This is a genomic window from Streptomyces sp. NBC_01384, from assembly GCF_045040035.1.
In the GTDB taxonomy this organism is placed as follows: Bacteria; Actinomycetota; Actinomycetes; order Streptomycetales; family Streptomycetaceae; genus Streptomyces.
On record NZ_CP109560.1, the window covers coordinates 1 to 229,351 of the forward strand.

Consider the following 229,351-nt stretch of genomic DNA (forward strand, 5'->3'; position numbering starts at 1 on the left):
ATATGCCCCGGCAAGCCGGGGCATAGAATGCGAATTGCGCAAGCGCAATTCGGAATTCCCGCGTAAACGCGGGAATTGAATTCCGTAAACGGAATTCTGATGGGATGTCAATTCGCGCAAGCGCGAATTGAGGGAGTCCCGCAAGCGGGCCTCCTGAGGCCCGCTATGAGGGGTGGTGCATCAACGCTGGGGCCTGTGTAGCGACTGGGAATCCCAGCTACTACCCCACATTGGATGTGACAGATCGTCTGTCTGACGGGGTGCCGGCCCACCGCAGTGACGGGCTCCGCTGCGCTCCACCCGAACCCCTCCCCCACCCTCAAGTGCCCGTCAAGCAAGTCGAGTAGTCCGATGACACCCCGTCAGCATACACACTAAACGAACGCGATGGGGCGAGAATCGGTCACGTATCGTCCTAGGGTCGGAGCTTGACTTAAGGATGATGCATCATGGTGATGCACTGTGTAGAATCTGGGATCAGACAGCATCACCCCGGAACCCTTCCTCGCTCCGGACTTCCCCTTCTTGTTGCGCGCCAACATTCCGCGAAAAGGAGCACACGGGAATGCCCCTGAAACTGCGTGACCACCAGATCGAGGCCGTTGCCGCCATTGTGCGCGGACTCGATATCCCGCCGGGCGGCATTCCCGCCAATGGCCTGCGCGGGCAGGTGCACGCCGCGTGCGGCACGGGGAAGACCATCATTGCTGCCGCGTCGGCAAAGCGGCTTGTGCCCAAGGGGCGCGTTCTCGTTCTGGTGCCGACGCTGGACCTTCTGTCCCAGACGGTGCAGGCGTGGCACGCGGCCGGGCATGCGGGGCCGGCGGTTGCGGTGTGTTCGCTCCAGGACGATCCGGAGCTGTGGGGGCTTCGGGTGCGTTCCACCACGAACCCTGTGCAGCTGGCGCTGTGGCACGGCTCCGGGCCGGTGACCATCTACGCGACGTACGCCAGCCTCGGTGTCCTGGCGGAGGCGTTCGAGGGCGTCTACGGGCAGCAACTGGCGCCGGTGGACCTCGCGGTGGTCGATGAGGCGCACCGGACTTCCGGGTCGATGGGCAAGGCGTGGGCGGACATCCACGACCAGACCGTCATCCCCGCACACCGGCGGCTGTACCTGACAGCGACGCCGCGGATCTGGCAGGAGCGGCTCAACCGGGAGGTTGCCGAGGGGGTGCGCGATCCGCTGCCGAGGGAGATGGCAGCTTCCATGGACGACGAGGCCGTTTTCGGGCCCGTGCTCTACAAGCTCTCGCTCGCATCGGCCGTATCCCGCGGCCTGCTGGCGCGGTACCAGATCATCGTCCTGGAGCTCCAGGACCCGATCGTCACCCCGGAACGGCTGATGGGCGAGGAACGGCACACCGAGGAAGTCCGCGGGCAGCGCCTCGGAGCGCTCCAGGCCGCGCTCCTGCACACCATGGCGCAGCACGACCTGTCGACGTGCATCACCTTCCACCACCGGACGATAGAGGCACAGGCTTACGCGGAGGGCCTGGAGCGCGTCGCCGCCAAACTGCACGCCGACCAACCCGAGACATACCCGAAGCGGATCTGGGCGGACTGGCTCTGCGGCGAACACGTCCCCGAGCACCGGCGCGACGTCCTGGGCTCGTTCGGCACCACGGCGCAGCGTGCTGTCCTGTCGAACTGTCGCGTGCTCGGGGAGGGCGTCGACATCAGAAGCGTGGACAGCGTCGCCCTGCTCGACCCCAAGGGCGCGCCGCACGACATCGTCCAGGCCATCGGACGCGCGCTCCGTCAAAAGCCAGGACAGGGGAAGCTCGCCTCTTTGATTGTGCCGGTATTCCTCCAGCCCGGGGAAAAGCCCGAGGACATGTTCACCTCCGGCTCTTACCGCCCATTGGTTAAGGTTCTTGAAGGTCTGCGGGCTCACGATGAAGAGGCCGTGGAACTGCTCGCCATCCCGCAGGAACCGCAGAAGGACGTCGCGCAGCCGTCCGAGTACATCGGCCCGCCGCCCGAGGAAGGCGAGGACGAATCCCGCCTGCTGCTGCGGTTTGCGGCTCCGCGTGACCCGGTGATGGTCGCGGACTGGGTTTCCTTCAACGTGATCGACACCGAGAAGCAGGACTGGGCCCGCGGCTGGGCGGCGCTGAAGAGGTTCACCGAGCGTGAGGCTCACGCCAGGGTTCCGTACGGCCACAAAGAGGGGGCGTACCCCCTCGGGCAATGGGTCGCGGAGCAGCGACGGGCCTACGGCGCCGGGCAGATGACCGGCCAGCGCGCGAGGCGACTCGAACAGCTCGGCATGGTCTGGTCACTGGCAGACGAGCGGTTCCAAGAGAACCTGGAAGCCGCCCGCGCCTACCACCAGGAGCACTGGACACTGTGCGCACCCCGCTCCGCGACCGCGCTGGACCGGCCGGTAGGACAGTGGCTGTCCAACCTCCGCCGACCTGGTGCGCTGGCCGAACACCCCGAATGGGACGCCGCGTTGAAGGCCATCGACGAGGACTGGAACCCGTCATGGCCGGCGGACTGGCAGCGGCACTACGCGGCACTGCGCGAACTGGTACGCGACGAAGAGGGCCAGCCGGAAGTCCTGCCCGGCTTCACGGTCCACGGCATGGACATCGGGAAATGGCTCGCCAAACAACGCAAACCGGAGATCTGGGCAGCGCTGACGGAGAGGCAGCGCGAGCGCCTGGAACAGCTCGGCATCGTGCCGCTGGCTCCAGAGCCGGAGGCACCCGCGAAGGCGCCCACAGCAGCCGTGAGCGCCTTCGAGAGGGGCGTTACGGCCCTGGCGCAGTACAAGGCCCGCACCGGGGGCGTGAAGGTCCCCAGAAGCCACGTAGAGCGGCTTGAGGACGGCACTGAGGTGCGGCTCGGTGTCTTCCTCTCGAACACGAAGTCGAGGCGGGCGAAGCTCACCGCCGACAAGCTCGCCCTGCTCGCCGCACTCGGGCTCGACTGGGCATGAGGCCGGTTCGGTCGTCTGCCGGGGTGGATTACGGGCGGAGCGCTGCCGAGACTCGGGACAGACGGTCGGGCGGAAGAGCGAACGGGTTGGCGGGATTGCGGTAGGAGTAGTGGCCGTCATTGGTGCGGGTGCCGTCGGGGCCGGTCGTCCAGCGAGCGGGGCCGTGCTGCCCCTGCTCGGTAAGGAGAAGACCGGCCAGGTGGTGCGGGTCGTCCACCATGGTCCGGGCGGCCAGCGCGGCCGCGAGGACGGAGGCGGCCGTGTCGGGCAGGTCCTCATCACCCACGGCTGGCAGCAGGAGCAGCAAGCGGGCATCAGGGTCGTCGCTGCTGCCACCGGATGTTCCGCTCCGGGCTGCGGCGCCCAGCTCGGTCCAGGACAGGGCCGGGCCCATGAAGTGCCCCTCGTCGCGGGCCAGGACCTCTGCCTGCTCCCAATCGGGGTGGTGCAGCAGGTAGTCGGTGCCGGGGTCGTCCGCGAACGTGCGGTAGACCACGTGGAGGCGGTGGCCGGCGCGCAGTGGAACGGTGAACAGCGGCCAGTCTGCTGCCTCGTGTAGGTGGCGGTGGAACTCTCCGGCGGCCTCCCAGTCTGGGCCGAACAACGCCTGGGCGGCTTCCTCGTCGTGGGCGCAGGAAGCCAGGTGACTGAGCCAGAAAAGGTGCTCGTTCAGCAAACCGCGGTGGTCGGTGAACGGGCCGCCGTCATAGCCGGGAATCTGGACGGGCTGGAGATCGCTGCTGCTGAGGGTCACGCGCGTCATCATGCCGCCGGTCTGTTGTCGGCGAAGCGGAGGGTTACGGGTTGTGGTTCTCGTCGCGGATCATGCGGCGCAGGCTGGTGCGGGCTGCGGCGAGGTCGTCTTCCAATTGGGCGACACGGGTGCTGAGAGTGGTGTTCTCGGTGGTGGCCTGCTGAAGCTGGTCGGCCAGTTGGTGGTTGTGCTGGGTGAGTTCGTCGATGCGGGTGGTCAGGTCCTGGCTGCTGAGGGCGTCGAGTTGCTGTCCGAGGTGACGGCTCAGGGCGGTGCGGAGCCGGTCGCGTTCTTCGCGGAGCGTGGTGATCTCCTGGCGCGCGAGTTCCAGGTCCGTGCGCAGGGTGGCCGGGCTCAAAGAAGCGGGGCGATGACCGGTTGGGGGTTGTGCGTTCTGTCGGGCCTGTGCGGCGTGGATGTGTTCGCGGACGCCTTCGGCGTAGGTGAGCCAGGTGGAGACGCCGGCGGTGCGGGCAATGGCGGTGTGGGTGATGGGAGTGCCGTCGTGCTCGAGGCATTCGATGGCGGTCAGGACGCGGCGGCGTTTGTTGATGCTGTCGCGGTGGCGGGCCTGTACCAGCGGAGTCGGGTTGCCCTGGCGGTTCATCGTGGGTTGGCTCGGGGTGGGTTGAGGACGGTGAGCGGCAGGTGGGGGCGTGTGGTGCCGGCGCGGGTTTTACGCAGGATGGCGCTGGCTTGTTCGAGTTCTTCCTGCTCGGCTGTGGGCAGGGCGGACAGGCGTCGGCGCATGCGTTCGACGATCTGCTCGAAGGCGGTGATCTGCGCGGTGAGGGCGTTGATGACGAAGTCGGCGGCGTCCATCGCGCGGGCGGTCTCGCGGTCGGCGCGCAGTTCGTTGATGTGCTGCTCGATGGCGGGGAGGTAGGAGGGGTCGGGGCGGTAGTAGCCGCAGCCGGCGCACTGGAAGCGGATCGGGCAGGAGTCGCCTCCGGCTTTGACGTTCGACGGTTCGGTGCATCCGCCGTAGGGGACGGCGACCGAGCGCAGGTCGTAGCCGCTGGGTGAGCTGGGGGTGGGGTGTCCGTGGCGGTCGACGACGTGGGCGGTGAGGGCGGCGACCGCTGTGCGTTTGCGTTTGAGGGAGACCTGGTAGTAGCGCTGCGTCATGGCGATGGAGTGGTGGTCCATCAGCTCACGGAGGACGTCGACGGGGGTTCCGGCGTCCGCGTGGCGCTGGGCGTAGGAGTGGCGGAAGGCATAGGGGTAGATCAGGGAGCGGTTGAAGGGGAGGCGGCGGCCGGTGACGTCGGTGCCTTCGGCGTGGAGTTCCGGCAGGGAGTCGACCCAGGTGCGCAGGGTCTCGCTGATGTAGTTGGCGCTGAGGTGCCGGTCGGCGCTTTGGTCGCTGAGGGCGGGGAAGAGGTAAGCATCGCCGCTGGCAGGGAGCTGGAGGTGGTCGCGGCGGGCCTGCCAGCGGCGGATGTCCTCCGCGGTGGAGGCAGCGATCGGCAGACGGCGGCGGTGGCGGCGCCGTTTGCGGTTGTCCCAGATCAGGGAGGTCTGGTCGTGGTCGGTCTCCAGGCAGTCGCGGGGCAGGGAGGCGATTTCCAGGGGGCGGCGGCCGGTGTCCCGCAGGAGGATGTAGACGGTCTGGTAGAGCAGTTGGAGGTCGGCGGTGGGGATGTCACGGCGGCCTTGGACCTCGCCGAGGCCGAGCGTGTGCAGGTGGGTGTCGAGCTGCCGGATCACGGATTCGGGGACGGCTTTGCCGATCCCGTCCTCGTCGACCTCTTCCAGGCGGATGCGGTGCTCGACGGGGTCGCGGGTGAAGGCTCCGGCGAGGGTATCGAGGTGTCCTGAGCGGCGGCCGTAGTCGATCAGCTGGAAGAAGCAGCCGGCGAGGGTGCGCCGCTGGGAGGAACGGTAGAGGGTGCCGTCCTGGCGGACGGCGGTGCGAATGGCGTCGACGACCGCGGAGGCGTCGGCGAAGGCGAGGGCGGCCGGGTCCAGTCCTTGTCCTTGCCGCTGGGCCAGCGTGCGGGAGGCGAGGGTGACCGCGCGCATCGTGTTGGAGAAGACGTCGGTACGCGGGGAGCTGGTGGTCGCCCAGTGCCGTACCAGGTGGCGCAGCCACGGCTGATGGAGGCTGCGCAGGTCCGCGGTTCCGGACATGTGGCGGGGGGCGGATCCCGTCGTGGTGCGCAAACCTATGGTGCGCAGGTCCAGGACGTCGGGATCGGCCAAGGGGCGGCCGGTGAACTCCTCGAAGCCGGTCCGGGCGGCGGTGCACAGCCGCTGCAGGATCCGGGCCGCGCCAGCGTCGCGGCTACTGAGGCGGTCGGGTCCGACGTCGTCGGCCAGGAGGGTGGTGGCGTCGGCCAGGTCGCGTACGAGGTGGCGAATGCGGTGGGGTTCCAACATCCGAGTCCACCGGTCGGCCTGCTGCAGGGCGAAGAGGAATTCGTGGCGCAGCAGGTCGCCCAGGGGCAGCAGGCTGAACTGGTGGGTGGCCAGGTAGGGGCTCTGGCGCGGTGCCCACTCGTGGGCGTCAGTGGGATGGGTGCGGTTGTGCAGGCTCCACTGGCGGGCGTGGTAGTTGCACAGGCCGCGGGAGTTGTAGGACGGGCTCGGGCAGGCGGGTACCAGACAGGGAATCACCTCGGTGTAGGGGCGGGCTCGGTCGCGTAGCCACGCCTCCTCGGTGCCCTTGACGGCGTGGTACTTCCAGGCTCCGTAGTGGGTGCAGCACATGCCCTTGCAGTGGCGGGGGCGGACGCACTGCACGCCGTCACGGGTGATGGAACACCGGACGGTCACCATGCCGGGGGCGCTGCGTTCCCTCACCGGCTGGTGGGTCGCGGCGAACTGGTCCGAGTCCAGGCCGGAGGCTTTCAGGCGCTCGGCGCACAACGTACAGAAGATGTTGCGGCTGTTGACGATGAGATCGCACTTGTGGGTGCGGCATGTGGAGGAGGAGGTACGCGGGTCGTCAAGGTCGCCGGTGAACAGCCAGCGCGGCATGTCCCACTCCCCCGCCCGCCAGCCAGGGTCAAGGCGGTCCTCCAGCCAGGTACACCAGGCTCCGGTGTCCCATGAAAGGTGGTTCGGCGAGCCGGAGGGCGCCAGCGTACGCAGTGCCAGGCTCATGGGTGCTCCCGCAGGGCCTGGACGCGTTCGACGACCTGGCGGGTCTCGGTGTCGTCGACGTGCCGGTAGCGCTCCATCGACAGCGGTGAGACATGTCCCAGCAGGCGCTGGACCACGTCGCGGTCCGCGCCGCTGCGCAGCCAGGTGGTGGCCGCGGAGTGGCGCAGCATGTGGGGACGGAAGGGGTGGTCGGCGGTGCGCGCCAGGCGGTCGAAGAGGTCCTTGGCGTTGGGGTAGGACATTGCGCGTCCGAGGGGCGCGCGGAAGAGATTGACGAACACCATCTCGCTGTCGGCCGCCGGGCCCGCGGCGTCGCGTTCGTACTGGTAGTCGGTGTAGAGGGCGACCAGGTCCGCGGTGACCGGGATGATGCGCGAGCGGCGGGACTTGGCCAGGGCGCCGTTGGGGTTGTCCGTACGCCGGCGGACATGCAGATGCGGGCCGTCAGTGCCGCAGCCCAGCACGCGGGACGAGGCCAGCAGGTGCATATCGCCGCGGCGCAGCCCCAGCGCCTCGCCGATCCGCAGCCCGGTACACGCCAGCAGCGCAATCAGGAACCGGTCCCTCGCCCGCCCCGCAAGAACGATCACCGCGGCGATCTGCTCGGAGCTGAGGTCCTGGTAGCCCGGATCGGTCAGCGCGAACCGGAACGCGGCCGCCTCCACGGTACGCAACTGGCCCGCCTCGCCCGGGTCGTAGCCCGGCGGCAGATGGAACAACTGCTTCGGCTCCGACAGCACCGCCACCGTCTGCGGCGCGACCCAGCCGTGCACGGCGCCGAACCTGAGGAAGCCGCTGACCACGGTCATCACCGCGTTCGCCGTCCCGGGCGAGCGGAACCGCGGCTCAAGCGACGGCCGCCGGCCAGAACGCGGAGCGAGAGGCTCGGCAACCAGCCACCGCTGCAGACCCGTGAGTTGAAGAAACCCCGGAGCAGCCCAGCCGATCCCCCGTTCCTGGCAGTAGTTCAGGTACAAAGCCACCCGGCCCGCGTAAGCACGCTCGGTGTTCGGTGAACAGCCCCGGGATCGCAGCGAGGCCAGGTAGGCCGTGGCCTGCGGGTGCAGGGCGTAGGTGCCGGCATCGACCACCACCCACCGCACCCCACCATCCGCAGATACGGACCGGAAGGCGAGGAAGGAATGGGACACGTGCCGAACGTAACTACCGCCCAGACCGCCGGTACCGGGCTTCCCGGAACACCCCTCCACCCCAGGTCGGGGCGCGTACCCTACGTGCCCCACAGGCTGGGCGACCCTAGATAAACCCAGATCCTGCAGCCGATGCCCTGGCCCTGACCGGGCATCCCCGGATTCCACGACCGACGGCGCCGCCGTATCAGACGCCACGCGCGCCTTCGAAGTGCGACAACGCATCCGTCGTTCACAGTGCTGCCAGGACGAAGGTCAACAGTGCCAGGGAGAGGGTGGCGCTGCCCGCGAAGGCCAGGGCACCCCGTAGCAGGGCGCTGGCGTAGGTGGCTCCGTCGATGCGAGCAAGCAGGCCAGCCGCCGCTCCTACGAGGGTGCAGAAGAGCGCGACAACCGCCAGGAGCAGGACCAGGAGCATCAGGTGGATGGATGAGGTTGTCATGGCTTCTTCCCGGGACGTTCGACGACGGTGACTCCCAGCAATTTCGCGGCTTTGGTGTTCACCGGGGTTCAGGGCGAACAAAGATGAACGAAGACGGTCGCCCGGGGGACGGAGAAGCAGGACATGGGGGACGTACACGAGGATCCGTTGGCGGAACTCGCGCTGCGGCTACGCACCCTCAGGGCGCAGCGGGGTCTGCAGATGGGCGGGTTGCAGCAGCGAACCGGGCTGGGGCGGACAACGGTCAGCCAGGCGCTGAACGGTAAAGCGGTGCCCACCGAGGCCACGCTGGTGGCCTTGGCGAGGGCCCTGGGTACGGATGTGGGCCCGATGCTGGCCCTGCGCGAAGCCGCAGTGCGCCAGCCTGGTATCTCACCGGTAAGAGTGGTGCGCAGGCCGCTGCGGCCGAAGGTGGAGCCGTCCTTTGAGGAGCGGTATCTCAACTACGTGGCAGAGCGGCATTCCCAACTGACCGTCGTGGGTCTGGACCTGAGTCGGCCGGAACGTGCGCGCTGGCCACTCGACGCCGCCTACTTGAGCCTGGAACTGGCGGAGCGGCCGGAAGGCTGGCCAGGCGGTGAGGAAGCGGACCGGCCATCCGTCGTAGTGAAGCGTGCCGAGCACGCGTTGGCCAACTGCCGACGGGTTCTTCTGCGGGGGCTGGCCGGCAGCGGAAAGACAACACTGTTGCAGTGGCTGGCCGTCGCCACGGCACGCGATGAACTACCGGAGGAACTGGCGGACTGGCGGGGGCAGATTCCGTTCTTCCTGCCGCTGCGCACGCTGGTGCGGCGCGGACCCCTTCCAGAGCCACATGACTTCCTGTCCTCGGTCGGCACCCCCCTGGCCGCCTCACAACCTGAAGGCTGGGCCGATGCTGCACTCGCCAGGGGTGAGGCACTCGTCCTGGTCGACGGCATCGACGAGGTTCCTCAAGAACACCGTGGTGCCACGCGGGACTGGCTCGAGCGGCTCTTGGCGGCCTACAGGGACGCACGCTTCGTGGTCACCACGCGCCCGTCCGCTGTGCCGGAAGGCTGGCTGGCTTCGTCGCGCTTCACCGAACTGTCGGTACGCCCCATGAGCGCTGTCGACACCGGGGTGTTCGTTGGCCGGTGGCATACCGCCGCCCGGCACGGTTCGGCAACCGAGGCCGAACGGTCACAGCTGCGTGATCTCGAAGCAGCGCTCCAGGTCACAGTGCGTGCTCAACGTGACCTGGCGCAGCTGTCCAGCACACCCCTGATGTGTGCACTGATTTGTGCGCTGCACCGGGACCGCCGCGGTCATCTGCCTCACAGCCGTATGGAGCTCTACGAGGCAGCTCTGTCGATGCTGCTCGTGCGCCGTGATCTTGAGCGCAGCATCGATGTCCCGGAAGGTATTCAGCTCACCGAACACCAGAGCGTCCAGCTGCTGCAGCGTCTGGCCTACTGGCTCATCCGCAACCGCCAGACCGAGATGGACCGAGCTACCGCGCTGGCCCTAGTCGGCGATGCACTGCCGGCCATGCAGGCCGTGGCCGAGCAGGGCACTGCCGACCAGGTCCTGGCGCACCTGGTCGGCCGCAGCGGACTCCTACGCCAGCCCACCATGGACACCATCGACTTCGTCCACCGCACTTTCCAGGACTACCTCGGGGCCAAAGCAGCCATCGAAACCCACGACTTCCCCCTGCTGGTCAACAACGCCCACGACGACCAGTGGGAAGACGTCATACGCATGGCCGTCGCACACGCCCGCCCAGCTGAAAGCGCTGATCTGCTTCGCCGCCTCGTTGAACGCGGTGACGCCGAGGACGAGTACAGGAACAGGCTCCACCTCCTAGCGGCCGCCAGCCTGCAGTACGCCACCGAAATCGAGCCCGACGCCCGCAGGCTGGTCGAACAGCGGGCACACCTCCTGATGCCTCCCCGCTCCCGTGAGGAAGCGGAGGCACTGGCCGCGCTCGGGCCGGGCATCCTGGATCTTCTACCAGGGCCCCAAGGCCTGGAAGACGACGAAGTGGGCCCCGTCGTCGAAACAGCGGCCGCCATCGGCGGCGACCAGGCATACGGCTTCCTCCGCCGCTTCGCGCAGTCCCTACCTCCTGACTCAACACCCCACGAACTATTTGAGGGCTGGGAGCACTTCGAAGCTGATCAATACGCCCGCGACATCCTGCTCCCATGCCGAGGACAAGACCGTCTATATGCGGAAGTACACACCCATGATCAGCGCAACGCATTGCGACTCCTCAAACCCATCACCGGCATCCACTTTCAAGGAGAATTTACAGAAGATCAGATCTTCGAGCACCTCTCGCCCGAGCACACCCACACACTGCGTATCTCCTCAGGCCGTTTGCTCAGGGATCTGAAATTCATCCGCAAACTCCCCGCCTTGAAAACACTCGAACTATCAGAGTGCACCCAACTAGCACACCTTGAAGATCTCGCAGGGACTCCTCTCACCAACTTGAGATTCACTAACCAACCACGCGAATTTTGCTTCGACGCACTGGATTCCTTGCCGGAGCTCACTAGTCTCTCTTTTTATACACACCTACCGTCAGAGAGCCTTTCGGACGTGCCGGCGCCGGAGGGCCTGACCTCCTTGAATCTGGGCTGGACCGACGCTTCTCTGCGTGGCATCTCAAGGTGGCAACAACTGCAAGAACTGGCAATAGCCGATGGGCTAGACAACGCAGCATGGCAAGAAATTGCGACGCTCCCCAACCTGACGGAGCTGTGCATATCTGGTTACGATCTTAAGCAGGCCGTACCCCTACCAGGGGTTAGCTATCTCCGACTTATATCCACGTCAGACCCACAACTAAACTTGGTTCCGAACCTATTCCCCAACCTCCAACGCTTCTTCATCAACTGCCAAGGAGCGCAGCCAGACACCACTGACATCACTCCCCTGAGCCAGATCAAGGGCCTTCAGATCTCCATCAGCTACGCAAGCAACGTCACCGGCCTCGAACGATTCACCCCAGAGGCAGTCGGGCTGTACCCGCGCCCACGGACAGCGAGCACCTGAGCCGTCCTCAACCCAAGTTCCGCACCGCATCCGACCTCGGCGCCCATGCCGCCGCGGCCAGAACAAACGTCTCTCACACTCCACCGCCTCTAGATAATCGATATCAGGGCGGTGGACAGTGTCGCCCTGTTGGACCCGAAGGGGGCGCCGCACGACATCGTGCAGGCCATCGGGCGTGCTTTGCGGCAGAAGCCGGGGCAAGGGAAATTGGCCTCACTGATCGTGCCGGTATTTCTCCAGCCGGGAGAGAAGCCCGAAGACATGTTCACTTCGGGATCGTATCGGCCTTTGGTGAAGGTGCTCGAAGGTCTTCGGGCTCATGATGAAGAGGCCGTGGAATTGCTTGCGATTCCGCAGGAGCCGCAGAAGGATGTGGCGCAGCCGTCGGTGAACATCGGTTCGGCACCCGAGGACGGCGAGGAAGAATCCCGTCTCTTGCTCCGCTTTGCGGCACCGCGTGACCCGGTGATGGTCGCGGACTGGGTCAGCTTCAACGTGATCGACACGGAGAAGCAGGATTGGGCGCGTGGCTGGGCGGCGCTGAAGAAGTTCACTGAGCGTGAGCAGAACGCCCGATGCCCCTACGGACACCGGGAGGGGGCGTTTCCGCTTGGGGCATGGGTCGCGGAGCAGCGAAGGGCGTACGGGGCGGGGCAGATGACCGGCCAGCGGGCGCGGCGGCTGGAGAAGCTCGGCATGGTGTGGTCCGTGACCGATGAGCGGTTCCAGGAGAACCTGGAGGCCGCCAAAGCGTACTACGAGGACCACTGGACCCTCTGTGCTCCGAGGTCCGCAGTGGCCCTGGACAGGCCGGTGGGACAGTGGTTGAGCAACCTGCGCCGCGCGGGTGCGCTGGAGGGGCACCCGGAGTGGGAGACGGCGCTCAAGGAGATCGACGAGCACTGGAACCCGGAGTGGCCGGCGGACTGGCAGCGCCACTACGCCGCGCTGCGGGAGCTGGTGCGCGATGAGGGCCAGGCCGACGTCCTGCCCGGCGTCACCGTGCACGGGATGGACGTCGGACGGTTTGTCGCGAAGAACCGCCAGCACGCCGTCTGGCAGGGGCTGATGGACGGGCAGCGTGAGCTCCTGGAGGCCATCGGCGTCGTGCCCCTGTCGCCGGAGCAGGAAGCACCCACCAAGGCGGCCTCTGGCGCCTTCGAGCGGGGCGTCGCAGCCCTGGCGCAGTACGTCGAGCGAGAGGGCTCTGTGGGGCCTGTCAGCCGTTCTCACGTTGAGGTTTTGCCGGATGGGACTGAGGTGAAGCTGGGGGTATTTCTCTCGAACACGAAGTCGAGGCGCGGGAAGCTCACCGCCGACAAGCTCCAGGCGCTGGCCGACCTCGGGCTGGACTGGGCAGCCTAGGAGCCAACACGTCCACACCGAGCCGCATCGCTTTGTCTCCGAGCTCCACCCGCCGATCGGCACGGCTGACACACCGCACGCGCCCAATTGTTCCGCCGCGACATGTGGATCCGTCACCGCGTGGAAGCCGAAGTCGGCGGCCACCTGCTCGAGTGTCACGTCCGGACCGCGGTTCCTCGCGACCCGCGCGACGTCCCCGCGGAACTCCTCGGGATAAGGCTTGGGCACAGCGACATCCTTCCGACCCGCCCCACAGGGCAAGCCAGTTCAGATGTCACCCGGTCGTGCACCAGACCCTCACGTCCGATAGCTTGTCATGCCTTGAGCTGCCGACCTATGTTTCGATGATCATGCGCACATCCCCAATGATCAGCGTCATAGTCGCCGCTCACGACCTGCAGGGTCAGCTGGAGAGCTGCCTGCGTTCAATCCTGAACCAGTCCTTCCGGGATCTGGAGGTCGTCGCGGTCCTGGACCAGTCGCCTGAGTGCCCTGCGAACGTGGTGGATGACTACGCTCAGCGTGACGGGCGCGTGTCCGTCGTGCGCTTGAAGGGTGTCGTCGGCATCGGCCGGATACGCAACGCAGGCGCGGAGCACGCCGCCGGTGATTACCTGCTGTTCCTGGACAGCGATCACATCGTCAGGGGTACAACACTTCAGGCCATGGCCGACCAGCTGCAAGCTACAGACGAGCCGGACGTTCTTCTCTTCGGGCATACGCGTCTGCATCACCGTCGCTCCTGGCACGGTGCCGCCGCCGAGCTGATTGCCCAGCAGGGGCGTGAGTCCTTCGCCCCGATCGATCTGCCTGAGTTGTTCGGTGCCCCCGCCTACTCCTGGGACCGCTTGTTCCGCCGCGACATGTGGATCCGGCAGCACCTCTCATTTCCCGACGGTCTCTACGAGGAGGTCTCGGCCGTCCACCGCGCCATGCTCGCCGCTGACCGGATCGGCGTTCTGAGATGGAACTGCGTGCAAATCCGCCGCCGGCTCACCCAACACCCCGCAGACGCGCCAGGCGGCACCCACTTCGACGTCTTCGCCAGGTACGAAGAGAGCTTCGGTCTGCTGCAGGAGCGCACCGCCCTGGACGCTCTGGCTCCCTTTCTCTTCACTCGCATGATTCGTCACTACCTCTTCCTTCTCAATCTTGAGGGGTGCCTCTCCCGCGCCGAGCGCCCGCAGTTCTTCCAACGCGCCAGCGAGCACTACCGCCGATTCCTCCCCGACGGCTACGAGCGCCCCGATGGCCGCGAGGGCGTCAAGTTCCAACTCGTCGCGAGCGGGATGTACAGCGCTTTCGAGGCCGCCAGGCTCCCTCAGCTCGCACGCGGCTTCGTCTCCCGGGGCGCCACCGTCCGCGGAGGGTAGCGCAGGCTGAGCGGCACCGACCGGGACACTCAATGTCAGGACGTGGCCTCACGCCCGTGACACGGCTTCCCGCCGCGCCGACGGGTGAACTCACCGAGCAGCCAGTCCTGATCCTCGACCTCCTCGCCAAAGTGGGTCTTCAAAGTTGAGCGGTCCTAACTTGTTCGTGGGTTGGACGGGCCATCGTAAGGTCCAGAGGCCCAGAGACACCGGGTATGGCTTTTGAGGGCGTTGTCACGTTGCTGGGTGTGTGGGTGCCTGATGGCGCGTCGGAGCGTGGTGGGGCCCGGGTGCCGGCCTGTGGTCAGGCCGTGGTGGCTGTGGCGACGACTCCGGTGACGTGGTCCCAGACGGCGAAGGGGTCTTTGGCTGCCCCGGGCCAGCGGCATCGCACTGGAGTGCGTGTAGGCGCTGGCATCCCGGGCCGCTCCCCTGTGGGCTATGTGGCGGCCGGGAGGGGTTCTGTGAGGCGGTCCAGCCGTTGGTAGAGGGCTCGCACGAGGCGGGCGCGGTTCTGGGCGCAGCGGGCGGTGCCTTCCAGCGGTGCGGCCAGGCGTCCGTCGGCTTCGCGAAGGAGGACTTCGACGAGTGCGCCGCAGCCGTCGTTTTTGGGCAGTGCAGTGGCTGGGTGCGTCGGTGTCGTTCGACGCTACGGAGGCCACCGATCGTTCCTCAACGAAATTGCGGGTAATTGCGGAGGTTCACTCCAGGGCGTCGATCGCGGCCCGGATGCGCGCGCGGGCGGCATCGCCGTAGACGGCCATCTCCGCGAGTCCGGTAAACGCCTTGGTGTAGTCGGCGAGTTCGCGTGGCTGCGTCACCTTGACCTCCGCCGTCAGGACTCCACCACGGCCACGTCGTCGTGGAGGTAGAACGCCTCCAACGGCCAGACGGTGAGCTGCGCGGTGAACGGGATGATGCCGAGGAAGACGGACGCGCGCGGCATCACGGCCAGGAGGTGGCGCAGCTGGCCGCGCATGGCGTCGGGGCCTGCGGTGCGGTAGCGCAGGACGGACTCTTCCATGAGGACGACGTAGCGGTGTCCGCCCTCATAGAGGAAGCGCGAGCGGGCGACCCGGGCGGCGACCGCTTCGGAAACGTCGTTGGGCGTGCCCTGGAAGGCCGTGATCTGCCCCATGAGGGCGGTGGCGAAGCCGGGTGCCTGACCACTGACATACCCCTCCGAATTCACACCAGCAAACCAATACCTGTCATCAGGCCGGGAAGTCGCCACGATACCGGGACGCGATGCCATCGCCTCCGCCTTTCTCTACGCGGATTTGCTGCCCGGGTCCGTCTCTGGGATCTTGTCCGGGGCGGCGACGTCAAGCGACGCGCCCAGCGGCCGGCACCACTCGACCCGAGGTCACCACTAGACCGACTGGTGGGCCGTGGCCGAGCCACGAGCAGCGGCTCGGCAAACTGTCGCCATACGAAGAAGGGGAATAGCGTGAACACCGAGAAGGTTACGGCCCGACGCCTTACGACTGAGGAGGTTTCAAAACTGAACCTCCAGGACAATATATTCGTTTCGGCAGAGATGGACGGTCTTCCTCTCGACTGCTACGCCCCGGCTTTCCTCGCGAAGCCAGGTAAGAATTTCGAGGGAGGATCCTTCACCGCAAGGACGATCTTCGGTAAGGACATTCACGTTCTCCCGGACAATACCGAAGAACGCGGGATCTGGGTTGCCGACGAGGCAGGGGAAGAAATCGAAGTTCTCCAGAGTGCTGGAGTCCTCCTAAACCTCGCCCTCTTCGTGCCCAACGGGAACAAGGAATCTCTGGAGTCGCTCTACACCGCCGCAAGGGAAGCGTTCGGCGCGGGAATCGTTCAGCGCTGGAACGAGGAAGTCATCCCGGTGCCGGACGTCAAGGTCGACCTGTACGAAGAGCCGACCCGCGGGCGGAAGAGCACGAGCAGCCAGATCCGCGACCGCCGCGCCTTGGACATCTACCCCACCCGAGTGCGGTTCATGGAGCCCAGCGATGGCTGGAGGTTCATCCTCGAGCCGCACAAGGACGTCATCGACGACACACCGACGATCTGAGCTGACAGCAGCCCAGAAGAGACACGGCAGCGGCACAAGGCCCCCTCCATGCCGGAGGGGGCCTGCGCGTTTCTACACGTCAGGCGGCCATCTCCGATTCAATATTCGTGGTCACCCAGGAGACACGGCCTCCGCCCCGGCCTCCGAGCCGAGGGCCGCACCCGGCCGGGCGCCGCGTCCTGGGCGCCAGCCCCGATGCGCCGCAATCGCTCGTCCAGCCGGGCGCGGGCTCGGCGGGCCTGCGTGTAGTGCTGGTCGCCCTCAGAACCTGTGTCTGAGCCCCGCATGACAAGTTGAGCGGGGCTTCAGCACAGGTCAGGGCGCTATCGCAGGGACGGATCCCCGCTGACCTACTGCCGTGTCAACGGGCAGCAACGGCCAAGCTGACCACGTAGCGCTCCTCGACCGTCCCGTTCGGGAAGGCTTCAGTCAGGAGGTCGCGCTCCGCGGCCAGGAACGTCTCGGTGGCGTTCTTGCCGAGCACGAGGAAGTCGGAGTAGCTGGCGAGATTCGCGAGATGCGTTTCGAGTGGGACGCTCCTCGTCCATGACACCTGCCGGGTGGCGAAGCTCAGTTCGGGCGGCAGGTGGCGGAATCGGGCCATGGGGTCGGGTTCGCTGTCCTCGGCGCCGAAGAGGCGGCGCAGGCGGGCGTCTTGGTCGGCGATCCAGCCGACGGCGCTGTCCGAGTCGTTCCACCAGAGGGCGAGTGCGCCGCCGGGGTGCAGTACTCGGAGGGCTTCCGGGACGGACTTGTGCGGGTCGGTCCAGTGCCAGGCCTGGGCATAGGTGAGGACGTCGATGGACTCGGAGGCTAGTGGCAGGTTGTTGCCGTCACCGAGCACGACGGGGACGTCGGGCAGTGTGAGGCGGAACTGGGAGGCCATTGCGGGGCCGGGCTCGACCGCGATGACGCGCGCGCCGCGGGCGTGGAGGGGGGCGGTTGCCAGTCCCGTGCCGGCGCCGATGTCCGCGACGCGGGCGCCATTTAAGGGGCGGTCGGCGAGTTCCTCGACCGCATCGAGCAGGGCGGGCGGATACGAAGGGCGGTTCGCTGCATAGCTGGCGGCAGCCTTGTCGAAGGAACGGGCCTGCGAAGTGATCGTCATTCGACCATCCTCGGCGGTTCCGAAGGGCCTGGCACAGCATTTTCCCGGCACGGCGTCACGAGGGCTCCCGACGGCCTCCCTCGCTTCGTACGGTAGCGGCATGGGAAGGGACGGGGTGCTGCGGCTGCGGCTGGTCGTGGTCGCGGACGATGACACCGGGCCCCGGTTGTGCCGTGGGTGCGGCGGTCCGCTGATGCCGTCGGCGAAGGCGACGGCGGTGTTCTGTTCGTCGGCCTGCCGCGCGCGGCACTGGCGCCGGCTGCGGCGCACGAGAGCGAGGACCGAGGCGGTCCAAGCCGCCCGGACCGCGAACTGCCTGGAGTGCGGCACGAGTTGGACCGTCGGGGTGGACCATCCCGCCTCGGCACGGTACCGCTCTCCCCACTGCCGCAAACGGGCATGGCACCAGCGGCACAAGGAAAAGGGCGGGGTGTGAGACCGCGCGTTACACCGGACCGCAACCGCTCCACGCGCCGGGGTGTGCGCTCTGGCAGGCGGCCGGAGGGCGCCGGATGGTGCCAAGTAACGGGTATTCGCGGCGAGTTGATGGCATGAAGGGTGCCGCGCCGGATGGTGTCCCGCTGGTTGGTGCAGCCGATCTTGGTCAGGGCGTGCGCCCGGGGGCGCATGCGCGCGTAGGCTCCGCTCCCTGCTCATCAGACGGGCCACCGTGCAATTCTCCCTGGTAAACGGCGTGTTCAGCCCGGGAGGTGCACGATGGCCCTGACCCAGCATGACTTACTCCGCCTGCTTGAGTCACTACGTTCAGCGGACGGCCTCGAACTGGTCCGCTCAGTGGCCGAGCGGATGCTGCAGGAGCTGATCGAGGCCGAGGCGAGTGCGAAGATCGGCGCGGAGTGGAACGAGCACGCCGATACCCGCACCGCCTACCGCAGTGGCCACCGCGAGCGGACGCTGACCAGCCAGGCCGGCGACCTGGACCTGGCCATCCCCAAGCTGCGGTCGGGCAGCTTCTTCCCGAGCCTGCTGGAGCGGCGGCGCCGGATCGACCAGGCCCTGTACGCGGTCATCATGGAGGCGTACGTGCACGGCGTGTCCACCCGGTCGGTCGACGACCTGGTCAAGGCCCTCGGCGCGGACACCGGGATCTCCAAGAGCGAGGTCTCCCGGATCAGTCCACCCGGTCGGTCGACGACCTGGTCAAGGCCCTCGGCGCGGACACCGGGATCTCCAAGAGCGAGGTCTCCCGGATCTGCGGCGACCTGGACGTCCAGCTGACCGCGTTCCGCAACCGGCCTCTGGACCACGTGCGCTTCCCGTACATGTACCTGGACGCGACCTACTGCAAGGCCAGGGTCGAGCACCAGATCGTGTCCCGGGCCGTGGTGATCGCCACCGGGATCACCGAGGACGGCGGCCGCGAGGTGCTGGGGGTGATGGTCGGCGACAGCGAGACCGAGGTGTTCTGGACCCAGTTCCTGCGTTCCCTGCGCGAACGCGGCCTGAGCGGGGTCCGGCTCGTGATCGGCGACCATCATTCGGGACTGGTCAAGGCCATCCGGAAGGTCATGCTCGGGGCCGCCTACCAGCGTTGTCGTGTTCACTTCCTGCGCAATGTCTTCGGCGTGATCAGCAAGGAGTCGGCCGAGATGGTCGCCGCGACGATCCGCACGATCTTCGCCCAGCCCACCGGCGAGACGGTCCGTGCCCAACTCGACACCGTTGCCGACATGCTCGGCGGCCAGTTCCCCAAGGTCAAGGCGATGCTCCTGGAAGCGAAGGAGGACCTGACCGCGTTCGCGGTCTTCCCCGAACGCCACTGGAAGAAGATTCAGTCCACCAATCCACTGGAGCGGGTCAACCGCGAGGTCAAGCGCCGCGTCGACGTCGTCCAGGTCTTCCCCAACGACGACGCGCTCCTGCGACTGGTCACCGCCGTCCTGTTCGAACTGCACGACGAATGGATCGCCTTCCCCCGCCGCTACCTGCCCGAGGGAAGCATGGATCAGCTTTACCCCGCCGAGCTCCCCGACAGCGCCCCCGCGCTACCGAACACCACCAACACGCCCTGACCAAGATCGGCTGCACCAACCAGCGGGACGCCATCCCGCGCCGGGCCCGTGGGGGTGGGTGCGGATGTCCGTAATGGTCGGCAGTGTGACCCGGGATCGCTACGCCGAGCTGGTCAAGCTGGGGCGGGACTGGGTGGCCACGATGAGCAGCGCTCAGTGGCGTCTCGGTGACGCGGCCATGGAGATCGAGCCGATGCGCTCGTATGGGGGTGCGAATCCGTCCGGGAAGGACGACCTGTTCACCGTCAGCGAGGCCATCCGGATGTTCGCCGAAGACGTCGGCCTGGCTTACACGACGGTCCGCAGTTACCGGTGGGTGTCCTCACGCTGGCCAGCGGAGCGCCGACGCGCGGATGTCTCGCACACCATCCACAAGGTGCTGGCCAGCATCTCCGATGAGCAGGAGCGTTTCGAGGCGGTCAACAACCCCCCCGCCCAACCCGCGCGGGGGTCCGGCGAGGTGGACGCACGACAGTGCGAAGCGGGTCGTGGGCTGGAAGGTCGACTCCCCGGAGAGTGTCCAGGAGAAGGTGGAGGCGATCCATGACCTGGCCGCCGACGACGCGGTCGCGGCGGTGGTGACCACCGACTTCTTGCGCCGTCCCGCGGTCGCCTCGAAGGCCATGGCCGATGACACGGCCCGGCACGCCGTTAATGAAGCCCAGTTCCACCGGTTCCGCCAGCAGGCCCAGTTCGTGCAGGAGGAGGCTGCCCCGCAGCTGCAGCGCATGGAGCACAGCGCGCAGTTCATGGATCTGGTCGCGGCTTGTGCGCAGTTCGTGGCTACGTCGGGGCGGATCGTGCCGAACCTGCGCGGCGAGCACTACGACGACGGCGAGCGGGAGACGATCGGGCGAGGACTTTCGCGAGTACGCGCCGCGGCCGACTGGATCGAGAACGCCGTCACCCGCGGCGAGGTCGACCTCGACGAGCAGCTGGAAAAGCTGCTGAAGGGCTCGGGTGAGTAGGCGATGGGGCGGGGAGTCCCCGCTCACGTCCACGCCGAAGCGATCCTCAGCGCCCTCCAGGAAGCCCGCCCCGCTGGCCTGACCATCGCCCAGCTGATGTCCGCCACCGAACGCACCTGCGCGCAGGTCCACACCGGGCTCGCGCACCTGCGCAAGGTCGCGGCCGCGAAGGGACTACCGCCCGTGACCTGGGACAGGACGTGGGGATACCGAATGCTGGACGGCGCGCCTGAGGTGTGGATCGGCTACGAACGGGCGTTCTTCGAGACCGTCCACCACCGGGTGGCCAACTTCATCGCCGGGACCCTCCTCCCGCACCAGAAGAAGACCCCCGAGGACCCCTACGTCCGCACCGTCATGGCGCAGATGGGTGCGATCGAGTCCACCCTTCAGCTCCTGGCCAACCTGGAATGAACCCGAAGCACGAGAGGCAACGGGCCGCGACCGCCCCGTAGTTGGCCCCACCCACCGGTCGCGGCCCGGCACTGTCATGCTGCTGCCCCACTACCGCTACCCCTCCGACACCAGCGACGTCGAATGGGCCCTGCTCAAGGCCCTCCTCCCGACTCCCGCCTGCCAGACCCCGAAGGGCGGGGCCCCGGAGAAGTGGCCCCGGCGCCGCGTGGTCGATGCCATCCGCTACATCACCGACAACGGGGCGAAGTGGAGGGCGCTGCCCGCCGACTTCGGCATCCCGTGGCGCACCGTGTTCGGGTACTTCGCCCGCTGGGCGAAGGCCGGCGTGCTCAAGCAGATCCTCGACCAGCTCCGCCGACGGCTGCGGCTGCGCCGCCGGCGCTGTGCCTGGCCGGTCCGGGTGATCGTGGACTCCCAGTCCGTCAAAGGCGCGGAGACCGTGTCGAACGCGACACGCGGCTACGACGCGAACAAGCATATAAATGGGCGGAAGCGGCATCTCCTGGTTGACCAGGACGGCCTGCTCGTCGACCTGCTCGTCACCCCCGCCGACGTCCAGGACCGCGACGCGGCCCGCATCCTGCTCACCCGTCTCCACGCCGAACACCCCGAAATCGTCCTGGTCTGGGCGGACAACGGCTACGGGGGCGAGGAGTTCGCCGCCTGGGCCCAGGACACGCTGGGCATGACGATCAAGGTCGTTCCCCGCCTCAAGGACGCCAAGGGCTTTGTTCTGCTGCCGAAGAGGTGGGTGGTGGAACGGAGCAACTCGTGGACGATGCGGGCCCGGCGAAACGCAAGGGACTACGAGCGGCTGATGTCCCACGCTGAAGCCCACATTCAGTGGGCGTTCATCACCCTCATGTCCCGCCGCCTGGCCCGCCCCCGCCGCCAGACCGAGGCGTCGACGGTCACCCTCGCAGCCGCCTGAAGACCAGCACGCCGCCGCTGCCGTTCGGAACGGCGACCATCGACGCCCAACCGAACGGCAAACGGGATCATTACCATCCCTCACGCCCCCGTGACCTGCGAAAAGAGGATGTGAAACAGCTTCTTACGGCGGTCACTGCCATCGCGGGGTGTGTCGAGCACTTTATGTGATGCGCCAGACGGCGGTTCGGACGGCTGGTTGGGCAAGCAAGCCCGGCCGCGAATAGCTCGGCCGGACTCGCCTGTAGCCCCGCATGTGGGCCTGGCTTCGGGGGGCGCCCGGAGCCAGGCTCTATGCGTGGTGCGGGAGCCTTTCGGCTCCATGCCGAGGAAACCTCAAGTCACCGGGAGCATCAAGCCTTCCAGGGCAAAACCATGATCCAGATCAGTAGCGAAACCTGTGGTGAACCGTGGCGTTGAGGGGTGGCGCAGGCCCTGTCTGACATAGATCGTTTAGAACTGCCTGGTCAGCGCCTTGCGGGGGGTAGCGAAACCTGGCGAACGGTGTCGGTGTCCGGTGAGTAGATCCGTGTCGTGCCGCGGCCCGCCTCACCCGTGCGTCGGCCCCTGTCCGGCGCGAGCGCGGAGGGCCGCCGCCCGACGCGCAACGGGTGACAGGCTCGCCCCCGAACCCTCGCTTCCGATCCGCCGTGTGTCTGCGTCCCCCACCCAACATCAGATACACCCCAAGAGGCAGACAGGACAGAGGAGAGGGAAGAGGGTTGTCGCGGTGCGTGGTCGGGCCTGGTCAAGGGGTCTGACCTGCACAGACAGCAAGACATCCGCTGTGCTGGCCGGTAGGGGGTTTGGTAGGGGGAACGGTAGGGGCGCCGGTAGGGAGATTGGCGGCTTGCCCGTGGAATTCGCCCTGTTACCCGCGCGGCGTGGTCTAGGCGGTCAGGCCTCGATGTACGCGACAACCACGACGGTGCGCAGTGCGGTGACGAAGTACAGGACGCGGACGCGTTCGATCTCGTCTGCGTACTGGCGCAGTTCGGGGTGGGAGGTGTCGCCGGGGATCGGTTCGCCAATCTCGGGGTCGACGGAGATGGCGACCAGGGCGCGGTCCAGGGCGTGGATCTGGTGTTCGTCGGTGAGGTTCTCCAGCTGCTTCGCGGCGGAGTCACTGAAGGCGATCTGAGCGCGGCGCCGTCCGGGCATCAGGCGACGGCCGGGCGCTGGGTGGTGAGGCGGGCGAGGTGGGCCTCGCGCAGTTCTTCCCAGGGCGTGCATTCCTCGACCGCCGGCAGTCCGTTGGCTGCGATGTCCTCGAGCGCGCTGGCGAACCGGTCGGCGTCGGCCCGGGTGCGGGCGGCGTACGCGCGGACCGCGTCTGCGGCCGCGGGCTCCAACGGCTGGCGTGCGGCCGGTTCCTGACTCATGACGGTCTCCTGCACATCGTGGTGAAGTCCACGGTAGTGCTGGCCAACGCGGACCGGGAGGCCTTCGACCCAGGCGGGGATGTGGAACGTCACTAATTCGGCTCTGTCGCTGATCTTGTGATCGGCGACAGAGCCCGTAATTCCCCAGGAGCTGGCCGACGTTCGGAGCGTCCGTCCTGTGGGCAGCGGAAAACCGTTCGACAGGCCTGGCCGGGATGGAGCATGATCCGCGCTCGTGACGACGCCGAAGCAGCTCCTGATCCAGGCCGCCGCCCGCAACAACGCCGAGTGGTGCGCGGCGATGAGCCGATCGCACGGCCTGGCGGGTGAGTTCAGGGCACAGGCCTGGGCCGCTCCGGCCCGAACGCCGTTGTATTACCCCGACGCGGTGACGCTGGTGCCGGGTGCCGACTCGGCCGTGCTGGCAGCCCGGATCGACACCACCGCGCCCGGCGCCTCCGTCAAGGACAGCTTCGCTGACCTTGACCTGACGGAGGCCGGCTTCCAGGTGCTGTTCGAGGCACAGTGGATCCACCGCCCGGCGAGTGTGCCCGCCGCCGCATCGGACCTTGCCTGGGACGTGGCGGGTGATCCGGACACGCTGCGCGCCTGGGCGCTCGCCTGGGACGACGGGGGAGGGAACGCGGACCTCTTCCGGCCTGAACTGCTGGACGACCCGGCCACCTTCGTGCTCGCCGGACAGTCCCCTGACGGCCGGGTGGTTGCCGGAGCGGTGGCGAGTCGCAGCGACCAGGTGGTCGGAATCTCCAATGTCTTCGCTCTGGACGGCGGCCCTGACGCGGCCTGGCCGGTCGTACTTGACGCGGTGCACTGGCTGTTCCCCACCCTGCCGGTGGTCGGCTACGAGCACGCCGATGACCTGGCGGTCGCCGTCCGTCATGGCTTCGAGCCGGTCGGTCCGCTGCGGATCTGGCTGCACGTCTAGGCCGGCTCCAGGGCTGCCCGAGCCGCCGCTCGCGACCACGGCCCCCATGGAAAACGTCGCTGATCTTATGATCGGGGGTCAGGTTCTGTGCAGGATCCGCTTGCGTAGGAGGTCGAAGTTGGCGCGGCCGTATCCGGCCCGCTTGAGAAGCTTCACTCTCGTGTTCTGTCCCTCGACCTGGCCGGAGCTCCATGGGCTGGACAGTCCGGCGACGACGGCGTCCTGGTCGCGACGAAGGCCGTTGACCAGGGAGTGCAGTGCGGGCAGGGGGTCCTGTTCGACTCGCTCCATCCACTGCGGCAGTTGGTCGCCACGCAGGTCGCGCATCATCTCGGCGAAGTCGCGGACGTGGTCGGTGACCGCGTCGAGCTCGGGACAACCGACGCGGATCTCCTTGAGGGAGAGGGCGTCCGCGTCGGGGAGGTTGCCTGGATTGGTCATGATCCATCGGACGACGCGACGGGGCCGCGGCGCGGGCCTGGGCGCCGGCGTGGGGGCGGACGGCGTGAAGTTCCGTAAGTAGCGGCGGACGGTCTGGATGCCCCCGGTGAAGCCGAGAGCGGTGATCTCACGGTGCAGTTGGGCGGTGTCGTGGCAGCCCTCGTTCCACCGTTGGTGGAGATGGGGCCGGTGGGCGTCCAGGATCGTGGACCGGTTGATTGTTTTGACCAGGAGTTCGTCGATGCTGGTTGCGCGGGCGAAGCGTCGCACGGTCGAGCGGTCCAGCTGCAGCCGGTGGCAGATCGACTCCAGCGAGGCCCCCTCGTGCAGCAGGTCCTGGACCAGGGCGAACCGCTCCCGGGTGCGGACTACCAGGCGGCGCTCGCGCCCGCAGACGTCCAGTGTCCCGATGGATGCTGCGAGGGGGCCGTCGTCGCCAGTGGGCGCGGTGGTGGGTTCAGGGACCGGTGGCTTCTCGAACACGGCCCGCACGCAGGTGTAGTGGGCGGCGACGGTCTTCTCGACCGCCTCGCCGACGTTTTTCCACAGGTGCCAGGCGTCGGCGACCTGCACAGCTTGCGGGGCGCCCGTGCGGGCGCCCTCCGCGTACGCTCCGGCCCGGTCGCGGCAGATGATCTCCACCTCGGGGTGGTCCAGGAGCCAGGTGGCCAGGGGGTCGGCGTCGCGTCCCGGCAGGACGTCGACGGGGCGGCGCCGCTCCAGATCGACCAGGACGGTGGCGTATGAGTCACCCTTCCGTAATGCGAAATCGTCGACCCCGAGCACCCTGACCTGCCCGACGGGCTCCTCCGGGAAGGCTCTGAGCAGGCGCAACAGTGTGTCCTTCGCTGCTGGTGCCCCCAGTGCGACGGCGAGTCGGCTGCCTGCTCGCCCGGCCAGCGCGAGGGCGATCGAGGTCAGCGTCCCGCGCATCAGCGGGGTGTAGCGGGCGTGTGGGCTGGTCAACCCGGTCACCTGCTCGGCGAACGTCACTGCTGGACAGGCGTCGTTGAGGCAGCGGAACCGGCGTACCAGCAGCTCGATGACTACCCGGGTACCGCTGACCGCCGCGTCGGACAGGCGTCGCAGATATCGGCCGTGCACCCGCGCCGAGGTGCTCTGACAGCGCGAGCACGGCGCATCGGTGCCACGAACACGGGCATGCATCGTGATCCCGTTCACCGATCGCTCTACCAACTCCACCACGACACCAGACAGATGAGGAACAAGCGCCTCGAAACTCCGCGAAGTACACCGGGGACACGATGGCAGGCGCCACCGACACCAGCCCCGATCACAAGATCAGCGACAGAGCCGAATTACGTGATCGTCGACACTTTCATCTGCATCCAGAACGTCAGCACCTCGACTGAGCCGAAGCACGGTAGTTGACACATAGGCACGCTTGTTGGCAGCAAGATCGGGCCTGGCAAACGCCGACAGTGAGCTGCTGCAGCTCAGCCAGAGGGAGACATGACTGTGCGGTGAGCGGGTGGTCGCGGCGGGCGCGGTCGCCACGGCTGGGGTCAGCCGGTCCACAGCTGCGGTGGCCGTATTGGTTCCCGGGCCCGTCGACCTGCCGTTGTGCTACTGCCTACCGCTTGGATGAGTCCGACGGCGGCAGGCGTTTGAGCCACCACCTGGCGAGCGGATAGGCAGCCGCTGCGGCAAGGAATCCCGTCAGGGCGGTGACGGTGTGCTCATACTCGGGAAGCATCTGGCTGACGGGCTCGAAGACCAGCGTTTGGGCGCCCCAGAAGGCCGCAAAGCCCGCGAACGCGCCTCCGGCCGACTCCTTGGTCCACCGCCTCCTGCCCGCCGGGGCGGGCGTGGCTGGCCGGGTGAGTTGGCCGTCTGGAGATGGCGCGAAAGGGTCGGTCACGGCCCTGTTGTACCGGTCATCGATCAGCGTGACAAGGGGCGCTCCCCGCCTGTGGAAAGGCCCGCGCCCGACGCCCCTCCCAGGCAGCGTTCGCCTGTCAAGGAGCAAGTGACGGCGTCCTCTGTGGTCTCGGCGTCGGTGCGACTTCCGCCGTGGATGGCATCGGGTCGATCGAACTGACACCAGCCTGCGCCTGCCGAAGGCGTCTGTGCCCCTTACCCGCCCGCGAACCTGACGGGCAGACTGCGCTCATGCAGCTCCCCGCCGAAGCCGTTACCGCCACCGTGCTGATCGAGGTCGTACGGATCTCCGCCCTTCCCACCAGGCGGGACGTCCCGTACCCCGGCACGGCGGTTGCCCACTGGGCCGGGAGCGAGGCCGCCGCTGCCCTGGCCTTGATCGAGAGCCTGCCCGGCAGTGAACAGCACCGCTGCGGCTTCTCGCCGGGCTGGAGCGTCCGGGCCTACGACGACTCTCTCGATCTGGCGCTGTTCGAGGCGGCATTCTGCTTCACCTGCCACGAGGTCCGCATGCAGGGAACGGCGGTGCCGCCCGCTCTGGCCACGCAGTTCTTCGACCCGGGCGCCCTGCCGGCCCGGACCCTGCTGTCTCTCTTCCGCAAGGAAGCTCCGTAGCCGACCTCCCGTCAGCAAGTCCGGCCGCCCCCTCGGCCTTCCCCTCACCGAGAACGCCTCGCCGTGCCCGGGTGTCGTAGCCGACGGCGGTCGGCGCTGTCACGAAGACACCGAAACCGGCGGGCAGGAGTCGCCGGGTGTGCGAGACCTGACACCACGGGCCGTGGGGAGGAGCCCCGCAGGCCGATCAAGGGAGATGGACGTGGGAGAGATCGCGCAGGGGCTGGAGCGCACGCTGCGCACCCGGCCCGTTCCCCCGGACACTGAGACCCGCTTGCGGTTCCTGCTCGCCGCGCACCAGGGCTCCACCCGGCAGGTGGCCGCCGTACTGGAGGTGTCGCAGCGCACCGTGCAGCGGTGGGTGACGAAGAAGCCCGGAGCGCGGCGTTCGCCGGGGCCTGCGCAGATCCAGGTGATCGAGGAGGCGGTCTCGGCCAGGTGGCAACCTCGGGTACGGGCCCGCCGACAGACCCGGGCCGAAGCGGAAGGCTTCGTCCTGCACACCAGGGCGCGGTTCGGATTCGCCGACGCGGCCCGGTCCTCGGACGACCCGCGGGTGCGGCATCACCCAGCGCCTGTCCGGGGAGGTCGCCCGCGAGCTGTTCGCCGCGCGGGACGCCGGCGCGGGCGAGCAGCAGCAGATGGTGATCCTCGCCCGCGCGCTGGGACACGCCTACTTCCGCGACGGCGGCCGGCGTGCCCACGCTCTCGGGATCGCCTTCACCGACGTGGAGTTCGCCGATTTCTCCATCGGCTGACCGCGCCCCCGGCTCGCTGTGCCGCGCGGCGCCGTCTTCCCTTGCCGGCCCTGGGTGTCGGGGTCTGGGCTCAGGGCGAAGGCGGGGTCTGGTGCCGCGTCAGCATCGTGTCGTAGCGCCGGGCCTCCTCGCGTTCGCGCCAATCCCACTGGATACGGCCGGTGCGCTGGCCGGCGGGCGGTTGTGGCGGGCGAAGCCTCGCTGCTTCGGCCATGCGCAGCAGGTGGGTGCGGTCGTGGGGGCCGGCCAGCAGATGCTGGTCCTGGCCGGGGGCGAGCCGGGCGAAGCAGACGGCGGCCTTCAGGAAGGTGCGTGCCCACGGCGGCACGCCGTAGGTAGCGCAGCCGTCCGTGTAGCGGGCGCGGTCATGCAGGGCCAGGCTGGCCGCCGCGTCGTCGTAGTCGCCGGGGCGGGCGGTGGCGAGCTGCTGGAAGGAGCCGCCAGTGAATGACGCGGCGGCGAGGGCGGCGGCCAAGCGAGGGTGGGCGGTCACGATGGCCAGGCGTCGGGCGATCTCCCGGGCTGTCTGCTCGGTGAGCGGTGCGGGTGGCGGGCGGTGCCGGAAGACGATCGGCGGCGGCGTGCACGGGCCGGTACATGGAGCGGGGCTGTCGTAGGAGACCAGGCGCTCCAGCACGGGCAGAGTGAGCCACCGGTCTGCCGGCCGGGCGGGCTCGTCAACAAGCGGGGGTACGGGAGCGGTTGCGCCGTAGTAGTGGCAGCGGGCGGCCTGGAAGTCGGCAGTGACGCAGTAGTCGGCCGTCTGCAGCGCCTGGTGCAGGGCGGCAGGCAGACGGGGGCGGTGGCAGACCAGGGTCAGGTGGATGCCGGTGAGGGCGCGCATCTGCAGGAGGCGCATCGTGCGGCGGGCGGTGAGGCGGTGGGCGCGCAGGACGGTCAGCCGGGTGACGGGCAGGGCCGTGATCCAGGCGGTGGCGGCTTCCCAGGCGGGCTGACGGCCGGCGGGGAAACGCCCCGGGAGCAGGGGCGGTTTACCCAGAGCGGCGAGAAGGTCGTGGGCGAGACCAGTCTCGCTGGTGGTGCCCGGGCCGGGGTGCAGGGTGATCCGCCCGGAGGGCGGATGGTGGGCGGCCAGGGCGGTGTGCGTGTGGATCGCATCGTCGCCCGGGTCGATGACCACGGCGACGGACGGTGGCGCGGCGGGCGGCACGGCGGCGTGGTGGTCAGGCGAGGCGGCTGAAGGCCCAGCGCAGCAGCTCCTGGTCCACGCGGGGGCGGCCGGTGCGGGTCAGGGCGGTGCGGGTGTGGGCGGTCAACTGCGCCCACGCGCGGAAATTGCCGTGCGCGGCGTGCTGGTCGGCGAAGGCGATGTCCTCGGGGTCGGCGTCGGCCCAGACGGGGTGGAACAGGGGGATGGCCTCCAGAACTTCGCCGGGGGTGAGGCGCGTGAAGTGCTGCCAGATGAAGATGCGGGAGGACAGCATCGGTTCGCGGCGCAGCACGGTGTGGCAGCCCTCCCCGCCGACGAAAATGACCGCGAGCTGGGTAGCGGGTTCGTCCCACAGGTAGCGGAAGTATTCGAACGCCTCCCCGTTGAGCCACTGGGCCTCATCGACCAGGAAGGTGCGGGGGCGTTCGGCCAGCGCGGTTTTCAGCAGGCGGTCGAACTCGCTGGGATGGCGCGGTGGTTCACCGGCCAGGTCGAGCGCGGTGAACAACTCGTAGCGCACCGCGCGGGCCGTAGGACGGGCACGGAAGGTGATCTTGCGGACGTCCTCGTGCGGTTCGAGTGCGCGCAGGCAGATGTTGACGGCGAGGGTCTTGCCGAAGCCGGCCCCGCCGTGGATGCACATCATCGCGCGGGCGGCGACCGTGTCGGAGATGTTGTCCCGGGCGGTGAGCAGGGCCCGGGTGGTGACCACCGACGCATCGGGCAGATCGACGTACTGGTAGGTGGCCGCGGTCACGAGGCATCTCCGTCTTCAGTGGTCTGTTCAGCCGGTCCGGGCGGGCGCCCGGGGGCAGGTTCGGACGGAACGGGAGGAGGCCGGCCGGGCGCGGTCCGGGTGGCGAGGGAAGGCGGGGTACGCCAGTCGGCCGGGGGCGCGGCGGGCGGAATGAGGTCCGGCATCGCCAGAGCCGACAGAGCGGTGCCGGCGGACTGGGCGAGTTCGGCCTCGGCCTGCGCGGTGGTCAGCGCGCCGAGCCGCCGGGGCGCCTCGGGCTGGTTCACGGCGGCGTAGCGCTCGCGCTGGGATGCCTCCAGGTCCTTCTTCAGACGGCGGGAGCGAGCGGCCCGCGCTTTCCGTACGGCGCTGATCTGTTCGTCGGTGGCCTGGTCGGCCAGATCCGCAGACCCCAGGTAGCGGCCGGTGGCCGCGTGGTAGACCTCGATCCGGTGGTCGTGGTGGGGCATGAAGCGGACGCGGACCTGGATGCCGGCCTGGCCGGTCATCCACGGGCCCACGTAGTCGCGTTTCCTGAAACGGACCCCGCGGGTGGTCAGGGTGCGGGTGCCGGCGTCCTCCAGGGTGAACGTCCACAGATCCGTGGCCGGCACGTCCCGCAGCGGGGTGGGATCGTCCTGCCACGCCTCAAGCGGGGTCCTGCCCCGCAGCGGCGCGGGGCGGTGCTCGGTGTTCCACCACGAAGTCCAGGCCAGCAGCCGGGCGGTGAAGTCCTCGAAGCCGAGCAGCACTTCGTCCTTCGGACGGGAAGCACGCTTACCGGGACGCGGCTGGCGGGCATAGCCGGGCAGCGCGGCCAGGAACATGCTCTCCACCGCCCGGTTCAGCCCCTCCACGGTGCCCTTGAGGTGCGGGGTGTAGGCGGGCAGGTCTTCCACCGTCACGTCCAGGAGATCGAACGCCGCGGTCACCGTCCTGGACAGGAAGTCCTTGCCGCGGTCGAGCCGTACCTTCTCGGGCAGGCCGCCGATCGGGCCGTAGGGGTCCTCGCGCAGGACCGCGGAGCGCAGCGCGGCCAGTACCGACTCCCGCGACGGATGCACCGGCGTGACGGCTACGCCGGTGATCGCGTTCGTCGCGCAGTCGGTGAACCACGTGATCCACGGCCGGCGGGCTTTGCCGTCGACGTCGACCAGCACCGGGGCCTGCATGTGGTCGGTCTCCCATGCCTGGTTGCGCCAGAGGCGCGGCCGGGCCAGGAACACATCGTGCTTGCGCGCCGCCCGCTCGCCTTTCGCAAGTCCGGCCCGCTCCCCCGGCGTCAGGTCCCGCTGGATCGCACGGTGCAGCGTCGGAATCGACGGAGGCGGCTCTCCCTCACCCCTGACCGCGCGAGCGGTCAGCTCACGATGGACCGCCGCGACGTTGCCCTTCCACAAGGCCAGCAGGCGGCGCACCTCCGAGGTGACGGTGAAGCGGTCCTTGCTCTGGGCCCGTGCCCCAGGCTCCGCGGCCGCGGACTCGTCACACTCGGCGGCGGCCAGCCACCGCCACACCGTGCGCTCCGTCACCTCCAACGACTCCGCCATCAGCCGTACATGACGGGAGGTCAATTTCTGTTCCTGCCGCAGGGCGAGCAGCCGGCGCACGGCAGGACCGCGCAGCGCCGACAGGGAGGAAGAAGGCAGGCCTCCCCGCGCGTCCGCACCGTCCCCGTGCACGCCGGAGCGGGAAGCGCCCCCTCCCGGCCCGGAAGCGCCGGTCACAGCGGCCCCATCAGCCGTGCGCAGGCCCGCTCCAGCATCCGGCGGTCCACTACCGCACGGCTCTTGCCGTAGATCTCGGCGGTCAGGTGCGAGGTGAGCTTCGCCCAGGTCCGGAAATTTCCGTGGCCCACATGCTCGTCCACCCACACGACATCGTCCTCGGCCACCTCCTCCCATAGCGGGTGGAAGGCCGCCATCGCCGCTGCCACCTCACCCGGACGAAGACGCGGCACCAACTCCCAGGTCAGCACCCGAGAGGCCAGCGCAGGCACCCGGCGCAGCGCCCGTTCACTGCCCGCACCCGCCAGCACGAGTGCCGTGTCCGTGTCCGGGTGGTCCCACAGCCCCCGCAGAAACTCCAGCGCCGGTCCCGGAAGACGCTGCGCCTCGTCCAGCACCAGCACGCGGGGCTGTCTCAACGCGTTCACCAGCATCAAGTCGGCCTCCCCCGCCCCGCGCGGCAGACGCCTGCCCAGCTCGAGGGCGTCCGCGAGTACCCGGCGCAGTTCGGGAACCGTCGGGTGCACACCGACGTGGACCCGGCGGACCCTGGCCGGGTGCGGCAGCTGGGACAGGGCGTACTGCAACGCGACGGTCTTGCCCTGGCCGGCGTCGCCGTACAAACACACCACCGCCCCCACCCCGGCCGCGTGCGCGACCGTCCGCAGCACCGACCGCACAGCAGGCGTGTGCACCACCTGCGCACCCGGCACCAGGACCGGGACCTGCGCCAGATGCTTCTGCTCCCGCAGAAACACCTGCCCACCGCCACCCTTCTCGGCCACCACGTCCAGGCCCAGCTCGCTGAGGGGATCCGGCCGACGCGACCCGGCAACCTCAGGCTCCCGCCCGGTCAGCAAAGCCCGCCCCGCCCGACGGTCCCTGCGGATCACCCGGTGCAATGTCGACGCCGACGGCACCGACCCCCCGCCACCTGCAGCGGTCAGCCGGCGTTTCAGCTCAGCGACGTTCCCTCCCACCTCGCCCAGCAGCTCCCACACCTCGTCCGAGACCGCGTACCCCTGCCGGACCGGCGCCTCCACCCGCCCCGTCGCCTTCGCCTGCTCCAGCCAGCGCCACACCGTACGCTCCGAAGCACCCACCACCTCAGCGACCGCACGCACATGCCGCGTCGACAACTCCCCCGCCTGCTGCCGCTCCAGCAAACGACGCACCACCAACGCCCTCGGCAGCCCAGCCCCCCGGCCGGCTCCTACACCCTGATCCACCCCACGATCACACCGGCCCAGCCCACCGCATCGCATCAGAACTCACGAAACTGAGACAGCATCAGCTGCCATGAGATAAAGCCCCACGACAGCAACACCCACCCGCGACCTCTCACCTCATGACAGTGCCTGTCCCGCCCCAACACCCCACTGACCAGCGCCGACACAGCACACCACCAGACCAGCACCACCGACTCTCACCATTACTGACCCCAAACCGAGAGATCGCACCTGGAGCCGGCCTAGACGTGCAGCCAGATCCGCAGCGGACCGACCGGCTCGAAGCCATGACGGACGGCGACCGCCAGGTCATCGGCGTGCTCGTAGCCGACCACCGGCAGGGTGGGGAACAGCCAGTGCACCGCGTCAAGTACGACCGGCCAGGCCGCGTCAGGGCCGCCGTCCAGAGCGAAGACATTGGAGATTCCGACCACCTGGTCGCTGCGACTCGCCACCGCTCCGGCAACCACCCGGCCGTCAGGGGACTGTCCGGCGAGCACGAAGGTGGCCGGGTCGTCCAGCAGTTCAGGCCGGAAGAGGTCCGCGTTCCCTCCCCCGTCGTCCCAGGCGAGCGCCCAGGCGCGCAGCGTGTCCGGATCACCCGCCACGTCCCAGGCAAGGTCCGATGCGGCGGCGGGCACACTCGCCGGGCGGTGGATCCACTGTGCCTCGAACAGCACCTGGAAGCCGGCCTCCGTCAGGTCAAGGTCAGCGAAGCTGTCCTTGACGGAGGCGCCGGGCGCGGTGGTGTCGATCCGGGCTGCCAGCACGGCCGAGTCGGCACCCGGCACCAGCGTCACCGCGTCGGGGTAATACAACGGCGTTCGGGCCGGAGCGGCCCAGGCCTGTGCCCTGAACTCACCCGCCAGGCCGTGCGATCGGCTCATCGCCGCGCACCACTCGGCGTTGTTGCGGGCGGCGGCCTGGATCAGGAGCTGCTTCGGCGTCGTCACGAGCGCGGATCATGCTCCATCCCGGCCAGGCCTGTCGAACGGTTTTCCGCTGCCCACAGGACGGACGCTCCGAACGTCGGCCAGCTCCTGGGGAATTACGGGCTCTGTCGCCGATCACAAGATCAGCGACAGAGCCGAATTTCGTGATCGCTCACAAGGGCCACGTCAGCTCACCCGGAGTGAATCCTGACGCATGAACCTGAACGACTACATCGTTCAGCGCTGCCTGCGGCTCGGGCCGCTCCACCAGCGTCATCCCGGCCGTTCCGGCGGCCTGATCCGTCACCACAATCGCCTTCATCCGATGCCTCTCTGTATCCACTCCACGCCTGCACGGCCCTCTCGGTTCGACAGTAATAGCAGCGCCAGACCTCGGCGTCTGACGGTCCCTTCTTGTCAGCGCCGCCCCAGGAGCGGACGACTTGCTCGGGAACGGCGTGACGGGGGCCGCCCCACGCGGTGCGGATTCCCAACGTGTAGGCCGGACGGCCGCGGGAAGAGCGGGTCAGGCGCCGCGCGTGCCCTCAGGCGCGTCGAACAGGCTCAGGTACTGGTCGTACCCCTCCTTCTGGAGCTCCTCGGCGGGTATGAAGCGCGGGGACGCGGAGTTGATGCAGTACCGCAGTCCTCCCTTGTCGCTTGGCCCGTCGGGAAATAGGTGCCCAGGATGGCTGTCACCGTGCGCCGAACGGACTTCGACACGAACCATGCCGCGGTTGATATCCGGGTTCTCGACGATGTATTTGGGGTCTATAGGCCGCGTGAAGCTGGGCCACCCAGTCAGGCTGTCGTACTTGTCCACCGAGGCGAACAGCGGCTCCCCGGACACGGTGTCCACGTAGATCCCGGGCGCCTCGTTGTCCCAGTAGGCATTGACGAACGGGCAACGGCGGCCACGGCTGCCCGTGAAGGTGCGCCGAGGCGGGTGACGCCCGGCCCGACGTGCGCTGCGAGGGCGGCATTCTAGACTGGGGGTGATAGGCGCTGTCCCTGATAAGCCCGGACCGCCCTCGCCGGAGCCGGCAGAGCGGGAGGACGAGAAGGCCCCGGCCCCCGTCCGCCTAGATCGGCCCCCTGTGCGGCAGCATCGACCCGATGGAGCCCGCCATGCTCGCGGTCTTGTTCGAGGCACACCCGGAACCGGGTCAGTTCGACTCCTACCGCGACTACGCCGCAGCACTGCAGTGCACAGTGGGAGGCGGCGAGCCCGCCGAGCGCAACGAATACCGCAGCGCGACCCGTGATGGCTGGCTCATGTCACTCGCCGTCTGGGCCGGTAAGACGGTTCAGACAGGCCGTGCGGCCAGGACAGAACATCCCGGTAGTCGCAGGGAGGCCCTGGGCTCGCTCCTCGACTACCGCCTGCGGACGGGCGAGGTGGCCTTCGATACGAGGGCGGCGCCGTCACCCCACACCCCGCAGCCTGACAGTGCTGGTGAGGAAGGCTCAGCGGTGACCGTGCTGAGCATGGCGGGCCAGGAAGCATGCCACGCCTTGGACAACCCACGGCAATGCGCCGAACGCCTTGGCCTGGGTAGCACTAATCAAGGCCTGGCCGCCTGGGACCTCTTCGAGTCATTGGACCAGCCCGGCGAAGCCGTCATACTGCTCTCCTGGCAGAGCCAGCAGGCCGCACGGGCCTTCGAGCGGGAGCATGAGCTACCCGCCGGCACCAGGCTGCAGCGCGTCCACGTGTCCAGCGACCGCCGAGCCACCGGCACCCCGAGCAGCGCCGCCCAGCGGCACCTGACACTCCAACCTCTGCACGGTCAGACCGCCGACGACGGCGAGCGCGAACGGCTGAGACTGCTAGCGGACGCTGGCGCCACGGTAGGCGCCACTTTGGACCTGGTCAGCACGGCACAAGCCCTAGCCGACGTCCTGGTGCCTCGCCTGGCCGACGCCGCCACCGTTGATGTCCTCGACGACGTCGTCAGAGGAGAGGCATGCCCTCTGGCACGGCGCACCCTGCGCCGTGTGGCCTCGGCTATGGCACTGAAATCCGGCAGTGCCCTCGACGGTCAGAGCCGCAGCACGCCGCGGTGCCCCCCTCTTCCCAGCACCAACACCCCACTGCAAGGGCCTGCGCTCGCGATGAGCCCTACAGGGGGGATGTTCACCGAGATCTTCGGCCACGACGCGCGTAACTCCCGTTACATAAGAGACCTGGCAGTCCACTCGGTGACCGTCGTGCCCCTGAGCGCACGTGCCGCCGGCCTGGGACTGCTGACGGTCTACCGCTGGCGCGAGCCTCACGGCCTCCTCCAGGAAGGCGACCTAGACCTCCTGCAGGAGCTGGCGAGGCGCGCCGCGACCGCCCTGGAAAACGCCCAAACCTATGCGTGCGAGCGGGACACCGCCGTGGCCTTGCGCCGCGCCACCTTGCCCCTCTCGGTACCGCATACGCCAGCGCTAGAGGTGCGGCACGGATTCGACCCAGCCTGCGCCGACGGCCGCTGGTACGACGTCATACGCATGCCCGGTGCCCGGACAGCCCTCGTCGTCGGCGACTCCACCGCGCTGGGCGCGTCCGCCGCCGTGGCGGCCGTCCGCCTGCGCTCAGCGATACGAGCGCTAGCTGCTCTGGAGACGCCACCCCAGGAGCTGCTGACCCGGCTCAACGACCTCGCCGTCGACCTCGCGCCCTGCCCGCCAGACGACCAGGAGCGCTTGCGCAGCACGTGCCTGTACCTTGTCTACGATCCGGTCCGGACTGATGTCACCTTCGCCAGCGCGGGCCACTGCCCTCCAGTCGTTGCATCTCCGGGATCGGGCCCCCACGCGCTGCACGAAGTACAGGGGCCGGGGCTCGGAGAACCCGGAGCGAAGTACTCAGAGGTCCGGCTGCCCGTCGAGCCGGACACCCTGCTCGCCTTGGCCGCCCTCCCCGAGCCCGGCGACCCCTCTGCCGCACTGCAGGCTGCTCTTGAGGCGCCGGGTCTGGAACTGGACGCACGCTTCCAAGCGGCAGCACACGCCCTGGCGCCGTCCTGGCCAGCCGCGGCCCCGCTGCTCATCGCGCGCACTAGCCTGCTGGGGCCAGACCAGACGGCGTCTTGGGCCCTCGCAAGCGACATCGCCATCGTCGCCACGGCACGCGCCCTTGTCGATCGGCAGCTGGACGCATGGGGCATCGGTAAGGACATCAAGTTCGTGACTGTACTAATCGTCAGCGAACTCGTCACCAACGCTGTGCGCCACGCCTCAGCGCCCATCATGCTGCGGCTCATACGGCGGGAGACACTGTTCTGCGAGGTGTCAGACGGCAGCAGTGTGACTCCTTACCTGCAGCACGCCCAGCCCAGTGACGAGAGCGGGCGCGGCCTGCTCATCGTTGCGGAGACCGTCCTTCGATGGGGGGTACGGCACGACCTGACGGGCAAGACCATCTGGACGGAGCAGGAGCTGTCGCATGATGGCCCCAGCGGGCTTCGAGCCCCTTGACGGATTGAGGGGCAGGGAGGCGGCTGCACGCCGGGATCGCGGACGAGCAGGAACACATTGAGGACCGCCCAGAGAGTCGTCGTGTACTGAGGGCACTCTTCGGCCGTGGACGATCCGCAGGAGGATGTGCCGGAGCTACTTGTCCGGCTGCGTTGCTTCGACCCTGATGTTTTTGGCAGCCACAGCCTCCTCGGCTGTGACCTCCTCTGCGATGTCGATGACCCGGTGCAGGCTCGCTGAGGAGATCACCACGCCCCCCCGTTACCTTTTCCGTGGCCCCGCAATGGGGCGCCTGGCCCCCGGGCCCGGTATGGCTGTGTGCCCCCTGTCGTACGGATGACCTGGGGGGTGTTGCCGCCGGGCTTCGGGGCACCGCTTGACCGCTGATGAGGGGCCTGACGACCGCTTGGTCCGGCGCAATGCCGGGCCGCTTCACGGGCGGCATGTCTGCGTAACGTGGTTGCCGGCGTGTGGTGCCGCAGGGACGGCCGGGAGTTTCAGGAGACGAGGGGCGAGGGGCACGCGCATATGGTCGATACGACCGCGACAGATCTCTTCCTCGGCCTGGACCTGGGCAAGGAGTTCCACCACGCCCACGGCCGGACCGAGGACGGCAGAACCGTGCACGACAAGCGGCTGCCCAACACCGAGCCGAAGCTGCTGGAGCTGTTCACCAGGCTGGTGGCGAAGTTCGGCACCGTTCTGGTGATCGTGGACCAGGTCGCCAACATCGGTGCGCTGCCGCTGACGGTGGCCCGCGCGGCCGGCTGCCGGGTGGCCTACCTGCCCGGGCTGTCGATGCGGCGGGCCGCCGATCTGCATCCGGGCGAGGCCAAGACCGACGCCCGCGACGCGTTCGTGATTGCCGAGACCGCCCGCACCATGCCACACACCCTGCGCGCGGTGGACCGCGACGACGAGGTGCTGGCCGAGCTGACCATGCTCACCGGCTACGACAACGACCTGGCCGGCGAGGTCAACCGCGCCACCAACCGGCTGCGCGGCCTGCTCTCCCAGATCCACCCCTCTCTCGAGCGTGTGCTCGGCCCGCGCCTGGCCTACCCCTATGTCCAGGCCCTCCTTCAGGGCCACGGCTCCCCGGCCAGGCTGAAGAAGCTGGGCCGTGCCCGCTGCGAGGCCCTGCTCAAGGTGCACGGTTCGCGCAAGGCCCGCCACCTGACCGCAGAGATCTTCGACGCGCTCGCCGAGCAGACCCTTGTCGTTCCGGGCACCGAGGCCAGCGCGCTGATCGTGCCGGGACTCGCCGCCCAGCTCGCCGCCGCCCACGCCCAGCGTCGCCAGGCCGAGCAGGAGATCGCCGCCCTGCTGGAGGCCCTCCCTCTTTTCCACCTCCTGACCTCCCTGCCCGGCCTGGGCGTCAGGACCACAGCGGCCGTGATCGTCGCGATCGGTGACGGCATGTCCTTCCCCACCGCCGGACACCTCGCCTCCTACGCCGGACTCGCGCCCGCCACGAAGTCCTCGGGCACCTCCATCCGCGGCGAGCACGCACCCCACCGCGGCAACCGGCTCCTCAAACGCGCCCTGTTCCAGGCCGCGTTCGCCGCGATCGGCTGCAAGTCCGACCCGTCCTCCCGGATCTACTACGACCGGCAACGCGCACGCGGCAAGACCCACACCCAGGCGATCCTCCGCCTGGCCCGCCAGCGCGTGAACGTCATCCACGCGATGATCCGCACCGGGGCCCTCTACGAAGCACGCACCCCGGGCGGCGTCGACCTCGCCGCCTGACGACTCCACCACCCCTGCCCTCCAGGCCCCATCACGCCCGCGCACCGGCACGGCCACTCCGGCCCTGCCGGCCACAGGGCTGCCCATCAGCCACCCGATCCGCCGGGAACATCCCGCTTCGCGGGACGTTCCCGAAAACCAGGATCAACCCCTACAAGCCGACCACACCGGGGTTGACGAAACAGATAGGGGCACCCCCCCGCGTTGTCCATGTAGACGTAGTCGCCGGAGTTCACGCACACGCCTGAGATCTCGACGGTGATGCCGAAGTCATGGGGCATCACCGTGTCGCCGCCCCGGGGGACGGCCTCTCCTCTGGACCACGTGGCGAAACTGTAACCGCGCAGCTGGTCGAAGTCCCGCAGCCGGCCGTCGGCCAGGACGCCGGCGAGTCCGTGGCCGTCTCCTCTGGAAAGTTTGGTTCCCCCGCCGTGCGACACATCGGGGTAGCCCCCGCTGGAGAGCACGAGGACTTGGCCCGGAGTAGGCGCCCGTCCGCCGAGTAGGGCTTGGTCAGGTCGGCTGTGGTGGTGCGTGTCCTTCGGGTTCGGTGTGGCGTTGAGTGTGTGTGACACCGGATGAAATTGCGTCTGTACGTGGTGAGTTGGAAGGCTTCGCAGCGGAGATCTTCGAGCCGTTCGCGCGCGACGATCAGCGTCGGTGGGGGCAGGTCTACCTGCGTGGACTGCTCACCGACGGGCGGCGTAAGTCGGTGGAGCCGATGGCAGCGCGACTCGGGCAGGACGGGAACCGCCAGGCCATGGCCCATTTCGTGACCACCAGCCCGTGGGATCCAGCCCATGTGCGCGCCCGGCTGGCGTGGATGACGGAGGCAGCGATCCGGCCGACTGCCGTGGTCTTCGACGACACCGGGTTCCTCAAGGACGGTGACGCCTCGGCGTGCGTGTCGCGGCAGTACACCGGCACCGCGGGCAAGGTCACCAACTGCCAGGTGGGCGTTTCGCTGCACCTGGCCTCGGACCACGCGTCGGCAGCGGTCGACTGGCGGCTGTTCCTGCCAAAGACCTGGGATCCCGGATCCGCACAGGCCGATCCGGGCAAGGTCGCCCGCCGCGCCGCGTGTGGCATCCCCGACGGCACCGGACATGTGGAGAAGTGGCAGCTCGCCCTCGACATGCTCGATGAGACCCGCTCGTGGGGGATCGAGGTACCGCTGGCCATCGCGGACGCCGGTTACGGCGATGCGGCGGCCTTCCGGCTCGGTCTGCAAGACCGGGGCCTGAACTACATGGTGGGAATCTCCAGCACGCTGTCCGCCCAGCCCGGCGAGGCAGTACCCGTGACCGAGCCCTACCGCGGGATGGGACGGCCGCCGGTGCCGAAATACCCGGACAAGCCACAGTCGGTGAAACAGCTGGTCATCGCGGCAGGCCGGAAGGCGGCCAAGCCCGTGCAATGGCGCGAGGGCTCCCGCCCCGGCAAAGGCCGATCCGGCCTCAGGCGGATGTACTCGCGGTTCGTCATCCTGCGAGTCCGGCCCGCCGGACGCGAGATCCGCAAGGTTGTGGACGGCCCGGAACTGCCCGCGTGCTGGCTGCTGGCCGAGTGGCCCGCCGGCGAAGCCGAGCCGGTCCAGTTCTGGCTGTCCGACCTGCCCTCCGGCATGCCCCTGACCACACTCGTGCGCCTCGCCAAGCTCCGCTGGCGCATCGAGCACGACTACCGCGAGATGAAACAGGCCCTCGGCCTGGCCCACTTCGAAGGCCGCACCTGGAACGGCTGGCACCACCATGTCACCCTCGTCTCCGCCGCCCACGTCTTCTGCACCCTGCAACGACTGGCCAGAGCCCCAAAAGCAACGGCGCCGGCCTGAGCCTCTACAAGGTCGTCCGCGAACTACAGCTACTGCTCGCGATCTGGACCGGCGCCTGCCCCACCTGCCACCGCGACATACCAAGCGGCATACCGACCTGACCAAGCCCTACTAGTGTCCTGCGCCAGTAGTTGATCGTTAGTTGTGTGTGACTTCTGCTGCTGGTGCGTCAGTTCCTCGTCGGGGCCCGAAACTGGAGCCGTTGCTGCTGTCTGATGACGAGCGGGCGGAGTTGGAGCGGTGGACGCGTCGGGCGACATCGGCCCAGTCCCTGGCTCTGCGGGCGCGGATCGTGCTGGCGTGTGCGGGGCCGGAAGTACCGCCGATTGTCACGGTCGCCCGAGAGTTGCGGGTGACCGCGGACACGGTCCGCAAGTGGCGGAGGCGCTTCCTTGCCGAGCGGCTGGACGGACTGGTCGACGAGCCCCGGCCGGGCCGACCGCCCACCATCAGCGTCGATCAGGTGGAAGCGGTGGTGGTCACCACGCTGGAACAACTGCCGAAGAACGCCACTCACTGGTCCCGGAAATCGATGGCGCAACACAGTGGTCTGTCGAAGTCCACGGTCGGCCGGATCTGGCGGCAGTTCCAGCTCAAGCCGCATCTGGCGGACACCTTCAAGCTTTCGACCGACCCGTTGTTCGTGGAGAAGGTCTACGACGTCGTGGGCCTGTACTTCAACCCGCCCGAGGGTGCGGTGGTGCTCTCGGTGGACGAGAAGTCGCAGATCCAGGCCCTGGACCGGTCCCAGCCCGTGCTGCCGATAATGCCGGGCATGCCCGAGCGGCGCACCCACGACTACGTGCGCAACGGCCTGACCACCTTGTTCGCCGCCTTCGACGTCGCCACGGGTGAAGTCATCACGGCCCTGCACCGCCGGCACCGGGCCGTGGAGTTCAAGAAGTTCCTGATCAGGATCGACAAAGAGGTCCCCGCTCACCTGCAGATCCACCTGATCGTCGACAACTACGGCACCCACAAAACCCCTGCGATCAAGGCCTGGCTGGCCAAACACCCACGGTTCGAGCTGCACTTCACCCCGACCGGCTCTTCCTGGATCAACCAGGTCGAGCGGTGGTTCGGCTACCTCGCCCACCAAATGATCCGCCGCGGCGCACACAAGAACATCCAGGCCCTCGAAGCCGACATCCGCGCCTGGGTCAAGGACTGGAACGAAGACCCCAAGCCGTTCATCTGGACCAAGACCGCCGAAGAGATCCTCGACTCCCTTGCCCGCTTCTGCCGACGGATCTCTGGCGCAGGACACTAGTGCCCCGTAGAAGAAGTACGCGAAGTCGCGGCCCGGCTCTACCAGGTCCTCGCGGTATGGCATGAAGGAAATGGTGGCTGCACGTCCGAACAGTGTGCGGCTGGGGTCGGGACTCGCCATGGAGGGAATGTGGACCCGGTGACTGTGAACTCGGCCTATGGCATCGACGAGCGTGGCGCACCCCAAGCGGGCGGTTTTCGCGGCCAGGGTCTCGTCCTTCATGTCCCGTCTCTCCTCTACAGTCATCCGTCGCGGACCAAAGATTAGAGCGCTTGCCGGGCCGTTTTCGCGGCGAATCAGGCGACGCACCTTCCCTCATGAGCGCTACGCCGTGGCACCCTGCCTCGCCTCTGCGCGCGTCTAAAAAGGGTCTATCAGGAATGAGGTCCTGTCTCACATTCGGTGGTGACAGAGAGGGCAGACCCGTTTTCAAGAATCGCTATCACCTCTGCCACCACTTGCTCCACCAGCACCCCGTCGAGGTGCCGAAACACCGTCTTCAGCAACTCCTCACACTGACCGAGCATCCCGCCATCCGTGACGGCGTCACTGGCGCACGGAAGCATGACCGGCTTCACGGAAATCCTGTAAGAGCCTCGCTTCACCCGTTGCCGAGAGTGAGCCGTCCGGCAGGCCGACTGCAGGAGAGCCGGCGTCACAGGCGCTGGTGTGCACTCCGACTAGCGAGGCGGCCCGGCCCCCTCGCCCCTGAAGGCTTCCAGACCCGCCCAGGGAGTTGTCGGTGGGCGACCAGATGGCGACACGGCGTCTGTATGGGACGTAGACGGCCTGTAGATCGCGCACTATTCGACTGGAAACAGACCTGCATCAGAAGACTCGTGGGGCACGAAGCAATCCGACACCCGCCAAAAGGGCGTCGCGTGCGACGGGCTGCCAGCGATGAAAACCAGCCCATAGAGGTAAACGTGACAGCAATCCAAGAGATCGAGCCGCTCAGCGAGGCTCCGCAGCCAAAGGCCAGAGCCGGAGCTGTAGTTGCATGGCTGACGACGACCGACCACAAGAAGGTCGGCTCCCTCTACCTGGGTACGTCCTTTGCCTTCTTCCTCCTGGGAGGCGCCTTCGCCCTCGTCATGCGGGCGGAACTGGCTCGGCCGGGCCTCCAGTTCATCTCGAACGAGCAGTACAACCAGGCGTTCACCGCGCACGGCACCATCATGCTGCTGCTCTTCGCGACACCGCTGTTCGCAGGGTTCGCGAACTGGATCATGCCGCTCCAGATCGGGGCGCCAGACGTCGCCTTCCCACGGCTGAACATGCTCGCCTACTGGCTTTATCTGTTCGGCTCGCTAATCGTCCTCTCCGGCTTCCTCACGCCCGGCGGTTCGGCGGCATGGGGCTGGACCGGCTACACCCCCCTGTCCGGCCCCCTGCGGTCGCCTGGCATCGGCGGCGACCTGTGGATCATGGGGCTCGCCCTGTCCGGGGTCGGAACAATCCTCGGGTCAGTCAACTTCATCACCACGATCGTCGGCATGCGGGCACCGGGCATGACTATGTTCCGCATGCCGATCTTCACCTGGACCGTGCTGCTCACCGCCGTGCTGGTACTCGTCGCCTTCCCGACGCTGGCTGCAGCCCTCCTCGCACTGGAGGCAGACCGGAAGCTCGGCTCGCACATCTTCGACCCTGCCAACGGAGGTGCACTCCTGTGGCAGCACCTGTTCTGGTTCTTCGGCCATCCTGAGGTGTACATCATCGCGCTGCCGTTCTTCGGCATCGTCTCCGAAATCCTGCCGGTCTTCAGCCGGAAGCCGATCTTCGGCTACATGGGCCTCGTTGCAGCCACGATCGCCATCGCCGGGCTCTCCGTGACCGTATGGGCGCACCACATGTTCGTCACCGGCGGGGTGCTGCTCCCCTTCTTCTCCTTCATGTCATTCCTGATCGCGGTGCCGACCGGCGTGAAGTTCTTCAACTGGATCGGCACGATGTGGAACGGGTCGCTCTCATTTGAGACGCCCATGCTGTATTCGATGGGCTTCCTCGTCACCTTCCTCCTCGGAGGCCTCACCGGCGTGCTGCTGGCTTCGCCGCCCCTTGACTTCCACGTGTCCGACACCTACTTCGTCGTGGCGCACTTCCACTACACCCTGTTCGGCACAATCGTCTTCGCCATGTTCGCGGGCTTCTATTTTTGGTGGCCGAAATTCACGGGGAGAATGCTCGACGAAAGACTCGGGAGGATCCACTTCTGGACGCTCTTCGTCGGATTCCAGTGCACATTCCTGGTGCAGCACTGGCTGGGCGCGGAGGGCATGCCCCGGCGCTACGCGGACTACTTGGCAGCCGACGGATTCACGGCGCTCAACACCGTGTCAACGATTGGCGCGTTCCTGCTGGGCCTCTCGATGCTTCCGTTCCTGTACAACGTGTGGAAGACCTCCCATTACGCGCCGAAGGTGACCGAGGACGACCCGTGGGGCTTCGGCCGGTCCCTGGAGTGGGCCACGGCCTGCCCCCCTCCACGACACAACTTCGTTGTGCTGCCCAGGATTCGCTCGGACGCCCCGGCCTTCGATCTACACCACCCCGAAATCCGGGAACCAGAACTGCCCTCTTCCGGCCAGCAGGCGGCCCAGCGGTCTGACGGGCCTCCGGCGTCGGCCGGGGGGTGAACGTGCAGCGGACAGCGCAGCGCGACCCGGCGTGACCGGCCCGGCGGAGGAACGAGGCCAGGGTGGCGCCGTAGGAGCCGGTGCCCTCGACCCCGAATGCGAGCACCTTGCCGAACGAGGGTGCCCAGTCCAGGAGTTGCTGGAATCCGCCGGTGTCCGTGGGGATTGTCAATGTCGCCAGGATTCCGCCGATGGTGTCCATACTGACTTCGCCTCGTCAGGGTGATCTTTCGCGAAGTTCCTGGTGAGGGCGGGTTGTTGGCCGTATCCAGTGGTGTGTGAGGTATGCGGATGGGGGCGGTCTGACCGCTGCGGGGCGTCAGCGCCGGGAGACGGTACGGATGCAGGTGGCCGAGCTGTTCGAGCAGAGGATCAAGCCGCCGGAGGTCGCGCGGCGGCTGCGAGTGAGGCGCCCCGAAGTTCTCGGACAGCGGTCCCCATAGAGCTCAACACCGTTGCGTTTACTTTCGGGAGCGGTTCGCAAGTCCGTGCTCGAAGAACGTGATAGCGGTGTGGGTGGTGCAGTTCTGGCTGGTCGTGGGGTGTTGTCCGGCGTTCGGTCCGTACTTGCTGGTGGGGTTCTTGCGGGTGCGGGCCTTGACGCGGTGCCGGTGGCGGGCGGGGTGCAGGGCCTCGAGGGCGGCCCTGCCGATGGCGCCGACGAGGTCGGCGGGACCGGCCGGGGGGCAGGATTCCGGTCGCGGTGGTGACGGTGTCGGCGGCGGTGGTCTGCAGGACGGTGAAGCTGATGCGGTCCATGTCCAGGCCGGGCCGGGTGCAGGCGGTGTCGGCGGCGGCGCGGATCAGGGCCTGGTAGGTGGTGAGCAGGGCGTAGACCTCCTGGTCGAGGCCGGTCAGGCTGCGGGAGCGCAGGACACGGCCGTCCAGCATGGTCGCCTTGATCGAGAAATACGTCGTCTCCGACTGCCACCGCTCGTGATAGAGGTCCACCAGCCTGGCGGCTGGGTGGGCGGCCGGGTCGAGGAGGCTGGTGAGCAGGTGCCACTGCTCGGTGCGGACGGTGCCGTCGGCCAGGGTTGCGGTGACGGACGCCTCGATGACGCGGACGCTCAGTAGGACGGGCAGGACTCCGTAGCCGATCCGGGCCAGGTAGGAGCCGTCGCCCAGGTGCCGGAATGGGGTGGGGATGCGGCGGGCGGAGGAGCGCACCAGGAACTGGGCGCCGGTGGCCTGGACGTCCCGGGCGAACTCGGCTCCGTCGAAGCCGGCATCAGCCAGCAGAAGCATCGTGCGGTCCAGCACGCTCAAAAGGCGTCCTGTGTACGTGAGTTCGCCGTCACTCTCCGGGCCGAACGCGGCGGCCAGCACGGCACGGGTGCCGCACTCGACCAGGACCACGAGTCGCAGCAGCGGGTAGCCGAACTCCACGATGTCGCCCGTCCGCTTTAGATAGCGCCAGGTGAGTGCCTCCTCGTCGGGCACGTGCAGCAAGGTGCCGTCCACGGCCACGGTCCGAAGCCCTCGATAGAACGAACCGGGCTGCCCGAGGTGGGCGACGGGCCCGGCGAGGATCTCGAACAGCCGCCGCAGCGGTGCCGCTCCTATTCGCCGTCGGGCCCTGGACAGCGAGGAGACCGCAGGACGCACCAACGGCAGCCCCTCCAGGCCCGCCGTCAGCTTGCCCCACACGCCCCGGTAGGAGCAGTCCTCGAACAGGGCCAGCGCGAGGATGAAATAGACCACGACCCGGGACGGCAGCAGCCGCAGCCGCTTCTCACGCGACCCGGTCTCCTCGATCACCGCGTCCACCAGCACGAAGTCCACGATCTGGGTCAACTCGCCCAGGTGACCGGGCGCGTACACACCCCCGGCCGCCTCGACCGTGCGCGTGATGACAGACTTCTCCTGCAACGGGACTCCCGACGATCTTCTTGCTCGACACAAGTTGATCTATCAGGACGTCCCGTTGCGTCATTCACCAGGGCTTGACCTGCGACTCAAGACTCAAACGCAACGGTGTTGGTGTCGAGAACATGACGTGATTCGCAGCCCGGTGCGACAGGACGGTCAGGGCCCTGCGACGACTGGGCCGGCGCGCCTGAACCGTCCCCCTTCGGTGTCAGGTGGCGGTGGTCTACGGCGTCTCCTGATCGTGCTGGTAGGCGGCGAGGAGGAAGAGCCAGATCTCGCTGACGGTGGGGAAGGGGGCGATCGCGTGCCTGAGCCGTTTGAGCGGGATTTCGCCGGCGACTGCAATGGTTGCCGAGTGCAGGAGCTCGCTGACGCCGGGGCCGACGAAGGTCACTCCGAGGAGGACTTCCCGGTCGAGGTCGACGACCAGCCTGGCGTGGCCCTGGTAGCCGTCGGCGTAGAGGTTGGCGCCCTGGGCAGCGTTGAAGTCAAGGTCGACGGTCTTGACGCGGTACCCGGAGCGCTCCGCCTGCTCGGCGCTCAGGCCCACCGCGGCCGCCTCGGGGTCGCTGAAGAAGACCTGGGGTACGGCGTGCTGGTCGGCGGTGGTGGCGTGGTTGCCCCAGGGCGTGTCGTCGAGCGGGCGGCCGGCGGCGCGGGCGCCGATGGCGTCGCCTGCGGTCCGGGCTTGGTATTTGCCCTGATGGGTGAGCAAGGCACGATGGTTGACGTCGCCGAGGGCGTACAGCCAGTCGCCGTCGACCCGCTGCACCAGGCAGGTGGTGTCCACATCGAGCCAGGAGCCGGGGGTGAGGCCGACCGTGTCCAGGCCGATGTCGTCGGTGGCGGGGGTGCGGCCGGTGGCGCACAAGACCTCGTCGGCTTCCAGCTCGCCGCCGTCGTCGAGGGTGAGGGTGACCGGCCCCTGCGGGTCCGGGCGGCGCAGGGCGGTCACCTGCACGCCGATCCGCACATCCGCGCCCGCCTCTCTCAATCCCTGAGCGACCAGTTCGCCGGCGAAGGGTTCCATGCGGGGGATCAGGCGGCGCCGGGCGAGCAGGGTGACCTGGGAGCCGAGGCCCTGCCAGAGGGTGGCCATCTCGATGCCGACTCCGCCGCCGCCGATGATGGCGAGGCGAGTGGGCACGGTGCTGGATTCGGTGCCCTGCCGGCTCGTCCAGGGACGGGCCTCGGCGATGCCCGGGATGTCGGGCAACGCCGGTCGGCTGCCGGTGGCGATGGCCACTGCGTGCCGGGCCGTGAGGGTCTGCCGGGCGCCGTCGTCACGGGTGACGCTGACGCGTCGGGGCCCGTCGAGACGGCCGTGGCCACGGAAGAGGTCGGCTCCGATGGACTTGAGGAACAGAGCCTGTCTGGTGTCGTCCCAATCGGAGACAGAGCGGTTGCGACGGGCGAAGACGCCATCGGCGTCGACCCGACCGGTGACAGCCTGCCGGGCACCGTCCACGCGCCGCGCGTCGGCGAGCGCGATGACCGGCCGCAGCAGCGCCTTACTGGGCACGCACGCCCAGTACGCGCAGTCACCGCCGACCAGTTCCCGTTCCACGACCGCTACGGAGAGGCCGGCGGCGCGGGCGCGGTCGGCGACGTTCGCACCGGCCGGGCCTGCGCCCAGCACGACCACGTCGTAAGGCACTCCTGTCCGGGTTTCGTGCGATTCGCTCATGTTCTTCCTCGCATTCCTGGGAGTGCCTGACGACGGTCGAGGCGGTGGCGATGCTGCCCGTGGGGCCTGGTGGGTCGGGCCTGCGCGGGGGCTCCCCGACCAGGCAGGGGCACGTCGGTCAGGCGTCGGTGTGCGGGGTGACGACCGGCCATTCGGTGTCGGTATCGGCGAGGACGTTGAAGTAGTTCGTGAGGATGTTCAACGCCAGATTGCCCGCGACCTCGGCGATCTCGGCGTCGGTGACGTCCACGGCCCGGGCAGCCTTGAGCTGCGTCTCACCGATGTGGCCGCGGGCAATGGCGTGGGACGGGTCCGGCGCTGCGGCGGCGTGCGGGTCGGCGGACTCCGCGTGGCGGGCACACTCCAGTCCCCCGGCGCCGACCTTGGCGACGCGCGCCCTATGTAGGTGTGGGCGGAGAGGCAGTAGGTGCAATTGTTGTACTCCGCGGTGGCGATCGCCAGCCGTTCCCCGACCGGGGCCGGGGTCATGGTCCCCGGTCCGCCGCGAGGGCAGCATCCTCCCGGCGATCACCCATGAGCAGCCGGACACCATCACCCAGACCGGCGGCCGACCCGTCTACCCATGGCCCAGCGGGATGTCCGCCTCGGAGAACCACAGGTCACACTGGGCCGGCTCGCCCGGCCGATAGGTCGTCCGGGACACCGGGTCCACCGGCAAACACGCCGGTCCGAGCTCACGCACAACACGTTCCTTGAGGATCGTCCTCCCCCGCTGTCAGCCGATCCGCTCCACAATCACCGTCGCCGGCATCGTCGGCGTCTCCCGCAAAAGCTTGCGGATCTGCACCCTGACCGCGTCCGCCGCCGAGCCCTTCAGCGGACGCTCGTACTTCGGCGGCCGGCCGGCCCTGCGGGACAGGTGGTCCGATGTCGCATCAAAGGTATGTCACACCGTAGTTGGCGGCCCACTCATGCTTCAGGTCATCCTCGTTCGCGTGCCCGAACGTGTACGCGGGAGAGTCCACCCGCAGCACCCGGTCCACCCTGATCAGTACGGCCTCGTGGCACGGGTAGATGGGATCGCCGTGGGTGTTCAGCACCCACTGGCGGGACCAGTCGTACACCGGGTCGCCTTCCCCGCGGATCTCGGCTGTTCCCTTGAAGCGGTACCCCCGCCGGAGCAGGAAGTCGATCACGTTGACCTCAACCCGCGGATTGTGCCGCAGGTTCTCCACCGTATTGGGCGAGGCCATGTTCATGAATACCAGGTGATCGTCGTCGTAGACGCGCACGGACCCCTTCGGGGAGAGGTTCGGAGAGCCGTCCTCGCAGACCGTCGCAACGAACGCCAGCTTGGCGCTGGTGACGATCTGCCGCATGTCCTCAGTGATTATTCCCATCGCTCCTCAACCTTTCCTGCCACGTCTGCGTGCCCCGCCCTCCTGGGCCGTCACGACGCAGCCTTTTTCGAGTGCCACAACAGGCCGATGGCCTGGTCCGCCGAAGCCTCGGCCGCTCGCTCTGCGCCGTTGGCCGGGCTTCCCGATCGCGTTGGACGCCCCTTGTCCGCCGACACCCCGGTCAGTGATGACATCCGCGCCGACGGCCGTTCCGGCGACCGTGTCCCGGAGCCCGACCGGCGGTCGGCCTCCACGGTGCCACCGTGAACCGGCCCGACCGCCTGATTCGCGCCGCGCCTGGTGGGTACGGCCGCGCACGCGGCCGTACCGTGTCCGGCGGGTGCCATGAGTCGGTGTCAGGACCGGGCGACACCCCGCGCTGGACGTGCTCAGGTCAGCACGATCTTCTTGCCACCGGCCTGCCCAGCGGACACCCGGGCGAAAGCGGCCGGCCCCTCATTCAAAGGGAGCGCTTCCACGTTCTGCTTCAGCTTTCCCTCCACGACCGCCTCCGCCAGATGGGCAAGCTGAGCGCTATCAGACCGGACGTAGAGATCCGTACTGGTGATACCACGCTCCCCCGCCGGCGCGTCCGAGGTCAACGACACCAGACGCCCACCGTCCCGTACCAGCGACAGCGCGGCCCGCGCCGTACCACCAGCAGCGATCAGCACACCATCGAAACCACCACGAACCCGACCCGCCCAATCCGAGTCCTGGTAGTCGACGACCGCCAACGCACCCAGACCACGCAGGCGCTCAGTAGCCGAAGCGGACGCCGTCACCGTCACCTCGATCCCCCGAGCAGCAGCAATCTGCAACGCCAGCGCACCGGTCACCCCACCACCATTGGTGATCAGAAGCCGCTCCCCCCGGCTCAGCCCCAGTGCCTCCAGCGACTGGTACGCCGTGAGCCCGGCAACCGGCAGCGCCCCCGCCTGCGCCGGATCCAGCCCCGCCGGGCAAATCGCAGCACTGGCCGCAGTGATCAGCACCCGCTCAGCCCAGAAGCCACTGCCACCGGGCAACGGGGCCTCATGCGCAAGCACCCGGTCACCGACAGCAAAGCCCTCGACATCAGGACCCACAGCCACAACCCGGCCCACGCCCTCCACACCCAGCGCCGCCGGCGGACGCAGCCCCACATCCCAGCCCGCACCGTTCAGCAACCGATCCCACGGACCGACACCGGCCGCCTCCACATCCAGCAGAAGCTGACCAGCACCAGGAGTCGGCGGCTCAGGCACCTCCAGGAGGACGACGTCCGCGTCGGGTCCCGACACTCCGCTTGCCTTCATGGTTTTCCCTTCACTCGGTCCGGCCGACAGGTCGGCCGCCATATCTTCAGTCTGGGGTTTCGGCGCTCAACCGGGCGTACCGACCGAGCTGGCGGAGGGGATGTCGATGTCGGTCTGGTTGACGTTGTTGAGAAAATTGGTCAGCAGGGCCTGCACTGCGACCGTGACGATCGCCAAGATGTGCGGGTCGGTGTAGCCGGCGCCGCGCACAGCCGCGAGGTCTGCGTCGCTGACTCGCCCGCGGCTCTCGACCACCCGTTGAGCGAAGCGAGCGGCTGCGGCGCGCTTGGGGTCCACCGAGCCCCCGGCGCGAGCCAGGTCGATGTCGTCGCTCGACATTCCGCTGAATTCGGACGACACATACGTGTGAATCGCCAGGCAGTAAGCGCAACCGTTGGCCTCCGAGACCGCGAGCGCGATGGTGTGCCGGGTCTTCGCATCCAGAACCCGGCTCAAGGTGCCTTGCAGAGTCGTGACGACCTCGAGAACGGTCGGGTTCGACGCAATGGTCTTGAACATGTTCGGGACGAAGCCGAGTTGCGCACCAAGGTTGTCGAGTATCCCCTGGGCGCCGGCGGGTACGTCCTCTATAGGGGGAACGTTCAGTCGTGACACAGCGAATCGACCTCCGGTCGGGGTGTGAGTAGTTGTCATCGAGCCCAGGTCGGGCTCGTAGTGCTTGAGAGCTCCGCCGCAGGCCTTACCTGCACTGGCCGTAACCCGGCCGGTGGCGTCGGTTGCGCCGGGCGCCTGGTGACCTGCATGGCGAGGGGTGACTCCGTCGGCGCCGAGTTCCGGATCGCTTCGCAACGGGGACACTATGCAAGAAGGACTATACAGACCAGTAATTTCTGCGCAACCCCTCCCTCGGGCGGGCCGAGTCGGCCGCGCTCGATGTAAGCGGGTCAATGTCGCAGCGGATCAGTAAATCTGCAGCTCAAGGCCCTATCTAGGCTGCATCGTGAGCCACTCGGCTGGCCGGAACGAACGAGTTCAAGCCGCCTCGAGCCTGGCCCGGCCGACCGTGATCGATTGACTTTGAAAGGACTACTTAGTCCAATCTTCAGGGGGCTGGACTGAAATGAACGCAAGATCTCTCGGATCTGCCTGCGCCTCCACCTCGCGCCGATCTACGAGAGGGTTTTCGCTGACATGACCGCCGTAACACAGTTCATCGACGCCACGGTGTCGCGCCACATCGGCACCTACTCCGATGCGGTCGCGATCCCGGCCGCGCCACGCACCTCGTCCTGTCCGGCACCCCGGGATTGCGACCGGACGGAACCCGGCCGGAAGATTTCGCCGAGGAGGCCCGGCAAGCCTCGGACAACGTGTGCGAGGCGCTGCGGTGCGCGGGCGCCGAACCGAGCGACATCGTTCAGGTCCGGTCCTGGCTCACAGCCCGCGGCGACATCGACGCCTACGTGAAAGTTCGCAAGGGCGTCATCTCTCACCGACCGGCCAATACGCTCGCAGTGGTGCCACAACTGATCCGGCTCAGTCTCCGCTGGGAGAGCGAGGTCACCACGGTTGTGACGCACTCCGCGGCCGAGCAGTACGAGTAAACATGCGAGAGGGAGACACCGTGCCCGGAACCAGCGGTACACGCCGGACGCCACGCGGCCTGGAGACCCGTTCACGGATCCTTGATTCGGGCCAAGGAGCAATTGTCAATACCTGTGGATCATGCAGGGTTCATGGGCGCTCTGGTGTGCTCCGGCGACCGGCATCCAGGTGCTCGCGGAGGCGCCTGATCTCGTCGATGAGCCGAGAGTCGAAAACCCTGTCGTTCTACGCCGTCCAGCAGTACAGGCCCTCTTCCCCCTCGCCGATGGCACGGGCCAGGCCAGCCAGACCGCCCAGGATCCACGCTGCAATCTCCTCGGCGACGACCTCGCCGTCCGCCGCTCGCTCCGCAACCCACAGCCGACTGACCTCGACAAGTCGGCGCTCATCGGCGGCCGCAAGCGCGTCCTGGAGAACCCGGGAGGCAGCGAGGACCACCGGGCCCTCACCGTCGCCAGGGTCGGCAACGGATTCGGGTTCGTCAGCGGCGACGAGTTCTTCGAAGCTCCGGCCCGTGAAGATGCTCTCCCACTCGATGAGTGCCTCTTCGGCGTCGAAGTTGCCGAACGTCAGCGACTCGAAGACCCCATCGGGACCGCCTTCCACGACGGCAGAGGCAGCTCCGTGGTCCGGGGCCATGAAGAACTTGACGACGATGCTCACCGGGGCATAGTGCCCACTCAACGAGCCCTGGTCCACCCCTGCCGGAGGTCACCGGAGCACAGCCGCCAGACTCAGGAATTGCGCAGGGTCGGAACACCGCCCCTTCACCAGTCGTCTGGGCGGGCTGACCTCTGCTCCCTACCCGGACCGCCCGGTAAGCGGATCTGGAGCGCTTCCTACTAGGGCGCGTATCTGGTTTCGATCAATCTGCCGGATCTGGCCCGCGCGGTGGGGTGGATCCGGTAGATCGTCGTGTATGACGCGTGCGCAACTGACTGATGCCGAGTGGGCGTTGATCGAGCCGTACCTGCCGGTCGGCGAGCGGGGTCCGTACCCGGAGCGGCTGCGGCAGCAGTTCGAGGGAGTGATCTGGCGGTTCAGGGCGGGTGCGCAGTGGCGTGAGGTGCCGAGTGAGTTCGGCGCCTGGACGACTGTGTCCAACCGGTTCCGGCAGTGGCGGGACGCCGGGGTCTTCGAGGCGCTTCTGGAGGGGATGATCGCGGAGGCCGCGAAGCGGGGTGAGGTGGACTTGTCCCTGGTCAGTGTGGATTCCACCACCGCCCGGGCTCACCACGACGCTGCCGGGATGCACCTCGGCCAAGAGGTCATGGCCGCCTTGGAGAAGGCGGCCGCCGAGGAGGAGAATGCCCGCCAAAGGGGGCAGTCCGGAAGGACAAGACGGGCAGGGTGCTTTAGCTGATCCCGAGCGGGAGGAACGGCGACGTATCCGGCGCCGGCACAAGGCCCGCCTGAAAGCAGCCCTGCTCGGACGCTCGAGGGGCGGGCAGACCAGCAAGATCCACGTCGCCGCCGACCGCAAGTGCCGCCCGCTGGTCTTCGTCCTGACCGCCGGCCAGGCGGCGGACAGCCCGCAGTTCATCCCGGTACTCAAGAAAGTCCGGGTGCCCGGGCCGGTCGGCCGCCCCCGGACCCGGCCCGACGCTGCTGCCGGCGACAAGGCCTACTCGTCCCGCGGCAATCGCTCCTACCTGCGCAAACGACGCATCAAGGCGGTCATCCCGGAGAAGAAGGACCAGGCCGCCAACCGCAAGAAGAAGGGCAGCCGGGGCGGCCGGCCCGTCAGCCACGACACCGCGCTCTACAAAGAGCGGAACACAGTCGAGCGTCTGATCAACAAGCTCAAGGCGTGGAGAGGCATCGCCACCCGCTACGACAAGACACCCAAGAGCTACCTCGCCGGAGTCCACCTGCGCGGCTCGATGATCTGGATCAAGGAGCTCGCGCGGGCCACCCCTTGATCAAAACCAGATACGCGCCCTAACCGAGGCGCTGAGTCTTCTTCGCTTCCGCCTTCGCCTGTAGCGCGAGTGCCTTCGGAGAGTCACCGTAGAACCACCACGTGTACCAGGTGGTCACGGCGAAGACCACGGCGAAGCCGGCCGCCCATGGGACCACCTCGGCCAGCGAAGCACCCTGACTCATCTGGAGTGCGGCAAGCACGAAGACCATCACGGACCCTCTGGCGGCGGCCACCCAGGTGCGCTTCAGACGGTTCGGCGTGCTGCGCACTGAAACAGCAGATGGCGCGATGAGCCTCTTGTGATCTGTCACTTCAAGCTTCTGCCGATCGACCGAAGCGGCGCCGGCCTGATCCTTCTCATCAGCACGGCGCACACACCAGCCCACCCACAACCTGACGAACACGAAGAACACGCTCACGGCAGCAAAGCAGCACGCCATGAAGATGTGACGCCGGGGTGTCCGGTCCAGGTGGCTGTGGCCGTACCCCCAGAAAGCGAGGGCAAGCAGTGCGAACACCAGCGGCATTACCCAGCCCTTGAGCCTCATGTGGGGCAAGAGGGGCCGCAGGTAGGCGGGGAGCGGTATCTCCACTGACTTGGAGGCGGGTACGGGTTGCTGAGAGTCGTCAAGCATGGCGCGGATCATAACCGTTAGTACAGTACGGCCGTCAGCAGGTGCAGCCCAGGTATGGCTTCTCGCGATGTTCCAGGAAAGTGCTGGAGCCTGAGCCGTTGAGTGTGGCGCATCGGCAACTGCTCGATCTCTTCGGGCGGTACGAACCGCGGTGGGTGCAGATGTTCTGAGGGCTGGGTATGAGTTCGCTTGATCAGCAGGGACCCGGGACGTGCCATTTCGGCACCCGAGCCTTCGAGCTGCGGTGACGGGTCGCGAGTAGTCGGGAGTGATTGTCAAGGACCTGTGGATCAGTTGAGATGGATCATGCTGTGAGGTCCTCGTTTCGTTCGATGAGGTGACCGTTCTCGAAGCGGGCGCCGGCTCGTACGAGGGCGACGAGGTCGGGTGCGGTGACCGCTCGCCATCGGGCCTGGGCGGACTCGACGAGTTTGAAGACCATCGCGAGGGCCGCGGCCGGGCTGCCGGCGCCGCGGGTGACCTTGGTCCGAAGCTTCACGGTGGAGAAGGTCGACTCGATCGGGTTCGTGGTCCTCAGATGGACCCAGTGCTCGGCGGGGAAGTCGTAGAAAGCCAGCAGCTCCTCTGCATCGTCGGTGATCTTCGCGACGGCCTTGGGCCACTTCGCGCCGTACGCCTTCTCGAACGCGGTGACCGCCTTCTCGGCGTGCGCACGGTCCTCGGCGTTGTAGATCTCCCGCAGAGCCTTCTTCGCGCCGGGCTGCGCGGACTTCGGCAGCGCGTTCGTGATGTTCCGAGTTTTGTGTACCCAACACCTCTGGTGTCTGGCCTGCGGAAACACTTCTGCCAGTGCCCTCCACAATCCCATCGCGCCGTCGCCGACCACGAGCATCGGGTCGCGCATCCCGCGCCGCCGGCAGTCGCGCAGCAGGTCCGCCCAAGACTCGGTGGACTCGCGCAGACCCTCGGCGATCGCGATCAGCTCCTTGGCGCCGTCGACGCGGACGCCCATCAGGACCAGGAGGCAGGAGTGCACCTCGGACAAACGGATCTTGGGGTGGACGCCGTCGGCCCACACGTAGACATAATCGGAATCGGCCAGGTCACGACGCTGGAAGACGGCGTGATCGGCGGTCCACTGCTTCGTCAGCCGGGTCACCGTGGCCGGCGACAGCCCGGCCGAGGAGCCCAGGAACTGCTCCATCGCAGGCACGAAGTCGCCCGACGACAGGCCGTGGAGATAGAGCAGCGGCAACACCTCACTGATCTTCGGGGACTTCCGGCACCACGGCGCGAGGATCTTCGAGGAGAACCGCTGACGTTCACCCGTCTCCTCGTCAACCCGCTTGTCGTTCACGCGCGGGACGGCCACCTCGATAGGCCCGGCAGCCGTGGTCACCGTCCGCGGCCGGTGGCGGCCATTGCGCACCACCAGCCTGCGGCCGACCTCGTCACGCTGACCGGCGAGCTCGGCTATGTACTGGTCCACCTCCGCCTCCAGGGCGGCGGCCAGCATCCGCCGAGCGCCTCGCGGAGCAATGCTCAAGATCTGTGGATCGTGCTCGGGTTGGACGCGAAGGGCGTACCTTCCCGAGTGATCGATTGAAGGTCACCGAGTAGGCCCGCGTTGGTGCGCGGGTCGGGAAGGCACGCCCGTGCTCAGCGTAGTCACCGAAGACGGCACCACCGCCACCGGATCCCTGATCGACGACATCGTCCGCGAAGGTGCGCGTCGGATGCTGGCCGCCGCTCTGGAAGCGGAAGTCGAGCAGTACATAGCCGAGTTGGTCGATCAGCGGGATGAGAGGGGCCGCCGGCTGGTGGTTCGCAACGGCCGTCACCGTCCGCGTGAGGTGACCACGGCGGCCGGGGCGGTCGAGGTCACCGCGCCCCGCGTGAACGACAAGCGCGTCGACGAGACGACCGGGGAGCGCAAGCGGTTCTCCTCCAAGATCCTGGCCCCGTGGTGCCGGAAGTCCCCGAAGGTCTCCGAGGTGCTGCCGCTGCTTTACCTGCACGGCCTGTCCGGCGGGGACTTCGTGCCCGCACTGGAGCAGTTCCTCGGCTCGGCGGCCGGCCTGTCCGGGCCGACCGTGAACCGGCTCACCAAGCAGTGGACCGACGATCACACCGCTTTCCAGGCCCGTGACCTGTCGGGTTCCGACTACGTGTACGTGTGGGCCGACGGTGTTCACCCCAAGGTGAGGCTCGGTCAGGCGCACTCCTGCGTCCTGGTCCTCATGGGTGTGCGAGCCGACGGCCGCAAGGAACTCATCGCGCTCGCCGAGGGCTTGCGCGAGTCGACCGAGTCCTGGGCCGACCTCCTGCGCGACTGCCGCCGCCGCGGCATGACGGACCCCGCCCTGGTGGCCGGGGACGGCGCGATGGGCCTGTGGAACGCCCTCGCCGAAGTCTTCCCCGCCGCCCGGCACCAGCGGTGCTGGGTCCACAAGGTCCGTAATGTCATGAACGCGTTGCCGAAGTCCGCGCAGCCCGGCGCGAAGAAGGCCCTGCAGGAGATCTGCAACGCCGAGGACCGCGCCCACGCCGCCAAGGCCGTGAAGGACTTCGCCAAGACCTACGGGGCAAAGTGGCCCAAGGCGGTGAAGAAGATCACCGACGACGAAGACGAGCTGCTGGCGTTCTACGACTTCCCCGCCGAACATTGGATCCACTTGCGCACCACGAATCCCATCGAGTCGACCTTCTCCACGGTGAAGCTCCGGACCAAGGTCACCCGCGGCGCGGGCAGCCCGGCCGCCGCCCTCGCGATGGTCTTCAAGCTCGCCGAGTCCGCCCAGGACCGCTGGAGGGCGATCACCGCACCCCACCTCGTCGCCCATGTCCGGGCCGGCGCCCGCTTCGAGAACGGCCACCTAGTCGAACGGCCCGAGGCCGCTGCAGCATGACACCGGCCCGCTGCGCACCGTTAACAAGTAGGCGTCCCGGAACCGGCCTGGAACTATGGCGGCCATGAAGCGAGTCGTGATCCTGGGGCGTGGCGGTTCAGGGAAGTCAACCCTCGCGGCCCGCCTGGGCGCAATCACCGGGCTTCCCGTCATCGAGCTGGACAAGCACTTCTGGCGACCCGGCCTTGAAGCGACACCTCTCGATCAGTGGGCCGCCGTCCAACGTGAACTCGTCCGAGACGAGGCTTGGATCATGGATGGCGACCTCGGGCCCTACGACGTCCCTGCCGTCCGGCTCCAAGCGGCGGACACCGTCATCCTGCTGGACTTCTCGTTCTGGCGCTGCGCCTGGCGAGCGATCCGACGCTCTCGGGAACGCGGCGACTTCTGGCGGTGGGTATGGGCCTACCGACGCCGGAGCCGACCGCTCCTCCTCGCGACGATCACGACCCACGCCGGTGATGCGAACCTGCACGTGATTCGGAATCCGCACGCTCTGAGACGCTTCGTAGCGCAAGTCACGACCGGCCAGACCCCCGGCCGACCATAACTCCGTCCTTGGCAGCTACACCGCGCAACCTCGTCTGGTCCACAGGATTTGACAATTACTCGCCCTCCGGACGATCTCGTCGATCAGGGAACCGGCCTCGGTCGTGCCGTCTTCGTTGACTACGCTGAGCACGGGCGTACCCTCCCGACCCGCGTTCACAGCGCGGGCCTACTCGGTGACTTGATCACTCACTCGGGAAGGTACGCCCTTCGCGCGCCCTCCAGAGGAGCTGATCCACAAGTCCTGAGCATTGCTCTCTTGCAGCCAAGCTGTTCTATGTCAAGGGCGTCAACGCCACCACCCTCGATGACGTCCGGCTGGCCAGCAGCACCAGCAAGTCCCAGTTGTACAACCACTTCGAGGACAAACTCGCGCTGATCCACGCCGTGATCGACGTGCAGTCGAAGTTCGTCCTCGCCCGCGAGGAACAGCGCCTGCGCGGCGTGAAGACCCTCACCGGTCTGCGCCGCTGGCGTGACGCCCTGGTACAGGCCAACTCGGTCGCCTACGGCAAACCCGGTGACACCCGCGCCGACGGCCAGCACCTTGCCCGCGCCCTCCACTCCCAGCGCAGCCGGGGGGCGCAGCCCCACGTCCCAGCCAGCGCCGTTCAGCAGTTGGTCCCACGGGCCGACCCCGGCCGCCTCAACCGTCACCAGGATCTGACCGGACCCGGGAGATGACGGTTCAGGCAACTCCAGCAGGGCTACTTCCTTCCCGGCCCCCGACACTCCGCACGCCTTCACAGCAGATCTTTGTCCTCTCACTCAGTCCGACCGACCAGGAGGTACGCGCCGGAAACCCAAAGCAGGCATCAGTGCCGGCCCGGACACTCCGCACGCCTTCACAGTAGATCTTTGTTGTTGAGGTCAAGGGCGTGCCGCGGAGGCCGCGGCGCTCGACGAGCGGTACGCCGTGGACGTAAACGGGCCTCATCCCCTCGCTCACATCAATGATCCGGACGACTCGGGAGAGTGCGTCGGCGTCGTTCACCGCCCAGGCTGTGGCCGAGACCCCCAGAACAGCCGGAAGCAGTACGAACGCCGGTCGGAGCGGATCAACGCTCGCCCAGGCCCTGCACACCTTGATCTTGTGAACTACGCAATTGGTGATCTGCCGGTCTAGGACTTGGGGTCGAACCGTCGGGTGCAGGAGCGGAGCCCGCCGCGTAGCGGCGCATATTGGGCGCCGCCTGATTGAGATGTGGGGTCAGACTGTGATGTGGTGGCCTGGCCCGGAGGGACGGGCGAGGCCACCGATGGCCATGACGGCAAGCACGGCGCCGTCAACCGTCTCCACGGCGTCGCCGTCTGTACGGCGAGCTGTCACCCAGGTCGGTGGCTCAACTGGGCGTGGCCCGCAGAGCGCCGCAGATTGCGGGGGCGGTCGCGGTCTGAGGAAGCTTGGGGTCGAGTTCACTCGGGCCGAGTACGTTGGTGAACTTTCCGCTGCCGTTGTAGTCAATGCCGTGGACGACGACGACGGCGTTGCCGCGGCGGATGCTGGCGGCCGCGTCGGCAGTGACCTTGAAGGTTCGCTTGTAGGTGTAGGCGGAGCCGGTGGGGAAACGGGTAACGGCCACCTCACTGTTGGGGCTGACGTCGCCGCGTGTGGTGAGTGAGGCGCCGACTTTGCCGTATGCCTTTGCGCCGTCGGTGGTACTGAGCGCCCGATGTCCGTTGAGTAGGGTGGCTTCCGAAGCGATGGGGCATCGGCCTTGCCCGTCGATGTGGATGTGCGCAGCGTGCGGGACGCCGGCGAGGAGTCCGGAGACCATGACAGTGACGGTGGCCTGGTTGCCGGTGAGCTGGACGCGGGCGGTACCGGAACCGGTGGCGTGGTTGGTCGGGACCGGGCTGAGTACGGTGGAGAAAACTTGCGTCTTTGTGGGCTGGCTGTTCGAGCCTTCGGCGGCTGTCGTGGGGGCCGTGGTCAGGGCGACACCGCTGACGGCTACGACGGCCAACGTTCCTGCGAGTGCCTTGTTCACTGCCTGCTCCTTGTCCGGCCCGGCGCAACCGCGCCAGGCAGCAAGCACCCGTTCCTGAAAGCGGGTGACGGATGGGCGTGTACTGACTGCACGCCCATCCGTCACCCTAAAGGTCTAATCCGATGGAATGCCCTGATAAGTAGGCCATTCGGGTGACATGGGTTCCCCCCACGCGGTGTGCGTCTGCTGGCGTTCACGCAGTTCACATAGGGTGTTCCCTTTCCCGGATGGCTCTGGTGATGGGAGGCGGGACGGTTAAGCAGCCGCCCGTCGAGGTAGAGGTTCACGTGCTCGTTGTAAAATGCGAGGCTGGCGAAGGGTGACACCTGACGGGTCGGAAAGTCGTAGGCCCAGGCAAGATCGGCAAGCGGTCGCCGTCGTGTGCCCCAGTACGGCGTCCCGCACTTGGGGGCCTTCCCCCTCGGGGTGCGCGAACAGGAAGTATGCGGTCAAGCCCAGCGTTGTTTCCAGCAGGATCCAGCCGATCACGTGACCAATGAAGCCAGGACGGGCCGCTCGGCCCTCACTCGTCACGGGTACCAGCGTTCCTGTGCGGTCGCCTCACCCGGTGGTAGCAGCCTCGATCGTGGTCAGTTCGTGGTCATTGGCGATGCCCCGTCGCCGGTGCCCGGCCGTGGTGGGCATGATCAGGAAACGGTCGCCTTTCAGCGCGCAGGCGACGGCCTATGCCACCTCGTCCAAAGCCCGACGCCTGCTCCGACGCAGAGTCTCCGATCAGGTCTTCAAGGCCCTCATCGCCGATGAACAGCGGCAGAGTCGACCCGCCACCAACCCCAACAAGCCGCTACCGCTTACCGCTTGACATAGGAGTATCCGAGAGGTGCAGTGAGCCCCCGCCGCTGGGACTTCATCTCCGAGAACCGCGCCGACTTCGGCGTGCAGCGGATCTGCCGGGTGCTCGGGGCGTCCGGCGCCGGCTACTACCGGCATCTGGCCACCGAGCAGGCCCGCGCCGGGCGCCGGGCCGAGGAGAAGCAGACCGTGAGCGAGATCCGCGCCATCCATGCCGAACACCAGGGGGCATATGGGGCTCCGCGCGTCCATGCTGAACTGCGCGCGAGAGGACGGCGGATCAACCGCAAGCGCGTCACCCGGCTGATGCGGATCAACCACATCGTCCGCCAGCACCTACGCAAGAAGAAGCGGACGACCATCGCGGACAGGACCGCGCCGCCCGCGCCGGACCTCGTCATGCGCCACTTCACCGCGGACACGCTCAACACCAGGTGGTGCGGCAACATCACTTACATAGCCGTCGGCGCGACATGGCTCTACCTCGCCACGGTGATCGACATCTGCTCCAGGAAGGTGGTGGGCTGGGCAATCGCCGACCACATGCGCACCTCGCTGGTCACCGACGCGATCGAGATGGCCGTGGCCGCCCGCGGCGGCCGGGTTCGCGGCGTCGTTTTCCACACCGACAGGGGCGCTCAAGGCGGATTCAACTGGTCGTCGCAACACCTTGATCACGGAGGTGCGCGATGGGGCGAGACGAGAAGAAGGTGCCGAAGTTGCCTGCGGGTGCGCGACGGCAGTGGGCGGCGGATCGGGCGTTGCGACCGTCGATGCGTTCGCCAGGCCGACCGGAGCCGTCTCGTGCGGTGCAGCGGGACTTCTGGCGGCGGATCGCGTCGGGAGTGACGACGGCAGAGGCCGCGGTGGCTGTTGGCGTTTCATGGCCGGTCGGATCCCGGTGGTTCCGTCACGCTGGCGGCATGCCGCCGATCAGCCTGGATGAGCCCACGGGCCGCTACCTGTCGTTCGCCGAGCGTGAGGAGATCGCGCTGCTGCGCGCCCAGGAGATCGGCGTGCGCGAGATCGCCCGCAGGATCGGACGCGACCCGGGCACGATCTCACGCGAGCTGCGCCGCAACGCGGCGACCCGGAGTGGCAAGTCGGTTTACCGGGCTCTGGTGGCGCAGTGGAAGGCGCAGCAGGCCGCGAAGCGTCCGAAGACCGCGAAACTCGTAGGCAACGACAGGTTGCGTGAGTACGTGCAGGATCGGCTCGCCGGCAGTGTCCGTCGACCCGACGGCACGATCGTCACCGGGCCTGAGACCCGCGCGCCTGGAAGGGCTTGAACAAGCCGCATCGGCAGGACAGGCGATGGGCGATGGCGTGGAGCCCGGAACAGATCTCGCACCGACTTGGTGCCGACTTCCCCGATGATGAGTCCATGCGCATCAGCCACGAAGCGATCTATCAGTCGCTGTTCATTGAGGGCCGTGGCGCGCTCAAGCGGGAACTGGTCGCATGTCTGCGCACTGGCCGGGCGCTGCGGACTCCCCGTTCCCGGTCGCAGAACAAGCCGCAGGGGCATGTCACCGCGGAGGTCGTCCTCAGTGAACGCCCCGCCGAGGCTGCGGACCGTGCGGTCCCCGGACACTGGGAAGGAGATTTGATCATCGGGACGGGACGATCTGCGATCGGCACGCTTGTCGAGCGCAGCAGCCGCTCCACGCTCCTCGTGCACCTGCCCCGGCTCGAGGGCTGGGGCGAGAATCCGCCCGTGAAGAACGGTCCCTCGCTCGGGGGCTATGGCGCCATCGCGATGAACACGGCGCTTACGGCATCGATGGCGCAGTTGCCCGAGCAGCTGCGCAAAACCCTCACCTGGGACCGCGGAAAGGAACTCTCGGGCCACGCCCAGTTCGCCGTCGAAACCGGGACGAAGGTGTTCTTCGCCGATCCGCACTCGCCCTGGCAACGACCGACGAACGAGAACACGAACGGGCTGCTGCGTCAGTACTTCCCGAAGGGCACCGATCTGTCCCGGTGGTCGTCCGCAGACCTCGAAGCCGTCGCCCTGGCGATCAACAACCGGCCCCGCAAGACCCTCGGTTGGCGGACACCAGCCGAGGTCTTCGAGGAGCAACTACGCTCACTACAACAGCCCGGTGTTGCAACGACCGGTTGAACTCGCCCAATACAGCGCGGCCGCCTTCGCCGAGGTCTGCCGCCGGCACGGCATCCGCCGCAGCTGGGCCGGGTCGGCTCAAGCTATGACAACGCTCTCGCCGAGTCCTTCTTCCAGGGTCTCAAGCGCGAGTTGCTCCGCGGAAGGCGCTGGACCTCGAAGGCACAGACTCGGCTGGAACTGTTCCGCTGGCTGTCGTACTACAACCGGCACCGTCGGCATTCCGCGCTCGGCTACCTCACACCAGCCGAGTTCGAACAGCAACTGACCACATCACATACGCTGTCACTCGTCGCATGAAACCCGGTGTCCACTCCCGGGGATCAACCTCAGTCCCGCATCCGACGTCTTGGCTTCACCCGGGTGAAACGCTCGCCCACCCGCAGCAGCAACGACTCCAACTCGGCGGCTCACACCCCTGCTTCAACATCCGTCACCATGCCAGGTTCAACGCACTCCGATCAGGTGAGTAACGAACGACCGCCAACCTGACGAGACATCAACCCGCTAGACTCCAAACAGGCGCTCTGACCAGCACAAATGGAGAAACGCTGCTGGAGTACTAGACGTCATCTCATTTGGGTGTCTGGGTAGGCTATCGGTCGTGGTGGGCATCGTTGAGCGACTGGTGCCGGACGAGCTGTGGGAGCTGTTCCAGCGAGTGGTGCCGGAGGCGCCGGTGCGGCCTCAGGGTGGTGGCCGTCGTCGGCATGGTGACCGGGGGCGATCTGTCAGACCTGCGTCCAGGTGAGGGGCTGGGCGGTGCAGGGGCCGCCGGGGTGGACGGCGAGGTGGCCTGAAGTGACGTCGAGGGACACGGTGGCCAGAGTTTCCCAGCGCTGGCCGAGTGGCGCGGTCGGGGCCGCGTGGCAGCACAGGGCCGCGCCCTCGGCGAGGTGGACGGTGAGGGCCTGCAGCAGGGCACCGCGGTCCGGGGCATCCAGCGGGCGGGTGCGTTTCTGCAGGGCCTCGAAGCGGTGGTAGGTGTCGGGGTCCTGTGTTCCGATGGTCTCTCCGGGGGACAGGTTCGGGGCGAGGAAGTGATTGGTGTGGAGCAGGTAGCCGTCGTCGCCGGGCTGGATCAGGTCGGGACCGGCCGGGCTGACTTCGACGGTGGCGGCGCGGGCGCGGCCTTCCTCGTAGTCGCACAGGGTGAGCGCGGAAGAGGCCGCGACCGGGATGCCCATGGCCAGTGCCTTCGCCTCGTCGAGGGTCGCGCAGCGGTCGAGTACCAGGCGGGCCAGGACGTGGACTGGGAGCCATGGGCCGTGGTGTTCGGGGGACTGGTCGGAGCGGTGGCCGAGGATGTTGAAGTGGAGGCCGAGTCCGCGGGAGTTGACTCCGATCTTGCCGACGATGCCGTATTCGGTGAGCGTGCGCACCACCCGGCCGTCCGGGTGCTCGATGCTCCACACGAACCAGTTGTCGCGCATACCGTCGTGCCAGTCCCAGGTCTGGGTGGTGACCGGTGGGCCGCCGTCGGCCGGGATGTGGACGACGGTCGAGCACTCCGGGTGCTGCTGTCCGAGTCGGCCGAGGATCTCCGTGCGGGCATTGAGCGCGGCGATCTGATGCGGCGGCAGGCCGGAGCCGCGGGCGATGCCGTCGATTTCGGCGGCTAGGTCGGGGGCCAGCGCGCTGATGTGCTCCAAGGCCTCCTCGCCCCACTTGGTGACGTCTTGGCGAGCCGCCCCGGCGGTAGCGAGGAGTTCGTTGTAGAACTCCCAGGTCCGCCGGATCTGGTCGGGGAAGGCGCGGCCGAGGAGCAGTCCTTGGTCGCCGGCGGCGGCAGCAGCTGATCGGAAGACCGTGGGGCTGGGCATGAAGTGGGTTCTCCTAAGCCGAGAGTCGACGCGATGCACGCAACGATCACCCGTGTTGCCAAGCTGCGTCATACCGTTCTTTCCAGAAGGTCGCGGCTCGGATAGGCGTCTGGTCAGTTACTGATGGGTCGGCCTGTGCCATACGTGAGAGCCAGGTCGTGAGCAGCGTTTCGAGTGCTGTGGTCTCGGTGGGCGTCAGCAGGTTCAGTAGGCGGCGCTCGTTGTGCATTTGGTCGGTGGAGGCCTGGTCAATGAGTTCACGTCCAGGTCCGACGGCGAGAACCCGAGACACCAGCAATGCGGCAGCGGTGCCCTGCAGGATGCGTACGCAGACCAACACGTCCGGGCTGCGGGGGAGGCTGCTGAGAGTTCGGCGGCGTCGCGGCCGAGCCGCTGCATCTCGTACACCGTGAGGATGACCCGCCAGTGGGACTGTGGCCATCGGCTCCCTACGAGCGTACGCGGATGACTGTCTTCCCGCCGCGTCGCGTGGTCGCGTTAAGGGCACCAATGGCATCATCGAAGCTCGCGACGTCACCGACGTTTGTCCGCAGCCGCCCGTCCCGCGCTCGCTGCACGATCTCACCCAGTTCGGCACGATCGGCCTCGACGACGAAGTTCACCGCCAAGCCGTCAGTGGGCATCGCCGGTGCTGTGTCGCGCGCTCTGTCCTGGAGCTTCTCGCCGCTGATGGGCATGACGAAGGTCAGGCGCGGCGGCCGTAGGTGTGCGGATCCACGGGCTGCTCGGACTTGGGAAGCCCGCCGACCACGAGACGGTACGAGTCGATCACGAGCTCCTTCACTAGCTTCTCGTCGATGGTGCCCCCGCCTTCCACCGTGATCCAGTGCCTCTTGTTCATGTGATAGCCGGGAGTAATGTCTGCGTGCTGCTCACGCAGGGCTGCGGCGTCGTCCGGATCAGCTTTCAAGATCACGACGGGGTGTCCCGGCATGTCGGTCATGAGCATAAAGACCTTGCCGCGCACCTTGTAGACCCCCCAGTCGGGGCCGAAACGATGCTCCAGGTCGGCGCCAGGCAGTTCCACAGTGCAGTCGCCCGCGATCTTCTGCAGCTCCTGTCCGTCCAAGGTGATCAACTCCGGGTGTTTAGATGAAGGTGAACAGCTGGTCGGCGTCGAATCGCGAGATCGGGCTGGTGTACACCCTCTCCGGGTCGGGGTAGCCGAGGGCCAGCAGCACGGTCGTGCTGTGTCCGGTTTCACGGATCTTGAACGCCTTGTCGACACTAGTCGGGTCGAAGCCCTCCAGCGGTGTTGCTTCGACGCCGAACTCGGCGGCCGCCATCATGGTCAGGCCCACCGCCATGTAGGTCTGCTTCTCCATCCAGTGGTTCAAGTCCTTGTAGCCGTAGTTGCGCAGGTTGAGGAAGTCCCGGGTCATCGACTCCCAGAGCTCCTGCTTCGCCGGGTCGGGGAACCGGCCGTCGGTCCTCTCCTTGCTGAACACTGCCTCGAGGTGGCTGTCAGGCACGTCAGCCCGGGTGGTGAGGATGATGGTGTGCGACGCGTTCAGGATCTTCTCGCCGTTGTCCTGGAACCGCTCGCCCAGATTGTCCGCGAGGCGCCTCTTCCCCTCGGGTGTGGCGAGGACGTAGAAGTGGTTCGGCTGTATGTTCACCGACGTCGGCGTGGAACGCAGGAACCTCAGCAACTTCTCCAGGGTCTCTTGCGGAATGGTCTTGCTGGGGTCGAAATACCTGGTGAGGTGCTTGTTCATAAGCTTGTCGAGATTCATGTCAATCTTCCTTCTTCTTGCAATCAGTAGATGAGAAGCAGTGGTTCGCAGGTTGGGCTACTTCTTGCCACGGGCAAGCAGTTCACCGATACGGTCGAAGCTCATACCTGCCGTCGCCGAGGCGAGGTCGCCCGCGACGAGCGCCTTGGTGGCGTGTTCAAGGGACCCCATCGCGTTCGCATAGAGCATCGGACCCACGCTGATCCGCTTCACCCCGATCTTTTGCAGCTCCGGGACGGTCAGCACCTTGTCCGCCGGCGACACCAGGACGTTGACCGGTGTTGGCGCGACCGCGGTCACGATCGCGACGAGCGCGTCGCGGTCGGGCGGGAACGGCGCATAGAGCACATCCGCGCCGGCCTCGGCGAAGGCCGTCAGACGCCGGATGGTGTCATCGAGATCGGACCGTCCCTGGATGAAGTTGTCGGTCCGGCCAGTGACGACAATGCGTCCCTTGGCCGCGTTGACGGCACTACGTACGCGATCGACTGCCTCGTCGAAGTCGCGGATCGGTTGATCGGGATTGCCCGAGGTGTCCTCGATCCCGATACCGGCCAGGCCGGACGCCACGGCGGCCTGAACGGTCGCGGCGACGTCTTCAGGCGTGTCGCCGTAACCGTCCTCGAAGTCTCCGTTGACGGGCAGCCCGGTGAGTCGGTCGAGCAGCCGCGCATGCTCGAGGTGTTCTTCGCGGGTGACTTCGTGACGCCCGTCGGACCTGCCGAGCGTGAAAGCGAGCGCCGCCGACGATGTCGCGATCGCCTTGAAGCCGGCATCAGCCAGCATCAGCGCCGAGAGGCCGTCCCATGCGTTCGGCATGACGAACCCGCCGTCACGGGTGTGCAACGCCATGAATTTCTCGTAGAGCTCAGAGCCCGGCATGTGAAGCCCCTTCTTGAAAGATCATCGGATCGGTGAGAGGGGTACCGGGCCGCGTACACGGCCCGGTACGAGGGTTGGAGCGGTCAGCCGGACGTACCGCCCGAACTGGCAGTGGGGATGTCGACGTTGGTCTGGTTGACGTTGTTGATGACGTTGGTAAGCAGGAATTGCACCGTCACCGCGACGATCGCCAGGATCTGCGGGTCGGTGTACCCGGCGCCTCGCACACCCGCGAGCTCGGCGTCGCTGACCCGCCCGCGGCTGTCGACCACCCGCTGCGCGAAGCGAGCGGCCGCGGCGCGTTTGGGATCGACCGAGCTCCCGACGCGGCCGAGCTCGATGTCTTCACCTGACATGCCGCCGAATTCGGTCGCGACGTAGGTGTGCATCGCCAGGCAGTAACTGCAGTCGTTGGCTTGCGACACGGCCAGCGCGATGCTGTGCCGCGTCTTCGCATCGAGAACCCGGCTCAAGGTGCCTTGCAGAGTCGTGACGACCTCAAGAACGGCCGGGTTCGACGCGATGGTCTTGAACATGTTCGGGACGAAACCGAGCTGCGCACCAACGTTGTCGAGTATCTGCTGCGCGCCGGCGGGCACGTCCTCTTGAGGGGGAAGGTTCAGTCTTGACACGGCAAATCGACCTCCGGTCGGGGTGTGAGTAGTCGTCGAGCCCGGGTCGGGCTCGTAGCGCTTCAGAGCTCCGTCGCAGGCCTTAGCTGGGCTGGCCGCAACCTGGCCCGTGGCGACGGTTGCGCCGGGCGCCTGGTGGCCTGCATCGCGAGGGGTGACTCCGCCGGCGTCGAGTTCCGGATCTCTTCGCCATCCGGACACCACATAAGAAGGACTATACAGACCAGAAAACTCTACGCAACCCCTCCCCTGGGCGGGCCCAGTCTGCCGCGCCGAACGCAAGCGGGTCAATGTCGCATCGGCTCATGAACCCGCAGCTCAGAGCCACACATAGAGGCTGCACCGTGAGCCACTTCGGCCGATCGGCGCGAGCGAGTTCAAGCCGTCTCGAGCCAGTTCGACTCAGGCCTGATCGACCGAGTTTGATGGACGATTTGGTCCACTCTTAGGACTCGACTGGGACGAACGCAAGATCTCTCGGGTCTGCCTGCCGCCTCCATCTCGCGTCCGCCTACGAGGGGGTTTTCGCTGACATGACCGCCGCAACACAGTTCATCGACGCCAGGATGTCGCGCCATATCGGCACCTTCTCCGAAGCTGTCGCGATCCCGGCCGGCGCCATGAGGTCGTCGTGTCCAGCACCCCGGGATTGCGGCCGGACGGGTCCGCCGGAGGATTTCGCCGAGGAGGCCGGGCAAGCCTCGGGCAACGCGTGAGAGGCGCCGCGGTGCGCGGGCGCCGAACTGAGCGACATCGTCCAGGCCCGGTCCCGGCTCACGGATCGCGACGACACGGACACCTAGGTGAAGGTTCGCAAGGACGTCATCTCTCACCGACCGGCCTATATGCTCGCAGTGGTGTCACAACTGATCCGGCCCAGTCTCCGCTTGGATATCGAGGCCACCGCAGTCGTGACACGCAGGGCTGCCGAGCAGCACGAGTGAGTAACATGCCCGAGGGAGACACCGTGCCCGGAACCAGCGTTGCTCGCCGCACGCCACGCGGCCTGGAGACCCGTTCACGGATCGTTGATTCGGCGGCCAAGCTGTTTTATGTCAAGGACGTCAACGCCACCACGCTCGATGACGTCCGGCTGGCGAGCGGCACGAGTAAGTCGCAGTTGTACAACCACTTCGAGGACAAACGCGCGCTGATCCACGCCGTGATCGACGTGCAGTCGAAGTTCGTCCTCGCCCGCGAGGAACAGCGCCTGCGCGGCGTGAAGACCCTCACCGGTCTGCGCCGCTGGCGCGACGCCCTGGTCCACGCCAACTCACTACAGGACGGCTCCTACGGTTGCGCACTGGGCGCGATGTCGATTGAGCTGTCCGACAACGATGAGCAGTCCCGCCAAGCGCTCAACGCATCACTCGATGCCTGGCAACGGATGCTCGTCGAAACGCTGACCCGACTCCGCGTCCTCGGCGTACTCGCCGAGCACGCGGACCCACAACGCTTGGGTACTGGTCTGCTGGCTGCTCTGCAGGGTGGTTACGTGCTTGCACAGAACGCTCACAGCTCAGAGCCGGTGGCTGTCGCACTGGACATGGCCCTGGACCACATCGAATCCTTCGCTCGCAGCTGAGCCCACGTTCGCAGCTCCACGATCGCGTTCGTTCCACGACACACTTCTCAGGCGGCCGCTGCCTCTTGAGGCCTGTTCGGCATGCCTGCTAGACCCAAGAACACGGCGGACCATACACACCGACTTCGGCACCTGCTATCAGGCGGTCACAGACAAGGCCGACGCTACGACGGCCAGTTCGTCACCGCGGTTCACACCACTGGCATCTATTGCCGGCCTTCCTGCCCGGCCCGGCTGCCACATGCCGAGAACCTGTCCTTCTGAACCGCCCCGGACACCGACTACAACCCCCCGAAACGACAACGCGGGCACCAAGCAGTTCACGCGGGGACAACGCCAGCACGACTGCCAGGCCCCCGGGACGTGTGCGGCTGCGGTGCGAACCCCTCGGTCAGCGCTGCCCGGGCCGACGTCGCCGCCGCTGCATCAGCCCGCGGCGCTGAGATGTCCACTGGCTATTAGCTGAGCTCGCAGTTTCTTACGGGCGTCGAACATCGTCTTGTAGAGCGCGTTGCGGTTCGTCTCCAGCTCACTGGCGAGCGTTTCCAGGGAGACCCCGTTGACGACGGCGGTGAAGACCTGCCGCTGGCGGGCGCTCAGTGCTGTCTCGACTGCGTCGCGCGCAGCTTCGACCAGCTCTCGCGCGTGCCATTGGCTGACGGGGTCGATACCGGAGCGGTCGGGCACTTGCGCCCATTCGTCCAAGTCGAACCGGGTATTTGAAACACGCCAGAAATGGCGGCTCAGCTTGCTGGACACTTCAAGTACGACAAATCGGAACGCCCATGTGGTGAACCTGGCGTCGCCTCGAAATTCCTGGATTTTGTGGGCGATCCTCATCAGTGCGTCGGCGGCCGCCTGATGGGCGAGATCGTTCAGCTCGGGCCCGGCAATTCGGTAACGAGGACCCCGGCGGAACACTTCATCCATGGCAATCCGCACCAGCAGTTCGTGCAGCCGCGTGCAGGCTTGCTCGTACTGCGACCCACGGCCACCCTCGAGCGCGTCCACCCAGGCAGCGGACTCCGGGTCGAGCTGCCCTCGGCCCTCGGCGGGCCCTGCGGCCGGGGCGCTGCCGCTGGTTCCGGCATGTCCATCCGTGGCCGAGCGGCACGTTTTTCCAACATCCACACAGTGCATGGTTCTCAATCCCCAGGTCATCTTGTGCGGACAAGCCAATCACGAGATCATCTACAGGCCGTCTACGCGAAGTCGCTGTTTATTCGCCCTGCGCGCATCCCGGGATTTCACGGACGGGGTTTCCGGCGTATTTCGACGAGCGACTCGCGCGCGGCGTGGGGCGCGCTTTCCCGTACTGTCGCGAGTGGCTGGTAAGCAGGCCGGCCGCGGAGGCCCGCAACCCTCCACGCCAGCGGCGGGCGGTCACGCTGTGCGCAGCCCGGGCGTGTACTGCGGCAGCAGCCAACGGAGCTGCCGGCGCCCCCTGTGGATGCGCGACATCACGGTGCCCACAGGGGTCCCCATCGTTTCCGCGATCTCGCGGTAGGAGAGGCCCTCGACGTCTGCGAGGTAGACAGCGAGGCGGCGCGGAGGGGAGATCTGGCGGAAGGCTGCTTTGAGGTCGGGATTCACGATGCGTTCCAGCGCGTCCGCCTCGGCCGACTTCGACACTCCGGAAGCGTAGGCGCCAAGACGCGCCAGCTGCTGGTCCCCGACCTCGGAGGAAAAGCACAGGGGTGGTCTGCACTGCTGTCTGCGACGGCTAGATATGTACTGATTGACCATGATCTTCTTCATCCAGGCCGCGAAGTTCGTGCCTGGTCGAAACTGGTCGAACGATGCGTACGCGCGCGCGTACGCTTCCTGGACCAGGTCTTCAGCGTCTGCTGCGTGGCGGGTCATGCGCCAGGCGGCGGCGTAGAGGGTGCGGCGATGCGGGAGGGCTTCCTGCTCGAATCTCGCACGGCGCTGAGCGGGGCTCTCTTGCTGGCTGCTGATGCCGAATTCCGGTGGGAAATGCATTGTTTTCACGGTTGCTGCCTCTCTCAGGGCCCAGACACGCCGGCTGCAGCCGGCGTGCGGTGTCAGCCCGCTTCATCCAGTCCAGACAAGTCAGCCCGGCTCCTGCGCAGCGGGCCTGGCAACTGGTCTGGGTGCAGCGACGGGTCCGACCGGCCCCAACGCCTGCAGAGGCTGCTCGACGTGTCTGACCTGGCAGCCGCTGTCAGGCCGAAAGTGCGGGGAACGGCGTATACCGTCCCGGCGACGGTGGGTCTTCCGTGGATGCGCCCGTCCGGGGCGGGCCGACATACAGCCTGCTGGACCGGCTGCGGAGGGACAGGGAATCCTCCCTGGCTCAGCGCCCCTCCGGTCCGGGCAGTTCGGGACTCACCCTGCCCCCCCTTGCCCGGATGAGGGGCTGGCGGTCGCTCAGGAATCCTCTCGGGTGTCAGGCACCACATGGACAGCCGCCTCCTCGGCGGACGCGGCACCGTTGTCGATGCCCACGTCCCGCGCCCAGTAGTCGTCGCCGCCGTATCCTGCGGCGACAACGTCCGTGTCCCAGTTGAGGAGGCGTCCCGCGCGCTCGTCGCCGACCTGGTCGTCGATGAGCTCTCCGTCCGTGCCGATCGTGTCGCCCAGCCCGTCACCCTCGTCCAATGCACTGCCTTCCGGCACCTCGCGCCTGAGCCGATGCGCGAGGTCCTCGTGGGAGGCGCCCTCCCTCGCGGTGACGCCCCAGTCGTTGACGGCGAGGGGTGTATTGGCGGGTGAGTAACCCCGGTCCAGGACATCCTCTCCCAGCTCGTCCTCGTCGTACTCCTCTTGCGAGCGCAGGGGGTTGGAGGCGGCCAGGTCTTCGTAGGGTGGGAAATTGTCCGGTGAAGTCATCACGGCCTCCATGCCGTCGGAGCCCCGCGGCATCTCGGTGCTGGCGCCTCGGTGACGGCGCGGCGGGAGAAGGCCATTCAAGCGGTCCGGTATCGACGAGGCGTCTATCCGGCATAGTCGCCCGGCCGGCCATCGGCTCGAGCCGAGTAGTGAGGGCGCCCCTCAGGGCTACCCCGCCGCACTCCTGCCTTCCGGACCGGCCCCAGTTGCCAGGGTGATCGAGGTCGATCAGCTGCGCGTATCCGGGTTTCTCCTCGATGAACCGGTCCACTACCGGGCAGTAGTTGGTGATCGTCGCTCCCCTGGCAGCGAGGTCGTCGAGGGCGAAGCGAATCAGGAGCTTGGACCAGCCCCGGTCGCGGTATTCCTCCCGGATAGTCGTGTCACGCGTCGCGAGCCGGCCGTCTCGTAGACGAGCATGCGCATCCCCTGGTCGCATACCGCAACTCGTAGAATCGCCCGCCGGGATTGTCCGCGATCTCGATGTGACAGTCGTCTGCTAGGCCCGGTTCCCTACTGGTCATGGCTGTCTCAGTTCTCGGTTGCACGGCTCGACGCCGCTGCCGAGCAGGTACACGCATGCTTTTGTCTCGGGGAAACGTCCAAGGCAGCGGCGTATGCCTGCACGCAACTGGCTTCGGACTATGTCCGGGTTGTCCCGGGGTAGCCGCCGGGACACGGGACTGCGACGCAGCCCGGGCAGGTTCGGAACCCCCTGCAGAGCGTCCCGGCCTGGCACCTGCAGACGCCGGGTAAGGAGTCCGCCACCAAGGCAGCTAACGGTGGACGAGCCAGCGATTCGACGCCGCTGAGTCGAGGCCCCTGTCCAGCTGCCGTGACCAGGCGAAGGCGCGGCCCTCGCCCGTCGAGGCCGGTCTCGTGTCGGACTACCTCAGTCGATTACGGCCTCACAAAAGGGGGAACACAACGTGGTACCGGCAAAGCATGCCGTGTTGGCGGGCGGATGCTACTGGGTCATGCAGGAGCTGTTCTGCAGGTTTCCAGGTGTCGTGGGCACCCGTGTCGGTTACACCGGCGAGGTGGTGGAACCGACATACCGAAACCACGGGAACCATGCGGAGGCGGTCGAGATCACCTACGACCCGTCCGGGACGGACTACCGCAGCATCCTGGAGTTTTTCTTGCAGATCCACGACCCCACCACGTTGAACCGGCAGGGCGACGACATCGGCTTGACCTCCAGGTCCGCCATCTTCTACCTGGACGAGGAGCAGCGACGCATTGCAGGGGCGGTGATCGCGGACTCCGACGCGTCTGGATTATGGCCAGGGAAACTGATTACCGAGGTTGTTCCGTCCGGCACGTTCTGGGAAGCGGAACCTGAGCACCAGGGCTACCTCCAGCGCCATCCAGACGCGCACATGAGCCAGTACGTCCGAAAGCGCTGGAAGCTGCCCCGACCGCCGGCCTAACCCGCCCGCGCTCGCGCTTACCGGAGCGTGTCACGGCAAGCGGGTCACCCCTTCAGGTCCCGGTCACCTCAGGAACTCCAGCAGGTCCTGTTCCAGGGCCGACCTGGGCTTGGCCCCGATGACCGTCTTGACGACCTTGCCGTTCCGGTAGACGTTGAGCGTGGGGATGGACCTGACGTCGTACTCTGCAGCGGTGCGGGGGCTCTCGTCGACGTTCATCTGGACGATCGTGATCTTGTCACTGTGGTCGGCGGCGAGCGACTCAAGGACCGGTGCTACAAGGCGGCAAGGCCCGCACCACTCGGCCCAGAAATCGACGAGCACAGGCTTGCCGCTCTTAAGCACCTCATCCACGAAGGTCTCGTCGGTCACGCTTCTCAGATTGCCTGCCATATGGGCTCCTTCACGCGCGGGCGGCATCGATCGATGTCTTTTGGCCGCCCCGCCGGGGCAAGTGACAGGTCGCGGTCCCGGGCGGGGCGTGAACGGGGTGCGTCTAGGGCGCGTATCTGGTTTCGATCAATCTGCCGGATCTGGCCCGCGCGGTGGGGTGGATCCGGTAGATCGTCGTGTATGACGCGTGCGCAACTGACTGATGCCGAGTGGGCGTTGATCGAGCCGTACCTGCCGGTCGGCGAGCGCGGTCCGTACCCGGAGCGGCTGCGGCAGCAGTTCGAGGGAGTGATCTGGCGGTTCAGGGCGGGTGCGCAGTGGCGTGAGGTGCCGAGTGAGTTCGGCGCCTGGACGACTGTGTCCAACCGGTTCCGGCAGTGGCGGGACGCCGGGGTCTTCGAGGCGCTTCTGGAGGGGATGATCGCGGAGGCCGCGAAGCGGGGTGAGGTGGACTTGTCCCTGGTCAGTGTGGATTCCACCACCGCCCGGGCTCACCACGACGCTGCCGGGATGCACCTCGGCCAAGAGGTCATGGCCGCCCTGGAGAAGGCGGCCGCCGAGGAGGAGAATGCCCGCCAAAGGGGGCAGTCCGGAAGGACAAGACGGGCAGGGTGCTTTAGCTGATCCCGAGCGGGAGGAACGGCGACGTATCCGGCGCCGGCACAAGGCCCGCCTGAAAGCAGCCCTGCTCGGACGCTCGAGGGGCGGGCAGACCAGCAAGATCCACGTCGCCGCCGACCGCAAGTGCCGCCCGCTGGTCTTCGTCCTGACCGCCGGCCAGGCGGCGGACAGCCCGCAGTTCATCCCGGTACTCAAGAAAGTCCGGGTGCCCGGGCCGGTCGGCCGCCCCCGGACCCGGCCCGACGCTGCTGCCGGCGACAAGGCCTACTCGTCCCGCGGCAATCGCTCCTACCTGCGCAAACGACGCATCAAGGCGGTCATCCCGGAGAAGAAGGACCAGGCCGCCAACCGCAAGAAGAAGGGCAGCCGGGGCGGCCGGCCCGTCAGCCACGACACCGCGCTCTACAAAGAGCGGAACACAGTCGAGCGTCTGATCAACAAGCTCAAGGCGTGGAGAGGCATCGCCACCCGCTACGACAAGACACCCAAGAGCTACCTCGCCGGAGTCCACCTGCGCGGCTCGATGATCTGGATCAAGGAGCTCGCGCGGGCCACCCCTTGATCAAAACCAGATACGCGCCCTAGGGCGTGTTTGAGATGTTGATCAAGGTCGTGAAACGATCTTGATATGTCTCCTGGCGATCTGACGGATACACAGTGGGAGCGGCTGGAGCCGCTGTTGCCGCCGATACCGAAGATGGGTCGGCCTCCGAGGGATCGACGGCAGATCTTCGACGGGATCTGGTGGCGGGCCCGGACCGGCTCGCCCTGGCGGGACGTGCCCGAACGGTACGGACCGTGGGAGACCGCATACACGGTCTTCCGTCGGTGGCAGATCGATGGGACCTGGCCCCGCATTTTGAAGAAATTGCAGCTCAAAGCGGACGCCGACGGGATTATCGAGTGGGAGGTCTCCGTCGACTCCACGGTCTGCCGGGCCCACCAGCACGCCGCCGGGGCCCGTAAAAGGGGGCTGACGATGCGGGCCGGACGCGTTCGGATGGTCTGGCGGCCGAGCCGGACAACCACGGCCTCGGTCGCTCTCGCGGTGGCCTGACCACCAAGATTCACCTGGCCGTGGATGCCTCGTTCCACGTCCTCGCGGCTGTCATCACGGCAGGCCAGAGAGGTGACGCGCCCGTCTTCGAGCAGGTCATGGACAAGATCCGTATCCCCCGTCCCGGCGGCGGACGTCCGCGCACCCGACCGGACCATGTGCTCGCCGACCGCGCCTACTCCTCCCGCCAGATCCGCGCCTACCTGCGCAGACGGCAGATCCCGCACACCATCCCGGAGAAGCGCGACCAGGCCGGACACCGGCTCCGCCGAGGCTCGGCCGGTGGCCGCCCGCCCGGCTTCGACCGCGAGACGTACAAGCGCAGGCACAAGGTCGAGTGTCGGATCGGCCTTCTGAAGCAGGCAAGGGGCGTCGCGACCAGGTATGACAAGCTCGCCGTCCGCTACGAAGCGACCGTCCAACTCACCCTGATACGGCAGGCGCTGTGAACACATCTCAAACACGTCCTAGTAGTTGCGGCCTGCCGTGACCCCGCCGTCGACGTTAAGGATGGCGCCCGTCGTCCAGCTCGATGCCGACGAGAGGAGGAAGACGATCGCGGCGGCCACATCCTGCGGGGTTCCGACCCGGCCGAGGGGGTGCAGCCCGCTCAGCTGCTCCATCGCGCCGTCCAGCTGGTCTGCGGGGAAGACCTTCTCGAACAGGGGGGTCCTCGTGACGGCGGGAGCCACGGCGTTCACACGGATGCCCTCGCTGGCGAGCTCGATGGCCAGGTTGTGCGTGAGGGCGTGCAGGCCCGCCTTGGCCATCGAGTAGGCCGACGACGGTGTCACGGCGAGGGCCTGGTGCGCCCACATGCTGCCCACGTTCACGATGGCGCCGCCCTGACCCCCGGTGACCATGCCCCGGACGATGGTCTGAGTCAGGAAGAAGGTCGCCCTGTTGAGGTCGTGATAGGCGTCGTAGTCCGCGACCTCGTAGTCGAGGAAGGGCTTGGGCTTGAAGAACCCTGCCGAGTTGACGAGGAGGGTGGCGTCGGGGTGATCCTCCGACAGCTGCTTGTGCGCCTCGACGACCTGGTTCCGGTCCGCCAGGTCGGCCGCGATCGACCACGCGCTGCCGGAGCGCGACAGGCTTGCCACGGCGTCGTCGAGCTTCTGACCCGGGCGGCCGACGATCACCGCGCTGCCTCCCTCCGCGATCACGTCTTCGGCGACCTTGAGACCCATGCCGCTGGCGCCGCCGATCACGACGAGTTTCTTGCCTTCGAAGTCCATGGCCACGTGAATCACTCTCCATTGTGTGGTGAACGCTTCTTGTCTCTGTCGCATTCGACCTTGCCATTGCAGTGTCTACGGGAGCTCTACAAGGCCTCTACGGTGCCAATTGCAGTAGCCTCGTGGTCCGACAAGCGGAAACTACATGGATCTGTCCTGCCTGCCGCTTCTGCCCTCTGCGCCTTGCTGCGCGAAAACGGCCCGAGCGTGAGCCGCGAGATAGTGGCGGTACGGTCTATTGCCATCAAGGCAGTGTCGACGCTGAGCGCAGGACGCTGCCGTCCGAACGCTGCCCGCCGGGCGGCCGGCCAACTCTGTCCACCGACTCGGTGGTTAATGGGAAGTCAGGTGATCACGGACGTGTCCAGTCCTCCAGGCCCGCCGCATCGCGTGAAAGTGGAAGTCTCTCGCATCCAGACGACCAGGCTCGTAATGCGGCCGTGGTCGCCGGACGACGCCGCAGCGGCCCTGGCCGTGTACGGCGACGTCGACGTGGCCCGCTGGCTGGCCCCCGCGATGGCAAGAGTGCCCGAAAGGGACGCAATGGAGGGGATCCTCCGCCAGTGGATCAGCGAGTGCTCAACCCTGGAGGCCCCGGCAGGACGCTGGGCCATCGAGCTGGCGGAGACTGGCGAGCTCATCGGCGGCGCCGCGATCCTTCCGCTGCCGCCGGACGGCGTCGACCTGGAGATCGGCTGGCAGCTCGCGCGCCCCTTCTGGGGCCGGGGTCTGGCGGCCGAGGCCGGTCACGCCGCGGCGCACTACGCGTTCGCGACAGGGGTGGACGAGGTCTTCGCCGTGGTGCGGCCGAGCAACGCGCGCGGCATTGCAACGGCCCAGCGAGTGGGCATGGAGTGGGTGGGCGAGACGGACAAGTACTACGGCCTCACCCTGCAGGTCTACCGTCTCCGGGAGGGGGACCTTGACGTCGTGCCTCTCGCCGAGCACGGCTCAGAAGCGAACGACGCGTAGCCGGCTCGGCGGACACTCCGTACGCCGCCGTGCCGGAGCCGGTCGGTTCCGGCACGGCGGCGGCCAGGTCCCGCTCCGCCTCCCGCAGTACGTTCACGCGCTCCTTCTGCGACCCGGGGCGGCCCTCAGGCGGCTCTACCTTCTTGACCGGGTTGATCGATCCATTCGTAGGGGTGGGTCACCCAGGGGTGCTGAGTGTGGCTCCCTCCAGGGACCGGCCGAAGCCCCATGGGTCGTCCACGGCCACCTTGGGCGCGTAATGGGAGGTCTTCCACACGTTGTACAGGAACGGAAGCATCGAGAGGCCCGGCAAGAACGCGCCGATCGTTGACACTGGGTTGATCGCCGTGAATCCGCGGCTGCCAAATAGTCCGCGTAGCACTATGCCCTCCGCACCCAGCCGGTGCTGCATCAGGAATGTCCAGTGATATCCGACCAAGAGCGTCCAGAAATTGATCTTCCCGTGTCTTTCGTCGAGCATCCTTCCCGTGAAATTCGGCCACCAGAAGTAGAAGCCCGCGAACATGGCGAAGACGACTGTGCCGAACAGGGTGTAGTGGAAGTGCGCTACGGCGAAGTAAGAGTCGGACACATGGAATTCAAGGGGCGGCGAAGCCAGCAGTACGCCGGTGAGGCCTCCGAAACGGATCGCCGCCGAGACCGGGCGAATGCAGCGGACCGGGCAGGGGGGTGTAGCCGGTCCAGCCCCAGGCCGCCGGGCCGCCTGGCGTGAGAAACCTGGGGAGGACGATGAGCGAGCCGAACAGATAGAGCCAGCAGGCGAACATGTTCAGCCACGCAAAGGCGACATCCGGCGCCCCAATCTGGAGCGGCGTGATCCAGTTCGCCCTGTAGTCGGACTGCCGGACGGCTCGTTCGTATCTGCCGGCAACAGGGCTCCCGTACTGGGCTCGGGCAGGCGTCTGCGGAGGCAGATGCACACCGGGCACACGATTCGGGAGAGCCGCGTCCCGTCGTGGGGGGACCCAGCGGTGAGGCACCACTGTCCATTCCACGCTCCGCACCGGATGTCCCGTTCACTCAACGTGCTGACAAGATGCCGAAGCCGTCGGGACTCCGGCACGAAAGGGGCACAGCGCCCAGTCCCGCGCCGGGAGTCGTAAGGGCGCTCCTGCGCCCGACTCCAACTGTTCTGCCTTGGCCGCCGACAGGCCCGAGCGGAGCGTTGCACCCCCACGGACAAGTTGCTTTCTGGCAGCGGAACCCTCTGGAGGGCCTCAGCTCGCTGGCCGACTACGTGCAGCAGCACGGCGGCGAACAGGCTGGACCCGGTCCACCCGCCGTCGAACCACACAAAGGGGTCGGGGCGCTCATATTCTCTGGTCAGTTGTATCTCGTATGACGGCGCCGCCCCGGTAGGGCGTGCCCCCTTCGGGAACCGCTCGGTCTCGGCTAATGGCCGTGACATCGCCTCCGCAGGGTGCCTGTGACAACAACATGGATGCTGGCGCCTGCTCGCACTACCAACGGGCCAGCTTGCCCTGGTCGAGGAACCCCTGCCCCGCCTGCTCCACTGCGTACGCGGCCACAAGCCGGTTCCAGCTGTACCGACCCGGGCCAATCTCCGAGACGAGGTGCGCTCGGGTGAGGCTCGACAAGACCTTGCGGACCCGGCACTCGGGCCGTCCGGCCAGCTCCGCGACCTGCGATGCCGCGAACATGGGGTCTGGGCAGGCGCTCAGGTCGCGGAAGAGCGCGGCTGTTTCCGTGTCGAGCAGGCGGTACGAGCGGGTGATGGACTCGCGGACGTCGAGCGCCTGGTCCTCGTCGCTCGCGAAGGCGTCCAGGGTGCTGTGCTCCGGTGCCTCGTACTCGTCGGCCAGGCTCGCCAGGCGCAGCTGCGGTCGATAGGCCGCGCGGGCCGCGACGTTGGCCAGGGCCAAGGGGAGCTGCCCGGCCAGCCGGATGATGCGGTCGACGGCCCCTGGTTCAGCTGCTGTCCTCGCTGCGCCGAGTCGGCGCGCGAGGAGGCTGCGTGCGTCCGCTTGGCTCAGGGGCATGAGTGTCACGGGAAGTGCCTGGTAGGCAGCGACGAGCGCGTGCAGTTGCATGCGGCTGGTGACAAGGGCCATGGAGCCCGGGCCTCCGGGGAGGAGATGCTTTAGCTGGTCCGTGTTCCATGCGTTGTCGAGCACGACGAGCACTCGGCGGTTGGCCAGCAAGCCGCGGAACATGAGCCCCCGTGCCTGCGCGGTCTCGGGCATGTCCTCGAGGCGGACCCCCATGGACTGCAGGAAGTCCTCGAGCACGTGCGCGGGGTCCCTCGGCTCGGCCTCCGGTCCGGCTCCCTGCAGGTCTGCAAAGAGCTGGCCGTCCGGGAAGCGGTCGGCCAGACGGTGGGCGACGGTGGTGGCGAAAGCTGTCTTGCCGACGCCGGCCAGTCCGCCGACCGTGCAGATGGCCACAGCTGACGACGCCTCTGCATCGGCGACCAAGCGCTCGACCTGCTCCTGCTCTCTCTCGCGGCCGACGAGGCTCGGCAGGGCGGCTGGGAGCTGAGCCGGGGCTTGAGGCGGGGGCGTCTGTGGCGCGCTCTTCGGGCGGTCGGCGGCTTGCGGGAGCTGGAATCGCCCGGAGAGGATGCGCTCGTGGACTTGCTGCAGTTCCGGCGACGGGCTGACGCCGAGGCGTTGACGCAGCAGGTGACTGGTCGTGTGGTAGATCGTCAAGGCCTCGGACTGCCGCCCAGCACCGTAGAGCGCAGTCATGAAGAGGCCGCATATGCGCTCTCGAAGCGGGTGCTCGACAAGCAGGGCGGACAGTTCTGCGGCGGCCTCGGTGTAGCGCCCTCTCTCCACTTCGCAGGCGAGTTGCTCCTCCGCACAGGCGAGGCGCAGCTCGCCGAGGACGCTGCGCTGCTGGCCCGCGAACGGCCCCGGGACCCCGGCGAAAGCCACTCCTTTCCACATCTCGAGGCCCTCGGTCAGCAGGCTTGCCGCGGACGCCAGGTCGCCGGTGCTTCGGGCCTCCCTCGCCCTTGCCGTCGTCTCCTTGAACCTGTTCAGGTCCAGAGCGTCCGGTTGGATGCGCAGCAGGTAGCCCCCGTCGACCAGGCTCACGGAGCTGTCACTCTGCTCCCCCAATGCCTGCCTGAGCCTGTAGACGTACGTGCGCACGGAGCCTACGGCCGACGGTGGGGCGTCGTCGCCCCACACGTCCTCCACCAGTTTCGAGAGGCTTACAGGCCTGCCCGCCCTGAGCAACAGCGAAGCGAGCACGGCGCACTGCCTCGGCTGACCGGCTCCGGCCTCGACCCCCTGTTTGTGTAGCCGGACTGGGCCGAGCACTGAGAACTCGACGCCTGCATGCATAGTGCCTACCGCCCTGAAGATCCTTGTGAGGCTTGGCTGCTTGGCTGCCCGTAGGGGACCGCTCTCCCCAAATGTACCGCAGATCGGGCCAATTTTCAGGACCAAATAGTCCCCTCCTGCACATGAGGAGACCTGCCTTTCATGCAGGGGGCCGCCGCTTTTGGTTGGCGGCTGGGGGCACAAGCGCAGAGCGTGTAGATGAACGCGTCCCCCCGCCGTCACGCCCCCGCCGGGCCGCCTGCGCCCGCCGGGAGGGCGGTGAAGTCCAGTCCGGTACGGACACCGCAGTGGCGCCGCACCGGGACCTCTCGGCGCCACCTCGCCCCAGACGGCTTAGCGCCCTCCCGCGCCCCGCTCCGGCGGATTGACGTCCTCGGCGAGCACGACATAGGCCTTGATGTGGCCGATCGCCATGTCTAGGGCGATCCTCATGGGTTTGACGTCCTGGGCCGTCTGCGCAAGGAGGTAGCCGCCTTGAAGGGCGGCCATGAGGCCGGTGGCGAGCTCTCCGGCGTCCGCGTCGGCACGGAGGACTCCCGAGGCCTTCATCCGCTCGAGCCCGGCATCGAGCAGTCCCTCCCAGGTGTCAAAGTGCCGGGCGATAGCCTTGCGCGCCTCTTCGTCCTGATCGGCCAGCTCGCTTGCAAGGGAGCCGAGCGGGCAGCCGTACGCTCCGTTTCGCAGCGCGTTGTGTTCGATCAGCGCGTCCCGCCAGCGCTCCAGCCCGCGGAGGGAGTTGAGCCGCTGCAGTAGCTGGTGCTGACGTTCGAGCAATTCTGCGGCCTGCAACGCGACAACGTCCCGCACCAGTGCATCCTTGTCGGGGTAGTGGCGGTAGAGCTGGGATTTGCTCGTTCCGCTGGCCGCCCTGACCTCGTCGAGGGTCGTGGAAGACACGCCCCTGACGTACATCATGTCGCGGGCAGCCCTCAAAATGCGCTCTCGAGTCGCCCGCCCGCGTGCAGTCAGCTGGGAGTCGTTTTTCTCGCGCGCCTGTTCCGCCACATTGGCCAGATTACCGCTGCGCACGCTAGCAGGGTTCAGAAGGGACCTCAAGGTCCCTTTCTGATACCCGCCCTCCGGCACTTGGCCCATCCCATCCGGAGCCATGTCCCGGGCCTCTCGATGCGGCACCGGCGTGCCAGAGCCGCGCACTCGACCGAGTGCGCTCGGGCCCGGGCCGGCTACTACCAGGGACAATCGATGCCTCCGGCGCCGCCCCCTCTGAGGACTGAACGGTCCCCGCCCCTCCTCGCCGGCCAGGGACACCTTCCCGGCCAGTGAAACGCATCGAGTCTCATACGCGTCGGATGACCAGCACGGCCACGTCGTCGAGATTGTCCACCTCGGCCACCGCGTCGAGTATTCGGTCTGCGGTCGCCTCGACGCCGAGCCGGTCCTGGAGGGCTCGACCGGCCAGCGCTCCCGCTCGCTCCAGTCCGGCTTCCAGGGTCAGGCGCGGCCCTTCGACCACACCATCGGTGACCATGACCAGCGCGGTGCCCTCTTCCAAAGTGAAGGTCTCCTCGAGGTACTCGGTGCCAGGCACGATTCCCAGGACCGGCCCGCCGGGAAGTGTGCGGATGGTGTGGCTGCCGTCGTCGCGTGCATGGAGCAGCGGCACATGGCCTGCGCTGGTGCCGATGACCTGTCCGTCATGCGGATCGAGGTGCAGCATGGTGCAGCTTGCGAAGCGTGGCGCGTCCATCGCGACGAGCAACTCGTTGGTACGCGTCAGCACCGTTCCCGGGTCAGGCTCGTGGGCGGCGATCGCGCGCATGGACGAGCGCACCTGGCCCATGAAAACCGCGGCATCCACGTCGTGCCCTTGAGCGTCGCCGATTTCCAGTGCGACCGCACCGTCGGGTAGGAAGAACGCGTCGTACCAGTCTCCGCCGATATCCAGGCCATCCCGGCTGGGCTGATAGCGGGCGGCGATCTCCAGGCCTGGGAGGTGCTCCGGCAGCGTCGGAAGCATGCTTTGCTGGAGCGCCGTGGACAGCTCGACGTGGGCTTGTTGCAACCTGATGCGCCTCAGTGCCTGGCCTGCCAATTCGGCCAGAGCCGTCATGAAGGCGAGCTTCTCTGGGGACGGGGGGTGCTCACTGTCGTACGTCACCAACCAGGCCCCGAGCGGCCGGTCGCCCACCGGGCTGAGGGGGGTGATCGACAAGGCGGTGCCGGGGGCGGGGCGCGGCAGGGGCAGACCGTCATCATGCAGCCACCGGCGAGCGAGCTCCTCGTGGTTGCGGAAGAACTGCGCCTGACCGGTACGGATCACGTAGGGCAACGGCCGGTCCTCGTCCAGCGACAGGCCGAGCAGAGCATCAACCTCCCACGTGGGGATCCCGGCATCCGAGGAGACCCGCAAGCGACCATCGTCGACGAGTGCGAAGAGGGCGCCGGAACCTCCGACGGCAGCGGCGAGCCGGGCCAGGACAACCTGCTGCAGTTCCTGCTCGGTGGCGGCGCTGAACAGGGCGGAGGAGAACGCGGTGATCCCGTCGGCGCGCTCCCGCTCCGCGCTCACCTCGGCCAGCGTCTCTTGGTGGTGTGCCTCCGACTGGGTGTCGTCGCGGATCACCGCGAAGATCCGTTCGGGGCCGCCGTATCCCAACTGGATCCGGCGGACCTGGCTTGCGAGAACACACCAGCCATCGTGCTCGGTGAGGAACCGCGACCTGATCCACGGGGACTGGGCGGCGGACGAGCGCACAAGCCGCTGCACATCCTTCCGGTCATCCGGGTGCACGCGGCTGATCATCTTGGACCGGGGCACCGACGCCTGCGGGAAGAGCGCGGCCAGAGCGGGTGCGCCACCCAGCCACTCCACCTGGTGCTCATCGGGGGAACACATGCAGAGGCCGAGGTCGGCAGCCTTCGCCGCAAGCTGGAATGGGATCAGCAGACCGCCGAGGTCGTGTCTCGAGTCCAACGAATGCACCCACACCAGCCGCTCGCCGCTCGATGGATCCGTCACCGGTCGCGCCTCGACGAGGCAGACCACAGATGCCGTGCTCGTGCCGGGAAATTCCAGCACACGCATCGCAAGCCTCTTCGTCGTGGCCCCGTGCGTCAGCAGGCCCTCAGCCGCGACGCGCTGGTCCTCGGGGAGTAGATCACCGAAGCCATGACCCACGCACTGTTCCCTCGGCCGGCCCAGTGTCGTGGCCATCGCGGCGTTGAGGGAGCGGATGACACCGTCCAGGGTCAAAAGAGCCGACGGTGTATCCCTCTGAAGAAGTTCGTCCGAGGCGTCCATTTGCCGCTCACTATCCATTGTCGAGCGATATGACCTCGTCGTCCTTCAACAACAGTATCTGCCGCGGGAGCAGGTCGCGTCCGCCAGCCGTGGCATGCGGCAGGGCGCAAAGCGGGACACCAGCGGGTGGCCGGGCTTGAGGACGCCGGCCGTATCGGCCGGCCGAAGGCCGACCTGGTCCTGAGCGAGGCCGAGCGGGCCCAACTGACACGGTGGGCGCAGCCGATCCGCTCGGGAATCGGCGTGCGGCGACGAGCTCGGGTGTCGCCCTGCTCAGGGTCGGGTGAGGTCTGGATGACTGTGAGGGTCATCATGGTTACTCACCGTGCTGCTGTTCCCGGTCGTGTCGGTGTGCGGATTGCATGCAGCGACGACAGTGAACAGGGTGGCAACGATGGCAAGTCCGCCGTATCCGAGGGCGATCTGTGGTAGCGAGAAGGCATTCGAGAGTTGGCCGGAGAGGAAGCTGAGGAAGGCGGCGCCGCTGTAGCAGAGGAGGTAGATCGCGCTGAAGATCGGCGCCCGGTCGGCGAGGGTGCTGCCGTACAGCAGGCCGCGGGTGGCGGCACTGATGGCGATGCCGTTACCGGCACCGGCGACGATGGTTGCGGCGATGAACAACGCCAGTGTGCCGATGGCGATAGCTGTAATGATGCCGATCCATCCGGTCAGGAAGATGATCATGCCGATGCGTTGGCCCGCCGCGGATGTGAACCGGCCGCCGATGGGAGCGCCGAGAACGCTGGGGGCCATGTAGGCGGCGAACACCAGTCCGAGGATGAGCGGGCTGTGGGTGCGGAGACGATCTGCGACCAGCGCGGGCATGAAGGCCTGGTAAAAAGCCCCGGTCGCCCAGGTGGCCAGGAACACCGCGGCCGCGACAGGGAGCAGGTGCCTGACCCTGGCTGGTACGCGGACCCGGGGTAGCAGTGACCGCCAAGCACCCGGCGTCGACTTCGCGGTTTCGGGGCTGATGGCGATGAGCGCGGCAGACAGTACGAGGAGACCGGCGCAAACCAGGTAGATGAGGTCGCGTGGCCAGGGGGCGAACTGGACCAGCGCGCCGGAGGCGATGGCGCCGAGGGTGAGACCGAGCATGGGTCCCTGGCTGGACGCGACGGAGGCCAACCATTCCGGCCTGGTGGGTGCGGCGTCGACGATATAGGAGGTGAGGCTGCTGCTGGCCACCCCCGTACCGACGCCCATCAGTATCCGACCGGCCAGCAGGGTGCCGATGTCGTGCACGTTCGCCAGCAGCAGACAGCCCAGCAGGAGCAGGCCGAGGCTGGCGATCGCGGTGAGCCGTCGGCCCAGATGATTGGACAGTCGTCCCAGCACCAACAGTGCGGCAATAGTGCCGACGGAGTAGGTGACGACGGCCAGCGAGATGCCGGCGTTGGTGAACCCGTCCTCGGCCCGGTAGGTGTTGAACAGGGGGATCGGTGCGGCCGACGCAGCGAACGAGGCCACCAGGGCGACCACCGCAGATGAGAATGCCAGCCGGAGCGTTCTGCCCCCGCGAGCCAGGTTGATCACTGGTGCCACGTCTTGCATCGAGCCGTGCCTTTCTATTGCTCTGAACCACCCCGGAGTTTCTGGAAGTCCCGGGCTGTGTCTCTGCCCAAGGCAGCGACGCCGGGCAGAGCTAGGCCGGCACACTCCGGCCAAATGACGCACCACGCGACACCCGTAAGCAAGAAGGCACAACGAATGGTGTCAACGTCCGTCTGATTAGTGCCGATCCGCAGCGCCGTCTTACCAACAACGTCGCGATCTCGCCCGTTCCTCGTCGACCTCCCACCGCTGCCTGCGCCGGTGAGCGTGGTACGACGCCGAGGGGCGGTGCATCTAAAGGATGGTGAGCCGACGAGGCGCCAAGTCGGTCTGGGACGAATGACCCGTCGGCACTACCTTCCTGGTCGTGCTGGGGTCAGCAGCACAACGCGGCCGCCCGCGAACCCGTACGAGAGCTCGGCGATCGCTTCATCACCGAGGGGGCGATCCAGCGACCGTGCTCCGCGTCGTTGAGGACATCGAGCTCCCAGCTGAACTCCACCTCGCTAAGACTGGGCCGGTCAAACGAACGGTGTAACCAGGGTGGTTGGGGTTACTGACGTGCTGCCGAGAGGCGGCCGTCGAAGGTGATGTCGAAGGCGTTCAACGCGGTCTTCCACCGGCTGGTCCAGCGGGCCTGTCCCTTGCCGGTGGGGTCGATCGACATGATCGCCATGTAGATGCACTTCATCGCGGCCTGCTCATTGGGGAAGTGACCGCGGGCCTTGACGGCCCGACGGATCCGCGCGTTGACCGACTCGATGGGTGGTTTCGTTTGTGCCTCGTTGCCAGAGGCTGTGCGGGTCGCCGAAGTAGACCTGCAGCCCGGTGATCTGGACGGCGCCGACCGGCGGCGTGCATCGATGGCCGCGTGTCGCTCACGGACGAACATTGATGATCGTCTTTCCGGTGATCCGCTCGGTCGGATTGAAGGCAGCGACGGCGTCGTCGAGGGTCGAGACGTTGCCGATGTTCGTCCGCAGCCGTCCGTCCCGCACCCGCTGGACGACCTCACCCAGTTGGGCACGATCGGGCACGACAACGAAATCGATCGCCAGGCCGTCCGCGGGCCGAGCCTCGGGCGGCCCGGCGATGGACACCAGCGTCCCTCCGGCATGGATCACGCCTGCGGACCGCCTCCCGATGTCTCCGCCGATGACATCGAATACCAGATTGACTCCGCCGACATCTTCCAGGGCGTCGTTCTCGAGGTCGACGAACTCCCTCGCGCCGAAGCCAAGCGCCGTCTGTCGATCGGCGGTACGGCCGGTGCCGATGACGTAGGCGCCGGCCTCTCGTGCGAGCTGCATCACCATCGACCCGACTGCTCCGGCCGCGCCGTGCACGAGGACGCTTTGCCCCGCCTGAAGGCGGCCGTGCTCGAACAGTCCCTGCCACGCAGTCAGGCCCGGCATCGGCAGACTCGCGCCCACCGTGAAGTCGACGTCGGCCGGCAGCGGCGCGAGGTTACGCGCCTCGATCGCCACATACTCCGCCAGGGTGCCGCCCCGATGCCCGTCCGCAAGACCGAACACCCGCTGTCCCACCGACAGCCCCGTCGTGCCATAGCCGAGGGCGGTGACCACTCCGGCCAGCTCTTGCCCGGGAATCGACGGTGTCCGGTCGCGGCCGAAGCGATCGGTCCAGGTCGAGGGCCACGTCAGCTCACCCGGAGTGAATCCCGACGCATGAACCTGAACGACTACATCGTTCAGCGCTGCCTGCGGCTCGGGCCGCTCCACCAGCGTCATCCCGGCCGTTCCGGCGGCCTGATCCGTCACCACAATCGCCTTCATCTGATGCCTCTCTGTATCCAGTCCACGCCTGCACGGCCTTCTCGGTTCGACAGTAATAGCGGCGCCAGACCTCGGCGTCTTACCACGCTGATCGATAGGGGGCGGGGCGCAAGGAGGTCGAGGAACAAGCGCAACAGCGAAATTTCGGTAAGACGGCGCGAAGGATCGACGCTCATCACATAGGTGCAGACGCAATCCGGTAGACCTTCTCGCTCATCGGAGTCGCGTGGCGCGCCACGGGGCGTGGGAGAGCCCATCCCACACACCGCGTTGAAAGGAATCTCAATGATTGTGTCAAGCCGCCTGCGTGACCGGCGAGGCCGAGGTGAACAGTCTTCCTTCACGCAGCATCGCCCAGAGCACGTCGACCCGGCGACGGGCCAGCGACAGCAGGGCCTGCGTGCGCAGCAGGCCCTCGGATCGCTTCTTGAGGTAGTAGTCGCGGGAGGGGCCGGGCCGCATCATCGCGGTCTGTGCGGCCAGGTAGAAGATGTGCCGCAGGCGCCGGTTGTAGCGCTTGGGCCGGTGGTAGTTGCCGGTGCGGCGGCCGGAGTCCCGGGCGACCGGGGCCAGGCCGGCGTGCGAGGCGAGACGGCCGGCATCGCGGTAGCCGGACAGGTCACCGACGATGGCGACGAGCTCGGCACCGAGGATGGGTCCCATGCCGGGCATCGACTCGATGATCTCCGCGCGGTCGTCGGATCGGAACGTCTCACTGATCTTCCGGTCGTTGTCCTTGATCCGCTCGTCCAGAGCCAGCAGCTGCTGGGCGAGATCGCGGACCAGCTTCGCCGCACGCTTCTCGCCGGGCACACCCGGTCCTCCCGGACCGCTCAACATTCTTAGGGAACCCCTCATGCATGACAGCTGGGCTTGTTGGCAAGACCGCACTGATCACCGGCTCTGGCCACGACATTGGCGCAGCGATCGCGACCGGACTTGCCCAGGCCAGAGTCGATGTCATCCTTCTCGCCCGCACCGCCGACCAACTCGACGAAACCGCCAACGCCATCAGAGCAAGTGCGTCGAGTGTTGAGGTTCGCATCGTGGCTACCGATCTGACCTACGACAACCAGCGCACCACGGCCATCGACGACCCGCTTGTCGGCAGCCCGGTCGATGTTCCGATCAACAACGCGGCCGCTGTCGAGCCTCTCGGCTCCCGCACCACGATCAGTCCAGCGCAGCTACGGCAGGCCTTTGAGAATGATTTGATACGAGCTGGACGAGGTGTGCGCCGTGCGCTGGCCGAAGCTGTGCGCGAAGCTGTCCGCACCGGCCGCCTGGCCCCGGGGACACGGCTACCCTCCTCCCGCCAGCTCGCCGCCGGCCTCGGCCTTGCCCGCAACACCGTGGCTGACGCCTATGCCGACCTGGTCGCCGAGGGATGGCTTACCGCGCGCAGAGGCTCGGGCACACTCGTGGCAGACAGGACAATCACTCGGCCGATCTTGGCGCGCTCGGTCGCCGAGCCGTCCGGCGCCCCTTGCCACGACCTGATCCCAGGTAACCCTGACCTCACCGCTTTTCCTCGTGCAGCCTGGCTGAAGGCCATGCGCCGCGCCGTGGCCGCGGCTCCCGACGACGCGCTCGGCTACGGCGACCCCCGCGGGCGGCCGGAGCTACGGGCCGCACTCGCGGACCATCTTGCTCGAGCCCGGGGCGTGAACGTGAGTCCGGAGCACATAGTGATCTGCGCCGGCGTCTCCCACGGTCTACAGATCCTGAGTGGAGTCCTGGCCGGGCGGGGGGCGAGGAACGTCGCCGTCGAGTCCTACGGCCTAGAGAGGTACTGCGGCCTGCTGGCGGCTGCTGGGCTGAAGACCCTCCGGCTTCCCTTGGATACCCGCGGGACCGACCCGGTGCCGCCCGTCGGCACCGATGCGGTCCTACTCACACCGGCTCACCAGTTCCCTCTGGGCACGGTGCTGCAGCGCGATCGCCGGACGGCCGTCGTGGACTGGGCCAGACGGACCGGCGGGCTGGTCCTGGAGGATGACTACGACGGTGAGTTCCGGTTCGACCGCCAGTCTGTCGGGGCGCTCCAAGCACTCGACCCCGACTGCGTGGTCTACCTGGGTACCGCCAGCAGGACCCTGGCTCCTGGCCTGCGGCTGGCCTGGATGGCGCTGCCTCCCACGCTCGCGGAGGAAGCCGTGGCGGCCAAGGGGCAGATCGACTCGTGCGAGGTATTCAGCCAGCTGACGATGGCGGATTTCATCACCTCCGGCGCCTATGACCGTCACGTACGTGCTGCCCGTCGGCGCTACCGCGATCGACGAGACGCTCTCGTCACAGCCCTGGCCCAGCACGCCCCTAAGGTGCGCGTCATCGGGGCAGCGGCTGGCCTGCACACCGTGCTCGGTCTGCCGCCAGGGACCGAGCAGCGGGTCCTTCAGTCGGCAACCCGGCAGGGCCTCAAAGTGGCTAGCCTGTCTCGATACCGCCGTGAACGGTCCCTGAACGCCATGGCCGATGCCATCGTCGTTGGATACGGGGTGCCCTCCGACGCTGCGTGGCCTCAGGCGCTCTCCGCCCTCGTGCGGATCCTTTCCTGACGCCCCTCGAGTAGCTGAGCACCCGAACTGATCTCTTTGTGGGTACGGCGTCACCTCACGCCTGCCTGAGAACGTCACTCGAGGCGGCAGCGTATATGCCCGCGTTGTCGTCGGTGACGACGGTGCGCTGGTCACCACGGGCGGCCAGGGCGATCCGGCCCACCTCGTCGAGCGTGAAGACCTCGGGGCCGGCGACGTTGCGAGTGCCCCGCAGCGGGGCTCCCACGCTCCAGCCATTGGCCTCCGCCGACGTCGCCCAGGCCGTGGCCGAGGTCTGTGCGCGTGGCGGGCAGGCGGACGGTCTTGTCGTCGGAGGTCCACGACATCACCAGCGTCCATGAACTCGAAGAACTGCGTGGCGCGGACGATCGAGTACGGCACGGGACCGGCCTTGAGGATGTCCTCCTGCAGCACCTTGGCGCGGTAGTACACCAGGTCCGGCACCAGGTCGGCGCCGACAATCGAGAGGACCACCGCGTGGCCGACGCCGACGGACTTGGCGGCCGACAACAGGTTGTCCATCGTCGTCTGGAAGAACGCGGGCGAGGCCTCATCGAAGGTCGGCGAGTCCGTCAGGTTGACGACGACATCGGCTCCCGCCAACGCCTCGTGCAGACCCTTCCCGCTCAACAGGTCAAATCCGGTGGACGGCGAGTGTGGCACCGCCTCGTGCCCGCCCGCCTTCAGGATCTTCACCACCTGCGATCCTAAGTCCGGTCCCGCCGATGACAGCAATCTTCATGTGTGCCCTCCCCCCACTCAACGACGGATTTGTTCTGCTGGCAGTGATCGGTGTGCCTTGTCAGTTCTCGATCCTGACCTGGCGTACATCGAAGGCGACGTAGCCGCTGAAGTCGCGACCGACACGGGTCGCCGCCGACTCCTTGATGTTCGGGTAAGACCAAGCCCCGTCCCTGAGCGCCATCTTTCCGACCACAACGTCGTGATACTGCGCCCTCCCCTTCCAGGGGCAGGTGTAGGGGGTTGGGCTGTCGCGGAGCGCGCCGGCCGCAATTGAGTCCGGCGGGAAGTAGATATTTCCCTCGATACTGACTACCGCCTCGCTCGCGGCCTCGGCCACGACGGTCTCCCCAACCACTGCCTTCATCAGTCTTTCCCTTCATCGATCTCTTTGCTTGGGCCGCATCCGCCCTCGCGTCCGGCCGCGTTAGCCCAGAGGCACCAATGCCTTGCGCGATGGCTGTTCAAGTCGCGATCACCGGTTGAGACGGCGGGCTTCAGTCGGGCGTCCGGTTGGTGCAGTCAGAGCCAGCTCGCGTATTCGGGCGGAAGTTGGCGTCGGGTGAACTCGGCTTCTTACCCGTGTCTTGACGCTCCGGGCGATCGGGGAGACGTGAGCTCATCGGCGTTGGCCAGCCGTGCCGAATCACCCTGGTCTGCGGCTGGGTCGCTGTACTCCGCCACCGGGAGCTCGAGGCAGCACGTCGTGAGGCCGCGATGGGGCCGTTCCGAGGGCATTCCTGATTGCGGCCCGGTAATCTCAGCCACCGGCCGCCACTCGCGCCGACTCGGCAGCAGCACGATCGGAATAGCCCGGGTGTCGGGCGTCGACCAGATCGGCATGCGCGGTCGTTCTCGAGAGGTAGTCGACCACAAAGGGGCAGATTGCGGTGATCGTGCCCCCGCGGGCGCGGATCTCGTCGAACACGCGCCGCACCAGCGCGCCCCCCACACCCTCGTGCCGATGACTCATCTCGACCTCAGTGTGCCGAAGAGCGTACCGGTTGGGCTTCAGGTGGGTGTAGTAGAGCCAGCCGACCAGGTCGTCGTCACGGCAGAGCTCAAAGCGGCCTTGATCGATGTTGTCGATCAGCTGCTCGGTTACCGGCACCTGCTCTTCGCTGCTCATCGCCTTACCCCTCCAACGTGTCGTCACGCCAGCCATTCAGACGGCACCACTTCGGACCTTAAAGTCCAGTATGGTGTTTCGCTACTGGCAAGTCATGTGTAAATTGGACTTGGTGGTCCCTTTTTCCTGGTGAGGACTGATCGGGACCACCGACCGAAGACGAACAAGGCGAGAAGAGAACATGGAGCCATCACCGGCCGCCGTTGAGGTGCGCAAGGACGAAACCACCCGCCTCTACGAGGCACTGATTGATGGCCAGGTCGTCGGTAACCTGGCATACGAGACCGCCGGCGGACGTGCCACGCTCACCCACTCTTACGTGGACCCAGAGCAACGGCATCGGGGCATCGCGTCTGCTCTAACACGCTACGCCCTGGAAGACCTGACTCAAAGTCCGGCCAAGGTCGGCATCTACTGCGGTTTTGTCGCCGACTACGTCCAAGACCACCCCGAGTGGAACGACGCCGTCGACATCAGCCGCTCGGCCTTCATCGCCACTCGCACCGCGCGAGACACGACCAGCGGGCACTGACGCTACGGACGACCTGCACGTTGCCATCGAGGCTGAGTGGTGGGGGGCCTTGCGGTCGGTCGACGCGTCGAAGTGACGAGCGGCGGCAAGGTCTCTGCGGCGCGCAAGCTCATCCACGGCGGCGAGCGCGTCGCCGAGGTCATGGTGCGTGTAGGGCGCCAGTGGCAACCGGACCGCATCGACTTCGCTGAGGTCGGCGGCGAGCTCGCCCTGATGTTCTACCGCGAAGGCCGGGTCTACTCCGTCGACACGGTCCAGATCACCGACGATCTGATCACCGCGTACCGCCGGGTCATCAACCCGAACAAACTCGTGCACGTCTGAGCTGTCACACCCGGAGGGGCTGCCTCGTCTCCCTGATAGAACGCACGACGGGCGACGAAGGAATACACGATCATGCGGCACGGCATACATCCACCTGCTGCGTGTTCCCGATGACCAGCCGCTATGAGCCCTGCGTGTGAATGGGCTGCGCGCTCGAGTCGCCCCTCCCAGTAAGGACCTGTATGCAAGCCATCACTGTGCGAGACCGTGACGCTGGTCTTGCGGGGATGTCCGTGACGGACACGCCCTACCCTCATGCGGCCGAGAATGACGTCATCGTGCGGGTGCACGCCGCGGGCTTCACCCCCGGCGAGCTGGACTGGCCGGGCACGTGGACTGACCGCGCCGGCCGCGACCGGACCCCGAGCGTGCCCGGGCACGAGCTGTCCGGTGTCGTCGCAGAGCTGGGCTACGGCACCACCGGCCTGAGCGTCGGACAGCGGGTGTTCGGCCTGGCCGACTGGACCCGCAATGGCTCGCTCGCCCAGTACGCCGCGGTGGAAGCCCGCAACCTCGCTCCGCTGCCGGCGGACATCGACCACACCCTGGCCGCCGCGCTGCCGATCTCCGGGCTGACCGCCTGGCAGGGCCTGTTCGACCACGGCCGCCTCACCACAGGCCAGACCGTCCTGATCCACGGCGCCGCTGGCGGCGTCGGCTCGATCGCAGTACAGCTCGCCCGCGAGGCCGGCGCCCGTGTCATCGGCACCGGCCGCTCCACCGACCGGGACAAGGCGCTCGCCCTGGGCGTCGACACCTTCTTGGACCTGCAGACCGAGGAGTTGGAAGACGTCGGCGAGACCGACGTCGTGTTCGACGTGATCGGCGGCGACATCCTCGACCGCTCGGCCGCCCTGGTCCGCCCCGGCGGCACGCTGGTCACCATCGCCATGCCGCCCAAGGTCCAGCCCAAGGACGGGCGGGCGGTCTTCTTCGTCGTCGAACCCGACCGCGCCCGGCTCATCGACCTCGCCCAGCGGGTAAGGGACGGCCGGCTCAAGCCGGTCGTCGGTGCTGTGCGGCCGCTCGCCGAAGCACCCTCCGCGTTCGCCCGCGGCAAGCGCACCCCCGGCAAGACGATCATCTGCGTCACCGAAGACTGAACAGGAGACCGATCATGATCGGAATGCGGATCGCCGGTGGCCTGCTGGCCGTCGCCACACTGACTGCGGCCACGGCCTGCTCGACCTCCAACCAGCCCGCCCACGCCACGCGGCCGGCCGCGGCCGTGGCATCGCCTGCGGCCATGGCATCAACGCCCTCCACCGAAACCCTCAAGCAGCTGCTCCAGCAGGCCCTTCCGAATGTGAAAGGCAAGACGTTCACCTCGGCGGTCGTCGACTTCCCGCCCAACGCACGCGCGCTGCCGCACCGGCACGGCCAGGCGTTCGTCTACGCCTACGTCCTCGAAGGCACCGTGCGCAGCCAGCTCGAAGGCAAGCCCGTGACTACCTACCACCAGGGCGAGAACTGGGTCGAGCAGCCGGGCGCCCACCACCTCCTCACCGAGAACACCAGCCGGACCAAACGGGCCAAGCTCCTGGTCGTCTTCGTCTCCAACACCGGAGACAAGCTCAAGGTCGACGACCCGAAGTCATAGCCCGGGGCACAGCGGGCGGCAACGCTCCGCACAACCTCTGCCCCTGCCGCAACACACACCACCGGCCACCAAGACGCGCCTGAAGTGCGCGACGCAGGCCACACCAACCGGCGGTCTACGACGGCGAGTTCCGCCACGAACGACAACCAATGGGCGCGCTACCAGGCCTCGTCCGCGCTGGTCGGGAGCGTGTCTGAAAGATCGTGTGAGTCCGTGATGTGAAAGCCTGGCCGGAGCCCAGGCTCGGGCCCTGGTCAGCTGGGACGGACATGGCATGACGGACAACGAGAACGCCTCGGCTGTCGAGTCGGTCGAGGACAAGCTGGTGGACGAGGTCGTCGAGCGGCTGATGGACCGCGCCGACGCCTCGGGAGCCGCTCTGCTGGGCCAAGGCGGGCTGCTGACCGAGGTCACCCGGGCCGTGCTGGAGCGGGCCCTGGATGCCGACCGAACATCTCGGCTATGAGAAGCATGATCCGGTCGGCCGCGACTCGGGCAACAGCCGCAACGGGACCTCGCCGAAGACCGTGCTGACCGACGCAGGCGCGGTCACCGTGGCGGTTCCCCGGGACCGCAACGGCTCCTTCGAGCAGAAGCTCGTGCCCAAGCACGCGAGGCGGCTGGCAGGCTTCAACGAGTAGATCCTGTCGCTGTATGCGCGGGGCATGTCGGTGCGGGATATCCGCTCCCACCTGGCCGGCATGTACGGGGTCGAGGTCTCACCCGATCTGATCAGCAAGGTCACCGACGCGGTCGCCGACGAGCTCGCCGCCTGGCAGAACCGGCCGCTGGACGCCATCTGGCCGATCATCTACATCGACGCACTGTGGATCAGGATCCGGTCCGGATCAGTCGCCTCCAAGCCCGTCTACCTCGCCGTCGGGGTCGACATGGACGGCTGCAAGGACGTCCTTGGCCTGTGGGTCGGCGACGAGGGCGAGGGCGCCACGACCTGGATGAACGCCCTGTCCGAACTGCGCAACCGCGGAGTGGAAGACGTCTGCATCGTCGCCTGCGACGGCCTGAAGGGCCTGCCGGATGCGGTCACCGCGACCTGGCCCAAGGCCACGGTCCAGACCTGCGTGATCCACTTGATTCGCGCATCGCTGCGACTGGCCGCCAAACAGCACCATCCGGCGGTGGTGTCGGCGCTCAGGGCCATCTACACCGCGCCCACCGAACAGGCCGCCGAGCAGGCCCTTGCAGACTTCACCGCATCGGAGTTGGGCCAGCGTTACCCGGCCGCCGTGCGCACCTGGCGGGCCGCGTGGAACGAGTTCACGCCCTACCTGGCCTTCCCGCCCGAGATCAGGAAGGTCGTGTATTCGACGAACCTGATCGAGTCAATCAACGCGCGGCTTCGCAAGACCACCCGCAACCGAGGGCACTTCCCCTCTGAGCAGGCCGCGCTGAAGGTGCTCTACCTCGCCGTCCGCGAGCTGATCACCCCCAAAGCCCGCGATGTCAACCACGTCGCGGCACACTGGAAGAAGGCACTGAACCAGTTCTCACTCTTCTTCGAGGACCGGCTCAACACCAGGTGAACCCCAAGGACTTACACAAAGCTACTGACACGCCCACATCCGCCGCCGCGGCCGCCTCGGCGGACCGAGGGGCTCGACAACAACCAGCGACCCGCGATCCGCATCCGCTTCGCCACCGAGACCTGCGCGCCCTGCCCCTCCCGCGGGCAGTGCACCAACTCGACACGCTACGGTCGCCAGCTCACCGTCCGTCCGCAAGATCAAGACTCCGTTCTCGAACACGTCCGCGCCGAGCAGTCCACAGAGGAATGGAAGGCCGTCTACGCGATCCGCTCCGGCATCGAGGGCACAATCCACCAGGCGGTCACAGCCACCGGCGCACGCAGAACCCGCTACGCAGGACTGGGGAAGACCGCCCTCGCGCACATCCTCACAGCCACCGCCGTCAACCTACTCCGGCTCGACGCCTGGTGGACCGGACAACCACTCGCCCCCACTCGGACATCACACCTCGCTGCCCTCGACCTCGCCGCATAAGCAATTGGGCAACGGGGTCATCGACGGCTTCTACAACAGCCGGCGGCATCCAGAAACGGCTCGGCTACCTCAGCCCCGTCGAGTTCGAGGAGAAGCACTACGCCGAGCGGGCAACGGCCGAACGAACGAACCTGAAACCCGGTCAACCCGCCCTGACCAGCTGATCAGCACCTCCCGCACGCCGGGGGAACCTCACGGGTAGAGACCTTATAGAGCTGTTGTAGACACCGCTGTGGCAGGGTCTAAGCAGCACAGGAGAGAAATGTTCACCGCTCAATAGAGAGGGACCGCGTGGCGATGGACTTCGAAGGCAAGAAACTCGTCGTGATCGGCGGCGCCAGCGGCATGGGTCTCAAGGTCGCCGAAGACGTGATCGCGGAGGGAGGCAGCGCGGTGATCGTCGGCCGCCCGGGTCAGAAGCTCGACGACGCCGTGGCAAGCCTGTCGCGCTCCGGCAGCGCGTGGTCGATCGCGGCCGACCTGGCGGACCGGAACCAGGTCGTCGAGGCGCACAAGCAGCTGTCGGAGGATCACCCCGACGCCACCCTCCTCGTCAACTCGGCAGGGTTCTTCAAGCCCAAGCCCTTCCTCGACTACGAGGTCGCGGACTACGACGCCTATCACGACCTCAACAGGGCGACCTTCTTCCTGACTCAGACCATCGTCCGGGGCATGGTCACCGGGGGTCAGGGCGGCGCCATCGTGAACGTGGGCAGCATGTGGGCGCACCAGGCCCTCGCCGTGACACCGTCGTCGGCCTACTCGATGGCCAAGGCGGGCCTGCACGCCCTCACGCACAACCTGGCCATCGAGCTCGCCAGCGAGGGCATCCGTGTGAACGCCGTGGCTCCCGCCGTCACCAGGACCCCCCTGTTCGAGAAGGTCTTCCCCGCAGACCAGCTGGACGGCGCGATGGAGCAGCTGAGCGGGCTGCACCCCCTCGGCCGGGTCGGAACCCCGCAGGATGTGGCCGCCGCAATCGTCTTCCTCCTCTCGTCGGCATCGAGCTGGACCACGGGCGCCATCCTTAACGTCGACGGCGGGGTCATGGCAGGCCGCAACTAAGAGTTGTCCCGCAACACTGGGCTCGTCCCCAGCGCCTGCTGAGCTGCCTGCTCGCGCCCCTTCGCGCTGGGGCCTAAAGGAAGGCGCTCAGTCCAGAGCAGCGGTCACCGCCTCAGACACGATCGCTCCCGCCTCCTGGATCCGCTGGCGCATGTTCCCTTCGTACAGCCAGGCGCAAGCCTCGATCGCTGGAAAGAGTTCGGCGAGAATCAACGCCGCACGCTTCGGTACGTGGGTTCCTTCCCTCCACGCCGTCCCGCAGCGATCGATCTCCTCCTGTAGCTGAAGGAGCGCCTGCTCATCGAACCCCTCGTTCATGCGCAGGGGGGTCACGAAACGATTCGTCGCCTCTTCCAGACGACTGACCAAGCCTGTCTCCATGTGTGCCTCCTTCTCGGGCAGTTCGTAGCGCGGTGGGAGGATCTTCTCGTGGCTGGTGTGATCACGGCGTCACAGCCGTCCTGGATAGGCCCGTTCACTGGGCTGAGCCCGCGCTGCTTCGGCAAGCTGGTGACCGCCCTGCGCCGCGAGGGAGCGGACACGGTCCGCCGAGGTCGGCCGTGGAGCCTGCCTCTGGAGGACCGCGTCCTGCTGGTCGCGGCGTACTGGCGCACCAACTTGACGCTGCGCCAGCTCGCGCCGCTGTTCGGAATCTCGAAGTCTGCGGCCGACCGCATCATCAACCGAATCGCACCGCTGCTCGCACTGCGGCCGCGCCGACGGTTCCGCAAGGACACCGTGCTCATCGTGGACGGCACCCTGGTACCCACACGTGACCATGCGGTGGCGGAGCAGTCGAAAAACTACCGGTACTCCACCAACCACCAGGTCGTCATCGACGCCGATACACGGCTGGTCGTCGCAGTTGGCCGGCCTCTACCTGGCAACCGCAACGACTGCAAGGCATGGGAGTTGTCCGGAGCCAAGGCCGTCGTCGGCAACACCACGGTGATCGCTGACGGCGGCTACCGCGGCACTGGCCTGGTGATCCCGCACCGCCGTGAACCAGGCCTGGTCGAACTCCCGGCCTGGAAAGAGGAGCACAACCGCTCACACCGCAAGGTCCGCGCCCGCGTCGAACACACCTTCGCCCGCATGAAGAGCTGGAAGATCCTCCGCGACTGCCGATTGAAGGGCGACGGCGTTCATCACGCCATGCTCGGCATAGCCCGACTGCACAACCTCGCGCTCGCCGGATAGAGACCCAGGTGGGCATCGTCGATACTGACCATGCCGAGTCAGTTGATCATTGCGGGACAGCCTTTAAGCGGACATCCGCAGGATCGGGGGCGGAGGACAAGCCGGATTGATGCCCAGAACGACGCCGCCGGCTCGTCTCGAGATGCTGTGCTGCGCGATGTCCTGGAGAATGGAAACCGCATTGTGCAGAGAATGGGGGCACTTTTATGCCCATCGTTTCACGAGGGTTCCACGGCCGAGCACGGGATGCACAACACAGACTGCCTCCTGGGCAGTATGAGACCACCGACTTCCCCGTTCTATCGGCCGGACCCACCCCTGCGGTGGACCTTGACCAGTGGGAGTTCACTATCCGCGCAGAGACCGGCGCACGGCACATCTGGGATTGGGCGGAGTTCATGGCGTTGCCCAGCCAAACGCAAACCGTTGACCTGCACTGTGTCACCAAGTGGTCGAAGTTCGAGACGGAGTGGCAGGGAGTCTCCTTGGACGTCCTTCTGGAGAACGTGAAGACCAGTGCCGAGTACGCGCTCGTTCACTCCTACGGCGACTACACCACCAACGTCCCCCTGGAGGACCTCCTCGACGGGCAGGCATGGATCGCTTACCGATACAACGGCGAGGAACTCGCGCCGGAGCACGGCGGCCCCGCCAGGTTGCTGATTCCGCACCTGTACTTCTGGAAGTCCGCGAAGTGGGTGCGCGGCATCCAGCTACTCGACAAGGAAGAGCGGGGCTTCTGGGAGAACATCGGCTACCACGACTATGGGGACCCATGGCGCGAGCAGCGGTATCAAGGCGACTGAGCGACCGGCTGCGCTGGAAGGCTGCCCGTTTGACCGATCGGCGCGTCGCGTCCCAAACTGCGCACACCCTCGTCTTCGAAGTGCCCGACTGGCCGGGTCATCTGGCGGGACAGCATGTCGATGTGCGGCTCACGGCGGAGGACGGCTACAGCACGCAGCGCAGCTACTCACTGGCGTCGGCACCCGACGGTGAGAGCGTCGAACTGACTGTTCAGCGTGTAGATGACGGCGAGGTCTCCCCGTACCTGACGGACGAACTCGCCGTAGGCGACGTGGTGGAGCTGCGCGGACCGGTTGGCGGATGGTTTGTGTGGCGTCCCGAGCAGAAGGAGCCGATTATGCTCGTGGCCGGCGGCTCCGGCCTGGTGCCGCTGATGGCGATGATCCGCACGCGCCGCGCGATCGGCAGCCGTACGCCCTTCCGGTTGGTATATTCCGTGCGCAGCCCGGAGTACCAGCTCTTTGTATCGGAATTGAGACGGGACGACCCGGGCCTCGACAAGACGTACCTCTATTCCCGCTCCACCCCACCACAGTGGCCACGGCCCCCCGGGCGGTTCACCGCTTCTGACCTGTCAGGCGCCGGGTGGCCACCGGATTTCCAACCCACTTGCTATGTCTGCGGTTCCACCGGCTTCGTCGAAAAGGCCGCCGGACTGCTGGTCGCCTTCGGCCACCACCCTGGCCGTATCCGAACCGAGCGTTTTGGACCCAGCAGATGACGAGAGGCAGGTGGCGTGCGCGGCCATGGGTGTACCCCGCCAGCGGCCGGGCACCAGCGGCGACGACTCTCCGGGTGCATCGACACAAAGCGAGGTGAATTCCATGACCCTGACGCCCGACTTCCTTGACGGCAACGCCGCCGCCGGGGACCTCGAGTCTCTGTTCGGAACCGACATGACCATGGCTTCCGGACGATGCCGTGGCTGCGGCGAACAGATGATGCTTGCCCAAACGCACGCCTACCTCGGTGGTCCCGGGATGGTGCTGCGCTGCCCCGGCTGCGACAGCGTCCTGCTTCGCCTGGTCCGCTCCCCCACCCAGACGTGGCTCGACGCCGGCGGACTGGACTACGTCAAGATCCCCGCACCGGCCTGACGTTACGACTGCATGACCGGACGGGAGGCCTCATGGCACACAAGAACGACCTGCAAGGTCTCGCCTCGCGAGTGCGTACCCCCGACGTCGCCGACGCCATGGGACGAATGCACCGCCACCGGTGTCACATCAACGACCTGGTGACCCCAACCCCGGGTCGTATCCTCCTGGGCCCCGCGATAACGATCTCGTTCTTCCCCTCGTGCGAGGAAGCACTCCCACTTGAGCATTACAACTTCTCCCAGCTGTTCCATGACGCCATCGAAAACGGCGCGCAGGGGCGGGTGCTGGTCCTGGCCGGCAACGGGCATTCCGGGGTATCGCTCGGAGGCGGATCAAAGCTCTCGCTGGTGGCAGCACACGGTCTTGCGGGCGTCCTGGCGGACGGGCGTCTCCGGGACTTCACCGAAATCGCGACCTACGACTTCGCCGCCTACTGCTTGGGACAGACAACCAAGTGGGGCGGCGATGTCGTGACACCTTTCGAGGCCAACCGGCCGGTCGTCGTGTCCGGCGTGACTGTCCACCCAGGTGATTACGTGTTCGCGGACGCATCCGGCGCTGTCGTCATCCCCGCCGCACAGGTCCTCAGCGTGTTCGAAGAAGCCAACCGCATCGCACAGGTCGAGGCAGCCTTCGTCGACAGGATCCGTAACGAAGCCCCCGCCGCCGAGTAACCAGATCGCGGCGACCTGCCGTCGACGGCCCCCGGCCGTGCGTCTCGGAAACCCGACCACCCCCGCTCACGACGGTTACTGACTTCGGCTCGTCAGGGTGATCTTTCGCGAAGTTCCTGGTGAGGGCGGGTTGTTTGGCCGTATCCAGTGGTGTGTGAGGTATGCGGATGGGGGCGGACTGACCGCCGCAGGGCGTCACCGCCGGGAGACGGTACGGATGCAGGCGGCCGAGCTGTTCGAGCAGAGAATCAAGCCGCCGGAGGTCGCGCGACGGCTGCGAGTGAGCCGGAAATCCGCCTATCAGTGGCACCAGGTGTGGCGCGATGGCGGTGTGCAGGCCCTGTCGTCCCGTGGCCCGAGCGGATCACGGTGCCGCCTCTCTCCACGCTGCCTGGAGAAACTCGCCGCGCATCTCGAACAGGGGCCGGCCTCGCACGGCTGGGTGGAGGACCAGGTGTGGACCGCAGCGCGGGTGGCCACGCTGATCGGCAGGAAGTTCCATGTCTCCTACAGCATCTCCGGGGCCACCAGGTTGATGCGCAGGCTCGGCTTCAGCCCGCAGGTGCCCGCACGGCGGGTGGCCGAACGCGACGAGCAGGCCGTGAAGGTGTGGAAGGAGGCGATCTGGGCCGAGGTAAAAGAGCCAGGGCGGCCTGCGGAGGCTACATCTGCTTCGAGGACGAGGCAGGCTTCACCCGACGGCCGCCCAAAGGACGCACGTGGGGCCGACGCGGCCACACGCCGGTCGTGACGGTCAGCGGGCGGCGCTCGGATGGCGTCCCGCTGGTTGGTGCAGCCGATCTTGGTCAGGGCGTGTTGGTGGTGTTCGGTAGCGCGGGGGCGCTGTCGGGGAGCTCGGCGGGGTAAAGCTGATCCATGCTTCCCTCGGGCAGGTAGCGGCGGGGGAAGGCGATCCATTCGTCGTGCAGTTCGAACAGGACGGCGGTGACCAGTCGCAGGAGCGCGTCGTCGTTGGGGAAGACCTGGACGACGTCGACGCGGCGCTTGACCTCGCGGTTGACCCGCTCCAGTGGATTGGTGGACTGAATCTTCTTCCAGTGGCGTTCGGGGAAGACCGCGAACGCGGTCAGGTCCTCCTTCGCTTCCAGGAGCATCGCCTTGACCTTGGGGAACTGGCCGCCGAGCATGTCGGCAACGGTGTCGAGTTGGGCACGGACCGTCTCGCCGGTGGGCTGGGCGAAGATCGTGCGGATCGTCGCGGCGACCATCTCGGCCGACTCCTTGCTGATCACGCCGAAGACATTGCGCAGGAAGTGAACACGACAACGCTGGTAGGCGGCCCCGAGCATGACCTTCCGGATGGCCTTGACCAGTCCCGAATGATGGTCGCCGATCACGAGCCGGACCCCGCTCAGGCCGCGTTCGCGCAGGGAACGCAGGAACTGGGTCCAGAACACCTCGGTCTCGCTGTCGCCGACCATCACCCCCAGCACCTCGCGGCCGCCGTCCTCGGTGATCCCGGTGGCGATCACCACGGCCCGGGACACGATCTGGTGCTCGACCCTGGCCTTGCAGTAGGTCGCGTCCAGGTACATGTACGGGAAGCGCACGTGGTCCAGAGGCCGGTTGCGGAACGCGGTCAGCTGGACGTCCAGGTCGCCGCAGATCCGGGAGACCTCGCTCTTGGAGATCCCGGTGTCCGCGCCGAGGGCCTTGACCAGGTCGTCGACCGACCGGGTGGACACGCCGTGCACGTACGCCTCCATGATGACCGCGTACAGGGCCTGGTCGATCCGGCGCCGCCGCTCCAGCAGGCTCGGGAAGAAGCTGCCCGACCGCAGCTTGGGGATGGCCAGGTCCAGGTCGCCGGCCTGGCTGGTCAGCGTCCGCTCGCGGTGGCCACTGCGGTAGGCGGTGCGGGTATCGGCGTGCTCGTTCCACTCCGCGCCGATCTTCGCACTCGCCTCGGCCTCGATCAGCTCCTGCAGCATCCGCTCGGCCACTGAGCGGACCAGTTCGAGGCCGTCCGCTGAACGTAGTGACTCAAGCAGGCGGAGTAAGTCATGCTGGGTCAGGGCCATCGTGCACCTCCCGGGCTGAACACGCCGTTTACCAGGGAGAATTGCACGGTGGCCCGTCTGATGAGCAGGGAGCGGAGCCTACGCGCGCATGCGCCCCCGGGCGCACGCCCTGACCAAGATCGGCTGCACCAACCAGCGGGACACCATCGGCGCTCGGGACGCCTGTCAGTCGCGGGACTGATCGCCATGCGGCCCGGCTCCCGCACCCGACTCTGCCACCGCCTGCGCACCCACCCCGCCGGCAAGGGCAAGCGACGCAGCCTGGGCGAACGCGACTTCATCGCCCTGATCGACGGCGCCCACCAGCTGGTCAAGGCCCCGATCGTGCTGGTGTGGGACCGGCTGAACACCCACGTCTCCCGCAGGATGCGGCAGTTGATCACCGAGCGCGAGTGGCTGACGGTGTTCCTGCTGCCTGCCTACTCGCCGGACCTGAACCCTGTCGAGAGCGTGTGGGCCCACGTCAAACGCAGCCTGGCCAACCTCGCCGTCGTCGCACTCGACCGACTCGAAGTCCTCGTTCGCAACCGCCTCAAGCGCCTTCAGTACCGACCCGACACCCTCAACGGATTCATAGCCGGAACCGGCCTGGACCTCGACGCGCCAACGTCACCCTAACCAGCCGAAGTCAGTAGCGGACCCGAGCGCGGTTTCCTTACCCGGGAGGGAGTGCCTTGCCGTGCTGCTTGGGCGTGGTCCCCGTGGCGTCAGGATTTTCGGCGCGAACGTCCCTGGCCGCGGACCGATGCCGACCGGTGTCTGCGGACGTCCGCCTGGCATGCAGTCTGTGGCGAGAGGCCGACCGCAGTGGGGCTTTCGGGCCCCATGCCAGTTCGGGGCGACGTGCGCCCGTCACGCCGTCGGCCCGTCGCAGTTCGCCCGGATAGGGGTGAGGAGGCCGTGAACAATGCGGACAGTCGGTTCTACGAGGTCCGCTGTGACGGCGAGGCAGCGGGCATCCTCGTGTGCGAGGAGATCGCTCACGCGGCGTCCTGACCCCATACGACGGTGCGGACGGTGATCTTCGAGCCATTGGCCTCAAGGTCATCGAGGGCATGACGGATCAGGGCCTGCCCGCGGCCGCGAAACTCCTCCCACCGCCCAGTGGCCGACCGGTTCATCGACGAGAACCCCCGGTGCACCTGATTGACCCAGAACACCGGGGCCCGGGGGCATTGACAAGTCCCTACGGTGAGAGAGGCCTCCCCCGCGGATGGCACGCCGTCGCCGCCGTCGGGGCGGCAAGAACGGCCATCCCTTCCGCTCGGTGGTGCCCGCCACGACCGGATGGCGGGGCCGCTGGAAGCTGGTGGGCCACCGCTCGCGTCTGCCACATCAAGCGGAACCTGGGGCTACTGGAAAAGGCCGTCGAAGCAGGTACCGCTCCTCAGGTCGGAGAACCGAAGGCCGACGACTGCTCCCCCTTCCACCACCCAGCGCAGATCGTAGGACGCTTCCCTCTCTGCCAAAGTAGACCGAGTCAGGCATACTGGATGATTCATTGAGTCGAGGGCGGAGAGGGAGTAGTGCCCAGGTGGCCAGCACCAACGACCACGGGACCCCTGATCCGCAGGTAGCAGCCCGTTCGACCGGCCCACGCCGGTACACAGCGGAGTACAAGGCGAGGATTCTCGCGGAGTACGAGACGCTGGACAAGAAGGGCAAGGGTGCTCTGCTGCGGCGGGAGGGCCTGTACTCGTCGTTGATCACGACGTGGCGGCAGCAGCGGGACAAGGGTGCTCTGGACGCGCTCGCTGCCCCGGCGGGACGCCCGAAGGCGGACCCGAGGGACAAGGAGATCGAGAAGCTCAAGGCGGAGAAGGCCCGCCTGGAAGCCGATCTCGCCAAGGCCCGCACCGTCATCGAGGTGCAGGGAAAACTCTCCGCGCTGCTCGACCAGTTCGCCACGGACAGCGCCCCGACCCGGAACGGCGAGAAGAACCAGTGACCGAAGCCCAGCTTGCGGCCGCGGTGTTCGACACCGCCCGCGACCAGGCCCTCGAAGAGCTCACTGCGGTGGTCGGACGGGTCCAGGCATGCGCGGCGCTCGGCTTGAGCCGGGCCACCTACTACCGCCACCACCGCCAGAGCCCCGCGCCCCAGCGGCCGCGGCGAGAACGGCGCCGGCATCCCCGGGCGCTGTCGCCCGAGGAGGAGATACGGGTCCTCGACGTGCTGCACTCCCCGGAGTTCGCCGACATGGCCCCCGCCGAGATCTACGCCGTCCTCCTCGACCGTGGCGTATACCTGTGTTCGGAATCGACGATGTACCGGCTCCTGCGCCGGCGCGGCGAGGTCCGTGAACGCCGCCGCCAGGCCATCCACCCGCCCCGGACCGTCCCCGAGCTGGTCGCCGAGGACCCCAACCGCGTCTGGTCGTGCCGAGTAGCCGGGAGGAATCTCACCTCCCGGCCCTCACAGAACCGTGCGTAACAGTCGCCCGTTACACGGCTCTTGTCGCCCTGATCGTCAGACCATCCAGAGCGCCATCGTCACGCGCCAGTGCGCGAACATGCCGGGGTATCGCTTCGCGATCTCCTGGAACTTCGCGATGGCCTTGCGCTTCGGCGCCAGCCGCTTGTACTTCTGTCGGATCCAGCGCACCAGATAGGCGTTGATGCGCCTCAAGACCGGGTTCATCTCCCACGGCCGGAAGCGGCCGTAGTAGTTGACCCAGCCCGCCACCACAGGATTGATCCTGCGGGCGAGCTGCACGAAGGACAGGTCGGAGCGGGTGTGCAGTCGCCAGGACCGCACCTCCTGCCCCATCCTTTTCAGGGCTTCCTTGCTGACGGCCGGCGTGAACGACAGGAACTGAACACCCTGTCGGTCACGGCTCAATCTGGCGCGGAAGGTGTAGCCCAGGAACGTGAACGCCTCGTGCTCGTGCGAGCCGCGGCGCTTGTCGTCCTTGCAGTACACGATCCGGGTCTTGTCCGGGTGCAGTTCCAGCCCGACCTCGACCATCCTGTTCCGGAGCGCGTCCAGGACCTCGTGGGCCTGACGCTCTGTGACGCAGTGCATGACCGCGTCGTCGGCATACCGCTCGAACTGGATGGTGGGGAACTCCCGGTCCACCCAGGTGTCGAACGCGTAGTGCAGGAACAAGTTCGCCAAAACGGGAGATACCGGAGCCCCTTGCGGGGTTCCGCGCTCCCGTTGCCGCAGGGCTCCGTCGGGCATGACGAGCGGGGCGGCGAGCCACCTGCGCACGTACAACTTCACCCAGACGGCGTCGGTGTGTGCTTCCACGGCCTTGACCAGGAGGTCCCAGGGCACGCTGTCGAAAAAGCGGGCGATGTCGAACTCGACGACCCAGTCTCGTTTCCAGCTGCGTTCCCGGCATTTCTCCACGGCGTCCAAGGCCGACCGTCCGGGACGATATCCGTAGCTGTCCGAATGGAATACTGGTTCCACTCGCCGCATGAGATGCCGCGCCACAACGGTCTGCGCCACACGGTCCGCGACAGCGGGAATACCGAGCATTCTCATGCCACTTCCGTGCACCTTAAGAATCCCCACCGCACGCACCGGAGGAGGAAAGCAGGAGCCCGACGACATCCGGTTCCAGACCTTATAGAGATTCCCTCTCAGGTCCTTCTCGAAGTCCTCGATGCTCTGCCCGTCCACTCCGGATGCCCCTTTGTTCTCCCTAACTTCCTCCCATGCTTCCTTGATTTCCCACTTGGAGATTTCAAACGACTTGGCCTTCGACTTCAACTGGCTCACCGAACTCCTCCCGGAATACTCCCGGTTGATGCGATCAACTCAGTCACGAGCGACCCGCCCCCTTCGCTCCACCCCGATTACAGGGGCTTCAGCACTACTACGAGACGGTCCGCCAGCAGGGCCACGGATCGGTACTCAGCTCCTGGCAGTTTCTGCTGCTCGGAGTCCTCCCTCTCGCCCACCATCCGGCGGGCAGTACCGGGCCCTGCCTTCTCCTGTTCCGTACGGATGCCGCAGACCGGGCTCACGTCGCCTATATGCCGGACGCCACCTGACCAATAGACGGGCTCCCGTCAGGCTCATCCCGAGACCTATCCCATACCCCGGTTTCGACGTCGTCTGATTGTGTTACGACACGTCAGCAGCGATTCACTTGCGTTCGTCTTCCCGTTCCCCACCTGACACCTCTTCCGATGCCTTTTCCTCATCGCTCACCACGACGGTCGTTAACCAACGCAGCATGAGGTGGTTTGAAGCCTCCCCCCGCAGGGCGGCTTCGAAGGGCCAAAACCTTCATCATCCGTACAGCACCGCTTACTTGAAGCTGCCTACCGACACTTCCTTTCACGTTCAGGACACAAGGGACATCACCAAGCTGAAGGGGCCGGTCAAGGGCGTCTACTACTGCCTCTACACGGTCATCGACATTTTCAGCCGCTACACCGTCGGCTGGATGATCGCCGCCCACGAGAACAAGGACCTCGCGGAGCGTTTCCTGTCCGAGACGATCGCCAAGTACGGCATCGAACCGGGCCAGTTGACGATCCACTCGGACCGCGGGTCACCGATGGTCGCGCAGAACGTTGCCCAGATGATGGCCGGTCTCGGCGTCACCAAGTCGCATTCCCGGCCGAAGACGTCGAACGACAACCCCTACAGCGAGAGCCAATACAAAACCCTGAAATACCGGCATGACTTCCCCGACCGTTTCGGCTCCCTCGAGGACGCCCGCGCGTGGTGGACCCGCTTCTTTACCTGGTACAACCAGGAGCACCGACACTCCGGGATCGGCCTGCACACCCCCTACGACGTGCACTTCGGCCTCGCCGGACAACTCCGCGAGATGCGTGCCGACGTCCTGGAGGCGGTCTACGCGAAGCACCCCGAACGCTTCGTCCGCAAACCACCCGAGCCTCCAAAGCTCCCCGCAGCGGCCTGGATCAACAAGCCGGCAACAGCAGGCCCGCTGATACCAGCGCAACGTTAGAACGACCTACCTGCCTTGATCGCTTTGACAGGTTCCGCTTGGTAGGAGGCGGCCAGAAGGAGCAGAGCGCCCATTCTCGTCGACGGACCAGGTGCCCTCCGTCTGGCGTCCTGCCTCGAAGTAGGACGTGCTCCCGTCGGGTTGGAAGATCTGGGTCGTGCCATCGCCGTAGGCCAGGCGGCCTGCGGTGACAGCGGTGGGGATCTGCTCAGGCGGCACGGTGGCGCCGTCTTCTGGTTGCAGGCTGTCGATGTTCCTGGTCACTGTGCGGTCCTTCTTCCGGGCCCGACGGTTCCGTTGCTCGTGAGGTCCGGCGGGCGTCTTCTGGCTCAGCGCAGCGGAAGATGACCCGTGGGAGGGGGTCTGCTCTATTGTCCTGGCCGCCTCCGCTCCGTGGAGGTGACCCGACCCCTTGAGCGCCGCAGCACATGAGCGTTTTCCGTACTGCTGTACACGGGTATCGGCTGGGGCCCTGCTGGGCCCCGAGCCACAGGACGGGACGCCGAGCCGCCATGCTGTTCGGGCTCCGGGGCCCTGCCCTGGTTGCCGGTCATCGGCTCTCGGCGGCGTCCTCTTCCCTCGTCTCGAAGACGCTCAGGTACTGGCCGTAGCCCTCCTGCTCCAGATCCTGCAGGGGGACGAAGCGCAGTGAGGCGGAGTTGATGCAGTACCGCAGTCCTCCGCGGTCGTCGGGCCCGTCCGGGAACAGGTGCCCGAGGTGGCTGTCCCCTTGAGCCGACCGTACTTCGACACGGACCATGCCGTGGCTGATATCGGGCCTCTCGACGACGTGGCCGGACTCCAGAGGCCTCGTGAAGCTGGGCCAGCCGGTCCTGCTGTCGTACTTGTCGACCGAGGCGAAGAGGGGCTCCCCGGACACGATGTCCACATAGATACCGGGTGCCTTATTGTCCCAGTAGGCGTTGGAGAACGAGGGCTCCGTCTCGTCTCGCTGGGTCACACGATACTGCTGGTCGGTGAGCTGTGAGATGCGCTGTGGGCTCTTGCTGTACTCCGGCATGACTACCTCCCAGACCGTGCTGGAGTGTCCCTTCTACCCTATTCGCGTCATGCCTCGCCCGGACTCTTACTGTGTCGCAGGGGTGCAGGGGCCGCGGGTGAGGGCCTGCCCAGGGCGCAGTGCGCGGGCGGACCGTTGAAGTGGTGGTCGGAAGCGGCCGCCCGACGCGAGCCCGGCTGCCTCCCCCTCACAGCCGGGACGGAAGGACGAGGGAGGGCCGCTCAAGCTGCCGCCATCGCTCGCGCCCGACCCCAGGGGCAACGCTGGGTGCCCGCCGGCGTCACCTCCGTGACGACCTTGCCCGGTCACAGGCCTGAGGCGTCGAGCTTCGTTGGTGCCGCGTTGCCAGGGGCTGTGGGGATCGGCAAAGTAGACCTGCAGCCCGGAGTCGATGCGCAGTTGGGCGTGTTGGGCCAGTTCCGTGCCGCGGTCCCAGGTCAGTGACCTGCGAGGTGTCCACGATCAAGGTGGAGGGCCCTTCAGCTTCTGCTGGGACACCTGGTTCGCCCCGCCCCCGCCCACTCCAGCCCACCAGTCACACGGACCTGACTTGCTGTCAGGCCCGTTAGAGAGGGGGAGAACCGGCACCCCAGCAGCCCCAACCGGCCTGCTGGCCTCAGGCACTCCGGGCCGTCCGTGGCTGGCTGACGCCCTGGGCCACGCTGCAAAACTACTGGCGGGCATGATCGACGAAGCCCCCGCCCGCAGCACTCCAGGAACTGATCAACACCGTCGGCACCGGCAGACCTCTCAACCTCTACTGCCCGGTCTAACAAACTACCGCTAGTGTCCTGCGCCAGTAGTTGATCGTTAGTTGTGTGTGACTTCTGCTGCTGGTGCGTCAGTTCCTCGTCGGGGCCCGAAACTGGAGCCGTTGCTGCTGTCTGATGACGAGCGGGCGGAGTTGGAGCGGTGGACGCGTCGGGCGACATCGGCCCAGTCCCTGGCTCTGCGGGCGCGGATCGTGCTGGCGTGTGCGGGGCCGGAAGTACCGCCGATTGTCACGGTCGCCCGAGAGTTGCGGGTGACCGCGGACACGGTCCGCAAGTGGCGGAGGCGCTTCCTTGCCGAGCGGCTGGACGGACTGGTCGACGAGCCCCGGCCGGGCCGACCGCCCACCATCAGCGTCGATCAGGTGGAAGCGGTGGTGGTCACCACGCTGGAACAACTGCCGAAGAACGCCACTCACTGGTCCCGGAAATCGATGGCGCAACACAGTGGTCTGTCGAAGTCCACGGTCGGCCGGATCTGGCGGCAGTTCCAGCTCAAGCCGCATCTGGCGGACACCTTCAAGCTTTCGACCGACCCGTTGTTCGTGGAGAAGGTCTACGACGTCGTGGGCCTGTACTTCAACCCGCCCGAGGGTGCGGTGGTGCTCTCGGTGGACGAGAAGTCGCAGATCCAGGCCCTGGACCGGTCCCAGCCCGTGCTGCCGATAATGCCGGGCATGCCCGAGCGGCGCACCCACGACTACGTGCGCAACGGCCTGACCACCTTGTTCGCCGCCTTCGACGTCGCCACGGGTGAAGTCATCACGGCCCTGCACCGCCGGCACCGGGCCGTGGAGTTCAAGAAGTTCCTGATCAGGATCGACAAAGAGGTCCCCGCTCACCTGCAGATCCACCTGATCGTCGACAACTACGGCACCCACAAAACCCCTGCGATCAAGGCCTGGCTGGCCAAACACCCACGGTTCGAGCTGCACTTCACCCCGACCGGCTCTTCCTGGATCAACCAGGTCGAGCGGTGGTTCGGCTACCTCGCCCACCAAATGATCCGCCGCGGCGCACACAAGAACATCCAGGCCCTCGAAGCCGACATCCGCGCCTGGGTCAAGGACTGGAACGAAGACCCCAAGCCGTTCATCTGGACCAAGACCGCCGAAGAGATCCTCGACTCCCTTGCCCGCTTCTGCCGACGGATCTCTGGCGCAGGACACTAGCGCCAGTCGCGCGGCCCGACCACCTGGAAACTCGCCCTGCCGACGCGGAGCACGCCGTCTGACAGCGGCGTGCACCGTACGCCGCCCTTGCCGCGCAGCGCGCGCTGCGCCCCGGGTCCGATGAGAGTGTCCATCCACGCACAGGGCCGTGCAGCGCGGTTGACGGCGAACGCAATGGGGCCGTCGCCGGTGTCGAGTTCCACGGTCCAATCGACGTAGGCGTCGATGTCGATGCCTCGAAGCAGGATGTTCCGTCGCGTCTTTTGGAGGTCGACAGTGGGATCGATGCTTGTGGGCAGGTTCTCTTCCGCCATGATGGTCACGGCCGCGTCCCGGTGAGCCCGCTGGGCGAAGTACCGGTCGCCGACGATTCCGAGATGACGGCGCACACGGATCTGCTGCACCAGCCCGCCGACAGGATCCGCTGACGGCCCCTGGGTGGGCCGTCCGGAGAATCGGTGCAGTGGCGATACGAGGAGCTGCACGACCTGCACGTCGTCCTGAGGGACGTGTGGAAAACCCAAACCGAGTCAGATCCTTTCTTCCACGCGAATTACGCTGCCGCTGCGTGCTCAAGCCTTTGACGCGGACGGCCGGCTCCGTCTCAGGCGTCAGGCCGAGAGCTGGACCGTTTCCGGGGCTGAGGCGTTTTCTCCAGCGGGCCAGGACCGATTCTTCCTGTCGGCGGACAGGACACGGCGTGCACACGGCCTTCGCTTTGTCGGCCTGATGTCGGCCGGGGCCCTTCGGGCTTATGGGGGAAGAACAGTTCGGTGTCGAGATCCCGGCAGGCCGCGCTTCCGAGCCATGTCGGAATGCCGCTGCCGTTTCCCTGGACGCGGTTCACCCCGCTCTCCCGGGAAGAGGGAGCAGCGTGCGGGTGGTGCGCCGGCCCGGGGATCGGGGTGTTCCGCAGGGGCGTTTCTCATTGCCGTGTGTGCAGCCTGTGTGTGCCGGTTTCGAGCTGGGCCGCGGTCGCTGTCAGAAGGCTGTCCCAGGACTCCCGGAACTTCGCCACGCCCTCGTCCTCCAACTGCTGGACGACTTCGGTGTAGGGGATCCCCAGGCGCTCGATCGCTTCGAGGTCGGCCCGGGCCTCGTCGTACATGCTGCGGATGTCGCCGCCTGCGGCCAGCCCCTGTGCTTCGACGGCGAGTAGCGTTGCCTCGGGCATGGTGTTCACCGTGTCGGGGGCGATCAGCCCGGCGACGTACTTGGTGGCCTCGTACGCGCTGTCCTTGACGCCTGTGGAGGCCCACAGCGGGCGCTGTCTGTTCGCCCGCGAACGGTGCAGGCGGTTCCAGCGCTCACCGGAGAAGACCTCCTCGAAGGCTTCGTAGGCCAGGCGGGCGTTGGCGACGGCGGCCCTGCCCCGGAGGGCTCTGGCCTCCGGCGTGCCCAGGGCGTCGAGGCGCCTATCGACCTCCGTGTCCATGCGGGAGACGAAGAACGATGCGACCGAGGAGATCTGCGACAAGTCGCGCCCAGCGGCACGCGCTTTCTCGAGGCCCGTCAAATAGGCGTCAGCAACCTGCTGGTAGCGTGCCAGCGAGAAGATCAGGGTTACGTTGACACTGATGCCCTGGGCGATGGTCTCGGCGATGGCGGGCAGGCCCGCCTTGGTTGCAGGGATCTTGATGTATGTGTTTGGGCGGTCTACGAGCCAGGCCAAGTGACGTGCCTCGGCGATCGTCGCCGCGGTGTCGTGAGCCATGTGGGGGTCGACCTCGATGGAGACGCGGCCGTCCTGGCCAGCGGAGGACGCGAGGAAAGCGGGGCGAAGGATGTCGGCGGCATCGCGTACATCCGACGCGGTGATGGTGCGGACCGCCTCCTCGGCTGACACTCCGCGAACCGCGAGCTCGGACATCCGGGCCCCGTATTCCGCTCCGTGCGTTATTGCGTCTCTGAAGATCGTCGGGTTCGTTGTGACGCCCACCACGTGGTGGCTGCTGATCAGCTCCGCCAGGCTGCCCGAGATGATCCGCTCGCGCGACAGGGTGTCCAGCCACACGGACACACCAGCGTCCGAGAGGTCCTTCAACGCGCTCGTCATGTTTCCCGCACCTTCCAGGGGTGGTGAGGCGGGCCGTGTAGGCCGCCCGACCGTGCCCACGTCTGCGCAGCGGCGGCCCTGGCGGTGTGCCCTACGCCCACCAGACCATCCCTACGCCGACCCGGGCCGGGCCGGACCGCCGGTCGGGACGCCGCACCGGAGCGTCCCGACCGGCGCAGGAGCCGGTTGACGGGGGACGTGCCGTCGGCGGCTTGTGGTCCGACCCCGGGCCGAAAGCACCTTGGCACAACCCCGATCGTAGTGCGCCTTCCCGAACAGGGGCAGGCGGTCGAGCCGCACGTCGACACGTCGTAGAGGCGCGGTAGACGGCATGCTCGTCCGAAGAGGCGCCGGATACAGCGCGGTGGCGTCTTGGTTTCTGCGTCGCGCGCCGTCCGTGTTGTCACCGCGACGCCCCAGAGCCCGGGCCCGTAGGCTGCGGGGTACGTACGCCGCGCGGCGACAGCGGCGAACTAAACTGGTGGCGAAGGACGCCGCCAGTGCGCGAGGTCCCTGCCGTCGCTGCCGCGACCGGAGCCGGGAAGGGCGGGGAGGCCCGCTGGCCGCTTCTCGTGCGGCTCCGTGCCGCGCCGCGGGCGGCCGACCCGGGCTCGCTGGCGGTCGTAGTAGGTGCGGGAGGCGGGATCGGTGTTCATGCAGGCGAAGGCGGAGAGGAACATGGCGTGTTTGAGCTGCCGGTTTCCGCCTCGGGGTGCGTGTTCGCCGTGGATCGAGGTGCCCGACGACTTCGTGGTCGGGGCGAGGCCGGCGTAGGAGGCGAGGTGGGCGGCGGTGGGGAAGCCGGTGCCGTCGCCGGTTCGACGTACTCCGTGCGTCCGGACGACCCCGCCAGCATGGTCCTACTCAGCGATACCCGGGGGCAGTGGTCGACCACGTGTCACAGGAACCATTGAAGGCAACCACCCCCAAGCCATACCTGAGGCCCCTGGATCCTCCGGACCGTACGACAGCCCATCCGACCCATCAACAACGTAGGCCCCCCAGGTCATCCGTTCGACAGGGGGCAAAAGTCATACCGGGCCCGGAGGCCAGCGGCCCTCTTGCAGGACCGCGAAAAACATAACTGTGAGAGTTCTTCTGCGGCCCGGGATGGGTTGCTGCCAGGCTCGGCGCCGATGATCCGGCATAAACCGGGCTATGCACACGATCACCCTGATCCGCATGCGGCTCGACCCCACCACGAAGGCGTACGTCGCCCGCAGAATCACCGAGGGGAAGACCTCCCGCGACGCGCAGCGATGCCTCAAGCGCACCATCTGCCGCCAGATCTTCAAGATCCTCGAACGGACTCACCGAACCAAGATCGGAAGCGTCGAGGAACTTGCACAAGCTGCTTGACACGACATAGCAGCCTCGGGGCCTCCCCTGAGTGGTGGACACGCCGATACTGGATCTGCTTGATCCGGAGAAAGCGAGAAGACCGCCGATGGCGATGAAGGACTACTCGGACGAGTTCAAGGCCGACGCCGTGGCCCTGTACGAGTCCACACTCGGGGCGATCTACGCGGTCGGATCCAGCGCGGACAACGCCGCCGCGGAAAGCTTCAACGCTGCCTTCAAGAGAGAGACGCTCAAGGGCCGTAAAGGCTGGTCGAACGAGCACGAGGCGCGACTCGACGCCTTCCGCTGGCTGACCCGATACAACACCCGACGCCGGCACTCCCGCCTTGGTCAGCGATCCCCGATCACCTACGAGAACGACTTGCAACCAGCAGCAACTACCCTGGCCCAAGCCGCATAGACGTGTTCAACATCCGGGGTCAAGGCCCCTGGATTCCAACCCCATCGACCAACCCCATCGAGTCGACGTTCTCCACGGTGAAGCTGCAGACGAAGGTCACCCGGGGCGCCGGCAGCCCGACCGCTGCCCTGGCGATGGTGTGCGGTGACCACCGCCCAGGCTCACTGGCGGGCGGTCACCGCACCCCACCTCGTCGCCCCGGTCCGCTCCGGCGCGCGCTTCGAAAAGGGCCGGCCGTCGCCGGGCGCCTACATGAGACGCCGGCGTCTGGTGACGGCGAACCACGACCTGGGCCGGCACTGCTCCGAGGCCGCTCGAGCGGGTTCCAGGATCGCTGCCTGGAGGCGTTGGACGACGTCGATGTGGTCCGCCGTCCAGATCATTCTGACGGTCTCCGCGCTTCCGGGTTCGTTTGCCGCGACCACGTCGCAGCCGACCGCCTCGAACAGTCGGCCGGCCAGGAGCCGGGTTTCGATCGGGGCGGGAACCATGCCCCTCCCTTCAAGGGCGCGCGCCGTACCGGCGTACCACTCGAACACCAACCCACTGGCGTGAAGGACCTCCGCGCTCGCCGCGCTCTGCGCTTGCCCAGAGATACGATCGGCACACTGCCAGAGCCGTAGAACGGCCTCGGCAGTGAAGCGGAGGACCACCACTGCGTTGGTCAGAGCCGTCACCCCTGCCAGAGGGACCTGCTTCGTCCCGCGTTCTGCGAGGAAGTTGCGCAAGGCGTCGTCGAGGCGGGTGGCCGCCGAGGCCGCCCGTCGGCGCTCGGCGCTCGGCACGGAACCCGACCGCACGAGCCCGTCGTCACCGGTCAGCGCGAACTCGACTGCGCTCTGAAGGTAGAGGGCGCCACAGAAGAAGGCTTCGGCCAGTGCCTTTCCCAGGGCCGAGTTCGCCCCGCGCGGCCAGAACAGGACCCCGACAAAGAGGCTGACCGCACAGCCGATGGCTATGTCCGCGATACGGACGAGCCCGAGTTCCCAGCCTCCCGGGCTGATGAGGCTGTACAAGATCAACGACGCCGTGGTGAAGCCGGCCTGGCCCAAGGTGAAAGAAACCATAGGGTCCCCCAGGCCGGCACAGGCCACGGCCACCGGGAGCAGTAGCCAGTAGACCGTGGTGCTGGTACCGAGAGCAAGAACGAGCCCACCACCGACTAGGAACCCGATACCAGCTCCCAGCAGCCCGCGTAGAGCATTCCGGCCCGTGTTCAATGCAGTCGTGCGAAGTACGGCCAAGGCGCCGAAGACAACCCAGAACGAATGGAGTACGCCGGTCAGTTCCGCCACCAGCACGGCCAGGCCCAGGGCAGCCGCCCCGCGCGCGCTGTTGTGGAACCACACCGAATGCCGCTCGGCATGTGCGCGGAGGTCCTCCCGCGCAGAGGCGAGCGCGGACTTCGTCCCACCGAGGGGGCGCCCCAGAAGCCGTCGCCGCCAACCACGCCGACGGGCGGCGACAAGGAGTCCGGCCTGGGTAGCGATGACGGAAACGGCACAGGTCATCTCCTGTGCACGGAACGCCGGCTCGAGCGAGATCATGAACTCGCTCAGTTCACTATCGGAGGACATCCCTGGCCGGACCCGGGCGGGGTGCAGGGGAAGTGCCGAGGTGACAGCATGCTCCATATGCTGGCGTGCCCGAAAGAGACGTCTCAGCTCGGCGTCCAACAGCCGGGGGTCGTCGGCTGCCGATTCCAGGAGGACCGCGCTGTGTCCGAGCAGCGTCGCGGCTTCCGTTTTGACCTCGCAGACCGCGAGTGCGATCGACCTCGGCCGCGGGTTCAGCGGCATTCGCCTCAGGATCGCATCCAGCCATACCACCTGGTCGATCAGGCGGACGAGGGCCCGCTCGGCCTCGGCCAGCCCGGTCGGCTGGTAGGACGCACCGGAGAACGCCAAGCGCAACTCCGTCGCCGCTGCCGTCGCCTCATCGGCCTCTACTTCAAAGATCGCACCGCCGGCCAGCACGAAGCCGTTGCTCACGCAGTCGGCCTCCGCACGCAAGCGAGAGGCCTGCAGGGCACAGGCCCGAGCCGCCGACAGCCGCAGCGGCTCGAGAACCGGAGCCGGCCACAGGACGGTGATCGCCAACAGTGATGCCGCGCCGGCCAGTAGCCAGCCCCCGAGCCGGTCGGGTATCGACTCCACCGAGCCCGGCAAAGTGACCGGCAGGATGAAGCTGACCAGCAGCGCTGTGCCCGCGCTGGCCAGCACCGAGCTGACCAGGCCGACGAACAGCACGACGAAGGAGACGATGAAGGTGGAGCTCGTAGCGGTCCAGACGGTTCGGGACGCGAGAGTGCCCAGGCAGATCAAGACGGCCCCGGCCAGCACCAGCCCGAGCTGTGCCGAGATCCGGGCTCGCATGGGACCGGCGAACTCGACGAAGAGCAGTGTCGCGAATCCGCCGAACGCCGCGAACAGAGCGAGGTCCCCGCCTCCGACGAGCTCAACGGCCACGGCGACCACCGCAGGCACGACGGTCCCTGCCCTGCTTGCTCGGCGAAGTGCCGAAAGGGCCGCACCGCCTTCGCGAAATCGCCCTACGATCCGTTCGTGTGCTCTGCCGCGACGTCTCTTGCCGTCCGAAGGGCCGCACCTACGGGAAGCCTCGACCATCCGTTCATTGTCGGCGCAGCCGCGCCGTCCCGCATCAGGCCAACACCCCCACACCAGTCTCTGAGAACCAGCGCTCCCATCGAAGAGGCCAGCGACGCCGTCTCGGTCGCCGGCCCGACGTGACCATCACCGTTGCCCCTGATCACGATCCCCGAAGGCGGCGGCCACGGAGTCCTCGGCCGCCAGACAGTCCGCGCCGCTCGCACCGACGGCGAGGTAGACGGGCTTGGAGGCGACTGATCCGGACCGGATCCACCGTGGTTCCGGCGTCCTCCACGTCCGTGATCAGATTCTTGATCGCTTGGATCAGGGGACGGACGGGTGGGCGGTGGCGCCGAAGATTCGGACGCGGCGGGTGGCGTGCACGATGGCGGCGAGGATGTGCTGGCGCTGCCCGCGTGGGAGTCATTCCTTTACTTGAGGGGGAATCCGTCTCGCAGGAGATGGGGTTCAGCGCGGCAAGAATGCATGCCCACGCAAATGGTGCGTACGAGTTGTCGGTCTTTTCAGGGCACAGTCACTGGCTCCAAGCGCTTTAGTCGGGCGGTAGGTGGTTTCACGCACTGGGTGGCAGTTGCTGATCAGCCCAGATGAGTTTGCCGTCCGGGACGTCGCGGGTTCCCCATCGGCGGGACAGTTGAGTGACGAGGAAGAGGCCACGGCCGTGTTCGTCGGTGGTGCGGGGGCGTCGCACAAGCGGGTGGCTGTGGGTGGCGTCGAAGACTTCGCAGGTCAGCATCTCGTGCCGGATGAGGCGTAGGCCGATCGTGCGGTCGCTGTTGCAGTCGCCGTTACAGTCACCGTTGCTGTGGATGATGGCGTTGGTGAGCAGTTCGCTGACGATCAGCTCTGTGGACTCGACTAGGTGTTCCAGTCCCCACTGGGTCAGCTGCCGGGCGGCGAGAGTTCGGGCACGGCTGACGACGGCGGGGTCGCTGGGGAACTGCCAAGAGGCAACCTGGTCTGCGCTCAGCGAGCGGGTCCGTGCGAGAAGCAGAGTGACATCGTCGCTCGGCGGCTTGGCCCGCAGTGTGTCCACCGTCGAAGAGCACAGATCGTCCAGTGTGAGGTCGGGCCGTGCGAGGGCCGCGCGCAAACGGTTCATGCCGGCGCTGATGTCCTGGTCGCGGGCCTCGATCAGACCGTCGGTGTAGAGGGCGAGCACGCTTCCTTCGGCGAGTTCCAAAGTTGCGGACTCGAAGGGGACCAGTCCGAGGCCGAGCGGTGCTCCGGTGGGCAGGTCGGGGAAGGTGACGTGGCCGTACGGGTCGATGATCGCGGGCGGGGGGTGGCCGGCCCGTGCCATGGTGCAGGTGCGGGTGACCGGGTCGTAGACGGCGTATAGGCACGTGGCGGCCATCGTGGTGGTGGCCGGGTGCCGCGGGTCTTCCGCCTCGGTGAGGCGGATGACCTGCTCGTCGAGGCGGGACAGTACTTCGTCGGGAGACATGTCCATGCCCGCGAGGGTCCGCATGGCGGTGCGGAGTTGGCCCATCTTCGCCGCCGCATTGATGCCGTGTCCGACCACGTCGCCGACGACCAGGGCGAGGCGGGCGCCGGAAAGGGGGATCACGTCGAACCAGTCACCCCCGATGCCGTGGTGGCTGTCGGCCGGCAGGTAGCGCCAGGCCACATCAGCGGCGGAGCCACCCGTGGGGCGGTGGGGGTGCAGCAGGCGCTGCAGGGCGAGAGCCGCGGAGCGTTCGCGCGCGTATCGGCGGGCGTTGTCCAGGGCCAGCGCTGCCCAGCTGACGAGTTCCTCGGCCAAGAGCAGGTCGTCCTCCTCGAACGGCCTGGGGTCCTTCGTCCGCACGAAGACCGCCACGCCCAGCAATGCGCCTCGGGCGTGGATCGGGACGACCATCAACGAGTGCATGGTGTGCTCGCGGATCTTCTCCGCCCGCGCCGGGTCGTGGTGGTCGAGCCATGTGCCCAGGGATGTGTCCAGCATCGGCTCGAAGTGGGATTTCCCGGAGCGCAGGACACCGGTGAAGGGCGAAGTGGGCGGGACGAAGACCGGCTCTCCGCGAGCAAACAGGGACTCCGGCGTTCCGGGGTGGATGGAGGCCAGGCCCGCGCGGCGGAAGGCGGAGATGCGCCCGTCCTGCGGGCCGAGATGGGTCAAGGGCTCCCTGCCGAGTGGGACGGACTCCGCCAGGTCGACAGTGGTGTAGTCCGCGAGGAACGGCACGGCGAGGGCGGCCAGTTCCTGCGCGGTCTGCATGACGTCCAAAGTGGTGCCGATGCGCCTGCTGGCCTCGCCGAGGATTGCCAGACGCTCTCGCGCCCGTCGGCTGTCAGTGACGTCCACGCTCACACTGCACACGCCCAGCGCGCGACCCTGCGCGTCGTCGAGGCGGAAGAAGGACGCCGTCAATATGCGGTTGCTCCGCACATTCGCTGGCAGCAAGGCCTGGTAGTCCACGTCCATCGCCGGGTCCCCGCTCTCCAGCACCTGGTGCATCACTGCCTCCAGCGCTTCGGCCCCCGTCCCGGGCGCCGCCTCCGTCAGCCTGCGTCCCAGCCGCTGAGGGAGGGGGATGCCGTCCTTGGAGCCCTGGGTGTCGTTCACCCGGATGCAGCGCAGGTGCGTGTCCCGTATGACGACACCGATCGGCAGGCGGCTCGGCAGCGGCAGCGTAGCGAGGAGAGGCTCCACTGTGGCCTCAGCCGGCCACGCGGGAAGCAAGGCCTTGTCGGTCGCGCATACCACCCACCAGTCCCGGCCGTCCTGCCCGGACAGCGATGACACGCACAGGCGGACGTCAATGCTGCGTCCGTCGCGGTGGCGCACCTGCGCGAGGTCGGACCAGCGGCCCCCGAGGGTGCTCTTTTGTGCGGCTTGCGAAGCCTTTACCCGGTCCTCAGCGGCCACCAACAGGACACCGGCGGACCGTCCCACCACCTCCACGGCCGAGTACCCCACGAGCCGCTGAGCGGCCTGCGACCATCCGACCACCGTCCCCTGCACGTCGAGGAGAGCTATCGCTGGGCACACTGTCCCGATGGCCGTCTGAGCGTCCGAGACCGCTGTCTCTGCAGAACTGCCCATTACTCTTCCCTTCTATGTCCCCCCGGCAATGCGGTCCCCCGGCTGCTCGGCTGTCTGGTGGATGGATAGGTCCAGGGCAGGGAGTGATCGACCTACCAGGTACGGCAGGCCACAGCCCATTCACACTGCCCCGACGGTGGCTGCGGCGGTGGTGTCGGCCCGTCAGACCTGCTCCGGCGGGGCGCCTGTCGGGGCCGGGGTGCGGCCAACGGGCCGTCCGGTGGCTCCCCGCTTGCTCTCAACCGCACCTCACGCGTCAGTTGGCGACGGCTGAGAAGGTGGTGCAGCCAGGCTCCGAGGGCCGCTCCCTGGATCGGCGCGACCAGATAGATCCGCAGTTCGGTGGTCTGCCTGGCGAATGCGGCAGGACCGAACTGGCGGGCGGGGTTGATCGAGCCCCCGCTGAGCGGCGCCCCAGAAAAGCGATCGCCAGCGCGACGGCTGGCCCGATGACGTACGGCACCAGGCGCACACCGCGGCCATGAGCCATGCAAAACCCGGCCGGCAGCATGATGACCGTCATGCTGCCAGCCTCGGCGACAAAGCAGGAGGGCGCGGGCAGGATCGCCGCGTAGCCGATCGACGGGAAGGAGACCGCGGGCCCCACACCAGCGGGGAAGGCGCCCATGAGCCACAGGGAGACCATCACGGTGCCGTGTCCAGGCGGATCATCGCCTGAAGCCCCGGAGCGAGCTTCGCCCAGTCCAGACGGCGCGTGTGTCGGTGAGGCGAGGCGGGCTTCCGTGGGCTTCGTTCGTGCTCATGCCTGCAACGCTACGAACCCAGCGGCACCGGAGTGTGGTCCATTTCGATGACAGATTCCCAGACCAATTCTGCGGACAAAGCAAGATCGCGATCTACGGAGCGGGGACAGTAACCCGCTCCCGAGCGTGGCGACCCCCGCATACGACGTGGCGCTCCGGCTTCACGGTGCAACTGGTCTAACAGGCGGCACCCAGGGGCTCGCCTGACCGTTCGGCGCGAAGTGGTCCGGTCTTTCGCCCGGACAATGGTCCACACGCATGGGCGGACGCGCGCATACGATCAGGTCAGTGCTGCCAGCGCCCACTCCGATGAACATCGGTGTCCTCCTCTCAGCCAGTGACCTCGACGAGCTCTACACCCAGCCGACCCGCGAGTTCGGGGAGCTCATCGGCAGGGCTGGCCACCCCCTGGTGGGGGCCAGGTTCGATACCGGGCTGATGAAGGTCGTCGCCGACGGAGTACAGGCATCGGGAGGGCGGCTCGCCGGCATCTCGGTCGATCCCCGGAATTGGGCCAGGAAGGACACCGACGAAATGACGTTCGCCAGGGATCTCGCCGAACGCAAGGCACGGTTACTCACCGTGTCCGACGCAATAGCGGTGATGCCCGGCGGCGTGGGCACGCTGTACGAAGCGACCGAGGTCCTGGAGCTGAGGAAGCACGGACTGTACGACAAGCCCGTGGTGCTGCTGGATACGACGGGCTGATACTCCAGCTCCGGCGATTGGACGAGCAGGAGTTCCTGCCGTTGCCCCTTGCAGAACTGGTCTTCATCGCCGGCACGGCCGCTGGGGCACTCGCCTACCTGGAGAAGTCCGTTGGAACGGATGACGGGACCGTGACGGTACGGCTTCCCGCCCGACAGATCGCGCCGACTCCGGCCGGGCCGCCTGGCAATTGAGGCTGACGGCCCCAGCACCTCGAAACTCCGCAGGAACGCTCCCGGCCCAAACAATGGCGCGCCCGATGCGGCCTCGGAACTCCGTCTAGGGCATCACCCTGCACAGCGCGTCCAGTGCGCCCGCCCACGCACTGTCCGAGGACGCCGCATAGTTGACCACCAGGGCGTCCCGCTCGGGAAACTGCCACCCATAGTCCGCCACTTCATAGCCGAACTGCGTCAACCCCCGGACCGCCAGCCCTTGCCGAGCGGCCGCCTGGACCACCGAACTCTCGGTGCCCCGCGGAAGCTCGAGGACCGCCTGCAGTCCTGCCGCCATGCCGGCCACACGAATGCCGGGAGCCCTCTGGCGCAGGGCAGTGACCAGCTCATCGCGGCGACGCTGGTAGCGCAGCCGCATCGAGCGCACATGACGGCCGTACGCACCCGAGGCGATGAATTCCGCGAGTGTCAGCTGCTCCAGGGCGCTCGTCATGTAGTCACCGTGACCTTTGACCGTCACGATCTCCGGGACGAGTTCCTCCGGCAGCACTATCCAGCCGAGCCGTACCCCCGGCGCCAGGGACTTGCTCGCTGAACCGAAGTACACCACCCGCTCCGGATCGAGGCCCTGCAGGGCCCCCACCGGCTGACGGTCGTACCGGAACTCCCCGTCATAGTCGTCCTCCAGGATCAGGCCACCAGTGGCGCGTGCCCACTCGACGGCCGCCGTGCGCCGCTCCGGGCAGAGCGCGACCCCCGTCGGGTACTGGTGCGCCGGGGTCAGCAGCACGGCACCCACTCCGTGCAGTCGCGCGAGGCCGTCGATGCGCGCGCCATGTTCGTCCACGTAGAGGGGCGGAGTGTGCAGACCGGCATTCCTCAGCAGGTCGCGATACAGGTCGAGGCCGTAGGCCTCGACGGCCACCGCCCGCACCTGCCGCACCCTGAGCGCCCGCGCCATTAGCGCCAGGCCGTGATGGAAACCGGAACAGATGACGATCCGCTCCGGCCCGGCGTACACCCCGCGGGCCCGCGCCAGGTAGTCCGCGAGTGCGGTGCGCAGCTCCATCCGGCCGTGGGCGTCACCGTAGCCGAAGGCGTCGTGTGGCGCGGCGGTCAGAGCCCGGCGGGCCGCAGTGAGCCACTGCGTGCGCGGAAAGTTCGCGAGGTCCGGTGCACCCGTCCACAGTCCATACCTGGGACGGTGCTCGTCCGGCCTCGCGCGAGGAGCGGCGGGCGCGGCCCTGTGCGGCTCTACCCGGATGGCCACCCGGGTCCCGGACCCCTGCCGGGCGGTGAGCCAGCCCTCGGCGACCAAGTCGGCGTAGGCGTCGACGACGGTGGTTCGGGAGACGCCAAGATCCGCGGCCAGTGACCGGGAGGACGGCAGCCGGACGCCGGGCGTCAGACGCCCCGTGCGCACGGCCTCCCTCAAGGCGTCCGTGAGCCCTGCGCGCAGCCCGGGTCCGCGCAGCTCCAGATGAAGGTCGGCGCCGAACGCAGGGGGCGGACCAGCCGCGGAATTGGTCCGGGAATCTGCCATGCAAACTGACCATACGCCCACACCACTGAGATGTGGCGTTTCTGGCATAAAAATGAACGAAACACGTGAAAGCACCGCACGTCTCCCGGAGCACACGGCGCGTATGGACTGGGCGAAGCTCACCCCTGAGCTTGACTCTGACGCGTAAATAACAGCAGGTGGGGGCTCTTTCGGGCAGGGGCGTCGGCCCGGTCGGGTCTGTCCGCCGGGCCCCTCCCCCTGTTCACCCGGCGGCCTCCATCGGGTCGAGGGTGACGCGGTATCCGAGATCGTTCAGTCGGGATACGGCTCGGCGTGCGGCTCGTTCGGGGTCCCGCCGGGTGAAGTAATCGCCGCCGAGCTCGTGCTAGGGCACGTTGTCGCTGAGCATGTGCCAGACCGCGATGATGATCGAGTGCTCGACGGCGACCAGTGCCTTGATCGGGCCACGGCGGGCGGTCAACCGTTTGTAGCGTGCCTGCAGGACGGAGCCCTTGGTCCGTGCCGCTCCGATCGCGGCCATTCCGAGGGCTCCGTTGAGATGGGGGTTGCCGGGTCGGACCCGGGTGCTGCGGACCCGGGCCCGCCGATTCATGGCGCCCCGGACACAACCCGGCCCAGGAGGCCAGGTGTTGGGCCGAGCGGAACCGGGTCATGTCACCTCCGGTCTCTGCCAGGATCACCTCGGCCACTGCCTGGTTCACCCCGGGAATCGTGTCCAGCAGGTCCAGCGCCGGGCGGAAAGGGCTCATCGCCTCCTCGATCCGGACGGTCAGCTGTTTGATGGCGCCGGACAGCTGGTCGTACTGATCGAGATAGAGACGGGTCAGGAAGGCGTGATGCTCGCGGAAGCGGCCGGTCAGCGCCTGGTTCAGCTCGGGAATCTTGCTGCGTATGCGGCGTTTGGCGAGGTCGGCCAGGATGTACGGATCACGTTGCCCGTCGATCAGCGCCTGGAGCATGGCGCGGCCGGAGACCCCCATGGTGTTCGTCCACGACCACGACGCATCAGCGGACTTCTACCAGGAGCTGCTGAACATGGAGGTCACAGTACGCACCGCCACTGCCGCCCTCCTCGTGAGCCACAATGGTTTCCAGGTGTATCTGCGCGCCGTCTGACCGCACGCGCCCCACCCGGCGGGCCATGTCGGCGCGCAGTACGTGATCTGGACGGCGGACGGCCCCGACGACTTCCAGCGCTGCGAGCGCGTGCTCAGGATGGTGTCCCGCTGGTTGGTGCAGCCGATCTTGGTCAGGGCGTGCGCCCGGGGGCGCATGCGCGCGTAGGCTCCGCTCCCTGCTCATCAGACGGGCCACCGTGCAATTCTCCCTGGTAAACGGCGTGTTCAGCCCGGGAGGTGCACGATGGCCCTGACCCAGCATGACTTACTCCGCCTGCTTGAGTCACTACGTTCAGCGGACGGCCTCGAACTGGTCCGCTCAGTGGCCGAGCGGATGCTGCAGGAGCTGATCGAGGCCGAGGCGAGTGCGAAGATCGGCGCGGAGTGGAACGAGCACGCCGATACCCGCACCGCCTACCGCAGTGGCCACCGCGAGCGGACGCTGACCAGCCAGGCCGGCGACCTGGACCTGGCCATCCCCAAGCTGCGGTCGGGCAGCTTCTTCCCGAGCCTGCTGGAGCGGCGGCGCCGGATCGACCAGGCCCTGTACGCGGTCATCATGGAGGCGTACGTGCACGGCGTGTCCACCCGGTCGGTCGACGACCTGGTCAAGGCCCTCGGCGCGGACACCGGGATCTCCAAGAGCGAGGTCTCCCGGATCTGCGGCGACCTGGACGTCCAGCTGACCGCGTTCCGCAACCGGCCTCTGGACCACGTGCGCTTCCCGTACATGTACCTGGACGCGACCTACTGCAAGGCCAGGGTCGAGCACCAGATCGTGTCCCGGGCCGTGGTGATCGCCACCGGGATCACCGAGGACGGCGGCCGCGAGGTGCTGGGGGTGATGGTCGGCGACAGCGAGACCGAGGTGTTCTGGACCCAGTTCCTGCGTTCCCTGCGCGAACGCGGCCTGAGCGGGGTCCGGCTCGTGATCGGCGACCATCATTCGGGACTGGTCAAGGCCATCCGGAAGGTCATGCTCGGGGCCGCCTACCAGCGTTGTCGTGTTCACTTCCTGCGCAATGTCTTCGGCGTGATCAGCAAGGAGTCGGCCGAGATGGTCGCCGCGACGATCCGCACGATCTTCGCCCAGCCCACCGGCGAGACGGTCCGTGCCCAACTCGACACCGTTGCCGACATGCTCGGCGGCCAGTTCCCCAAGGTCAAGGCGATGCTCCTGGAAGCGAAGGAGGACCTGACCGCGTTCGCGGTCTTCCCCGAACGCCACTGGAAGAAGATTCAGTCCACCAATCCACTGGAGCGGGTCAACCGCGAGGTCAAGCGCCGCGTCGACGTCGTCCAGGTCTTCCCCAACGACGACGCGCTCCTGCGACTGGTCACCGCCGTCCTGTTCGAACTGCACGACGAATGGATCGCCTTCCCCCGCCGCTACCTGCCCGAGGGAAGCATGGATCAGCTTTACCCCGCCGAGCTCCCCGACAGCGCCCCCGCGCTACCGAACACCACCAACACGCCCTGACCAAGATCGGCTGCACCAACCAGCGGGACGCCATCGTGCTCAGAGCCCGGTCCGGCCATGTGTACACAAGGAAGGCTGAGGGATTCACCCTTCTCGAGGGCATGGACCCCAGCGGTCCGCAGGTACTGGTGGCCTATCCGGGGCCGGACGAGGTGGCACGGCTTGAGATCATCGCCCGCTACTACGTGTGATGCCGAAAGAAGCGGAGTACCCAGCTCACCAGGAGGTTCCTCCATGGCACGCAAGAAGACCGTGCACGTCCGCAGGGTCTACGAGGCTCCGGAGCAGGCCGACGGCACCAGAGTGCTGGTCGACCGCATCTGGCCACGGGGAATGACCAAGGAGAAGGCCCATCTCGACGAGTGGTGCAAGCAGGTTGCCCCGTCCACGGAACTGCGCAAGTGGTACAGCCACGACCCGGAACGCTTCACGGAGTTCAGCCATCGCGACCCGGTCGCCGGACCGCCCGTCTACGGCCCATGGGGATTATCGTCACCCTTGCCGTTCCGCTGCCCATCCGTCCAGCTGAGGCCTGCCCGCTGCTCGCCTCGCGTTTTTCGCGGCATCGTCCAAGAGGTCAACGAGCGTCCGAAGCGGGGTGGCCGCTGGCGGGACCATCGTGAGGTGATCGACGCGATCGCCTTCAAGTTTCAGACGGGTACCCAGTGGGTTCATCTGCCGGAGAAGTATGGCAACTGGCGAGGTGTCTACAACCGGCTGCGGATGTGGGCCGTCGATGGCACCTGGGAGCGGGTGTTCTGCCCTGGTGGCCCAGGCCGACGCGAACGAGGATCTGAGCTGGGCCGTTTCAGTGGATTCCACGATCGTGCGGGCTCACCAGCACGCGGCAGGCGCCCGCAAAAGGGGGCTCCGGCCCATCCGCTTACTGCTGAATTCCGCTTTCGGTGGGTATAGCTGCTGGTAGCGGGGCAGTTGCGGGTGCTCGGGGGCGGGTGCTGAGTAGTGGTGCTGAGGGCACGGCCGGGCCGTGACGAGGACGAGCAAGCGGTGGTCCACCGCCTGGCGTCGGCCAGAAGGGCGCCGAAGGTCGTGGTGGAGCGCTGCCGCATGGTGGAGCTGAGCTGGGGCGGCTGGCTGGTCCCGCAGATAGCCGACGAGCTGCGGTGCAGTCAGAAGACGGTGCGCCGCTGGCTGCACCGCTTCAACCGCTGCGGGCTGGAGGGACTGGAGGATCTGGGCGGGCAGGGCCGCAAGCGAAGGATCACCGAGGCCGAGCGCTCGAGGATCGTCGGCCTGGTCAAGCTGACGCCGCCGGGTCGGCTGGAGGTGCAGCCGTCGAACGAGATGTGGGCCGCGGACGAGTCAGGGCCCTCGGAGTGGACTTTGGACGCGCTGGCCGCCGCGGCCCGGGACCTGGGCATCGAGGTCAGCCGCTCCCAGGTGCGCCGAATCCTGCTGGCCGAGGGGGTGCGCTGGCGGCGCACGCGCTCGTGGACCCGCTCGAAGGATCCGGACTTCGAGGGAAAAGGACGCGGATCGTCGAGCTCTACACCAGCCCGCCCGACGGCGCGACGGTGGTCTGCGCCGACGAACTCGGCCCGGTGATCCCACGCACCTTCCCGCCGGCACCGGGCTGGTCGCCGGACGGACACCGCATCAAAAACGAGATCGACTACTCCCGCGGACCGGAGAAAACCTGGGTTTACGGCGGCTTACGCGTCCGCGACGGTCAATCGATCACGATGACCGCCACGTCCCGCAACAGCGCCTTCTACCAGCAGTTCCTCCAATTGATCGAGGAAGCCAACCCCGCCGGGGACATCTACGTGATCACGGACAACCTGTCCTCGCACAACAGCGTGTCCACCCGCACCTGGCTCGAGGACCACCCACGCATCAAGCACGTCTTCATCCCAGTCGGCGCCCGCTGGCTCAACCTCCAAGAAGGCTGGTGGCGAATCTTCCGCAAGACCGCCCTGGCCGGACGCTCCTTCGGCGACCGCGACCACATCACCCACGCGACCAGCGTCGCCACCGACCAGCTCAACGCCCGCGCCCGACCCTGGATCTGGGGCAGACCCGCACCACCCACCAGGCGCTTACGCCGCCGCTATGTGTACTTCCTTTGAGGAATTCAGCATTACCGGTAGTTCGTTAAATCCGGCAATAGAGGTCAATGCCGTGTCCGGTGGTGACCGCGTCGATCAGGGCCTGGAGCTCGGAGGGTGGGTCCGTGTCCGTCCAGGCTCGCCACCATCGGGTGAGGGTGACGGCGGGGGTGAGCCAGGAACGGATGGCCCGTAAGGCCCTGGGCCAGCAAGGCTGTTGGGGCTGGTGGGGTATGGCTGGGCCCCCTCTCTGGCCCCTGGTTGGGGCACGGGTCCGGTGCGGTGGCATCCAGGGGTCCGGGTGGGGCGAACCACTGGTTCCAGCAGAAGGAGAAGGCGCAGTTGACCAGGGTCTGGTGGCGGCGGATGGCGCGGTCGGAACGGACTTGGAAGTCGGCCCAGCCGAGTTCGTCCTTGACCTGCTTGTAGCTCTGCTCGATCCACGGCCGCAGTCCGTAGAGGCGGACGATCTCGGTCAGGTCGGCCGGCGGGTGCGGGCTGGTGGCAGCGTGGGCTGCGTCGGGGTCGGGCAGGTTGGTGGCCAGGTACCAGGTGGCCTTCTCCGGCAGACTCCTCGGGTCGGTGGTGGCCACGACCAGCCGGCAGGGTGAGTCGGGTCCGTAGCCGCCCAGGCGGGAATCAGCGGCCCACCAGGTCTCGGTGTGTCCGTCGCGGAAGTGACGCTCCACGGGCGTCCAGTCGCCCGGACGCTTGGCATCCTTCCAGGTCAGGGCGTGGGCAGCTTCGATGGGGGTGTGTGGCTGGTCTGCCGGAGCCAGGTGCCGCGGTGCGGCTTGAGGGCCACCACGTAGGCCAGGCCGGCGTCGCGCAGTGCGAGGTACCAGTCGTCGCTGACGGAGTAGGCGCAGTCGGCGACCACCGCCCGGCAGCCGAAGCCCGCCTCCTTCCCGCGGGCCGCGAGGGCTGCGGACAGCTGCGGTTTCGTACGGAAGGCCGGATCGGACCGGCCGCGGGCGAAGTGGTGGGCGGGGGTGTAGGGAGTCGCGTGCAGCGGGTAGTACACGCGGCCGTCGGTCCACACCGTGGTCACCGTGACGATGCCGTTGTCCGTCTTGCCCAGCCGGCCCAGCCACTGCCGGCCCACGTGCGCGGTCGCCGTGCCGTCCTTGCGGTCCCCGGAGTCGTCAATCACGATGACCCCGCCATCGTGCGGAGCCGTTGCCGGCTCCTCACGCAGCAGCTCAAGCCGCCGGTCGTTGACCAGCTCGGCCTCCCAGGGTGACTCGGACAGGAAGAACTGCAGCCGCTGCACCCCCGGCATCCCCGCACCCGCCACCGGCTCCGCCCCTGCCAGGCAGGTGATCGTCTTGTTCCGCTCCCGCGGCGCCAGCAGCCCGGTCAGATACTCGCGAAACCCCCGCCGCTGGGCCAGGCTGAAGAAGAGGTCGTCGAACCGGGCCGCGTACTCCTCCAACGGCCCCGGCGCAGGCGGACACGGACGGCGAGCGGTCATCTTCAGCCCCCAGCAGAGCAGTTGACTCCTACCACCGGCCTACGACCAACCCGACCTACCGTCAACCCACACCACCACCGGATTCAACGAACTACCGCTACTGACTTCGGCGCATTAGGGTGACGCTGGGTCGTCGAAGGTCAGGCCGGTGCCTGCTATGAAGCCGTCAAGAGTGTCGGGCCGGTACTGGAGGCGTTTGAGCCGGTTGCGTACGAGAACTTCGAGCCGGTCGAGGGCGACGACGGCGAGGTTGGCCAGGCTGCGCTTGACATGTGCCCATACCCACTCGACGGGGTTCAGGTCCGGCGAGTACGCGGGCAGCAGGAATACCGTCAGCCATTCACGCTCGGCGATCAACTCACGTATGGCGTGGGAGACGTGGGTGTTCAGCCGGTCCCAGACCAGCACGATCGGGGCCTTGACGAGGTGGTGGACACCGTCGATCAGCGCGATGAAGTCCCGTTCGCCCATGCTGCGGCGTTTGCCTTTGCCCGCGGGATGGGTGCGCAGGCGGTGACACAGCCGGGTGCGGGAGCCGGGCCGCATCGCGATGAGTCCGGCCACCGACAGGCGGCCCGAGCGTCGCCCGCTCACCGTCACCTGCGGGGTGCGGCCGCGCCGGCCCCAGGTGCGTCCTTTGGGCGGTCGTCGCGTGAAGCCCGCCTCGTCCTCGAAGCAGACGTAGCCCCCGCACGCCGCCCGGGCTCTTTTACCTCGGCCCAGGTCGCCTCCTTCCACACGGTCACGGCCTGCTCATCGCGCTCGGCCACCCGCCGCGCGGGTACCTGAGGACTGAAGCCGAGCCGGTGCATCAGCCTCGTGGCACCCGAGACGCTGTACGAGACGTGGAACTTCCTGCCGATCAGCGTGGCCACCCGGGCAGCCGTCCACACCTGGTCCTCCACCCAGCCATGCGCGGCAGACCCCTCATCGAGGTAGGCAGCCAGCTTTTCCAGACAGCGCGGGGACAGGCGGCATCGCGATCCACTCGAGCCACGAGAGACCAGAGCCTGCACGCCACCGTCCCGCCACATCTGCTGCCACTGGTAGGCCGACTTCGGGCTCACCCTCAGGCGCCGTGCGACTCCCGGCGGCTTGATGTTCTGCCCGAACAGCTCCGCCGCCTGCATCCGTACCGTCTCCCGGCGCTGACGCCCCACAGGGGTCAGGCCGCCCCCATCCGCATACCTCATACACCACGGAATACAGACAACACTCCAGGCCCATCAGGGACTTCGAAGAAGATCACCCTAACGAGCCGAAGTCAGTAGACACCTGCTTGCGCAAGGCCGCGATCTCCGCGTCCTTCGCCGACTCCGCAACTGCCTCGGGCCACGCGGCCTCGTCCGCCACCTTGATCCACTGCCGCAGCGTCTCGTGATTCACACCCAGCTCGGCGGCCACGCGCGAGACAGGCCGGCCCGACGAACGAGCCAACGCCACCGCGTCGGCCCGAAACTCCGCCGAGTACTTGTAGGTCCCCACCCGGGACTCCTCTCCCTGGACTCAAGATCCAGTGTCGAGGTGTCCACAATCAAGGTGGAGGGCCCTGTCTCGCAATGTGCCGACAGTCATCTGCACCTCGTCTCGTTCTGGCGATTACTGCGTGACCTGTACGTGGCGGTCGCGTTCATCGGCTGTGCGAAAGATCATCACGTGTGGCCGCTGGATCTGGTGTGCTCCGGGGGCCGGCATTCTCGGTAGCGTGACCATCTGCTGCATGGAGTGGAGTGTCCATGTGTCCGGCTGGTCCGTGCGACGGCTTCCGACGGAGAGTGATGAGGTTGCAATGAGTGAACTGACGAAGCCCGAGGTCGACGTTCCGGAGGGTGACGCTCCTACCGAGCTGACCATCCGGGACCTGGTCGTCGGGGACGGGGCTGAGGTGAAGCCGGGCATGGTGGTAAGGGTCCACTATGTCGGGGTGACCTTCGAGTCCGGGAAGGAGTTCGATGCCTCCTGGGACCGGGGCCAGCCGTTCAAGTTCGCCCTGGGCAGCGGCAAGGTCATCAAGGGCTGGGACCGGGGGGTGAGGGGGATGAAGGTCGGCGGTCGGCGCGAGATCATCGTTCCCCCGCGTCTCGGCTACGGCAATCAGTCGCACTCGCCGTTGATCCCGGCGGGCTCGACCCTGGTCTTCGTGGTGGACCTGCTGGACTCGTATTCCAGCACAACCGGGTGGAGCAACGCCTAATGACCCTGGCCGCTCCTCCCCTACGACGTGCTGCGTCGTCCCTCGGGGTTGGCGCCGCCGCGCTCCTCGCTGCCGCTCCTGCTTCCGCTTCCGCCTCCGCCTCCGCCTCCGCAGCGTGAACCGCCCCGGGTTCGGTGGATTCGAACTGGGGTGGTTCGCCTGGCGCACCGTCAGTGACGAGGTCGAATGCGCTCACCGTGCCGGCCCCCTCCGGAGTTCAAACGTGGGGACGCGCTCCTGGGAGGTCCGTACCATACGGCGGGACGCAGCAGACTGGGATATCTGTCCGCGAGCTTCACAGGCTGTGCCCCGTGGCCACCATGAGCACCATGGCCTCGATGCAGCAACGTGCGGCGAAAGCGTCCTGCTGGTCCTCCAAGAGCACGGTCGGCATGACGAACAACAGGCACCAGGAGTTGAGCTCCTGTTGGATCCACCAGTCGAGCCCCATCAAGGCGGCGACCACCATGGCTGATTCTCGTGTGCGGACTCTCATCGGGTTCCTCGCCTTTCTCCTGGGGTGGTCCAGAGCCTTTCGGCGTCAGGAACGGCGATGGCCGCCAACGTGGGCGTTCTTCAACGGTGTGCCGTGTGCGCATTGCTGAATCGCCGTACCGCGATCACACACGTTCAACGCTTCCACCGGCCAGCCGCTCGGCGGAACCCGGACGAACCCGGACGGGCACGGAGGGGCTGAAGGAGGGCTGCCCCTACACTGATGGGCACGTTCGCACACGACACCGTGGAAGCCGAGGGGCGCAGGTGGCGAGTCCAAAGCCGGTAGATGCCTTCCCCTTGCCCCAGGACGACATGGACGTGGCGGACTTCGTCCGCGGCCTGCGCTCGATCAAGTTCTGGGCCGGCGACCCATCGCTCGAAGTGCTGTACCGCAGGACAGGCGTGGCCACTAGCACACTGTCCGACGCATTGAATCCGCAGCGGCGGCGCCTTCCTTCACTGGAACTGGTCCGGTCCCTGGTGCGTGCCTGCGGCGCCAACGCTGTACAGGCAGCGCAGTGGGAGCGGGCGTGGCGTTCTGCAAGAGCCCGTGACAGCCACCTTGCTGCAGCCGGACCGCTGGCAACAAGCCGCTTGCTTCCGCTCGCCGAGGACTGGACGCCCCGTCAACTCCCCCCAGATATCAGTGGGTTCACCGGTCGCACCGACGCCCTCGTGGCACTCTCCGGGATACGCCGGGACGCGCCCGCCACCGTGATCACCGGCACGGCCGGCGTCGGCAAGACTGCGCTCGCCGTGCATTGGGCGCACCAGTTAGTCGGCCACTATCCGGACGGCCAGCTGTATCTCGACCTACGCGGACACGCCACCGATCCCGCGCTCACCGCCTCCGAGGCATTGTCGGTGCTGCTGCAGTCCCTGGGGGTGCCGGGTGAGCGGATCCCCCTGGACCTGAACCTGCAGATGGGCCTGTATCGGTCGGTGCTGGCCAACCGGCGGGTGCTCGTAGTTCTGGACAACGTGCTGGACGTGGCGCACGTTCGCCCACTGTTGCCCAGCGGCCACGACTGCCACGCCCTGGTGACGAGCCGTGACACCCTGACAGGTCTGGTTGTCCGCGAGGGCGCGGCTCGGATCTCGCTGGACATCCTCCCGGCTGCGGAGTCCCTCGAGCTGCTGGCGGTCCAGCTGGGCCGGGACCGCGTGGACGCGGAGCTGGGGGGCGCCGAAGAGCTGGCCGAGCTTTGTGCCCATCTGCCGCTGGCTCTCCGTATCGCCGCCGCCAACCTGGCGGCCCGCCCCGCGCAGAGTTTGGCAGGCACGGTTGCCGAACTGGGTGGTACGGATCTGCTGGCACGGCTGCAGGTGGTCGGTGACCCGGAGAGCGCGGTCGCGGCGGCCTTCGATCTCTCCTACCGTTCTCTTTCGGTGGAGGCACAACGCCTGTTCCGCCTCCTGGGAGTGATCCCGGGCCCGGAAGCGAGCCGCGAGGCGGCAGCCGTCCTGCTCGGCCGCGAGTTGTCGGCGCCGGTGTTGGAGCTCGACGAGCTGTTGGCGGCGCACTTGCTGTCCGAGCCGATTCTGGGACGCTACCGCAGCCACGACCTGCTGGCGCTGTACGCAAAGCAACTGGCGGACACCGAGCCGCAGGAAACGCGCGAGCCCGCACTGCATCGGCTGCTGTCCTGGTACCTGCTCAGTTTGGATGCCGCCAACAGGATCATCATGCCGAACGGCTGGGTCCTGTTCCCCGACGAGTTCCCGCTGACCGGTTCTCCGCAGACATTCTCCGGCCCGCACGACGCCCAGGCGTGGCTCGCCGCCGAACACGCGAATCTCATCACAGCGGCCATCCACGTCTCGGAGTATGGGCCCGCCCCCTTCGCCTGGCACCTGGCCCACGCGCTGCGCGCAAACTTCGATGCCCACCGCTCGGCCGGGGGCGCGCTCGCCGCCAGCCAAGCTGGACTACGTGCAGCCGAGGCACGCGACCATCCGCTCGGGCGGGGAATGTGCCACATGTGTTTCGGCTTCATCGCAATGGACATAGGAGACCTGGACGCGGCACTGGAAGAGTTCAACTCCGCGAAGATCCAGTTCGATCGGATTGGCTTCGCCCGGGGACTCGCGGCCGCCTGGAACGACTCTGCTGAGGTTTGCACCAGATCCGGCCGCATCGTAGAAGCCCTCCATCACGCCTCCACAGCCCTGACTTTCCACACGGATTACGCTCCGAGTCGCGCCGTGCATCATGCCAATCTCGCCGAGATCTTCCGGATACAGGGCAACTACACGGCCTCCCAGCGGCACGCCCAGGAAGCCCTGGCCCTCGCCGCCGGGAACGGCAACCCGCAGACAGCCGCGGTCGCCAAGCGCGTAGCAGGCATGACGCATCTGGCCATGGGCCAATTGGTCCCGGCGGAAGAACTGCTGTCCGAAGGCAGGGCCGCCGCCGAGGTGGTCGGCAGCCAGAACAACCTCTACGACGCTCTCTCCGCCCTGGCTCTCCTCTGCGTTCGCGCCGGGCGTGTGGCCGAGGCACTGAACTGGATCGAGCCGCTGCAGGATCTGCTGGACCTGGGTACACCCGGCTTCGCACCGGAGGATCTCGCAGAAACGGCGATCGTCGAGACGTACCTCGCCGCAAACCGAATCCAGCACGCAATCGAATTCGGTGCTACCGGGCTGGCCCGCCGCGTGGCCGCGGGCCACGGTCTAACGGTCACGCGTCTGCGCGTGGTCCTGGGACGCGCGCACGCTGCCGCAGGCGACTTCGTGGCCGCCCGGTCACTCTGGGAGGCCGCGCTCCCTCACACCATCGAAGAATCCTTACCCGAACGCGCTGACATCGAGGGCCTGCTGGCAGATCTACAGAACTGTGCAGGTGCCGAATAGTCATCCGACTTGGTCAGGCCGCATGTTGGTACTCGTGCAGGGTTCCGCTGAGTCGGTCTCGTCGGTGGATATCCAGGTGCCGGACCTGTGCCGGCACATGAAACGGTTCGGGTAGCGGGTTGAACGGAGCGGCCTGTTTGAGCGTTCGGTGTGGGCGATGCCCGTTGTAGAGGTCCTCGAACTCGCGGAGCGCGTGGAGGAGGTGGCTCTGGTTCCAGATCAGGGTTCTGTCCAGGAGCTCGCGCCGGCAGGTTTGTATCCAGCGCTCGATGAGGGAGTTCATCCGCGGTATCCGGATGCCGGTGGTGACGACCTTCAGTGCGGCGTCGGACATCAGGGCGTCGAAGGCGGCGGTGAACTTGGAGTCACGGTCGCGGATCAGGAACCCGGCCCCGCTGCCGGCGTCCTGGAGGTCCATGAGGAGAATCCGCCCGAGCTGCGCGATCCAGTCCTCGGTCGGGTGCGCGCCGGCGCCCAAGATCCGCACCCTGCGGGTGGCGTGCCCGATGACGGCGCAGACGTAAGCGTGCCCCGGTCAGTGCGGACTTCGAAGAGGTCGCAGGCGAGCAGGGCCTCGGCCTGGCCGCGAAAGAAGTCGGCCCAGGTGGCGCTCTGCCGTTCGGGCGCGGGCGGGATGCCGTGCTCGCGGAGGATCTCCCCGACGGTGGAGGCGGCGGTCTTGATGCCGAACGCTGCAAGCTCGCCGTGGACCCTGCGGTAGCCCCAGGAGGAATTCTCTCGCCCAAGGCATAGGACCAGGACGCGGACCGAGCGGACGGTGGGCGGGCGTCCGCGTCGTTTCGGCACACAGGTCGCAGCGTGGCGACGGTTGAGCAGGTCGCGGTGCCACCGCAGGATGGTGTCCGGGGCGTACCAGCAGCAGGAGGCGCCGCAGTCTCGCTGCCGGGAAGCGGTGGAACAGGCCGGCAAGGACCGCGCGGTCGGTGCCGGCGAACACAGGCCGGCCGACCTGGCACTGCAGAACGAGCAGCAGGTGCCGCAGCGCAAGGATCTCAATGCCTTTATCGCGACCGCTCATCGGCAGCAGGCGCAGGAGCGTCAGAGCACTGGCCGCGGCGAGGAAGGCCAGGCACAGCAGCACGACAGACCGTGATGCCGCCCGTGGGCCCGTGCAGATGAAAACCCCGGGCGAGAGTCGCAGGCAGCCACACATCCAGCGATCAAGGCCTCGGCCAACACGGATGCCTTACCAGCACCCGCAATGCCGGGTCGCCTGGTCCACCGCGCTGATGCGGCCTGACGTCGTCCGGGGGTTGTGGGCTTCGGTGTCCCGCCGCCGCAGCGTGGGCCGGTTCCTCCGCTGCAGGCGATGCGCGAGCGCTTCGGCGGTCAGTTCTCTGGAATTACTTTAAGGCACCCGGCGTCGCGGACGCCGAGCTCGCGAAGGACCCGCACCGCACCTTCCGCCGCGTGATGTACGGGCTCTCCGGCGACAATCCGCACAGCGACCCGCCGGTCGAGCCGTTCGTCCCACCGGGCAACGGATTCCTGGACCTCTTTGAGGACCCTGAGGAACTTCCCTCCTGGCTCGCCGAAGCCGACATCGACACGCTCGCGACCGAGTTCACCGAAGCTGGGTTCACCAGCGCTCTCAACTGGTACCGCAACTGGCAGCTGACCGCCCCGTGGGAGGGCGCGCAGTACCGGATGCCCGGCCGCTACGTCACCGTGACCTGGTCTACGGGTTCCCGGGGATGGACCAACTGATCCCCGCCCTGCCCACGCTTCACCCGGGCATCGGACCGGCACACATCCTGCCCGGCTGCGGCCACTGCATCGCCGAGGGGCACTCCGACCAGGTCAATGCGACGCTGCTGGAATTCCTGGGTTCGCTGAACAGTTGACCCCGGCTGACAAGTTGACGGGCACCGGATAGATAGCACGCTTCCGGAATACCGCCTCTCCACCAGTTCGCCAGTCACCCCGACCGCGAGGCGATCGTCGATCGCATGTGCGAGCCCGGAGCGCTCACCGCCGGCAGGGCCTGCCCCATGGGCAGGTGCGCCGCCGCAACGACTGCCGCGCCCTGGATGGTCGCGGCTCCGTGTCAGCTGCATCACCGCCCGAGGTCGGTTACGTTGATAAAGCACCTGGTCAGAGGGGGGTAACAAGCCGTAACCCACCCGGGACACTCCATGACCGGCCTGACCGTCATCCTGCTGCTCGTGGTTCTGGCCACCGCCGTGGCGACCGGTGCCCGACGCTGGAGCTTGCCCGCCCCCTCGCTCCTCGTAGTTGCCGGTCTGGTCGTGGGGCTGATGCCCTGGGTTCCAGAGGTGCGCCTGCCGCCTCACGTGATCAACGTGCTGGTGCTGCCACCGCTGCTCTACGCCGCGGCCGGGGAAATCTCCGTCCGCGACCTGCGCACCGTGTGGCGGCCTGTGACCGGCCTGGTCTTCGGCCTGGTCCTCGCCTCGGCCATCGCCGTCGGGTACGTGGCCCACGCGATCACCCCGCTCACGGCCGCAACCGCGTTCATCCTCGGCTCTGTCCTGGCCAGCACCGACCCCGTGGCCGTGACCGCGCTTGGCCGGCGCCTGTCTCTCCCACCGCGCGTGCAGGCCATGGTGCAGGCGGAAAGCCTGTTCAACGATGCCACCTCACTGGTCCTGTACAAGGTCGCCGTGGCCACCGCGGTGTCCGGCAGTGCCATCAGTGTGCCCGGGACCGTTGAGCAGTTCCTGATCCTGGCAGGCGGAGGAGGTCTCATCGGCGCGGCGGTCGCCGCAGTGGTGGCCCTGATCCGCAGACGGACCGAGGACCCCATGCTGGAGACCGTCATCGCATTGGTCACGCCGTACGCCTCTTACGTCATCGCGGAGCAATCGCACACCTCCGGCGTGACGGCCGTCATCGTGTCCGGGGTCGTCCTCGGCAGCACCGGCCACAAGCTCAGCAACGCCCCCGTCCGGCTCCAGGTCCACGCCGTCTACGACACCGTGACCTTCCTTCTGGAGAGCGTCGTCTTCGCCCTGATCGGCCTCGAGCTCCCCTCGGCCGTCCGTCATCTCGCGCGCGACGAGCACGGCTGGCCGCTGTGGGTGCCGGTGATCGCCTTCACTCTGCTGGCGATTCGCCTGCTGTGGATCTTCCCGCTGTCCGCCTTGATCCACCACCGGCACAGGGAGGTCGACAACCGCCTCTCCTGGCGCGTCCCGGCTGTCCTGTCCTGGGCGGGCACCCGAGGCGTCATGCCGCTGGCAGCCGCGCTCTCCATCCCCCTGGTCACCCACACAGGGGCGCCGCTGCCGCACCGGGCGCTCATTCTCACGCTCACCACCGGGACCATCGCGCTCACTCTGATCTTCCAGGGTTTCACCTTGGTCCCCGTCGTCCGCCGCTCCGGCATCGCTCTGGAACCGGAGCGCACCGCCCGCGAGGAGGCCCGGACCCGCCGACACATTGCAACCGCCGCTCTCGAAGAGCTGAAACAGCTTGGCGATCTGGATCAGCTCGCTGATCTGGGTGCCGCCGCCGAGGCCGCCTTGAAGCAGGCCCGTCGTCATCTGGAAGCGCGCATCCACCAGGCTGAAGACGCCCACTACAGCGACCCGGACGCCCGTCCTGCCGACGCCTACCGCGAGATACGCCGGACACTCATCTCCATCGAGGCGGCCGAGCTCCAGCGCCTCTACGAAGCGAACAAGATCAGCAACGTCACCCGGCGCCGGATCCAGCACGAACTCGACCTCGAAGAAGCCAGCCTCCGTGACCGCGGCTGACTGCCAGTCCCGGTAACCCCTAGACGATACGCGCATCCATCCAGGCCAAGGCCGTCAGGGTACGCCAGTCGTGCCACTAGGCGATTCTGACCTTTCACGCTAGGCCCAGCCGCCTGACCTGCACCGATACCCCGCCGCACCCCCGCGAAGCCCGCTCAACTGTGGAACGCAGGTGGGCGGGGTGAGCTCGCTGGGGTTGTTGTATGGCCTACGGGCTGGGGCGGACGGCGGCCGTGCCGTACGTCGAGGTGTCGTGCGTGGACGCCGCACGCGAGCGTCGGCGGCGTCCGCTGCTGGACTGCGCGCCGGCCAGGTTCGAGGGCACGGTTTCGGTAGGGCCATGGCGGTCCGCCCCCCCTGCTGTCTCTCGCCCGAGGTCGCCGGTCGTTTTGCGACGCTCGGGCAAGCAGACGACTTCGAAGGGGCAGACGCGGACGACCCAGCGAGCCGCGTTCCCCAGTTGCGCGTTCGCGCGTCTACAGCAAGGGCTCATCGACCTTGTAGATCATGCTGCGGATTGGGGTGAGTTCTTGGAGGTGGGCCGTATCGGCTGCGGTGGTGCGCCCTTCGGGGGACGCGAAGGCTGCACGTAGTTCCTCCATCGTGTCCCATTCCAATTCGGCGACCAGGTAGTACGGTTCGCCGCCGCGGACGGGGACCGCGTCGCGGCCGAGCGTGTAGCGGCGCAGCCCTGGGAGCTGGCGTGCGAGCGGAAGGTGGACGTCGCGGTAGTGGCGGTCGAATGCTGCGGGGTCAGCCGGCGTCGCGAACAAGACGATGAGGCGGGCGGTCATGCGGCGGCCCTGCGGTGGCGGGTGAGGACGGCGGGGCCGACCTGTTCCGCCGACAGGCACTCCAGCGCCGCGTGCGGGCAGCCCGCCGAAAAGAGCCGGTCGCCGGTGCCGAGGACGGTGGGAAACGTCAGAAGCCGGTACTCGTCGACCAGGTCCCCGGCCATGAGCCGGTGCACGATGCTGAGGCTGCCGATGACGACCACATCGCGCGGTTCGTGCTTGACGGCATCGATGACGTCGCCCTCCAAAATCCGCGAGTTTGCCCACGCCGCGGTGTCCGTGCCGCTCAGCGTGCGGGAGGCGACCAGTTTCGGGGCGGCGTTCATGCGCGCGGCGAACGGGCCTTCACGTCCGGGCCACAGGCGGGAGAAGATCTGCCAGGTCGTGCGCCCGAACAGCAGCACGCCGTCGTCCAGCGTGCGGCCGAGCCGGAATTTATCTCCGTCGATGGCTTCACGGCCGTGCCGCAGCGCCCAGCCGCCCAGCGGCGTCCCCTCCGTACCGGTGGGGTCGGACATGATCCCGTCCAAGGTGACGAATCCGATTACGATGATGCTCACAGCGATGTTCCTCTCGCTCAGGTCGAGTGCTCACCGGTACATACCGGCGGCCCCCGCCCGACTCATCGCTCCGGCGCGAAATCCCCCGCAGGAATGTGCCGTGGCAGCTCGAAGACGTCGAAGACACCGGGATCGGCGAAGACGACGTTGTGCGCCACCAGGCCGCCGGTGACGGTGAGCACCTGGAGGGTGTGCAGCCTGTGCCCTCCGCCGGTCTCCGGCGCGTACGCCGCCAGCGCCGGCTGCCCGTTCGCCGTGAGCTCCCGCACGGCCCAACCGGTGCCGCGCATCCGGAATACGCGTTCCATGAACAGGCCGTAGTCGCTGCTGCCCCGGAACCACAGCGGAACCGGCGGCATCTCCAGAACCACGTCCTCGGCCAGCAACTGCACCAGCGCGGGCACGTCGGCGGCCTCGAACGCCCGCACATACCGCTGCACCACAGCCCGCACCCCGGGATCGTCCGGCTCACGCACCGCATCGACACCGCCCGCGCCCGCCAGGGCGGCACGGGCGCGCTGCAGCGCGCTGTTGACCGCCGCCACCGTGGTCCCCAGCTGCTCGGCGACCTCGGCCGCGGTGAACCCCAGCACCTCTCGCAGCACCAGGACGGCGCGTTGCCGGGCCGGAAGCACCTGCACCGCAGCCACCCACGCCAGGCGCAGATCGGCCCGCGCCTGGACGTCCAACCGCGCATCAGGAAAGGGCTCCAGCCAGGGGACATCGAGCGCAGGTACCACCGGAGCCTCAGGATCGTCGCTCGGCGCACCCAACCCGGACGGCAGCGGGCGCCGGCCGCGCCCCTCCAGCACGGTCAGGCACGCATTCGTTGCGATCCGGTACAACCAGGTCCGCACCGACGCGCGCGTCGGGTCATACCGATCCCGGGCCTTCCAGGCACGCAACAGCGTCTCCTGAACCACATCCTCGGCCTCGTGGAACGATCCCAGCATCCGGTAACAGAACGCGAGAAGCTCGCCCCGGTACGACTCGAAGTCCACCGGTTCATCATGCCGTACGCCGGTCTCAGCCTGACATCCAACGCAGTCCGCCCAGATCAGCACGCTGCACACGACTAACTTCGCTGTCGAAGGACAAACTTGTCCGCTGCCATCGTGTGGGGTCTCAAATCCCGTGTCATTTTCTCGGGCGCAGTCTCACGCCGATGTCACGTCGCGGGTCAGCGGCTCGCATCGAACACGAGAGCTGAGGAAATGACACGGAAGCTGAGACAACCGACGGATGACACAGCGTGAGACGCCAGACAGAACTGCAGGTCACGGCGCCGCCGTATGACACGGAGCCTGAGAACCTACAACCAGCCTATGAGCCCCCGCCACGGAACGCTTCCCGACGACACCGACGGGCGCCGCGGCCACGGCCGCCGCAGGCTGGACGGGTGGACTGGCCCGTCTCCGTCGCCCTCGCCCAGTCCGTGCCGGAACTCCCCACCGGAACGGACTGGAACTACGAGATGAAACTGGACGGCCACAGAATGATCATGTGGCGGACCGACGACGGGGTCCGGCTGCAGGCCCGCTCCGGACGCGACGTCACCGCCGCATGGGGCGACCTCGCCCTCGCCGGCCACCACCTCCCGGCCGGAACCGTCCTCGACGGCGAGGCCGTCATCACCACCGAGGACGGCCGGATCAGCTTCGAGGCCGCACAGGCCCGAGCCGCCTCCTCCCCCACCCGCGCCCACCGCCTGGCCACCCAATGCCCCGCGCACTACATCGCCTTCGACGCCCTGCAACTGCCATCAGGCGATGTCCGGCCGCGCCCGTACAGCGAGCGCCGCGCCGCTCTCCTCAGCCTCCTGGCAGGCCTGCCCGCGACCACCCCCATCCAGGCCGTCTCCGCCACCACCGACCGCGACACGGCACTCACCTGGTACAACACTCTCCACAACAAGCACGGCGTCGAAGGCATCGTCGCCAAACGTGCCACCTCTTCCTACCGGGCCGGCCGCACCGGGGCATGGCAGAAGATCCGGCATGCTGAGACTGTCGATGCCGACGTGATCGGCTACACAGGGCCGCTGACCCGGCCCCGCGCGCTCGCGGTACGTCTTCCGAACGGACGTACCTCACTCACGCAGACGTTGTCGGCGCCGCTCGCTGCGCAGATTGCACAGGTCCTGGTTGCGGCCGGTCCAGCAGAAAAGGGCAGCACAGACACCAGTGAGGCCTACACCAAGATTCCTTCTGGCCTCGCCACCGTGGAAGTCCTCGCGGGCACCACCCGCCACGCCGTCGTGACCCCGCTACGCCTTCGATGAGCGCCGATGAGGTCCAGAGTGTGGCCGACGGCATCAAGACCGCATTCGACGAGTCCACCCAGTGACCGCGCCCCGGCATGGGCACAACCCCGCCCCCAGCGCCTCCGCAAGGACCACCAGGGCCCTCTCCCGCGCGCACCACTTGCAGGCGTCGACAGGTCAGTCAGGGATGCGGAGGTGGGTGTCAGGCTTGCAGTGGGGGCAGGCGCGCACCCACGCGCTGATCAACATCACTCCCACCGGACGCGGCCCACCGGGCGCCGAGCACAGGCCCCGAGGCTTATCCGCGGTTCGCAAAACCGATCTCGGCTATTCGGACATGGATTTGCTTGCCACAACAGGGAGTTGCGACGGGGGTCACCTGTCCCCGACACGCCTCACTAGCCGACTTTCCGAACGGACCGGGCTGCACATCAGTTGATGGCCACCGGGTGACTCGCTGCCCGAGGCTGGACCCGCGGCCCGCCGCGTGCAGTCGCGCGAGCGTCCAGAAGCTGCTCCTCGGGGTACGGCATGACCCAGCGCAGGTGGTTCTTGTCCGGCGCCTCGCACCAGTACGCGGCGTTTACGCCCTGGAGCTTCACGGTCGGGATGGCGGCGGCGTTGGCGCGCTCCATGGAGGCGGTCGCCTTCGGCGTCGCGTTCTCCGCCTCCGGGACCCAGAACTCGAAGCCGGTGTGCACAACGGGCTCGAACGCGCCTTCGGGGTTGAGCAGATCCTGCAGGCGCGGACTGTCGGCCGGGGCGCGGCGGGCCTGCACCGGAGTGCCCGGCTCCGCGATCAGCGCGCGCTGGAGGGTGTCGGCGAGGTCGCGGCTGATGTCGCCGGACGCCGTGTCGTTCTGCAGGCCGAGCGTCGTAGGTGGCCACGCGCTCACGGAATGCCCCAGATCACGGCGTTCCGTTGATTCGTACCTGGCCACGGCGTTGCACGGCAGCTGGCCACTCGCTGCCCCGGAATCCGATGTCCAGATGGGGAAGCCGCAGGTCGCACCGCGCTGCTGACGTCACTGGCCAACTACGAATCAACGTGGCCACCTACCGCGCAACGTCGCAGCCGAGGGCGACGCCAAACCAATCTTTCGAACACTTGCGCGATTATGGCTTATGGTGGATACCTGGAGAGGTCACAGGTCAGGGGAGGGACACGCGGAGACATGAGGTGCGGAGCCGTGGATTTACTCATCTGCACGTCGCCTCCGGCTACTCCGCCCGCCATGGCGCCGCCCTTCCCGATGCCCTGGTCCGACGCGCAGCCGAGCGCGGGATGACGACGCTCGCGCTGACCGACCGGGACACCGTCGCGGGGACGGTCCGCTTCGCCGCGGCCGCCGGTATCCGCCCCGTCTTCGGCGTCGACGTCGCCGTCGCGCCGCTCGTCTCGCCGGTCCCGGCTTCCGGACGGCCGCGTACGCCCGTGCGCGGCGGCGCGCACGTGATGGAGCCGCCCCTGCGGATCACTCTGCTTGCTCAGAACGCGGCCGGGTGGGCGCGGCTGTGCCGTCTGGTGTCCGCCGCGCACGCTGAGACTGACGGAGTTCTGCCGGTCGTGTCCTGGCCGGTCTTGCGCGAGTACGCCGACCAGGACCTGGTGGTGCTGCTCGGCCCCTCCTCCGAGCCGATGCGGGCCCTGTCCGCGGGACGATCCGACATCGCCGAGCAGTTGCTCGCGCCGTGGCGTGAGCTGGCCGGGGAACGGCTGCGCCTGGAGAGCGTGTATCTGGGCCAGCAGGGCACCGGTGCGGGTTCGCTGCGGCTGGCCGCGCGCACCGTGGGCCTGGCCGACCAGATTGGCGTACGCACGGTGCTGTCGAACGGGGTCCGTTACGCCGACTCCGGCCAGCATCGGCTGGCCGACGTGCTCGACGCGGCCCGGCTGCTGCGGCCCGTCGACCGCCGGCACCTGGACGGCGGAGAGCGGTGGCTGAAGGACCCGGCCGCCATGGCCGCAGTCGCCGAGCGGATTGCCCAGGCCGTCGGCGACGACCGTGGCCGGGCCGTGCGCCTGCTGGCCGAGACCGAGGCCACCGACCAGTCCTGCACCCTCACCCCGGCAGACCTCGGGCTGGGACGGCCGCACTTTCCCGAGCCGTCCGTCGTTGGCGCGGGAGCGGAGTCCGGGTCGGCGATGCGGCTGCTGCGGCAGCGGTGCGAGGCCGGCATGGTTGCCCGCGGCCTAGACACGGACGAGCGCGCCGTTCAGCAACTCCGATACGAGCTGGACGTCATCGGACGCCTGGGATTCGAGCCGTACTTCCTGGCTGTGGCCCAGGTGGTGGCGGATACCCAGGCGCTCGGAATCCGGGTCGCCGCGCGCGGCTCCGGCGCCGGGAGCATGGTCAACCATTCGCTGTTCGTCGCTACGGCCAACCCTCTCGAACACCGGCTCCTCTTCGAACGGTTCCTCAGCGAGCGGCGTACCTCGCTGCCGGACATCGACCTCGACGTGGAGTCCGAACGGCGCCTGGAGGTGTACGACGCGATCATCAAACGGTTCGGCCGGGAGCGGACCGCAGTCACCGGCATGCCCGAGACCTACCGGGCCCGGCACGCCCTCAGGGACACCGGGCTCGCCCTCGGACTGCCGCCCCAGGTCGTCGGCGACATCGCCAAATCGTTCCCGCACATCCGCGCCCGGGACATCCGCGCCGCCCTGGCCGAGCTACCAGAGCTGCGGCAACTCTCCGCGCAGGCAGGGAAGTTCGGGCCGCTGTGGGAGCTCGCCGAAGGCCTGGACGCGCTGCCCCGCGGCTACGCCATGCACCCGTGCGGGGTGATCCTGTCGAACGCGTCGCTCCTGAACCGGCTTCCGGTGCAGCCGACGCCGGCCGGTTACGCGATGCTGCAGGCCGATAAAGAGGATATCGAGCTTGGGGGCTTCGGGCTGGTCAAGCTCGACGTGCTCGGCGTGCGGATGCAGTCCGCGATGGCGCACGCGGTCGCCGAGATCCGCCGCACGACCGGACGCGCGATTGATCTCGACAACCCCGACCACGTCGACGTCAACGACCAGCAGGCCTTCGAGATGATCCGGGCCTCGGACACCGTCGGCCTCTTCCAGCTCGAAAGCCCTGGCCAGCAGGATCTGGTGGGCCGTCTTCAGCCGCGGCACATGCAGGACGTCGTAGCTGACATCTCGCTCTTCCGGCCCGGCCCCGTGTCCGGGGGCATGCCCGCGCTGTACATCGCCGCCCGGCACGGCGCCGCCCCGAAGTACCCGCACCCGGACCTGGAGCCGGTGCTCAACGACACCTACGGCGTGGTCATCTGGCACGAGCAGATCATCGCGATCCTCGCCCGGATGACCGGCTGCGACCGTGCCGCCGGCGACGTCGCGCGCCGCGCACTGGCCGACCCTGACCGGCTGCCGAAGGTCGAGGCCTGGTTCCGTCGTACGGCCGGCGAGCGCGGCTACGCCAAGGACGTGCTGGACGAGGTGTGGGAGATCGTCTCCTCCTTCGGCGCGTACGGCTTCTGCCGCGCGCACGCGGTCGCCTTCGCCGTCCCCGCTCTTCAGTCCGCGTTCTTGAAGGCGCACTTCCCGGCGTACCTGTACGCGGGGCTGCTGGAGCACGATCCGGGGATGTGGCCGCGCCGGGTCATCGTTGCCGACGCCCGCCGCCACGGCGTTCCCGTGCTGTCTGTCGACGTCAACTACTCCCGCGGGCAGCACAGTGTGGAGCAGACCGAGCAGGGCTGGGGCGTGCGCCTGGCGTTCGCCACGGTCAAGGGCATCAGCGAGGCGGAGACCGCCCGCCTGGTGGCCGGCCAGCCCTACACCGGCCTGCAGGACCTGTGGCAGCGCGCCCGCCCGTCCCTGCCGCTCGCGCAGCGCCTGATCCGTATCGGCGCCCTCGACGCCCTCTCCCCCGGCCTGACCCGGCGGGACCTGCTGCTGCAGGCCACCGAACTGCACCGGCAGTCCCGCAACCGCACCGCCACCGACGGACAACTGCCGCTGGGCGGCGAGCTGGTGACCGCCGGACCGAGCGGGCTGCCGGAAATGACCAGCCGCGACAAGCTCGGTGCCGAACTCGACACCCTCTCCATCGACGTCACGCATCACCTGATGGAGCACCACTACCGGCTGCTGCGCGAGCTCGGCGCGACCGACGCCGCGCACCTGCGCGGCATGGTGCCCGGGCAGAAAGTCCTCGTCGCCGGCGTGCGGGCCTCCACACAGACCCCGCCGATCCCGTCCGGCAAGCGCGTCATCTTCACCACGCTCGAGGACGGCTCCGGCCTGGTCGACATTGCCTTCTTCGAGGACTCCCACGAGGCCTGCGCGCACACCGTGTTCCACTCCGGTCTGCTGCTGGTACGCGGGCAGGTCGAGGCACGCGGCCCGCGCCGCACCGTCGTCGGAGAGATGGCCTGGGACCTAGACGAGGCGGCTACCGCCCGCCGTGACCACGGCCCACAGGCCGCCCTCGACCTCCTCGGCCGCACCACCCCGGCCCCCACCCCGGCCCAGCCGACCGCACCGCAGCGCACGCTCGCCGACGGCACCGCCGGGGCCCGCCTGCACCCGTACGCCGACCTCCAGCCGGCCGGCACCCACTCGGCCGACCTGAAGAAGTTCGGCCATCGCAGCCCGGGTTCTCCAGGCTGATATGTGTCTCACGAGACACATCAACACCCTCCGCGGGGGCGTCCTCGAACCGACGGAGAGGTGGCCAGAGTTGGGCTGACACCCGCCTGCCCCCTTCCTCAAGTCGGGTCGAGCACGGGGCTGTCCGTTGCCACACGCAAGCGTTGAACCGTTCACGCAAACGGATCTTGGAGTCGCGGGTGTGGTCCTGGCGAAGGGACTCATCCTGTGGTGCGGAGGTGCTGGCGGCGGTACTCGCCAGGGGCTTTTCCGTACTCGCGCTTGAAGGCGCGGTTGAATGCGGATTCAGAGGTGTAGCCGGTCAGCCGGGCGATGGTGTGCAGGGGCGTGTCATCGAGGCGTAGCAGGGTGCCGGCCGAGGTCATCCGCCACCAGGTGAGGTAGGTGAGTGGTGGTTTGCCGACGAGGGTGGTGAAGCGGCGGGCAAATGCTGCTCGTGACAGCCCTACGCGTGTGCCCAGCTCTTCCACTGTCCAGGGGTGGGTGGGGTCGCGGTGGAGGTGATGCAGTGCGGTGCTGACCGCCGGATCGGACAGGGCTGCTGCCCAGCCGGTGGTGGCGCTCTGGGCCCGCTCCTTGTACCAGGTACGCAGGATGTACAGCAGCATCGTGTCCAGCAGGCTGGAGACGATGGCGTCGGAACCGGGGTTGTGCTCGTCGAGTTCGTCGCCGAGGAGGGCGACGACGGTTGAGAGGGGAGCCTGCCGGCTTACGCGTGCGGGCAGGTGGATGAGGTCCGGGAGCTCTGCCAGGAGCGGGTGCGAGCGGGCGCGGTTGAGCTGGTAGGAACCGCAGATGAGTACGGTGGCAGGCTCCGTGCGCTGAATTTCGCTACGGGGGATCCAGGCGTCGTCCAGGTCCTCAGTGGCGTCGACGAGCGCACTTGAAGGGTGGTCGGCGAGGGCCATCTCCTGCCCGTGAGAGACGAAAACCACGTCGCCCGCCGCGAGAGCCACCGGTGCGGCGTCGCGCGACAGCAGCCAGCACCCGCCCTCAAGCACCACGTGGAACCCGGGGCCACTGGTCGGCGCGAAGCGTAGGCCCCAGGGCGCGGTGAGATGGGTACGTGCCGAGTGCGGTCGGCCGGTCCGGATCGTAGCTACCGCGTCACTGACGACGTCCATGAGTGAAAGTCTACATTGGATGGCTCACATGAGACGCACGGTCAAGGGAACGAGACTTTCAGGCATGGATCGTCTTTCCAGATGCCTCTAACGTCGGAATGCGTCAGGTGCCCCGGGTCCGCCGGCCACTGACAGCATCCCGAGACTGAGGAACCATGACCACCATTGCTTCAACCGCTTCCCTTTTTGCTGCAGAGAGCGGCGAGTTCGCTGGAAAGCGTGCCCTGGTGACAGGAGGGACGCGTGGGATCGGCGCAGCGATCGTCGACAGGCTCACCAGTGCCGGTGCCGCGGTTGCCTTCACTGCCCGCTCTGCATCCGCGCAGGAGAGCGAGCTGTTCGTGCAGGCCGACATCGGCACCCGGGAGGGGATCGAAGTGGTCACCCGGCATGTGAACGAGCATCTGGGCGGGGTCGATATTCTCGTCCACAACGTGGGCACCGACGGAGACCAGCATGTTCCGCTGCTGACGCAGGAGGACGCTGTGTGGCAGTTCGTCATGGACGTCAATCTCTTCGCTCCCGCACGGCTCGACCGGGCGCTGGTGCCCGGCATGGTTGAGCGTGGCGCGGGAGCTGTTGTCCATGTCTCCTCGCTCTCCCGCTCGATCCCGGGCGCGAACCGAGTTCCGTACGGATCGGCCAAGGCTGCTCTGTCCCACTACAGCAAGGGGCTGGCCAACGAAGTCGCCCCGAGGGGAGTTCGCGTCAACAGCGTCACTCCCGGTTTCGCCGAGAGTGACTGGGGCCGCTCCTTCGTCGCGACCTTCGCCAACCAGGCGGGAGTCGACTACGAAGAAGGCCGCCGGATGATCATGAACGGGATCGGTGGCATTCCCCTCGGCCGGCCGGCTCGCCCCGAGGAGGTAGCCGAACTGGTGGCCTTCCTGGTCTCGGACCGGGCGTCATCGATCATCGGCGCCGAACACGTCATCGACGGCGGCACCAAACCCACTGTCTGATCTGACGCCCAGCACTATCCAGCAAGGAGTTGCAACTCCCATGAACGCCACCCCCATCGAACTGCCCGACACGGTGAGCCGCTATCTGGAGGCTCACCGCGTCCGGAACACCCCGACCGCCCTCTCGGCGTTCCACGAGAGCGCCACCGTCACCGACGAGGGCGTCACCCACACCGGCACCGCCGCCATCGAGACGTGGCTCAGCACAGCAGCGAGCGAGTTCACATTCACCACCGAACGGCTCGGCGCCGAGCAACTGGACGACACCCACTGGATCGTAACGAACCGGCTGGAGGGCGACTTCCCCGGCGGGCGCGCCGATCTCCGCTACCGCTTCACGCTACGCGCCGGCCTGATCGAGGACCTCACGATCGCCCCCTGACCACGGCCGCTGCCTGAAAAACTCGCTGCCGGCCGACTCCTTGGCCATCACGATCGACTAGCTGTCACGATCGACCGACACGGAATCGAGGGCGGCCCTGGCAGCGCTTCTCATCTGCGTTTTCGCCGGGCAGCATGCAGGCCGAGATCGACGTGCCGGCGAGCCCGGCGTCCGGTCAGCGGGTGGCGAGGAACTCGAGCGTGTCGATCACGCGGTTCGAGAAGCCCCACTCGTTGTCGTACCACGCGACCACCTTGACGTGGCGGCCGTCGACCCGGGTGAGGGCCGAGTCGAAGATCGACGAGGCGGGGTTGCCCGTGATGTCGGACGACACGAGCGGGTCGTCCGAGTACTCGAGGATGCCGGCGAGCGACCCCTGTGCTGCGGCGCGGTACGCCGCCAGCACGTCGTCGCGCGTCAAGTCGCGGGCGCCGGTCGTGTTGAGTTCGACGAGCGAGCCCACCGGCACCGGCACCTGGATCGAGTCGCCCGACAGCTTGCCGTCGAGGTTCGGCAGCACCAGGCCGATCGCCTTGGCGGCGCCGGTCGTGGTCGGCACGATGTTGACGCCGGCGGCGGGTCCTCGCGGTCCGGGAACCGGTAGCCGGGGACGAAGACGATGTCGGCCCAAGCAAGCGCGTCGAGGCCGTCGGCGACGTGGTACGCCAGGCCATCGCCGCCGGTCACGAGACCGAGTGTCGCCCCGCACACCCGCACCTCGTACGGCATGCTCGCGCGGGTCGTGAACACCTGCGCGGGAATGCCGACATCGAGCGGCTTCGCACCCTCGAGCACAAGGACGGCGACGCGATGCAGGCGGGGTGCAGGCACAGGAAGAGGTTACGTGGGGCGTGGCTTCGATACGCCCACGCGGACCGGGCAGACGACACACCGCACCTGCCAAAGGTCGCCTCGTTCGAATTACGTTCGATATATTGTTCGTGGAGCGGACGTACTGCCCCTACGACTGGAGGTGGGCGGCACGTCACGAAACGCGTGCGTCCATTTTCTCCGCATTGAGGAGCCCGGCATCAAAGCTCCGCCCCCGACGCGGCGGCGAGACAGTTTGAGGCGTCTGGTGAACCCGGGAAGCGCGGGGTGACCACATGAGCGGGCGCCATCTCCTCCACCTCCGCTTCGACGTTCCGGCCGAGGAAGCCGAACTCCCCGAGGGGCTACGCCGCTTGCTGGAGGACGTCACGCCCCGCGTGCAGATGATCGTGCCGGATTCGGCTGCCCTCGACATCACTGGAGCGATTCCGTACTGGAAGCGGGACGCCCGCGGCCTGACCGAGCTGGTCCAATTGCGCGCGCTCGCTCACTTCGGCCTGCGCAGCGCGGCGGGCTGCGCCCCCAACCGGATGCTCGCCGCGATGGCCTGCGCCCTCACCCTGCCCGGACAGCGCACCGTCGTCCATGACTCCCCCGAGGCGATCTCCGTCTTCCTGCGCCCGCGTCTGGTCCACGAGTTGCCCGGTGTGGGCGTGCGGACCGCCGCGGCGCTCGGCGAGTACGGTCTGCACACCGTCGGCGACGTCGCCGATGTCCCCCAATTCACGCTGCAGCGTCTGCTCGGTGCCCGGGCCGGCCGCGCCCTCCATGAGCACGCCCAGGGCCGCGACACCCAGGTCGTCGACCCCACGCCGACCCCGGCGAACATCGGCGTCGAGCACCGCTTTGACCGCGACGAGCTCGACCCGGCCGCCCACCGGCGCGCCCTGCTCGCCCTCGCCGACGACCTCGGTGCCCGCCTCCGCAACTCCGGCCAGATCACGAGCGGCCTGACCTGCACCATCCACTATGCCAACCAGAGCTCCACCCGCCGCAGCCGTGTCCTGTCCGAAGCGACTCAGCACACGGTGCTCCTGGCCCGCGCGGCGTACGCGGTCTACGAATCCCTCGGGCTTCAGCGCGCCCGGGTCCGCAGCATCGCGCTGCGCGCCGATGCCCTTCGGCCCGTGGGCCTGGCCACCCGACAGCTCACTCTCGACGCGAGCGACGACAGGCCTCTCGCGATCGAAGCCGTCGCCGATCGTGCCCGCGCCCGCTACGGGCACCAGGTGCTCTACCCCGCGGCCCTCGCCATCGGCTCACGTCCTCCGTCAGCTCGGCACCGGGAGCAAGGCAGTCGTCCAGATGGACCGCGTGCGACATAAGAAGCTGGGCTTCGCGTTCCTCCGCTACATGGAGGTCGTGCTGACCATGCTGCACGCCTTCGGCGGCGTGTGCGCATGCCGGTCGACCGGCATGGCATGCGTCCCGTCATCGATTTCGGAGCAGGCGAGAACTTCCCTCCGCGCTGGGCAAGTTCGCGGTCGCCAAGGAAAACGATGGTGATCCCCATCACTTTTGACCAGCGCATTCAGGCTCCCAACTCGCTGGGCGACTAGGGCGCGTATCGAGTCGTGATCAATCTGCGGGATTCGCTCTCGTGGCGGGGCCTGAACCGGTAGATCTTCTCGCATGACGCGAGCGCAACTGACGGACGAGGATTGGGAGTTCATCGGGCCGCACCTGCCGATCGGCGAGTATGGCCCGTACCCCGAGCGGCTGCGGCAGCAGTTCGAGGGGGTGATCTGGCGGTTCAGGACGGGCGGGCAGTGGCGGGAGATGCCGCAGGAGTTCGGCGCCTGGTCGACCGTCCACAACCGCTTCCGGCAGTGGCGGGACGCAGGCGTTTTCGAGGCCCTGCTGGAGGGCCTGATCGCGGAGGCCGCGAAGCGGGGTGAGGTGGACCTGTCCCTGGTCAGCGTCGACTCCACCACCGCGCGCGCTCACCACGACGCTGCCGGGATGCACCTGGGCGAGGATGTCATCACCGCCCTGGAGAAGGCCGCCGCCGAGGAGGAGAAGGCCAGGTCAAAAGGGGCGACCTCGAAGAACAAACCGGGCAGGACGCAGAAACCGATCCCGGGCGGGAGGAGCGACGACGCATCCGGCGCCGGCGCAAACTCCGGCTGAAGGCCGCCCTCCTCGGACGCTCCAGGGGTGGGCAGACCAGCAAGGTCCACCTCGCCGCCGACCGCAAGTGCCGCCCACTGGCGTTCGTCCTGACCGCGGGTCAGGCCGCGGACAGCCCGCAGTTCATCCCCGTGCTGGGGAAGATACGGGTCCGCGGCCCCGTCGGCCGCCCCCGCACCCGCCCGGACGCGGTCGCCGGGGACAAGGCCTACTCGTCCCGCGGCAACCGGGCCCACCTGCGCAGACGCCGTATCAAGGCAGTGATCCCGGAGAAGAGGGACCAGGCCGCCAACCGGAAGAAGAAGGGCTCCAGGGGCGGCCGGCCCGTCAGCCACGACGCCGACCTCTACAAGGAGAGGAACACCGTGGAGCGCCTGATCAACAAGCTCAAGGCCTGGCGAGGCATCGCCACCCGATACGACAAGACCCCGGACAGCCACCTCGCCGGCCTCCACCTGCGCGCCTCGATGATCTGGATCAAAGACCTCACCCGGACCACCCATTGATCACGACTCGATACGCTCCCTAGCAGGCTCAAGTTCAGGCCGTCTCCGAAGCGAGTCCATCTTTTCTCAACTGGCAGGGAAACGGAGGTGCCGTGCTCTCTTCTGGAAAGAAGTTCTTGCAGCATCGGCAGGATCGGGGGCAGGTCTGGAGATGAGCTTCCCCCGAGATGCGGAGTGAGTTGACAGAGGGTCAGATGGGACTCATGAGAGGAACATCGACCATGGCTGCCCCCAGAAAGTACTCGCTGGAGTTGCGTGAGCGTGCGGTGCGGATGTATCGCACCTCCGACCCGAAGCCCCAGATCAAGAAGCTCGCCGTCGATCTCGGTGTGCACCCGGAGGCACTGCGCGGCTGGATCCGCCAGGCCGAGGCCGACGCCGGCGAGCGCGACGATCGGCTGACCACCGACGAACGCGCGGAGCTCACCGCGCTGCGCAAGGAGAACGCCCAGCTCAAGCGGGCGAACGAGGTACTGCGGACGGCCTCGGCTTTTTTCGCGGCCCAGCTCGACCCAACCCGGCCCAGGTGACGGCGCTCCTCGACGAGCATCCACGCCTGGGGGTCGAGCCCGTCCTGCGGGAACTGCACATCGCCTCCTCCACCTACTATCGCTGGCGCCGTGCCGAACGCGAGCCGTGCGAACACCGGCGCCGCGACGCGGAACTGACCGAGCAGATCAAGGAGATCCACGCCGGCTCGGGCGGGATCTACGGCTCGCCGCGCGTCCACGCCGTCCTCAGGCGCGAGGGCGTCCACGTGGGCCGCAAACGGGTCGAGCGACTGATGCGCGAGGCCGACATTGCGGGCATCAGCCCGCGCCAGAAGGGCTTCACTCGCCGGGACCCCAAGGCCACGCTCGCCCCGGACCTGGTCGAGCGCGACTTCACCGCGCCCGCGCCGAACCGGCTGTGGGTCACCGACCTCACGATGATCTCGACCGGCGAAGGGCCGCTGTGGCTCTCGGCGATCCGGGACGCGTTCTCCCGGAGAGTGGTGGCCTGGGAGACCTCCGCCCGCGCGGACGCCGACCTGGTCCTCACCACACTGGAGTACGCCCTGGCCAGCCGGGAGGTCAAGCCCGGACAACTCGTGCACCATGCCGATCACGGCTGTCAGTACACGTCCGTGAAGCTGACAACTCGCCTACTGAGAGCGGGAGTTGCGGCGTCCATGGGCTCGGTCGGGGACTCGTACGACAACGCCCTCGCGGAGAACCTCTGGATGCTCATCAAAACCGAAGGCATCCGCGGCCGCACCTTCACCACCCGCTCCGAGGCCAACCTCGCGCTCTTCGAGTACATCGACGGCTTCTACAACTCCCGGCGCATCCAGAAACGGCTCGGCTACCTCAGCCCCGTCGAATTCGAGGAGAAGCACTACGCCGACCAGGCAACGGCCAAACGAACGAACCTGAAACCCCGTCAACCCGCCCTGACCAGCTGATCAGCACCTCCCACACACCGGGGGAAGCTCAAGATCCGGGTGTCAGGTTTGCATGTCTGCCGTCGAAGTGCTCAAAGATCAGGAGGTTCCACTCGCCCGTATCGACATGATGGAGCAGCCTAGGGGAGATTCCATGAACGCTTGGCCCGATACTCGCCTCATTATTCTGCTTAAAAGTGCTTCTATGGTTACTGGGAAGTCCCTTGATGAACACCTTCCCTTTGGGTACGTGCAACGTGGACGCGAGGGGTGAATTGAGCCCTGCTTCACTGGAGACGGAAGTGTTGACGTGACCTACCAGCGACTCGACGACGGATCGCGCATGGGCAGGCAGATCTTCCCAAGCTATGCGTTTCGCGCGAGGGACTTCCTCGGACATTCGCGAGGCCTCCGGGACAGCGGTAGTGGCCTACTGGCCTATGGTGTGGACCTCTCGATCCATCTACCTTGCGAACCCGATTTCTCTTGCGGTACGGAAGAGCTCGGCGTATTCCAATCCCGGCGGGAAGCGCTCGGCGACCCGGTGGTGTACATGTTGCCGATACGCGACCTCGGCAAGCTTCCGGAAGACGTCCATGTCGAGTTGCTGCTGGGAGGCGAAGCGCTTCAGAGCGGCTGCCTTGGTGTCCAGGAGCTCCTGGGTTCCCACGAAGACTCTGGTGGGTTCGAACCCAATGCTGTAAGGGGAGCGGAAGTAGCAGAGGTTGTTGGCCTCGCGCAGGGCGACCGTTGTCACCTCCTGGGCGGTGATGCTGTGGTCGAGGTGCTGGTCGTCAGGGAAGTGGGTGTAGACGATGTCCGGGCGTGCCTCTCGGAAGACCCTGAACAGCTCGGCGTTGATCTCCCCGCGGTGCTCGACGAACCGGGTGTCGGGTATGTCCGAGAAGGTGTACTCGGCCACGCCCAGGATGGTGCCGGCGGCCAGGCACTCCTCCCGGCGTGGCGCCGTGCCGTTCGGGCCGGGGGCTCCGGTGGTCAGGCAGTGCACCCGGACGCGGGCGCCATTCAGTACGTACCATCGCATCCGCATGGCCATGGCGATCTCGGGGTCGTCGGGATGGGCTCCCACTACGAGCACGGTCGTCATCTCGCTCCTTCCAGATGGTTGCTCCTGACCACGAAGGCGCTGCGCAGGACCCGGCCGTCCAGGCCCTTCCAGCGGAACGGTTCGCTCGGGCTGCGTGGCCATCGGAGGTAGTGCATGCTGCCGACCACCTGGGTCTGGCTCTCCCCGGTGAAGGCGATCTTCGACGATGCCCCACCGTCCAAGTGGTAGACGCTGCGGGGATCGAGGCCCCCGGCCGTACAGAGTTCGGCGGTCTCTGTGGGGGAGACGCCGCGGAAGGTCTCGCTCAGCGGGGCGCCGTCGAGCACCTGGAACCACAGCTCCCGTCCGTGCAGTCCGATCAGGGTCCGGGCGCAGCGCTTGTCGTGGAAGGGCGAAGTGCCCAAACACTGGTCGTAAGCCGGGGTCCGGCCGGCCGCTGCGTCGGCGACGCTGGGCCCGAGCGAGATGCCGCTGTTCAGGTGCCGCACGTTCAGCCCGCTGATCCGGGTGATCTGCACCTTCGCGCCTGTCCGTAGGCGGTCGGCCCGCGAACGCTCGGCGCGCAGCACGAAGTTCCCGGCGAAGAGTCCGGCGCCTCCGCCCGGGTGCACCGAGGTCACGCAATGGCCGCCGTCGGGGGTCCAGGACACGACGACGTCGACGGCCGCAGGATCGGGTGGAGTGGTGTTGGTGGCCCGGTCCACATCGCGCACGAAGCCGGTGTGCGGATCGTCGGTGTAGCGGACCCGGCAGTTCGCGGCGCCAAAGACGGTAAGGACTCCGGGGTCGTCCCGGGCATCGGGGCGCGGCTCCTTCGAGCCCACCCATCGGTAGGTCTGCCCTTGCACACTCAGCGTCCCAGAGGCCTCCAGCATGCCGATCACCGCCTGGCCGTGGTCGTCGAGGAAGGCGGGCTTGGAGGCCGTGGGCAGGCTCATGACCTCTCCGGCCTGGCAGTAGAAGTCGAGACAGGGCTCGGTCGGCTGGTAGGACGGGTCGTCGGAGATGAAAGAGAACGAGCCGCTGACGGCCGCGAACGTGCCATCTGTACCGACCAGATCGCGGAGGTGAAAGCCGTCCGCGTGGGAGACTGCCTCGGCCCGGACCTGGTCCAGGTCGAGGCGGAGCGTGAAGACGTTGGTGAAGACCCCCCGCCCCAGTTCCACGGGCCTGGCCTGGAAGCGGGCCCCGGGGGCGATCTCACGGCGGAGTTCGGGGACGCGTACGGCGAACGCCTGTTGGTCCCTGGCGAGGGACTGGATGTCCAGGATGCGGTAGCCGTGCGCGCGCAGGACGGCGATGGACGCCTGATCCTCCTCGCGGGGTGGTTCGGAGACGAGCGAGGTCATGCCGCTGCCTCCAGGGGAGTCACCACGGCCTGCACCAGCTCCTGCACGGTGAACGCTGCGGTGTCGAGGAGCCGCAGTACCCGCGCCCGGTACCGGTCGGCCAGGACGGCCGGTACCGGCAAGGGGTAGGGCACGGTTTCGTCCAGCCGGTACAGGACCACCCCGGCCACGACCTTGGCCATCAGCAGTGCGTCCGCAGCAGGCAGGCGCTGTGTTGGCGGGGCGTCGAAGTAGGCGGTGAGCAGGGCGGGCACGAGTGTCCGCAGGTGCTCGGGCTGGCTGAGGTGGTGGATCAGTAGATGCGCCAGGAAGTAGGCGACGTCGTACAGCGGCCAGCCCCGGTGGACGTTGTCGAGGTCGCAGAGGGCCACGGTGCCGGCGGCCAGGCTGAGGTTCTTGGGGGCGAGGTCGCCGAGGACCAGCTGCTGGTGGGGCAGGGCGGCCAGTTCCTCGCACGCCTGCGCGAGCACGTCGTGGCTGGTGGCGCGCAGGCAGAAGAGGAAGGAGCGCTCCCGGAACCACTGCTCGGTGTGGGCCCGGAAGTCGGTGTCGGTGTCCCGGGTGGCGTGGTGGATGCGCCGTAGTGTCCTGCCCAGCCGGGTCATCTCCTCGGGGGTGGCGGGACGTTCGGCGAGGTGCTCGTGGTAGCTGCGGCCGTCGGGGAAGACGTCGGCCAGGATCATGGCGTGGGCCTGGTCGTGGAAGCCGAGGACCTGAGGGAGGACCGACGGCTCGACTCTCCCGTAGACCTCCAGGGCCCGGCGCTCGTCGTCGATGAGAGTCGGGTCGGTGCGCAGCGTCGGGATGCGGGCGTAGCGGTCTCTGCGGACCTTCAGGATCACGCTCGTGTGGTCTCCGCGGATCCGGAAGACGTGGCTGACATTGCCGCCGTGGACGCGTTCAGTCCCGGTGATCAGTCCGACATGCCGCCGGCAGGCGGTGAGGAGGTCGGGCAGGGCAGGACCCAGCAGGTCGGACAGGCTCGGCAGCGGGATCACTGGTGACGGCTGGTGGAGGTTCACAGCGCAGCCTCCACCCGGGCCTGGGGTGCCGGTGCGGGCTTCGGCGCAGCGCGGAAGTCCAGTCTGCGCACGGGAGAGGCGCCGATCCACTGCTGTGCCATCGACAGGTAGGCACCCGCCATCAGCGTGGCTCCGCGGCGATGGCTGGTGAGCTCGGAGGACATCTCCTCGCGGGTGCGCCGGCCGTCCAGGTATGCGAGGAACTCCCACGTCGCGCGGCGCCGGGAGGACTCCTGTGTCGGCAGCGCGGCCTCGGAGTCCGAGGCGGCGGTCAGCGCGCTGAAGTCGAGGCTGGCGTATTTGCTCCAGCCGGGGCGGAACCTGCTGTTGCGGAAGACGTGCACCTGGATATGACGTTCGTGGCCTAGTGCGGTTGGGTCCGTGCTGGGCGTTCCGTCGTTGAGGGTCTGCAGGGAGTGGAAGTGGAGGGCCTGGAAGGGGCCCTGCATGATGATGTGGTTCTCGTGCCGCACCCGGCCGTTGCCTTTGTAGAGGTTGGCGTGCGCGGGGGTCAGGCTGCCGCGCTGCGAGAAGCCGCTATGGACCAAGTTGATGGTTCCCAAAGTCATCGTCCGGCCGCTGCTCTTGTAGGCCATGGATATGAAGGCGTCGACTTCCCCGAACAGCCTTGTCGCCGCGCGCAGTTCGGCCTCGGTGTACGGGTTGCGGGCCGCGAAGCCGGGGAAGAGCTGTTCGTGGTCCTGGACGCCCAGCTGAGTCAGGACGTCGTCGGGACGCGTGACGTGGGCGTGGATGTCCACGGCATCGAGTTCCTTCCCACTCGTCTCGCCGCCCTGCAAGAGCCACGGCACGATGTCGAAGAAGTGGTAGCCGCTGTGGGCTGCCTTGCCGTACCCCTGGTCGAAGCCGTGATACGAGATGTCGAGCAGCTCGTCCGGCATCCGCCACTGCCCGTCGCTGTAGAAAGACTGGACGCTGGTGACCGGGCAGTTGGTCTCCGCCGTGACCTCGGCGATGCACTCCCGCATCCGCCGGAAGGCCGGGTGGTAGCGGCGCTGGCTCTGGACGGTGACCATGATCTGCGGGAACCTGCGCCGGGCCTGCCGGTAGCACTCCAGGAGCTCGTCGAAGTCGGTGAGGATGGCTTCGGCCTTCTCGGGATTCACCGAACAGCCGGCGTGCACGCTGAGCGGCTTGTCCAGGAGCACGCTCAGCCCCCAGCGCCCACCGTGCGTACACCATGTGGTACGCGGGCTCGGTGGACACCACGACGGCGTCGATGCCGCGGCCATCCACCACCGTGTCCAGGGCGCGCCGGACCGCCGCAGGCAGGGCCGGAAGGCGGGAGTCGAACGGTTCGATCAGCGTTACCGGCAGCGACCGGGGCCCGTCGTCGGCTTCGTAGGGCACCAGCACGTCCGTTGCCCCCAGGAGGTCCACGCCGCAGACCGTGCCGACGAGGCCGGCCGCCTGCCCGGCCGCCAGCGCCGGCAGGTGACTCCTGCGGGCATGGGGGCCGACGCCGACCACCAGGAAGTTCTTCATAGAGTCGTCCTCTCGTGCGCGACCGCACAGGGTGCGTGATGGTTGACGGGGTTACCGGTGTTCCGGGGCTGTCAGGCCTCGTCGGCGTAGTTCGGGCAGAACGCCCTCGCCGACCATGTACGCCTCCTCCAGGTGCGGGAACCCGGACAGGATGAACTCCTCGATCCCCAGGTCCGCGTACTCGGCAATACGGTCGGCGACCTCGGTGTGGCTGCCGACCAGCGCGGTGCCGGCGCCGCCGCGCAGCAGCCCCACCCCCGCCCAGACGTTGGGATAGATCTCCAGATCAGAGGTTTTCCAGCCGTCACGGAACCGTTCGTGCAGCGCGCTCATCCGGGCCTGGCCCGTCGATTCGCTGGCCGCCAGGAGGGTCTGGACCTGGCTGACGTGGGCCGGGTCGACTCCCTCGATGAGGCGTTCGGCCGCCGCCCAGGCCTCCGCGGCAGTGTCCCGGGCCACGACGTGGAAGCGGATACCGAACCGCATCTCCCTGTCGTGCTCACGGGCGAGTCCGCGTATCCAGGCGAGCTTCTGTGCGGCCTGCGCGGGCGGCTCGCCCCAGGTGAGGTACGTATCCACGTGGCGGGCCGCGACCGGGCCTGCTTCCGGGGAGGACCCGCCGAAGTACAGGTGGGGCAGCGGATCGGGCGGGGCCAGGACAGTCGCGCCGCGGACGTCGTAGTGCTCGCCCTTGAAGTCGAACGGCTCGCCGCTCCAAGCCCCCCGCAACACGGTGAGGAACTCGTCGGTGCGGGCGTAGCGCTCCGCCTTGGCCAGGTGGTCGCCGAAGCGGGCCTGCTCGTCCCGTTCTCCGCCGGTCACCACGTTGAGGAGCAGCCGGCCACCGGACAGACGCTGCAAGGTGCTGGCCTGCTGGGCGGCCAGGGTCGGGGAAATGAAGCCCGGCCGGAAGGCGACCAGGAACTTCAGCCGCTCGGTCTCCCGCGCGAGCGCGGCGCAGGTCAGCCAGGCGTCCTCGCACCAGGTGCCGGTCGGGGTGAGCACCGCGTCGAAACCGACGTCCTCGGCGGCCCTCGCGATCTGTGCCATGTAGCGGATGGTCGGCGCCCGGAACCGGTCCGCGGTGGGGTGGAGCGATTCGGCCGCTTCGGCCTCCGGGCCGTGCGTGCCCCGGGTGCCCACGGTCAGGGACCGGCCGTCGCTCGCGGTGGGAAGGAACCAGTGAACCTGCATGCCGCACTCCGTCCAGGACGGTTGTGTCGGGGCAGTCAGTCGGAAGCGAAGTCGCCGGCAGCGCGCGCTCGCAGCCTGAGGTACACGGCCTCGTCCAGCTCGACCGTCCCGGTGTCCAGGGCGTGGTCCGCGCGCTCCTTGCTCGCCTGTCCGGGCACACGCACAGCGCCGCCATCACGCGTCACCGCGCTCCTCACCGCATTGCGGAACTTGGTGTTGCTCTCGGCGAATCCGGCGACCTGCCCACCGAAGGACGGGTCCAGGGCGAGGAACGTGTAGCCGGTACTCCAGGTGGAATCCACCTCGGCGCCCATGGGGAATCCGAAGAGCGACCCGGTGAGGATCTGCACGAGCAGGGAGATGGCGAAGCCGCGGTGCTCGCCGAACACCACCGCCGAGGTCGCGGCGGCGGGAGCGTCGGTGAGGTTCCCGCGGTCGTCCACGAAGCAGCCGTGCGGGAGCGGGCCGTTTCTGCGCCGGGCCTCCCACAGGACTCCCATGGGCGCCAGGGTGGTGGACATGTCCGCGACGACCGGCTCGTCGAGCGTGGGGAAGGCGAAGGAGAGCGGGTTCACGCCGAGGAAGGGGGTCCGGCCGCCGTGGACCGTCGCCTCGGCCCGGGAGGTGTTCATGGCGATGCCGATGAAGCCGTGCTCGGCGATCCGCTCGCTCCACTGCGCGAGGATGCCGTACCGCTGCGTGTTGATCATCCCGACGATGCCGGCGCCGACGTCCGCCGCCTTGTCCAGGGCGACGTCGACGGCGTAGACCGCGCTGATCGGTCCGATCTCGCGGCGGGCATCGATGACCGCCAGTGCCCCGTGCTCCCGCACGATCTGCGGTGAGCCCTCGCGCTGCGGGAAGAGCCGGGACTCGAAACAGAACTTCGCCACGCCGTGCGAGGTCCTGCCACGCAGCTCGCCGGCCAGGTAGTGGTCGACGACGTACCCGGCCTTGTCCATGGGAACGGACGCTGCCCGGCAGGCCTCGACCATGAGTTCGCGCAGGGACTCGATCGCCACCTTCACCGGCAGTCTCCCCCCACCCACTGCGGAAGGCTCGGCGCGGCCGCGAGGGCCGCGGCCGTCGGCCTCAGCCGTCCACCGCACGGGTTCACGGTGGCGGCGTGGACGAGACCGGCGAGGGTCGCCGCGCTGGGTAAGGCGCGGGTGGAATCGTGAACGATGCCGCGTTGCGGGGGCATGCTGCTCTCCTGTCGCAGAGACGGGTGGCAGAGACGGGTGACGCGGACGCGCAGGCGGTCGGCGGGCACACCACCAGGAGGCGTCCGACGGAGGATGTCGACGCGTTGAGCACTCGGTGGCCGGGGCCACCGCCTCTATGGCAGTAGCCCGGCTGCGGACGGCTGGCTCGTACGGCTACCGATACTCGTGCGTCATGCGCGCGAGGATGAGGTGACCGCGCTCGACGAGCACGGGCTTCTGCTTGGTGAGGCCGGAGTGCAGGTAGGAGACGCCGAGCCTCGTGGTCAGCAGGCGCAGAACCCGCTCCTCGCTGACCGACAGCGGACGGCCATAACCGGAGAAGTAGGCCGCCTTGAGGTCGGGGCGCACGGCCCAGACCGCACCGCACAGCCACACGAACTCCTCGACGGCGATGCCGTAGGCGGACATCGCAAAGTCGATCACTCCGTGGCCGTGCCCCCGGTCCCACATCCAGTTGCGGGTGGAATAGTCCCCGTGCTGGTACACGGCAGGGAGGTCCTCGGCCAGCTGCGGCAGCTCCCGGGAGACGCACTGCACCAGGGCGCGCTGCTTGGCGTCAAGGTGTCCGGCGGTGCTCTCCAGGCAGGCGGCGGCCTCCTGCGCCTGGTCCGCCATGGAGGCACGGATGTCCTCGAGGTTCTGGCCCGAGGCCGGGTCGGAGTGATCGTGCCAGCGCCGAAGGAGATGACCGGCGAGCTCGTGCACGCGCCGCTCCTCTTCCGCTTCGAGGGGCAGGTCCCGCACGACGTCGCCCGGCTGCGGCGAGGTAATGATCGCCTGGAGGTCCGGGTCCGAGGCGAGGAGGCGGGGCGCCTCGTGGGGGGCGAGTGCACGCGCCGCGTAGGCGTAGCCATGGATCTCGCGCTCGTAGTCCGTCGTGCTCGGGCTGAGCTTCACGAAGGCCACGTCCGCGCCCGCGGCCACCCGCCAGACCCTGGAGCTGCCCCGGGGCCAGGACACATCCGTGACGTGATCCGCGCCGGGCAGGCGACTGGTGACCCATCGCCGCAGGTCAGAGGGGATAGGAGTGTTCTGGGCCATGAAAGGTTCTTCTCCGAATCGCGTGGGAGCAGCGGGAGCCCGCAGGGGCTGGGTGAGCTGCGTGGTGGCCGCGGCGACGCCTTGACTGTACTCACCGAGGAGCGGTCGGCGTGGCGAGCATGGCAGCGCCTGCACGCCGGGCACGCCAGGTTCCCGAGCAGGATCCGACTCGAGCGCTGGTGTCGGCTGGGTGGTACCGGACAATGCCGGTCTCCTCTCGGTCGTTCTGTCCACTCAACGCTTCGGCGATCGCTGCGGGCACGGAGTCCGTCTGCGCAGCGGGCGGTGCGTTGGTGCGGAAAGGGGTCAGAAGTAGTCCGCCAGCCACGGTTCACGGTCTGCGGTCGCCTTCAGGAACTGGGCGAGCGCCCGTGGACTTCCGCCCACCCCCGCCAGTCCGGCGCCAGCCACACTGCGGTATCCGCCGGCGTACCAGACCGCGATCTGGCCCCTGGTCAGGGTGAGCTGCCCTTCGCGCGTGGTGGGCGTCATGTCACCCTCCCCGCCCGCGATCCGGAGGATGAACCGGTCCGTGGCCTTGCCGTCCTCGCCGACGACTTCGATCGGGAGGGTGAGATCCACATCGTCGGGCCAGCCGCGCAGCTGCACCGCCTGGCGCAGGTCCAGGATGCGCAGCATCCACGGGTGCCAGGCACGTGCGGTGAGGGAGCCGGAACGGCGAAGGTGGTGCATCAGCAGCGGTGCGGGCGGCAGGCCGGTCCGCTGGAAGGCGACGGTAGAGATGCGGCTGTTGTGCCGGCCGAGGAAGGCGAGCATGGCGGCGGCCACCGCCTGGTCCCCAGCCCAGAAGTCGTAGACCACCAGCTGCGGTCCCTCGGTCGGGTGGCGTTCACCGGCCACGGACAACACGCCGCTCGGCTCCTGGCCGGGCAGGTTGAAGGCGTACGTGGCCATGCCGGGGTGCTGCCGTTCCTGCCAGGTCTCCCACCAGTCCGGGCGCTGCCACGGGCCGTTCCACCGTGCGGCCAGGTCGTTGCACAGCGTGCGGCACTGCTCAGTTGTTTCATGGATGATCTTGAAATCGGGCTCGCGGAAGCTGTGCCGCAGCTCGTCGGCGGGGACGGTCCACGAGTAGACCTGAGTCGGCGCCTCCCACCCCAGACGGCGGACGTAGCCGGTAGAGGCGGTCCACAGCGTGGCCACGACGGCGCCCTGGTCCTGCAGGGGCCGTAGCCGCTCGGCGATCAGTTCGCCCGCGAGTTGACCACCGCGTTCCTCCGGGGCCACGCATCCGCAGGCCATGCTGGCGCCGGGCACCGTCCGTCCGCCGAAGAACTGCGGGATCAGCAGGCCCAGGCCGCCGGCGACGACCTTCCCGTCGCGGACAGCGACGCGACGGTCGGCGTGTACGCCGAGGCGCAGGATGTCCTCCACCGGGTGGCCATACGCGCGCCGGGCCAGTGTGTCGTACGTTCGCCACAGCTCGTCGTCGGCTTCCACGATGTCCAGTGCCGGAGTAGGCATGCCGCACCCTCCTTCCTTCAGTAGCTGGTCGCGTCCCGCACGACGCTCGCGTCGGCGGGGACGAGGAATGTACGAGTGCAGCTGAAGACCCGCTGGTCGTGCTGGTTGTAGCCCTCGATCCGGCACGAGACGATCCCGTTTTCGGGGCGGCTCTTGGAGCGGCGGGCGGCGAGGACCTCGCTCTGCGCACGGAGGGTGTCTCCGACGTACACGGGCTGCTCGAAGCGCACCTCGTCCAGGGCGAGGTTCGCGGTCGTCAGGGCGCTCGTGGTGCGGACGGTGAGGCCCAGGATGATGTTCATGGTGAGGATCCCGCAGACCAGGACCTGGTCACGGCCGGTCCGCTTGCAGAACTCGATGTCGGAGTGGACCGGTGCCTCGTTACCGGTGAGCGCCAGGATCTGGACGTGTTCCGTCTCCGTCACGGTCCGGGCCGACCGGTGTTCGATGACCGTGCCCACGATGCCGGCGAAGTCCTCAAGCCCGAGACCGACAGATTCACGGATCCGGTTCTCGCTGATGCGGCGAAAGCCCTGCGGGACGCTACTCACTGCGTGCCTCCGTGAGCGTGGCGGATGCGGGGACGGCGCCCGCCCGGGCGGTCACGGCTCGGGCCGCGGCTACGAGCGGCGGCCCCACCATGTGGCCGTCAACGGTGGTGATCTGTCCGTGGGCGGCGTCTGCGGCGGCCACCACGGCTCGCGCAGCGGCGAGTTCCTGGGTGGTCGGCCGGAACGCCTCCTGAATGACGGGGAGTTGCCGGGGGTGTATGGCGGCCTTGCCGAGGTACCCGAGTTCCGCGGCTTCTTCGGCCTCGCGCTTGAGACCGTCGGCATCACGCAGGTCGAAGTACGGGGAATCGATCGCGGGCAGTCCCGCGGCGGCGGCCTCAGCGGAAAGGACTGACCGGGGGTGCCACAGGGCCCGGCTGTTGAGACGGCAGTGGGCGGCGGCCGCGTAGTCGGCGGCCCCGAACAACACCCCTGCCAGCGCCGGGGTCTGCAGGATCGTGCTCAGACGCTGGATGCCCAGCGGCGTCTCGATCAGTGCCCAGACGCGGAGCTGCCCGTCGTCGGCACCGATGATCTTCGCGACCATGTCCACGTCCCGCGCGGACTCGACCTTGGGCACGAGCAGCACGGCGGGCCGCACACCGGACTCGGCTATCGCCACCAGGTCTTTCAGGCCGTGCACCGTTCCTGGAGCGTTGATCCGCACCCCGAGCACCGTGCTGCCGGGGCCAACGCTCCCCGTGCTCTGGGACAGACAGCCGATCACCGCCGCCCGGGCGGCGTTCTTGCCGTCAGGCGGAACGGAGTCCTCCAGGTCCAGCAGGGCGACGTCCGCGTCCGAGTCGGCGGCTGCTGCGAACCGGCCGGGTGTGGATGCCGGGGTGACCAGCCACGTGCTGCGGCCGTGGGTGGGTGCACTCTGGCTGCTGTTGGGGAGAGATTGGGAGCACTGCACGCCGCCTCCTGTGGTCCGGTGCCGCCCCGTCTGCTGCGACTCCATGAGGATGGGCTCAACTGTTCGACCTCGTCGACCAGTTGGAGGGGGTCCCGAGGGGGTCCCGCATTGCAAAGGAGTGACCAGGCGGGTGCACTGGAAGAGACCACCCGTCACCCGCTGGTTCTGGCACGTCTCGCGTGCGGCATGACGATGGAGGAGTTCGTCTCCGGCATCCGTGCCGCGGCCGCCCGGCGTGGTCTGCGCTCCGGCACCGACGAGGCGCGGGTGCGTAAATGGCAGCGCGGTGTCGAGCCGAACGAGGAATCCCAGATCTACATCGCCGAAGCGCTCGGCTGGCCCGCGGACATCGTCCGTGCCGACGACTGGCCGAACTGGCTGCCACTCACCGCCGACGGCGTGGTCCCGCTCGGACCCCACAGTTCCGTGTCCGCCCTGAGAGAGGCCCTGCGAACAGCGATGGACCGCCGCGCGTTTTTTACGATCTCCGGGGCTGCCCTGTCCGCGCTGGCCGCGGACTGGGCCGTCGGCCCCTCCGCCGCCCTCGCCCAGGCCCACGGCGGCAAACCGATCGGCGAGGACTTCGTCACCTTCTTAGAGAACTCCACCCAGCACCTCGCCACCCTCCCCACCGAGCAACGGCAGCACACGGCCATGCTCCTCGATGCCCACCTGTCCACGGTGACCGAGCTGCTCGAACACGGCCGCTACAGCTCGGCCGTCGGGCTGCGTCTGCACACCCTGGCCGCTTCCCTGTCTCAGACTGTGGCCTGGCACCGCTTCGATCTGGGCAGCCACACCCACGCCAGTCAGAACTGGATCGCCGGCCTGCACAACGCCCACGCCGCCGGCGACCACGACATGGGCGCCGGCCTCTTGGGCGACCTCGCCTACCAGGCCGCCTGGCGGGGCGACCACACCACCGCGGCCAACATCCTCAACCACGCCCTGGCCCGCGCCCACAACCCCGCCGCCCGCTGCCTGCTCCAGCTGCGTCTTGCCCGTACCCTCGCCGCACCAGGGGACCACGGCGAACGACGCGCTGTGCTCCGTGCCCTCGCCGCGGCCGAGCAGCACCTCAACGACGCCGGCTCGGACCGGCCCGCCTGGTGCGCCTGGGTTTCCGAGGCCGACTTGGCCGTGGACTCCGGCCAGGCCCTCCTGGACCTCGGCGACACCAGCCGCGCCCACCGGCTCATCACTGAAGGCGAACGCCTGCTGCCCACGGCCCGGGACAAGACCCGTGGCGTGTTCCTCGCCTATCGGGCGGCCAGCTACCTCGATCTGAAGGAACCCGAGCCCGCCGCAGCCGCCGCCACCCAGTCCCTCCTCCTGGCCCGCCGCATCGGAGCACCCCGCTGCGTGCAACTCGTCGACAACCTGCTCCCCCGCTTCCAGCCCTACGCCCGCGCCCAGGGGGTTCCGGAACTCCTCGACCTCGCCGCCGCCTAGCACGTTTGCAACGCCCCGCTGCGGAGACGATCCGCTCGATCGAGGGACTGACCAGGCCCTCGACTGGCTCCTGTCGTTGGGCGTGCGCTGCGATCGTCAGTCACGGGGTGTGGGAACCCAGGAGGATCCCGACGAACGCTCCGGCCACAAGGAACGGGCCGAACGGGATAGTTGACTTGCGTCCTGCGCGGCGCGTGAGGATGAGGCCGACGCCGTACAGCGCGCCGAACAGGTACCCGGCGAAGGTGCCGATCAGCAGGATTCCCCAGCCGTACCAGCCCAGGACGGCCCCGAGCGCCGGGGCGAGTTTCACATCGCCGAAGCCGAAGCCCCTCGGGTTGATCAGGAACAGCACGAAGTAGCAGGCGCCGAGCGTGAGGGACCCGAGCAACGCGGTCCGCCAACTGCCGCCGGCAGCGGGCATCAGCGTGGCCCCTCCGAGCCCGATGAGAGCGATCGCCGCGAGCGGCAGGGTGACGATGTCGGGCAGCCGGTGCACCGTGAAGTCGACGGTCGCCAGCAGCAGCCCGACCGGGACGAGCAGCAGCCACACCACCAGTTCGGGGCGGGGTCCGACGGCGGCCGCCAGAATCGTGCAGGCCATGGCTGAGACGGCGGCGAGGACGGGCATGCTGGGGCCGTACGAGTCGCCGTCCGGGCAGCGGGCCCACCCCAGCCATCCGTCCCTAACGCCGATGAGGGGATGTCCTGCGGGACACGCGGTTCGCCAGGATTCCTGGCCCAACCCGGCTCTCCCGTCAGGGCACTGCCGCCCCAGCCTCGCCCCGACCGTTCCCGTGATCACGTTCAAGGGCCCGCTGGATCTTTCGAAGGCCGAAGGTGTGGTCCCTCACGCGCGCCAGTCGCCGCCCCGATGAGAAACAAGGGTGGAGCGAGGGCGCGCACTCGCACGTCTGGCGGGACGCCATCTTGTGCGCGGCGGATGCTCTCAACTCGGGGATTGGGCGGCATCGGTCAGGTGGTTCCACAGGTCCAGCAGCAAGGTCGGCCGGCACGCCGGGAGCGGGGCGGAGCCGGCCGGTTCTGTTGGGTCAGCTGGTCAGCGGGCGGAGTGGGCGCCAGCGGGAGCGACGGTGAGTACGGGGTGCAGGACTCCGGTGCGCAGGCGGGCGACGAGTGGGGTAGCGAGGCGGCCCGTGAACAGGCTGGCCAGGTAGGCGACGGGCAGGGCGAGGAGGGCGGCGCCGAGGACGTCGTGGGGGTAGTGGGCGCCGACGTAGACGCGGGTGAAGCCCTCCAGTACCGCGAAGACGGCGGCGATGGCGGACAGGCGCCGGTCGAGGAGCCACAGGGCCGCCACGGCGGCGAACGCGGTGGTGCTGTGGCCGCTGGGGAAGGCGTAGTCGGTGCGCGCGGGGCAGGCGTCAACGAAGTAGGCGCGGGGCAGCGAGTAGCACGGCCGCACCTCCGCAACCAGCTTCTTGGCCACCTCGGCGACGGCGAAGGCAGCCACCACGGCGACCGGCGCGGCCAGAGCCAGGGCCATCGACCGGGCATCGCGGCGGCGGGCATTCCACCAGCCCATCAGCATGAGCACCGCGAACACCCCAAGGCCGGCGTTGGTCCACAGCTCGATCGGGGTGTTGAGCCATGGGGTGTCGCGGGCGAAGTCGGTAACGGTTTTGAACAGCGAGCCGTCGACGCTGGAGCCGTCGAAGGCGAGCTGGACCGCGGACTGCACTGTCATCAAGCGTGGTCTCCCAAGGTCGGGGCCTGCTGGCGGGCAGCACCCCTGACATCTACAGGCGTGTAAAACTTCAGGGCGGTGTGCGCCGTTTCCGGGGAAGTGGGCGTTGACCGCGCGTGCCGCGTCCGGAAGGCGTGACAGACTCGGCACGGCAACTTCTACGAACGTGTAGAAGTTCTACAGGACTGTAGATGATGAACGAAAGGTATCCAAGTCATGAACACGGGCCCTGCCCCGGGTGAGCGCAGACCAGGCGGCACGCTGGAGGCCGAGGTCCTGGCCCTGCTGCAGACCTGTCGGCAGGCGCAGACCCCGGGAGAAGTACTGCAGCGGCTGGGGGACGATCTCTCCTACAGCACGGTGGTGACGGTGTTGTCGAGGTTGTTCGACAAGGGGCTGCTGGCCCGCAGCAAGCAGGGCCGCGCCTACGCGTACGCGCCGGTCGCCGACGCCCATGGACTGACCGCACGACGCATGCGCCAGGTACTGGAGTCCGACCCGGACCCCGAAGCGGTCCTTTCCCGGTTCGTGGAGGACCTGCCTGCCCGGGATGAGCAGTTGCTGCGGCAGCTTCTCGGCGATCTTCCGGACCAGGAGTGAGCCGGTGGTGATGCACTTGCTGATCTACCTGCCCCTCCTCTTCCCCGTCCCGGCCGCGCTGGCCGCACGGCCGCTGGCCGCACGTCTGGCACCGTGGCTGGCCACGTGGCTGCTGACCACCTGCGCGCTGGCGCTGGCCGCGCTGAGCTGCGCGGCCCTCGGGGTGCTGGCCGTGGCGGGCTTGGTGCGGCTGCCGCTGGCCGCCCTGGTGGGCGACTGGTCGCTGGCCACCGTGCGCGCGGGTGACTCGGTGTCGAAGATCGAGGCCGCCGTTGCGGGCGCGCTGCTCGTGGCCGCGGTGCTGGCGGGCGTTCGGATGCTGTGGCGCCGGATGCGGGCGCTGGCCGCCGCGGCGTTCGATGCGGCCTGCCTGCCCGGGCACGGCCAGCTGGTGGTCGTGGACGACACGGTCCCCGACGCATACGCGCTGCCCGGCCTGCCCGGCCGGGTAGTGGTGTCCACCGGCATGCTGGACGCTCTTGACGACGCCGACCGCAAGGCCATGCTCGCGCACGAACGAGCCCACCTGGCCTGCCACCACTACGCCTTCGTCGCCGCCGTCCACCTGGCAGCCGCCTGCAACCCGCTGCTGCGGCCCGTGGCAGCCGCCATCGCCTACACCGTGGAGCGCTGGGCGGACGAGCGCGCCGCGACCGAGTGCGGCGATCGCCGCCAGGTCGCCCGCGCGGTGGGCAAGGCCGCCCTGGCCACGACCCACCATCCCGCCCGCCGACGGGTCCCCGGGGCCGTCCTCGGACTGCTCGGACGCCGCCGCTCCGCACTGCACAGCGCCGGTCCCGTGCCACGCCGCGTCGCCGCCCTGCTCGCCGAACCGCACACCTACTCCCCGCCGCTGAACTACCCGATCCTGCCCCTGGCCGCAGCCGCCGCCGTGGTCGGCGCCAGCGCCCTGTGCGCCTTCGCCGCCGCCCACGACCTGCACCTCGTCCTCAAACTCGCCGGCGCCGGCTGACCCAAACCCCAAGCCCGCCGAAGCCCCAGACGACCAGGAAGGACCCGCCGGTGCCGACCACCGTCCCACGCCCCGAACAACGGTCGGAGCGGGCCCAGCTGTGGCCCCTGTACGCGGCTGGTTTCACCACCGCGTTCGGCGCCCACAGCGTCGCGGCGAACCTGGGCCGCTTCACCACTGGCCACCACCAGTCGCTCCTGGTCCTGGGTGGCCTGCTCGCCCTGTACGACGGCGCCGAGGTCCTCCTCAAGCCCGTCTTCGGCATCCTGGCCGACAAGGTCGGCCCCCGCCCGGTACTGCTCGGCGGACTGCTCGCATTCGCCGCCGCCTCGGCCCTGTTCGCCTTCGCTGACGACGTCTCGCTGCTGTGGGCGGCTCGTCTGGGCCAGGGCGCGGCAGCCTCCGCCTTCTCCCCGGCCGCCTCCGCCCTGGTCGCCCGCCTCAACCCCGTCGCCAAGCACGGCCGGGCATTCGGCTCCTACGGCTTTTACAAGAGCATCGGCTACACCGCCGGACCCCTGCTCGGCGGGGCACTGGTGGCCGGTGGCGGACTGCCGCTGCTGTTCACCGCCATGACGGCTCTGGCCGCAGCCGTCGCTGCCTGGGCGGTCGTTGCCGTCCCAGCTGTACCACCACTGCCCAAGGCCCGCCAGACGGTCGTCGACCTCGCCAAACGGCTCGGCCAGGGCAGTTTCCTGCGCCCGACCGCAGCACTGGCACTGGCCACCGCGGCCCTGTCGGTCGGCGTGGGCTTCCTGCCGGTCACCGGCGCCGCCGCCCACCTCGGGCCGGCTACCACCGGGGCAGTCGTCTCCCTGCTCGCGGCCTGCGCGGCCCTGGTCCAGCCCCGGGCCGGAGCCGCCCTCGACCACGGGCGCATCACCACCGCGACGGGACTCAGCACTGGGCTTGCGGTCACCGCCGCCGGACTCGCCGCGGCGATGCTGCCTGGCCTGGCAGGCGTCCTTCTCGCCGCGATCCTGATCGGGGCCGGCACCGGCATGATCACCCCGCTCGGCTTCGCTGCCCTGGCCACAGCCAGCCCGGCCGGACGGCTCGGCCAGACCATGGGTGCCGCCGAACTCGGCCGCGAACTCGGCGACGCAGGCGGCCCCCTCCTCGTCGCCGGCGTGGCCGCGGTGACCGCCCTCACCGCAGGCTTCGCCACCCTCGCAGCCCTGACCGCTGCAGCAGTCCTCGCCAGCCGGGTCAGCGACGAGCGCGGCGTCCGCCAGCCCCCGTCGTAGAACTCGTCGTTCTTCCAGTCGGCGTCCATTCGCACGCAGTTCCTCCGCCGCACTCGGGCCCGCGAGGAAGGCCCGGTGCTGTCGGAGCTCGTGCACATTTTGGAACGGCCCCAGCGGCCCAGTGCCTCCCAAACCGCTGTCGAGGTGTCCGCACACCTCAATCCGAGGCATTCCCAACGCTGGCCGTCACGTGGTCTCGAGACGCACCGACGTAGCCACCCTCAGATGGGGAGTCAGTCGTCGAGTTCGTGTTGGACGCGGCGCGAGGGCTGGAAGGTGTAGAGGTCGAGGATGTCGGGCGGCTCGGCGAGACCGGGGCCGCCGTTCTTGACCCAGGCGGTGATGTCGGCGGCGGCGTCGGGGTCGTTGACCTGTCCGAGCCAGACGGGTCGGCCGCCCGCTTTGCGGCCTTCGGCGGAGGGCTGGATGACGATGACGTTGGCTCGCTCGCATGCGTCGAGGCAGTCGGTGCGCCGGACCATGGCGACACCGGCCAGCGAGGTGCGCAGGTCGGTGAGCTGGGCTTCGTGGTCCAGTCGCGGAACTTTGACCGGGGTGCCGCAACAGCAGCCCCGGCACACGGTGACCGTGGGCCGGGCCGCCCCTGCCTGCGCCGTGCGGGCAGTGCGCCGGGTGCGCTTGCTCACTGGGCGCCCTCGGTGCCGGCGCGCTTCCAGGCCGCATCGCGCAGCAGGCGCAGGCCGTTGAGGCCGACGATGACGGTGGAGCCCTCGTGGCCGAGGACGCCGAGCGGCAGCGGCAGAGTGGCAACCAGGTCCCAGACGACCAGCCCGGTGATGAACACACCGGCGATGACCAGGTTCTGGACCACTAGGCGCCGGGCCGCACGGGACAGCGCAACAACCCGGGGTACGGTGGCGAGTTCATCGCGCACGATGACCGCGTCGGCGGTTTCCAGGGCGAGGTCGGACCCGGCGCGGCCCATGGCGATCCCGGTGTGGGCGGCGGCCAGTGCCGGGGCGTCGTTGACGCCGTCGCCGATGACCAGCACCTTGCGTCCGCGGGCCTCCAGGCGGCGCACCGCCTCGACCTTGTCCTGCGGCAGGAGCCCGGCGTGGACGTCGTCGGCCACGATGCCGACCTGGGCCGCGAGGCGGGCGGCGGCGCGCGGGTTGTCGCCGGTCACCAGCATCGGGGTGGTGCCGGTCAGCGTCTTCAGGGCGGTGACGGTGGCGGCGGCGTTCGGGCGGAGCCGGTCGGCGATGCCGAGGATTCCGACCGGGATGCCGTCGCGTTCGACCAGGACGGCGGTGCGGCCGCCGTTCTCCAGCTCCTCGGCAACGGCCGCCGTCCTGGCCGACCGCGGGTCGGTCGCGCCGCCCAGGAGCCGGGCCGGGGCGCCGACCGCGATCGCGGCGCCGTTGACGGTGGCGGTCACACCGATGCCGGGGGCGGAATTGAAGTCCCGCGTCTGCGGGATGGCGAGGCCGCGTTCACGGGCGGCGTCCACGATGGCGCGGGCCAACGGGTGTTCGCTGGGGTGCTCGGCGGCCGCCGCCAGCGCCAGCAGCGCACCCGCGTCGAGGTTGCTGCCGGTCAGGGGGCGGATGTCGGTGACGCGGGGGGTGCCTTCGGTCAGGGTGCCGGTCTTGTCCAGGGCGACCGCGTCGACCTGTCCCAGGCGTTCCATGACGACGGCGGACTTGACCAACACACCGTGGCGTCCGGCATTCGCGATCGCGGACAGCAGCGGCGGCATGGTGGCCAGCACTACGGCGCACGGCGATGCAACGATCATGAAGGTCATGGCGCGCAGCAGCGAGCTGGTCAGGTCGGCTCCGAAGCCCAGCGGGATCGCGAATACCGCAAGGGTTGCGGCGACCATGCCCAGGGAGTACCGCTGTTCGACCTTCTCGATGAACAGCTGGGTGGGCGCCTTGGTCTCGGAGGCTTCCTCAACCATGGCCACGATCCGGGCGATCACCGAGTCGGAGGCGTCCCGCTCGACCTTGACCCGCAGCGCGCCGGTGCCGTTCAGGGTCCCGGCGAACACCTCGTCGCCGGCCTCCTTGGCGACCGGCGGCCTGATCGACTGGTGCCGCGAGAAGCTCGCGCTCACCCTCGAGATCGTCAAACGCACCGATGACACAGAGGGATTTGTGGTGCTGCCGAGACGGTGGGTGGTCCTACCTTGTTCATGGGTTGGACGGGCCGTCGTAAGGTCCAGAGGCCCAGAGACACCGGGTATGGCTTGTGGGTGGTTGCCCTTGATGGCTCGCTCTACCTGGCCGCCCGGTGTCTCACGACGACTCGGCCACTGATTAGGAGCTGCGAGCGCCTCGTGCGTATCGCTGAGTAGGACCACGCTGGCGAGGTCGTCCGGGAGAACAGCGCAACATCGAACGACCGGAGGAACTGGTGGCCCAGATCTGGGCGGGTACGGACATCGGCAAGACGCACCACCACTGCGTGGTCCTGAACGCCGAGGGTGAGCGGCTGCTGTCGAGGCGGGTGCTGAACGATGAGCCGGAACTGCTGGCCCTGCTCGCCGACGTGCTGGCCATCGACGAGGACGTGGTCTGGGCGGTCGATGTTGCCGACGGCATGGCCACCTTGTTGATCAGCGTGCTGCTCAACCACGGACAGCACCTCGTCTACATACCCGGCCTGGCGGTCAACCGGGCCTCGGCCAGCTACCGGGGCATGGGCAAGACTGACGCCAAGGACGCAACCGTCATCGCTGACCAGGCCCGGATGCGACGTGACCTGACGGTCCTGCGACCGGACGACGAGCGCGCCATCGAGCTGCGGGTCCTCACCAGCCGCCGGGCCGACCTGAACGCCGACCGCACCCGCAAGATCAACCGGCTGCGCGGTCAACTCACCAGTATCTTCCCGGCGTTGGAGCGAGTCCTTGACCTGGGCAACGCCGGCCCGCTGATCCTGTTGACCGGCTACCAGACCCCGGCAGCCCTGCGCCGGACCGGCGGGAAGAGGCTGGAGACCTGGCTGCGAAACCGCAAGGTCCGCGGTCCCGAAGCTCTCGCCGCAGCTGCCCTCGAAGCGGCCACGCGTCAGCACACCGCCGTTCCCGGGGAGAAGATCACCGCGCAGGTGATCCAGACCCTGGCCAAGGAGGTGATGGGCCTCAACGAGCAGATCACCGAGATCGACAAGCTCATTGCGGCCCGGTTTCGCGACCACGAGCTCGCCGAAGTGATCTCCAGCATGCCCGGCATCGGACGGCGTCATTGACTTCGCGAACGGCCAGCTCGAGTCCAGCGAGCAAGTGCTGGCCTGCCTCGACCCAGCCAGGCCGGGTAAGCGGAACGAGAGCGCCGATCTGCACTGATGATCCGTCAGTCCGCCCCGTTTCAGATGCCGGTGGTGGCGTATTCATGCGTGGGCGTCTCCCTCGTGACAACTCGGTCGCAGGTTGCCCAGATCGCCGAGTGGCAAGACCCGGTGGTACGCGTCCATCTCATCTCGCCGTGGCGGGCGCACCTGCGTGATCATGCCGGACATTGCATCCACCACCATCGCCAACAGGCAACCGATTATTTGTTCAGGTGCCCGGACTGCACCTGCGGCCTCTATCTCGCCGGACCGAACCTGCGATCCGCACTCCGCACACGGCCTGACCTCGCGTCAACCCCCGAAGGACTTCCAGAGCGGACCACTTAGGGAACCAACGAGGCTACTGAGCCGGTGAGTTGAGACTTCGAACACCTCCCGCAACGGCGCCTCGTGCGTTGCGGACGCCGACGCCCTCACCCGATCGGTGGCCACGCTGAAAGAGCTCACTGATCGCGGACCCGACGCCAGGGGCGTCAGCAGCGTATGAGGCCGACCTGTTGCTTCCCCGTTGTAGTCGTCATCCTGCGGCCGAGGCGTCCGACGTGTGAGCCGCAGACCCACGGCACGTTGCGTGCCGACGGAACGGCCACTGGTGGACGGAGCGCAGCAGTAGGTCGTCCGGTGGGGCGGGCAGGGGCGGCGGGGCGCTGGTGAAGTGAGCGATGAGCACGACCCTGTCCTGGCCGCCCAGGTAGATGCCCGCGTCGAGGCAGGCGGGGTCGGCGATGACGGTGGGCAGCACGGTCTGTTCGATGTGGGAGAGCAGGTCGGCCTGTCGGCCTGCTTGGGCGCGTGCCTCCCACATGAGGGTGTCGGGTGGCGATGTGATGGTCATGCCGGTTTCCGGGAGGGCGGTGCCCGGCGGATTCAAACCGCCGGGCGTCGTGGTGGGCAGGGGGGAACGGGGTCAGGAGTGGCGCAGCGGCGGGATGACGGGCAGTTCCACCGCGTTGCGGATGTCCTCTACGGTCATCTTGAAGCTCTCCGGGTAGGCGTCGCGCTGGGTACGGCGGGCCGGCTCGGACGTGCGCCAGCAGTACCGGCACTGCTCACAGTGGTAGACGTCCCAGACACCTTCGACGGGGGAGGTGTAGAGCAGGTCCAGGGTGGTGTGCCCGCAGCGCGGGCACTCGGTGGGCGCGCTGTTCTTCGTGGTCTTGGCGGCCATGGCGGTGGGGTCTCCTTACGTTGTAGGTGGGTCAGGGGTTGGTCATTGTTTGGCAAGCTGCTGCAGCTTGGTGAGCCACTCGCCCATCTCGGGCAGGTCGTGTACCTGGTTGCCGTAGTTGCCGCGGTTGTCCGGCCTGGCCGGGGTGGTGGCGTCGATGATGAGCTTGGCGCCGGTGCCGGGGTTGTCCGACTGGGGAGCGAGCTCCATCAGCGACAGGTGCGGCACGACGACGAGGTCGTCGCTGGGATTCATCTTGGTGGACAGCGCCCACATCACCTGGGGGAGGTTGAACGGGTCGACGTCCTCGTCCACCACGATCACGGTGGCGGCGTAGCCGAGTCCGTGAGGCGTCGTCAGCACCCGCATGCCGACCGCCTTGGCGAAGCCGCCGTAGCGCTTCTTGGTGGAGACGATGATGACCAGTCCGTGGGTGTACATCGCGTTGACGGCCTGGACCTCGGGGAAGTCCTTCTTCAGCTGCTCGTACAGCGGCACGCAGGTGTTGAGGGCCATTAGGTAGTCGATCTCGGTCCACGGCATGCCGAGGTAGAGGTGCTCGAAGACCGGGTCGGTGCGGTAGGAGATCTTGTCGATCCGGATCACCGGCATGTTGCGGCCGCCGGAGTAGTGCCCGGTGAACTCGCCGAACGGGCCCTCGATCTCGCGCTTGCGACCTTCGATGACGCCCTCGATGACCACTTCGGAGCCCCACGGCACCGGCAGGCCGGTCAGCGGCGCCGTGGCGATGGGCGCTGGGGCGCCGCGCAGCGCGCCGGCCATCTCGTACTCGTTCTGGTCGTACTCCATCGGCGTGGCGGCCACGATCGAGATCACCGGGTCGTTGCCGAGGGTGATCGCGATCGGCAGGTCCTCGCCGCGCTCCTCGGCCTTGCGCAGGTGCAGGCCGATGTCGTGCACCGGTCCGGGCTGGATGGCGAGCTTGCGCCGGCCCTGGACCTCGATGCGGTAGATGCCGACGTTCTGCTTGCCGGAGTTCTCCGGGTCGTCGGGGTCCTTGGAGACGATGGCGGCCTTGTCGATGTAGAAGCCGCCGTCGCCGTCGTTGAGCCGGAGCAGGGGGAGGATGTCGAAGATGTTGACGGCCTCGCCCTCGGCGGAGTTCTGCGCCCACAGCGGGTTGTCCCGCCACTCGGGCTTGACCGGGAACTTTGCCCAGCGAGCGATGAACTCGTCCACCTGATCCTTGGTGCCGGTCGCCTTGGGCAGGCCCAGAGCCAGGGCGTGGTTGGCCCAGGAGCCGTGGACGTTCATCGCGATCCGGGCGTTGTAGAAGCCGGAGACGTTGTCGAAGTACAGCGCCGGTGCGGCATCCCCCAGACGCGTGACAGCGTTCGCGGCGGCGGCGACATCAGGCTCGGGCATCACCTGCTCGGTGATGCGCAGCAGTTGTCCTTCCCTCTCGAGGGTGTCGAGGAAGCTGCGCAGATCGTCGTAGGCCATGTCTCTCCTCCAATGGTGGTGGCAGGTGTCAGGAAGCGTGAACACCGTTGGGTGTGGGGGCCGCAGCGGGCGTGGTGGCGCGCGCGGAGCGCATTCCCTCCCAGCGTTTGGCGGCCGGGAACGGGAGGTCGAACTGGTCCAGTACGCGGGCGGTGACGTGGTCCACGATGTCGTCCACAGACTGCGGGTGGTTGTAGAAGGCGGGCATCGGCGGCACCATCTGCACACCCATCCGGGACAGCGCCAGCATGTTCTCCAGATGGATCTCGCTCAGCGGGGTCTCCCGGGGGACCAGCACCAACTTGCGCCGCTCCTTGAGAACGACGTCCGCGGCGCGCCCCACCAATCCGTCCGCGAATCCCGCGCGGATGCCGGCCAGGGTCTTCATCGAGCAGGGCACGATCATCATGCCCTCGGTGCGGAAGGAGCCCGAGGAGATCGTGGCGCCCTGGTCCTCCGGGTTGTGCACCTCGTCGGCGAGCGCGGCCACCTCGCGGGCCGAGAAGCCGGTCTCCAGCTCTATGGTGGTGCGCGCCCAGCGGGACAGCACCAGATGGGTCTCCACCTCGGGAAGCTGCTTGAGCGCCTGCAGCAGCCGCACCCCGAACGGTGCCCCGGTCGCCCCTGTCATCCCCACGATCAGCCGCATGCCGCTGCCCTCCTTCACCAGTCAGTCGAATCCTGCCTCGCTCTCCACGCTAAGACGTGTTCGCAGGTCATTCGGGCTACGATCTGGACTGGAGGTGTTCAAAATCGGACAGCAGAGGATTACCCAAGTCCCGTTCCGCCCGGCGGCCGGGGCGCTGCCCGGCCTGGACGTGCTGCCGCTGGCCCGACTGGCTCGGCGGGCCGCCGAGCACGGGTTGGATCCGCGGACGCCCGCGCGGGCCGCCTTCCACCATCTGCTGACGGTCGAGGAGGGGACCGTCCGGCTCACCGTGGACGGAGAGCCGCTGCCGGTGCCGCCCGGCGCCTGGTTGTGGATCCGGCCCGAACAGGTGTACCGCTTCGACGAGAGTCTCGAGCATGCGCAGGGCACCCTGATCCTCTTCCAGCCCGGCCTCCTCGACCCGGCGACCATCGCTGCGGCCAGCGTCGATCCGCCCTATTCGCAGGGCCCGCTGCTGCCGACCGCGCAGGAGGCCGAGCCGATCGACCGGACGCTCGGGCTGCTCATGGAGGCGTACCGGGAGACGGGCGCGCTGCGGCTGGACGCGCAGATTGAGCTCGTCCGGCACCTGCTGGCGGCGCTGGTGCTGCGGCTCTCGCACCTGTACGTCCGCGAGCAGGGGGCGCGCGAGGCCAGTGAGGCGTTCCGTGCGTTCCACGCGGCGGTCGAGCGCGACTTCGCCGAGAGCCGCACCGTCGCCGACTATGCCCGGGCGCTCGGATACAGCTCGCGGACGCTGACCCGCGCCTGCCTCACGGCGGCGGGGGTCACCGCGAAGCGGTATCTGGACGAGCGGATCGTCCTGGAGGCCAGACGCCTCCTCTTCCACACCGAGTTGCCGACCTCGGCGGTCGGCGAGCGGCTCGGTTTTCCCCATCACACGGCGTTCTCGAAGTTCTTCCGGCACCACACCGGGGAGACCCCCAGCGACTACCGCTCGCGGGCCTCGGGACGGGGCTGACGCCGTGCGGCCGATCCGTGACGAGATCGGCCGTCGTGTCCAGGCCCTCGTGGACGAACTCCTGCCCCGCCACGCCTGAGCTACCGGGCGGCTCCGCGCTGGTTCACCGCCCGGGTCAGCTCCCGGTTGGCCGCGCGGGCCGCCTCCAGCTCCGCGTCCCGCGCCTCCAGCCGCGCGGTCAGCTCAGTGTTCATCTGCTCCAGACCCACGACCTGGCGCTGGAGTTCTTCCACGTCGGCGGGGGCGCCGAGCCCTGATTCACGCCATGCCTGCTCGCCCATGAGCTCCGACAGTCGCCGCTCCAACCGGCGGATCTGCGCGAGGAGGCGGGTGTTGCGGGCCTGGGAGTTGGCGAGGTCGGCCTGCAGCGACGCCAAACTGACCGGCGGACCGGCCGAGGAAGGTGGTCCGTGTGGCTCGCGTTCGGCGGCATGGATCAGTGCGAGCAGGTCACGATGGCGGTAGAGGAAGGTGCGGTCAACCCCGGCCTGCCGGGCGATGCCGCTCACGCTGATCACCGTGCCGTTGCGGGTGGCCTGCGCGAGGGCGGTTTTCACGCGCTGGCGGCGGCGTTCGCCGTCGGCGCGGCGGCCGTCGGCCATGGTGGTGCTCATGCGGACCTCGTGGTGTGGACGTCGGGCAAGGGCTGGCCGATACGGGGCATGCCGAGCATCACGCTCCGGCTGCGGCGTACGACGGCGACGGCCTCGCCGATCTGCGCCTGCTCCTCGGCCGTGAGGTCACCGAGATCGGCCTTCACCCGCTCGATCAGCCGGCGCACCCGGCCGCGCGGACGACGTCCACGAGCACGGCGAAGGTCCGGTCGTGCGCCCCGCCTGCCCACGATGATGAGGCTTCGTGAAATTGATTCTGACCGCAGTTCCGTGAACTCGCTTGATCGTCAAAATCTGGCCGGTGGCACGGGCCAGGGGTTTCCATCTGGTGAGTTGTTTGCCGGCCGTCCGGCCACCACGTAGTCGTGATACTCGTCTGGACCAGGCCAGCGTTGGAGGGCAGCCGGAATACGCCGGAAAGGTGCCGTAGTGCGTCAGCGTCGGTGTCCTGGAGGCGGGTGAGCCCCGCCCTCAGGACCCGGTACTGCAGGAGTTACAGCGGGTCCCCGAGTGGCCCGTGCTCCTCCTCCAGGGCACTGGCCCAATGAGAGGGCCAGTCTGGTTGCCTGCCGTCTGCATCGGTGAACCCGTACTCCTTATATAGGCCCCAGGTGGCCAGGGCCCGCCCGGTCTTGGCCATGACGCCGGGGTCCGCGGCCAGGGCGGCGACGGCCCGTCCCAGGTAGGTGGGGGTTTCAGAGTGGGCGAAGTTGGGGTCCTTGGCCGCGCCGTCACGCCAGTTTGCCTCGGTGACACCGAAGCCCTCCAGCATGGCCTCCGAGCGCAGGAAACCGGGAGTGATAGCCACCGCCGCGACGCCATGCTGCTCCAGCTCCGCAGCCTGGGCTACGGCGAGGCGGATCACGGCAGACTTCGCAAGGTCGTAGAAGAACGAGCCCCGGTACCGGGCGGTGTTGCCGTCGGTGACCTCCACCACCAGACCGCTCTTACGGGCCACCATCAGTGGAAGCGCGAACCGGCTGGTGATCACGTGGGTCTCCACGGCCTGCCGGAGCAGCCGCAGGCCGGTGTCCAAGTCCTGCTCCCACAAGGGGTGCTCCCAGTCGGTCAGCGGGTCGCCGCCCCACACGGAGTTGACCAGGATGTCGAGCCGACCGCTTTGCTGTGCCGCGATCCGGTCGACCAGCGCGCGGACGTCCTCCGGGCGGCTGTGGTCGGTGCGCACGGCGATGCCGGTGCCGCCGGCCGCGGTGATCTGCTCGGCGGTCTCCTCGATGGTCTCCGGACGCTCAAGGTCGGAGCGTCCGGCCCTGCTGCTGCGGCCGGTGACGTACACGGTGGCGCCCGCCGACCCGAGTGCAACGGCGATTCCCCGCCCTCCGCCCCGGGTGCCTCCCGCGACCAGGGCGACCTTCCCGGCCAGCGGCTGTTTGGCGCTTGTCATGATTCCTCCGAGCTGGGGCTGTTACTGGACGAGAGGTGAGGCGACACAAGGGTGTTGATTTCTTGCCGGAGTCGCTGCGGCAGCGTGCCCTGACGGTCCAGCGCCCAGGTCAGACCCGCACCGGCGATGATTGCCTGGACGGACCCGGCCAGTGCTGCCGTATCTGTTCCGGTCCGGAGTTCCCCCGAGGACACGGCAGCGGTCAGCAGTGTCTCGATCGCCCTTCCCTGGGCCTGGTGGACGGCCAGGGCATGCTCGTGCAACTGAGAATCGGTCAGGTCCATGCACAGGAAAGCCAGGTGGTTGGCGAAGCTCTCCGGCGTAGCCAAGGGAGTCATCGACTCCACAGCCAGCGAAATCAGCGCGGCCAGGGCGGAAGCCTGCTCCGTCCGCACCTGCTCGTACCGTGCGTCTGCGTCTCGTGCCGACTGCTTGGCCAGTGCCACCAGAAGGCCGTGCTTGGAGCCGAAGCGCTGCACGAGTGTGCCGGCCACCAGTCCCACCTCGCTGGCTACAGCCGCCAGAGTCAGACCTGCAGGGCCCACCCGGCCCATCACATCGGCCGCCCCACGCAAGATCACCGAATCTTCGACCCCTCGAGGACGTCCTGCCACTAACGCCTCCCAATAAATAAATGATTGTTCATTTATTAAATCACCTGCTGGCCCCATTGTCCCTTCTCATTCGATCTTGCCGCTGGGCGGCGCCCTGACCTGCGGAGAGACAAAGTCGAGTGAGACGCCGAAGCCTTGCCGTGTCACTTGACGTTGTCGGCCAGGCACGTTTCCAGGACCGACGGCCGCCGGGGCGGCAACGCGTTGACCTGGGGTGTCTCACTTGGCCTTGCCCCTCACCAGCGAATCGGAGAACGCCCGGTGAGACGGAGGCAAGGTCTCGCGAGACGGGACACCCATCCGCAATCGCCGGCAGGAGCCGGGGCGAGTGTCGATAAACGAACGTCTGTCGACACTCGGGGCCGTGATCACGAACCCGCAGGTGGGCACTGTCGACAACCCGCGTCGGAAATCAACGTCGGTGAACGGTCGTTGAGATAGTTTTCGACAATGCTCCTTGGCTACTGCCGCACTTCGACGGCCGAACAGAACCCCGATCATCAGATCGACTCACTTCTTCGCAACGGCGTCGACCGCGATAACGTCCATGTCGACGTCGCCAGCGGTGCGAAAGCCTCCCGCCCGAAGCTCGACCTCGTCATGCAGCTGATGCGCGAGGGCGACACGTTGAAGGTCACTCGGCTCGACCGGCTGTCCCGCTCCGTCCTGCACTTGGTCACCCTCGGCGCCGACCTGCGTGAGCGCGGGATCGGCCTGCACGTCATCGAGCAGGGCATCGACACCTCCACCATGGAAGGCCGCGCCATGTTCGGCATGCTGTCCGTGCTCGCCGAGCTCCAGCGGGAGCTGATCGTGGCGAATACGAACGACGGGCTCGCCTCCGCGCGGGCGCGCGGCCGGGTCGGCGGGCGCCGCCCCAGGTTCACCGCCGACCAGGCCGACCTCGCTCAGCAGCTCTACGACGCCCGCGAGAGGACCGTCCAGCAGATCGCCGACATGTTCAACGTGCCGCGCTCCACGGTGTACGGACACCTCGACAAGTCCAAGACCGTGCCCCGCCAGCCGAAGAAGACCACCGCCGTGAAGCCCTGACGGCGCCAGGCTCCACGGGGGGCGGTCACGCGGCCATCCGCAGCCGGCCCATGGCTTGTCCCTCGGGCGGTTCCATGTCCAGGTGCCAGACCCCGAAGCGGCGGATCTTGCTGGTGATGTACAGGGTGATGGTGGCCAGGTCCGCCGGGTCGATGTCCCGGCCCTCGTCGATGAGGTCGTTGACCACCTTCGTGATGTCCACGGCCGTATGGAAAATGAGGCAGTTCGCGAGCAGCTCGTTGAACTTGATGAGCTTCTCCTGGTCGTCGGGGTCGTTGTCCCGCATCTCCTCCCCGGCGAACCGGAGCCAGTTGGAGAACTTGTGGAACGCCTCGACCTTGTTCGTCATCGACTGGATCGACTCCCGCAGCTCAGGCTCCGACAGGAATCGCAGGAGCACGATGGTGCGCATCACCCGCCCGAGCTCGCGGTACGCCTGGTAGATGCGGTTGCGGCGGGACTCGTTGCCCAGGCGCCGCAGCAGCGCGGCGGAGGAGAGCCGGCCCTCCCGGATGGAGAGGACCACGCGCATGAGGTCGATCCAGTGGTTCTCGATCAGTTTCCAGTCGATGACGTCCTTGTCGGGGGCGCCGAACAGCGGGTCGATGTGCTGGTACTTCACCGTCGAGCTGGGCCGGTAGAAGACCAGGTCCTTCCAGTTGCGGATGCGCGGGAGCAGTTCGATGCCGAGCATGTGTGCGAGCCCGAAGACGGGCAGCGACTGGCCCTGCGTATCTTCGTGGACAATGTCCACGGTTACCTCGGACTCGTTCTTCAAAAGGCCCTCGAACAAGTACACCGCCTCCCAGACACCACACGGGATGAAGTGGGAGAAGAGTGCGATGTAGGTGTCGGAGATGTGCCGGTAGGCGATGCCGCCATAGCCGCCGTACCGGATCGAGGTCTCGGCCAGGAGGTTGTTCTCCCAGGTGTCGATCTGGGAGCCGTCGACCCCGGCCTTGGAGACGTCGCCCCAGACGTGCGCGAGGTCGAGCTGGATGAACATGTCGATCACGTCCGCCGACGCCATGTTCAGCTTGTCGGTGGTGATGTGCTGGTTGCCCGCCAGCGACAGCTCGTGCACTGACACCTTCTGCCGCATGTGCCGCGCGACCTGGGCGGGGCCCGCGTTCCTCCCATAACAGAAGACCGTCAGGACGTACCGGGCGAGTTTGTCGCGGATCTTCGGGTCCGATCCTGAGGCCGGCCCGAAGTGCCGCCACCACTGAAGCCAGTACGCGGTGCGCGCGAGCACGTCCAAAAGGCTCCACTCCGGCAGACGCCTGAGGATCTCCCGCTCCAGGTCCTGCGCCGAGGACTTGCGGTCCTTCCCCTTGCGGGGGCTGAGCACGATCTTCCCGGTGTCCTTGTCGATGGTCAGATCCGCGTTGTCCGGGTACCCCGCATCCACCCTGGCCGCCACGGCGGTCAGCTTTGCCTTGAGGGCGGCCGTGAACGCCCCCGCGCTCGCGGGCAGCCCGGCCTCCTCGCAGTACTCGGCCACCAAAGGCTGGCACGCCTCCCAGCTCAGCAGCTGGTCGTGGAGGTTGGCGTACGACTCCGAGCCGATGACCGCCACGTCGCCAGTCCTCAGCTCGTGCGTTAAGGAGAACAGGGTGCACACCTCTAGGTGCCGCCGGTTGATCAGACCCGGGCGCCGCTTGTCGAACAGGATGCGCTTCCACATCTGCGCGGCAAAGTCGGTGCTGACAGTCTTCGTCTCCGCGGTGCCGTTCTCGTCCGTGGCGGTGTAGGTGATCGGCACCCACTCACCGGTGCGGTGCCGCATGGCCTGGCAGAACTCCACCGCCTGCAACACCGTGTCGTCGGTAGAGGTCGCGACAATCTGAAGGACCTCGGTCAAATCCAGCAGGACCTTGCGGTGGCTCTTGAAGTGCCGCCACAGCAGCGGCGCGTAGTTGTCGCCGTGGTGGGCGGAGACCAGCTCATGGTCCTCGGACAGCTTCGCAAGCCCGCCGGCCCTTTCCAGCCGGGCCAGCACCGCCTCGCCACACTCCTTGTGCACCTTGTTCCGCCCCCGCGCCGTCGTGGGCAGGGTGACCGACTCGCCGTCGAAGCCAACCGCGTCCTTGGCCGCCTCCAACACCTCGCCGAGCACGGCGATCAGCCGCTCGGACTCCGCCCGGTGCCGCTCGCGGATCTTCTCCAGGTCTTCCTTGGCCTTCTTCGTGACGGCCCCCATCCGCTTGCACAGCATCGTCACCAGGTCGTCGCGGGCCCTCACCTTCGCGCTGTGCAGCAGGCTGGCCAACAGCGCGAGCCGCTTCACCGCGCCGACCTTGGACATCTCGGCCGCGTCCAGCACCTGTGCCTGCCCAGCGAAGTGCCCCACCTTGCCCGGCGGCACCCCCTCCAGCCACGTCACCGTCCGCCCCAGCAGCTCCAGACCGTCCAGAAACTTCAGGTGCTCGCGCAGGTGGGAGACCGTCGGCGACTTCGCTGGCCGCTTCAGCTCGTCGAACCGGCTGCGGGCCCCCGCGGGTACCCGCAGGAGTCCCAGCAGCCGGGCCTGCTCGACCTCGTCCATCCGCGACACGATCCGTGCGAAGAACTCCTCGTTCACCTCGGTACGGATCGCCGCGGCCATCTCGTCCAGCGTGGTGTAACCGGGCAGCTCCAACCGTGCCTTGACCAGCTGCTCCAGCGCCACATTGATCAGATCAGCCGGATTGTCCTTGGTCTGCACCGCCTCATAGATCGCTGCCGAAGCCACCTTGCGAGCCCGCTCCCGGTCGTAGACCACGCCAAGCCGCTCACGTACGAAGTCCCGTTGCCGCGCGGCCGTACGCGTCGAATCGTGCCCCGGCTCCACCTCGTCGCCCAGCTCCAACAGGCCACGCACATGCTCGACCACCAGCTGCGGTACCTCGTCCAGGTCCGGGAAATAGCCGAGCTTCTGGTAGCTCTTCAATAACACCACCAGCGCGAGCAGATGCTCCGCAGACCGGGCCTTCCCCCGCGCCCACATCACCTCGGCCGTGCCCGGCGTGAACGCCTGATGCAACTCTCGGGAAGTGATCGTGCGCTTGAACCGCGGGTACGCGGTACGTTCCACCGAAGCCATGCCCGGCATCCTCCCGAGCCGTCACCCGGACGGAGCGCAGCAAGCCGACCACGATCCGTCCATTCCAGGCTCATGACCAGGGGAAAAGCGCTTCCGACAGTCACTCTGGAGGCGTCGGCGAAGCACCCAACCGGGTGATCCGCCAGCGAGGCTTACCAGCCCCAGATCACCGACGCTGACGCCTACGGCACGTTTCCGGCGTATTCCGGCTGCCCACCAGCTGGGGGCAGGGCCGGTGGACCCGGTCGATCCACCGCGAGCAGTAGACAGTGAACATCTGATCACGCGGGACGCGCCAGAGCGCCTCGTCCTGCTCCCTCTCCCCCTCAGACGGCTGCTCGGCGACGCGGACGACGTCGCCCTCGGCGAGGCTCAACTCGACGCCGCTGTCGAAAAGGATCCTGTAGGGAAACGGGGTGACGTACGTCCGGACCAGCGTCACCCGGCCGAGCGTCCCGGCCGGGCGTCATCGGTTTTCGCTGCTGGTCGCGGGGTGTGGGCTGGAGTCTTGGGTGCGAGGGAGCGCCGTCGGGCGTCGTTTTCATGGTGAAGCCCCGCGCCGTTTCCCGGTGTTGTCTTGATGTCTTTGACCACATAGCCGAGTTGGCCCGCCGGTCGGGTCGTGCGGCGCTGGTATCGCTCCAGCAGTCCGGGGACCTGTCGCGGCGGGTCTGCCGCGGACAGCCCAGCACCGGGCGGGCCAGGCGCCGCACCCGCACCGACACCGCGACTCGCCGACCGTCCACCGGCAGGTCCGCCACCGTACGCTCGTGGAAACTGTGCACTCTCGCGGTCGGCGTCCCGCCCTTCGGACACGGCACCACCTCGTGCCGGGTTCGCGCCGACAGGCGGATCACCTCACCCTGGTCCGTCATGTCCTCAACGACCAGTGCCGACAACCCAGAAAGCACGCTCCCCACAAGGGAGTTGACGTCACGCATGCGACGCCGACGATCCCGGTCACGCTTCGCCACCACCGATTACGGGAGCAGAGCGGCGACGGCCTGGTTGATGACGGCGTGACTACGCGGGTGACGCGCACTGGGCGGGGCACTCGGCGCGTGCGTCCCCACTGCGAGGCGGTGGTCCGGCCGACCGCGGCGCGCGGCCGCCGGTGCCGTGGGGGTTCCTGGTGGGATTGCTGATGCATGGTCACGTCTCTCGGATGAGATCCCGCAGAAGGCCGTACCGGGTATCGGCGGGCGGAGCCCAGCGCCGGGCAGGCCCCGAGGCCACGGATAGCCAAGGTGGCAGCGGTGGCGCCGCCAGAGGCCACGGGCGGGAAGGGCGAAGGGCCGTCCTCGGGCGGTGGCGCAGGTGGCGGTCGGGCGATGATGCCCGTAGTCGTGCCTGCGGCAACTGATCCGGAGTCGGTCCGACCACCGCGTGCCCCGATTCCGGCGCGGCAGGCCCCTCGTGGCGGCTGGCTTCCTCGCAGGACCAGATCCGCTTCAGACGGTACCGGCTTTCGCGATCCCAACCTCGATGTCCATGACGACGATGCTCTCCAACAGCCGTCGGCGCGATGAGTCTGCGAAGAATCAGATACTTCGATCACGCTGTCACGATGTCAGACATCGGATCTTCTCGCGAGAGATCGCTCCTACATCTAGGAGATGAGGACGAGGTTCCGTACATTCATTGGATGTCTTGAACTCGCCCCTTACTGCTGGAGATTCACGATGCGCAACGCCGTAGCCGCAGGCCTTGTTGCCGCCGCCGCTGCCTGTTTCGGCTTCACCGGTGGCCCACCCGGAGCCGCCGTCCCGCCACCGGACACCTTGCACGTCGCGCCCGACGGGCGTGGTTCGGCCTGCAGTACGCACCAACCCTGCGCCCTGACCACCGCCCGCGACCGCGCGAGAGCCCTGGTCACGGATGCCACCGGGGATGTCGTGGTCGAACTGCAGGACGGGACGTACCGGCTCACCGGTCCGTTCCGGATGGGGCGCCAGGACTCCGGCCGGCCCGGCCACCCGGTGGTATATCGGGCGGCCGCCGGACAGACACCGGTGCTCAGCGGCGCCGCCCGGATCACCGGGTTCTCCCGGGTGGACGCCGCCAAGAACATCTACCGCGCCCGGGTCCCGGCGGGTACGGCCGGCCGGGAACTGTTCGTGAACGGGGTACGCGCGGACCGTGCGCGAGGGCCGAGGAATCCGTCCGGGTTCTCGGTGACCGCCACCGGGTTCACTACCAGCGACCCGTCGTACACCTCATGGACCAACCCCGCGCAGGTCGAGGTCGTCGAGAACAACGCCTGGAAGCAGATGCGGTGCCCGCTGGCGTCCATCACCCGCTCCGCCTCCGGCGGTTCCGACCTCACCGTCGACCCCGCCTGCTGGAACAACAACCACACCGCGGTGCCCAACCCGAGTTTTCCGTTCAACGGTGCGGGACTGCCCAGCATGGACGGCATCACGTGGCTGGAGAACGCGCACCAGCTGCTCGGCACCCCTGGCCAGTTCTACCTCGACGACAGCGCCGGCTACCTCTATTACGCGCCCAGGGCCGACGAGGACCTGGCAACGGCGGACGTCGAACTACCCGTGGCCCCCGAACTGCTCGACGTCTCAGGCACCCCGGGGCACCTGGTACCGGTGAACGACACCGACTGGCGAGCGGTCTACACCGGAAGCTGGGGCCACTCCAGCGGCCGGCACCTCGGTGACCTGGGCGCCGACGTGCACTACACCTCCGCCGACGGCGACGCCGTCAGCTACACCTTCAACGGTACCGGGATCCAGGTCCTGTCAGAGACCAACTCGGACGAAGGCGACGCTGACGTCTACATCGACGGCAAGAAGGTGTCGACGGTCTCCGGCAAGGGTCCCGAGCGTCTCGCCCAGCAGGCCATGGTCTCCGTCACCGGACTGCCCAAGGGCACGCACACGCTGCGTCTGGTCAAGACCAGCGGAACGTATCTGCTCGTCGACGGTTTCACCGTGATCCCCGATGTGGTCGCGCCCGTACACGACCTCGTCTTCTCCGGACTGACCTTCGCCTACACCACATGGAACGCCCCTACGGCCGAGGGCTACGTGGACAACCAGGCGGGGGTCATCTGGGATCCGACGACGCGCACGCCGGCGCGTATCCCCGCCGCGGTCCAGGTGCACCGAGGTACGCGGATCACCTTCTCCGACGACGTCGTCCAGCACACCGGAACCAGCGGGATCGCCTTGGCCGACCAGACGCAGGACTCCACGGTGAAGGCCAGTTCCGTCACCGACACATCCGGCACCGGAGTGGCGATCGGCGAGGTGGACGACTACTACCAGACCGAGCCCGCGCTGATGACGAGCGGCAACACCGTGTCCGGCAGCGTCGTGCAGTTCCCCGGTCAGGAGTACCAGGACGCGGTCGGCATCTGGGTCGGGCACGGCAGGTCAACCGTCATCTCGCACAACGATGTCGGCTACACGCCGTACTCCGGCATGTCCATAGGCTGGGGCTGGGGATGGGCATCGAACTGCACACTGCAGGCCGCACAAGGACTGCCCAACCCGTGCCTGCACGGCACCACCTACGCCGGGGGGAACAAGATCATCGGCAACCACGTGCACAGCGTGATGGGCGCGCTGTTCGACGGCGGCCCGATCTACACCCTCGGCGGCCAGTCCGCACCCTCGGAGTTCGCCGGAAACGTCCTGTCGGAGTGCATCGACGGTTGCAACATGGTCTACCACGACGAAGGAAGCTCGCTCTGGAACACCCACGACAACGTGGTGCGCTTCAGCAACGGGTCGCTGTGGACGAACCTGTGGACGCCAAGCATCCACGACGACTCGATCCACGACAACTACAGCGACACCGCCGCCTACAACAACAACGGCACCAACATCTCCTTCGAGCAGGCCACCGTGGTGACCGACGGGAACTGGCCGTCGGCAGCGCAGACGATCGTGGACGCCGCGGGTCCCGGCACCATGCCGGGCAAAACAGTCGATGACGACGACCTGCGCGTCTCGTACACCGGCAGTTGGTCGTCGAGCGGGTCCCGCGGCGACGGCGACCTCAACAACGGCGTCCACTACACCCAACACGACGGTGCCGCCGCCACGATCACCTTCACCGGCACCGGGATCAGCTTCCTGACCGAGACCAACTCCGACGAAGGCGACATCGGCATCACCCTGGACGGCGTCTCGAAGAAAACGGTCAGCGCGAACACCGAGCAGAGGCACGCTCAGCAGAGCCTGTACGCGACGTCCGGACTGACCGCCAGCCAGCACACATTGACGGTGACCAAACTCAGCGGCAGCTATCTCCTGGTGGACGGCTTCACGCTGAGCTGATCGCCCCTCAGCGTCACCCGTCGCAGCCGATCACCACTGACCACCGCGGGATCCGCCCCGGACCCGAACGCACAAGCCATCAGCCCGGCTGACTCCGGGTGCCCTGACGCCTGCGTCAGGGCACCCGGTCACCGGCCGGGAGAAAAGGTGAACCATGCTTGTCACGAAGAGAAGAACGCTCCGGGTCCTGCTGGCGGCGACCGTCGCCGCCGCCGGACTCATGGGAGGCGCGCCTTTCGCCGCAGGGCACTCGGACACCTCCCGTCCGGCCAGGACTCAGTCGCTCGATGCGCGGCGGGTGACGGCATGGGCGCCCAGCATGACGATCGGCGGACCGAACTTCCACGACCAGACCATCCGGATGGTCGCGCACTCCAGTGTTGAGGGAACCGCACTCCGTATCCACCTGTCCAATCTGCGCAGCACCATCCCGCTGACCGTCGGAGCGGTCAGCATCGCCGCACAGGCCGACCGGGCCACGGCGGTCGCCGGATCTCAGCGCGCGGCCACCTTCTCCCACAAGAGGTCCGTGACCATCCCAGCCGGGGCGGAACTGGTCAGCGACCCCGTACCGATGTCCGTCAAAGCCGGCCAGAACGTCCTGGTCAGCATCTACCTGCCGCACGCGACCAGCTCCGCCACCTGGCACTCCGACGCCTTCGACACCAGTTACCTGTCCGTTCCGGGCGACCACACCGCCGACGCGGCGGACGGCAACTACATCGCGGCGACCACCTCCTGGTACTACCTCTCCGGGCTCGACGTGGCCTCGCCCGACGCCCGCGGCACCGTCGTGGCCTTCGGCGACTCCATCACCGACGGCTACAACACCCCGGCGGGGGCGTACCACCGCTGGCCCGACGACCTGGCCCGCCGACTGACCGGAACCCACCCGATGGGTGTGGTGGACGCCGGTATCGGCGGCAACCGGGTCCTGACCGACGTGCCCAACATCTGGCAGGGCATCAGCGCCACCCGGCGTTTCGCCCACGACGCACTGGGTCAGCCCGGGGTGCGGGACGTGATCCTGCTGGAGGGCATCAACGACATCGGCAACAACGCGGGCCCCGGTGGTGCCCCGCTGACCGCGCAGGATCTGATCAACGGCTACCGAAATCTGATTCAGCAGGCCCATGCCGCGGGCGTCCGGATCATCGGCGGCACCCTCCTTCCCGACAAGGGCGCCGGTTACTACAGCGACTCTGCCGAAGCCATACGCCAGGCGGTCAACACCTGGATCCGGACCAGCGGGGCCTTCGACGGTGTCGTCGACTTCGAGAAGGCCGTCGCCGACCCGGCCGAACCCGGGGCCCTCAGCCCGGCCTTCGATTCCGGAGATCACCTCCACCCGAACGAAGCCGGCATGCAGGCGCTGGCGAACGCCGTCGACCTGTCCCTGCTGAAGTAGGCAGCCGTCTCGCATTGTCGGCCCGGGGCGACCCGCCGCGCCAGCAGCCGCCGACCCGGGCCGACGAAGCAACGTCCACCGGCCGACGCAAGGCCGGTGGACGCGGACGGGAATTCCTGACATCCGTGTCGCGCCGACGCTGCGCCGGACTGGTAGGCCCCGGAGTCCTAGCCCAGACGCCAGCCGCAAGGCTCCCCATGAGCTCGCCGATCTGCTGTCGTTGGGCAAAGACCTCCTTCTGGGTTCGGCCGAGTTCGGCCTCCGCGTTCAGCGCGCGTTCGCGCCAGGATGCTTCGATCTGCTCGTGCTCGACCTGGGCCGCTCGGAGCTGGCGGGTCCGGCTGGCGTCGACCGCGTTGCTCACGAGCGCGCGGGCCTTGGAGTTCTCGTAGTCGAATACCTGGTCACCGGGCACTACCGGCAGGCCGCGAAGCTGGTGAGGGCAACCGCTTTCGGCAGCGGCCCGGATGCCGCGCTGGCCTTCTATCTGTCCAAGGCCGACCCGCTGCTGGTGCTGCGCGACCTCCTCGGCCATACCTCCACACTCACCACGGAAAAGTATCTCCGGCGCCTGGATACCACTCGAATCTACCGGGAGGCATACGAACAGGCCGGACTCGCGGACGGATTGCTCACCGACGTGGACGCCGAGCGTGAGGCGGACGCCGAGTTCGCCGATGACACGGCGGAGGCGGTCTGATGCCCGCGACGGTACTTGAGGGCCCTGCGGGCATCCGGTGCATGTTCAGCGACGGGTCCACGGCAGAGTTCAGGCTGGAGGGACTGCCTTGCCCGCAGTTGGTCAGTGACCTGCTGACCGGGCTGGTCGAACTGATCCACCCGCACGGCAGCCTCGACACGGCGAACTCGGTCGACCTGTGTCTTCCCCCGATCCGGAACCTGGCCCAGGGACTGGCCGCGCTGGGCTTCAGCGGCGGGGCCGCGGAACTGCGACGCGGTCTGCTGATCGAATACTGGATGGCTACCCGCAAGTTCCGCTGGGAGGGGTTCACCCGGCGGATGCTGAAGGGCTTCGATACGGCGACGGGCCGCCTGGATCCTGGAGTGCGGGAACTGCTGACCGGCCGTGCCTACAGTCCGACTCCGCACCGGCAGGCACTGCCGCCGTATTCGGAGACCGAGTGGAACGACCTCACGACGACCTGCCAGACGATCGCCAGTGAGTCGTTCGACGCCCACCGGCAGGCGCTGGAGGCTGCGGCCCGGGGAAGGACGCCCACGGTTGAGGAGTGGACCAGTGACAATCTCGTCTGGCTGCTGGCCCGGCTGGGCCCCGTGGGGACTCCGGGCGTCGCCGAGCATCTGGAATGTTCCCTCAATGCGGTGCAGAAACGGGGCGGGGTTCCCGCCGCGAGCGCTGCAGTGTTTCCGCACTTGACCGTGGTGGTCGCCTACCGGCTGCTGTTCGGCATCTACTCCGGGATCGTGCCCGACGGCATCGACGACCTGGGCGTCGAGGACATCGACTGGGCCGGGGACTCCACCATCCTGCTCTCCTACGTCAAAGGCCGGACCGCCGGCGAGAACGTGAACCTGCCGAAGAGGGCGGTGCGGCTGCTGGAACAGTGGCTGGCTCACTCGGCACTGCTGCGAAGCCACGCCGATCCTGAGACGGCGCGTCAGTTGTGGCTGGGCGTCACCCGGCCGGGAACCGCAGGGACCTTCAGCGGTGCGATCCACCGCAACACTGTCAAAGCGTGGACCCTGCAGCGCGGTCTGACCGGCGATGACGGCAAGCCGCTGAAGATCCACCGGGGAAGAATCCGTACGACGCATCTGGCGATGCGCGACCGGCGGGCCTGGAACGGCCAGGGCCGGGCGACCATCGACCCCAACCACAGCCCGCAGGTCGAGGGTGACCACTACCTGACCGCGACGACGCCGTCCCAGCAGCGGGCCGTGGACGCGCTCGTCGAGGACGCCCAGCATGACCTGCTGCGAAGAGCCCACCCTCCGACCGTGGTCACGGACGAGGACGCCGCCGCCTTGGCCCGGGACTACCCGCAGCTGATCAACGCTCTCCAGCTCGACAACACGGTGATCGCCGAGCTGGTCGGCGGAGAACGCGATGTGTTCACGGCGGCCTGCGCTGATCAACTGTCCGGGCTTCACGGCCCGAAGGGCAAACCGTGTCCGGCCCGGCCATGGGTGTGTCTGCTCTGCCCACTGGCGGTGTTCGCACCTCGCCACGTCCCCAACCTCCTGAGGCTGAAGGCCTTCTTCTCCCGGCAGTGGCAGCAGATGCCCGCCGCCCACTTCATGGCCGTGTTCGGCCCGTACTCCCAGCAGATCGGTCACGTCCTGGACCGGTTCGACCCGGCGGCGGTGGCGGATGCCGCCACAGCAGTCGGTGACCATGACGACGAGCTGCCGCTGCGGCCCGAGGAGACGACACGATGACCATCCTGCATGCGCTCACCAGTCCCACTGCGGCCGCCGGCTCGGTCTTCGCCGGCGTCGATGTCTGCCGAGAAGCCGGTCTCCCGCTCCCCGGGGGAGTACGGCGCCCCGTCTTCGAAGACGATCTGTGGGATCTGGCCGAGGTCGTCGGCCTCCCGATCTCGCTGGCACTTCAGCACCGGCGCTTCAACTTCGCTGCCATCAGCAATCCCCGCTGGCGGCTGGTCGCGAAGGAGCTGATCATGGCCCTCCTTGCTCCCCGTCACGAGGCGGTGGCCTCCCTGGCGCGGGCCTACCGGACTCCGCTGCACGTCAGCACCAGTCACGGTCGTCTCGCCGAACTGATCCGTTTCATGAAGTGGCTCCCCACACACGATGTGACCAGCCTCGAAGATCTGAACAGCAACGACTGCGACGCATACCTGGCCCATCGCCGCTACGAGCGGGACGGGGACGACATCGTCGTCGGTGAGCGGAGCTCGGGCACCCGGCGGCTCGCCGCGCTGATTGTGACTGACCTGCTCAACTACCGGGAACTCTTCGCCGCCGATCGCGTCCCGGCGGACCTGCGCCCCTGGAGCGGGGCCGCACCCTCGGCGATCGCCGAGGACAAAAGCGGTGTCGGACAGAACAAGACCCCGCCGGTCTCCGACACAGTGCTCCAGCCGATGCTGGCCGCCGCCCTGCACCTGGTGAACGTGCTCGGCCCGCACGTCGTGGAGCTCGCCGGCCAGATCCGCGTTGCCGACCGGGGCTGGTCGACCAAGACCGATGACCTCAAGTCGTCGGCTCGGCTTCCGCTGGCGGAGATCAACCGAGTGCTGGCTGAGTACGAACGGACCGGCGAGCCGCTGCCGGTGATGCGACCGCACCATATCCAGGACAGGATCGACGCCGGCTGGCCGGCTCAGGACCCGTTGACCCCGATCGCCTTCAGCGTCCTGACTCGCCAGGCCGGGTTCCGGCAGTTCCATACCGCATGGCTGCCGGCCCTACGCGGCCCGGTCGAGGCGACGTTGAAGGTCGTCGGGGCGGAGCGGCCCTTCGCCAGAGCGGCCACCCACATCGAAAAAGCCGACGGCAACGGCACCCTGCCCTGGACGCTCCCACTGCACCGGGAAGGGGCGACCACCCTGATCGGCGTCGTCCGCACGGCGGCGATCCTCACACTCGCGGCGGTCACCGGCATGCGTGCCAGCGAACTCATGGAACTGCAGGTCGGGTGCCGACGTCTGCCCGAAGAGTACGGGCCCGACCTGGGCCGCTACCGACTGGCGAGCAAACTCGTCAAAGGCCAGCCTCTCGGCGGCACCCGCGACGAATGGGTCGTGGTCCACGATGCCTATCAGGCGGCCGCTCTTGCCGAGCAACTTCACGACGACCCCGTGGAAGGAAACCCGCTGCTGGGCCGGTTCCACTTCAACTCCCGCTACCAGTGGTTCCGCGACTGGGTGAACGGCCCACACGGGCAGAGGGTCGGCCTCGCCCCGATCCCCAACGAACGTCTGACCCTGAGGATGCTGCGCAGGAAGCTGGCGATCGAGATTGCTTACCGACCTGGCGGTCTCCTGGCGACCAAGATTTACCTACGCCATGTGAGTACAGCAACTACAGAAGGTTACGCGTCTCGTCCCGGCGGAGCGCAGGCTGAGCTGCTGGCTGAGGTCAACGACCATGAGCAGCAACGGAATCTGGAACTGGTGCTGGCCGAGTTCCGTAACTACCAGGAGGGCATCCTGCCCACGGGCCCCGGCGCCCGCAGCCTCACCGAGTTCTTCGCGAGTATCGACGGCAAGCTCGGCCAGGCGGCACCAGCCCCGAAGGCTCAGCGCAGTGACCGCGACGTGCTCAACCTGCTGACCAAGCGGGCCAAGGTCCTCCACCTCGGTCCGGCGAACTACTGCTGGTTCACCGACCCCTCCCGGGCCCTCTGCCTCAAGCTGGCCGGCACCCCTACCGCGGACCGGCCGTTGGTCGGGATGTGTGACTCCGCCCGCTGCCCGCAGGCCACGCACCACCCCTGCCACCGCCCTGTCTGGGCCGAACACGCCGAACGCACCGAGACGTTCATCGGCCAGCTCGGCACCACACGCAAGACCGAACGCACCCGGCTCCAGGCCGACTACGACCGGGCCCTCCGCGTTGTCGCCGAGATCGACGCCACCATGGACGAGGAGTCCGCATGAGAATCTCCGCAGCCCAGCGGACCGAGAACGAGAACCGCATCCGGGCCGCCATGGACCGGCTCCTCCGAGGCGAAATCCCGCCTGGCGGAAAGTGCGACATCAAGACCCTCGCCAGCGAGGCCGCCGTCGACCGCACCGCGTTCTACGGCACCCGCCCCTACACTCACCTCCGCACCGAGTTCGAACGACGGGTCCAGGCACTTCAAGACGCCGGTGAGATCCCCGACCCTCGCGAGGCCCAGATCACCCGGCTCAAGGCAGAGATCACCAAGCTCCGGGAACGGCTGGCCCAGTCGGAGCAGACGGTCGAAGAACTCACCGACTTCCGTGGCCAGGCCCTGGCCCGGCTCGCCGCCCAGCACGAGGAGATCGTCCACCTGCGAGCCGTCGCCGCCGGGACTGGGACCGTCACGCACCTGCCGAACAGCCGGACCGTTGTGATCGGCTCATGCAGCTGACCGCAGGCTCCCCACTCGATACGGCGTCACCCCAGCGTGATCCATCGGATCCCGAGCCGCTCGATCAGGGCGGTCTCCGTCGTGTCGAGCGGGGCACGACCGGTGACCTTGCGCAGGAAGGTCGGCCTGTCCCAGCCGAGTTCACGCGCCACGTCTGCCTGGTCCGGCCCGAGCAGCAGTTCCAGCACCGCCGCCCCTGCTTCCGGAGTCAGCCACGGCTCGCGTCCCAGTGCGTCCGCCAAGTCCAGGCCGTGAACGGCGACCTCCACCACCCGGGTGAGCAGGAACTCCGAGAGCAGCATCGCGTCGCCGTGACGAGTACGCACGACACGGTCTTCCGGTTCATCCCGGCACATCTGATCCACTTGCTGCCACGTCGCGGCGAAGTCCTCGGCGAACGCGGCACCGTTGGCATGCCCGGCCGCGTGGTTCTGGGCCAGGCCGATGCGGGCAGCGTTGGTCTGCGGACTGAACCGATCGTCGGGCCGGTAGTACTCCACTGCGCTGACCTCAGCCTTGTCCGAGGCAGTGCCGTCCAGCATCTGCGGCAACCACGCGATCACCACCCGGACATGACCCAACAACTCGCGCACGGACCAGGGTTCACACCGCGTCGGACGATCCCACTCGGACTCGGACAGCCCGGCAACCGCCCGGGAGAGCTCCCCGGCTTCGAGGCGGAACGCTTCCAGCACACGACCTTGATCCATGCCGATCAAGCTATCAACGGGGGAGGATCCCGGTGGGAGGGCGGGATGAGGCAGGCGATGATCTCCCCATGAACGAGATCATCCTGATGTCGGACCCCAAGATCGCGGCCATCCCCGTCCAGGAGTGCGGCGAACGCCTGGTGGATATCCGCCGCGACGGCGCCCTGCTCGTCGACCCCCGCAAACAGGACCCCGCAGGCGCCTTCGATCGGCTCATCACAGCCCAGTCACTGCTGCCCGACGGCCTGCGACTGCTGTTCGTGGAGGGATACCGCCCGCCGTCCCTGCAACGCCGCTACTTCGAGGAGTACGCCACCCAGTTGCAAGCCGACCACCCCGACTGGACCGCCGGCCAGATCCACAGGGCCGCCAGCGCTTACGTCTCCCCACCCGAGATTGCCCCGCACAGCGCCGGCGCCGCCGTCGACCTGACTCTCGCCGACGCCCACGGACATGAACTGGACCTCGGTAGCCGCCTCAACGCCGACCCGGAGGAAAGTCACGGCGCCTGTTACACCAACGCCGACAACATCACCGGCCAAGCCCGGGAGCACCGCAAGATCCTGGGAACCGCCCTGACAGTCGCGGGCCTGGTCAACTACCCCACCGAGTGGTGGCACTGGTCCTACGGCGACCGCTACTGGGCCCTGGCCACCGGCGCGGCAGCTGCCTGCTACGGACCCCGCGAGCTGTCCTGAACCGCACACACCACCGCAGCCGACGGGCAATGATCTCCGCCACGACGGGAAGCGATCTTCAAGACCCCGGGTTACCGCAGGCCGGTGCCTCCCGTGAACACCCCGCCACCCCATACCCGAGAGGGTGATCCCCATCACACCGACGAGGCTGGAATGCAACACCACCGACCATGAGCGTCGCGAATTTCCCCTCGGCGAGGATGCCTGCTCAATGGCGACACGGACTCCACTACACACGGCCTCTGCGGACACAAGCCGCACCCTCGCAGTGGAAATGGCGCACCGGCCCGGTGGTCTGCTGGCCGCCAAGATCCATCTCAAGCACATTTCCGTGGTCACCACCGAGGGCTACGCGGACCGCCCCGGTGGGGCCCAGTCGGTGCTGATGGCCGAGTTCGGCCAGGAAGAGCAAGAGCACAAGATGCGCGTCGCCCTCAATGCCTTCCACAACTACCAGAACGGTATCCGGCCGGCGGGGCCCGGCGCCAGCGACCTCCTGGACTTCTTCGCGTTCGTCGACGAACAGTTGGATTCGTCCGGGGCACCGAACATCAAGCGCAGCGACCAGGAGGTGACGAACCTGCTCGCCAAGAGGGCGAAGGCTCTGCATCTGGGGCCGGCGAACTACTGCTGGTTCCTCGATCCGTCCAAGGCGCTGTGCCTCAAGCTCGCTGGGGCCCACGCCCGTGGGGCGACGGAGCCCTTGATCGGCATGTGCGATTCGGCGCGGTGCCCCCAGGCCACCCACCATGCCGGGCACCGCCCGGTGTGGGCGGCCAGCGCCGAGAGCAAGAAGGTCTTCATCGCCACCATCGGGCGCGCGCAGCGGACGGAGAAGGCCCGGCTGAGTACGGAACTCGCCCGCGATGAACGGGTGCTGGCCGAGATCGACGTGCAATCCGGAACGGGGGCATGACGTGGCCCGCATCAGCGATGAGACCCGACGGGACAACGAGGCGGCCATTCGGCACGTCGTGGACCGGCTCCTTGCCGGTGAAGTTCCGGCGGGCAGCAAGTGCGACGTCAAGACCCTCGCGGTCCAAGCCGGGGTCGCCCGCACCGGCTTCTATCCCAAGAAGAATCGCGACGGCTCGCCTCGGCCAGGTCCCTACCAACACCTGGCCGAGGAGTTCGAGCGCCGGTTGGGCGACCTTCGGGAAACGGGCGTGATTCCGGACCCGCGGGCTGCACAGATCGAGCGCCTCAAAGAACAGGTCTCCGGGCTGAAGGAGCGCCTCGCCACGCGTGACGAGCAGATCGGCGGTCTCACTGACTTCAGGGAACGGGCTCTCTCGCAGATCGCCGCCCAGCGGTTGGAGATCGAGCGGCTTCGCGATGCCTTGGCCGCAACGTCGAATGTCCGGGCTCTGCCGAACAGTCCAAGAGCGAGTGCGCCGTACGGATCGTGTAGCTGACCGCCCGCTCCAGCACCGGTCTCCGCCGTCACCTACGAAGCCAAGCAGGTCTCGGGGCGGTTGACGTGGGCACCGGCAGCGAGACGGTCATCGGGTGTGTCGGCGGGGTAGGCGGTGAGCAGGGCGTAGACCTCCCTGTCGAGGCCATCGATGCTGCGGGAGCGTAGGACGCACCCGTCGAGCATCGTGGCCTTGATCGAAAAATACGTGGTTTCCGCCTGCCACCTGCGGTGATAGAGATCAATGAGCTCGGCGGCCGGGAAACGGACGGGGTCCAGCAGATTTGTGATCAGCGCCACTGCTCGGTGCAAACGGTGCCATCGGCCAGGGTGACGGTGAGGGTACGTCGCCTCGATCACGCGCACCGGCGCAGATAGCCGAACTCCAGACTCTCCCCGGCCCGCTTGGGGCAGCGCCGGGTGAGCGTCGCGTCGTCGGGGATGTGTAGCAGGGTCCCGTCGACGGCCACCGTGCGCAGGCCCCGGTAGAAGGACCCGGCCTGCCCGGGGCGGGCGACGGGCCCGGCAAGCGTCTCGAACAGACACCGCAGAGGTGCAGCCCCCACCCTGCGCCTGGCCCGCGTCAGCGAGGAGACCGCAGGACGCACCAGGGCAAGCGGGGTCAGGGCGGCGGTCAGCTTGGACCATACCGTGTCGAACAGCGCGAGAGCGGGCACGAAGTACACCACCACCCGTGACGGCAGCAGCCGCAGGCGCTTCTCTCGCCGGCCGGACTCCTCCAGCACCTCGTCCACCAGCGCGAAGTCTACGATCTGGGTCAACTCCCCCAGATGGCCCGGCGCGAACACACCCCGGGCTGTCTCGATCGTGGACGTGATGACAGACTTCCCCTGCAACGGGACCCCTGACCTTGATCGACTTTCTTCGCCGATCGTTGATCTATCAGGTGGTCCCGTTGCGCTGTTCAGCAGGGCTTGACGTACAACTCAGGGGCCAAACGCAACGGTGTTGAAGAAGGCTTTCTCCGGGGTTGGATTCACCTGCGGGGAACCCAGCCGTTGGCAGCTCCTGTGTGGATCAGGTCCTGTGCGTATCGCCAGAGATCCGCGGAGGCATCCTTGATCACAGACTTCCGGGCGAGCACGTCATCCTCCGTGACGCCCGGGGTGCGCCATGTGCCGCCGCGGTTGCCGTAGTTGAGCAGCAGCGGCTGGAGCCGGTCCATGGCCTTGGCGAAACGTGCCTCGGGGGTGACACGCGCCTCGAACTCGTCCCACAGGGCTCTGAAGTGCTTGCTCTGGTCGGGGGGCAGCAGCGCGAAGAGCCTGTCCGCCGCCTGCTGTTCCCTTGCTTCCTGGTCAGCGGCGGCCTCGGTGTCGTACAAGAAGGTGTCTCCGGCGTAGATCTCCACGAGGTCGTGCAGGACGACCAGCGCGAGAACCTTGCTCGTGTCGATGGGTTCGTCCGCGTATTCGGCGAGCACCAGCGTCATGAGCGCAAGGTGCCACGAGTGCTCGGCGTCGTTCTCCTTCCGGTTCGCGGCCAGCAGCGGGCTCTGCCTGAAGATGTTCTTGAGCCGGTCAACCTCGATGATGAACTCGATCTGACGGTGCAGCCTTTCGGGGGTGCCGTCAGGCTGGCGGACCGATTCGGCGAGCAGGGGGAGGTCATCTTTCGGCATGGAGAATTCCTTTAGAGGTGTATGGGTATCGCGTTCAACGGTTTTCAACGGTTGAGGTACTGGAGCACGACGCTGGCTATCAGTACCAACGCCGTCACCCATAGCGCGGGATGCGGCCGACGGCGGCTGATGACGATCGCCACCACGCACACCACGAAGGCAGCCGCCATGGCTTGATCAATGGCGAGGGTGGCGACAGTGACGGCCACGGCGGTCGCCGCGACGGTCAGGTCCAGCCGGTCGGCGCCGTGCGGTCGGCGTGCGATCAGCATCTTGACCGCCACAAAGACCAGGGCGCCCGTGGTGGCTTCCACCGGGACATGGACCAGGACCGGGCCGAGGAACAGGCAGGAGAACAGGAGCAGTCCGGTGACCACTGCTGCGATCCCGGTCCTGGCACCGGCTCGGATACCGACCGCACTCTCGACGAACGCCACGAAGCTCGACGATCCGGTGGCGGATCCGGCGACGGTGGCGCCGGCGTCGACGAGCAGCGCCTGGCGCATGCCGGGTACCTGTCCCCTGTCGTCCTGGAGCGGTGTGTGCGCCGAGAGGCCCACCACCTTCGCGATGCTGCCGAAGAAGTCGAGTGCGAACAAGACCAGAATGACGCTCCACGCCCGGGGATCGGCGATGACGCCGAGGTCGAACCGGAAGAGCGCTGCTCCGCTTCCGTGGACACCGTTGTGGACCGCTCCGGTTTGGATGTCCGCGACGGCGCAGTACAACGCGGCGGATGCGATACCGCCCAGGACCGCCGCGGCCCGTGCGCCGAGTGCGTCCAGGAGCAGAGTGACCCCGAGGCCGATGTACATCGCGACGGCGGGTGCTGCCGTCCAGTCGCCCAGGCCGGACAGCCGCCCGTCCGACGTGCGAACGAGGTGCGCGATCTGTAGACCGACAAGGCCGATGAAGGCGCCGACTGCGGCGGCGAGTGCTGAGCGCAGCTGGGGAGGGATGGCGTTGATCACAATCTCGCGCAGTCGCAGCAAGGACACTGCGAGCATCGCGACACCGGACCAGAACACCATTCCCAGCGCCTGGGGCCAGGTGTACGCGAGGGTGCCGACCACGGAGAAGGCGATCATCGCGTTCATCTCCATGCCCGGTGCCACGGCGAAGGGGAGCCGGGCCCACAGTCCCATGGCGATGGTGGCGAGGCCGCCGACCGCCGCCGTCGCGAAGAAGGCGGCGGCGTGGGGTATGCCTCCCTGGCCGAGGATAGCCGGGTTGACGATGACGATGTAGGAGAGCGCCAGAAACGTCGACGCCCCGGCGAGGATCTCACGGCGCCATGTCGAGCCCCGCGCACTCAGTGAGAAGTACCGGTCGACGGCTCCGTGACCGGCAGCGGGTTCGGGGCGGAGCAGTTCCGCGCTGCGCCCCGAGCCCTCAGGCGTGATCACGGTATTGTCCCCGCTGTGGGGAGGCCGGTGCGACGGGGCTGATCGTGTCCCCGACATCGCCCAGGAGCACGCGCTCGGGGGCATCCGGTTCCACGGCGTAGAACTTTCCGTTCAGTGCCCCAGACACGTGACCGACGTGGAGTGTCAGTGCCACGTTCAGTTGTTCGGCGTACCTGGCGAGGGCGAGTGCGCCCTGCTGGGTCGAGTGGCAGGTGAAGATTTCGACGACGGCTCCCGGCCGGACTGTCAGCTGCATCATCGCCATGAGCGTCACCCCGCTGGCCACGACTCCGTCGACGATCACCAGCCGGTCGGCCTGGGAAGGAAGCCACTCGTCGACCCCGACCAGCAGTCCGCCAGCCACCGGCATGCGCTTGGCCTGCGGCGTCCAGCCCTGTCGCCGGGGCATGACGCCGAGTCGCTCAGCGAGGATGCGGCCCTCGCGTTCCGGCGCTACGACGGCGGTTCCCGGTTCGGATGCGCTGTGCGTCGCCTGCACGGGGAGCATGCCGTAGATGTCAAGCAGGGCCTGCAGGTACTGGCTGCGGTCGGCATCCCGTTGGTCGGGAAGATTGGCAACCGCCGTGACGGTGGCCATCCGGTCGGCCACTCCCGGATGGTCGACGGACGCGACGCGCACGTTCCCCGGCAGGAGCCCCGGAGCGTGCAGTAACTCCAGTAGCTGTGGGTTGAATTGGACGAGGTGGCTGAAGTACGTGTTGTGTTCCTTCTCGAATTCCTCCACCGTGCGACGGGCGTCCGGGGGGAGTCCGGGCCTGTCGGGTAAGCGAGCGGTGTTCATTGATGACCTCCGGTCCTGTGCTCGAAAGGCTGATCTTGTCGCGACACGGGGGCGGGTTCTCGTCCCGTGCGTGCGAGGAGGAACAAGGCAAGCGGCGCGGCTGCCATGGCGATGGCCGCGGTGACGCAGAACGTCCGTACGAAGTCCGGGGACGCCGGGTGCTCGCCGTGGAGCAGGACCAGCAGCGCCAGTCCGATGGAGCCGCCGGTGTACTGCGCCGTTGTCACCAGGGCACTCCCGGTTCCGTTGCTTTCCTGCGGGAGGTCCCGGGTGCCCGTGATGAACATTCCGGTGAACGCCATTCCCTGTCCGAAGCCGCTGAGCAGCAGTCCCGGCAGGATGCCCGGCGCGTATCCGCCGTCGTTGCCGACGGCCAGGGCGAGCACCAGGAGCCCGACCGCTCCAGTGAGGAAGGCCGTGGACAGCAACCGTCGCAGCGGCAGGCTGCCGGCCAGCCGGCCGGCCACCGTGTTGCCTACGACGATGGCCCCTGCCAGCGGAAGGAACGCCATGCCTGCGGCGAGCGCGCTGTACGCCCGCACGTCTTGGAGGTACAGGGTGACGAGGTAGAACTCGGCCCCGAAGCTGGCCATGTACAACGCCGCGACCAGGCAGGCGACTTGAAGGGTTCGTACGCGTAGCAGTGCCCGGGGCACGAGAGGGCGGCGCCGGCTCTGGCTGAGCGCGAGCAGCCCTCCCGCCAGGACCGTCACCATCAGTGCGGCGGCGACGACGGTCGTGTTGGGGTGTGCGCGGGAGAGTTCGGTGAAGGCCAGGACGACGGCGACGACCGTGGTGCAGGCCGAGAGCGTGGCCGAGGTGGCGACGGGAACCCGCTCTTCGACCGCGGTGGAGCGGACCGCGTTTCCGGCGGCGAGCAGGCAGACTGCCACGATGGGGATGTTGACCCAGAAGATCCACTGCCAGGAGGCGACCGCGAGGATGCCTCCGCCGGCCGTGACGCCGAGGGCGAGTCCGACCGCCCCCGTGGTGCCCCACACGCTCACGGCCCGGTCACGCTCCGGCCCGGCCGGGTAGGCGGAACTGAGGAGCCCCAGTGTCGCCGGCACCAGCAGGGCCGCCGCCACGCCATGCCCGACGCGTGCCGCGATCAGGGTTGCGGCGGATCCCGAGAGCGCGGCGCCTGTCGAGGACGCGGCGAAAAGCAGCTGGGCGGCGAGGAATACCCGACCGGCGCCGAAGACATCCGCCAACTGCCCGCCCAGCAGCAGGAATCCGGCGAAGAAGATCGCGTACGCGCTCACGATCCACTGGAGTGCGACCGCGGAGAAGTGCAGGCTTGCTCCGATGTCGGGAAGCGCGACGTAGATGATGGAGAAGTCGAGCGCCACCAGCAGCTGCGCACCGGCCAAGGCCGTCAGCAGGCGAGCACCGGGAGCCGGTACGGGAGAAGCGGGCAAGGTCGGTCAGCCTCCACAGGTCAACAGGTCATCCCAGAGCGACGAGCGCCTTCATAAACACGTCCCAGAACCGCTCCGTGTCCAGGTGCGTCGCCACCAGGGCGTTGGGGGTCCTCCCCGTGACACCGTAGAGGTCGATCACGGTCGCGCCGCGGGTGAACTCGCCACGCAGTTCGATCGAGACGGGGGCCTCGACGCATTCCACGAGGCTCGGGTCGAGCACGCGGGCGATGGCGACGGGGTCGTGCAGCGGCGCGTCGGGCAGGTCCCAGATCTGGTCGTAGGTACTGGAACGGAATTCGAGGAGGGCAGCGGACACCTTGCCGATGTGCGTGCCCACGTCGAGGATGCGCCGCAGCACTTCGCGGGTAACCGGCGCCTGGTGGGTGACGTTGAGGCCGCAGTACGTCATGGGGACGCCGCTGGCCAGTACCTCGTGGGCGGCCTCGGGGTCGACCAGAATGTTGTACTCCGAGTAAGGCAGGGTGTTGCCGCGTTGCGTGGCCCCTCCCATACACACGATTTCCTTGATCTTCTCCTTGTCCTCCGGGTGGAGGGCGAGGAGTCCCGCGATGTTCGTCTGTGGTCCGGTGACCACGAGGGTGATGGGTTCGGGGCTGTCGGAGAGCATGCCGTGGATGAGGTCCACCGCGTGCGCGGACTGGAGCGGCACCTCCGGCTCTGTGAAATCCCAGCCGTCCAGGCCGGTTTCGCCGTGCACATCGTCGCCGATCAGCAGTCTGCCGGTGAGCGGCTTGGGATATCCGGCGGCGACGGGTACGTCAAAGGCCATGGCGTCATCCGCACCGGGCACGCGGTGCGGATGCTGAAGGAGTGCCACACTCCGTGGCGTCTCGAGGAGCTTGCCCGAGGGCTTGGCTACTGGGCCGCCCGCTACCAGGAACTCCCAGAGGAGCCGTCGACGCCGCGCAAGCGGGATCTGGAACAGGCATGGGAGGCGATCCCCAGGCTGCGCAGTGACCAGGGCATGGGCATGATCTTCAGGATCCGGCTCGAAACGATGTGGCTCGAACCGGACTTCGCGCCGGCCGTGGACTCCCTGCTCCCCGAGGACGACGCCGACCAGGCGGTCAGCCGGCTCACCCGGGCCGCCGCCGGGAGCTATCTCAGCGATGACCACAAGACTCCCATGGCCTTTGTGCACGCGCTCACCACGCCCGCCGCCGTACGCCTCGTCCTGCCGAGCCTCCCCGCCGAACTCCACTGGCCCAGCCTCGCCGCCGCGGTCCGCTTCTCCGCGGCCATCCGCAGCGCCTACGGCACGGGGCGACGCGAACACCACCCAGAGGAACCGGTCCAGGACTACGTCACACTCGCCGAACGCGCTTTGGCGACCGAGGACCCGCACGCCATCAAGTACGTGGAGGCATGTCGCCGTGAGGACGGGCTGAGCCCGGATCCGTCGTACGCGATTGCCGCGACGGACTGGGTCCGGCGCTGTGAGACCGGATCCTTCTGAACGTGGACGGGTGCGGATGCAGACCCATGACGTCAATGACGTCGCGGCCCTGGTGGCGTGACGCCGTGATCTATCACGTCTACCCGCGGAGTTTCCTGGACACCAACGGTGATGGCGTCGGTGACCTGCCCGGCATCAGCCAGCGGATTCCCTATCTCTCCCGCCTTGGAGTGGACGCGCTGTGGCTGTCGCCCTTCTTCTCGTCCCCCATGGAGGATTTCGGGTACGACATCCGGGATCACACGGCTGTCGATCCCCTCTTCGGAGATATGGCGGATTTTGACACGCTCATCGCCACGGCGCATGGCCATGGTCTGCGCGTGCTGATCGACTACGTCCCCAATCACACATCCGTCGAACACCCATGGTTCCAGAATTCTAGAACCGGGCTGCTCAGTCCCCGGCGCGACTGGTACGTATGGCGCGATCCGGCACCCGACGGCGGACCTCCCAACAACTGGATCACGCTGTTCGGGGAATCCGCATGGACCAGGGACTCCGAAAGCAGCCAGTACTACCTACACTCCTTTCTGCCTTCGATGCCGGATCTCAATTGGCGTAACCCAGCTGTCAAGGACGCCATGTTCGACGTGGCGCGTTTCTGGCTCGACCGCGGTGTCGACGGGTTCCGTGTGGACTGCGCCCCTCTCCTTGCCAAAGACCCCGAGTTACGGGACAACCCGCCGGCGTCCAAGGGCGCCATGGCCCACCACCGGCCCATGGGAGGTTACGACAGTCAGCGGCACGTCTACGACCAAGGGCACCCCGATATCCACGAGATCTACCGCGACTTTAGGAAACTACTTGACTCCCACGGAGGTAGCCCGCGTGAGCGCATCTCCATGGGAGAGATCCACGAATACAACTGGTCGACCTGGAGTCGCTATTTTGGCCCAGACCTCGACGAAATTCACCTTCCCATCAACTTCGGCCTGCTCCAGACGCCTTGGCAGGCACGCGCGGTAGCTGAACTTGTTCGCGACATCACCCGCGTGCTCCCCGACGCAGCGGTACCGGCCTGGGTCATGGGCAGTCACGACGACCCGAGGGTCGCCTCACGAGTCGGATCGACCCAGGCGCCGAACGCGATGATGCTGCTGCTCACGCTGCCCGGCGCGGCGATCCTCTACAACGGTGACGAGCTTGGCCTGCTGAACGTAGACATCACGTCTGAAGACATCCGTGACCCTTGGGGGCTGCGAGCTCCCGGACTGAGCCGCGACCCTTCACGATCCCCCATGCCCTGGACTTTCGGTCCGGCAGGGGGTTTCACCAGCCCCGACGTCAGGCCATGGCTCCCTCTGAATACTCCCCCCGGGGGCGACGTGGCGACGCAGGAAGGCGATTCCGGTTCCCTACTCAGTCTCACCAAGGCGCTCTTGACTCTGCGCCGGAACCATTCGGCGCTCGGATCCGGAGCGATCGAGTTCTCTGACAGTCCCCCTCAAGTTCTCGCCTACAAGCGATACGGGGATACGGATTCCGAAAGCCTCCTGACCACACTCAACTTCACGGACCGCCCGGTCCGCATCGACCAGGTTCTCAGCGGTCGTCCCTGGGAACGGGCCCTGTCGACCACCCTCTCGGAGTCGGAGCCCACAGATGGCCACCCTCACGTCCTGGCGCCCGACGAGGGGGTGATCTGGACGCCGAGGTAGGCCCCGCCCGTGGGGTGCCCCTCAATGCCAGGTAAGCCTCCTGGAGCACCTCGCCGACACCGCCGGGCCCAAGGGCTCCCACAGGCAGGCCGCAGCAATGCGCCTTCGCTCGTGCCCCCTCCGGCCGCCCAACCAGGGACAACGGGGCAGCGAAAGGGGCATCGCCGCCACCGCGGATCAGGCCAGGAGCGTCAGCAGTCGCTGCCCTTGACGGTGTCAGAGCCGTCGTCGGTTCTGGACAGCAGGGCTGCCGCGACGGGGCCGGCGGTGACGATGATGACGCTCAAGTCGAGTTCGACCATGCCCGTGGTCGGGACAGCAGCCTTCATCTCGATGGCGTGGATGTTCACGGCAAGTCCTCCTGCCGTAGGGGTGTGCTGGTAGCCCTGGACCGCTCTGCTCGGCCAGCTCCACAGCGACCGGCTCGCGAGGAATAGTCAAGACCTGTGGATCAAGTCAGTCGCTGTGGTGTCCCTGACGTAGTCGGCGACTGGCGTCAGCGCGGACGCGTCGGGTTCTTCCGGCCCCGGCAAGCAGGGTGAGGACGGCGAGTGAGGGCAGGATCTCGACGGCCTTGCGCTGGAACCAGTCGGAACCGGTGGTGACTTCCTCCGAGCCCCACGGCTCGCCCACGGTGATGGACCGCAGCAAGGTCCATTCGCGCAGACGGCGGGCCAGGAACTCCCGCTCCGTGCTGATCTCGGCCATCGTGCGGGCCCAGGCGGTGAACCCCTCGTCGGTCAGCAGTAGTGCCGCTCGACGGTCGAGGTGGCGGACGATGGCCGACTGCGCCATCGTCGTGTCCGAGTCGCGCAAGATCCTGGTCACCAGACCGGCTTCGTCTTCGTCACGGACGACGGCCAGCTCGTGCAGGTAGCGGGCGAATCGCCGGTGCTCGTCCTCGGTGGAACGGGCATCGGCGCCGTTGGGGCCATTCACGCGGCGGCCCCCTCGGGGCGCTCGACCAGGTGGCCGCGTTCAAAACGGGCGCCGGCCCGCACCAGCGCCACGAGATGGGGTGCGTTGACCGCGCGCCAGCGGGCCTGAGCGGATTCGATCAGCTTGAAGACCATGGCGAGGGCGGCTCCCCGGCTGCCGGCGCCCTTGGTGACCTTCGTCCGCAACCGGACCGTGGCGAAGGTCGACTCGATCGGATTTGTGGTGCGCAGATGGACCCAGTGCTCGGCGGGGAAGTCGAAGAACGCCAGCAGCTCGTCCTCGTCGTCCGTGATCCGCTTGACGACCTTGGGGTATTTCGCCTGGTAGGCGCGCTCGAAGGCGCGGACGGCCCTGGCCGCGTGCTCCTTGTCCTCGGCGTTGTAGATCTCCTGGATCGCGCGCTTGGCCGCGGGCTGGGCCGACTTCGGCAGCGCGTCCAAAACGTTGGCCGTTTTGTGAAGCCGTAAAGAATCAACTTGTCGGTGTGTTGGTTTGCTCGTCCGTGGCGGCGAGGAGATCTGGGGCGGTGCGGTAGCGGGTGGCAGCCGGGGGTGGGAGGAGTCCGCCTTCCGCAAGCAGGGGCCGGATCTCGCGGACGACGTTTCCGATCGAGGACCTGCTCACGTCCCCCAGCGCGTCGGCGAGGACGTCCAGGGTGCACAGTTTCCGCAGGTAGAGCAGGGCGACCACGACGCGCTCTCTGTCACCCAGCTTCTGGGGGAAGACACCGCCGCGGCTGCCCGGCTGGCGATCGGCGCCCCGGCGCTGGTAGGAGGCTCGTTCGACCTGCGCGAGCTGGCGTGGGGCGAGGCGGCGAGTGAGTGCATCCAGGTCCGTGCGGGACATGCCGGTAAGCCGTGGGTGGGACAGGCTCTCCATGATCCGGGTGCGGGGCGGGGCCTTGTCGGTGTCGAGGAAGGACATCAGCGCGTCCGCCGTGGTGAACCGGCTGGGGGCGTATCCGGACTGGTGGCCGTGATCCTCCAGGACCCGGCGGGTCTCGGCGACGAGGTGGCCGATGCATTCGGGGGTGACCTCCAGCATGTCGGCCAACAGCTTCATCGAGCACACTTGCCGCTGGTAGAGGAGCGTGAGCGTCACACGGGCGCCGTCGTCGAACAGCGGCTTGGCCCGCTGATTGCCGGTGGCGCGCCGGGCCCGGCCACCGCGCTGCTCGCTGTAGCGTTCCTGGGACCGGGCGGCCTGCATCGGGGCCAACTCGGCGCATAGATCGCCGAGTTCCGCGCTGCTCAGCCCGGTCAGACGGGGGTCCGTCAGTCGGGTCAGCAGCTCGCAGCGCCGGCCGGAAACGCCGTGCGCCTCGCTGGTGGGCAGAGTCTGCGGCGTGGAGGACTCGGGCAGCAGGGCATAGTTCCACTGACCGTGGACCTCGTGCCGGACCAGCGGCAGCGCGGCGAAGCGGTCCTTGCTGATCGCGATGCCGGTGGGGTAGTCGCCGGGATCCAGATGGGCCTCGACGCGCAGACCGGCCCGGGTGCGAGTGGCGGCGATCGTCTCAATGACGACTTCATGGCTGGTCAACGGCCTGCCGCGCCAGCTGTGGGTGATGTGGGAGAACAGCCGGTGCTCGATTTTGTTCCATTTACTTGTGCCTGGACAATGCCGTTGCTTGATTACTGGACTATCGCGGTGTGCAACGTGATGGCCTTGGCTGTGATCCGCCGTGTCGGTTGCCGGTCCCGGGTGTTGATCCGGTAGGAGAGCTTCGAGGAGTACTTCGAGTCCGGCCGTTTGAGGTGCCGGTCCGCCTCACGCAGGCGCCTGGCGCCGTTGTCGAGCTTCCGACGCACCTTCGCCGCCAGCACGGCCAGGAACTTCTTGATCTTCTTGGGCGTATCCGCGCACTGGCGGACCACGCTGCGCCGCGTGTGCTTGAGGACCTTGACGAACGAGACCCGGTCCGGGTTGATGCCGTTGTCGTCGGCCAGACACATGATGACCCGCGTGACGCAGTGGTGCACGACCAGGTGCGCCCAGACCTCCTGACGCACCAGATCCGGGTCTCCCGAGCGCAGGACCTCGACCGGCCCGCGCTGGAACGTCTTGATCTGCCGGAACGCCGACTCGGCCTCCCACCTGGCATGGTAGAGCTCTGCCAACTCCGCCGCCGGATACGCAACCGGGTCCAACAGATCAGTCAACAGCCTGACCACCTCGCCGCCGTCGACGCGGTACTCGATCACCCGGACCAGCACCCCGCCAGGATGAGCGCCCTTCTGCCCGCCCAGGTTCATCCTCCCCAGGTAGGTCCCGTCGGGCAGATACTCAACCGGCCGGTGCGCCACCGGCGAGCGAGCCCGGATCAGCAGATGGGCCCCGAATCCGAGATAGGCCTTCCATAACTCGACCCCGGGGAAGCCCCGGTCCATGATGACGAGCATCTTGCTCGCCGAGGTCGCCAGAGTGATCGCCAACTCCCGCTCACCGCCGTTGAATCCGCCCACCGCCGCGTCGATCTGCGCGTGCGTGCCACACTCGGTCAGTGTCACCACCCGCACTTGAGGGAACCCCGCCGGCTGGCCGTTCTTGACCGGCCCACCGAACGCGGCCCGGTTGGCCGGTGTGTCCGGCGCGTCCAGCACGAACCCGTCCACCGCGGCCAGCCGCATCCCGCGGTAGAAGGAGCCCTCCAGGCCGACGGGGGCCAACGGGTCGGCCAGCTCGCGGAAGACGGCCTCCAGGACCAGCGGTCCCAGACGCCTGCGCGCCCGCGTGAACGAGGACTTGTTCGGGATGCTCCCGCTCAACTCCCGAATACTGCCCACCAGTTGCTCCGCCACATCGTCATAGGAGTCCTGCTGGAACAGCGCCAGGGCAAGCGTGAAGTAGACCATGAACCCGGCCGGCAGCGCGCCGGGCTTCTTGTCCCGGACCCGGCACTTCTCCAGCACCTCTGCGATCAGTTCCGGAGTCACCCACCGGGTCACCACCCCTAGTCGCACATGATCGGACAACCCCACCCAAGGATGCATGCCGGGCCCAACGACCGCGCTCCTCCGGCGTCACCGCGAACTGCTTGACGAGTTCAAGCAACGGCATTGTGTGCCTGGAGGAAAGTGACACACCGTGATTGTCAGTCCGGTCTCGGCTGCCAGGGCAGCCAGTTCGCTCTTCCAGACCCGGTAGCGGTAGCCGTTGGAGCCGCCCGCGTCCGAGGTGATCAGCAGCCGTGACGCCTTCGGGTAGTCGAGGCTGCCGCGACAGCGCCACCAGCGGCGGATGGACTCGACCGCGAAGACTGAAGTGTCGTGATCGACACCCACGTTGACCCAGCCGGTGTTGCGGGCGATGTCGTAGATTCCGTACGGGATCGCCTGCTGAACATCCGGGCCGCTGAAGAAGAAGTGGTGGTCCTCCACCTCGACCGGCTCGCCCTTGGGCCGCCACTCCCGGCCGGCCATCGGCAGCCGTCCGATCTGCTCCCGCTTCTTCGTGTCCACGCTGATCACCGGCTCGCCGTCGCCCTGGTGCTGTTTCACCTGCTCGTTGATGTAGCGGAACTGGGCATCCCGGTCGGGATGTTGGGAGCCCTCAAGGGTCTTCACATTCGCCTGCAGACTGAAGCCCTCCTGCTTGAGCAGCCGCCCCACCGTCGGCGCGGAGACCGGGTGCCCCTGCCGGGTCAGCTCCTCGGCCAGGTTCCGCAGCGACTTCGTCGTCCACCGCAGCGGCGACATCGGATCACCCCGCTCGTCCGGCTCGACCAGGCCCAACAAGGCTTTGAGCAAGGCGGGATCGTTGGCGTCGGCCCGCTTGCGGCCCCCGCCTGGCGCACGCACCCGGCCGCCCGGCAGCGGCCCGGCCCCCGCTTCCAGTTCCAACACTCCACGACGCACGGTCGTCTCGCTGACCTGCGCGATCCTCGCCACCGCCCGTACGCCGCCATGCCCGATCAGCCGGGCCTCGGTAGCCAAGGCCAGACGCCGCTGCCGCTCGTTCAGATGCGGCAATAACACCGAGAACCTGCACTGAAGTTGGGAACAGATCTCCTTCGGAACCGCCATACCCTGACAACGAGCCCGCACCTGTAAAGCAGCACCTTGATTCTTTACGGCTTCACAAAACGGCCAACGTTTTGGACGCGCTGCCGAAGTCGGCCCAGCCCGCGGCCAAGCGCGCGATCCAGGAGATCTACAACGCCGAGGACAAGGAGCACGCGGCCAGGGCCGTCCGCGCCTTCGAGCGCGCCTACCAGGCGAAATACCCCAAGGTCGTCAAGCGGATCACGGACGACGAGGACGAGCTGCTGGCGTTCTTCGACTTCCCCGCCGAGCACTGGGTCCATCTGCGCACCACAAATCCGATCGAGTCGACCTTCGCCACGGTCCGGTTGCGGACGAAGGTCACCAAGGGCGCCGGCAGCCGGGGAGCCGCCCTCGCCATGGTCTTCAAGCTGATCGAATCCGCTCAGGCCCGCTGGCGCGCGGTCAACGCACCCCATCTCGTGGCGCTGGTGCGGGCCGGCGCCCGTTTTGAACGCGGCCACCTGGTCGAGCGCCCCGAGGGGGCCGCCGCGTGAATGGCCCCAACGGCGCCGATGCCCGTTCCACCGAGGACGAGCACCGGCGATTCGCCCGCTACCTGCACGAGCTGGCCGTCGTCCGTGACGAAGACGAAGCCGGTCTGGTGACCAGGATCTTGCGCGACTCGGACACGACGATGGCGCAGTCGGCCATCGTCCGCCACCTCGACCGTCGAGCGGCACTACTGCTGACCGACGAGGGGTTCACCGCCTGGGCCCGCACGATGGCCGAGATCAGCACGGAGCGGGAGTTCCTGGCCCGCCGTCTGCGCGAATGGACCTTGCTGCGGTCCATCACCGTGGGCGAGCCGTGGGGCTCGGAGGAAGTCACCACCGGTTCCGACTGGTTCCAGCGCAAGGCCGTCGAGATCCTGCCCTCACTCGCCGTCCTCACCCTGCTTGCCGGGGCCGGAAGAACCCGACGCGTCCGCGCTGACGCCAGTCGCCGACTACGTCAGGGACACCACAGCGACTGACTTGATCCACAGGTCTTGACTATTCCTCCCCTCGTTTCGGTGGTAGTTGCCAAGCAGGCCCAGTACATGAAGCGCGGTAAACCCGCGCGTCGGCCCCAACTGCTGAACCAGGACGATCACGTCATCATCAGCACGTACGGGTCCGAGTACCGCGGCATCGTCCAGTACTACCTGCTGGCCGGCGACGTCTTTCGACTCGCCCGGCTGCAATGGGCCATGTCGGCCTCGATGTTGATGACGCTGGCCAACAAGCACCGGTTGTCGTTCTCGAAGATGGCCCGCAAGTACACGGCCACCATCGAGACACCGTACGGACCGCGCAAGTGCTTCGAGGCACGCGTCGAACAACCCGGCAGGAAGCCACTGGTCGGACGGTTCGGCGGGATTCCGCTGAGACAAAACAAGAAGGCGGTCGTCACCGACCGTCAGCTGGCCCCGGTCAACATCAAACGCAAAGAGCTGGTCACCCGGCTCCTCGCGGGGCGATGCGAGGCATGTGGGCGCGTCGACGAGGTGGAAGTTCACCATGTCGCCAAGCTCGCTGACCTGGGCAGATCGGGAAGGCGGCCGCCGTGAGCAGATCTCATGGCCGCTCGGCACCGCAAGACCTTGTGGTCTGCGGGACTTGCCACGCGGACATACACGGCAAGAACCCTGGCTCAGCACACACGGAGTAGTCACTGGAGAGCGACGTGCGGTGACAAGTCGCATGCGTCGTTCGGACTGGGGGTCGTTGGAAAAGGACCTGCTCAGCAGGCACCTCGCCGACGGCCCACCAGTACCCTGTGGCACAACCTCGGCGAGGCCGTCCTCAAGGAGGTCCACGCGCACGCCGGCTGCTGGGCGAAGTGCGGGCCGCCCTCCCAGGCCCGCGTCCGCGAGGAGACCACCCGCGAGCGCTGGCATCAGGTCCACACCCTGCTCGACCAGGGCGTCGGCCTGCTGGAATGCGCCCGCCGCCTGCAACTGGCCCTGAACACCGTCAAGCGCTATGCCCGCGTCCCCGAGCCCGAGCAGCTGAAGAAGGCCCCGCAGTACCGGCCCACCCTGGTCGACCCCTACCGCGACCACCTGCGACGGCGTCGCGAGGACGATCCTGCCGTGAGCGTCAGGCAGCTCCTGAAGGAGATCAGGACCCTCGGCTACCAAGGCAGCTCGAACCTCCTCTACCGCTACATCAACCAAGGCCGTGTCGAGTCCGACCGCCCCGCCGTCTCGCCCCGCCGCTTCAAGAGCCTGCTCTGCACCGCCCCCGATCAGTTGAAGGACAAAGACCGTGAGCTCCTCACGGCCCTGACCGGGTCCTGCCCTGAGATGACCGCCCTGACCGGGCACATCCGCACCTTCGCGGACCTCCTCAAACCCGCCGCGGACAACAGCCGTCGCCTCCACGAGTGGATCTCCCGTGTCCGCGAGGACGACCTCCCCCACCTACACGCCTTCACCCGGGGCTTGGAACGCGACCACGACGCCGTCGCCAACGGGCTCACCCTCCCGTTCCACAACGGCGGGACCGAAGGCGTCAACACCAAGACGAAACTGATCAAGCGTCAGATGTACGGCCGGGCCGGCTTCCGCCTCCTCCGCCACCGCATCCTGCTCAACTGATCCATCCCGGCGAGCGATCAACAGCTACGAAAATCTTGTCAGAGCCTGATTCATGACACTCCCTCAGGATTCAGTGGTCCTCGGTCGGAGGCCAGGTCTTCGAGACTTGTTCGAGGCGGTCGTAGGCGTCGTCGAACCAGGAATCGGCCATCGGTACCGTCACGGTCACCGTTGTCAGGGTCGTCATGTTGTCCCTGATAGTGACGCGGAGGCGCTCTCCAGTTTCGTCGCGTTCCATGGACAGCGCGGGGGCTCGTGTGGCGTCACGCCAAGTGATGTCCTGTCCGGCGTCGAGAGCGTCGAGGCATTGCTGCCATTCGGTCAAGTCAGCAGGAAACAACCAGGTATTGAGGGTTCCGCTGATGAACGGCGTTTCGACCACGAACTCGCTCGTCAGCACGTCGGTTCTGCGCGCCCCTCGTCGAGTCTCTTTCCCCTTGATCCGAAGGACGACGCTGTTACCTTCGCCGACCAGGCGGATCAGGTCGATCGGCCCCTGAGTCATCCTTGCCCCTTCCAGGACGTTCGTAGTGCCCGGATTCTAGCCCCCGCAGGTGGTCGGCAGGCCGGAGGCCAGCAGTAGCCTCCGGCCTGCCGCCGCTTCACGCGGTCACAGTCGCTTCACCTCGGGCCCTTTACGGGTACACGCCGCTCGCCACGAAGGTCGAATCCGTGTATCCGCTGCTCGTCATCATGAACATTTCGACACCGGTCGGGCGGATGGAGCGCACGTTGTAGGCCGGTATGGAGGAGTAGAAGACTCGCTCATCCTGGGCCAAGTGGTCCTCGATGTCCCTCTCGAAGTCGCGCATGTCCACCTGATTCGCCGTCGGGCTGGTGGGGACGATGTTTTTCCTCAGGTGGGTGCCGCCGAACTCCCTCGCTATGAGGTGCGCCCGATCCGTGCCTGCCTGCCAGCCGACCGGCGTCTGGGGATCAGTGGTGTTGAACCCCCTGATGGTGGGGCTGAGGCAGGCCCATGCGCCGGTGGCGCGGCCCTTGTCATCGGGATTGTTGTAGAAGATCGTGCTCGTTGAGGAGGTGTCCGACAGACAATTCTTGCCCTCTCTCTTGTTGTCCAGATTCCAGCTCTGGTCCTGTGGTGTGTCCCCGGCAAGAACCTGGGACATAATGGTCAAAATGGCGTCGAGTTCCCCTCCGCCTCCCCGGGAACCTCCTTCTGGAGCCCCTCCTTCCATTGGTGGCGCCTCGGGGAGCGTCTCGGGTGTCAGCACGCGAACCGACGGCGCAGGCGGCGCAAGGAGTGACTGGCTGGTGCTTCCATAGGCGGAGCAGTTCAGAACCACCAGCGGACAGCTGCCGCCCGATCCGCTGGTCCCGGTCTCCGCTTCCTCGTGCTGGATCATCGGGGTTTCGCGGTAGGTACCTCCGCACATCCCGGTGATGTCACAGCTTGTGTGGCCGTCGGCCTCGATGAAGCTGGTGGGGTTGCCGCTGGCGAAGGCGTAGCGGTTGCCGGTGAGGGGGTCGGTGGACAGGTTCATGTCGGCGAGGGCGCCGTTGTACATGTCCCTGCTGGTGAAGGTGTTCAGGCCGGGGTCGTAGTTCCGGAAGCCCATGTCGTAGGTGCCGGAGGTCTGGTCCCAGCGTTTGGCGTTGAACCGGTAGGCGTTGTAGGGCTCCTTGGTCGGGTCCTGGGCGTCGGGTTTGTCGATGCCGGTGAACTCGGTGGTGTCGTTGTTGCCGTAGGCGGTGTAGCCGTAGGTGGCTTTGGTCTGGCCGGTGGAGTCGGTGAGGGTTTCGACGTCGGTGTGGCTGTTGTAGCCGTAGTAGGAGTCGGTGGTGGTGTTGTCGGTGTTGTGGGTGACCTGGGACAGGCGTTCACCCCAGGGCGAGTACTGGTAGGACTTGGTGAGCTGGCCTGCGACGCTCTCGTCGAGGATCTGGCTGGTCAGGCCGAGGTAGGAGAAGTCGGTGGTTTTGCCGCCGACGGTCTTGGAGGCGGTGCGGTCCAGGGGGTCGAAGGTGTAGGTCGTGGTGGCGGTGACGCCGCCGGTGCCGAGTTTGGTGTTCTTGGTGATGTGGTCGAAGCCGTCATAGGTGTTGCGTTCGATGACGGTTCCGGCACTGGTGATGGTGTCGAGGCGACCGTAGGGGTCGTAGTTGTAGGCCGCGGTGGTGCTGCCGGAGAGCGACGACAGCAGGCGGTTGCGATCGTAGTTGTAAGTCGTTGTGGTGTTGTTGACCGTCTGGCTGATCACGTTGGCGTTGTCGTCGTGGACGTAGGTCTCGGTGTCCGCGCCGTTGCCGGTCTTGACGGACTTGGCCAGGCGGTCGACCGGGTCGTAGGTGTAGTCGGTGGTCGAGTTCAGGTATGCAGTGTGGTTGTCGGCGTTCTGCTTGCTGGCGATGTCTTCGGCTTTGTTGCCGTTGGGGTCCCAGGTCAGGGTGTGGTCGTCGACCAGGGTGCCGCCGGCGGTCTTCTCCGTCTGGGTGTGGGGTTTGCCGGAGGGCCAGTAGGTGAAGTCGACGGTGTTGTTGTTGGCTTTGGTCTGCCGTAGTTGCTGGCCGCGGGGGGTGTAGGTGTAGGTGGTGGTCTTGGGTGACGGGTCGGTTGCGGAGGTGCCGACCTTGACGGTCTGGACGAGTTCGCGCAGGTCGTAGGTGTAGGAGGAGTACTGGCCGGGGTGGTCGACGGTGGCGGGCTGGCCGTCGGGGTCGTAGGTGTAGGAGGTGTGGGTCTTCTCCGTACCCGACGCCGATTCGGTGACCTTCTGGACCTGGTTCAGGCCGGTGTAGTCGATGGTGTACGTGTCGACGGCCGTGCCCGGCGAGGTGTCGCCGATGGTGGTGAGGTTGCCGTTGGGGTCGTAGGAATAGGTGAAGGCGTGCTTCTCGTTGTCGGTGTCCGCGCTGTTGTCGCGGACCAGCTTGACCGCGTCCGCGGACACGGTGCCGCCGGTGTTCTGGGCGAGGGAGACCGATGAAGTGCCGCCCTGCGTGAAGCTGTAGGCGCCCAGGGACACCCACGTGCCCGCGCCGGTGGTCTGGTTGACGGTCTTGGCGGTGTTGGTGCCGTCATGGGTGACGGTGTACGCAGCCGCTGTTGCCGCGCCGGTGACTTGCGGGTATTTGGCGTAGACGGTGTAGGTGCCGTCCTGGGGCACGTTGAGCTGCCAGGTGAAGGCATCCGTACCGCTGCCGGCGGCGTGAGTGCGGTAGTCGTAGCCCTGATGGTCCGTGCCCGTGGACGCGGTGGCCCAGGTGCCGGTCGTAGTGGTGTTCTGGGTGTCGGAGTTGTCGACGAGCACCACCTGCAATCCGACGGGCACACCGTCGTCATTGCGCGAGGCCAGCGACCCATCCGGGTAGTACGACCAGCCCATCGTCCGCGACGACGACCCGCCGGCCGAGGTCAGTGTCCGGGAGGTCTGCTTGCCGAGTTCGTTGTAGTCGTAGGAGGTGGTGATGTCCCACGGGTCGGTCGAGGTGTGGACCTGGCCGTCGTCGTAGTAGGTGTAGGTGGTGTCGTTGCGGACACTCTGCCCGTTGGACGGCGGCGCGGAGGTCTTGGTGACCCGCCCGGCGTCGTCGTAGTAGGTGTACGTGGAGACCGGGTGGTTGTACTGGGCGTCGGCCGGGTCGTACGGCTGGATCGTCTCCTTCGGGCGGTTCAGCTCGTCGTAGACGGTCTGGGAGATGAAGGCGGTGGTGCTGCCCGCGGCCGTGGCGCGCGGTGAGTAGACCTTGGTGGTGTTGCCGACCTGGTCGTAGTCGTACTTCGTCGTCCGGTACGTCGGCGCGCCGGCGCTGCCCTGGTAGGGGGCCTGGACCTGGGAGACCTTGCCCCGCTCGTCGTACGAGGCCGTGGTGGTGTTGTTGTCCGCGTCCGTGGACGTCGTCTTCAGACCGTCCTTTTCGTAGCCGGTCTTGGTGACCTTCCCCGCCGCGTCCGTGACCTGGTACGGGCGGTGGTCGAAGTCGAAGTCGGTCTTGCTGGTGTAGTCGGTGGTGTCGGTGGTGGCGTTCTTGACCGGGTCGATGACCGTGGTGGCGTTGCCGACATCGTCGTACTGGTACGACACCTTGTCGCCATTGGCGTTGACGACGTCGGTGAGCTCACCGACGGAGTCGTAGGTGTTGGTGATGACGTAGTCCGTCGGATCGGACGTGGTCAGGGTGCCCTTGGCCTCGGTGGTGGTCTTCAGCTCGCCGATCTTGTCGTAGGTGTAGCTGGTGGTGCGATCGGGGTCGGTGGTGTGGTCCTTCGGCGCGGTCGCCGAGGCGACCTCGTCGGCGTTGTCGTACACGGCCGTGGACACGGCACCGTTGGGCGCCGTGGCCTGGGTGACGTTGTCGTTGGCGTCGTAGACCGGCGCCGGCGTGGTGATGTACACGCCGCCCGCCTGGTCCTTGGGCACCTTCTTCACCAGCGGCCGACCGTACACGTCATAGGTCTGCGTCGTGGTGTGGCCGAGCTGGTCGGTGACTGACAGCACCTGCCCGAGCGGGTCGTATGCGGTCGTGACCGGCTTGTTGTACGGGGCCGGGCCGGTGGTGGTCTGCGGGTAGCCGTTCGGGTCGAACGAACTGTAGGTGCTGGTGTGCTGGTTGGCGTCGGTGACCGAGCTCAGCTCGCCGTAGGAGTCGTAGGCGTAGGTGGTGGTGTAGTCCCCGGCGGTCGGGGTGGACACGCCCTTGGGGTCGGTGACGGAGGTGAGGTTGCCGAAGGTGTCGTAGCCGAACAGCCACTGCGCGAAGCTGGAGCCCTTGCTGCCGGCCGGGAAGAAGTCCGGGCGACCGCCGGTGCACACCAGGCGTCAACTGGTAGACGGCATACGGTGGCGCACCCGCGCTGGTGCTCCCTGGCGGGACGTGCCCGAGCGGTACGGCCCGTGGGAAACGGTGTGCGGCCTGTTCCGGCGTTGGCAGCGGGACGGCACCCGGCATCGCGTTTTCGAGCAGTTGCAGGCCCAGGCCGATGCCAAAGGACTGATCACCTGGGATGTCTCGGTGGACTCGACCATCGCCCGTGCTCACCAGCATGCGGCGGGTGCCCGCAAAAAGGGGATCTGCAGATCGAGCCGCCCGGCGGTGTGTTCAGCGAGCCCGACGATCACGGACTCGGACGTTCCCGGGGCGGGTTGACCACCAAGCTCCATCTGGCGGTTGAGCAGGCCCAGAAGCCGATGTCGCTGGTGGTCACGGCCGGACAGCGCGGTGACTCCCCGCAGTTCCAGGTGGTCCTGGGCCGCATCCGGGTGCCCAAGCTCGGGCCGGGTCGTCCACGCACCCGGCCTGACAAGGTACGTGCGGACAAGGCGTACGGCTCCCGAGCGAACCGCGCCTACCTGCGCAAGCGCGGTATCCGCTGCACGATCCCGGAGAAGCGCGACCAGATCGCCAACCGCAAGAAGCGCGGTTCTCACGGCGGCCGGCCCCCGAAGTTCGACCCGGCCGACTACAAAGAGCGCCACGCGGTGGAGTGCGGAATCAATCGCCTCAAACGCCACCGCGCAGTCGCGACGAGACACGACAAGCTCGCCGTCCGCTACGAGGCGACCGTGCTGGTCGCGGCCATCAACGAGTGGCTGTGACCAGCACTTTTAAAACACGCCCTAGCGCCGCCCGCGACTCCAAGCGCCCCGCAAGCCGAAGCCCTCACCGTCACCCCGGAGGCATTCGGTGCCTTCGTCACGGCGGCTGCGGACAGTTTCTTCGGTTGATTCGGCCGTCCATGGGTGGTCCGCCGACCAGCATGACGAGCAGCATGACGAGGCAGTAGAGACGGTGCGCGCGGGCCCGGGCGGCCAGCTCGCCGAGTTCGTGCAGGAAGCCGACGGCCCCTTCCGGGTCGGTGTCCGGCGGGAACTCCTCGATGCGGGCCCAGGGTTCGGCCAGGTCCCGGGGCCGGTCCGGCGTCGCGGTCGCGAGGGCGTCCCGCAGTTCGTCGGTCAGGGTGAGCAGCCAGCGGCTCTCGACCTCGGGGGCGCTGAGGAGGCGGTTGAAGCGGGGCCATCCGAGCAAGCCGAGTACGAGGACGCCCTTCGCCTTGCACACGCACCGCACGATTCGAAGCCAGCTCTTCGGGACGGCGCGACATCGGACTTTCTTCTAGCGAGCGCGCAGCCGATGGGCCTTCTGGCGGCAGGCGTCGCTGCAGTACCTGCGGGGACGACCAGTTGCCGCGACCGGCAGCGGGCTGCCGCACACAGGGCAGAATCCCTCGCCTGTTTCGTTACAGGCTGACGTGTCATTTTCGCTACGGTCGGGCGCGCTCGGTGTCGATTCAGTTTCCGACACGGGTTCCGCTTTGGCGGCCGGCAGCTCGGTCGCGGCTGCCGGGCGCAACGCGTCGCAGGCCAGGGCCACCATGCGCCCGGCGGAGCCCCGGCCGGCTTCCATGGCGATACAGCCGGTCGCCAGCGCGACCACGTCGGCGTCGTCTACGTCCGCACGCACCGCCCCTACCTGTTGGGCCCGCAGCAGCAGCGCGGCGACTGCCTCGCGAAACTCCCGCTTCAAACCGGAGGCCACCGCGGGGCGGATCTGCGCTCGGCCGTCCAGCGCTGCAACCAGGGCCTTGTTGAACGTGACTCGCTCAACCATCTCGGTGAAGAACGTGAAGAACGCCGCGCCAGGATCATCAGCCGCGGTCATCGTGCGGGTGTCCGCGGCCATCCGCGCGATGCGGTCAACGATGACGGCCTCGAACAGGGCCTCCTTACTGGGGAAATGACGGTAGACGGTGCCCGCGCCGACCCCGGCTCGACGGGCCACCTCGTCCAGCGGGACGTCAGCCCCCTCGGCGGCGAATGCGGCCTCGGCGGCCCGCAGCACCCGGGCCCGATTGCGACGGGCGTCGGCGCGCGACTGCCGACCGGTCTGAGTGTCTGCGTCCGCCATGGCGGTCGGCCTCTCTTCTCCTCTAAATCCTCGATTGACAACCGGGGCGATCGTTCCGTAACTTCAATCGGGCTGTGCGTTCCGATTCTAAGCTCTGGAGTCCACCATGACCGAAGTCAGCGCACCCAGCCCGCGCGAGGTCGCCGAGCGCTTCCTGCGGGTCGCCTCGGAGGGCACCCCCGACGAACTCGCCGACCTGTACGCCGAGGACTCTGTGATCGAGATGCCGTTCGGACCGCAACCCGGCGTCCCGCTGCGTTTCGAGGGCCGCGAGGGGCACCGCGCGCGGTTCAAAAACTTTGCGCCGTCGATACGGGTCGAACGGATCGACCCCGTCGCCCTGCACGAGACGGCCGACCCGGAAGTCGTGATCGCCGAGTACGACTACCACGCCACAGCGGTCCCCACCGGACGGTCGTTCACCAACCGCTACATCATGGTAATGCGCATACGGGACGGCCTCATCGTGCATTCCCGCGACTACGCCAGCCCCCTTGGCAGCGCTGCTGCTTTCGGCAACTTCGACCGCCTGCTCCAGGCTGCCCGGCAGTCCACCGCCAGCTAAGTGGTCGGCTCCGGAACTCCTTCGGGGGTTGAGTCAGGCTGCCTGGGCGGGAGAAGATTCTTCCTGGTGATCGGCGGTGTGCCGGTTGAGTCTGGCCAGCAGATCGTCCAGGTCGGAGGTGGTGAACCTCCACTGGAACGGCTGTGCTGTGGCGTTGTAGCGGTCTTCGAAGCCTCGAAGCCGGTCCCTGACCTGGGTCAGGTTGGTGAAGTCGTTGGGCGAGACGACCTTGCGCTGCACCACGGAGAAGTAGATCTCCACCTGGTTCAGCCAGGAGGCGTGGACCGGGGTGTGCACCAGGACTGCGGTGGGGAATGCCGCGGCTAGCCGGTCGGCGGCCTTCTTGCCGCGGTGGGAGGAGCCGTTGTCGACGATCCAGAACACCCGTTTCGCGCTGGCGTAGGGCTCCTGGGTCATGACCTGGGTGACAAGGGCCATGAACGGGTCGATGCCGGTGCGTGCCTCGGTGTGGCCGAACACCTTCGCGTGGTGAACGTCGTAGGCAGCCAGGTAGGCAAGTGCGCCGCCGCGCCCGTAGGTGTGGTTCACCCGCATGGCGCGGGCTGCTCCGGGGGCCAGCGTGGGGTGGCAGCGGCACCGGGCCTGGATGGAGGTCTTCTCGTCGGCGCTGACGACGTACTCGTCCGCGCCCAGCGGAACATCCTCGAAGGTGCGGGCATACAGGTCCAGGACGCGCTGGGCCTTTGCGCGGAAGTCCGGGTCGCGGATGAAGATCCAGGACTGGTGCTGCCAGGGCTTGATCGTGTCCTGGCGCAACCAGCGGCGCACGGTCGATGCCGAGACCGGGCCGGTGATGCCGCGCGCCGTGAGTTCAGCGGCCAGTTCGGGACACGACCAGCGCGACAGCGGGGCGCCGGTCTCGGCCGGTAACTGGCAGGCCAGGGCCTTGGCCTCGACGACCTGCACCGGGGTGAAGCGGGCGGGGCGCCCGGAGCGTCTGCAGTCGGCCAGGGCCGGCAGGCCGCCGCGGGCGAACCGGCCGCGCCACCGACGGACCGTGTCCAGGTGCAGGCCCGTCTCCCGGGCGATCCGGGCATTGGTGTGTCCCCGCGCGGCGTGTAGTACGACCTGCGCGCGTATCCGGGCCTGGTGAGGGGTCTTGTGACCGTAGGCCGCCTTCTTCAGGCGCTGCCTTTGCGAGGCGGTCAGGAATATCGGGCAGGCGGCGGCAACGGGCAAGGCAGGCAGGCCGATCAGCAGAAGTGGATCTTACCGGCAAAAGTCTGCCGCACGCCCGCCATGGCGGACGGGCAGGACGGGCCCGTGCCGCCGCTTGTCCGGCTACAGCTCGGGAGGGTTAGCAGACGGCGGGGTGGGCTCCCAGATGCCTTGACGAATCAGGCGTCGCTGACGAGCCCGCTCGTAAATCGCCGTCAAGTAGTACGTCAGGCCGAGGAGAGCGCCGAAGGCGATCCCAACCTCAACGTCCACGGTCTGCGTGCCAGGGGGCGCAGCAACCAGTGCAAGGAAGAGCAAACCGATTGCGACAGCCGGGGCCAGGGGGTGGCGCCCGACAAAGCGCTGGAAGCGGGTTGGCGGTTGATTGCCTCCCATGTAGCGATCAAGTGCCCAAAAGCCCCTCACCAGGGCTCGCAGTATCTTCGGCATGCCGGTGAGGGTAGCGAAGCGGGCCCAGCGCACCCGCACCGCACCGCTCTTGCCTTGCCTTGGGAGTCTGCCCCACCCCCACCACGACGGACGGGCAGGATGGGCCCATGCCCACAGTGCCGGAGTCGACCAGGTCCTCCCTCGCCCAGAGGCTCACCGCCCACGCTCGCACCTCCTGGCCCCGGCTCGCCGGCCTGTACGTCCGCCACCGTGGCCAGTTCGCCTATGTCGACGGCGAACTGGCCGACGGACAGGCCATCAAGCTGATGCGCTTGCGCTACGGCGGTAGCGCCAGCACCTGGGGCTTCGCCCTCTACCTCGCCAGCAGCGACTGAGGTTCCCCCGAGATGCGGAGTCAGTTGACAGAGGGTCAGATGGGACTCATGAGAGGAACATCGACCATGGCTGCCCCCAGGAAGTACTCGCTGGAGTTGCGTGAGCGTGCGGTGCGGATGTACCGCACCTCCGACCCGAAGCCGCAGATCAAGAAGCTCGCCGTCGATCTCGGCGTGCACCCCGAGGCCCTGCGCGGCTGGATCCGCCAGGCCGAGGCGGACGCCGGCGAGCGCGACGACCGGCTGACCACCGACGAGCGAGCGGAGCTCACCGCGCTGCGCAAGGAGAATGCCCAGCTCAAGCGGGCGAACGAGGTTCTGCGGACGGCCTCGGCGTTTTTCGCGGCGCAGCTCGACCCGACCCGGCCCAGGTGACGGCGCTCGTTGACGAGCACCCGCACCTGGGTCGAGTGCGTACTCCGGGAACTTTCCATCGCCTCCTCGACGTACTACCGCTGGCGCCGGGCCGAGCGCGAGCCGTGCGAACGCCGGCGCCGGGACATGGAACTCACCGAGCAGATCAAGGAGATCCACGCCGACTCGGGCGGGATCTACGGCTCGCCGCGCGTGCACGCCGTGCTCAAGCGCGAGGGCGTCCACGTGGGCCGCAAACGGGTCGAGCGCCTGATGCGCGAGGCTGACATCGCAGGCATCAGCCCACGCCGAGGCGGCTTCACGCGCCGCGATCCCAAGGCTACGCTCGCCCCGGACCTGGTCGAGCGGGACTTCACCGCACCCGCGCCGAACCGGCTGTGGGTCACCGACCTCACGATGATCGCGACAGGCGAGGGACCCTTGTGGCTCTCCGCGATCCGCGACGCATTCTCGCGCCGGGTGGTGGCCTGGGAGACCTCCGCCCGCGCGGACGCCGACCTGGTCCTCACCACGCTGGAGTACGCCCTCGCGAGCCGGGAAGTCGAACCCGGCACGCTCGTGCATCACGCCGACCACGGCTGCCAATACACGTCCGTGAAACTCACAACTCGCCTGCTGCGAGCAGGCGTTCAGGCATCCATGGGCTCAGTCGGGGACTCCTACGACAACGCCCTCGCGGAGAACCTCTGGATGCTCATCAAAACCGAGTGCATCCGCGGCCGCACCTTCACCACCCGCGCCGAGGCCAACCTCGCGCTCTTCGAGTACATCGACGGCTTCTACAACTCCCGGCGCATCCAGAAACGGCTCGGCTACCTCAGCCCGGTCGAGTTCGAGGGCTGCCGCCGTCGGCTCCGTCGCGGCCGTCGCGGCCGCGTTCGTCGAGAACATCCACGTCTACCCCGGCGAGAACGTCGGCGACGCGGCCCAGTGGGCCGGGCAGTTCGCGTTGTGGTTCGCGGTCGCGTGGGTCTTCGGGGGGGGTGTATCGCAAACGCCGTGAATACCTCGGAGCCTTGCATGAGCAGAGGGCGGCCCGCGCCGTCATAGCCCGAGCAGACGCGGCAGGCGCTGACCGGCATCGAGACCACCAGCCGGGAGACGCTGCTCGAGCTGCAGCGCATGCTCGGGGCGCTCCGCCGCGCCGAGCCGGACGACGCCATGCCGGGGGCCGCTCCGCTGGCGCCGGCCGGCAGCCTGGCCGATATCCCGCGGCTCGCCGAACGCACGGCCGACGCCGGGGTGCGGGTCCACGTGGCTTGGCAGGGCGAGCAGCGTCCGCTGCCGCCGGAGATCGAGCTGTCGGCGTTCCGGATCGTCCAGGAGTCGGTGACGAACGTAGTGCGGCATTCCGGTGCGCGGACGTGCCGGGTCGCGGTGGGTTACGAGCCGACAGGAGTGACGATCGAGGTGGTGGACGACGGGGACGACGGTCCCGGCGGGCCCGGCCGGCCGAGGCCCTCGGCGGCGGCCGGCGGGAGCGGCTTCGGCCTGCTCGGCATGCGCGAGCGGGTGTCGCTGCTGTCCGGCCAGTTCAGCGCGGGCCGGCGTCCGGAGGGCGGGTTCCGGGTGACGGCGAGGCTCCCGGCATGAGCGTGCGGGTGCTGCTGGCCGACGACCAACCCCTGATGCTGGTCGGGCTCGGGATCCTGATCGGCGGCACCGCCGACCTGGAGGTGGTCGGCGAGGCCGGCGACGGCCACGAGGCGGTGCGCCTGGTACGTGAGCTGCGGCCGGACGTCGTGGTGATGGACATCCGGATGCCGGGCATGGACGGGATCGAGGCGACCCGGCAGGCGACCGCCGAGCCGGACCCGCCCAAGGTGCTGGTGCTGACGACCTTCGACGACGACGAGTACGTCTACGGCGCTCTGCGCGCCGGCGCCAGCGGATTCCTACTCAAGAGCATGGCCCTGGACGCGATCCTGGACGCGATCCGCGTGGTGGCGGCCGGCGACGCGTTGATCGCGCCGAGCGTCACCCGACGGCTGATCGCCGACTTCGCCGGAACCTCCGCCACCTCCGCGGCCCCCGCACCGGACACCGAGCCCGCCGCGGACTCACGTCTCATCGCGGGGATCACCGACCGGGAGCGCGAGGTGCTGGCACTGGTCGGACAGGGACTGTCGAACGGTGAGATAGCCGAGCGGTTGGTGATCAGCGTGGCGACGGCGAAGACCCATGTCGCGCGTCTGTTCGCCAAGCTCGAGGCCCGGGACCGCGTCCACCTGGCGATCATCGCCTACGAGAACGGACTCACGCCGGGTAGACGGTAGGGCAGAAGAACGATCGCCGACCACGAGTTCGCCGCGTTCGCCAGATGCGCGAGCTCACCCACCTGGCCGCGGCGGGGCGCTGTCACGTTGGCTGACCGGGTGGGATGATCTTCGGGTTGATCTGCTGGAGGGGGGTTGTCGGTGGGGAGTGCGTCGCCGTCGTACAGGGGGCACCGGTACCCGGTCGAGGTGATCTCGCACTGCGTGTGGCTGTACTTCCGCTTCCCGCTCAGCTTCCGCGAGGTCGAGGAGCTGATGCTCCAGCGAGGCGTCATCGTCTCCTACGAGACAGTGCG

Annotated in this window: 189 protein-coding genes and 51 pseudogenes (1 of these 240 cut by a window edge); 108 read left to right on the top strand and 132 right to left on the bottom strand. The window is 67.7% G+C overall.

Annotation, left to right across the window (positions count from 1 at the left end; translation table 11 throughout):
- Positions 1-565 precede the first annotated feature (565 nt).
- A complete protein-coding gene (locus tag OG747_RS47250; protein ID WP_331764931.1) occupies positions 566-2,947 on the top strand; it encodes a Helicase associated domain protein in 2,382 nt (793 codons plus the stop codon).
- Between the two features lie 28 nt (positions 2,948-2,975).
- Here the strand turns inward: OG747_RS47250 and OG747_RS47255 are convergent, their stop codons facing one another.
- From OG747_RS47255 to OG747_RS47275, 5 genes are all read right to left on the bottom strand, one after another.
- Positions 2,976-3,701 (bottom strand): hypothetical protein, encoded by a 726-nt coding sequence (locus OG747_RS47255; RefSeq protein WP_405886158.1) that lies wholly within the window; start codon positions 3,699-3,701, stop codon positions 2,976-2,978.
- A gap of 43 nt (positions 3,702-3,744) precedes the next feature.
- A complete protein-coding gene (locus OG747_RS47260) occupies positions 3,745-4,308 on the bottom strand; it encodes a DUF6262 family protein (protein WP_331742893.1) in 564 nt (187 codons plus the stop codon).
- Positions 4,305-6,809 (bottom strand): site-specific integrase, encoded by a 2,505-nt coding sequence (locus OG747_RS47265; protein WP_331742896.1) that lies wholly within the window; start codon positions 6,807-6,809, stop codon positions 4,305-4,307. The genes OG747_RS47260 and OG747_RS47265 overlap by 4 nt, the downstream gene beginning before the upstream one ends.
- Positions 6,806-7,960 carry a tyrosine-type recombinase/integrase gene (locus OG747_RS47270; protein WP_405886160.1) on the bottom strand — a complete coding sequence of 385 codons (1,155 nt, stop codon included), beginning with the start codon at positions 7,958-7,960 and terminating at the stop codon, positions 6,806-6,808. The genes OG747_RS47265 and OG747_RS47270 overlap by 4 nt, the downstream gene beginning before the upstream one ends.
- Positions 7,961-8,192: 232 nt before the next feature.
- On the bottom strand, positions 8,193-8,402 hold the full coding sequence (locus OG747_RS47275; protein ID WP_331742903.1) for a hypothetical protein: 210 nt from the start codon (positions 8,400-8,402) through the stop codon (positions 8,193-8,195).
- 123 nt (positions 8,403-8,525) lie between these two features.
- On the opposite strand from OG747_RS47275, the gene OG747_RS47280 reads away from it, so the two are divergent.
- The 3 genes from OG747_RS47280 (at position 8,526) to OG747_RS47290 (ending at position 14,164) form a co-directional block, all read left to right on the top strand.
- Complete coding sequence (locus OG747_RS47280; RefSeq protein WP_331742906.1) at positions 8,526-11,426, top strand: NACHT domain-containing protein; 2,901 nt, start codon at positions 8,526-8,528, stop codon at positions 11,424-11,426.
- A 111-nt stretch (positions 11,427-11,537) separates the two neighbouring features.
- Positions 11,538-12,791 (top strand): Helicase associated domain protein, encoded by a 1,254-nt coding sequence (locus OG747_RS47285; protein WP_405886162.1) that lies wholly within the window; start codon positions 11,538-11,540, stop codon positions 12,789-12,791.
- A gap of 284 nt (positions 12,792-13,075) precedes the next feature.
- Positions 13,076-14,164 (top strand): glycosyltransferase family 2 protein, encoded by a 1,089-nt coding sequence (locus OG747_RS47290; protein WP_405886164.1) that lies wholly within the window; start codon positions 13,076-13,078, stop codon positions 14,162-14,164.
- 439 nt (positions 14,165-14,603) lie between these two features.
- Here OG747_RS47290 and OG747_RS47295 read toward each other — a convergent pair.
- Positions 14,604-14,789 (bottom strand): annotated as a pseudogene (locus tag OG747_RS47295) (restriction endonuclease); the annotation flags it as partial.
- Positions 14,790-14,865: 76 nt separating this feature from the next.
- Positions 14,866-15,329 (bottom strand): annotated as a pseudogene (locus OG747_RS47300) (DUF5753 domain-containing protein); the annotation flags it as partial.
- A 285-nt stretch (positions 15,330-15,614) separates the two neighbouring features.
- On the opposite strand from OG747_RS47300, the gene OG747_RS47305 reads away from it, so the two are divergent.
- Positions 15,615-16,214, top strand: coding sequence for a hypothetical protein (locus tag OG747_RS47305; RefSeq protein ID WP_168500512.1), 600 nt, complete (start codon positions 15,615-15,617; stop codon positions 16,212-16,214).
- Positions 16,215-16,575: 361 nt separating this feature from the next.
- Here the strand turns inward: OG747_RS47305 and OG747_RS47310 are convergent, their stop codons facing one another.
- A complete protein-coding gene (locus OG747_RS47310; RefSeq protein WP_331742916.1) occupies positions 16,576-17,322 on the bottom strand; it encodes a class I SAM-dependent methyltransferase in 747 nt (248 codons plus the stop codon).
- Positions 17,323-17,422: 100 nt separating this feature from the next.
- Here OG747_RS47310 and OG747_RS47315 point away from each other — a divergent pair, with 100 nt between their 5' ends.
- From OG747_RS47315 to OG747_RS47340, 6 genes and pseudogenes are all read left to right on the top strand, one after another.
- Positions 17,423-17,758 (top strand): hypothetical protein, encoded by a 336-nt coding sequence (locus OG747_RS47315; protein ID WP_331742919.1) that lies wholly within the window; start codon positions 17,423-17,425, stop codon positions 17,756-17,758.
- A 281-nt stretch (positions 17,759-18,039) separates the two neighbouring features.
- Positions 18,040-19,355 (top strand): annotated as a pseudogene (locus tag OG747_RS47320) (IS256 family transposase).
- Positions 19,356-19,617: 262 nt separating this feature from the next.
- Positions 19,618-19,734 (top strand): annotated as a pseudogene (locus OG747_RS47325) (hypothetical protein); the annotation flags it as partial.
- Between the two features lie 16 nt (positions 19,735-19,750).
- Positions 19,751-20,323 (top strand): DUF6192 family protein, encoded by a 573-nt coding sequence (locus OG747_RS47330; protein WP_331742922.1) that lies wholly within the window; start codon positions 19,751-19,753, stop codon positions 20,321-20,323.
- 3 nt (positions 20,324-20,326) lie between these two features.
- Complete coding sequence (locus OG747_RS47335) at positions 20,327-20,737, top strand: RacP protein (protein WP_331742925.1); 411 nt, start codon at positions 20,327-20,329, stop codon at positions 20,735-20,737.
- Positions 20,738-20,813: 76 nt separating this feature from the next.
- Entirely contained in the window at positions 20,814-21,671 is an 858-nt protein-coding gene (locus tag OG747_RS47340; protein ID WP_331742928.1) for an IS5 family transposase, read from the top strand.
- Between the two features lie 896 nt (positions 21,672-22,567).
- Here the strand turns inward: OG747_RS47340 and OG747_RS47345 are convergent.
- Together OG747_RS47345 and OG747_RS47350 are read right to left on the bottom strand one after the other, a co-directional pair.
- On the bottom strand, positions 22,568-22,831 hold the full coding sequence (locus OG747_RS47345) for a hypothetical protein (RefSeq protein ID WP_331742931.1): 264 nt from the start codon (positions 22,829-22,831) through the stop codon (positions 22,568-22,570).
- On the bottom strand, positions 22,831-23,052 hold the full coding sequence (locus OG747_RS47350) for a hypothetical protein (RefSeq protein WP_331742934.1): 222 nt from the start codon (positions 23,050-23,052) through the stop codon (positions 22,831-22,833). The genes OG747_RS47345 and OG747_RS47350 overlap by 1 nt, the downstream gene beginning before the upstream one ends.
- A gap of 235 nt (positions 23,053-23,287) precedes the next feature.
- On the opposite strand from OG747_RS47350, the gene OG747_RS47355 reads away from it, so the two are divergent.
- Complete coding sequence (locus tag OG747_RS47355) at positions 23,288-23,998, top strand: hypothetical protein (protein WP_331742937.1); 711 nt, start codon at positions 23,288-23,290, stop codon at positions 23,996-23,998.
- A 78-nt stretch (positions 23,999-24,076) separates the two neighbouring features.
- Here the strand turns inward: OG747_RS47355 and OG747_RS47360 are convergent, their stop codons facing one another.
- Both OG747_RS47360 and OG747_RS47365 read right to left on the bottom strand, forming a co-directional pair.
- A complete protein-coding gene (locus tag OG747_RS47360; RefSeq protein WP_405886167.1) occupies positions 24,077-25,606 on the bottom strand; it encodes an ISL3 family transposase in 1,530 nt (509 codons plus the stop codon).
- A gap of 427 nt (positions 25,607-26,033) precedes the next feature.
- Positions 26,034-26,321: a hypothetical protein gene (locus OG747_RS47365; RefSeq protein WP_331742943.1), complete on the bottom strand. Its 288-nt coding sequence runs from the start codon at positions 26,319-26,321 to the stop codon at positions 26,034-26,036.
- Positions 26,322-26,572: 251 nt separating this feature from the next.
- On the opposite strand from OG747_RS47365, the gene OG747_RS47370 reads away from it, so the two are divergent.
- Both OG747_RS47370 and tpg read left to right on the top strand, forming a co-directional pair.
- Positions 26,573-26,956: a hypothetical protein gene (locus OG747_RS47370; RefSeq protein WP_331742945.1), complete on the top strand. Its 384-nt coding sequence runs from the start codon at positions 26,573-26,575 to the stop codon at positions 26,954-26,956.
- 196 nt (positions 26,957-27,152) lie between these two features.
- Positions 27,153-27,509: pseudogene (gene tpg, locus OG747_RS47375) on the top strand (telomere-protecting terminal protein Tpg); the annotation flags it as partial.
- A gap of 275 nt (positions 27,510-27,784) precedes the next feature.
- Here tpg and OG747_RS47380 read toward each other — a convergent pair.
- The 7 genes and pseudogenes from OG747_RS47380 to msrB (OG747_RS47410) all read right to left on the bottom strand — a co-directional run bounded on the left by OG747_RS47380 (position 27,785) and on the right by msrB (OG747_RS47410) (position 34,509).
- The gene (locus tag OG747_RS47380; protein WP_331742952.1) at positions 27,785-28,885 is read right to left on the bottom strand and encodes a hypothetical protein; all 1,101 of its coding nucleotides are present in this window, start codon (positions 28,883-28,885) and stop codon (positions 27,785-27,787) included.
- Positions 28,886-28,898: 13 nt separating this feature from the next.
- A complete protein-coding gene (locus OG747_RS47385) occupies positions 28,899-29,642 on the bottom strand; it encodes an ATP-binding protein (protein ID WP_331742955.1) in 744 nt (247 codons plus the stop codon).
- Positions 29,639-31,231: a Mu transposase C-terminal domain-containing protein gene (locus tag OG747_RS47390; protein ID WP_405886512.1), complete on the bottom strand. Its 1,593-nt coding sequence runs from the start codon at positions 31,229-31,231 to the stop codon at positions 29,639-29,641. Before OG747_RS47390 ends, OG747_RS47385 begins: the two co-directional genes overlap by 4 nt.
- 113 nt (positions 31,232-31,344) lie before the next feature.
- On the bottom strand, positions 31,345-32,523 hold the full coding sequence (locus OG747_RS47395; protein ID WP_405886169.1) for an AAA family ATPase: 1,179 nt from the start codon (positions 32,521-32,523) through the stop codon (positions 31,345-31,347).
- Between the two features lie 296 nt (positions 32,524-32,819).
- On the bottom strand, positions 32,820-33,530 hold the full coding sequence (locus OG747_RS47400; protein ID WP_331742937.1) for a hypothetical protein: 711 nt from the start codon (positions 33,528-33,530) through the stop codon (positions 32,820-32,822).
- 157 nt (positions 33,531-33,687) lie between these two features.
- Positions 33,688-33,831 (bottom strand): annotated as a pseudogene (locus OG747_RS47405) (NADP-dependent oxidoreductase); the annotation flags it as partial.
- A 204-nt stretch (positions 33,832-34,035) separates the two neighbouring features.
- Positions 34,036-34,509, bottom strand: a complete 474-nt coding sequence (msrB, locus tag OG747_RS47410; RefSeq protein ID WP_405886514.1) for a peptide-methionine (R)-S-oxide reductase MsrB — start codon at positions 34,507-34,509, stop codon at positions 34,036-34,038.
- A gap of 116 nt (positions 34,510-34,625) precedes the next feature.
- On the opposite strand from msrB (OG747_RS47410), the gene OG747_RS47415 reads away from it, so the two are divergent.
- From OG747_RS47415 to OG747_RS47425, 3 genes are all read left to right on the top strand, one after another.
- Positions 34,626-36,974, top strand: coding sequence for a SpoIIE family protein phosphatase (locus tag OG747_RS47415; protein ID WP_331744928.1), 2,349 nt, complete (start codon positions 34,626-34,628; stop codon positions 36,972-36,974).
- A gap of 105 nt (positions 36,975-37,079) precedes the next feature.
- Positions 37,080-37,214: a hypothetical protein gene (locus OG747_RS47420; protein WP_405886171.1), complete on the top strand. Its 135-nt coding sequence runs from the start codon at positions 37,080-37,082 to the stop codon at positions 37,212-37,214.
- 288 nt (positions 37,215-37,502) lie between these two features.
- On the top strand, positions 37,503-38,726 hold the full coding sequence (locus OG747_RS47425; protein ID WP_331744925.1) for an IS110 family transposase: 1,224 nt from the start codon (positions 37,503-37,505) through the stop codon (positions 38,724-38,726).
- An 86-nt stretch (positions 38,727-38,812) separates the two neighbouring features.
- Here OG747_RS47425 and OG747_RS47430 read toward each other — a convergent pair whose 3' ends face one another.
- On the bottom strand, positions 38,813-39,301 hold the full coding sequence (locus OG747_RS47430; RefSeq protein WP_331744921.1) for a hypothetical protein: 489 nt from the start codon (positions 39,299-39,301) through the stop codon (positions 38,813-38,815).
- On the opposite strand from OG747_RS47430, the gene OG747_RS47435 reads away from it, so the two are divergent.
- From OG747_RS47435 to ctaD, 3 genes are all read left to right on the top strand, one after another.
- A complete protein-coding gene (locus OG747_RS47435) occupies positions 39,295-40,560 on the top strand; it encodes an IS701 family transposase (protein ID WP_331744919.1) in 1,266 nt (421 codons plus the stop codon). The genes OG747_RS47430 and OG747_RS47435 overlap by 7 nt on opposite strands.
- 148 nt (positions 40,561-40,708) lie before the next feature.
- Positions 40,709-41,830 carry an IS630 family transposase gene (locus OG747_RS47440; RefSeq protein ID WP_405886173.1) on the top strand — a complete coding sequence of 374 codons (1,122 nt, stop codon included), beginning with the start codon at positions 40,709-40,711 and terminating at the stop codon, positions 41,828-41,830.
- Positions 41,831-42,774: 944 nt separating this feature from the next.
- Complete coding sequence (ctaD, locus tag OG747_RS47445) at positions 42,775-44,469, top strand: cytochrome c oxidase subunit I (RefSeq protein WP_405886516.1); 1,695 nt, start codon at positions 42,775-42,777, stop codon at positions 44,467-44,469.
- Between the two features lie 372 nt (positions 44,470-44,841).
- On the opposite strand, the gene OG747_RS47450 is transcribed toward ctaD, so the two are convergent.
- The 7 genes and pseudogenes from OG747_RS47450 to OG747_RS47480 form a co-directional block, all read right to left on the bottom strand.
- On the bottom strand, positions 44,842-46,341 hold the full coding sequence (locus tag OG747_RS47450; protein ID WP_405886174.1) for an IS4 family transposase: 1,500 nt from the start codon (positions 46,339-46,341) through the stop codon (positions 44,842-44,844).
- Between the two features lie 223 nt (positions 46,342-46,564).
- Positions 46,565-48,028: an NAD(P)/FAD-dependent oxidoreductase gene (locus tag OG747_RS47455; protein ID WP_331744914.1), complete on the bottom strand. Its 1,464-nt coding sequence runs from the start codon at positions 48,026-48,028 to the stop codon at positions 46,565-46,567.
- Between the two features lie 118 nt (positions 48,029-48,146).
- Entirely contained in the window at positions 48,147-48,461 is a 315-nt protein-coding gene (locus OG747_RS47460; RefSeq protein ID WP_331744913.1) for a hypothetical protein, read from the bottom strand.
- Positions 48,455-48,517, bottom strand: a pseudogene (locus tag OG747_RS47465) (hypothetical protein); the annotation flags it as partial. The gene OG747_RS47460 and the pseudogene OG747_RS47465, both read right to left, overlap by 7 nt.
- Positions 48,518-48,924: 407 nt before the next feature.
- A complete protein-coding gene (locus OG747_RS47470) occupies positions 48,925-49,389 on the bottom strand; it encodes a pyridoxamine 5'-phosphate oxidase family protein (protein WP_331744911.1) in 465 nt (154 codons plus the stop codon).
- 389 nt (positions 49,390-49,778) lie between these two features.
- Entirely contained in the window at positions 49,779-50,729 is a 951-nt protein-coding gene (locus tag OG747_RS47475) for an NADP-dependent oxidoreductase (RefSeq protein ID WP_331744909.1), read from the bottom strand.
- A gap of 24 nt (positions 50,730-50,753) precedes the next feature.
- The gene (locus OG747_RS47480; protein WP_331744906.1) at positions 50,754-51,302 is read right to left on the bottom strand and encodes a carboxymuconolactone decarboxylase family protein; all 549 of its coding nucleotides are present in this window, start codon (positions 51,300-51,302) and stop codon (positions 50,754-50,756) included.
- Positions 51,303-51,955: 653 nt separating this feature from the next.
- Between OG747_RS47480 and OG747_RS47485 the strand changes: the two genes are divergently transcribed.
- A complete protein-coding gene (locus OG747_RS47485; protein WP_331744904.1) occupies positions 51,956-52,252 on the top strand; it encodes a Rid family hydrolase in 297 nt (98 codons plus the stop codon).
- A 226-nt stretch (positions 52,253-52,478) separates the two neighbouring features.
- On the opposite strand, the gene OG747_RS47490 is transcribed toward OG747_RS47485, so the two are convergent.
- A complete protein-coding gene (locus OG747_RS47490) occupies positions 52,479-52,916 on the bottom strand; it encodes a hypothetical protein (protein WP_331744901.1) in 438 nt (145 codons plus the stop codon).
- Between the two features lie 256 nt (positions 52,917-53,172).
- Between OG747_RS47490 and OG747_RS47495 the strand changes: the two are divergent.
- Positions 53,173-54,175 (top strand): annotated as a pseudogene (locus OG747_RS47495) (IS5 family transposase).
- Positions 54,176-54,194: 19 nt separating this feature from the next.
- Here the strand turns inward: OG747_RS47495 and OG747_RS47500 are convergent.
- The 3 genes and pseudogenes from OG747_RS47500 to OG747_RS47510 all read right to left on the bottom strand — a co-directional run bounded on the left by OG747_RS47500 (position 54,195) and on the right by OG747_RS47510 (position 56,322).
- Positions 54,195-54,812: a hypothetical protein gene (locus OG747_RS47500; RefSeq protein ID WP_331744899.1), complete on the bottom strand. Its 618-nt coding sequence runs from the start codon at positions 54,810-54,812 to the stop codon at positions 54,195-54,197.
- A gap of 34 nt (positions 54,813-54,846) precedes the next feature.
- Positions 54,847-54,961, bottom strand: a pseudogene (locus OG747_RS47505) (DNA mismatch repair protein MutT); the annotation flags it as partial.
- 155 nt (positions 54,962-55,116) lie between these two features.
- Positions 55,117-56,322, bottom strand: a complete 1,206-nt coding sequence (locus OG747_RS47510; protein WP_331745093.1) for an IS256 family transposase — start codon at positions 56,320-56,322, stop codon at positions 55,117-55,119.
- Positions 56,323-56,428: 106 nt separating this feature from the next.
- On the opposite strand from OG747_RS47510, the gene OG747_RS47515 reads away from it, so the two are divergent.
- From OG747_RS47515 to OG747_RS47525, 3 genes and pseudogenes are all read left to right on the top strand, one after another.
- Entirely contained in the window at positions 56,429-57,682 is a 1,254-nt protein-coding gene (locus OG747_RS47515) for an IS256 family transposase (protein ID WP_331744898.1), read from the top strand.
- Between the two features lie 64 nt (positions 57,683-57,746).
- The gene (locus OG747_RS47520; protein ID WP_331744895.1) at positions 57,747-58,232 is read left to right on the top strand and encodes a hypothetical protein; all 486 of its coding nucleotides are present in this window, start codon (positions 57,747-57,749) and stop codon (positions 58,230-58,232) included.
- A gap of 269 nt (positions 58,233-58,501) precedes the next feature.
- Positions 58,502-58,609, top strand: a pseudogene (locus tag OG747_RS47525) (TetR family transcriptional regulator); the annotation flags it as partial.
- 138 nt (positions 58,610-58,747) lie between these two features.
- Here the strand turns inward: OG747_RS47525 and OG747_RS47530 are convergent.
- Together OG747_RS47530 and OG747_RS47535 are read right to left on the bottom strand one after the other, a co-directional pair.
- A pseudogene (locus OG747_RS47530) lies at positions 58,748-58,999 on the bottom strand (alcohol dehydrogenase catalytic domain-containing protein); the annotation flags it as partial.
- A 575-nt stretch (positions 59,000-59,574) separates the two neighbouring features.
- Positions 59,575-60,222, bottom strand: a complete 648-nt coding sequence (locus tag OG747_RS47535) for a CHRD domain-containing protein (RefSeq protein WP_331744890.1) — start codon at positions 60,220-60,222, stop codon at positions 59,575-59,577.
- Between the two features lie 840 nt (positions 60,223-61,062).
- Here OG747_RS47535 and OG747_RS47540 point away from each other — a divergent pair.
- The 4 pseudogenes from OG747_RS47540 to OG747_RS47555 all read left to right on the top strand — a co-directional run.
- Positions 61,063-61,884 (top strand): annotated as a pseudogene (locus tag OG747_RS47540) (IS3 family transposase); the annotation flags it as partial.
- A gap of 74 nt (positions 61,885-61,958) precedes the next feature.
- Positions 61,959-63,160 (top strand): annotated as a pseudogene (locus OG747_RS47545) (IS30 family transposase).
- A 4-nt stretch (positions 63,161-63,164) separates the two neighbouring features.
- A pseudogene (locus tag OG747_RS47550) lies at positions 63,165-63,460 on the top strand (integrase core domain-containing protein); the annotation flags it as partial.
- A gap of 307 nt (positions 63,461-63,767) precedes the next feature.
- A pseudogene (locus OG747_RS47555) lies at positions 63,768-63,881 on the top strand (IS5/IS1182 family transposase); the annotation flags it as partial.
- 10 nt (positions 63,882-63,891) lie between these two features.
- Here OG747_RS47555 and OG747_RS47560 read toward each other — a convergent pair.
- The 6 genes and pseudogenes from OG747_RS47560 to OG747_RS47585 all read right to left on the bottom strand — a co-directional run bounded on the left by OG747_RS47560 (position 63,892) and on the right by OG747_RS47585 (position 68,254).
- Positions 63,892-64,983, bottom strand: a complete 1,092-nt coding sequence (locus OG747_RS47560; protein WP_331744887.1) for a C45 family peptidase — start codon at positions 64,981-64,983, stop codon at positions 63,892-63,894.
- A gap of 449 nt (positions 64,984-65,432) precedes the next feature.
- Positions 65,433-65,630 (bottom strand): annotated as a pseudogene (locus OG747_RS47565) (NADP-dependent oxidoreductase); the annotation flags it as partial.
- A 59-nt stretch (positions 65,631-65,689) separates the two neighbouring features.
- On the bottom strand, positions 65,690-66,073 hold the full coding sequence (locus OG747_RS47570; RefSeq protein ID WP_331745089.1) for an MmcQ/YjbR family DNA-binding protein: 384 nt from the start codon (positions 66,071-66,073) through the stop codon (positions 65,690-65,692).
- Positions 66,074-66,092: 19 nt separating this feature from the next.
- Positions 66,093-66,740, bottom strand: coding sequence for a nitroreductase family protein (locus OG747_RS47575; protein WP_331744885.1), 648 nt, complete (start codon positions 66,738-66,740; stop codon positions 66,093-66,095).
- A gap of 57 nt (positions 66,741-66,797) precedes the next feature.
- The gene (locus OG747_RS47580; RefSeq protein ID WP_331744882.1) at positions 66,798-67,622 is read right to left on the bottom strand and encodes an isocitrate lyase/phosphoenolpyruvate mutase family protein; all 825 of its coding nucleotides are present in this window, start codon (positions 67,620-67,622) and stop codon (positions 66,798-66,800) included.
- Between the two features lie 83 nt (positions 67,623-67,705).
- A complete protein-coding gene (locus OG747_RS47585) occupies positions 67,706-68,254 on the bottom strand; it encodes a carboxymuconolactone decarboxylase family protein (protein WP_331745086.1) in 549 nt (182 codons plus the stop codon).
- Between the two features lie 967 nt (positions 68,255-69,221).
- Between OG747_RS47585 and OG747_RS47590 the strand changes: the two genes are divergently transcribed.
- A complete protein-coding gene (locus OG747_RS47590; RefSeq protein WP_331764938.1) occupies positions 69,222-69,839 on the top strand; it encodes a TetR/AcrR family transcriptional regulator in 618 nt (205 codons plus the stop codon).
- A gap of 81 nt (positions 69,840-69,920) precedes the next feature.
- Positions 69,921-70,103: an Ada metal-binding domain-containing protein gene (locus OG747_RS47595; protein ID WP_405886178.1), complete on the top strand. Its 183-nt coding sequence runs from the start codon at positions 69,921-69,923 to the stop codon at positions 70,101-70,103.
- 162 nt (positions 70,104-70,265) lie between these two features.
- On the opposite strand, the gene OG747_RS47600 is transcribed toward OG747_RS47595, so the two are convergent.
- The 4 genes and pseudogenes from OG747_RS47600 to OG747_RS47615 form a co-directional block, all read right to left on the bottom strand.
- The gene (locus tag OG747_RS47600) at positions 70,266-70,850 is read right to left on the bottom strand and encodes a sigma-70 family RNA polymerase sigma factor (RefSeq protein WP_405886180.1); all 585 of its coding nucleotides are present in this window, start codon (positions 70,848-70,850) and stop codon (positions 70,266-70,268) included.
- Between the two features lie 372 nt (positions 70,851-71,222).
- Complete coding sequence (locus tag OG747_RS47605; RefSeq protein WP_331745081.1) at positions 71,223-71,822, bottom strand: sigma-70 family RNA polymerase sigma factor; 600 nt, start codon at positions 71,820-71,822, stop codon at positions 71,223-71,225.
- A gap of 408 nt (positions 71,823-72,230) precedes the next feature.
- Positions 72,231-72,692: a DUF5709 domain-containing protein gene (locus tag OG747_RS47610; RefSeq protein WP_331745079.1), complete on the bottom strand. Its 462-nt coding sequence runs from the start codon at positions 72,690-72,692 to the stop codon at positions 72,231-72,233.
- A 241-nt stretch (positions 72,693-72,933) separates the two neighbouring features.
- A pseudogene (locus OG747_RS47615) lies at positions 72,934-73,131 on the bottom strand (N-acetyltransferase); the annotation flags it as partial.
- A 538-nt stretch (positions 73,132-73,669) separates the two neighbouring features.
- On the opposite strand from OG747_RS47615, the gene msrA reads away from it, so the two are divergent.
- Positions 73,670-74,125 carry a peptide-methionine (S)-S-oxide reductase MsrA gene (gene msrA / locus OG747_RS47620; protein WP_405886183.1) on the top strand — a complete coding sequence of 152 codons (456 nt, stop codon included), beginning with the start codon at positions 73,670-73,672 and terminating at the stop codon, positions 74,123-74,125.
- Positions 74,126-74,188: 63 nt separating this feature from the next.
- Here msrA and trxA read toward each other — a convergent pair whose 3' ends face one another.
- Positions 74,189-74,518, bottom strand: coding sequence for a thioredoxin (gene trxA / locus OG747_RS47625; RefSeq protein WP_331744876.1), 330 nt, complete (start codon positions 74,516-74,518; stop codon positions 74,189-74,191).
- A 180-nt stretch (positions 74,519-74,698) separates the two neighbouring features.
- On the opposite strand from trxA, the pseudogene OG747_RS47630 reads away from it, so the two are divergent.
- Positions 74,699-75,701 (top strand): annotated as a pseudogene (locus tag OG747_RS47630) (IS5 family transposase).
- Positions 75,702-75,767: 66 nt separating this feature from the next.
- Positions 75,768-76,645, top strand: a protein-coding gene (locus tag OG747_RS47635; protein ID WP_405886185.1) for an IS5 family transposase whose coding sequence is annotated in 2 segments (ribosomal slippage) — positions 75,768-76,115 and positions 76,118-76,645 — 876 coding nt in all. Because the reading frame shifts where the segments join, the coding sequence is not laid out codon by codon here.
- Between the two features lie 18 nt (positions 76,646-76,663).
- Here the strand turns inward: OG747_RS47635 and OG747_RS47640 are convergent.
- The gene (locus OG747_RS47640; protein ID WP_331745077.1) at positions 76,664-77,434 is read right to left on the bottom strand and encodes an SDR family oxidoreductase; all 771 of its coding nucleotides are present in this window, start codon (positions 77,432-77,434) and stop codon (positions 76,664-76,666) included.
- A gap of 432 nt (positions 77,435-77,866) precedes the next feature.
- On the opposite strand from OG747_RS47640, the gene OG747_RS47645 reads away from it, so the two are divergent.
- Positions 77,867-78,406, top strand: coding sequence for a GNAT family N-acetyltransferase (locus tag OG747_RS47645; RefSeq protein ID WP_331745075.1), 540 nt, complete (start codon positions 77,867-77,869; stop codon positions 78,404-78,406).
- A gap of 184 nt (positions 78,407-78,590) precedes the next feature.
- Here the strand turns inward: OG747_RS47645 and OG747_RS47650 are convergent.
- From OG747_RS47650 to OG747_RS47690, 9 genes and pseudogenes are all read right to left on the bottom strand, one after another.
- A pseudogene (locus OG747_RS47650) lies at positions 78,591-79,049 on the bottom strand (cbb3-type cytochrome c oxidase subunit I); the annotation flags it as partial.
- On the bottom strand, positions 79,006-79,194 hold the full coding sequence (locus tag OG747_RS47655) for a hypothetical protein (RefSeq protein WP_405886519.1): 189 nt from the start codon (positions 79,192-79,194) through the stop codon (positions 79,006-79,008). The pseudogene OG747_RS47650 and the gene OG747_RS47655, both read right to left, overlap by 44 nt.
- Positions 79,195-79,887: 693 nt before the next feature.
- Complete coding sequence (locus tag OG747_RS47660) at positions 79,888-81,738, bottom strand: BTAD domain-containing putative transcriptional regulator (protein ID WP_331744870.1); 1,851 nt, start codon at positions 81,736-81,738, stop codon at positions 79,888-79,890.
- Positions 81,739-82,071: 333 nt separating this feature from the next.
- Positions 82,072-82,767, bottom strand: coding sequence for a TetR/AcrR family transcriptional regulator (locus OG747_RS47665; protein WP_331764940.1), 696 nt, complete (start codon positions 82,765-82,767; stop codon positions 82,072-82,074).
- Between the two features lie 268 nt (positions 82,768-83,035).
- Complete coding sequence (locus tag OG747_RS47670; protein ID WP_331744865.1) at positions 83,036-85,000, bottom strand: SpoIIE family protein phosphatase; 1,965 nt, start codon at positions 84,998-85,000, stop codon at positions 83,036-83,038.
- Positions 85,001-85,273: 273 nt separating this feature from the next.
- Positions 85,274-86,470: an MFS transporter gene (locus OG747_RS47675; protein ID WP_405886188.1), complete on the bottom strand. Its 1,197-nt coding sequence runs from the start codon at positions 86,468-86,470 to the stop codon at positions 85,274-85,276.
- Between the two features lie 637 nt (positions 86,471-87,107).
- Positions 87,108-87,317: pseudogene (locus OG747_RS47680) on the bottom strand (transposase); the annotation flags it as partial.
- Between the two features lie 115 nt (positions 87,318-87,432).
- A complete protein-coding gene (locus tag OG747_RS47685; protein ID WP_331744860.1) occupies positions 87,433-88,350 on the bottom strand; it encodes an NADP-dependent oxidoreductase in 918 nt (305 codons plus the stop codon).
- A gap of 294 nt (positions 88,351-88,644) precedes the next feature.
- Positions 88,645-89,163: pseudogene (locus tag OG747_RS47690) on the bottom strand (transposase); the annotation flags it as partial.
- Between the two features lie 47 nt (positions 89,164-89,210).
- On the opposite strand from OG747_RS47690, the gene OG747_RS47695 reads away from it, so the two are divergent.
- Positions 89,211-90,908: an aminotransferase class I/II-fold pyridoxal phosphate-dependent enzyme gene (locus OG747_RS47695; RefSeq protein WP_331744858.1), complete on the top strand. Its 1,698-nt coding sequence runs from the start codon at positions 89,211-89,213 to the stop codon at positions 90,906-90,908.
- Between the two features lie 55 nt (positions 90,909-90,963).
- On the opposite strand, the pseudogene OG747_RS47700 reads toward OG747_RS47695, so the two are convergent.
- From OG747_RS47700 to OG747_RS47710, 3 genes and pseudogenes are all read right to left on the bottom strand, one after another.
- Positions 90,964-91,650 (bottom strand): annotated as a pseudogene (locus tag OG747_RS47700) (SDR family oxidoreductase).
- 60 nt (positions 91,651-91,710) lie between these two features.
- The gene (locus OG747_RS47705) at positions 91,711-92,016 is read right to left on the bottom strand and encodes a DUF427 domain-containing protein (RefSeq protein WP_266639878.1); all 306 of its coding nucleotides are present in this window, start codon (positions 92,014-92,016) and stop codon (positions 91,711-91,713) included.
- Between the two features lie 393 nt (positions 92,017-92,409).
- A complete protein-coding gene (locus OG747_RS47710) occupies positions 92,410-92,778 on the bottom strand; it encodes a GNAT family N-acetyltransferase (protein ID WP_266639879.1) in 369 nt (122 codons plus the stop codon).
- Positions 92,779-92,959: 181 nt separating this feature from the next.
- On the opposite strand from OG747_RS47710, the gene OG747_RS47715 reads away from it, so the two are divergent.
- From OG747_RS47715 to OG747_RS47745, 7 genes and pseudogenes are all read left to right on the top strand, one after another.
- Entirely contained in the window at positions 92,960-93,310 is a 351-nt protein-coding gene (locus OG747_RS47715; RefSeq protein ID WP_266639880.1) for a GNAT family N-acetyltransferase, read from the top strand.
- A gap of 39 nt (positions 93,311-93,349) precedes the next feature.
- Entirely contained in the window at positions 93,350-93,634 is a 285-nt protein-coding gene (locus OG747_RS47720) for a hypothetical protein (protein ID WP_331764941.1), read from the top strand.
- A gap of 182 nt (positions 93,635-93,816) precedes the next feature.
- Positions 93,817-94,737 carry an NADP-dependent oxidoreductase gene (locus OG747_RS47725; RefSeq protein WP_331744847.1) on the top strand — a complete coding sequence of 307 codons (921 nt, stop codon included), beginning with the start codon at positions 93,817-93,819 and terminating at the stop codon, positions 94,735-94,737.
- Positions 94,738-94,751: 14 nt separating this feature from the next.
- The gene (locus OG747_RS47730) at positions 94,752-95,234 is read left to right on the top strand and encodes a cupin domain-containing protein (protein ID WP_331744844.1); all 483 of its coding nucleotides are present in this window, start codon (positions 94,752-94,754) and stop codon (positions 95,232-95,234) included.
- A 274-nt stretch (positions 95,235-95,508) separates the two neighbouring features.
- Positions 95,509-96,778, top strand: a pseudogene (locus OG747_RS47735) (IS256 family transposase).
- A gap of 24 nt (positions 96,779-96,802) precedes the next feature.
- Positions 96,803-97,255 (top strand): transposase, encoded by a 453-nt coding sequence (locus OG747_RS47740; protein WP_331745072.1) that lies wholly within the window; start codon positions 96,803-96,805, stop codon positions 97,253-97,255.
- A 297-nt stretch (positions 97,256-97,552) separates the two neighbouring features.
- Positions 97,553-98,320, top strand: coding sequence for an SDR family oxidoreductase (locus OG747_RS47745; protein ID WP_331744841.1), 768 nt, complete (start codon positions 97,553-97,555; stop codon positions 98,318-98,320).
- An 87-nt stretch (positions 98,321-98,407) separates the two neighbouring features.
- Here the strand turns inward: OG747_RS47745 and OG747_RS47750 are convergent, their stop codons facing one another.
- Entirely contained in the window at positions 98,408-98,701 is a 294-nt protein-coding gene (locus OG747_RS47750) for a hypothetical protein (RefSeq protein ID WP_331744839.1), read from the bottom strand.
- Positions 98,702-98,749: 48 nt separating this feature from the next.
- Here OG747_RS47750 and OG747_RS47755 point away from each other — a divergent pair, with 48 nt between their 5' ends.
- From OG747_RS47755 to OG747_RS47780, 6 genes are all read left to right on the top strand, one after another.
- A complete protein-coding gene (locus tag OG747_RS47755) occupies positions 98,750-99,520 on the top strand; it encodes a transposase (protein ID WP_331744836.1) in 771 nt (256 codons plus the stop codon).
- A 206-nt stretch (positions 99,521-99,726) separates the two neighbouring features.
- Positions 99,727-100,326 (top strand): sulfite oxidase-like oxidoreductase, encoded by a 600-nt coding sequence (locus OG747_RS47760; protein ID WP_331744834.1) that lies wholly within the window; start codon positions 99,727-99,729, stop codon positions 100,324-100,326.
- Positions 100,296-101,048 carry a ferredoxin reductase gene (locus OG747_RS47765; RefSeq protein ID WP_331744832.1) on the top strand — a complete coding sequence of 251 codons (753 nt, stop codon included), beginning with the start codon at positions 100,296-100,298 and terminating at the stop codon, positions 101,046-101,048. The genes OG747_RS47760 and OG747_RS47765 overlap by 31 nt, the downstream gene beginning before the upstream one ends.
- 103 nt (positions 101,049-101,151) lie before the next feature.
- Positions 101,152-101,424, top strand: a complete 273-nt coding sequence (locus OG747_RS47770) for a DUF6510 family protein (protein ID WP_266636310.1) — start codon at positions 101,152-101,154, stop codon at positions 101,422-101,424.
- Positions 101,425-101,456: 32 nt separating this feature from the next.
- Positions 101,457-102,101 carry an RraA family protein gene (locus tag OG747_RS47775; RefSeq protein WP_329536696.1) on the top strand — a complete coding sequence of 215 codons (645 nt, stop codon included), beginning with the start codon at positions 101,457-101,459 and terminating at the stop codon, positions 102,099-102,101.
- Positions 102,102-102,279: 178 nt separating this feature from the next.
- Complete coding sequence (locus OG747_RS47780; protein ID WP_331745068.1) at positions 102,280-102,852, top strand: winged helix-turn-helix domain-containing protein; 573 nt, start codon at positions 102,280-102,282, stop codon at positions 102,850-102,852.
- Between the two features lie 55 nt (positions 102,853-102,907).
- Here the strand turns inward: OG747_RS47780 and OG747_RS47785 are convergent, their stop codons facing one another.
- A complete protein-coding gene (locus OG747_RS47785) occupies positions 102,908-104,143 on the bottom strand; it encodes an IS256 family transposase (protein WP_331744379.1) in 1,236 nt (411 codons plus the stop codon).
- 186 nt (positions 104,144-104,329) lie between these two features.
- On the opposite strand from OG747_RS47785, the gene OG747_RS47790 reads away from it, so the two are divergent.
- The 3 genes from OG747_RS47790 to OG747_RS47800 all read left to right on the top strand — a co-directional run bounded on the left by OG747_RS47790 (position 104,330) and on the right by OG747_RS47800 (position 106,576).
- Entirely contained in the window at positions 104,330-104,761 is a 432-nt protein-coding gene (locus tag OG747_RS47790; protein WP_331744824.1) for a transposase, read from the top strand.
- Positions 104,762-105,677: 916 nt separating this feature from the next.
- Entirely contained in the window at positions 105,678-106,091 is a 414-nt protein-coding gene (locus OG747_RS47795) for a hypothetical protein (protein ID WP_331744819.1), read from the top strand.
- Positions 106,088-106,576 (top strand): hypothetical protein, encoded by a 489-nt coding sequence (locus tag OG747_RS47800; protein ID WP_331744816.1) that lies wholly within the window; start codon positions 106,088-106,090, stop codon positions 106,574-106,576. The genes OG747_RS47795 and OG747_RS47800 overlap by 4 nt, the downstream gene beginning before the upstream one ends.
- Positions 106,577-106,612: 36 nt before the next feature.
- Here the strand turns inward: OG747_RS47800 and ltrA are convergent, their stop codons facing one another.
- Together ltrA and OG747_RS47810 are read right to left on the bottom strand one after the other, a co-directional pair.
- Positions 106,613-107,872 (bottom strand): group II intron reverse transcriptase/maturase, encoded by a 1,260-nt coding sequence (gene ltrA, locus OG747_RS47805; RefSeq protein ID WP_331744813.1) that lies wholly within the window; start codon positions 107,870-107,872, stop codon positions 106,613-106,615.
- A gap of 77 nt (positions 107,873-107,949) precedes the next feature.
- Entirely contained in the window at positions 107,950-108,120 is a 171-nt protein-coding gene (locus OG747_RS47810) for a hypothetical protein (protein WP_331744810.1), read from the bottom strand.
- Between the two features lie 335 nt (positions 108,121-108,455).
- Between OG747_RS47810 and OG747_RS47815 the strand changes: the two are divergent.
- Positions 108,456-109,079, top strand: a pseudogene (locus OG747_RS47815) (transposase); the annotation flags it as partial.
- Positions 109,080-109,629: 550 nt separating this feature from the next.
- Here OG747_RS47815 and msrB (OG747_RS47820) read toward each other — a convergent pair.
- Positions 109,630-110,100: a peptide-methionine (R)-S-oxide reductase MsrB gene (gene msrB / locus OG747_RS47820; protein WP_331744805.1), complete on the bottom strand. Its 471-nt coding sequence runs from the start codon at positions 110,098-110,100 to the stop codon at positions 109,630-109,632.
- 327 nt (positions 110,101-110,427) lie between these two features.
- Positions 110,428-110,550: pseudogene (locus tag OG747_RS47825) on the bottom strand (IS30 family transposase); the annotation flags it as partial.
- Positions 110,551-110,920: 370 nt separating this feature from the next.
- On the opposite strand from OG747_RS47825, the gene OG747_RS47830 reads away from it, so the two are divergent.
- Positions 110,921-112,042 carry an IS630 family transposase gene (locus tag OG747_RS47830; protein ID WP_405886173.1) on the top strand — a complete coding sequence of 374 codons (1,122 nt, stop codon included), beginning with the start codon at positions 110,921-110,923 and terminating at the stop codon, positions 112,040-112,042.
- Here OG747_RS47830 and OG747_RS47835 read toward each other — a convergent pair.
- The 3 genes and pseudogenes from OG747_RS47835 to OG747_RS47845 form a co-directional block, all read right to left on the bottom strand.
- A complete protein-coding gene (locus OG747_RS47835) occupies positions 112,039-112,356 on the bottom strand; it encodes a molybdenum cofactor biosysynthesis protein (RefSeq protein ID WP_405886522.1) in 318 nt (105 codons plus the stop codon). The two genes, OG747_RS47830 and OG747_RS47835, sit on opposite strands and share 4 nt — an antisense overlap.
- A gap of 611 nt (positions 112,357-112,967) precedes the next feature.
- Complete coding sequence (gene tal, locus OG747_RS47840) at positions 112,968-114,098, bottom strand: transaldolase (protein WP_331744799.1); 1,131 nt, start codon at positions 114,096-114,098, stop codon at positions 112,968-112,970.
- 605 nt (positions 114,099-114,703) lie between these two features.
- Positions 114,704-114,913 (bottom strand): annotated as a pseudogene (locus OG747_RS47845) (IS110 family transposase); the annotation flags it as partial.
- A gap of 343 nt (positions 114,914-115,256) precedes the next feature.
- Between OG747_RS47845 and OG747_RS47850 the strand changes: the two are divergent.
- The 3 genes and pseudogenes from OG747_RS47850 to OG747_RS47860 form a co-directional block, all read left to right on the top strand.
- Positions 115,257-115,457: a hypothetical protein gene (locus OG747_RS47850; protein WP_331744797.1), complete on the top strand. Its 201-nt coding sequence runs from the start codon at positions 115,257-115,259 to the stop codon at positions 115,455-115,457.
- A 166-nt stretch (positions 115,458-115,623) separates the two neighbouring features.
- Positions 115,624-115,860: pseudogene (locus tag OG747_RS47855) on the top strand (integrase core domain-containing protein); the annotation flags it as partial.
- A 29-nt stretch (positions 115,861-115,889) separates the two neighbouring features.
- Positions 115,890-116,094, top strand: a pseudogene (locus tag OG747_RS47860) (IS256 family transposase); the annotation flags it as partial.
- 14 nt (positions 116,095-116,108) lie between these two features.
- Here the strand turns inward: OG747_RS47860 and OG747_RS47865 are convergent.
- From OG747_RS47865 to OG747_RS47875, 3 genes are all read right to left on the bottom strand, one after another.
- Positions 116,109-118,337: an FUSC family protein gene (locus tag OG747_RS47865; RefSeq protein WP_405886195.1), complete on the bottom strand. Its 2,229-nt coding sequence runs from the start codon at positions 118,335-118,337 to the stop codon at positions 116,109-116,111.
- A 706-nt stretch (positions 118,338-119,043) separates the two neighbouring features.
- A complete protein-coding gene (locus OG747_RS47870; protein WP_331744792.1) occupies positions 119,044-121,539 on the bottom strand; it encodes a SpoIIE family protein phosphatase in 2,496 nt (831 codons plus the stop codon).
- 92 nt (positions 121,540-121,631) lie between these two features.
- A complete protein-coding gene (locus OG747_RS47875; protein ID WP_353963613.1) occupies positions 121,632-122,174 on the bottom strand; it encodes an aquaporin in 543 nt (180 codons plus the stop codon).
- A 438-nt stretch (positions 122,175-122,612) separates the two neighbouring features.
- Here OG747_RS47875 and OG747_RS47880 point away from each other — a divergent pair.
- A pseudogene (locus tag OG747_RS47880) lies at positions 122,613-123,127 on the top strand (LOG family protein); the annotation flags it as partial.
- A gap of 163 nt (positions 123,128-123,290) precedes the next feature.
- On the opposite strand, the gene OG747_RS47885 reads toward OG747_RS47880, so the two are convergent.
- The 3 genes and pseudogenes from OG747_RS47885 to OG747_RS47895 all read right to left on the bottom strand — a co-directional run.
- Positions 123,291-124,730: a PLP-dependent aminotransferase family protein gene (locus OG747_RS47885; protein ID WP_331744787.1), complete on the bottom strand. Its 1,440-nt coding sequence runs from the start codon at positions 124,728-124,730 to the stop codon at positions 123,291-123,293.
- Between the two features lie 346 nt (positions 124,731-125,076).
- Complete coding sequence (locus tag OG747_RS47890; RefSeq protein ID WP_266639895.1) at positions 125,077-125,232, bottom strand: hypothetical protein; 156 nt, start codon at positions 125,230-125,232, stop codon at positions 125,077-125,079.
- A 118-nt stretch (positions 125,233-125,350) separates the two neighbouring features.
- A pseudogene (locus OG747_RS47895) lies at positions 125,351-125,692 on the bottom strand (IS110 family transposase); the annotation flags it as partial.
- Between OG747_RS47895 and OG747_RS47900 the strand changes: the two are divergent.
- The 6 genes and pseudogenes from OG747_RS47900 (at position 125,631) to OG747_RS47925 (ending at position 129,400) form a co-directional block, all read left to right on the top strand.
- Positions 125,631-125,828, top strand: coding sequence for a VOC family protein (locus OG747_RS47900; RefSeq protein WP_331745116.1), 198 nt, complete (start codon positions 125,631-125,633; stop codon positions 125,826-125,828). The pseudogene OG747_RS47895 and the gene OG747_RS47900 sit on opposite strands and share 62 nt — an antisense overlap.
- Before the next feature lie 246 nt (positions 125,829-126,074).
- Positions 126,075-127,310: an IS256 family transposase gene (locus OG747_RS47905; RefSeq protein ID WP_331744379.1), complete on the top strand. Its 1,236-nt coding sequence runs from the start codon at positions 126,075-126,077 to the stop codon at positions 127,308-127,310.
- 234 nt (positions 127,311-127,544) lie between these two features.
- Positions 127,545-127,757 (top strand): annotated as a pseudogene (locus OG747_RS47910) (DUF488 domain-containing protein); the annotation flags it as partial.
- Between the two features lie 51 nt (positions 127,758-127,808).
- The gene (locus OG747_RS47915) at positions 127,809-128,225 is read left to right on the top strand and encodes a transposase (RefSeq protein WP_405886524.1); all 417 of its coding nucleotides are present in this window, start codon (positions 127,809-127,811) and stop codon (positions 128,223-128,225) included.
- A 48-nt stretch (positions 128,226-128,273) separates the two neighbouring features.
- The gene (locus OG747_RS47920) at positions 128,274-128,876 is read left to right on the top strand and encodes a helix-turn-helix domain-containing protein (RefSeq protein WP_143604954.1); all 603 of its coding nucleotides are present in this window, start codon (positions 128,274-128,276) and stop codon (positions 128,874-128,876) included.
- Entirely contained in the window at positions 128,846-129,400 is a 555-nt protein-coding gene (locus OG747_RS47925) for a transposase (protein WP_331745066.1), read from the top strand. Before OG747_RS47920 ends, OG747_RS47925 begins: the two co-directional genes overlap by 31 nt.
- Positions 129,401-129,444: 44 nt before the next feature.
- Here the strand turns inward: OG747_RS47925 and OG747_RS47930 are convergent, their stop codons facing one another.
- The 5 genes and pseudogenes from OG747_RS47930 to OG747_RS47950 all read right to left on the bottom strand — a co-directional run bounded on the left by OG747_RS47930 (position 129,445) and on the right by OG747_RS47950 (position 132,338).
- Positions 129,445-130,068 (bottom strand): hypothetical protein, encoded by a 624-nt coding sequence (locus OG747_RS47930; protein ID WP_331744774.1) that lies wholly within the window; start codon positions 130,066-130,068, stop codon positions 129,445-129,447.
- A 38-nt stretch (positions 130,069-130,106) separates the two neighbouring features.
- Positions 130,107-130,853 (bottom strand): transposase, encoded by a 747-nt coding sequence (locus OG747_RS47935; protein WP_405886197.1) that lies wholly within the window; start codon positions 130,851-130,853, stop codon positions 130,107-130,109.
- 114 nt (positions 130,854-130,967) lie between these two features.
- Entirely contained in the window at positions 130,968-131,591 is a 624-nt protein-coding gene (locus tag OG747_RS47940) for a transposase (protein ID WP_331744770.1), read from the bottom strand.
- Positions 131,591-132,046: pseudogene (locus tag OG747_RS47945) on the bottom strand (transposase); the annotation flags it as partial. The pseudogene OG747_RS47945 and the gene OG747_RS47940, both read right to left, overlap by 1 nt.
- Positions 132,047-132,098: 52 nt before the next feature.
- Positions 132,099-132,338: a transposase gene (locus tag OG747_RS47950; protein ID WP_331744768.1), complete on the bottom strand. Its 240-nt coding sequence runs from the start codon at positions 132,336-132,338 to the stop codon at positions 132,099-132,101.
- Between the two features lie 304 nt (positions 132,339-132,642).
- Here OG747_RS47950 and OG747_RS47955 point away from each other — a divergent pair, with 304 nt between their 5' ends.
- Positions 132,643-133,047 carry an FKBP-type peptidyl-prolyl cis-trans isomerase gene (locus OG747_RS47955; protein WP_054229571.1) on the top strand — a complete coding sequence of 135 codons (405 nt, stop codon included), beginning with the start codon at positions 132,643-132,645 and terminating at the stop codon, positions 133,045-133,047.
- A 295-nt stretch (positions 133,048-133,342) separates the two neighbouring features.
- On the opposite strand, the gene OG747_RS47960 is transcribed toward OG747_RS47955, so the two are convergent.
- Positions 133,343-133,543, bottom strand: a complete 201-nt coding sequence (locus OG747_RS47960; protein ID WP_168488592.1) for a hypothetical protein — start codon at positions 133,541-133,543, stop codon at positions 133,343-133,345.
- 314 nt (positions 133,544-133,857) lie between these two features.
- On the opposite strand from OG747_RS47960, the gene OG747_RS47965 reads away from it, so the two are divergent.
- Positions 133,858-136,401: an NB-ARC domain-containing protein gene (locus OG747_RS47965; RefSeq protein WP_405886200.1), complete on the top strand. Its 2,544-nt coding sequence runs from the start codon at positions 133,858-133,860 to the stop codon at positions 136,399-136,401.
- A 13-nt stretch (positions 136,402-136,414) separates the two neighbouring features.
- On the opposite strand, the pseudogene OG747_RS47970 reads toward OG747_RS47965, so the two are convergent.
- A pseudogene (locus OG747_RS47970) lies at positions 136,415-137,503 on the bottom strand (integrase core domain-containing protein).
- 329 nt (positions 137,504-137,832) lie between these two features.
- Between OG747_RS47970 and OG747_RS47975 the strand changes: the two are divergent.
- From OG747_RS47975 to OG747_RS47985, 3 genes are all read left to right on the top strand, one after another.
- Positions 137,833-138,129, top strand: coding sequence for a hypothetical protein (locus OG747_RS47975; protein WP_144316293.1), 297 nt, complete (start codon positions 137,833-137,835; stop codon positions 138,127-138,129).
- Positions 138,117-138,266 carry an alpha/beta hydrolase gene (locus OG747_RS47980; RefSeq protein WP_331744746.1) on the top strand — a complete coding sequence of 50 codons (150 nt, stop codon included), beginning with the start codon at positions 138,117-138,119 and terminating at the stop codon, positions 138,264-138,266. The genes OG747_RS47975 and OG747_RS47980 overlap by 13 nt, the downstream gene beginning before the upstream one ends.
- A gap of 291 nt (positions 138,267-138,557) precedes the next feature.
- A complete protein-coding gene (locus tag OG747_RS47985) occupies positions 138,558-140,144 on the top strand; it encodes a Na+/H+ antiporter (RefSeq protein ID WP_331744744.1) in 1,587 nt (528 codons plus the stop codon).
- Positions 140,145-140,620: 476 nt separating this feature from the next.
- On the opposite strand, the gene OG747_RS47990 is transcribed toward OG747_RS47985, so the two are convergent.
- The 3 genes from OG747_RS47990 to OG747_RS48000 all read right to left on the bottom strand — a co-directional run bounded on the left by OG747_RS47990 (position 140,621) and on the right by OG747_RS48000 (position 142,556).
- Entirely contained in the window at positions 140,621-140,938 is a 318-nt protein-coding gene (locus OG747_RS47990; RefSeq protein WP_331744742.1) for an EthD family reductase, read from the bottom strand.
- The gene (locus OG747_RS47995; protein WP_331744739.1) at positions 140,935-141,498 is read right to left on the bottom strand and encodes a dihydrofolate reductase family protein; all 564 of its coding nucleotides are present in this window, start codon (positions 141,496-141,498) and stop codon (positions 140,935-140,937) included. The genes OG747_RS47990 and OG747_RS47995 overlap by 4 nt, the downstream gene beginning before the upstream one ends.
- A 62-nt stretch (positions 141,499-141,560) precedes the next feature.
- A complete protein-coding gene (locus OG747_RS48000; protein ID WP_331745063.1) occupies positions 141,561-142,556 on the bottom strand; it encodes a sigma-70 family RNA polymerase sigma factor in 996 nt (331 codons plus the stop codon).
- 341 nt (positions 142,557-142,897) lie between these two features.
- Between OG747_RS48000 and OG747_RS48005 the strand changes: the two genes are divergently transcribed.
- Positions 142,898-143,779 (top strand): DNA ligase, encoded by an 882-nt coding sequence (locus OG747_RS48005; protein WP_331744737.1) that lies wholly within the window; start codon positions 142,898-142,900, stop codon positions 143,777-143,779.
- Between the two features lie 442 nt (positions 143,780-144,221).
- Here OG747_RS48005 and OG747_RS48010 read toward each other — a convergent pair.
- A pseudogene (locus OG747_RS48010) lies at positions 144,222-144,636 on the bottom strand (DUF5926 family protein); the annotation flags it as partial.
- 305 nt (positions 144,637-144,941) lie between these two features.
- Here OG747_RS48010 and OG747_RS48015 point away from each other — a divergent pair.
- Positions 144,942-148,391, top strand: coding sequence for a DNA polymerase III subunit alpha (locus OG747_RS48015; protein ID WP_331744735.1), 3,450 nt, complete (start codon positions 144,942-144,944; stop codon positions 148,389-148,391).
- Between the two features lie 200 nt (positions 148,392-148,591).
- Here the strand turns inward: OG747_RS48015 and OG747_RS48020 are convergent, their stop codons facing one another.
- Positions 148,592-149,515 (bottom strand): AraC family transcriptional regulator, encoded by a 924-nt coding sequence (locus tag OG747_RS48020; protein WP_331744733.1) that lies wholly within the window; start codon positions 149,513-149,515, stop codon positions 148,592-148,594.
- Between the two features lie 155 nt (positions 149,516-149,670).
- On the opposite strand from OG747_RS48020, the gene OG747_RS48025 reads away from it, so the two are divergent.
- Together OG747_RS48025 and OG747_RS48030 are read left to right on the top strand one after the other, a co-directional pair.
- Positions 149,671-150,477, top strand: coding sequence for an SDR family oxidoreductase (locus OG747_RS48025; RefSeq protein ID WP_331744730.1), 807 nt, complete (start codon positions 149,671-149,673; stop codon positions 150,475-150,477).
- Between the two features lie 40 nt (positions 150,478-150,517).
- A complete protein-coding gene (locus tag OG747_RS48030; protein ID WP_331744727.1) occupies positions 150,518-150,859 on the top strand; it encodes a nuclear transport factor 2 family protein in 342 nt (113 codons plus the stop codon).
- Between the two features lie 175 nt (positions 150,860-151,034).
- Here OG747_RS48030 and OG747_RS48035 read toward each other — a convergent pair.
- Both OG747_RS48035 and OG747_RS48040 read right to left on the bottom strand, forming a co-directional pair.
- Positions 151,035-151,445: pseudogene (locus OG747_RS48035) on the bottom strand (type I glyceraldehyde-3-phosphate dehydrogenase); the annotation flags it as partial.
- A pseudogene (locus OG747_RS48040) lies at positions 151,427-151,690 on the bottom strand (AraC family transcriptional regulator); the annotation flags it as partial. The pseudogenes OG747_RS48035 and OG747_RS48040, both read right to left, overlap by 19 nt.
- Before the next feature lie 275 nt (positions 151,691-151,965).
- On the opposite strand from OG747_RS48040, the gene OG747_RS48045 reads away from it, so the two are divergent.
- The 4 genes and pseudogenes from OG747_RS48045 to OG747_RS48060 all read left to right on the top strand — a co-directional run bounded on the left by OG747_RS48045 (position 151,966) and on the right by OG747_RS48060 (position 155,770).
- Positions 151,966-153,015 carry a DNA polymerase thumb domain-containing protein gene (locus tag OG747_RS48045; RefSeq protein ID WP_331744724.1) on the top strand — a complete coding sequence of 350 codons (1,050 nt, stop codon included), beginning with the start codon at positions 151,966-151,968 and terminating at the stop codon, positions 153,013-153,015.
- Between the two features lie 307 nt (positions 153,016-153,322).
- Positions 153,323-154,326: pseudogene (locus tag OG747_RS48050) on the top strand (IS5 family transposase).
- A 221-nt stretch (positions 154,327-154,547) separates the two neighbouring features.
- Positions 154,548-154,856, top strand: coding sequence for a transposase (locus tag OG747_RS48055; RefSeq protein ID WP_331744722.1), 309 nt, complete (start codon positions 154,548-154,550; stop codon positions 154,854-154,856).
- The gene (locus tag OG747_RS48060) at positions 154,853-155,770 is read left to right on the top strand and encodes an IS3 family transposase (RefSeq protein ID WP_331744719.1); all 918 of its coding nucleotides are present in this window, start codon (positions 154,853-154,855) and stop codon (positions 155,768-155,770) included. The genes OG747_RS48055 and OG747_RS48060 overlap by 4 nt, the downstream gene beginning before the upstream one ends.
- A gap of 442 nt (positions 155,771-156,212) precedes the next feature.
- On the opposite strand, the gene OG747_RS48065 is transcribed toward OG747_RS48060, so the two are convergent.
- The 10 genes from OG747_RS48065 to OG747_RS48110 all read right to left on the bottom strand — a co-directional run bounded on the left by OG747_RS48065 (position 156,213) and on the right by OG747_RS48110 (position 167,108).
- Entirely contained in the window at positions 156,213-156,857 is a 645-nt protein-coding gene (locus tag OG747_RS48065) for a PIG-L family deacetylase (protein WP_331764945.1), read from the bottom strand.
- Positions 156,854-158,167, bottom strand: coding sequence for a hypothetical protein (locus OG747_RS48070; protein ID WP_331764947.1), 1,314 nt, complete (start codon positions 158,165-158,167; stop codon positions 156,854-156,856). Before OG747_RS48070 ends, OG747_RS48065 begins: the two co-directional genes overlap by 4 nt.
- On the bottom strand, positions 158,164-159,189 hold the full coding sequence (locus tag OG747_RS48075) for a phosphotransferase (protein ID WP_331744711.1): 1,026 nt from the start codon (positions 159,187-159,189) through the stop codon (positions 158,164-158,166). Before OG747_RS48075 ends, OG747_RS48070 begins: the two co-directional genes overlap by 4 nt.
- On the bottom strand, positions 159,186-160,358 hold the full coding sequence (locus OG747_RS48080; protein WP_331764948.1) for a hypothetical protein: 1,173 nt from the start codon (positions 160,356-160,358) through the stop codon (positions 159,186-159,188). The genes OG747_RS48075 and OG747_RS48080 overlap by 4 nt, the downstream gene beginning before the upstream one ends.
- A 388-nt stretch (positions 160,359-160,746) precedes the next feature.
- Positions 160,747-161,889 (bottom strand): LLM class flavin-dependent oxidoreductase, encoded by a 1,143-nt coding sequence (locus tag OG747_RS48085; protein WP_331744705.1) that lies wholly within the window; start codon positions 161,887-161,889, stop codon positions 160,747-160,749.
- Positions 161,890-161,924: 35 nt separating this feature from the next.
- Positions 161,925-162,917 (bottom strand): Ldh family oxidoreductase, encoded by a 993-nt coding sequence (locus OG747_RS48090; RefSeq protein WP_331744702.1) that lies wholly within the window; start codon positions 162,915-162,917, stop codon positions 161,925-161,927.
- 351 nt (positions 162,918-163,268) lie between these two features.
- Positions 163,269-164,156: an aminoglycoside phosphotransferase family protein gene (locus OG747_RS48095; RefSeq protein ID WP_331764952.1), complete on the bottom strand. Its 888-nt coding sequence runs from the start codon at positions 164,154-164,156 to the stop codon at positions 163,269-163,271.
- A gap of 306 nt (positions 164,157-164,462) precedes the next feature.
- Positions 164,463-165,641: a GNAT family N-acetyltransferase gene (eis, locus tag OG747_RS48100; protein WP_331744698.1), complete on the bottom strand. Its 1,179-nt coding sequence runs from the start codon at positions 165,639-165,641 to the stop codon at positions 164,463-164,465.
- Between the two features lie 17 nt (positions 165,642-165,658).
- Positions 165,659-166,192: a MaoC family dehydratase gene (locus tag OG747_RS48105; RefSeq protein WP_331764953.1), complete on the bottom strand. Its 534-nt coding sequence runs from the start codon at positions 166,190-166,192 to the stop codon at positions 165,659-165,661.
- Positions 166,185-167,108 carry an aldolase/citrate lyase family protein gene (locus OG747_RS48110; RefSeq protein ID WP_331764954.1) on the bottom strand — a complete coding sequence of 308 codons (924 nt, stop codon included), beginning with the start codon at positions 167,106-167,108 and terminating at the stop codon, positions 166,185-166,187. The genes OG747_RS48105 and OG747_RS48110 overlap by 8 nt, the downstream gene beginning before the upstream one ends.
- Before the next feature lie 186 nt (positions 167,109-167,294).
- On the opposite strand from OG747_RS48110, the gene OG747_RS48115 reads away from it, so the two are divergent.
- The gene (locus OG747_RS48115) at positions 167,295-168,560 is read left to right on the top strand and encodes an XRE family transcriptional regulator (RefSeq protein ID WP_405886207.1); all 1,266 of its coding nucleotides are present in this window, start codon (positions 167,295-167,297) and stop codon (positions 168,558-168,560) included.
- A 100-nt stretch (positions 168,561-168,660) separates the two neighbouring features.
- On the opposite strand, the gene OG747_RS48120 is transcribed toward OG747_RS48115, so the two are convergent.
- Together OG747_RS48120 and OG747_RS48125 are read right to left on the bottom strand one after the other, a co-directional pair.
- Positions 168,661-169,338, bottom strand: a complete 678-nt coding sequence (locus OG747_RS48120; RefSeq protein WP_331745060.1) for an A24 family peptidase — start codon at positions 169,336-169,338, stop codon at positions 168,661-168,663.
- A gap of 282 nt (positions 169,339-169,620) precedes the next feature.
- On the bottom strand, positions 169,621-170,268 hold the full coding sequence (locus OG747_RS48125; RefSeq protein WP_331744688.1) for a phosphatase PAP2 family protein: 648 nt from the start codon (positions 170,266-170,268) through the stop codon (positions 169,621-169,623).
- A 216-nt stretch (positions 170,269-170,484) separates the two neighbouring features.
- Between OG747_RS48125 and OG747_RS48130 the strand changes: the two genes are divergently transcribed.
- The 3 genes from OG747_RS48130 to OG747_RS48140 are packed head-to-tail and all read left to right on the top strand — an operon-like array spanning position 170,485 to position 173,088.
- Positions 170,485-170,868, top strand: a complete 384-nt coding sequence (locus tag OG747_RS48130) for a BlaI/MecI/CopY family transcriptional regulator (protein WP_331744686.1) — start codon at positions 170,485-170,487, stop codon at positions 170,866-170,868.
- A 10-nt stretch (positions 170,869-170,878) separates the two neighbouring features.
- Positions 170,879-171,841, top strand: coding sequence for a M56 family metallopeptidase (locus OG747_RS48135; protein ID WP_331745058.1), 963 nt, complete (start codon positions 170,879-170,881; stop codon positions 171,839-171,841).
- A gap of 50 nt (positions 171,842-171,891) precedes the next feature.
- Positions 171,892-173,088, top strand: coding sequence for an MFS transporter (locus tag OG747_RS48140; protein WP_405886209.1), 1,197 nt, complete (start codon positions 171,892-171,894; stop codon positions 173,086-173,088).
- 233 nt (positions 173,089-173,321) lie between these two features.
- On the opposite strand, the gene OG747_RS48145 is transcribed toward OG747_RS48140, so the two are convergent.
- Both OG747_RS48145 and OG747_RS48150 read right to left on the bottom strand, forming a co-directional pair.
- Complete coding sequence (locus tag OG747_RS48145) at positions 173,322-173,735, bottom strand: (2Fe-2S) ferredoxin domain-containing protein (protein WP_331744684.1); 414 nt, start codon at positions 173,733-173,735, stop codon at positions 173,322-173,324.
- Positions 173,732-175,129: pseudogene (locus OG747_RS48150) on the bottom strand (heavy metal translocating P-type ATPase); the annotation flags it as partial. The pseudogene OG747_RS48150 and the gene OG747_RS48145, both read right to left, overlap by 4 nt.
- Here OG747_RS48150 and OG747_RS48155 point away from each other — a divergent pair.
- Positions 175,122-175,259 (top strand): annotated as a pseudogene (locus tag OG747_RS48155) (IS5/IS1182 family transposase); the annotation flags it as partial. The pseudogenes OG747_RS48150 and OG747_RS48155 sit on opposite strands and share 8 nt — an antisense overlap.
- A gap of 208 nt (positions 175,260-175,467) precedes the next feature.
- Positions 175,468-176,292 (top strand): annotated as a pseudogene (locus OG747_RS48160) (IS110 family transposase); the annotation flags it as partial.
- Position 176,293: 1 nt separating this feature from the next.
- Here the strand turns inward: OG747_RS48160 and OG747_RS48165 are convergent.
- From OG747_RS48165 to OG747_RS48185, 5 genes and pseudogenes are all read right to left on the bottom strand, one after another.
- Positions 176,294-176,449 (bottom strand): annotated as a pseudogene (locus OG747_RS48165) (amino acid ABC transporter substrate-binding protein); the annotation flags it as partial.
- A gap of 474 nt (positions 176,450-176,923) precedes the next feature.
- Positions 176,924-177,241 carry a hypothetical protein gene (locus OG747_RS48170; protein ID WP_331744682.1) on the bottom strand — a complete coding sequence of 106 codons (318 nt, stop codon included), beginning with the start codon at positions 177,239-177,241 and terminating at the stop codon, positions 176,924-176,926.
- A 72-nt stretch (positions 177,242-177,313) separates the two neighbouring features.
- Positions 177,314-177,574, bottom strand: a complete 261-nt coding sequence (locus tag OG747_RS48175; RefSeq protein ID WP_331744679.1) for a non-oxidative hydroxyarylic acid decarboxylases subunit D — start codon at positions 177,572-177,574, stop codon at positions 177,314-177,316.
- 42 nt (positions 177,575-177,616) lie between these two features.
- Positions 177,617-179,038 (bottom strand): non-oxidative hydroxyarylic acid decarboxylases subunit C, encoded by a 1,422-nt coding sequence (locus OG747_RS48180; RefSeq protein ID WP_331764955.1) that lies wholly within the window; start codon positions 179,036-179,038, stop codon positions 177,617-177,619.
- A gap of 28 nt (positions 179,039-179,066) precedes the next feature.
- The gene (locus tag OG747_RS48185; RefSeq protein ID WP_331744673.1) at positions 179,067-179,687 is read right to left on the bottom strand and encodes a non-oxidative hydroxyarylic acid decarboxylases subunit B; all 621 of its coding nucleotides are present in this window, start codon (positions 179,685-179,687) and stop codon (positions 179,067-179,069) included.
- A 94-nt stretch (positions 179,688-179,781) separates the two neighbouring features.
- Between OG747_RS48185 and OG747_RS48190 the strand changes: the two genes are divergently transcribed.
- Positions 179,782-180,669 carry an AraC family transcriptional regulator gene (locus OG747_RS48190; RefSeq protein ID WP_331764956.1) on the top strand — a complete coding sequence of 296 codons (888 nt, stop codon included), beginning with the start codon at positions 179,782-179,784 and terminating at the stop codon, positions 180,667-180,669.
- 80 nt (positions 180,670-180,749) lie between these two features.
- On the opposite strand, the gene OG747_RS48195 is transcribed toward OG747_RS48190, so the two are convergent.
- The 4 genes from OG747_RS48195 to OG747_RS48210 form a co-directional block, all read right to left on the bottom strand.
- Entirely contained in the window at positions 180,750-181,283 is a 534-nt protein-coding gene (locus OG747_RS48195) for a DUF6262 family protein (RefSeq protein WP_331744667.1), read from the bottom strand.
- Positions 181,280-181,450 carry a hypothetical protein gene (locus OG747_RS48200; RefSeq protein ID WP_331764957.1) on the bottom strand — a complete coding sequence of 57 codons (171 nt, stop codon included), beginning with the start codon at positions 181,448-181,450 and terminating at the stop codon, positions 181,280-181,282. Before OG747_RS48200 ends, OG747_RS48195 begins: the two co-directional genes overlap by 4 nt.
- Positions 181,451-181,776: 326 nt before the next feature.
- Positions 181,777-182,688 carry an SDR family oxidoreductase gene (locus OG747_RS48205; RefSeq protein WP_331744661.1) on the bottom strand — a complete coding sequence of 304 codons (912 nt, stop codon included), beginning with the start codon at positions 182,686-182,688 and terminating at the stop codon, positions 181,777-181,779.
- Positions 182,685-183,359 carry a TetR/AcrR family transcriptional regulator gene (locus OG747_RS48210; protein ID WP_331764958.1) on the bottom strand — a complete coding sequence of 225 codons (675 nt, stop codon included), beginning with the start codon at positions 183,357-183,359 and terminating at the stop codon, positions 182,685-182,687. The genes OG747_RS48205 and OG747_RS48210 overlap by 4 nt, the downstream gene beginning before the upstream one ends.
- A gap of 393 nt (positions 183,360-183,752) precedes the next feature.
- Between OG747_RS48210 and OG747_RS48215 the strand changes: the two genes are divergently transcribed.
- Positions 183,753-184,355, top strand: coding sequence for a recombinase family protein (locus tag OG747_RS48215; protein WP_331744655.1), 603 nt, complete (start codon positions 183,753-183,755; stop codon positions 184,353-184,355).
- A gap of 25 nt (positions 184,356-184,380) precedes the next feature.
- Here OG747_RS48215 and OG747_RS48220 read toward each other — a convergent pair whose 3' ends face one another.
- The 3 genes from OG747_RS48220 to OG747_RS48230 all read right to left on the bottom strand — a co-directional run bounded on the left by OG747_RS48220 (position 184,381) and on the right by OG747_RS48230 (position 188,381).
- Positions 184,381-187,440 (bottom strand): Tn3 family transposase, encoded by a 3,060-nt coding sequence (locus OG747_RS48220; RefSeq protein ID WP_331764959.1) that lies wholly within the window; start codon positions 187,438-187,440, stop codon positions 184,381-184,383.
- A gap of 166 nt (positions 187,441-187,606) precedes the next feature.
- Positions 187,607-187,882 (bottom strand): hypothetical protein, encoded by a 276-nt coding sequence (locus OG747_RS48225; protein ID WP_331745114.1) that lies wholly within the window; start codon positions 187,880-187,882, stop codon positions 187,607-187,609.
- Complete coding sequence (locus OG747_RS48230) at positions 187,767-188,381, bottom strand: transposase family protein (RefSeq protein ID WP_331764960.1); 615 nt, start codon at positions 188,379-188,381, stop codon at positions 187,767-187,769. The genes OG747_RS48225 and OG747_RS48230 overlap by 116 nt, the downstream gene beginning before the upstream one ends.
- 741 nt (positions 188,382-189,122) lie before the next feature.
- Between OG747_RS48230 and OG747_RS48235 the strand changes: the two genes are divergently transcribed.
- From OG747_RS48235 to OG747_RS48260, 6 genes are all read left to right on the top strand, one after another.
- Positions 189,123-191,738, top strand: a complete 2,616-nt coding sequence (locus OG747_RS48235; RefSeq protein WP_331764961.1) for a hypothetical protein — start codon at positions 189,123-189,125, stop codon at positions 191,736-191,738.
- Between the two features lie 154 nt (positions 191,739-191,892).
- Positions 191,893-193,146: an SGNH/GDSL hydrolase family protein gene (locus tag OG747_RS48240; protein WP_331764962.1), complete on the top strand. Its 1,254-nt coding sequence runs from the start codon at positions 191,893-191,895 to the stop codon at positions 193,144-193,146.
- 220 nt (positions 193,147-193,366) lie between these two features.
- Complete coding sequence (locus OG747_RS48245) at positions 193,367-193,846, top strand: hypothetical protein (protein WP_405886214.1); 480 nt, start codon at positions 193,367-193,369, stop codon at positions 193,844-193,846.
- A complete protein-coding gene (locus OG747_RS48250) occupies positions 193,846-195,567 on the top strand; it encodes a hypothetical protein (protein WP_331764963.1) in 1,722 nt (573 codons plus the stop codon). The genes OG747_RS48245 and OG747_RS48250 overlap by 1 nt, the downstream gene beginning before the upstream one ends.
- Positions 195,564-197,753 (top strand): site-specific integrase, encoded by a 2,190-nt coding sequence (locus tag OG747_RS48255; RefSeq protein WP_331764964.1) that lies wholly within the window; start codon positions 195,564-195,566, stop codon positions 197,751-197,753. Before OG747_RS48250 ends, OG747_RS48255 begins: the two co-directional genes overlap by 4 nt.
- Positions 197,750-198,211, top strand: coding sequence for a hypothetical protein (locus tag OG747_RS48260; protein WP_331764965.1), 462 nt, complete (start codon positions 197,750-197,752; stop codon positions 198,209-198,211). The genes OG747_RS48255 and OG747_RS48260 overlap by 4 nt, the downstream gene beginning before the upstream one ends.
- A 26-nt stretch (positions 198,212-198,237) precedes the next feature.
- Here OG747_RS48260 and OG747_RS48265 read toward each other — a convergent pair whose 3' ends face one another.
- Entirely contained in the window at positions 198,238-198,921 is a 684-nt protein-coding gene (locus OG747_RS48265; RefSeq protein WP_405886526.1) for a maleylpyruvate isomerase family mycothiol-dependent enzyme, read from the bottom strand.
- 68 nt (positions 198,922-198,989) lie between these two features.
- Here OG747_RS48265 and OG747_RS48270 point away from each other — a divergent pair, with 68 nt between their 5' ends.
- The 3 genes from OG747_RS48270 (at position 198,990) to OG747_RS48280 (ending at position 201,034) form a co-directional block, all read left to right on the top strand.
- Positions 198,990-199,619 carry a M15 family metallopeptidase gene (locus tag OG747_RS48270; RefSeq protein ID WP_331764967.1) on the top strand — a complete coding sequence of 210 codons (630 nt, stop codon included), beginning with the start codon at positions 198,990-198,992 and terminating at the stop codon, positions 199,617-199,619.
- Between the two features lie 274 nt (positions 199,620-199,893).
- Positions 199,894-200,535, top strand: coding sequence for a hypothetical protein (locus tag OG747_RS48275; RefSeq protein ID WP_331764968.1), 642 nt, complete (start codon positions 199,894-199,896; stop codon positions 200,533-200,535).
- Position 200,536: 1 nt separating this feature from the next.
- Positions 200,537-201,034, top strand: coding sequence for a hypothetical protein (locus OG747_RS48280; protein WP_331764969.1), 498 nt, complete (start codon positions 200,537-200,539; stop codon positions 201,032-201,034).
- A 32-nt stretch (positions 201,035-201,066) separates the two neighbouring features.
- Here OG747_RS48280 and OG747_RS48285 read toward each other — a convergent pair whose 3' ends face one another.
- The 7 genes and pseudogenes from OG747_RS48285 to OG747_RS48315 all read right to left on the bottom strand — a co-directional run bounded on the left by OG747_RS48285 (position 201,067) and on the right by OG747_RS48315 (position 207,097).
- Positions 201,067-201,579, bottom strand: a complete 513-nt coding sequence (locus OG747_RS48285; RefSeq protein WP_331764970.1) for a transposase — start codon at positions 201,577-201,579, stop codon at positions 201,067-201,069.
- Positions 201,489-201,926 (bottom strand): annotated as a pseudogene (locus tag OG747_RS48290) (transposase domain-containing protein); the annotation flags it as partial. The pseudogene OG747_RS48290 and the gene OG747_RS48285, both read right to left, overlap by 91 nt.
- A 104-nt stretch (positions 201,927-202,030) precedes the next feature.
- The gene (locus OG747_RS48295; RefSeq protein ID WP_331764971.1) at positions 202,031-202,675 is read right to left on the bottom strand and encodes an HD domain-containing protein; all 645 of its coding nucleotides are present in this window, start codon (positions 202,673-202,675) and stop codon (positions 202,031-202,033) included.
- A 44-nt stretch (positions 202,676-202,719) separates the two neighbouring features.
- Positions 202,720-204,081: an NCS2 family permease gene (locus OG747_RS48300; protein ID WP_331764972.1), complete on the bottom strand. Its 1,362-nt coding sequence runs from the start codon at positions 204,079-204,081 to the stop codon at positions 202,720-202,722.
- Entirely contained in the window at positions 204,068-204,826 is a 759-nt protein-coding gene (locus OG747_RS48305) for a hypothetical protein (RefSeq protein WP_405886218.1), read from the bottom strand. Before OG747_RS48305 ends, OG747_RS48300 begins: the two co-directional genes overlap by 14 nt.
- Positions 204,827-204,879: 53 nt before the next feature.
- Entirely contained in the window at positions 204,880-206,304 is a 1,425-nt protein-coding gene (locus tag OG747_RS48310; protein WP_331764974.1) for an MFS transporter, read from the bottom strand.
- Between the two features lie 28 nt (positions 206,305-206,332).
- The gene (locus tag OG747_RS48315; protein WP_331764975.1) at positions 206,333-207,097 is read right to left on the bottom strand and encodes a nucleoside hydrolase; all 765 of its coding nucleotides are present in this window, start codon (positions 207,095-207,097) and stop codon (positions 206,333-206,335) included.
- 30 nt (positions 207,098-207,127) lie between these two features.
- Here OG747_RS48315 and OG747_RS48320 point away from each other — a divergent pair, with 30 nt between their 5' ends.
- Both OG747_RS48320 and OG747_RS48325 read left to right on the top strand, forming a co-directional pair.
- Positions 207,128-207,784 carry a hypothetical protein gene (locus OG747_RS48320; protein WP_331764976.1) on the top strand — a complete coding sequence of 219 codons (657 nt, stop codon included), beginning with the start codon at positions 207,128-207,130 and terminating at the stop codon, positions 207,782-207,784.
- Between the two features lie 26 nt (positions 207,785-207,810).
- Positions 207,811-209,442, top strand: coding sequence for an alpha-amylase family glycosyl hydrolase (locus OG747_RS48325; RefSeq protein WP_331764977.1), 1,632 nt, complete (start codon positions 207,811-207,813; stop codon positions 209,440-209,442).
- Between the two features lie 191 nt (positions 209,443-209,633).
- Here the strand turns inward: OG747_RS48325 and OG747_RS48330 are convergent, their stop codons facing one another.
- The 6 genes and pseudogenes from OG747_RS48330 to OG747_RS48355 all read right to left on the bottom strand — a co-directional run.
- Positions 209,634-209,792, bottom strand: coding sequence for a hypothetical protein (locus tag OG747_RS48330; protein WP_331764978.1), 159 nt, complete (start codon positions 209,790-209,792; stop codon positions 209,634-209,636).
- Positions 209,793-209,898: 106 nt separating this feature from the next.
- The gene (locus OG747_RS48335) at positions 209,899-210,381 is read right to left on the bottom strand and encodes a hypothetical protein (protein WP_331764979.1); all 483 of its coding nucleotides are present in this window, start codon (positions 210,379-210,381) and stop codon (positions 209,899-209,901) included.
- A pseudogene (locus tag OG747_RS48340) lies at positions 210,378-210,839 on the bottom strand (transposase); the annotation flags it as partial. The pseudogene OG747_RS48340 and the gene OG747_RS48335, both read right to left, overlap by 4 nt.
- A gap of 894 nt (positions 210,840-211,733) precedes the next feature.
- A pseudogene (locus OG747_RS48345) lies at positions 211,734-211,998 on the bottom strand (ISAzo13-like element transposase-related protein); the annotation flags it as partial.
- A gap of 17 nt (positions 211,999-212,015) precedes the next feature.
- Positions 212,016-213,374, bottom strand: coding sequence for an IS4 family transposase (locus OG747_RS48350; protein ID WP_331764980.1), 1,359 nt, complete (start codon positions 213,372-213,374; stop codon positions 212,016-212,018).
- Positions 213,375-213,443: 69 nt separating this feature from the next.
- A pseudogene (locus OG747_RS48355) lies at positions 213,444-214,406 on the bottom strand (ISAzo13 family transposase); the annotation flags it as partial.
- 53 nt (positions 214,407-214,459) lie between these two features.
- On the opposite strand from OG747_RS48355, the pseudogene OG747_RS48360 reads away from it, so the two are divergent.
- The 4 genes and pseudogenes from OG747_RS48360 to OG747_RS48375 all read left to right on the top strand — a co-directional run.
- A pseudogene (locus tag OG747_RS48360) lies at positions 214,460-214,921 on the top strand (transposase); the annotation flags it as partial.
- On the top strand, positions 214,918-215,400 hold the full coding sequence (locus OG747_RS48365) for a hypothetical protein (RefSeq protein WP_331764979.1): 483 nt from the start codon (positions 214,918-214,920) through the stop codon (positions 215,398-215,400). The pseudogene OG747_RS48360 and the gene OG747_RS48365, both read left to right, overlap by 4 nt.
- Positions 215,401-215,415: 15 nt before the next feature.
- Entirely contained in the window at positions 215,416-215,976 is a 561-nt protein-coding gene (locus OG747_RS48370) for a group II intron reverse transcriptase/maturase (RefSeq protein ID WP_405886221.1), read from the top strand.
- A gap of 207 nt (positions 215,977-216,183) precedes the next feature.
- Positions 216,184-217,008 (top strand): annotated as a pseudogene (locus OG747_RS48375) (transposase); the annotation flags it as partial.
- Positions 217,009-217,078: 70 nt separating this feature from the next.
- On the opposite strand, the gene OG747_RS48380 reads toward OG747_RS48375, so the two are convergent.
- Entirely contained in the window at positions 217,079-217,513 is a 435-nt protein-coding gene (locus OG747_RS48380) for a DUF5959 family protein (protein ID WP_331764982.1), read from the bottom strand.
- 130 nt (positions 217,514-217,643) lie between these two features.
- Positions 217,644-221,720 (bottom strand): annotated as a pseudogene (locus OG747_RS48385) (DNA/RNA non-specific endonuclease); the annotation flags it as partial.
- 10 nt (positions 221,721-221,730) lie between these two features.
- Between OG747_RS48385 and OG747_RS48390 the strand changes: the two are divergent.
- Positions 221,731-222,566 (top strand): IS5 family transposase gene (locus OG747_RS48390; RefSeq protein WP_405886528.1). Its coding sequence is split into 2 segments (ribosomal slippage): positions 221,731-222,081 and positions 222,084-222,566, totalling 834 coding nucleotides; the frame shifts between segments, so codons are not numbered across the junction.
- Positions 222,567-222,663: 97 nt separating this feature from the next.
- Here the strand turns inward: OG747_RS48390 and OG747_RS48395 are convergent.
- Both OG747_RS48395 and OG747_RS48400 read right to left on the bottom strand, forming a co-directional pair.
- Positions 222,664-223,029, bottom strand: coding sequence for a hypothetical protein (locus tag OG747_RS48395; RefSeq protein ID WP_331764984.1), 366 nt, complete (start codon positions 223,027-223,029; stop codon positions 222,664-222,666).
- A gap of 54 nt (positions 223,030-223,083) precedes the next feature.
- Positions 223,084-223,875: a TetR/AcrR family transcriptional regulator gene (locus OG747_RS48400; protein WP_331764985.1), complete on the bottom strand. Its 792-nt coding sequence runs from the start codon at positions 223,873-223,875 to the stop codon at positions 223,084-223,086.
- Positions 223,876-223,981: 106 nt separating this feature from the next.
- Here OG747_RS48400 and OG747_RS48405 point away from each other — a divergent pair, with 106 nt between their 5' ends.
- Positions 223,982-224,440: a nuclear transport factor 2 family protein gene (locus OG747_RS48405; protein ID WP_331764986.1), complete on the top strand. Its 459-nt coding sequence runs from the start codon at positions 223,982-223,984 to the stop codon at positions 224,438-224,440.
- Between the two features lie 33 nt (positions 224,441-224,473).
- On the opposite strand, the gene OG747_RS48410 is transcribed toward OG747_RS48405, so the two are convergent.
- On the bottom strand, positions 224,474-225,640 hold the full coding sequence (locus OG747_RS48410; RefSeq protein WP_266647256.1) for an IS630 family transposase: 1,167 nt from the start codon (positions 225,638-225,640) through the stop codon (positions 224,474-224,476).
- Between the two features lie 102 nt (positions 225,641-225,742).
- On the bottom strand, positions 225,743-226,069 hold the full coding sequence (locus tag OG747_RS48415) for a hypothetical protein (protein ID WP_266647255.1): 327 nt from the start codon (positions 226,067-226,069) through the stop codon (positions 225,743-225,745).
- A gap of 107 nt (positions 226,070-226,176) precedes the next feature.
- Here OG747_RS48415 and OG747_RS48420 point away from each other — a divergent pair, with 107 nt between their 5' ends.
- From OG747_RS48420 to OG747_RS48445, 6 genes and pseudogenes are all read left to right on the top strand, one after another.
- Positions 226,177-226,404, top strand: coding sequence for a hypothetical protein (locus tag OG747_RS48420; protein WP_331764987.1), 228 nt, complete (start codon positions 226,177-226,179; stop codon positions 226,402-226,404).
- Between the two features lie 66 nt (positions 226,405-226,470).
- Complete coding sequence (locus OG747_RS48425) at positions 226,471-226,779, top strand: transposase (RefSeq protein WP_331744722.1); 309 nt, start codon at positions 226,471-226,473, stop codon at positions 226,777-226,779.
- Positions 226,780-226,788: 9 nt separating this feature from the next.
- Positions 226,789-227,556 (top strand): annotated as a pseudogene (locus OG747_RS48430) (IS3 family transposase); the annotation flags it as partial.
- A gap of 58 nt (positions 227,557-227,614) precedes the next feature.
- Positions 227,615-228,372: pseudogene (locus OG747_RS48435) on the top strand (sensor histidine kinase); the annotation flags it as partial.
- Positions 228,369-229,055 carry a response regulator transcription factor gene (locus OG747_RS48440; RefSeq protein ID WP_331764990.1) on the top strand — a complete coding sequence of 229 codons (687 nt, stop codon included), beginning with the start codon at positions 228,369-228,371 and terminating at the stop codon, positions 229,053-229,055. The pseudogene OG747_RS48435 and the gene OG747_RS48440, both read left to right, overlap by 4 nt.
- Before the next feature lie 141 nt (positions 229,056-229,196).
- A pseudogene (locus OG747_RS48445) lies at positions 229,197-229,351 on the top strand (IS6 family transposase); its annotated part runs 109 nt beyond the window's last position; the annotation flags it as partial.

Bases quoted from the DNA above. Each gene is read 5' to 3' on its own strand.
- OG747_RS47250 (WP_331764931.1), top strand. From the start codon at position 566: ATGCCCCTGAAACTGCGTGACCACCAGATCGAGGCCGTTGCCGCCATT.
- OG747_RS47260 (WP_331742893.1), bottom strand. From the start codon at position 4,308: ATGAACCGCCAGGGCAACCCGACTCCGCTGGTACAGGCCCGCCACCGC.
- OG747_RS47265 (WP_331742896.1), bottom strand. From the start codon at position 6,809: ATGAGCCTGGCACTGCGTACGCTGGCGCCCTCCGGCTCGCCGAACCAC.
- OG747_RS47275 (WP_331742903.1), bottom strand. From the start codon at position 8,402: ATGACAACCTCATCCATCCACCTGATGCTCCTGGTCCTGCTCCTGGCG.
- OG747_RS47280 (WP_331742906.1), top strand. From the start codon at position 8,526: ATGGGGGACGTACACGAGGATCCGTTGGCGGAACTCGCGCTGCGGCTA.
- OG747_RS47310 (WP_331742916.1), bottom strand. From the start codon at position 17,322: ATGACGATCACTTCGCAGGCCCGTTCCTTCGACAAGGCTGCCGCCAGC.
- OG747_RS47315 (WP_331742919.1), top strand. From the start codon at position 17,423: ATGGGAAGGGACGGGGTGCTGCGGCTGCGGCTGGTCGTGGTCGCGGAC.
- OG747_RS47330 (WP_331742922.1), top strand. From the start codon at position 19,751: ATGAGCAGGAGCGTTTCGAGGCGGTCAACAACCCCCCCGCCCAACCCG.
- OG747_RS47335 (WP_331742925.1), top strand. From the start codon at position 20,327: ATGGGGCGGGGAGTCCCCGCTCACGTCCACGCCGAAGCGATCCTCAGC.
- OG747_RS47340 (WP_331742928.1), top strand. From the start codon at position 20,814: ATGCTGCTGCCCCACTACCGCTACCCCTCCGACACCAGCGACGTCGAA.
- OG747_RS47345 (WP_331742931.1), bottom strand. From the start codon at position 22,831: ATGCCCGGACGGCGCCGCGCTCAGATCGCCTTCAGTGACTCCGCCGCG.
- OG747_RS47350 (WP_331742934.1), bottom strand. From the start codon at position 23,052: ATGAGTCAGGAACCGGCCGCACGCCAGCCGTTGGAGCCCGCGGCCGCA.
- OG747_RS47360 (WP_405886167.1), bottom strand. From the start codon at position 25,606: ATGCATGCCCGTGTTCGTGGCACCGATGCGCCGTGCTCGCGCTGTCAG.
- OG747_RS47370 (WP_331742945.1), top strand. From the start codon at position 26,573: ATGCAGCTCCCCGCCGAAGCCGTTACCGCCACCGTGCTGATCGAGGTC.
- OG747_RS47415 (WP_331744928.1), top strand. From the start codon at position 34,626: ATGGAGCCCGCCATGCTCGCGGTCTTGTTCGAGGCACACCCGGAACCG.
- OG747_RS47425 (WP_331744925.1), top strand. From the start codon at position 37,503: ATGGTCGATACGACCGCGACAGATCTCTTCCTCGGCCTGGACCTGGGC.
- OG747_RS47455 (WP_331744914.1), bottom strand. From the start codon at position 48,028: ATGAGCGAATCGCACGAAACCCGGACAGGAGTGCCTTACGACGTGGTC.
- OG747_RS47470 (WP_331744911.1), bottom strand. From the start codon at position 49,389: ATGGGAATAATCACTGAGGACATGCGGCAGATCGTCACCAGCGCCAAG.
- OG747_RS47475 (WP_331744909.1), bottom strand. From the start codon at position 50,729: ATGGCGGCCGACCTGTCGGCCGGACCGAGTGAAGGGAAAACCATGAAG.
- OG747_RS47500 (WP_331744899.1), bottom strand. From the start codon at position 54,812: ATGCTTGACGACTCTCAGCAACCCGTACCCGCCTCCAAGTCAGTGGAG.
- OG747_RS47520 (WP_331744895.1), top strand. From the start codon at position 57,747: ATGAAGCGAGTCGTGATCCTGGGGCGTGGCGGTTCAGGGAAGTCAACC.
- OG747_RS47560 (WP_331744887.1), bottom strand. From the start codon at position 64,983: ATGCCCAGCCCCACGGTCTTCCGATCAGCTGCTGCCGCCGCCGGCGAC.
- OG747_RS47575 (WP_331744885.1), bottom strand. From the start codon at position 66,740: ATGAATCTCGACAAGCTTATGAACAAGCACCTCACCAGGTATTTCGAC.
- OG747_RS47580 (WP_331744882.1), bottom strand. From the start codon at position 67,622: ATGCCGGGCTCTGAGCTCTACGAGAAATTCATGGCGTTGCACACCCGT.
- OG747_RS47595 (WP_405886178.1), top strand. From the start codon at position 69,921: ATGCCTGCTAGACCCAAGAACACGGCGGACCATACACACCGACTTCGG.
- OG747_RS47605 (WP_331745081.1), bottom strand. From the start codon at position 71,822: ATGCATTTCCCACCGGAATTCGGCATCAGCAGCCAGCAAGAGAGCCCC.
- OG747_RS47610 (WP_331745079.1), bottom strand. From the start codon at position 72,692: ATGACTTCACCGGACAATTTCCCACCCTACGAAGACCTGGCCGCCTCC.
- msrA (WP_405886183.1), top strand. From the start codon at position 73,670: ATGCAGGAGCTGTTCTGCAGGTTTCCAGGTGTCGTGGGCACCCGTGTC.
- trxA (WP_331744876.1), bottom strand. From the start codon at position 74,518: ATGGCAGGCAATCTGAGAAGCGTGACCGACGAGACCTTCGTGGATGAG.
- OG747_RS47640 (WP_331745077.1), bottom strand. From the start codon at position 77,434: ATGGACTTCGAAGGCAAGAAACTCGTCGTGATCGGCGGCGCCAGCGGC.
- OG747_RS47645 (WP_331745075.1), top strand. From the start codon at position 77,867: ATGCGGCCGTGGTCGCCGGACGACGCCGCAGCGGCCCTGGCCGTGTAC.
- OG747_RS47655 (WP_405886519.1), bottom strand. From the start codon at position 79,194: ATGTTCGCCTGCTGGCTCTATCTGTTCGGCTCGCTCATCGTCCTCCCC.
- OG747_RS47660 (WP_331744870.1), bottom strand. From the start codon at position 81,738: ATGCATGCAGGCGTCGAGTTCTCAGTGCTCGGCCCAGTCCGGCTACAC.
- OG747_RS47670 (WP_331744865.1), bottom strand. From the start codon at position 85,000: ATGGACGCCTCGGACGAACTTCTTCAGAGGGATACACCGTCGGCTCTT.
- OG747_RS47685 (WP_331744860.1), bottom strand. From the start codon at position 88,350: ATGAAGGCGATTGTGGTGACGGATCAGGCCGCCGGAACGGCCGGGATG.
- OG747_RS47695 (WP_331744858.1), top strand. From the start codon at position 89,211: ATGACAGCTGGGCTTGTTGGCAAGACCGCACTGATCACCGGCTCTGGC.
- OG747_RS47705 (WP_266639878.1), bottom strand. From the start codon at position 92,016: ATGAAGGCAGTGGTTGGGGAGACCGTCGTGGCCGAGGCCGCGAGCGAG.
- OG747_RS47710 (WP_266639879.1), bottom strand. From the start codon at position 92,778: ATGAGCAGCGAAGAGCAGGTGCCGGTAACCGAGCAGCTGATCGACAAC.
- OG747_RS47715 (WP_266639880.1), top strand. From the start codon at position 92,960: ATGGAGCCATCACCGGCCGCCGTTGAGGTGCGCAAGGACGAAACCACC.
- OG747_RS47725 (WP_331744847.1), top strand. From the start codon at position 93,817: ATGCAAGCCATCACTGTGCGAGACCGTGACGCTGGTCTTGCGGGGATG.
- OG747_RS47730 (WP_331744844.1), top strand. From the start codon at position 94,752: ATGATCGGAATGCGGATCGCCGGTGGCCTGCTGGCCGTCGCCACACTG.
- OG747_RS47745 (WP_331744841.1), top strand. From the start codon at position 97,553: ATGGACTTCGAAGGCAAGAAACTCGTCGTGATCGGCGGCGCCAGCGGC.
- OG747_RS47750 (WP_331744839.1), bottom strand. From the start codon at position 98,701: ATGGAGACAGGCTTGGTCAGTCGTCTGGAAGAGGCGACGAATCGTTTC.
- OG747_RS47760 (WP_331744834.1), top strand. From the start codon at position 99,727: ATGCCCATCGTTTCACGAGGGTTCCACGGCCGAGCACGGGATGCACAA.
- OG747_RS47765 (WP_331744832.1), top strand. From the start codon at position 100,296: ATGGCGCGAGCAGCGGTATCAAGGCGACTGAGCGACCGGCTGCGCTGG.
- OG747_RS47770 (WP_266636310.1), top strand. From the start codon at position 101,152: ATGACCCTGACGCCCGACTTCCTTGACGGCAACGCCGCCGCCGGGGAC.
- OG747_RS47775 (WP_329536696.1), top strand. From the start codon at position 101,457: ATGGCACACAAGAACGACCTGCAAGGTCTCGCCTCGCGAGTGCGTACC.
- OG747_RS47785 (WP_331744379.1), bottom strand. From the start codon at position 104,143: ATGGCCCTGACCCAGCATGACTTACTCCGCCTGCTTGAGTCACTACGT.
- OG747_RS47790 (WP_331744824.1), top strand. From the start codon at position 104,330: ATGCGGCCCGGCTCCCGCACCCGACTCTGCCACCGCCTGCGCACCCAC.
- msrB (WP_331744805.1), bottom strand. From the start codon at position 110,100: ATGCCGGAGTACAGCAAGAGCCCACAGCGCATCTCACAGCTCACCGAC.
- OG747_RS47835 (WP_405886522.1), bottom strand. From the start codon at position 112,356: ATGGCGGAAGAGAACCTGCCCACAAGCATCGATCCCACTGTCGACCTC.
- tal (WP_331744799.1), bottom strand. From the start codon at position 114,098: ATGACGAGCGCGTTGAAGGACCTCTCGGACGCTGGTGTGTCCGTGTGG.
- OG747_RS47850 (WP_331744797.1), top strand. From the start codon at position 115,257: ATGCACACGATCACCCTGATCCGCATGCGGCTCGACCCCACCACGAAG.
- OG747_RS47870 (WP_331744792.1), bottom strand. From the start codon at position 121,539: ATGGGCAGTTCTGCAGAGACAGCGGTCTCGGACGCTCAGACGGCCATC.
- OG747_RS47885 (WP_331744787.1), bottom strand. From the start codon at position 124,730: ATGGCAGATTCCCGGACCAATTCCGCGGCTGGTCCGCCCCCTGCGTTC.
- OG747_RS47890 (WP_266639895.1), bottom strand. From the start codon at position 125,232: ATGGCCGCGATCGGAGCGGCACGGACCAAGGGCTCCGTCCTGCAGGCA.
- OG747_RS47900 (WP_331745116.1), top strand. From the start codon at position 125,631: ATGTACGGATCACGTTGCCCGTCGATCAGCGCCTGGAGCATGGCGCGG.
- OG747_RS47905 (WP_331744379.1), top strand. From the start codon at position 126,075: ATGGCCCTGACCCAGCATGACTTACTCCGCCTGCTTGAGTCACTACGT.
- OG747_RS47935 (WP_405886197.1), bottom strand. From the start codon at position 130,853: ATGACCGCTCGCCGTCCGTGTCCGCCTGCGCCGGGGCCGTTGGAGGAG.
- OG747_RS47955 (WP_054229571.1), top strand. From the start codon at position 132,643: ATGAGTGAACTGACGAAGCCCGAGGTCGACGTTCCGGAGGGTGACGCT.
- OG747_RS47960 (WP_168488592.1), bottom strand. From the start codon at position 133,543: ATGAGAGTCCGCACACGAGAATCAGCCATGGTGGTCGCCGCCTTGATG.
- OG747_RS47965 (WP_405886200.1), top strand. From the start codon at position 133,858: ATGGACGTGGCGGACTTCGTCCGCGGCCTGCGCTCGATCAAGTTCTGG.
- OG747_RS47980 (WP_331744746.1), top strand. From the start codon at position 138,117: ATGGACCAACTGATCCCCGCCCTGCCCACGCTTCACCCGGGCATCGGA.
- OG747_RS47985 (WP_331744744.1), top strand. From the start codon at position 138,558: ATGACCGGCCTGACCGTCATCCTGCTGCTCGTGGTTCTGGCCACCGCC.
- OG747_RS47990 (WP_331744742.1), bottom strand. From the start codon at position 140,938: ATGACCGCCCGCCTCATCGTCTTGTTCGCGACGCCGGCTGACCCCGCA.
- OG747_RS48020 (WP_331744733.1), bottom strand. From the start codon at position 149,515: ATGGACGTCGTCAGTGACGCGGTAGCTACGATCCGGACCGGCCGACCG.
- OG747_RS48025 (WP_331744730.1), top strand. From the start codon at position 149,671: ATGACCACCATTGCTTCAACCGCTTCCCTTTTTGCTGCAGAGAGCGGC.
- OG747_RS48030 (WP_331744727.1), top strand. From the start codon at position 150,518: ATGAACGCCACCCCCATCGAACTGCCCGACACGGTGAGCCGCTATCTG.
- OG747_RS48045 (WP_331744724.1), top strand. From the start codon at position 151,966: ATGAGCGGGCGCCATCTCCTCCACCTCCGCTTCGACGTTCCGGCCGAG.
- OG747_RS48055 (WP_331744722.1), top strand. From the start codon at position 154,548: ATGGCTGCCCCCAGAAAGTACTCGCTGGAGTTGCGTGAGCGTGCGGTG.
- OG747_RS48065 (WP_331764945.1), bottom strand. From the start codon at position 156,857: ATGACGACCGTGCTCGTAGTGGGAGCCCATCCCGACGACCCCGAGATC.
- OG747_RS48070 (WP_331764947.1), bottom strand. From the start codon at position 158,167: ATGACCTCGCTCGTCTCCGAACCACCCCGCGAGGAGGATCAGGCGTCC.
- OG747_RS48085 (WP_331744705.1), bottom strand. From the start codon at position 161,889: ATGCAGGTTCACTGGTTCCTTCCCACCGCGAGCGACGGCCGGTCCCTG.
- OG747_RS48095 (WP_331764952.1), bottom strand. From the start codon at position 164,156: ATGGCCCAGAACACTCCTATCCCCTCTGACCTGCGGCGATGGGTCACC.
- eis (WP_331744698.1), bottom strand. From the start codon at position 165,641: ATGCCTACTCCGGCACTGGACATCGTGGAAGCCGACGACGAGCTGTGG.
- OG747_RS48115 (WP_405886207.1), top strand. From the start codon at position 167,295: ATGACGATGGAGGAGTTCGTCTCCGGCATCCGTGCCGCGGCCGCCCGG.
- OG747_RS48125 (WP_331744688.1), bottom strand. From the start codon at position 170,268: ATGACAGTGCAGTCCGCGGTCCAGCTCGCCTTCGACGGCTCCAGCGTC.
- OG747_RS48130 (WP_331744686.1), top strand. From the start codon at position 170,485: ATGAACACGGGCCCTGCCCCGGGTGAGCGCAGACCAGGCGGCACGCTG.
- OG747_RS48135 (WP_331745058.1), top strand. From the start codon at position 170,879: ATGCACTTGCTGATCTACCTGCCCCTCCTCTTCCCCGTCCCGGCCGCG.
- OG747_RS48170 (WP_331744682.1), bottom strand. From the start codon at position 177,241: ATGACCATCACATCGCCACCCGACACCCTCATGTGGGAGGCACGCGCC.
- OG747_RS48175 (WP_331744679.1), bottom strand. From the start codon at position 177,574: ATGGCCGCCAAGACCACGAAGAACAGCGCGCCCACCGAGTGCCCGCGC.
- OG747_RS48180 (WP_331764955.1), bottom strand. From the start codon at position 179,038: ATGGCCTACGACGATCTGCGCAGCTTCCTCGACACCCTCGAGAGGGAA.
- OG747_RS48185 (WP_331744673.1), bottom strand. From the start codon at position 179,687: ATGCGGCTGATCGTGGGGATGACAGGGGCGACCGGGGCACCGTTCGGG.
- OG747_RS48195 (WP_331744667.1), bottom strand. From the start codon at position 181,283: ATGAGCACCACCATGGCCGACGGCCGCCGCGCCGACGGCGAACGCCGC.
- OG747_RS48205 (WP_331744661.1), bottom strand. From the start codon at position 182,688: ATGACAAGCGCCAAACAGCCGCTGGCCGGGAAGGTCGCCCTGGTCGCG.
- OG747_RS48210 (WP_331764958.1), bottom strand. From the start codon at position 183,359: ATGGGGCCAGCAGGTGATTTAATAAATGAACAATCATTTATTTATTGG.
- OG747_RS48215 (WP_331744655.1), top strand. From the start codon at position 183,753: ATGCTCCTTGGCTACTGCCGCACTTCGACGGCCGAACAGAACCCCGAT.
- OG747_RS48220 (WP_331764959.1), bottom strand. From the start codon at position 187,440: ATGGCTTCGGTGGAACGTACCGCGTACCCGCGGTTCAAGCGCACGATC.
- OG747_RS48230 (WP_331764960.1), bottom strand. From the start codon at position 188,381: ATGCGTGACGTCAACTCCCTTGTGGGGAGCGTGCTTTCTGGGTTGTCG.
- OG747_RS48235 (WP_331764961.1), top strand. From the start codon at position 189,123: ATGCGCAACGCCGTAGCCGCAGGCCTTGTTGCCGCCGCCGCTGCCTGT.
- OG747_RS48240 (WP_331764962.1), top strand. From the start codon at position 191,893: ATGCTTGTCACGAAGAGAAGAACGCTCCGGGTCCTGCTGGCGGCGACC.
- OG747_RS48250 (WP_331764963.1), top strand. From the start codon at position 193,846: ATGCCCGCGACGGTACTTGAGGGCCCTGCGGGCATCCGGTGCATGTTC.
- OG747_RS48255 (WP_331764964.1), top strand. From the start codon at position 195,564: ATGACCATCCTGCATGCGCTCACCAGTCCCACTGCGGCCGCCGGCTCG.
- OG747_RS48260 (WP_331764965.1), top strand. From the start codon at position 197,750: ATGAGAATCTCCGCAGCCCAGCGGACCGAGAACGAGAACCGCATCCGG.
- OG747_RS48265 (WP_405886526.1), bottom strand. From the start codon at position 198,921: ATGGATCAAGGTCGTGTGCTGGAAGCGTTCCGCCTCGAAGCCGGGGAG.
- OG747_RS48270 (WP_331764967.1), top strand. From the start codon at position 198,990: ATGAACGAGATCATCCTGATGTCGGACCCCAAGATCGCGGCCATCCCC.
- OG747_RS48275 (WP_331764968.1), top strand. From the start codon at position 199,894: ATGGCGCACCGGCCCGGTGGTCTGCTGGCCGCCAAGATCCATCTCAAG.
- OG747_RS48295 (WP_331764971.1), bottom strand. From the start codon at position 202,675: ATGCCGAAAGATGACCTCCCCCTGCTCGCCGAATCGGTCCGCCAGCCT.
- OG747_RS48315 (WP_331764975.1), bottom strand. From the start codon at position 207,097: ATGGCCTTTGACGTACCCGTCGCCGCCGGATATCCCAAGCCGCTCACC.
- OG747_RS48320 (WP_331764976.1), top strand. From the start codon at position 207,128: ATGCTGAAGGAGTGCCACACTCCGTGGCGTCTCGAGGAGCTTGCCCGA.
- OG747_RS48325 (WP_331764977.1), top strand. From the start codon at position 207,811: ATGACGTCAATGACGTCGCGGCCCTGGTGGCGTGACGCCGTGATCTAT.
- OG747_RS48350 (WP_331764980.1), bottom strand. From the start codon at position 213,374: ATGCATCCTTGGGTGGGGTTGTCCGATCATGTGCGACTAGGGGTGGTG.
- OG747_RS48380 (WP_331764982.1), bottom strand. From the start codon at position 217,513: ATGACTCAGGGGCCGATCGACCTGATCCGCCTGGTCGGCGAAGGTAAC.
- OG747_RS48400 (WP_331764985.1), bottom strand. From the start codon at position 223,875: ATGGCGGACGCAGACACTCAGACCGGTCGGCAGTCGCGCGCCGACGCC.
- OG747_RS48405 (WP_331764986.1), top strand. From the start codon at position 223,982: ATGACCGAAGTCAGCGCACCCAGCCCGCGCGAGGTCGCCGAGCGCTTC.
- OG747_RS48415 (WP_266647255.1), bottom strand. From the start codon at position 226,069: ATGCCGAAGATACTGCGAGCCCTGGTGAGGGGCTTTTGGGCACTTGAT.
- OG747_RS48420 (WP_331764987.1), top strand. From the start codon at position 226,177: ATGCCCACAGTGCCGGAGTCGACCAGGTCCTCCCTCGCCCAGAGGCTC.
- OG747_RS48425 (WP_331744722.1), top strand. From the start codon at position 226,471: ATGGCTGCCCCCAGGAAGTACTCGCTGGAGTTGCGTGAGCGTGCGGTG.
- OG747_RS48440 (WP_331764990.1), top strand. From the start codon at position 228,369: ATGAGCGTGCGGGTGCTGCTGGCCGACGACCAACCCCTGATGCTGGTC.